This window comes from Pseudomonas sp. NFACC16-2, from assembly GCF_900119205.1.
In the GTDB taxonomy this organism is placed as follows: domain Bacteria; phylum Pseudomonadota; class Gammaproteobacteria; order Pseudomonadales; family Pseudomonadaceae; genus Aquipseudomonas; species Aquipseudomonas fluorescens_Q.
The window spans coordinates 1-194,306 of the sequence record NZ_FPIX01000003.1 but is presented as its reverse complement, the minus strand read 5'-3'; the positions used below and the strand labels follow the sequence as shown (position 1 = coordinate 194,306).

164 protein-coding genes are annotated in these 194,306 nt (G+C 60.2%); 67 read left to right on the top strand and 97 right to left on the bottom strand.

The features are described 5' to 3' along the window. Window positions 1-303 precede the first annotated feature (303 nt). From BT116_RS05220 to cobA, 6 genes are all read left to right on the top strand, one after another. The gene (locus tag BT116_RS05220) at window positions 304-1,515 is read left to right on the top strand and encodes a nitrate/nitrite transporter (protein WP_072340744.1); all 1,212 of its coding nucleotides are present in this window, start codon (window positions 304-306) and stop codon (window positions 1,513-1,515) included. Between the two features lie 9 nt (window positions 1,516-1,524). Beyond that, a complete protein-coding gene (locus tag BT116_RS05215; RefSeq protein WP_072340741.1) occupies window positions 1,525-3,198 on the top strand; it encodes a bifunctional protein-serine/threonine kinase/phosphatase in 1,674 nt (557 codons plus the stop codon). 455 nt (window positions 3,199-3,653) lie between these two features. Further along, a complete protein-coding gene (gene nirB, locus BT116_RS05210) occupies window positions 3,654-6,107 on the top strand; it encodes a nitrite reductase large subunit NirB (RefSeq protein WP_072340739.1) in 2,454 nt (817 codons plus the stop codon). Next, the gene (nirD, locus tag BT116_RS05205) at window positions 6,104-6,421 is read left to right on the top strand and encodes a nitrite reductase small subunit NirD (protein ID WP_072340736.1); all 318 of its coding nucleotides are present in this window, start codon (window positions 6,104-6,106) and stop codon (window positions 6,419-6,421) included. The genes nirB and nirD overlap by 4 nt, the downstream gene beginning before the upstream one ends. Further along, window positions 6,421-9,138, top strand: a complete 2,718-nt coding sequence (locus BT116_RS05200; protein WP_072340734.1) for a nitrate reductase — start codon at window positions 6,421-6,423, stop codon at window positions 9,136-9,138. The genes nirD and BT116_RS05200 overlap by 1 nt, the downstream gene beginning before the upstream one ends. Before the next feature lie 10 nt (window positions 9,139-9,148). Continuing rightward, on the top strand, window positions 9,149-9,904 hold the full coding sequence (cobA, locus tag BT116_RS05195; RefSeq protein WP_072340732.1) for a uroporphyrinogen-III C-methyltransferase: 756 nt from the start codon (window positions 9,149-9,151) through the stop codon (window positions 9,902-9,904). A gap of 129 nt (window positions 9,905-10,033) precedes the next feature. On the opposite strand, the gene BT116_RS05190 is transcribed toward cobA, so the two are convergent. The 8 genes from BT116_RS05190 to ppsA all read right to left on the bottom strand — a co-directional run bounded on the left by BT116_RS05190 (window position 10,034) and on the right by ppsA (window position 18,251). Then, window positions 10,034-11,068 (bottom strand): OmpA family protein, encoded by a 1,035-nt coding sequence (locus tag BT116_RS05190; RefSeq protein ID WP_072340730.1) that lies wholly within the window; start codon window positions 11,066-11,068, stop codon window positions 10,034-10,036. 108 nt (window positions 11,069-11,176) lie between these two features. Further along, complete coding sequence (gene sigX, locus BT116_RS05185; protein WP_003183614.1) at window positions 11,177-11,767, bottom strand: RNA polymerase sigma factor SigX; 591 nt, start codon at window positions 11,765-11,767, stop codon at window positions 11,177-11,179. Window positions 11,768-11,858: 91 nt separating this feature from the next. Beyond that, complete coding sequence (locus BT116_RS05180) at window positions 11,859-12,683, bottom strand: mechanosensitive ion channel family protein (RefSeq protein WP_003199523.1); 825 nt, start codon at window positions 12,681-12,683, stop codon at window positions 11,859-11,861. A 2-nt stretch (window positions 12,684-12,685) separates the two neighbouring features. Continuing rightward, on the bottom strand, window positions 12,686-12,931 hold the full coding sequence (locus BT116_RS05175; protein WP_003199521.1) for a hypothetical protein: 246 nt from the start codon (window positions 12,929-12,931) through the stop codon (window positions 12,686-12,688). Between the two features lie 63 nt (window positions 12,932-12,994). Beyond that, a complete protein-coding gene (locus tag BT116_RS05170; RefSeq protein ID WP_063322265.1) occupies window positions 12,995-13,990 on the bottom strand; it encodes a zinc transporter ZntB in 996 nt (331 codons plus the stop codon). A 25-nt stretch (window positions 13,991-14,015) separates the two neighbouring features. Further along, the gene (gene rraA / locus BT116_RS05165; RefSeq protein ID WP_003199517.1) at window positions 14,016-14,507 is read right to left on the bottom strand and encodes a ribonuclease E activity regulator RraA; all 492 of its coding nucleotides are present in this window, start codon (window positions 14,505-14,507) and stop codon (window positions 14,016-14,018) included. Between the two features lie 126 nt (window positions 14,508-14,633). Next, window positions 14,634-15,623, bottom strand: a complete 990-nt coding sequence (locus tag BT116_RS05160) for an alpha/beta fold hydrolase (RefSeq protein WP_072340726.1) — start codon at window positions 15,621-15,623, stop codon at window positions 14,634-14,636. A gap of 252 nt (window positions 15,624-15,875) precedes the next feature. Further along, window positions 15,876-18,251: a phosphoenolpyruvate synthase gene (gene ppsA / locus BT116_RS05155; protein WP_072340723.1), complete on the bottom strand. Its 2,376-nt coding sequence runs from the start codon at window positions 18,249-18,251 to the stop codon at window positions 15,876-15,878. A 184-nt stretch (window positions 18,252-18,435) separates the two neighbouring features. Between ppsA and BT116_RS05145 the strand changes: the two genes are divergently transcribed. Further along, entirely contained in the window at window positions 18,436-19,254 is an 819-nt protein-coding gene (locus BT116_RS05145; RefSeq protein ID WP_025212674.1) for a posphoenolpyruvate synthetase regulatory kinase/phosphorylase PpsR, read from the top strand. 133 nt (window positions 19,255-19,387) lie between these two features. Here the strand turns inward: BT116_RS05145 and BT116_RS05140 are convergent, their stop codons facing one another. Continuing rightward, complete coding sequence (locus tag BT116_RS05140) at window positions 19,388-20,233, bottom strand: type 1 glutamine amidotransferase domain-containing protein (RefSeq protein ID WP_072340716.1); 846 nt, start codon at window positions 20,231-20,233, stop codon at window positions 19,388-19,390. A 103-nt stretch (window positions 20,234-20,336) separates the two neighbouring features. Here BT116_RS05140 and BT116_RS05135 point away from each other — a divergent pair, with 103 nt between their 5' ends. Next, window positions 20,337-21,233, top strand: a complete 897-nt coding sequence (locus BT116_RS05135; protein ID WP_072340714.1) for a LysR family transcriptional regulator — start codon at window positions 20,337-20,339, stop codon at window positions 21,231-21,233. Window positions 21,234-21,355: 122 nt separating this feature from the next. On the opposite strand, the gene BT116_RS05130 is transcribed toward BT116_RS05135, so the two are convergent. The 4 genes from BT116_RS05130 to BT116_RS05115 form a co-directional block, all read right to left on the bottom strand. After that, window positions 21,356-21,583, bottom strand: a complete 228-nt coding sequence (locus BT116_RS05130; protein WP_072340711.1) for an MbtH family protein — start codon at window positions 21,581-21,583, stop codon at window positions 21,356-21,358. Between the two features lie 84 nt (window positions 21,584-21,667). Further along, on the bottom strand, window positions 21,668-23,080 hold the full coding sequence (locus BT116_RS05125; RefSeq protein ID WP_072340709.1) for an aspartate aminotransferase family protein: 1,413 nt from the start codon (window positions 23,078-23,080) through the stop codon (window positions 21,668-21,670). Window positions 23,081-23,389: 309 nt separating this feature from the next. Further along, entirely contained in the window at window positions 23,390-24,721 is a 1,332-nt protein-coding gene (locus tag BT116_RS05120) for an ATP-binding protein (protein WP_072340706.1), read from the bottom strand. Further along, complete coding sequence (locus BT116_RS05115; protein ID WP_072340703.1) at window positions 24,718-25,398, bottom strand: response regulator; 681 nt, start codon at window positions 25,396-25,398, stop codon at window positions 24,718-24,720. Before BT116_RS05115 ends, BT116_RS05120 begins: the two co-directional genes overlap by 4 nt. 175 nt (window positions 25,399-25,573) lie before the next feature. On the opposite strand from BT116_RS05115, the gene dsbD reads away from it, so the two are divergent. The 3 genes from dsbD to dsbG are packed head-to-tail and all read left to right on the top strand — an operon-like array spanning window position 25,574 to window position 28,913. Beyond that, the gene (gene dsbD / locus BT116_RS05110; protein WP_072340700.1) at window positions 25,574-27,301 is read left to right on the top strand and encodes a protein-disulfide reductase DsbD; all 1,728 of its coding nucleotides are present in this window, start codon (window positions 25,574-25,576) and stop codon (window positions 27,299-27,301) included. Beyond that, window positions 27,301-28,170: a TlpA family protein disulfide reductase gene (locus tag BT116_RS05105; protein ID WP_072340697.1), complete on the top strand. Its 870-nt coding sequence runs from the start codon at window positions 27,301-27,303 to the stop codon at window positions 28,168-28,170. Before dsbD ends, BT116_RS05105 begins: the two co-directional genes overlap by 1 nt. Beyond that, window positions 28,146-28,913, top strand: a complete 768-nt coding sequence (gene dsbG / locus BT116_RS05100; protein WP_072340694.1) for a thiol:disulfide interchange protein DsbG — start codon at window positions 28,146-28,148, stop codon at window positions 28,911-28,913. The genes BT116_RS05105 and dsbG overlap by 25 nt, the downstream gene beginning before the upstream one ends. 152 nt (window positions 28,914-29,065) lie before the next feature. On the opposite strand, the gene BT116_RS05095 is transcribed toward dsbG, so the two are convergent. Together BT116_RS05095 and BT116_RS05090 are read right to left on the bottom strand one after the other, a co-directional pair. Continuing rightward, window positions 29,066-29,878, bottom strand: a complete 813-nt coding sequence (locus BT116_RS05095) for an alpha/beta fold hydrolase (protein ID WP_072340691.1) — start codon at window positions 29,876-29,878, stop codon at window positions 29,066-29,068. A 186-nt stretch (window positions 29,879-30,064) separates the two neighbouring features. Beyond that, window positions 30,065-43,051, bottom strand: coding sequence for a non-ribosomal peptide synthetase (locus BT116_RS05090; RefSeq protein ID WP_072340686.1), 12,987 nt, complete (start codon window positions 43,049-43,051; stop codon window positions 30,065-30,067). Window positions 43,052-43,332: 281 nt separating this feature from the next. Here BT116_RS05090 and BT116_RS05085 point away from each other — a divergent pair, with 281 nt between their 5' ends. Further along, window positions 43,333-43,881, top strand: coding sequence for an RNA polymerase factor sigma-70 (locus BT116_RS05085; protein WP_024619408.1), 549 nt, complete (start codon window positions 43,333-43,335; stop codon window positions 43,879-43,881). 74 nt (window positions 43,882-43,955) lie between these two features. Here the strand turns inward: BT116_RS05085 and BT116_RS05080 are convergent, their stop codons facing one another. The 3 genes from BT116_RS05080 to BT116_RS05070 form a co-directional block, all read right to left on the bottom strand. After that, on the bottom strand, window positions 43,956-44,969 hold the full coding sequence (locus BT116_RS05080) for a GNAT family N-acetyltransferase (protein WP_072340682.1): 1,014 nt from the start codon (window positions 44,967-44,969) through the stop codon (window positions 43,956-43,958). A 70-nt stretch (window positions 44,970-45,039) separates the two neighbouring features. Further along, window positions 45,040-45,816 carry a substrate-binding periplasmic protein gene (locus BT116_RS05075; RefSeq protein ID WP_072340678.1) on the bottom strand — a complete coding sequence of 259 codons (777 nt, stop codon included), beginning with the start codon at window positions 45,814-45,816 and terminating at the stop codon, window positions 45,040-45,042. 118 nt (window positions 45,817-45,934) lie between these two features. Next, the gene (locus BT116_RS05070; RefSeq protein WP_072340675.1) at window positions 45,935-46,561 is read right to left on the bottom strand and encodes a TetR/AcrR family transcriptional regulator; all 627 of its coding nucleotides are present in this window, start codon (window positions 46,559-46,561) and stop codon (window positions 45,935-45,937) included. A 180-nt stretch (window positions 46,562-46,741) separates the two neighbouring features. On the opposite strand from BT116_RS05070, the gene BT116_RS05065 reads away from it, so the two are divergent. The 6 genes from BT116_RS05065 (at window position 46,742) to BT116_RS05040 (ending at window position 54,553) form a co-directional block, all read left to right on the top strand. Next, window positions 46,742-48,577, top strand: coding sequence for an acyclic terpene utilization AtuA family protein (locus BT116_RS05065; protein WP_072340670.1), 1,836 nt, complete (start codon window positions 46,742-46,744; stop codon window positions 48,575-48,577). Between the two features lie 125 nt (window positions 48,578-48,702). Next, complete coding sequence (gene atuC, locus BT116_RS05060) at window positions 48,703-50,319, top strand: geranyl-CoA carboxylase subunit beta (RefSeq protein ID WP_072340665.1); 1,617 nt, start codon at window positions 48,703-48,705, stop codon at window positions 50,317-50,319. Between the two features lie 42 nt (window positions 50,320-50,361). Continuing rightward, the gene (gene atuD, locus BT116_RS05055) at window positions 50,362-51,519 is read left to right on the top strand and encodes a citronellyl-CoA dehydrogenase (protein ID WP_072340662.1); all 1,158 of its coding nucleotides are present in this window, start codon (window positions 50,362-50,364) and stop codon (window positions 51,517-51,519) included. A gap of 82 nt (window positions 51,520-51,601) precedes the next feature. Beyond that, window positions 51,602-53,572 carry an acetyl/propionyl/methylcrotonyl-CoA carboxylase subunit alpha gene (locus BT116_RS05050; protein ID WP_072340658.1) on the top strand — a complete coding sequence of 657 codons (1,971 nt, stop codon included), beginning with the start codon at window positions 51,602-51,604 and terminating at the stop codon, window positions 53,570-53,572. Window positions 53,573-53,634: 62 nt separating this feature from the next. Continuing rightward, a complete protein-coding gene (locus BT116_RS05045; protein ID WP_063322286.1) occupies window positions 53,635-54,177 on the top strand; it encodes a 3'-5' exonuclease in 543 nt (180 codons plus the stop codon). A gap of 91 nt (window positions 54,178-54,268) precedes the next feature. Further along, window positions 54,269-54,553 (top strand): pyrimidine/purine nucleoside phosphorylase, encoded by a 285-nt coding sequence (locus tag BT116_RS05040; RefSeq protein ID WP_014337306.1) that lies wholly within the window; start codon window positions 54,269-54,271, stop codon window positions 54,551-54,553. A 78-nt stretch (window positions 54,554-54,631) separates the two neighbouring features. On the opposite strand, the gene BT116_RS05035 is transcribed toward BT116_RS05040, so the two are convergent. Next, window positions 54,632-55,441: an MOSC domain-containing protein gene (locus BT116_RS05035; RefSeq protein ID WP_072340656.1), complete on the bottom strand. Its 810-nt coding sequence runs from the start codon at window positions 55,439-55,441 to the stop codon at window positions 54,632-54,634. A 71-nt stretch (window positions 55,442-55,512) separates the two neighbouring features. Next, the gene (locus BT116_RS05030; RefSeq protein WP_063322288.1) at window positions 55,513-56,436 is read right to left on the bottom strand and encodes a chemotaxis protein CheV; all 924 of its coding nucleotides are present in this window, start codon (window positions 56,434-56,436) and stop codon (window positions 55,513-55,515) included. 482 nt (window positions 56,437-56,918) lie between these two features. On the opposite strand from BT116_RS05030, the gene BT116_RS05025 reads away from it, so the two are divergent. From BT116_RS05025 to BT116_RS05015, 3 genes are all read left to right on the top strand, one after another. After that, the gene (locus BT116_RS05025; protein WP_063322289.1) at window positions 56,919-57,389 is read left to right on the top strand and encodes a hypothetical protein; all 471 of its coding nucleotides are present in this window, start codon (window positions 56,919-56,921) and stop codon (window positions 57,387-57,389) included. A gap of 231 nt (window positions 57,390-57,620) precedes the next feature. Continuing rightward, window positions 57,621-58,514, top strand: a complete 894-nt coding sequence (locus BT116_RS05020) for a sensor histidine kinase (RefSeq protein WP_072340651.1) — start codon at window positions 57,621-57,623, stop codon at window positions 58,512-58,514. Beyond that, window positions 58,511-59,170, top strand: a complete 660-nt coding sequence (locus BT116_RS05015; RefSeq protein ID WP_072340647.1) for a response regulator — start codon at window positions 58,511-58,513, stop codon at window positions 59,168-59,170. The genes BT116_RS05020 and BT116_RS05015 overlap by 4 nt, the downstream gene beginning before the upstream one ends. Here BT116_RS05015 and yegS read toward each other — a convergent pair. Beyond that, window positions 59,154-60,071, bottom strand: coding sequence for a lipid kinase YegS (gene yegS / locus BT116_RS05010; protein ID WP_072340644.1), 918 nt, complete (start codon window positions 60,069-60,071; stop codon window positions 59,154-59,156). The two genes, BT116_RS05015 and yegS, sit on opposite strands and share 17 nt — an antisense overlap. A gap of 30 nt (window positions 60,072-60,101) precedes the next feature. Between yegS and BT116_RS31210 the strand changes: the two genes are divergently transcribed. Together BT116_RS31210 and BT116_RS31350 are read left to right on the top strand one after the other, a co-directional pair. Then, entirely contained in the window at window positions 60,102-60,260 is a 159-nt protein-coding gene (locus BT116_RS31210) for a hypothetical protein (protein ID WP_170845898.1), read from the top strand. A 157-nt stretch (window positions 60,261-60,417) separates the two neighbouring features. Then, complete coding sequence (locus BT116_RS31350; protein ID WP_256571802.1) at window positions 60,418-60,726, top strand: hypothetical protein; 309 nt, start codon at window positions 60,418-60,420, stop codon at window positions 60,724-60,726. Between the two features lie 59 nt (window positions 60,727-60,785). On the opposite strand, the gene glp is transcribed toward BT116_RS31350, so the two are convergent. Together glp and moaB are read right to left on the bottom strand one after the other, a co-directional pair. Beyond that, window positions 60,786-61,973 carry a molybdopterin molybdotransferase MoeA gene (glp, locus tag BT116_RS05000; RefSeq protein ID WP_170845900.1) on the bottom strand — a complete coding sequence of 396 codons (1,188 nt, stop codon included), beginning with the start codon at window positions 61,971-61,973 and terminating at the stop codon, window positions 60,786-60,788. Window positions 61,974-61,995: 22 nt separating this feature from the next. Further along, a complete protein-coding gene (moaB, locus tag BT116_RS04995) occupies window positions 61,996-62,535 on the bottom strand; it encodes a molybdenum cofactor biosynthesis protein B (protein WP_072340635.1) in 540 nt (179 codons plus the stop codon). Window positions 62,536-62,613: 78 nt separating this feature from the next. On the opposite strand from moaB, the gene mobA reads away from it, so the two are divergent. Beyond that, a complete protein-coding gene (gene mobA, locus BT116_RS04990) occupies window positions 62,614-63,216 on the top strand; it encodes a molybdenum cofactor guanylyltransferase MobA (protein ID WP_072340632.1) in 603 nt (200 codons plus the stop codon). A gap of 75 nt (window positions 63,217-63,291) precedes the next feature. Further along, complete coding sequence (locus tag BT116_RS04985) at window positions 63,292-63,513, top strand: YgdI/YgdR family lipoprotein (protein WP_003199454.1); 222 nt, start codon at window positions 63,292-63,294, stop codon at window positions 63,511-63,513. Between the two features lie 78 nt (window positions 63,514-63,591). Here the strand turns inward: BT116_RS04985 and BT116_RS04980 are convergent, their stop codons facing one another. The 3 genes from BT116_RS04980 to BT116_RS04970 form a co-directional block, all read right to left on the bottom strand. Next, complete coding sequence (locus BT116_RS04980; protein WP_072340630.1) at window positions 63,592-64,482, bottom strand: pseudouridine synthase; 891 nt, start codon at window positions 64,480-64,482, stop codon at window positions 63,592-63,594. Between the two features lie 71 nt (window positions 64,483-64,553). Next, window positions 64,554-64,874 (bottom strand): transcriptional regulator, encoded by a 321-nt coding sequence (locus BT116_RS04975; RefSeq protein ID WP_072340625.1) that lies wholly within the window; start codon window positions 64,872-64,874, stop codon window positions 64,554-64,556. A gap of 91 nt (window positions 64,875-64,965) precedes the next feature. Further along, window positions 64,966-65,202, bottom strand: a complete 237-nt coding sequence (locus BT116_RS04970; RefSeq protein ID WP_063322298.1) for a glutaredoxin family protein — start codon at window positions 65,200-65,202, stop codon at window positions 64,966-64,968. A gap of 189 nt (window positions 65,203-65,391) precedes the next feature. On the opposite strand from BT116_RS04970, the gene BT116_RS04965 reads away from it, so the two are divergent. Continuing rightward, window positions 65,392-67,104, top strand: coding sequence for a cation:proton antiporter (locus tag BT116_RS04965; RefSeq protein WP_072340624.1), 1,713 nt, complete (start codon window positions 65,392-65,394; stop codon window positions 67,102-67,104). An 8-nt stretch (window positions 67,105-67,112) separates the two neighbouring features. Here BT116_RS04965 and BT116_RS04960 read toward each other — a convergent pair whose 3' ends face one another. Next, entirely contained in the window at window positions 67,113-68,321 is a 1,209-nt protein-coding gene (locus BT116_RS04960) for an ammonium transporter (RefSeq protein ID WP_072340622.1), read from the bottom strand. 339 nt (window positions 68,322-68,660) lie between these two features. On the opposite strand from BT116_RS04960, the gene BT116_RS04955 reads away from it, so the two are divergent. From BT116_RS04955 to BT116_RS04925, 7 genes are all read left to right on the top strand, one after another. Continuing rightward, entirely contained in the window at window positions 68,661-68,975 is a 315-nt protein-coding gene (locus BT116_RS04955) for an ElaB/YgaM/YqjD family protein (RefSeq protein ID WP_003199441.1), read from the top strand. A 2-nt stretch (window positions 68,976-68,977) separates the two neighbouring features. Next, a complete protein-coding gene (locus BT116_RS04950; protein WP_072340620.1) occupies window positions 68,978-69,367 on the top strand; it encodes a phage holin family protein in 390 nt (129 codons plus the stop codon). Further along, window positions 69,364-69,699 carry a hypothetical protein gene (locus BT116_RS04945; RefSeq protein ID WP_072340619.1) on the top strand — a complete coding sequence of 112 codons (336 nt, stop codon included), beginning with the start codon at window positions 69,364-69,366 and terminating at the stop codon, window positions 69,697-69,699. The genes BT116_RS04950 and BT116_RS04945 overlap by 4 nt, the downstream gene beginning before the upstream one ends. Before the next feature lie 198 nt (window positions 69,700-69,897). After that, the gene (locus tag BT116_RS04940) at window positions 69,898-71,226 is read left to right on the top strand and encodes a deoxyguanosinetriphosphate triphosphohydrolase (protein WP_072340618.1); all 1,329 of its coding nucleotides are present in this window, start codon (window positions 69,898-69,900) and stop codon (window positions 71,224-71,226) included. Window positions 71,227-71,610: 384 nt separating this feature from the next. Further along, window positions 71,611-72,237 carry a response regulator transcription factor gene (locus BT116_RS04935; RefSeq protein WP_003199430.1) on the top strand — a complete coding sequence of 209 codons (627 nt, stop codon included), beginning with the start codon at window positions 71,611-71,613 and terminating at the stop codon, window positions 72,235-72,237. A 10-nt stretch (window positions 72,238-72,247) separates the two neighbouring features. Then, on the top strand, window positions 72,248-75,868 hold the full coding sequence (locus BT116_RS04930) for a transporter substrate-binding domain-containing protein (protein ID WP_072340616.1): 3,621 nt from the start codon (window positions 72,248-72,250) through the stop codon (window positions 75,866-75,868). Window positions 75,869-75,983: 115 nt separating this feature from the next. Then, window positions 75,984-78,932, top strand: coding sequence for an HD domain-containing phosphohydrolase (locus tag BT116_RS04925; protein WP_072340614.1), 2,949 nt, complete (start codon window positions 75,984-75,986; stop codon window positions 78,930-78,932). On the opposite strand, the gene BT116_RS04920 is transcribed toward BT116_RS04925, so the two are convergent. Both BT116_RS04920 and BT116_RS04915 read right to left on the bottom strand, forming a co-directional pair. Further along, window positions 78,933-79,415 carry a GAF domain-containing protein gene (locus BT116_RS04920; protein ID WP_014337288.1) on the bottom strand — a complete coding sequence of 161 codons (483 nt, stop codon included), beginning with the start codon at window positions 79,413-79,415 and terminating at the stop codon, window positions 78,933-78,935. Beyond that, window positions 79,412-80,302, bottom strand: coding sequence for an ATP-binding protein (locus BT116_RS04915; protein WP_072340612.1), 891 nt, complete (start codon window positions 80,300-80,302; stop codon window positions 79,412-79,414). The genes BT116_RS04920 and BT116_RS04915 overlap by 4 nt, the downstream gene beginning before the upstream one ends. Window positions 80,303-80,465: 163 nt before the next feature. On the opposite strand from BT116_RS04915, the gene BT116_RS04910 reads away from it, so the two are divergent. Then, window positions 80,466-82,787, top strand: coding sequence for a hybrid sensor histidine kinase/response regulator (locus tag BT116_RS04910; protein WP_072340609.1), 2,322 nt, complete (start codon window positions 80,466-80,468; stop codon window positions 82,785-82,787). Here the strand turns inward: BT116_RS04910 and BT116_RS04905 are convergent. From BT116_RS04905 to msrB, 3 genes are all read right to left on the bottom strand, one after another. Next, window positions 82,771-83,232, bottom strand: coding sequence for a MarR family winged helix-turn-helix transcriptional regulator (locus BT116_RS04905; protein WP_072340607.1), 462 nt, complete (start codon window positions 83,230-83,232; stop codon window positions 82,771-82,773). The genes BT116_RS04910 and BT116_RS04905 overlap by 17 nt on opposite strands. After that, window positions 83,229-83,714, bottom strand: a complete 486-nt coding sequence (locus tag BT116_RS04900) for a glutathione peroxidase (protein ID WP_072340604.1) — start codon at window positions 83,712-83,714, stop codon at window positions 83,229-83,231. Before BT116_RS04900 ends, BT116_RS04905 begins: the two co-directional genes overlap by 4 nt. A 261-nt stretch (window positions 83,715-83,975) precedes the next feature. After that, window positions 83,976-84,371 (bottom strand): peptide-methionine (R)-S-oxide reductase MsrB, encoded by a 396-nt coding sequence (gene msrB / locus BT116_RS04895; RefSeq protein WP_072340602.1) that lies wholly within the window; start codon window positions 84,369-84,371, stop codon window positions 83,976-83,978. Between the two features lie 220 nt (window positions 84,372-84,591). Between msrB and BT116_RS04890 the strand changes: the two genes are divergently transcribed. Then, the gene (locus BT116_RS04890) at window positions 84,592-85,803 is read left to right on the top strand and encodes a pyridoxal phosphate-dependent aminotransferase (RefSeq protein WP_003199412.1); all 1,212 of its coding nucleotides are present in this window, start codon (window positions 84,592-84,594) and stop codon (window positions 85,801-85,803) included. A 302-nt stretch (window positions 85,804-86,105) separates the two neighbouring features. Beyond that, window positions 86,106-86,993 carry a protease HtpX gene (gene htpX / locus BT116_RS04885; RefSeq protein ID WP_072340599.1) on the top strand — a complete coding sequence of 296 codons (888 nt, stop codon included), beginning with the start codon at window positions 86,106-86,108 and terminating at the stop codon, window positions 86,991-86,993. A 195-nt stretch (window positions 86,994-87,188) separates the two neighbouring features. Here htpX and BT116_RS04880 read toward each other — a convergent pair whose 3' ends face one another. Next, window positions 87,189-87,842, bottom strand: a complete 654-nt coding sequence (locus tag BT116_RS04880) for a thiopurine S-methyltransferase (protein ID WP_072340597.1) — start codon at window positions 87,840-87,842, stop codon at window positions 87,189-87,191. A gap of 103 nt (window positions 87,843-87,945) precedes the next feature. Between BT116_RS04880 and BT116_RS04875 the strand changes: the two genes are divergently transcribed. Next, on the top strand, window positions 87,946-88,713 hold the full coding sequence (locus tag BT116_RS04875; RefSeq protein WP_072340594.1) for a DODA-type extradiol aromatic ring-opening family dioxygenase: 768 nt from the start codon (window positions 87,946-87,948) through the stop codon (window positions 88,711-88,713). A 110-nt stretch (window positions 88,714-88,823) separates the two neighbouring features. Here the strand turns inward: BT116_RS04875 and BT116_RS04870 are convergent, their stop codons facing one another. Both BT116_RS04870 and BT116_RS04865 read right to left on the bottom strand, forming a co-directional pair. After that, window positions 88,824-90,497, bottom strand: a complete 1,674-nt coding sequence (locus tag BT116_RS04870; protein WP_072340592.1) for a DEAD/DEAH box helicase — start codon at window positions 90,495-90,497, stop codon at window positions 88,824-88,826. Window positions 90,498-90,991: 494 nt separating this feature from the next. After that, window positions 90,992-91,747 carry a spermidine synthase gene (locus BT116_RS04865; RefSeq protein WP_003199402.1) on the bottom strand — a complete coding sequence of 252 codons (756 nt, stop codon included), beginning with the start codon at window positions 91,745-91,747 and terminating at the stop codon, window positions 90,992-90,994. 142 nt (window positions 91,748-91,889) lie between these two features. Here BT116_RS04865 and BT116_RS04860 point away from each other — a divergent pair, with 142 nt between their 5' ends. Next, on the top strand, window positions 91,890-93,236 hold the full coding sequence (locus tag BT116_RS04860; RefSeq protein WP_072340590.1) for a class II 3-deoxy-7-phosphoheptulonate synthase: 1,347 nt from the start codon (window positions 91,890-91,892) through the stop codon (window positions 93,234-93,236). Between the two features lie 128 nt (window positions 93,237-93,364). Here BT116_RS04860 and BT116_RS04855 read toward each other — a convergent pair whose 3' ends face one another. Next, window positions 93,365-94,594, bottom strand: a complete 1,230-nt coding sequence (locus BT116_RS04855) for a winged helix-turn-helix domain-containing protein (protein ID WP_072340587.1) — start codon at window positions 94,592-94,594, stop codon at window positions 93,365-93,367. 64 nt (window positions 94,595-94,658) lie between these two features. Further along, window positions 94,659-94,877: a DUF1127 domain-containing protein gene (locus tag BT116_RS04850; RefSeq protein ID WP_003199394.1), complete on the bottom strand. Its 219-nt coding sequence runs from the start codon at window positions 94,875-94,877 to the stop codon at window positions 94,659-94,661. A gap of 97 nt (window positions 94,878-94,974) precedes the next feature. On the opposite strand from BT116_RS04850, the gene BT116_RS04845 reads away from it, so the two are divergent. Beyond that, window positions 94,975-95,829 (top strand): LysR substrate-binding domain-containing protein, encoded by an 855-nt coding sequence (locus tag BT116_RS04845; RefSeq protein ID WP_027912697.1) that lies wholly within the window; start codon window positions 94,975-94,977, stop codon window positions 95,827-95,829. Here the strand turns inward: BT116_RS04845 and BT116_RS04840 are convergent. Beyond that, window positions 95,819-96,568, bottom strand: coding sequence for a sulfite exporter TauE/SafE family protein (locus tag BT116_RS04840; protein WP_063322314.1), 750 nt, complete (start codon window positions 96,566-96,568; stop codon window positions 95,819-95,821). The genes BT116_RS04845 and BT116_RS04840 overlap by 11 nt on opposite strands. 147 nt (window positions 96,569-96,715) lie before the next feature. Between BT116_RS04840 and BT116_RS04835 the strand changes: the two genes are divergently transcribed. The 3 genes from BT116_RS04835 (at window position 96,716) to BT116_RS04825 (ending at window position 98,987) form a co-directional block, all read left to right on the top strand. Continuing rightward, a complete protein-coding gene (locus tag BT116_RS04835; RefSeq protein WP_072340585.1) occupies window positions 96,716-97,177 on the top strand; it encodes a MarR family winged helix-turn-helix transcriptional regulator in 462 nt (153 codons plus the stop codon). 341 nt (window positions 97,178-97,518) lie between these two features. Beyond that, complete coding sequence (locus BT116_RS04830; RefSeq protein WP_072340582.1) at window positions 97,519-97,938, top strand: organic hydroperoxide resistance protein; 420 nt, start codon at window positions 97,519-97,521, stop codon at window positions 97,936-97,938. Between the two features lie 35 nt (window positions 97,939-97,973). Then, the gene (locus tag BT116_RS04825) at window positions 97,974-98,987 is read left to right on the top strand and encodes an alpha/beta hydrolase (RefSeq protein WP_072340579.1); all 1,014 of its coding nucleotides are present in this window, start codon (window positions 97,974-97,976) and stop codon (window positions 98,985-98,987) included. An 81-nt stretch (window positions 98,988-99,068) separates the two neighbouring features. Here BT116_RS04825 and BT116_RS04820 read toward each other — a convergent pair whose 3' ends face one another. Together BT116_RS04820 and earP are read right to left on the bottom strand one after the other, a co-directional pair. After that, window positions 99,069-99,638, bottom strand: a complete 570-nt coding sequence (locus tag BT116_RS04820; protein WP_007955690.1) for an elongation factor P — start codon at window positions 99,636-99,638, stop codon at window positions 99,069-99,071. A gap of 48 nt (window positions 99,639-99,686) precedes the next feature. After that, the gene (gene earP / locus BT116_RS04815) at window positions 99,687-100,820 is read right to left on the bottom strand and encodes an elongation factor P maturation arginine rhamnosyltransferase EarP (protein WP_072340576.1); all 1,134 of its coding nucleotides are present in this window, start codon (window positions 100,818-100,820) and stop codon (window positions 99,687-99,689) included. A gap of 120 nt (window positions 100,821-100,940) precedes the next feature. Between earP and BT116_RS04810 the strand changes: the two genes are divergently transcribed. After that, window positions 100,941-101,327 (top strand): hypothetical protein, encoded by a 387-nt coding sequence (locus BT116_RS04810; RefSeq protein WP_072340572.1) that lies wholly within the window; start codon window positions 100,941-100,943, stop codon window positions 101,325-101,327. A 2-nt stretch (window positions 101,328-101,329) separates the two neighbouring features. Then, on the top strand, window positions 101,330-101,812 hold the full coding sequence (locus tag BT116_RS04805; RefSeq protein ID WP_072340833.1) for a GreA/GreB family elongation factor: 483 nt from the start codon (window positions 101,330-101,332) through the stop codon (window positions 101,810-101,812). Window positions 101,813-101,819: 7 nt separating this feature from the next. On the opposite strand, the gene cysB is transcribed toward BT116_RS04805, so the two are convergent. The 4 genes from cysB to BT116_RS04785 form a co-directional block, all read right to left on the bottom strand. Further along, window positions 101,820-102,794 carry an HTH-type transcriptional regulator CysB gene (gene cysB, locus BT116_RS04800; protein ID WP_003199376.1) on the bottom strand — a complete coding sequence of 325 codons (975 nt, stop codon included), beginning with the start codon at window positions 102,792-102,794 and terminating at the stop codon, window positions 101,820-101,822. A 110-nt stretch (window positions 102,795-102,904) separates the two neighbouring features. Further along, window positions 102,905-103,405 (bottom strand): universal stress protein, encoded by a 501-nt coding sequence (locus BT116_RS04795; protein ID WP_014337270.1) that lies wholly within the window; start codon window positions 103,403-103,405, stop codon window positions 102,905-102,907. Between the two features lie 96 nt (window positions 103,406-103,501). Continuing rightward, window positions 103,502-104,407: a 5'-nucleotidase gene (locus tag BT116_RS04790; RefSeq protein ID WP_063322319.1), complete on the bottom strand. Its 906-nt coding sequence runs from the start codon at window positions 104,405-104,407 to the stop codon at window positions 103,502-103,504. Between the two features lie 20 nt (window positions 104,408-104,427). Then, on the bottom strand, window positions 104,428-105,381 hold the full coding sequence (locus BT116_RS04785) for a putative 2-dehydropantoate 2-reductase (protein WP_072340569.1): 954 nt from the start codon (window positions 105,379-105,381) through the stop codon (window positions 104,428-104,430). A gap of 267 nt (window positions 105,382-105,648) precedes the next feature. Here BT116_RS04785 and BT116_RS04780 point away from each other — a divergent pair, with 267 nt between their 5' ends. Continuing rightward, the gene (locus BT116_RS04780) at window positions 105,649-106,725 is read left to right on the top strand and encodes a 3-deoxy-7-phosphoheptulonate synthase (RefSeq protein WP_003199364.1); all 1,077 of its coding nucleotides are present in this window, start codon (window positions 105,649-105,651) and stop codon (window positions 106,723-106,725) included. Window positions 106,726-106,890: 165 nt separating this feature from the next. Here the strand turns inward: BT116_RS04780 and BT116_RS04775 are convergent, their stop codons facing one another. After that, entirely contained in the window at window positions 106,891-107,172 is a 282-nt protein-coding gene (locus tag BT116_RS04775; RefSeq protein WP_003199362.1) for a GNAT family N-acetyltransferase, read from the bottom strand. A gap of 635 nt (window positions 107,173-107,807) precedes the next feature. On the opposite strand from BT116_RS04775, the gene oprI reads away from it, so the two are divergent. Continuing rightward, window positions 107,808-108,059, top strand: coding sequence for an outer membrane lipoprotei OprI (gene oprI, locus BT116_RS04770; RefSeq protein WP_003183784.1), 252 nt, complete (start codon window positions 107,808-107,810; stop codon window positions 108,057-108,059). 140 nt (window positions 108,060-108,199) lie between these two features. On the opposite strand, the gene BT116_RS04765 is transcribed toward oprI, so the two are convergent. The 3 genes from BT116_RS04765 to BT116_RS04755 form a co-directional block, all read right to left on the bottom strand. Next, entirely contained in the window at window positions 108,200-109,171 is a 972-nt protein-coding gene (locus tag BT116_RS04765; RefSeq protein ID WP_072340566.1) for a L,D-transpeptidase family protein, read from the bottom strand. Window positions 109,172-109,424: 253 nt separating this feature from the next. Beyond that, window positions 109,425-109,718, bottom strand: a complete 294-nt coding sequence (locus BT116_RS04760; RefSeq protein WP_003199347.1) for a hypothetical protein — start codon at window positions 109,716-109,718, stop codon at window positions 109,425-109,427. Window positions 109,719-109,774: 56 nt separating this feature from the next. After that, entirely contained in the window at window positions 109,775-110,380 is a 606-nt protein-coding gene (locus BT116_RS04755) for an arylesterase (RefSeq protein WP_063322322.1), read from the bottom strand. Window positions 110,381-110,390: 10 nt separating this feature from the next. On the opposite strand from BT116_RS04755, the gene BT116_RS04750 reads away from it, so the two are divergent. The 3 genes from BT116_RS04750 to greB are packed head-to-tail and all read left to right on the top strand — an operon-like array spanning window position 110,391 to window position 114,110. After that, a complete protein-coding gene (locus tag BT116_RS04750; RefSeq protein WP_063322323.1) occupies window positions 110,391-111,074 on the top strand; it encodes an ABC transporter ATP-binding protein in 684 nt (227 codons plus the stop codon). Next, window positions 111,074-113,578, top strand: coding sequence for an ABC transporter permease (locus BT116_RS04745; RefSeq protein WP_072340563.1), 2,505 nt, complete (start codon window positions 111,074-111,076; stop codon window positions 113,576-113,578). The genes BT116_RS04750 and BT116_RS04745 overlap by 1 nt, the downstream gene beginning before the upstream one ends. A 34-nt stretch (window positions 113,579-113,612) precedes the next feature. Further along, window positions 113,613-114,110 carry a transcription elongation factor GreB gene (gene greB / locus BT116_RS04740; protein ID WP_003199337.1) on the top strand — a complete coding sequence of 166 codons (498 nt, stop codon included), beginning with the start codon at window positions 113,613-113,615 and terminating at the stop codon, window positions 114,108-114,110. An 8-nt stretch (window positions 114,111-114,118) separates the two neighbouring features. Here the strand turns inward: greB and BT116_RS04735 are convergent, their stop codons facing one another. From BT116_RS04735 to BT116_RS04725, 3 genes are all read right to left on the bottom strand, one after another. Beyond that, window positions 114,119-114,427 (bottom strand): hypothetical protein, encoded by a 309-nt coding sequence (locus tag BT116_RS04735; protein WP_063322325.1) that lies wholly within the window; start codon window positions 114,425-114,427, stop codon window positions 114,119-114,121. A 248-nt stretch (window positions 114,428-114,675) separates the two neighbouring features. Further along, window positions 114,676-115,110 carry a DoxX family protein gene (locus tag BT116_RS04730; protein ID WP_072340560.1) on the bottom strand — a complete coding sequence of 145 codons (435 nt, stop codon included), beginning with the start codon at window positions 115,108-115,110 and terminating at the stop codon, window positions 114,676-114,678. A gap of 100 nt (window positions 115,111-115,210) precedes the next feature. Then, window positions 115,211-116,632 (bottom strand): MltF family protein, encoded by a 1,422-nt coding sequence (locus BT116_RS04725; RefSeq protein WP_072340557.1) that lies wholly within the window; start codon window positions 116,630-116,632, stop codon window positions 115,211-115,213. A gap of 237 nt (window positions 116,633-116,869) precedes the next feature. Between BT116_RS04725 and BT116_RS04720 the strand changes: the two genes are divergently transcribed. The 3 genes from BT116_RS04720 (at window position 116,870) to BT116_RS04710 (ending at window position 119,995) form a co-directional block, all read left to right on the top strand. Further along, the gene (locus BT116_RS04720) at window positions 116,870-117,676 is read left to right on the top strand and encodes a TatD family hydrolase (RefSeq protein ID WP_072340554.1); all 807 of its coding nucleotides are present in this window, start codon (window positions 116,870-116,872) and stop codon (window positions 117,674-117,676) included. 232 nt (window positions 117,677-117,908) lie between these two features. Next, on the top strand, window positions 117,909-119,390 hold the full coding sequence (locus BT116_RS04715; RefSeq protein WP_072340551.1) for a methyl-accepting chemotaxis protein: 1,482 nt from the start codon (window positions 117,909-117,911) through the stop codon (window positions 119,388-119,390). A gap of 230 nt (window positions 119,391-119,620) precedes the next feature. After that, window positions 119,621-119,995 (top strand): terminase, encoded by a 375-nt coding sequence (locus BT116_RS04710; RefSeq protein ID WP_072340548.1) that lies wholly within the window; start codon window positions 119,621-119,623, stop codon window positions 119,993-119,995. Between the two features lie 27 nt (window positions 119,996-120,022). Here BT116_RS04710 and BT116_RS04705 read toward each other — a convergent pair whose 3' ends face one another. From BT116_RS04705 to BT116_RS04695, 3 genes are all read right to left on the bottom strand, one after another. Continuing rightward, the gene (locus tag BT116_RS04705; RefSeq protein ID WP_072340546.1) at window positions 120,023-120,820 is read right to left on the bottom strand and encodes an acyl-CoA thioesterase; all 798 of its coding nucleotides are present in this window, start codon (window positions 120,818-120,820) and stop codon (window positions 120,023-120,025) included. Window positions 120,821-121,052: 232 nt separating this feature from the next. Continuing rightward, a complete protein-coding gene (locus BT116_RS04700; protein WP_072340542.1) occupies window positions 121,053-121,814 on the bottom strand; it encodes a CHAD domain-containing protein in 762 nt (253 codons plus the stop codon). A gap of 107 nt (window positions 121,815-121,921) precedes the next feature. After that, window positions 121,922-122,212 carry a hypothetical protein gene (locus BT116_RS04695; RefSeq protein ID WP_003199317.1) on the bottom strand — a complete coding sequence of 97 codons (291 nt, stop codon included), beginning with the start codon at window positions 122,210-122,212 and terminating at the stop codon, window positions 121,922-121,924. Window positions 122,213-122,419: 207 nt separating this feature from the next. On the opposite strand from BT116_RS04695, the gene BT116_RS04690 reads away from it, so the two are divergent. Beyond that, window positions 122,420-123,457, top strand: a complete 1,038-nt coding sequence (locus BT116_RS04690; protein ID WP_072340538.1) for a patatin-like phospholipase family protein — start codon at window positions 122,420-122,422, stop codon at window positions 123,455-123,457. A gap of 183 nt (window positions 123,458-123,640) precedes the next feature. Here BT116_RS04690 and BT116_RS04685 read toward each other — a convergent pair whose 3' ends face one another. The 6 genes from BT116_RS04685 to kdpF form a co-directional block, all read right to left on the bottom strand. After that, window positions 123,641-124,339: a response regulator gene (locus BT116_RS04685; RefSeq protein WP_072340535.1), complete on the bottom strand. Its 699-nt coding sequence runs from the start codon at window positions 124,337-124,339 to the stop codon at window positions 123,641-123,643. Window positions 124,340-124,403: 64 nt separating this feature from the next. Continuing rightward, a complete protein-coding gene (locus tag BT116_RS04680) occupies window positions 124,404-127,055 on the bottom strand; it encodes a sensor histidine kinase (protein WP_072340532.1) in 2,652 nt (883 codons plus the stop codon). A gap of 66 nt (window positions 127,056-127,121) precedes the next feature. Then, on the bottom strand, window positions 127,122-127,667 hold the full coding sequence (gene kdpC / locus BT116_RS04675; protein WP_072340529.1) for a potassium-transporting ATPase subunit KdpC: 546 nt from the start codon (window positions 127,665-127,667) through the stop codon (window positions 127,122-127,124). A gap of 189 nt (window positions 127,668-127,856) precedes the next feature. Then, window positions 127,857-129,911, bottom strand: coding sequence for a potassium-transporting ATPase subunit KdpB (kdpB, locus tag BT116_RS04670; RefSeq protein WP_063322336.1), 2,055 nt, complete (start codon window positions 129,909-129,911; stop codon window positions 127,857-127,859). A 10-nt stretch (window positions 129,912-129,921) separates the two neighbouring features. Next, complete coding sequence (gene kdpA / locus BT116_RS04665; protein WP_072340526.1) at window positions 129,922-131,616, bottom strand: potassium-transporting ATPase subunit KdpA; 1,695 nt, start codon at window positions 131,614-131,616, stop codon at window positions 129,922-129,924. 8 nt (window positions 131,617-131,624) lie between these two features. Continuing rightward, window positions 131,625-131,714 (bottom strand): K(+)-transporting ATPase subunit F, encoded by a 90-nt coding sequence (kdpF, locus tag BT116_RS04660; protein ID WP_063322338.1) that lies wholly within the window; start codon window positions 131,712-131,714, stop codon window positions 131,625-131,627. 393 nt (window positions 131,715-132,107) lie between these two features. Here kdpF and eat point away from each other — a divergent pair, with 393 nt between their 5' ends. Together eat and BT116_RS04650 are read left to right on the top strand one after the other, a co-directional pair. After that, window positions 132,108-133,472 (top strand): ethanolamine permease, encoded by a 1,365-nt coding sequence (eat, locus tag BT116_RS04655; protein WP_063322339.1) that lies wholly within the window; start codon window positions 132,108-132,110, stop codon window positions 133,470-133,472. Window positions 133,473-133,592: 120 nt separating this feature from the next. After that, on the top strand, window positions 133,593-133,760 hold the full coding sequence (locus BT116_RS04650; RefSeq protein ID WP_014337248.1) for a DUF2897 family protein: 168 nt from the start codon (window positions 133,593-133,595) through the stop codon (window positions 133,758-133,760). Window positions 133,761-134,000: 240 nt separating this feature from the next. Here BT116_RS04650 and BT116_RS04645 read toward each other — a convergent pair whose 3' ends face one another. Continuing rightward, window positions 134,001-134,852, bottom strand: coding sequence for an urea carboxylase-associated family protein (locus tag BT116_RS04645; RefSeq protein WP_072340522.1), 852 nt, complete (start codon window positions 134,850-134,852; stop codon window positions 134,001-134,003). 541 nt (window positions 134,853-135,393) lie between these two features. On the opposite strand from BT116_RS04645, the gene BT116_RS04640 reads away from it, so the two are divergent. Together BT116_RS04640 and BT116_RS04635 are read left to right on the top strand one after the other, a co-directional pair. Next, a complete protein-coding gene (locus tag BT116_RS04640; RefSeq protein WP_072340518.1) occupies window positions 135,394-135,918 on the top strand; it encodes a GNAT family N-acetyltransferase in 525 nt (174 codons plus the stop codon). Between the two features lie 287 nt (window positions 135,919-136,205). Beyond that, a complete protein-coding gene (locus BT116_RS04635; RefSeq protein ID WP_072340515.1) occupies window positions 136,206-138,257 on the top strand; it encodes an acyltransferase family protein in 2,052 nt (683 codons plus the stop codon). Between the two features lie 437 nt (window positions 138,258-138,694). Here the strand turns inward: BT116_RS04635 and BT116_RS04625 are convergent, their stop codons facing one another. The 26 genes from BT116_RS04625 to mtnA form a co-directional block, all read right to left on the bottom strand. Beyond that, window positions 138,695-139,030 (bottom strand): ComEA family DNA-binding protein, encoded by a 336-nt coding sequence (locus BT116_RS04625; RefSeq protein WP_072340509.1) that lies wholly within the window; start codon window positions 139,028-139,030, stop codon window positions 138,695-138,697. A 114-nt stretch (window positions 139,031-139,144) separates the two neighbouring features. After that, complete coding sequence (locus BT116_RS04620) at window positions 139,145-141,139, bottom strand: polysaccharide biosynthesis protein (RefSeq protein ID WP_072340506.1); 1,995 nt, start codon at window positions 141,137-141,139, stop codon at window positions 139,145-139,147. Window positions 141,140-141,554: 415 nt separating this feature from the next. After that, on the bottom strand, window positions 141,555-142,388 hold the full coding sequence (locus BT116_RS04615) for a glycosyltransferase (protein WP_072340503.1): 834 nt from the start codon (window positions 142,386-142,388) through the stop codon (window positions 141,555-141,557). Window positions 142,389-142,562: 174 nt separating this feature from the next. Next, a complete protein-coding gene (locus BT116_RS04610) occupies window positions 142,563-143,444 on the bottom strand; it encodes a glycosyltransferase family 2 protein (RefSeq protein WP_072340500.1) in 882 nt (293 codons plus the stop codon). Window positions 143,445-143,547: 103 nt separating this feature from the next. Further along, the gene (locus BT116_RS04605; RefSeq protein WP_072340497.1) at window positions 143,548-144,561 is read right to left on the bottom strand and encodes an MraY family glycosyltransferase; all 1,014 of its coding nucleotides are present in this window, start codon (window positions 144,559-144,561) and stop codon (window positions 143,548-143,550) included. Between the two features lie 34 nt (window positions 144,562-144,595). Continuing rightward, window positions 144,596-145,555, bottom strand: coding sequence for an NAD-dependent epimerase/dehydratase family protein (locus BT116_RS04600; protein ID WP_072340494.1), 960 nt, complete (start codon window positions 145,553-145,555; stop codon window positions 144,596-144,598). A 59-nt stretch (window positions 145,556-145,614) separates the two neighbouring features. Further along, complete coding sequence (locus BT116_RS04595) at window positions 145,615-146,940, bottom strand: hypothetical protein (protein ID WP_072340491.1); 1,326 nt, start codon at window positions 146,938-146,940, stop codon at window positions 145,615-145,617. Beyond that, complete coding sequence (locus BT116_RS04590; protein WP_072340487.1) at window positions 146,927-147,838, bottom strand: glycosyltransferase family A protein; 912 nt, start codon at window positions 147,836-147,838, stop codon at window positions 146,927-146,929. The genes BT116_RS04595 and BT116_RS04590 overlap by 14 nt, the downstream gene beginning before the upstream one ends. Window positions 147,839-147,842: 4 nt before the next feature. Further along, entirely contained in the window at window positions 147,843-149,117 is a 1,275-nt protein-coding gene (locus BT116_RS04585) for an O-antigen translocase (protein ID WP_072340484.1), read from the bottom strand. Then, complete coding sequence (locus BT116_RS04580; RefSeq protein ID WP_072340481.1) at window positions 149,114-150,244, bottom strand: DegT/DnrJ/EryC1/StrS family aminotransferase; 1,131 nt, start codon at window positions 150,242-150,244, stop codon at window positions 149,114-149,116. The genes BT116_RS04585 and BT116_RS04580 overlap by 4 nt, the downstream gene beginning before the upstream one ends. A gap of 93 nt (window positions 150,245-150,337) precedes the next feature. Then, the gene (locus tag BT116_RS30305) at window positions 150,338-150,520 is read right to left on the bottom strand and encodes a hypothetical protein (protein WP_139209395.1); all 183 of its coding nucleotides are present in this window, start codon (window positions 150,518-150,520) and stop codon (window positions 150,338-150,340) included. A 107-nt stretch (window positions 150,521-150,627) separates the two neighbouring features. Continuing rightward, entirely contained in the window at window positions 150,628-151,092 is a 465-nt protein-coding gene (locus BT116_RS04575; protein ID WP_256572527.1) for a sugar 3,4-ketoisomerase, read from the bottom strand. Next, on the bottom strand, window positions 151,082-152,092 hold the full coding sequence (locus tag BT116_RS04570) for an NAD-dependent epimerase (RefSeq protein WP_072340478.1): 1,011 nt from the start codon (window positions 152,090-152,092) through the stop codon (window positions 151,082-151,084). The genes BT116_RS04575 and BT116_RS04570 overlap by 11 nt, the downstream gene beginning before the upstream one ends. Then, window positions 152,089-153,417, bottom strand: a complete 1,329-nt coding sequence (locus BT116_RS04565; protein WP_072340475.1) for a UDP-glucose dehydrogenase family protein — start codon at window positions 153,415-153,417, stop codon at window positions 152,089-152,091. The genes BT116_RS04570 and BT116_RS04565 overlap by 4 nt, the downstream gene beginning before the upstream one ends. Before the next feature lie 508 nt (window positions 153,418-153,925). After that, the gene (locus BT116_RS04560) at window positions 153,926-154,993 is read right to left on the bottom strand and encodes an LPS O-antigen chain length determinant protein WzzB (protein WP_072340472.1); all 1,068 of its coding nucleotides are present in this window, start codon (window positions 154,991-154,993) and stop codon (window positions 153,926-153,928) included. Window positions 154,994-155,172: 179 nt separating this feature from the next. Further along, entirely contained in the window at window positions 155,173-155,397 is a 225-nt protein-coding gene (locus tag BT116_RS04555; protein ID WP_072340469.1) for a lipopolysaccharide assembly protein LapA domain-containing protein, read from the bottom strand. Window positions 155,398-155,423: 26 nt separating this feature from the next. Further along, window positions 155,424-155,720, bottom strand: a complete 297-nt coding sequence (gene ihfB / locus BT116_RS04550; RefSeq protein WP_003199243.1) for an integration host factor subunit beta — start codon at window positions 155,718-155,720, stop codon at window positions 155,424-155,426. A 136-nt stretch (window positions 155,721-155,856) separates the two neighbouring features. Further along, a complete protein-coding gene (locus tag BT116_RS04545; RefSeq protein WP_072340466.1) occupies window positions 155,857-156,135 on the bottom strand; it encodes a hypothetical protein in 279 nt (92 codons plus the stop codon). 226 nt (window positions 156,136-156,361) lie between these two features. Further along, window positions 156,362-158,056, bottom strand: a complete 1,695-nt coding sequence (gene rpsA / locus BT116_RS04540; protein WP_014337228.1) for a 30S ribosomal protein S1 — start codon at window positions 158,054-158,056, stop codon at window positions 156,362-156,364. Between the two features lie 119 nt (window positions 158,057-158,175). After that, window positions 158,176-158,865, bottom strand: a complete 690-nt coding sequence (gene cmk / locus BT116_RS04535) for a (d)CMP kinase (RefSeq protein WP_014337227.1) — start codon at window positions 158,863-158,865, stop codon at window positions 158,176-158,178. Next, window positions 158,862-161,069 carry a bifunctional prephenate dehydrogenase/3-phosphoshikimate 1-carboxyvinyltransferase gene (locus BT116_RS04530; protein WP_256572529.1) on the bottom strand — a complete coding sequence of 736 codons (2,208 nt, stop codon included), beginning with the start codon at window positions 161,067-161,069 and terminating at the stop codon, window positions 158,862-158,864. The genes cmk and BT116_RS04530 overlap by 4 nt, the downstream gene beginning before the upstream one ends. Window positions 161,070-161,097: 28 nt before the next feature. Then, complete coding sequence (hisC, locus tag BT116_RS04525) at window positions 161,098-162,210, bottom strand: histidinol-phosphate transaminase (protein ID WP_072340459.1); 1,113 nt, start codon at window positions 162,208-162,210, stop codon at window positions 161,098-161,100. 13 nt (window positions 162,211-162,223) lie between these two features. Continuing rightward, window positions 162,224-163,318 (bottom strand): prephenate dehydratase, encoded by a 1,095-nt coding sequence (gene pheA / locus BT116_RS04520; RefSeq protein ID WP_072340456.1) that lies wholly within the window; start codon window positions 163,316-163,318, stop codon window positions 162,224-162,226. Beyond that, the gene (gene serC / locus BT116_RS04515) at window positions 163,318-164,403 is read right to left on the bottom strand and encodes a 3-phosphoserine/phosphohydroxythreonine transaminase (RefSeq protein WP_003199231.1); all 1,086 of its coding nucleotides are present in this window, start codon (window positions 164,401-164,403) and stop codon (window positions 163,318-163,320) included. Before serC ends, pheA begins: the two co-directional genes overlap by 1 nt. 228 nt (window positions 164,404-164,631) lie before the next feature. After that, window positions 164,632-167,295, bottom strand: a complete 2,664-nt coding sequence (gene gyrA / locus BT116_RS04510) for a DNA gyrase subunit A (protein WP_072340453.1) — start codon at window positions 167,293-167,295, stop codon at window positions 164,632-164,634. A 442-nt stretch (window positions 167,296-167,737) separates the two neighbouring features. Beyond that, a complete protein-coding gene (gene mtnA / locus BT116_RS04505) occupies window positions 167,738-168,814 on the bottom strand; it encodes an S-methyl-5-thioribose-1-phosphate isomerase (protein ID WP_072340451.1) in 1,077 nt (358 codons plus the stop codon). 106 nt (window positions 168,815-168,920) lie between these two features. Here mtnA and BT116_RS04500 point away from each other — a divergent pair, with 106 nt between their 5' ends. The 5 genes from BT116_RS04500 to BT116_RS04480 all read left to right on the top strand — a co-directional run bounded on the left by BT116_RS04500 (window position 168,921) and on the right by BT116_RS04480 (window position 173,895). Beyond that, complete coding sequence (locus tag BT116_RS04500) at window positions 168,921-170,252, top strand: TRZ/ATZ family hydrolase (protein WP_072340448.1); 1,332 nt, start codon at window positions 168,921-168,923, stop codon at window positions 170,250-170,252. A gap of 61 nt (window positions 170,253-170,313) precedes the next feature. After that, the gene (ubiG, locus tag BT116_RS04495; protein WP_072340445.1) at window positions 170,314-171,012 is read left to right on the top strand and encodes a bifunctional 2-polyprenyl-6-hydroxyphenol methylase/3-demethylubiquinol 3-O-methyltransferase UbiG; all 699 of its coding nucleotides are present in this window, start codon (window positions 170,314-170,316) and stop codon (window positions 171,010-171,012) included. A gap of 4 nt (window positions 171,013-171,016) precedes the next feature. Further along, on the top strand, window positions 171,017-171,688 hold the full coding sequence (gene mupP / locus BT116_RS04490; protein ID WP_063322362.1) for an N-acetylmuramic acid 6-phosphate phosphatase MupP: 672 nt from the start codon (window positions 171,017-171,019) through the stop codon (window positions 171,686-171,688). A gap of 185 nt (window positions 171,689-171,873) precedes the next feature. Continuing rightward, entirely contained in the window at window positions 171,874-172,614 is a 741-nt protein-coding gene (locus BT116_RS04485) for a YciK family oxidoreductase (protein WP_018602937.1), read from the top strand. Between the two features lie 354 nt (window positions 172,615-172,968). Further along, window positions 172,969-173,895, top strand: a complete 927-nt coding sequence (locus BT116_RS04480; RefSeq protein WP_072340442.1) for a GGDEF domain-containing protein — start codon at window positions 172,969-172,971, stop codon at window positions 173,893-173,895. Between the two features lie 147 nt (window positions 173,896-174,042). Here BT116_RS04480 and BT116_RS04475 read toward each other — a convergent pair whose 3' ends face one another. The 7 genes from BT116_RS04475 to BT116_RS04445 all read right to left on the bottom strand — a co-directional run bounded on the left by BT116_RS04475 (window position 174,043) and on the right by BT116_RS04445 (window position 182,060). After that, on the bottom strand, window positions 174,043-174,813 hold the full coding sequence (locus BT116_RS04475) for an iron-containing redox enzyme family protein (RefSeq protein WP_219737843.1): 771 nt from the start codon (window positions 174,811-174,813) through the stop codon (window positions 174,043-174,045). 77 nt (window positions 174,814-174,890) lie between these two features. Continuing rightward, complete coding sequence (locus BT116_RS04470) at window positions 174,891-177,350, bottom strand: EAL domain-containing protein (protein ID WP_072340439.1); 2,460 nt, start codon at window positions 177,348-177,350, stop codon at window positions 174,891-174,893. A 190-nt stretch (window positions 177,351-177,540) separates the two neighbouring features. Then, window positions 177,541-179,367: an ABC transporter ATP-binding protein gene (locus BT116_RS04465; RefSeq protein WP_072340436.1), complete on the bottom strand. Its 1,827-nt coding sequence runs from the start codon at window positions 179,365-179,367 to the stop codon at window positions 177,541-177,543. Beyond that, the gene (locus BT116_RS04460) at window positions 179,360-179,962 is read right to left on the bottom strand and encodes a DsbA family protein (RefSeq protein ID WP_170845901.1); all 603 of its coding nucleotides are present in this window, start codon (window positions 179,960-179,962) and stop codon (window positions 179,360-179,362) included. The genes BT116_RS04465 and BT116_RS04460 overlap by 8 nt, the downstream gene beginning before the upstream one ends. A 36-nt stretch (window positions 179,963-179,998) precedes the next feature. Continuing rightward, window positions 179,999-180,940, bottom strand: coding sequence for an oxygen-dependent tRNA uridine(34) hydroxylase TrhO (locus BT116_RS04455; RefSeq protein WP_063322368.1), 942 nt, complete (start codon window positions 180,938-180,940; stop codon window positions 179,999-180,001). 280 nt (window positions 180,941-181,220) lie between these two features. After that, entirely contained in the window at window positions 181,221-181,520 is a 300-nt protein-coding gene (locus BT116_RS04450) for a BolA family protein (RefSeq protein ID WP_014337210.1), read from the bottom strand. Window positions 181,521-181,532: 12 nt separating this feature from the next. Then, entirely contained in the window at window positions 181,533-182,060 is a 528-nt protein-coding gene (locus tag BT116_RS04445; RefSeq protein WP_072340433.1) for a DUF2059 domain-containing protein, read from the bottom strand. Window positions 182,061-182,263: 203 nt separating this feature from the next. Here BT116_RS04445 and BT116_RS04440 point away from each other — a divergent pair, with 203 nt between their 5' ends. Next, the gene (locus BT116_RS04440; RefSeq protein ID WP_072340431.1) at window positions 182,264-183,658 is read left to right on the top strand and encodes a class II fumarate hydratase; all 1,395 of its coding nucleotides are present in this window, start codon (window positions 182,264-182,266) and stop codon (window positions 183,656-183,658) included. Window positions 183,659-183,712: 54 nt separating this feature from the next. On the opposite strand, the gene BT116_RS04435 is transcribed toward BT116_RS04440, so the two are convergent. Then, window positions 183,713-184,675, bottom strand: coding sequence for a DMT family transporter (locus BT116_RS04435; RefSeq protein WP_072340428.1), 963 nt, complete (start codon window positions 184,673-184,675; stop codon window positions 183,713-183,715). A gap of 190 nt (window positions 184,676-184,865) precedes the next feature. On the opposite strand from BT116_RS04435, the gene BT116_RS04430 reads away from it, so the two are divergent. Beyond that, entirely contained in the window at window positions 184,866-185,063 is a 198-nt protein-coding gene (locus BT116_RS04430; protein ID WP_063322371.1) for a DUF6316 family protein, read from the top strand. 298 nt (window positions 185,064-185,361) lie between these two features. On the opposite strand, the gene BT116_RS04425 is transcribed toward BT116_RS04430, so the two are convergent. Next, entirely contained in the window at window positions 185,362-186,546 is a 1,185-nt protein-coding gene (locus BT116_RS04425; RefSeq protein WP_072340425.1) for a thiolase family protein, read from the bottom strand. 103 nt (window positions 186,547-186,649) lie between these two features. Next, window positions 186,650-188,167, bottom strand: coding sequence for a polyphosphate:AMP phosphotransferase (gene pap, locus BT116_RS04420; RefSeq protein ID WP_063322373.1), 1,518 nt, complete (start codon window positions 188,165-188,167; stop codon window positions 186,650-186,652). 151 nt (window positions 188,168-188,318) lie between these two features. Between pap and mnmC the strand changes: the two genes are divergently transcribed. The 3 genes from mnmC (at window position 188,319) to ngg (ending at window position 193,991) form a co-directional block, all read left to right on the top strand. Continuing rightward, window positions 188,319-190,301 (top strand): bifunctional tRNA (5-methylaminomethyl-2-thiouridine)(34)-methyltransferase MnmC2/FAD-dependent 5-carboxymethylaminomethyl-2-thiouridine(34) oxidoreductase MnmC1, encoded by a 1,983-nt coding sequence (gene mnmC / locus BT116_RS04415; RefSeq protein WP_072340421.1) that lies wholly within the window; start codon window positions 188,319-188,321, stop codon window positions 190,299-190,301. 168 nt (window positions 190,302-190,469) lie between these two features. Then, a complete protein-coding gene (locus tag BT116_RS04410; RefSeq protein WP_072340417.1) occupies window positions 190,470-192,242 on the top strand; it encodes an N-acetylglutaminylglutamine amidotransferase in 1,773 nt (590 codons plus the stop codon). Window positions 192,243-192,245: 3 nt separating this feature from the next. Further along, window positions 192,246-193,991, top strand: coding sequence for an N-acetylglutaminylglutamine synthetase (gene ngg / locus BT116_RS04405; RefSeq protein WP_072340414.1), 1,746 nt, complete (start codon window positions 192,246-192,248; stop codon window positions 193,989-193,991). Window positions 193,992-194,306 lie beyond the last annotated feature (315 nt).

The following is a 194,306-nucleotide window of genomic DNA, read 5'->3' as shown; positions in this document are numbered from 1 at the left end:
CCCGTGACGCTCTGCGTCACCTTGCAGAAGCGGAACGCGGAGCGTCCCTGGGGGCATTCCTACGCAGAGCGTAGGAATGATCGTGACAGACTTGGCACAGATCTCGCTTAAGCAAACCCACAGGTAACCAACGGCGGTTGCCCCACCTACGACAAAGACGTCGCACACCCTCCTTGCCTCTCTGGCGATCCGGGTTGCGGCGTTTTTTTGTTTTGGCCCTTCGGGGCCGGTGGTGCGACCACAGGCGGCGCACTGCTCAAAGCACTGACTCATTTCTCGAGACTTTTACAGCTGAGGTGCGCGATGAATTCAAGCTTCTGGAAATCCGGCCATACCCCGACACTGTTCGCGGCCTTCCTCTACTTCGACCTGAGTTTCATGGTCTGGTACCTGCTCGGTCCACTGGCGGTACAGATCTCTGCCGACCTGCATCTGACCACCCAACAACGCGGCCTGATGGTCGCGACGCCGATCCTGGCTGGCGCCGTGCTGCGTTTGTTCATGGGCCTGCTGGCCGACCGGATCTCGCCAAAAACCGCCGGCATGGTGGGCCAGGCGATCGTGATCAGCGCGCTGTTCTGCGCCTGGAAACTGGGTATCCACAGCTACGAGCAAGCGTTGTTGCTAGGCCTGTTCCTGGGCGTGGCCGGCGCTTCGTTCGCCGTGGCCCTGCCGCTGGCGTCCCAGTGGTATCCGCCACAGCACCAGGGCAAGGCCATGGGCATCGCCGGCGCCGGTAACTCGGGCACCGTGCTCGCGGCACTGATCGCACCGGTCATGGCGGTGACCTTCGGCTGGACCAACGTATTCGGCTTCGCGCTGATCCCGCTGGTGCTGACTCTGGTGCTCTTCGCCTGGTTGGCCAAGAACGCCCCCGAGCGACCAAAAGCCAAATCCATGGCCGACTACCTCAAGGCCCTGGGCGACCGCGACAGCTGGTGGTTCATGTTCTTCTACAGCGTGACCTTCGGCGGTTTCATCGGCCTGGCCAGCGCCCTGCCCGGCTACTTCAACGACCAATATGGCCTGAGCCCGGTCACCGCTGGCTACTACACCGCCGCCTGCGTCTTCGGTGGCAGCCTGATGCGTCCATTGGGCGGCGCCCTGGCGGACCGTTTCGGCGGCATCCGCACCTTGCTGGGCATGTACACCGTCGCGGCCGTCTGCATCGCCGCAGTGGGTTTCAACCTGCCGAGTTCCTACGCCGCCCTGGCCCTGTTCGTTTGCACCATGCTCGGTCTCGGTGCAGGCAACGGCGCGGTGTTCCAACTGGTGCCACAACGCTTCCGTCGCGAAATCGGTGTGATGACCGGGCTGATCGGCATGGCCGGCGGCATCGGCGGCTTCGCCCTGGCGGCGGGCATGGGCGCGATCAAGCAGAGCACCGGTAGCTATCAACTGGCACTGTGGTTGTTCGCCAGCCTCGGTGTCCTGGCCTGGTTCGGCCTGCACGGCGTCAAGCGCCGTTGGAGGACCACTTGGGGTTCGGCCGCCGTCACTGCGGCTCGGGTATAAATAGCCTCCATGAGCCTGCAACTGAGTTTCGCCGAAGCCAGTGCCATCGGCCCGCGGGAAGAAAACCAGGACGCCTTGCGCCTGGTCACCCCGGCGCCAGCCCTGGCCGCCAGCAAGGGATACCTGTTCGCCATCGCCGACGGCGTGAGCCAATGCGCCGATGGCGGGCTGGCCGCCCGTTCGACCTTGCAGGCCCTGGCCCTGGACTACTATTCCACGCCGCAAACCTGGGGCGTGGCCCAGGCACTGGACCGGCTGTTGCTGGCCCAGAATCGCTGGCTGCAAGCCAACGGTGGCGGACAGCCGCTGCTCACCACCGTCAGCGCCCTGGTCCTGCGGGGTCGGCGCTTCACCCTCGCCCATGTCGGCGATTGCCGGGTCTACCGCTGGCACGCCGATCACCTGCAACGGGTCAGTGAGGATCACGTCTGGGAACAGCAAGGCATGCAACATGTGCTCAAGCGCGCCCTGGGCCTGGATCAACACTTGATCCTCGACTTTCTCGATGGCGAACTGCGCACCGACGAAACCTTCGTGCTGCTCAGCGACGGCGTCTGGGCAGTGCTGGGCGACACGGCCATTGCCGGCATTCTTCGCGATCAACCGGACCTGGATGTCGCCGCCCATACCCTGGTCAACGCCGCGCACCTGGCCGGCAGCCAGGACAACGCCAGTGCCTTGCTGGTGCGGGTCGATGCGGTGGGCGAAGCGAGCATCGGCGATGCGCTGATCCAGTTGCAGCAATGGCCCCTGCCGCCTGCGCTGAAACCGGGCCAGGTGTTCGAGGGCTGGCAGATCGAAAGCCTGCTCGGCCACAGCCAGCAATCGTTGCTCTACCGGGTACACGATGGTCAGGGCCAACCTTGGCTGCTGAAAACCCTGCCCGCGCAACTACGGGACGATAGCCGCGCGGGGCAGGCGTTGCTCTCGGAAGAGTGGTTTCTCAAGCGCGTCGCCGGGCGGCAGTTTCCCGAGGTCCATGGGGTTCCCCAGCGTCAGCATTTGTACTACGTGATGCGTGAATATCCGGGCGCGACCCTGGCCGAGCTGTTCAACCAGGGCGGGCCACTGCCTCTGGCCCAGTGGCTGGACCTGGCGCAGCGGCTGGTACGGGCAGTAGGCCTGTTACATCGAAGGCAGATCTACCACCGCGACATCAAGCCGGAAAACCTGCATCTGGGCGATGACGGAGAATTGCGTTTGCTGGATTTCGGCCTGGCGTACTGCCCGGGCCTGTCCGAGGACCAGGCCAACGTCTTGCCCGGCACCCCCAGCTACATCGCCCCGGAAGCCTTCGGCGGCGCCGCACCGACGGCTCAACAGGACTTGTACTCGGTTGGCGTAACCTTGTATTTCCTGCTGACCGGGCATTATCCCTACGGCGAAATCGAAGCGTTCCAACGCCCGCGCTTTGGCGTGCCGATCAATGCCAGTCGCTATCGACCGGACTTGGCCGAATGGCTCGGGCAAAGCCTGGAACGCGCCGTCGCCGCAGACCCGGAGCAACGCTTTGAAACCGCCGAAGAGTGGTTGTTGCTGCTGGAACAGGGCGAGCGCCGCAGCTTGAACGTAAGGCCCCGGCCACTGCTGGAGCGCGAACCGCTGAAGGTCTGGCGGACCTTGGCGCTGGTGTCCCTGGTGGTGAACATCGTGCTGCTGTTTTTGCTGTTTCACGGCTCATGATTATTGTGGCGAGGGGATTTATCCCCGCTGGGCTGCGCAAGCAGCCCTAAAGCAATGAGCTCAATCTTCCTGGCACACCGCGTTGCCTGGCTTGGGGCCACTTGCGCAGCCCAACGGGGATAAATCCCCTCGCCACAGGGCCTAGTTCACTACGCTCCATTACCGGGCAACACGCTTTGATTCGGTGCAATAAATCCCTCCCCAATCCGCTCAACCAACCCGCAGCTCAATAAATCCGCACCTTCAAGCCACTTGGCACAACCACTGCATAACCTCTCTCACCATACATAAAGCAACGCCTCCAACGATGAAGGCGGTGCTTCCCGAGAGAACGGGACCAGGACAAAGGCGTCCTCGCTAGCTTGCTAGCGGGACGCCTTTTTTTGTTTTCGTAAAAATTGCCGAGCCAGTCCGATCACCGTGATAAAGCGGACCTGAGCTTGCGGAGAACCCTGATGAAAAAACTCAAACTGGTAATGATCGGCAACGGCATGGCCGGGGTTCGAACCCTCGAGGAACTGCTCAAGCTGAGCAACGAGCTGTACGACATCACAGTGTTTGGCGCCGAGCCCCACACCAACTACAACCGCATCCTGCTCTCGCCGGTGCTGGCCGGTGAGCAGACGTTCGAGGAGATCGTGCTCAACGACCTGAGCTGGTACCTGGACAACAACATCAAGCTGCTGCTCAACCGCAAGGTGGTGGAGATCGATCGGGTCAAGCGCCGGGTCATCGCCGAAGACGGCAGCGAAGCCGAATACGACCGCCTGCTGATCGCCACCGGCTCCACGCCCTTCATCCTGCCGATTCCCGGCAACACCCTGGAAGGCGTGATCGGCTACCGCGACATCGCCGACACCCAGGCGATGATCGACACCGCCAAGACCCACAAGCACGCCGTGGTCATCGGCGGCGGCCTGCTCGGCCTGGAAGCCGCCAATGGCTTGAAGCTACGGGGCATGGACGTGACCGTGGTGCACCTGGGCGAATGGTTGCTGGAACGGCAACTGGACAAGACCAGCGGCCAACTGCTGCAGACCGCCCTGGAAAACCGGGGCCTGAAATTCCGCCTCAGCGAACAGACCCAGGCCCTTCACGACGCCGGCAATGGCCGGGTCGGCTCGGTGCAGTTCAAGAACGGCGACATCATCCCCGCCGACCTGGTGGTGATGGCCGCCGGTATCCGGCCCAATACCGAATTGGCGGAAAAATCCGGCATCCCCTGCAACCGCGGGATCCTGGTCAACGACACGATGCAAACCTACGACCCGCGCATTTACGCCATCGGTGAATGCGCCAGCCACCGTGGCACCGCTTACGGCCTCGTGGCGCCGTTGTTCGAACAGGCCAAGGTCTGCGCCAACCACCTCGCACAACTGGGCTTCGCCACCTACAAGGGCTCAGTGACCTCGACCAAACTCAAGGTCACCGGCATCGACCTGTTCTCCGCCGGGGACTTCATGGGCGGCGAAGGCACCGAGACCATCACCCTTTCCGACCCGATCGGTGGCGTCTACAAAAAGCTGGTGATCAAGGATGACGTGCTGGTCGGCGCCTGCCTGTACGGCGATACCGCAGATGGCGGCTGGTACTTCCGCCAGATCCGTGAGAACCACGGCATCAGCGAGATCCGCGATCACCTGATGTTTGGCGAGAACGCCTTGGGCGACGTCGGTCATCAAGGCCAGGACAAAGCCATGAGCATGGCCGACAGCGCCGAAGTCTGCGGTTGCAATGGCGTGTGCAAGGGCACCATCGTCAAGGCGATCCAGGAACACGGGCTGTTCAGCGTCGATGACGTGAAAAAACACACCAAGGCCGCCAGCTCCTGCGGTTCCTGCGCCGGCCTGGTGGAACAGATCCTGATCAACACCGTGGGTGGCGCGGCAGACGTCAAGCCCAAGAGCGAAAAAGCCATCTGCGGTTGCAGCGACCTCAACCACGGCCAGATCCGCCAGGCGATCCGCGACCAGCACCTGCTGACCATCGCCGGGACCATGAGTTACCTGAACTGGCGCACCCCGAACGGCTGCGCCACCTGCCGCCCGGCGTTGAACTACTACCTGATCTCCACCTGGCCCGGCGAAGCCCAGGACGATCCGCAGTCGCGCCTGATCAACGAACGCGCCCACGCCAACATCCAAAAAGACGGCACCTACTCGGTCGTCCCACGGATGTGGGGCGGCGTGACCAATCCTTCGGAACTGCGGCGCATCGCCGACGTGGCCGACAAATACAACGTGCCCATGGTCAAGGTCACCGGCGGCCAGCGTATCGACCTGCTGGGCATCAAGAAGCAGGACCTGCCCGGCGTGTGGAAAGACCTCGACATGCCGTCCGGCCACGCCTACGGCAAATCCATCCGTACCGTGAAAACCTGCGTGGGCAGTGAGTTCTGTCGCTTCGGCACGCAAAACTCGACCCAACTGGGCATCGAGCTGGAGCACGACCTGTTCAACATGTGGTCGCCCCACAAGGTCAAGCTGGCCGTCTCCGGTTGCCCGCGCAACTGCTCGGAAGCCGGCATCAAGGACGTCGGCATCATCGGTGTCGACTCCGGCTGGGAGATGTACATCGGTGGCAACGGCGGGATCAAGACCGAGGTTGCCGAGTTTTTCGTCAAACTCAAGACCGCCGAGGAAGTGCGCGAATACAACGGCGCCTTCCTGCAGCTGTACCGCGAAGAAGCTTTCTACCTCGAACGCACCGTGCATTACATGCAACGGGTCGGCATGGAGCACATCAAGAAAGCCGTGCTTGAGGACCCGGAACGGCGCAAAGCCCTCCATGAACGCCTGAAGTTTTCCCTGTCGCTGGAACAGGACCCTTGGAAACAGCGCCTGGAACAACCCCAGCTGAAGAAAGAGTTCGAGGTCATCCCCGTGAAAAACCTGGAGGTGCCGGCATGAACTGGCTGGATATCTGTGCACTGGAAGAAATCAATATCCTCGGCTCGCGCATCATCAATGGCCCGAAAGGCGATATCGCGATTTTTCGGACCAGCGACGATGAAGTCTTCGCCCTCGACGACCGTTGCCCGCACAAGGGCGGCCCACTGTCCCAAGGCTTGGTCTATGGCAAACGCGTGGCCTGCCCGCTGCACAATTGGCAGATCGACTTGGAAACCGGCCAGGCCCAGGCTCCGGATGTGGGCTGCGCCCATCATCATTCGGCCCGGGTCGAGAACGGCCGGGTGATGCTGGCCCTGCGGGATGCAAGCTGATGAACCGCCAGATCACTGCCTCGACCTGCTGTTATTGCGGGGTCGGTTGCGGCGTCCTGATCGAGCATGACGGCCAGCGCATCCTCGGCGTCAGCGGCGATCCCGCCCATCCGGCCAACTTTGGCAAACTGTGCAGCAAGGGCTCCACCCTGCACCTGACCGGCGACCTCGCCGCTCGCGCCCTCTACCCGGAACTGCGCCTGGGCAAAGGCCTGGCTCGGGCCCGCAGCGACTGGGACAGCGCCCTGGATCACGCCGCCAGTGTCTTCGCCGAGACCATCGCCGAGCACGGCCCGGACAGCGTGGCGTTCTACATCTCCGGCCAATTGCTGACCGAGGACTACTACGCCTTCAACAAGCTCGCCCGGGCATTGGTGGGCACCAATAACATCGACAGCAATTCGCGGCTGTGCATGTCCTCCGCCGTGGTGGGCTACAAGCGCAGCCTCGGCGCCGACGCCCCGCCCTGCAGCTATGAAGACCTGGAGCTGAGCGACTGCGTGATGATCGTCGGCAGTAACATGGCCTACGCCCACCCGATCCTGTTTCGCCGCCTCGAAGAGGCCAAATCCCGCCGGCCACAGATGAAAATCATCGTCATCGACCCCCGGCGCACCGACACCTGCGACCTGGCAGACCTGCACCTGGCGATCCTGCCGGGCACCGATGTCGCCTTGTTCCATGGGATTGTGCACTTGCTGCTGTGGGAAGACTGGATTGACCGCGACTTCATCAAGGCCCACACCGAAGGCCTGGCGGACCTGAAAAACCTGGTGCGCGACTACACCCCGGCGATGGTCGCCCAGTTATGCGGCATCAGCGTCGAACAACTGCATCAGTGCGCCGAATGGGTCGGCACGTCGCCAAGCTTTCTGTCGTTATGGTGCATGGGTTTGAACCAGTCCACCGCCGGCAGCGCCAAGAACAGCGCCCTGATCAACCTGCACCTGGCCACCGGGCAAATCGGTCGGCCGGGTGCGGGACCGTTCTCGCTAACCGGCCAACCCAATGCCATGGGCGGACGGGAAACCGGCAGCCTGTCGAACCTGCTGCCGGGCCATCGCGAAGCCGCCAACCCGGCGCATCGCGCCGACGTCGCCCGTTACTGGGGCGTCGAACAATTGCCCGCCACCACGGGCTTGAGCGCCATCGAATTGTTCGAGCAGGTTCGCAGCGGCAAGATCAAGGCCTTGTGGATCGCCTGCACCAACCCCGCCCAATCGATGCCGGACCAGACCGCGGTACGTGAAGCCCTGCAAGCCTGCCCGTTCGTGGTGTTGCAGGAAGCGTTCCGGACCACCGAAACCGCCGCATTCGCCGACCTGCTGCTGCCGGCGGCCAGCTGGGGTGAGAAAGAAGGCTCGGTGACCAATTCCGAACGGCGCATTTCCCACGTCCGCCGGGCAATCGGTGCGCCGGGTGAAGCGCGGGCGGACTGGGCAATCACGGTGGATTTCGCACAACGCCTGGAGAAACGCCTGCGGCCGGGCCAGCCCAGCCTGTTCGCCTTTGAAACCCCGGCCCAACTGTTCGATGAATACAAGCAGCTGACCCGGGGTCGCGACCTGGACTTGTCCGGCATCAGCCATGCGTTGATCGATCAACTCGGTCCGCAGCAATGGCCCTTCCCGGAAGGCGCGACCGTCGGAACGGCGCGCCTGTACGTGGACGGAATTTTTCCCACCGACAGCGGCCGCGCCCGGTTCGTCGCCGACCCGTATCGCGCCGCCAAGGAACTGCGTGACGCCCGCTACCCGCTAACCCTCAACACCGGTCGGCTACGCGACCAATGGCACGGCATGAGCCGTACCGGCACCGCCGCCCAGTTGTTTGGTCATGTGAACGAAGCGGTACTGAGCCTGCATCCCGACGAACTGCAGCGCCATCGCCTGCAAGCGGGCGACCTGGTCAGCCTCAAGAGTCGTCGCGCCAGCGTGATCGTGGCCGTGGACAGCGACGATAGCGTGCGTCCCGGCCAGGCGTTCCTGCCCATGCACTGGGGCGACCGATTCCTCAAGGGCGGGGTCAATACCCTGACGCAACCCGCCTTCGATCCCTTGTCGAAACAACCGGAACTCAAGCACAGCGGCGTGCGCCTGGAACCGGTGAACCTGCCTTGGCAGCTTTTCGCCTTGATCGAAGGCGATGTCCAACAGCATCTGGAGGCCCTGCGCCCCCTGTGTGAGGCGTTTTCCTACGTCAGCCTGAGCCTGACTGGCCGTGAGCGTCCCGCGTTGCTGATTCGCGCTGCCAGCGCCGTTGCCCCTGAACCGCAACTACTCCAGGCCATCGACGAACAATTGGGTTTGATTGATGGGCCGGTGCTGGCCTATGACGATCCGCGTCGCTCCATCGGTAAGCGGGTGCGCATAGAAAACGGCCGCATCACCGCTATTCGCCTGGCCGGCGAAACCCTGGCCCGACACTGGTTGCAGAACCTGTGGCTGGAAGGTCGTGCCGATGAACAACTGCGGCGCTGGCTGCTGGCACCTTTGAGCGCGCCGCCGGGCAATGTCGGCGCAGCAACGGGTGGCAGCAAAACGCTGTGCAACTGCATGAACGTCAGCCAGCGTGCGATCTGCGCAGGCATTGAACGTGGCCTGGACTTGCAGGGGCTCAAACAGGAGCTGGGCTGTGGCACGCAATGCGGCTCCTGCGTACCGGAAATCAAGCGCCTGCTGGTTGCCACTGCGCAACCGCTGGCGGCTATCTCGTGAGGAAAACACTATGAACGCAAAAGTCTGGCTGGTGGGTGCAGGTCCTGGTGACCCTGAATTACTGACCCTCAAAGCCGTGCGCGCCCTGCGCGAGGCCGACGTGGTGTTGATCGACGACCTGGTCAACGCAGCGGTGCTGGAACATAGCCCCGATGCGCGCATCATTGCCGTGGGCAAGCGCGGCGGCTGCCGCTCCACACCCCAGGCCTTCATTCATCGATTGATGCTGCGTTATGCCCGCCAGGGCAAATGCGTGGTGCGTCTCAAGGGCGGCGACCCCTGCATCTTCGGCCGCGGTGGTGAAGAGGCGCAGTGGCTGCGCGAGCATGGTGTCGACGTGGAGATGGTCAATGGCATCACCGCCGGCCTCGCGGGGGCGACCCAATGCGATATTCCACTGACCCTGCGTGGGGTTGCCCGGGGCGTGACGCTGGTGACGGCCCACACCCAGGACGGCAGTAGCCTGAACTGGCAAGCCTTGGCGCAAAGCGGCACGACGCTGGTGGTGTACATGGGTGTGGCGAAACTGAGCGAGATCCGCGAACAGTTGCTGGCCGGTGGCTTGGCGGCGAACACGCCTGTCGCCATGATCGAAAATGCGTCCCTGCCCCATCAACGTGACTGCCGCAGCGACTTGGCCTCGATGGAAGCCGATGCAAACGCCTTTCAACTCAAGAGCCCGGCGATCCTGGTGATTGGCGCGGTGGCCGGCGCTGCCGAACTGGCCGCCGCTCCCCCTGCCTGGACACAGGTTTCAGCTCTCTGACATACACCTCCTACCTGTGGGAGCGAGCTCGCTCCCACAGGTTTTGCTTCGTCCGCCACAGACGGACTGATAAATCGCATACAAAGAAAAGCCCGGCCTAGGCCGGGCTCTTCCAAAGCTGTGGGCTAATTACTTAGCTTGGGCTTCAACCTGCGCTTCTACGCGACGGTTAACTGCACGACCAGCTTCAGTGGCGTTGTCGGCAACTGGGCGGGATTCGCCGTAGCCAACAGACTGAACGCGGGACGATTCAACACCGTACTGGTTGGTCAGAACTTTCTTGACGGCGTCTGCACGACGCTCAGACAGTTTCTGGTTGTAAGCGTCAGGACCGACGGAGTCAGTGTGACCTTCAACAGTGGTGCTGGTGGATGGGTACTGCTTCATGAAGTCAGCCAGGTTCTTGATGTCGCCGTAGCTGTTAGGCTTGACGACCGACTTGTCGAAGTCGAACTTGACGTCCAGCTCAACACGTACGACTTCAGCAACAGCTGGGCAGCCATCAGCGTCAACGGTTACGTTGGCTGGGGTGTCAGGGCACTTGTCGACGTTGTCGCACACGCCATCGTTGTCGCTGTCGGAGCAGACTTCAGCCGGAGCTGGAACTGGAGCAGCGGCAGGCTTGGAGCCGCCACCGAAGTTCACACCGATACCGACGCTTGGAGCCCACTCGGTGTCGCCCTGGTCGATGTTGTACTGAGCTTCAACGCCGGCACGGGCGTAGAAGTTCTCGGTGAAGTACAGCTTGGCGCCGCCGCCAACGTTGGCGAAGGTGGAACGGTTACGACCGTTGCTGCCATTCTGGTCGATGCTCTGGTCGGAGAAACCGGCAGAGACGTAAGGACGCAGCATGTCGCCTGGGTTGTTGAAGTGGTACAGAGCGTCCAGAGCGGTGTTGGCGCCTTTGACGTTGGTGCCGTCGTCAGTACGGGCGTTGTGCACTTCGTCGTAGGCCAGACGCAGTTCAACGTCGTCGGTCAGGAAGTAACCAACCGAACCGCCGAACAGGTTGCCGTTGTTCTTGAAGTTACGAGCGCTGTCGAATTGTTCTTTCTTGGCGAAGCCTTCGATTTCAACTGCGCCTTGGCCTTGTGCCAGAGCGCCGAACGAAGTGGCAGCAATCAAAGAACCAATGGCAAAGCCCAAGGTGTTTTTCAGTTTCATCCGTTAAATCCCCATCTGGTGATTGTGAAGCAGTCCCGCAAACCGGGGGACAACTCGGCGGCAAGTCTATCAGAACTTGCCTACACGTAAGAGATATTTGCGCCGAACTTAAGTTTCAGCAATGCCCGCAAATTTCTCACGCAATTTGTCGAGCGCGCGCTTGTAACGCATTTTTGTCGCGCTCAAACCCATATGCATTATGTCTGCGATCTCCTGGAATTCCAGCTCTGCGACAAATCGTAGCACCAGAATTTCCCGATCGATCGGGTTCACATAGACCAGCCAGCGATCGAGTCCCCCCTTCTCCTCGGGCTTGGGCGCCTTATCTTCCGACGCTTCCTCCAGAGGATCCAGGCTCAAAGCGTCCATCAAGCGACGCTTTCGCCGTTCCTTGCGATACTGCGTGATGCATTCGTTGTAGGTGATGCTGTAGAGCCAGGTCTTGAACTTCGATTTCCCCTCGAAGTTCTTCAGGCCATACAGCACCTTCAACATCACCTCCTGACAGACATCATCAGCATCGCGATCGTTCCCAAGATATCGTGCACAAACGTTAAATAATGTTCTCTGGTAACGGCGCATCAATTCTTCATAGGCGCGCGTTACGTGAAACAGCTCGGTATGCGCGCGCGCGACCAACTCCTCATCGGAGAGATCACGGGGGTCGTAGCGCGTAGATAGCGATTGGGGTTTGTTCAAAACAAGTCGGGCCGACAGTCTAGGTCAATGTGCGCCGCAGCCTGCGATAGCAGGCATTTTGCGGCGGCATACATTAGCAGGATTTGCCGGGTTAGCGGCTACTCACATGCTGTTCCAGCAGGATCCGATTGGAAAGCGACACCAGCTCGCCCTCCTCGGTCAGCAATGTGGTCTTCACCGTGCCAATCTCTTCGATCTGGCCTTCGACCTCGCCTACACGCACTTGTTGCCCAACCTCATACAATTCACGCACATAGATTCCCGCCAGTATCTGACCGGCGATTTCACGACTCCCCAATCCCATTGCCAGCGCAACCGCCAGACCAACGGTAATCAAAACGATCACGATCACGTGGTTGAGCAGGTCTGTCTTGACCTCCAACTGGCTGATCGCCACCGAAATACTGATGATGATCACCAGGCCCTGGGCAATTCGCCCTACGCCAGCGGCGTAGTCCAGCCCAACGCCCTCGGCCGCGCCGCGCACCAGCCCATTGGCCAGTTGCGCCAGCAGAACGCCAACCAGCAACACCAGCGCTGCACCAAAAACCTTCGGCAAATACAAGGCGAGCATATCGAGCGTCGCCGAAACTCGCTCAAGGCCAAGGGATTCTGCTGCGGAAACCAGGAAAATCAGCAATACAAACCAGTACACGATCTTGCCGACCAGGGTCGAGATCGGTACCTGGATGCCGCCACGGGACAGCAACTTGGTCAGGCCGGTGCCGCCCATCAGGCGATCGAGGCCCAGCTTGGCGAGCAACTTGGACAGCAGCGTGTCCAGCAGCTTGGCCACGACAAAGCCCAATAGCAGCACCACCAGTGCGCCGAAGAGGTTCGGGATGAAGTTAGCTACTTTGGTCCACAACGCAGTCATCGCCGTGACGAGGCTCTGGGTCCAGAGATCAAGTTCCATATTCAATCAGCCTTATCAGCGGTGCGAGTAACAGGTTTACGGCGGGAAACCGGCGAGAGATGGGCCGATCCGTTATTCAGGGCAATCATCAGCGCGGGCAACCAGCGGCCCAGCAGGCTGAACAGATCGCCGGCGCCGACCTGGCGGTTGGCGGTTTTCAGTACACGTCCCAGGCATGCATCGTCGTCCCGGCTGGACGGCGAAGCCTTGAGCATGTCGCGCAAAGACTGTTCAAACGGATCGTGCATACGCACCTCTCGTGATGTCTGTGGAAGACGCGATCAAATTTCGTCGGGTCACATGAAACCCCATCACACCCAGCGCAAACGACGGAACAACCACCACTGCCCCAGCGCCACGCAGATCATCAGCAAGCACGCGACCATGAAACCGTAGGGGCTTTCGGAAAACGGAATGCCGCCGACGTTGATACCCAGAAGGCCGGTGAGAAAACTCATCGGCAGGAAAATCCCGGTGACGATACCGAAGCGGTACATGGTGCGGTTCATGCGCACCGAAAGGCGTCGGTCTTCGGCCTCCAGCACAAGCCCCACGCGCTCTCGAGTCAATTCCAGCTCCTCGAGGTAACGGGTCAGGCTATTGTTCAATTCGTTCCAGTAGTCGCCGTCATCGTCGCAAAACCATGGCAGTTTGAGCCGCGTCATCTGGCCGAAGATGTCCCGCTGTGGCGCCAGGAATCGCTTGAGCCCGGCAGCCCGTCGACGGATGTGCAAAATGGCGTCGTGCTCGGGAGTATACCGTTCGTCGGTATCGAGTTTTTCTTCCTCGCCATCGACGATTTCGGAGAGGCACGTGACCAGGTCCTGCACCTTGTTGGTGAGGTATTGCGCCATGTAGAGGATGAGTTCGGACGCCGTCTTCGGGCCCTTGCCCTCGGCCAGTTGCGCCAGTAGCTCATCGGTGGCGCGCAACGGACGCAGGCGCAGGGAGATCACCCGCTGGGCGGACGCAAAGATCCGTACCGACACCATGTCTTCAGGTTCGGCGCCCGGATTGAGATTGATCCCCCGCAGGAACAGCAGCAGCTCGGCATTGGGCAACGGCAACAGCCGTGGCCGGGTGTTTTCTTCGAGCAGCAGGTCGCAGTTGAACTCGCTCAGGCCACTGGATTTGCGCAACCAGGTGTGGGTTTGCGGATGACTGCGATCCCAGTGCAGCCACAGGCTTTCATGGGCCTGCAACTGCAAATCGTCGAGTTCGGTCCGGGCTATGGAACGCGCGCCGCCTTTACCGTCCAGCACCAGGGCATGCACCAGCCCCCACTGCGCGTTTTCTTCCTCGAACATCCTCATCCCTTATGGCTGTACTGCTTCATTCAGGCATTTTCAGCGGGCTTGGCGAGACGATTACGCCGTTATTGTCCGCATAGACATACTCGCCCGGACGAAACGTCACGCCGGCAAAGGTCACCGGCACATTGAGTTCGCCAACGCCGCGCCGGTCGGTCTTCATCGGGTGACTGGCCAGGGCCTGGACCCCGAGGTCCGTCTGGGCAATGATGTCGACGTCGCGGATGCAACCATAGACCACCAGTCCTTCCCAGCCGTTTTTCGCGGCTTTTTCCGCCAGCATGTCTCCCAGCAGCGCCCGACGCAGGGAACCGCCGCCATCGACCACCAGCACCTTGCCGTTGCCCTTGAGTTCAACCTGCTCCTTGACCCGCGAGTTGTCTTCGAAGCACTTGATGGTCACGATTTCGCCGCCGAAGGAATCGCGGCCGCCGAAATTGCTGAACATCGGCTCCAACACCTGCACCAGTTCCGGGTAGGCGTCGCACAGGTCGGGCGTGAGGTAATGGTTCATCGAACAACTCCTGAAAGGCTGGAACGTCGGACTGAATGAGCAACCGTTTGTGACTGGAACCGCTTGAAGCGTCATATCTTAGCCGCAAGCCGACCAGAGCGAAATGCCCTTGTCAGAGCCTTCGCCTCAAACCGCCTCGGCCAACCGGGGCTGTTGCGCCAGCAAAGGGGCCTGCTGATCCTTGAGCCAACGCGCCACCAGTGGCCAGACTTCAAGATGCGCGGCCTTGCTCACCAGCATCTCGACGTGACCAAAATCTTCGGTGAACCCCTGTCCCCGGCCCAGGCAGACAAACTGCTTGTGCTCGGAACCGATCTGATCGAAGAGTTTGCGGCACGCCCAGGTCGGGTCCTGGTGATCGCCTGCGGCACTCACGGCCAACACCGGTAACTGGACATCGGCCAACCCGGCCCACCAGTTCTTCTCGGCATCGCCGAAACGTCCGAACAGGCCGTACCAACGCATGCTTTCCAGGGCCAGGCCGATGGGCTCGTCCTCGGGGCCGCGCTTGAGCCTTGAACCGGACAATTGGGCAAAACGCTTGAGAATGAAACGACCGCTCCACTCCACTGGCGGAATCTTCAGCGGCCAGTAGGTGCGGCTGACCTGGGTACCAAAAAACGCCGCCGAAGCCACCGCCGGCTTGCCCAGGTAATGGCCGCCCAAGGCGGCCGCCAGGGTGATGCCCCCCAGGGAATGACCGATCCAGTGAGGCACTTGCCCGCTCTGCTCACGCACGAAGGCACCAATGGCCGGCAAGTCGTAGCGGGCGTAGTCGGCCACGCGATTGTTGCGATAACCCTGGTTGCGCTGGGACAACCCATGGCCGCGCATCTCGGGGATCCAGACATCGAACCCCAGGCGTGTCAGGTACGCGCCCAGGCCCAGGCCCTTGGGGGAATACCAGAAGCGCCGATTGGAAAAACTGCCGTGCAACAGGATCACCGGGACCCCGCGGGTTTCGCAGGCGTCGGCCATGCCCAGCCGGGTGACGGCCAGTTCGACGCTGGCGTCCGGGCTGTTGCCGGGTTTCAAGCGATAGACGTCTTCGCTCAGATCACCGCGCCGCTCGGCGCTGATCAGGGCGACAGGAAAGAGGTTGCTGCTGCTTTGCATAATGCTCTTGCACAAAAAAGGGCGGCATCTGTCAGGAGCCCGCCCTACTTCAATCAAAAAGGGGTCGCGTAACTGTAACGCTGCTCATTGAAGAGGATAAGTGAAACCGTGGCGAGGGAGCTTGCTCCCGCTTGAGTGCGAAGCGCTCACAAGAAAGGGACTGCTACGCAGTCCAGCGGGAGCAAGCTCCCTCGCCACAATGAACTTCACCAGCCTTTAAACAATATTACCGTTGAGCGCCCCTTCACTCGATCAGACCGCCGCCTGACCCTCAGCCAGGAAGAACCAGGTTTCCAGCACGGAGTCCGGGTTCAACGAAACGCTTTCGATGCCCTGCTCCATCAGCCACTTGGCCAGGTCCGGGTGGTCCGAAGGGCCCTGGCCGCAGATGCCGATGTACTTGCCAGCCTTGTTGCAGGCGGCAATGGCGTTGGCCAGCAGCTTCTTGACCGCCGGATTCCGCTCATCGAACAGGTGCGCGATGATCCCGGAGTCGCGGTCCAGGCCCAGGGTGAGCTGGGTCAGGTCGTTGGAACCGATGGAGAAACCGTCGAAGAATTCGAGGAATTCTTCAGCCAGGATCGCGTTGGATGGCAACTCGCACATCATGATCACGCGCAAGCCATTGTCGCCACGGGCCAGGCCGTTTTCGGCCAGCAGGTCGACGACCTGGCTCGCTTCGCCCAGGGTCCGGACGAACGGCACCATGATCTCGACGTTGGTCAGGCCCATTTCGTTGCGCACACGCTTGAGGGCGCGGCATTCGAGCTCGAAGCAGTCGCGGAACGATTCGCTGATGTAGCGCGAAGCACCACGGAAGCCCAGCATCGGGTTCTCTTCTTCCGGCTCGTAGAGCTTGCCGCCGATCAGGTTGGCATATTCGTTGGACTTGAAGTCCGACAGGCGCACGATGACCTTTTTCGGCCAGAAGGCCGCCGCCAGGGTGCTGATGCCTTCCACCAGCTTCTCGACGTAGAAACCGACCGGATCGTTGTAACCGGCAATGCGCTTGTCGACGCTGTCCTTGATGTCCTGTGGCAGGCCGTCGTAGTTCAGCAGTGCCTTGGGGTGCACGCCGATCATGCGGTTGATGATGAACTCCAGGCGGGCCAGGCCCACGCCAGCGTTCGGCAGTTGCGCGAAGTCAAAGGCGCGATCCGGGTTGCCGACGTTCATCATGATCTTGAACGGCAGCTCTGGCATGGCGTCCACGGAGTTCTTCTTGATATCGAAGCCCAGTTCGCCCTCGAAGATGTAGCCGGTATCGCCTTCGGCGCAGGACACGGTCACGCCCTGGCCGTCCTTGAGCAGTTGGGTGGCGTTGCCGCAACCCACCACGGCCGGGATCCCCAGTTCACGGGCGATGATCGCCGCGTGGCAGGTACGCCCGCCGCGGTTGGTGACGATCGCGCTGGCGCGCTTCATCACCGGTTCCCAGTCCGGGTCGGTCATGTCGGAGACCAGTACGTCGCCGGCCTGGACCTTGTCCATCTCCGAGACGTCGTTGATGATCCGTACCTTGCCGGCGCCGATGCGCTGGCCGATGGCACGGCCTTCCACCAGCACGGTGCCGGTTTCTTTCAACAGGTAACGTTCCATGACGTTGGCCTGGGTGCGGCTCTTCACGGTTTCCGGACGGGCCTGCACGATGTACAGCTTGCCGTCGTCACCGTCCTTGGCCCATTCGATGTCCATCGGGCACTTGTAGTGCTGCTCGATGATCATCGCCTGCTTGGCCAGTTCGCTGACTTCGGCGTCGGTCAGGCAGAAACGCGCGCGCTCGGCCTTGTCCACGTCGACGGTCTTCACCGAACGACCGGCCTTGGCTTCGTCGCCGTAGATCATCTTGATGGCCTTGCTGCCCAGGTTGCGGCGCAGGATGGCCGGGCGACCGGCTTGCAGCGTGCCTTTGTGGACGTAGAACTCATCCGGGTTCACCGCGCCCTGCACGACGGTTTCACCCAGGCCGTAGGCGCCGGTAATGAACACCACGTCACGGAAGCCCGACTCGGTGTCGAGGGTGAACATCACGCCGGCGGTGCCGGTTTCGGAGCGGACCATGCGCTGCACACCGGCGGACAGGGCGACCAGCTTGTGGTCGAAGCCCTGGTGCACGCGGTAGGAAATGGCACGGTCGTTGAAAAGGGAGGCGAAGACTTCCTTGGCGGCACGGATGACGTTTTCCACGCCACGGATGTTCAAGAAGGTTTCCTGCTGGCCGGCGAAGGAGGCATCCGGCAGGTCTTCGGCGGTGGCCGAGGAGCGCACGGCGACGGCGATGTCGGGATTGCCTTCGGACAGCTTGGCGAAAGCGGTGCGGATCTCGGCGTTCAGTTTCTCGGGGAACTCGGCTTCCATGATCCATTGACGGATCTGGGCACCGGTCTTGGCGAGGGCATTGACGTCATCGACGTCCAAGGCATCGAGCGCATCGTGGATCTGCTTGTTCAGGCCGCTCAGTTCCAGGAAATCACGATAAGCCTGGGCGGTCGTGGCGAAGCCACCTGGTACCGATACACCGGCACCGGCGAGGTTGCTGATCATCTCGCCCAGGGATGCGTTCTTGCCCCCCACATGCTCCACATCATGGACGCCGAGCTTATCGAGGGAAACTACGTACTCTACCAAGGTGATCTCTCCACTAACTGTGTTGGAAAAGCTCAAGGCACCGGTGGCCCCAGGGGAGCGATGACCGGCGATATGGCCTGGACCTGGAAAATAAGTGAGAATGCGGACCACTGGCGGCCAGCAAATCGCGCCTATCATATCCAAGAATCGTCACTAGCTCACTAGCTTAAGGCCCAAGGCGCAAATGAAACGATCTGCTTTCTTTATCTCCGACGGCACCGGCATTACGGCCGAAACGCTAGGCCAAAGCCTGTTGGCACAGTTCGAAAACATTACCTTCGCCAAGTTCATACGGCCGTACATCGACAACGTCGACAAGGCGCGGGCCATGGTACAGCAAATCAATAAAGCCGCCGAAACCGACGGTTTCCGCCCGATTATCTTCGATACCATCGTCAATCAGGACATCCGTGAGATTCTCGCAACGTCCAATGGTTTCATGATCGACATTTTTTCCACGTTCCTGGCGCCCCTGGAACAGGAACTGAGCGAGCATTCCTCCTACTCGGTCGGCAAGTCCCACTCCATTGGCCACAACTCCAACTACATGGAGCGGATCGAGGCGGTCAACTTCGCGCTGGACAACGATGACGGCGCCCGCACGCATTATTACGACAAGGCCGACCTGATCCTAGTGGGGGTGTCGCGTTGTGGTAAGACACCGACGTGCCTGTACATGGCGATGCAATTCGGCATCCGCGCGGCCAACTATCCGCTGACCGAAGACGACATGGAGCGCCTGCAACTGCCCAGCGCCCTGCGCGCCCATCACCACAAATTGTTCGGCCTGACCATCGACCCGGACCGCCTCACCGCGATCCGCAACGAGCGCAAGCCCAACAGCCGCTATTCGAGCTACGCCCAGTGCGAGTTCGAAGTGCGCGAGGTGGAGAACCTGTTCCGGCGGGAGAACATTCCCCATATCAACTCCACGCATTTTTCCGTGGAAGAGATTTCGGCGAAGATCCTGGTGGAGAAAGGGGTGGAGCGGCGGTTTAAATAACCAGCCGGTGTGCCGGAAAAACCTGTGGGAGCGAGCTTGCTCGCGATGACGGAGTGTCAGCCAATATTGATCTTGCTGACCCGCCGCAATCGCGAGCAAGCTCGCTCCCACAAGGGATAGGAAGCCTTCCGGCCTATGGTTTCAACCGCTCAACCAACGCCTGCCCCACCGCCAGCGCCGACGCCGGGTTCTGGCCGGTAATCAGTTCCCGATCCTTCACCACATGGGACGTCCATGGCGCGGTATTGCTGCTGTAGCGCCCGCCCGCCTGCTCCAGCGCGGTCTGTGGATAGAATTTCATGGTCCCGCCGCCCAGCAACCCCTTGGCGAGTTCTTCTTCCTGGTTGCTGATCACCGTCATGTTGTACCCCTTGTAGATCCAGTCGGACGGGGGCGAGGCCTGGCCTTTGCTGGCCAACCGACCGACGAAGCCCTTGGCATCAGGCAAGGTCGACAGCAACGCGATCGGGCCGTGGCAGACCAGCGCGGTGGTCTTGCCCTTGTCATGGAAATGCGTCAACACCCGCCCCAGCGGTGCGCTCGTGAGCAAATCCTGCATGGGCGCATGCCCGCCGGGAATGTACAGGGCATCGAACTGTTCCAGACCGATCTGCTCGACACGGGCCAGGCTAATCACCGGTGAGTCCTTGGCCGAAGTGATGTTCAGTCGAGCCAGCAACGCCCGGTAACGCTCCAGCTCCGCCGGGTCATTATTGAAGTACATCTTGTCCTCCGAGGACCGGTCCAGCGTCGGCGCCTTGCCCTCCGGGGTGGCGAACGTCACGTGGTGACCGGCATCGAGCAACAGCTTCACCGGCTGCAGCAATTCGTTGAGGTAAAACCCGGTGGAGAAGACCTTGCCATTGTTCAGATCCAGATGATCGGAATCCGACAGGACCACCAGCACGTTATCGGCATGGGCCGCGACGCCAATACCCGCCAGAACGACAGACGTTGCCAAGGTCGTGAGCTTTTTCATGATGACTCCTGGATGTTTCGATAAAAGATGCGCTCACTGTATTGATGCCCTGACCGGCGATAAACTGGCGCGCCGGAACATCACTTGGCCCCTGGAGGCAACAATGGCACGCCGATTCGATTATCTGGCCGACGTGGAAGCCTTCGTCACGGTCGTGGAAAAAGGCACGCTCAGCGCCGGTGCCGTGGCGCTGGGGACCACGCCTTCGGTATTGAGCCGGGCCATCTCCCGCCTCGAAGCCCGGCTCGGCGTACAGCTGCTGCGACGCACCACACGGCGGCTGAACCTCACCGACGCCGGCACGTTGTACCTGGAACAGTCACGCTCGGCCTTTGCCCTGATTGACGACGCCGAGCGGCGAATCCAGGGCCAGGACGGTGTCTTGACCGGTCGCGTACGCTTGAGCGTACCGACCACCTACGGTCATTACCGCCTGCCCTCGCTGCTGTCGCGTTTCGCCGAGGCTTACCCGCAAGTTCGGGTCGAGTTGAGTATCACCAACCGCAATGTCGATCTGGTGGCCGAGGGGTATGACCTGGCGATCCGCCTTGGGCCGCTGCCGGACAGCGGCCTGGTCGGGCGCAAGCTCGAAGACGCCCGCCTGTGCCTGGTGGCCGCGCCGCACTACCTGGAACGCGCCGGAACACCCCGGCACGTCGATGAACTGGCTGCCCACGCGTGCCTGTCCTTCGTAATGCCCAGCAGCGGACGCATCGCTCCCTGGCTGTTTCGCGACAATCATGAAGACCGGGAATGGCTGCCGGCGGGCAATGTGCAAGTGTCCGATGATGTATTGGGTATCGTGTCCCTGGCACAGGCCGGGATGGGGATCTGCCAGACCTATGAATTCATTGTCCGGGAGCGAATCGAGCGTGGGGAACTGGTGGCTTTGCTGGAGGACTTTGGCGGGCGCAGCCGGCCCTTTTCAATCATCTACCCGCCCCATCGGCAATTGCCGGCGGCGGCACGGGCGTTGATTGATTTTTTGATCGAGCAATAGTGGGTAACGCCGGCCCCTGTGGGAGCGAGCTTGCTCCCACAGGGGTTTTGATGTGGCTGCAAGATTTGTGCGCTCCCGCAGCCTTCCTTTGGGAAGCTTTCTTGCTGCCACAGGCTCTACATTTAGTGGGCCGCAGCCGCCTGCTCTTCTATCTTCTTGCGCAGGCTCAGCGGGCGCATGTCGGTCCAGACTTCTTCGATGTAGGCCAGGCATTCCTTCTTGAACCCGCTTTTGCCGACGGTGCGCCAGCCTTCGGGAATCGCCTTGTAGTCTGGCCAGATCGAATACTGTTCTTCGTGGTTGACCACGACCTGAAAGACGATGTCCTCGCGGTCGAATACTGAAGTCATGGGTGTTTCTCCATCTTTGCTCGAGGTTCGCTGCAACACATGCGCAGCCAGGATATGAAAGGAACGTACGGCGCCGGGGAAAAATTAGCTGTCGGCCACGGCTGCCTTCAAGGCTCGCCCGAAAATCTCGGCGACCCGGTCGATTTCTGCCTTTGTAATGATCAGCGGCGGCAGAAAACGCACCACGCCGCCCTGCCGGCCACCCAACTCCAGGATCAGCCCGCGCTTGAGGCATTCGCGCTGCAACCGTGGCGCCAGGCCTGCATGCACCGGCGGATGACCGAGGGTGTCCGGCAGGCCCGTCGGATCCACCAGCTCGACGCCGAGCATCAGCCCACGACCACGGATATCGCCCAGTTGCGGGAAATCCCTCTGCAGGATGAGCAGGTGCTCGCGCAAGCGCTCCCCCATGGCGGCGGCGTGGGCCGGCAGGTTGTGCTCCAGCAGATAGCGCATCACCGCAGAACCTGCAGCCATGGCCATTTGATTGCCACGGAAAGTCCCGGCATGGGCACCTGGCAGCCAGGTGTCGAGCCAGTCGCGGTAGACCACCACGGCCAGCGGTAGACTGCCGCCGATGGCTTTGGACAGGACGACAACGTCCGGAATGATCCCGGCATGCTCGAACGCGAACATTTTGCCGGTACGGCCGAAACCGCTCTGGATTTCGTCGACGATCAACGCCACACCGGCCTGTTCCGTAATGCGCCGCAAACCGCGTAGCCAGTCAAAATCGGCCGGGATCACCCCGCCCTCACCCTGCACCACCTCGACAATCACCGCCGCCGGCAATTGCACGCCGGCCTCGGGGTCGTTCAGCAAGTTTTCCAGGTAATGCAGGTTGGCCTTCACGCCCTCGGCACCACCCAACCCGAACGGACAGCGGTAGTCGTAGGGATATGGCATGAATTGCACGCCATTGCTGAGCAAGGCGCCCAAGGGTTTCTTCGGCCCCAGGCTGCCCATCAGGCTCAACGCCCCTTGGCTCATGCCGTGATAACCACCCTGGAACGACAGCACGGTGCTGCGGCCGGTGGCGGTGCGCACCAACTTGAGGGCGGCTTCCACCGCGTCGGTGCCGGTGGGGCCACAGAACTGGATCTTCGCCTCGGCGGCCAGTTGCGCCGGCAACAGGCCGAACAGGTCCTGGACAAAGCGGTCCTTGACCGGCGTGGTCAAGTCCAGGGTATGCAAGGGCAGCTCATCGGCCAGCACCTGCTGGATCGCCTCGATCACCACCGGATGGTTATGCCCCAGCGCCAAGGTGCCGGCGCCGGCTAGGCAGTCGATGAAGGTGCGACCCTCGACGTCCTCGACATACAGTCCCCTGGCACGCTTGAGGGCCAAGGGAATCCGCCGTGGGTAGCTGCGGGCATTGGACTCCTGCCGACTCTGGCGGGCCAGCAGCGGCGACTCATTGAACTGGTAGAGCGTCTCTACCGGCGCAGGGCTGACCCGTGCCGGCTGTGCTTCGATAAGGCTGTTGGCGACTGACATCTCTCGACCCCCGCAATCCACTGTAAGTAGCGACCCAAAAGGCACACCGCACAGGTGCGTATCCGGTCGGGCGCACATGCAGGTTTCCTGTTGTGGAAACGCATCAGCGCGGCATGGATTTACTCTCCGGTCGAACTTTCCCTACCGGCTCGATCAATGACCTGTGTGGCGAGGGGATTTATCCCCGCTGGGCTGCGCAGCAGCCCTCAAGCCAGGGAACGAGGTGTATCAGGTTGATCGAGATGGCCGGTTTGGGCCCGCTGCGCGGTCCAGCGGGGATAAATCCCCTCGCCACACAGGTTCATCCACTTAGCCGAGCACTACCTGCACCGGCACCGTCAACTCGACCCGCAGCCCATCCGGGCGCGTGTCGAAATGCAGGCCGCAACCGCAACGCTGGACGATGGCCTGGACGATCGCCAGCCCCAGGCCGCAGCCGGTGCTCTGGCCATTGCGCCAGAAGCGCTGGGTCAGGTGCTGGATGTCGTCGGCGGCGATGCCGGGGCCGTGGTCGCGGACCTGGAAGCGCACGCGCTGGCCGACCATCTCCAGGCTCAGCTCCACATCGGTATCGTCCGGAGTATGGCGCAGGGCATTATCCAGCAGGTTGCGCAAGGCGGCGATGGAGAGCACCGCCGGCATCTGCACCGGTGCATCGGACAACCCTGGGGATACGTGCAGCCTGATCCGCCGGGAATCACTGCTAGCGGCATCCTGGATCGCCAGCCGGGCGACCTGCTCGGCGTTGCATTGCACGCCATCGTCGAACGACAGGCTACCTTCTACCCGCGCCAGCAGCAGCAACTGTTCGAGCGTGCGATGCATGCGGTCGGTGCCCTCCTCGGCCCGGGCCAGGGATTGGTCGCGGGCGGCGCCCTCGGTCATGCGCGCCACTTGCAGGTGCGTCTTGATCGCGGTCAGCGGGCTGCGCAGCTCGTGGGCAGCGTCGCCGGTCAGCCGTCGCTCGCGCTCGATGGTCTTGCCGATGCGCTGGAACAGCTGGTTCTGGGTCTCCAGCAGCGGTCGCAATTCGCTGGGCAGTGGATGGATCTGCAAGGGCTCCAGGGAATCGGCGCTACGCCGCATCAGCGCATCGCGCATGCGATTGAGCGGCGCCAGGCCCTGGCCGATGCCCAGCCACAACAGGCACAGGCAACCAAGCAATGCCACGCCCACCGGCACCGAGGCGGCCAGCAGTATCGACATGTTCAGGGCTTCGCGTTCGATCTGGCGGTCGGCGGTGGTGATACGCAAGTCACCCCGGGCCAGGGTGAAGCTGCGCCAGGGCGCGCCATCGATCATCTGGTCGTGGAAGCCCATTTTCTCGGCTTCCAGGGTTTGCTCTGGAGTGCCGTGGCTGCGGGCCAGAATCTCGCCGCGCAAGGAACTGACCTGACAGGCCATGCCGCCGGGAATGCTCAATTGCTCGGAGCTCAAGTGGGTGCCATCGCCCTTGCTGGGCAGCGGCGGCATCTGTTCCAGCAACCCGGCGACCATCCGCGCCGAAGCCACCAGGCGCTGGTCGAGGGAGAACATCATCTGGTTGCGCAGGTCACTGAGCATCCACGCCGCGGCCAGGGCCCAGATCAGGGCGAAAGCCGCGCCGAGGGTCAGGCTCAGGCGCAGTCGCAGGCTCATCACTTGGAGGACTCTCCACCTTCGGCCGGCCCCAGGCGATAACCCAAGCCGCGCACAGTCTCGACAATCCCGTTGCCCAACTTGCGCCGCAGGTGATGGATATGAACGTTGAGGGCGTTGCTTTCCAATTCGTCGTTGAAGCCGTAGACGCTGTCCTTGAGTTGTTCGGTGGACAGCACCCGACCGCGACTGTGCAGCAGCGCCTGCAACAGCGATTGCTCGCGCCGGGACAGATCCACCGGCTGGCCGTCCAGGGTGGTTTCCCGACTGCTGGGGTCGTAGGTCAGGCGACCGTGCTCGATCAGGTTGACGCTGCGCCCCGCCACGCGCCGCAGCAACGTGTGCAGGCGCGCCGCAAGCTCGCGCAGGTCGAAGGGTTTGAGCAGGTAGTCATCGGCGCCGGCCTGCAAGCCGTCGACCCGGTCGGTTACCGAGTCTCGGGCAGTGAGGATCAGCACCGGCGTCTGCATCCCCTGCTGACGCAGTTGCCTGAGCAGCTTGAGACCGTCCTCGTCGGGCAATCCCAGATCCAGCACCATGACGTCGAATTCCGCCACCCCGACCATCGCCCGCGCCGCCGATGCGGTGGCGACGTGCTCGACAGTCAGGCCCTGCGCCGTAAGGCCGGCAACGATCCCACTGGCAATCAACTCATCGTCTTCGCAGACCAGTACGCGCATGGTAAGCCCCGTGGAAAAAGGTACATTAGGCCGCCGGCCGATTAAGCCGACATTATGCGACGAGTACGGCCAACATGGGCGATCATTGCTGCCTGCCGGTCGTCGCCGGGTTAATCGACGGTTAATCGCCAGCCGCCATTGTGTTTTCCACTTGCTTCGTTCTAAGGCTTTATCCATGCGTCGATTGTTTTTGCTGTGGCTGTTCCTGATCTCGGGCCTGGCCCAGGCCGCCAATCCCTTCGAAACCAAACCCGATTTCCTGCCGGTGGAAAAGGCGTTCGTGTTTACCTCCGAACGCCTGGACTCCGGTGAAACCCAGCTGTTCTGGCAGATCGCCGATGGGTACTACTTGTATCAGCAGCGGCTCAAGTTCGATGGCCTGGCCGAGGCGCAAAAACCCAAGCTGCCGGAGGGTGAACCCCACAGCGACGAGTTTTTCGGCGACCAGCAGGTCTATCGCCAGGCGCTGGAGCTGAAGATTCCGGCCGGTGCCACGGGCAAGATCAAGGTCGGCTTCCAGGGCTGCGCCGACGCCGGCCTGTGCTATCCACCCCAGACCCAAGTGGTCGACCTGGGTGGCAGCGCACCGGTGGCGGCCCGCGGCGAGGCGCCGGACCAGGCCCTGGCCAGCGGCCTGCAACAACGGGCCTTGGGCTGGAGCCTGCTGGTGTTCTTCGGCTTGGGCCTGCTGCTGGCGTTCACCCCCTGTTCGCTGCCGATGCTGCCGATCCTGGCCGGGCTGGTGGTGGGCAGCGGCGCCGGGCCGAGACGCGGCCTGGCCTTGGCCGGCAGCTACGTGATCAGCATGGCCCTGGTGTACGCCGCCATGGGCGTGCTCGCCGCGCTGTTGGGCGCCAACCTCCAGGCGCTGCTGCAACAACCGTGGCTGCTGGGCAGCTTCGCGGCGGTATTCGTGTTGCTGGCGCTGCCCATGTTCGGCTTCTTCGAATTGCAATTGCCGGCCGCCCTGCGTGACCGCCTGGAAAACGCCGGGCGCCAGCGCCGCGGCGGCAGCCTGGTGGGTGCCGGGATCCTCGGGGCGCTGTCCGGCCTGTTGGTGGGCCCGTGCATGACCGCGCCGCTGGCCGGCGCGCTGTTGTACATCGCCCAGAGCGGCAATGCGCTGCACGGCGGGCTGATCCTGTTCACCATGGGCATCGGCATGGGCCTGCCACTGTTGCTGCTGGTGACGGTGGGCAACCGCTTCCTGCCCAAGCCCGGCGCCTGGATGAACCTGCTCAAGGGCGTATTCGGCTTCCTGTTCCTGGGCACCGCGCTGCTGATGATTCGCCCGATCATCGACGGTTCGTTGTGGGTCGGCCTGTGGGGCGTGCTGTTGTTGATCGCCGCCTACAGCGCCTGGCGCCAGACCGAAGGGTTCGGCCGCATCGCTTATGTCTGCGGCAGCGCTTCGTTGCTGTTCGGCCTGTGGGGCAGCCTGCTGGTGATTGGCGCCGCGGGCGGCGGCGATGATTTCTTCCAGCCCCTGAAGGTCTACGCCGGCACCGAGGGCCGCGCGACCGTCAGTGCCCACGATGCGTTCGTCACGGTCAGCGAGCCCGCCGCCCTGCAGCGGGAACTGGACGCCGCCAAGGCCCAGGGCCAGTGGGTGCTGCTGGACTACTACGCCGACTGGTGCGTGTCCTGCAAGATCATGGAAAAACAGGTCTTCGGTCGCAGCGAAGTGCTCGACGCCTTGAACGGTGTGCGCCTGCTGCGCCTGGACGTCACCGCCGACAGCCCCGCCAGCCGGGAACTGCTGGGCCGTTACCAAGTGCCGGGGCCGCCGAGCCTGCTGTGGATCGGCGCCGACGGTGAAGAACGCCGCAGCCAGCGGATCACCGGGGAAGTCGACGCCAAGGCGTTCCTGGAGCGCTGGAACCTCACCCGGGACGCGCGCTGATGCTGACGTTCACCTTGGGCACCTTTGCCATCGCCCTCAACCACCTGTTGCTCATCAGCGCCCTGGCGCTGGCGACCTTCGTGGGCTGGCGGGTGGCCAAGCGCGGGGGCGAAAACCCCGAATCGGTACTGTTCGTGCTGTTTCTACTGGGCCTACTGGCCGCACGGATCGGCTTCGTCGTCGCTTATTGGCAACATTACCGGGACGACCCTTGGCAGATCGTCGACCTGCGCGATGGTGGCTTCCTGGCCTGGCCGGGCATCGTCGCGCTGCTGATTGCCGCCTTGTTGTGGGGACGACGCCGTCCGCCCCTGCGCCGACCATTGGGCTTCGGCGTCGGCAGCGGCTTGCTGTTCTGGCTGGTGGCGACCCTGTCGTTGACGATTTATGAACAAGGCACCCGGCTGCCAGACATCACCCTGCGCACCGCCGACGGCGAGACCGTAAAACTCACCGATTACCAGGGCGGCCCCCTGGTGATCAATCTATGGGCCACCTGGTGCCCGCCCTGCCGGCGTGAAATGCCGGTGCTCGAAGAAGCCCAGCAACAGCGTCCGGACCTGACCTTCCTGTTTGTCAATCAGGCCGAAAGCATGCAAAGCGTCAGCACCTACCTCGCCACCCAAGGCCTGAGCCTGGACAACGTCTTGTTCGACGGCAGCGGCCGCCTCGGCCAGGCTGTCGGATCCATGGCCCTGCCGACCACCCTGTTCTACAGCGCCGATGGCCGCCTGCTGGGCAGCCACCTGGGGGAATTGTCGGAAGCGAGCCTGGCTCGCGCCCTGGAAAACTTCGAAACGCCGGACTCGTCCACAACGCCCCACTCCGCCACAAGGAAAACGCCATGCCCCGCCTCCGCCACCTGCTGACCCTGGCCGTCGCCACCGCACTGTCGCAGGCCCCGCTGCTCCAGGCCGAAGAATTGCCTGCAGCGATCAAGAGGATCGAAGCCAAGGGCGCGAAAATCATCGGCACCTTCGACGCGCCGGACGGCTTGCGCGGTTACGCGGCGCAATACCAGAACCGTGGCATGGCGCTGTACCTGACCCCGGATGGGCAGCACGTCCTGCTGGGTAACCTGTACGACGCCGACGGCAAGGACCTGAGCGCCGAGCCACTGCAAAAACTGGTTTATGCACCGATGGCCAAGGCCATCTGGGCGAAGATGGAGGGCAGCAACTGGATCGCCGACGGCAACAAGGACGCACCACGCACGGTGTACCTGTTCAGCGACCCGAACTGCCCGTACTGCAACATGTTCTGGGAACAGGCCCGGCCCTGGGTCAAGGCCGGCAAGGTGCAGTTGCGCCACATCATGGTGGGCATCATCCGCGAAGACAGCCCGGGTAAATCCGCCGCCTTGCTGGCGGCCAAGGACCCGGAAAAAGCCCTGGCCGAGCATGAAAAGGCCGGCAAGGGCAGCCCGCTCAAACCGCTCAAGGACATACCGCCGGCCATCCAGGCAAAACTGGACGCCAACCAACAGTTGATGGACGAACTGGAACTGTCCGCCACCCCGGCGATTTTCTATCTGGATGACAAAGGCGAGCTGCAACAGCAGCAAGGCGCGCCGTCGCCGGACAAGCTGGTGAAGATACTCGGGCCGAAGTAAAGCCCTGGACAAACACCTGTGGCGAGGGGATTTATCCCCGCTGGGGCGCGAAGCGGCCCCAATGCTGTCGACTTGGTTTGTCAGGTTCACCGAGGTGTCAGGTTTCAGGGCTGCTTCGCAGCCCAACGGGGATAAATCCCCTCGCCACAATTTCAGTGCTTGCGCGTCAGGAACTCCAGCAACGCCTCGGTCACGAACTGCGGATTCTCAAGATTGGAAATGTGCCCCGCGTCCGGAATCACTACATGGGGGCAACCGATCAGCTCGGCCATTTCCAGCGACTCGGACGGTGGACGCGGTTTGTCCTGGTCGCCAAACATCACCGTCGTGCGCTTGGCGTCCAGTTCATGCAGGCGCGGCAAGATATCGTCCCGACCGAAAATGATCCGCCCCAGCGGCACGATACTGGCGCGCAGGCGATCGGTTGGCAGCGCGGCCAATGTGGCGCGAAACTGCTGGTAAAGCGCCGATTGCGGGTCGATGCCCGGCCGGAAGAAGATCGGCACGATGATGTCCAGCAACGGCTCGGGAATGCTGCCGCTGGCTTCGATCTTGTCGAACAGTGAGAAGTAGTACTGACGGGTCTGCTCCGGCTCGACGCCGACGTAAGTGTCCATCAGCACCAGCGACTGGATCCGCGTGGGCGCCGCCAGCGCCAGCCGCGTCCCCCACATCCCGCCCACCGAAAGCCCGACCAGGTTGAAACAGTCGATGTTCAAGTGATCCATCAATGCCAATGCCTGACGAGCCAGGTCATCCAGGGAGGTCATGCCCTCAGGCAAACGCCCGGACTGGCCGTGCCCCCACAAGTCCAGGGCGATGACCCGATAATGCTGGGACAACACCTCGATCTGCGGCGCCCACATTGTGTGGTCCCACAGATAACTACTGCCCAGCAGCACCACCGGGCCCTGGCCTTGGTCCAGGTAGTGAAGCGGTTGTCCGTCAATGATTGCAAAGGGCATGGTGACCTCCTTGTTCGTGTCTGGAAAAAGCCTTGGGAGACTGAGCCGCGAAGCGCGAGGCGTCAACCTTGGGTTTTGCGCTGTTCGTGCAGCCGATATCGCGAGTGAGCTCCCGCATGGGATTCGTGTCGATCACAAACCCTGGGGGAGCTCGCTCGCGATGAGGTCTTCATAGACGCCGCAAAACTACATTCCTTCCAACTCCGCCATCAAATCATTCAACCGATCCACCTTCTCCTCGGTGATCTCGCTGGCCGCCAGCCCATCGATGTAGTCGGCCAGTTCCTGCACCGTGCTGCATTCGAACATCGCCCGCAGCGGTACATTTCGTTGCAGGGCCTTTTGCACCCGTGAGGCGATTTGCGTCGCCAGCAAGGAATGCCCGCCCAGTTCGAAGAAGTTGTCCCGTACCCCTACCCGCTCGACGTTCAGCACCTGGGCCCAGATGTCTGCCAGGGTCTGCTCCAGTTCATTGCCAGGCGCCTGGTAATCCTGGCTTTGCAACTGACCGATCTCCAGGGCCGGCAAGGCCTTGCGGTCGAGCTTGCCGTTGGCGTTGAGCGGCAGGCGCTCGAGCCACAGCCAGTGCAGCGGCACCATGTATTCCGGCAATTCGGCCCGCAGGCGCTGCTTGATGCGCTCCAGGCGTTCGGCGGGTTTGAGTGCCGAGTCGGTGGCGACGAGGTAGCCCACCAGATGCTTGCCATTGGCGCCCTCCTGCACGCCTACCGCCCCATCACGCACTTCCGGCTGTTCATGCAAGCGCGCCTCGATCTCACCCAGCTCGATGCGGTAGCCGCGGATCTTCACCTGATGGTCGATGCGACCGACGTATTCCAACACCCCATCGCTGCGCCGCCGCGCCAGGTCGCCGGTGCGGTACAGCCGCTCCCCCGGCGCGCCGAACGGATTCGGCACAAACACTGGGGCGGTACGCAGGGGATCGCTGACATAACCGCGGCCAACCCCGATGCCCGCCACGCACAACTCACCCACCGCGCCCAGCGGCACCAGGTCCAGCGCGCCGTCGAGCAGGTACAAACGGTTGTTGTCGGTGGGCGTGCCAATCGGCAGATACGTACCACGGGTCGAGGCCAGGTCCACCCGGAAGAACGCCACGTCGTCGGAACATTCCGCCGGGCCATAGGCGTTGACCAGACCGATGTCCGGATAACGCAACAACCACTGGTGGGCCAGTTCCGGCGGCATCGCTTCGCCGGTGGGCAGCATCCAGCGCAAGCCGTCCAGACCGATGCGTTCCTGGGCGAGCATGCCTTGGATCAGCGACGGTACGCTTTCCAGCACGGTGATGCCCTGCTGCTGCACATGCTCCAGCAGCCCTTGCGGGTCGTGGGCGATGGCGTTGGGCACGATGTCGACCCGGGCACCGAACAACGGCGCGGCGAGGAACTGCCAGACCGAAATATCGAAGCTTTGGGAGGCCGTCTGGGCGATGACATCCGCCTCGCTCAGCGCCAGGTACGGCACTTTGCTCAGTTGGTTATTGAGCATCCCTCGCTGCTCCACCATCACGCCTTTGGGCAGGCCGGTGGAACCGGAGGTGTAGATCACGTAGGCGAGGTTATCCGGCCCGCTGTAGACCCCTGGGTTTTCCAGCGAAAGAGCGCTGGCCTGGACGGCTTCCCACACCAGCAACTTTGGTCGTCCGGAACAGGCGAACTCGTCCAGCAATGCCTGGGCCTGGGCCTGGCAGGCCTGGGTGCAAACCAGTAACGGCGTGCGACTCAATTCGACGATGCGGCCCAGGCGCTGGCTCGGCAGGCCGGGATCCAGCGGCAGGTAGCCGGCACCGGCCTTGAAGCTGCCGATGATCATACCCAGCAACTCGGCATCCCGTTCGGCCAGCAGCGCCACTGGCTGATCCAGGCCGACACCGGCAGCGATCAGGGCGTGGCCGAGGCGGTTGCTGCGTGCATTCAGCTCGGCGTAGCTGTAGCTCGTGTCCAGGCAACTGACCGCAGGGCGGTGGGGATGAGCCGCGACCCGCGCCTCGAACAGCTCGACGTAGCTCTGTTCCAACGGATAGGCATGCTCGCTCTGGTTGCAGCCTTCGATCAGGAAGTCCTGCTCTTGGGCACCGATCAGCGGCAACTCGCTCATGTCACCGTGCAAGCCCTCCATCAGCGCCAGCAGCAGCCGCTTGAACTCACTCAGCAGGCCCTGGACGGTGGCTTCGTCGAAGTAGCGCTGGTCGTAGGAAAGGTGCAGCCCCAGATCATCTCCCGGGTAGCAGACCGCCGTCAGCGGGAAGTTGGTGTGGGTGCGGCCCGAGTCGGAGGTGGCATTGAGGCTTTGGGCACGGTCCAGCACCGAGACTTCCACCGGCGCGTTCTCGAACACGAACAGGCTGTCGAACAGCGGCTGGCCCTTGGGCAGTTCGCTGGCCTCCTGGATGTTCACCAGCGGCAGGTATTCGTACTCGCGCAGTTGCATGTTGTGGGCCAGCAAATCGCTGAGCCACTGGCGCACGCTGCAGCGTTGATGGTCCTCGGGCATCTGCACGCGCAAGGCGATGCTGTTGATGAACAGCCCCACAGTGCGTTGCATCTGCGGCAGCTCCACCGGGCGCCCAGCCACGGTGACGCCGAACAGCACGTCGCGCTCGCCGCTGACCCGGCGCAGGACCAGGGCCCACGCCGCCTGGGCGAAGGTATTGACCGTCAGTTGATGGGCCTGGGCCAGTTCCCGCAGCCGTGCGCCGTCCCGGGTATCGAGACGGGTGTAGCAGTCGCCGACGATCATGCCGCCGCTGTCACCGGCGTGCTCGCGCAGGAACGGCCGGTCGCCAGGGATCGGCGTGGTCCGCTCGAAGCCTTGCAGGTTGTGCTGCCACCACTGGCGGGCTTCGGCCAGGCTCTGGTGCTGCAACCAGCCGATGTAGTCGCGATAGCGCGGCGGCACGGTCAACTGCGGTTCGCGGTTTTCACCCAGGGCGGTGTAGATCTCGAAGAAGTCATCCATCAGCAGCGAACGGCACCACGCATCGATGAGGATGTGGTGGTTACTCATCATGAACCAGTAGCGTGCCGCGCCGACCCGAATCAGTCGCAGGTGGAACGGCGCCTGGTTCAACAGATCGAAACCGGCCTCGCGCTCGTCCTTGAGCAGGGCCTGGAGCTTGGTTTCCTGGGCGTCTTCGGGCACCTCGGACCAGTCGAGATAATCCACCGGCGTGCTGCCGGGCCGGTGGATAATTTGCAACATGTCTTCGCCAACGTTCCAGCAGAACGACGCGCGCAAGGCTTCATGCCGGGCAATGACCGCCTGCCAGGCCTGGGCAAAACGCTGCGGGTCCAGTTCGCTGTTGATGCGGTAGCGATCCTGCATGTAGTACAGGCCCGTGCCCGGTTCCAGCAAGGTGTGCAGCAGCATGCCTTCCTGCATCGGCGTCAGCGGGTAGACGTCCTCGATCTGCGCGGCCGGCACCGGCAGGCTGTCGAGCTGGCCCTGGGTCAGCTTCGCCAAGGGGAAGTCCGATGGTGTCAGGCCGCCCGCCTCGTCTGTCAGGCAGTGCTCGATCAGGCGTTGCAACTCATCGAGGTAGGCATCGGCCAGGGTCGCGATGGCCTGACGATCATGCCGTTCGCGGCTGAACGTCCAGCGCAGCAGCAACTCGCCACCGCTGACCTGGCTGTCGACACTCAGCTCATTGGGCAGCGGCGCATCGGGATCGTGGATCGCCCCCAACGGCGCCTCCAGCGGCTGGAACAGCGCATCATGACCCAAGGTCTGGTCAAGCTGGCCCAGGTAGTTGAAGGTGATCGCCGCATGCGGCAGGTTGGCCATCGTCTGGCGAGTCGCGGCGTCGGCCAGGTAGCGCAATACGCCATGGCCGAGGCCCTTGTGGGGCACTGCGCGCAATTGTTCCTTGATGGCCTTGATAGACGCTCCGAAGCCTTCGGCCGCTGGGCTCAGGCGCACGGGATAGACGCTGGTGAACCAGCCGACGGTGCGGGTCAGGTCAAGGTCGTCGAACAGCGCTTCGCGGCCGTGGCCTTCAAGCTGGACCAGGGCCGAGGCATGGCCGCTCCAGCGGCACAGCACACGAGCCAGGGCGGTAAGCAGCAGGTCGTTGACTTGGGTGCGGTAGGCGCTCGGCGCCTGTTGCAACAGTTGCCGGGTGCGCTCGGCGTCCAGGCGCACGCTGACGGTTTCAGCGTGACGTTCCAGGAGCCCGCCCTCGGGATTCGCACACGGCAGCGGCACCTGCGCGCCGCTCAACTGTGCTTGCCACCACGCCAGTTCTTCGCGCAGAGATTCGCTGCCGGCGTAAGCCTGCAAGCGCGCGGCCCAGTCCCGCAATGGGCTGGTCTTGGCCGACAGTTGCGCTGCCTGCCCGATGGCGAGCGGGCGATAGACGGTTTGCAAATCGTCCATCAACACCCGCCACGACACACCATCGACCACCAGGTGATGGATGACGATCAGCAACCGTTGCTGGCCGTCGGGGAACTGCGCCAGCACTGCGCGCAGCAATGGCCCGGTGGCCAGATTGAAACGGCTCTGCGTCTCGGCAAACAACGCTTCGCAATCCTGCGCGGTGTCCACGGACACGTGCCGCAACAGCGCCGCACCAGACAACGGCTGGTGCTCGGCCCGCCAGTGCCCGGTGCTTTCGTCGAAGCCCAGGCGCAAGGCATCATGGTGCTGGAGAAGGCTGCGCAGTGCCTGTTCCAGCGGTTGCGGCGCCAGGGCCGTAGTCGGCTCCAGCACCAGTGCCTGGTTCCAGTGATGCCGGTTGGGGATCGGGCGCTCGAAGAACCAGTGCTGGATCGGCGTCAACCCGGACTCACCCTGCAACAAGCCCTGCTCGGCAAGCACCTGCTGGCTGCGCGTGGCAACCGCGGCCAAAGTCTGTACGGTCTGGTGCTGGAACAAGTCCCGGGGCGTGAAATGAATGCCCTGCTGCCGGGCGCGGCTGACCACCTGGATGGACAGGATCGAATCGCCGCCCAGCTCGAAGAAGTTATCGTTAAGGCCCACTTGCCCGACGTTCAGCACGTCGCACCAGATCGCCGCCAAGGTTTGCTCCAGGGCATTGCTCGGCGCCACGTAGTGTTGGCGATTGAGTTCGGGATCGGGCATCGGCAAGGCGCGCCGGTCGAGCTTGCCGTTGGCGGTCAGCGGCATGCTCGCCAGCAGGATCAGGTGCGTGGGTACCATGTAGTCCGGCAACTGGGCCTTGAGGTGGTTTTTCAAGGCGTCGCGCAGGGCCGCTTGTCGCCCGTCGTCCTGGCTGGCGACGTCGCTCACCAGATAGCCGGCCAGTTGCTTGCCCCCCGGCGTGTCGAGGGCCAGGACCACGGCCTCGCGCACCGCGTCATGTTCCAGCAAACGGGTTTCGATTTCCCCCAGCTCGATGCGAAAGCCGCGGATTTTCACCTGATGGTCGATCCGTCCCAGGTACTCCACCAGCCCATCGGCACGCTGGCGCACCAGGTCGCCAGTGCGATAGAGGCGTCCGCCCTCGGTGGCGAACGGGTCGGCGACGAAACGCTCGGCGGTCATCCCCGGACGCTGGTGATAACCCTGGGCCAGACCGGCGCCGCCCACATACAACTCACCCGTGGCGCCTGGCGGCACCAACGCCAGGTCGGCGTCGAGGATATACGCCACCCGGGCCCCGATCACGCTGCCAATCGGCACACTGGCCGCGCCCTCCTCCAGTCGCTCCGGAGCCAGGCTTGCCAACGGCATGACCACGGTTTCGGTCGGGCCATAGGCGTTGAAGAACAGGCTCGGGTTGAACGCCGCGCGAATGCGCTGCAAATGCTCGCCCGTCAGGGCTTCGCCACCGGTGATGCACATGCGCACCGGCAGGGTCTGTCCCTGGGTCGCCAGCCACTGCGCCAACTGGCTGCCGTAGCTGGGGGTGAAGCCAAGAATGTTGATGCGATGCTGGCGAATCAGCCCGCAGATTTCCTCGGCGTCCCATTGGCCCTGGGCCCGCAGCACCACGTGGGCGCCACTGAGCAATGGCACCAGCAGACGTTCAGTGGCCGCATCGAAGTTGATGGAATAGAAATGCAGCTCGCAATCGTCCGGGCGCATGCCGAAACGCTGGATCACTGCCTGGCAATGCATGGCGATTTCACCCTGGGACACCACCACGCCCTTGGGCTTGCCGGTGGAGCCGGAGGTGTAGATCAGGTAGGCCTGGTGTTGCGGCAGGTTGTTCAGCGGCAGCGCGTGATCCGGGTACTGCGCCAAGGCCGGCGAATCATCTTCCAGGCACCAGCAGCCCACGCCGTCGGGCAATGCACCGAGGGCCAGGAACATCGCCCGGTCACTGAGCAGCAGGCTGACGCCGCTGTCCTCGATCATGTAGCTCAAGCGGTCCAGCGGGTATTCCGGGTCCAGCGGCACATAGGCACCGCCGGCCTTGAGAATCGCCAGCAGGCCAATGACCATTTCCAGCGAACGCTCCAGGGCCAGGCCGACACGTACCTGCGGCCCGACGCCTCGCTCGCGCAGCATCCAGGCCAGACGATTGGCACTGCTGTCCAGTTGCGCATACGTCAGGGTCTGCCCGGCAAAAGTCAGGGCCGGCGCATCGGGACGCATCCGCGGCTGCTCGTCGAACAACTCATGGAGGCATCGATCCAGGCGATGCTCACCGGGCTCGACGCCCAGGCTGTCGAGCAGTTGTTGCTGCTCGCGGGTGTCCAGCAAGGGCAGTTCACCCAGGCGTCGGGACGGATCGTCCAGCAACGCTTCCAGCAGATTGCGCCAGTGCCCGGCCATGCGCGCGATGCGCGGTTCGTCGAACAGGTCGGTGCTGTAGGTCAGGCAGCAACCCAGGCGCTGGTCCAGGTCGGTGACTTCCAGGTTGAGGTCGAACTTGGTGGCCCGGGCGTCGTTGACCAGGTATTCCACCGTCATGCCGGCCAACGTGCGGCTCTGCTGGAACTCCCAGCGCTGCACGTTGCACATCACCTGGAACAGCGGGTTGTAAGCCGCACTGCGCGGTGGTTGCAGGGCTTCCACCAGATGATCGAACGGCAAGTCCTGGTGGGACTGGCCTTCGATGACGGTGTGGCGCACCTGTTCGAACAGCTCGCCCACCGACATCTGCCCGTCGAGCTGGCAACGCAACACTTGGGTGTTGAGAAACGCACCGATCAGCCCTTCGCTTTCCGGGCGGATGCGGTTCGCCACTGGCGCGCCGATGCGCAAGTCGGTCTGGCCGCTGTAGCGGTAGAGCAACACGGCCAGGGCGGCGGTCATGGTCATGAACAGGGTCAGGCCCTGTTGCGCGTTGAAGGCACGGACCCGCGCCGCCAAATCATCGCTGAGATCGAAACGGAACAGTTCACCGCGATGGCTTTGCACCGACGGACGCGGGCGATCGCCGGGCAGCTCCAGCAGCGGATGTTCGCGACCCAGTTGCGCGGTCCAGTAGTCCAACTGCCGTTGACGCTCGCCGGACTCCAACCACTGACGCTGCCAGACGCTGTAGTCCAGGTACTGCACCGGCAAAGGTTCCAGGGGCGATTCGCGATCGTCGATAAAGGCTTCGTACAGCGCGCTCAGTTCACGGGCGAAAATGTCCATCGCCCAACCTTCGGTGACGATGTGGTGCAGCGTCAGGACAAAGTAATGCTCATGCTCGGCGGTCTTGACCAGACAGGCCCGCAGCAGCGGCCCGGTTTCCAGGTCGAAGGGTTGGTGGGCCTCGCTGTCGGCCAGTTGCTGCACTCGCTGTTCGCGGACATCAAAGGCCAGCATCGAGAAGTCCTTCCAGTCCATGCGCAGGCCCGTCTCGCCGTGCACCTGCTGGTGGGCCACGCCGTCAACGCTCGGGAACGTGGTGCGCAGGGTTTCGTGGCGCAGGATCAACGCCTGCAAGGCCGCCTCGAAGCGCCCGACATCCAGCACCCCGCGCAAGCGCGCCATGCCACCGACGTTATAGGCCGGGCTGTCCGGCTCCATCTGCCAGAGGAACCACATGCGCTGCTGGGAGTAGGACAGCGGCACCGGTTGGCTGCGGTCAACCTTCTCGATGGGCGGCTGGCGATTGGTCTGGCCGCTGGCCTGGATCAAGCGCACTTGTTCGGCGAAAGCGCCCAGCTCGCTCGCCTCGAACAGCGCCCGTAATGGCAGTTCCACGTCACAGGCCTGGCGAGTGCGGGAAATGATCTGGGTCGCCAGCAGCGAATGACCGCCGAGGGCAAAAAAATCGTCCCGCAAGCCGATGCGCGCCAGTCCCAGCACGTCGCGCCAGATGCCGGCGATTTGCTGTTGGAGGGCACTGACCGGCTCGACATGCTCGCGCACCTGCCATTGCGGTTCAGGCAAGGCGCGGCGATCGAGCTTGCCGCTCGGACTCAAAGGCATGGCGTCCAGGCGCAGCAGTTGGGCGGGCACCATGTAATCCGGCAGTTCGGCGGCCAGGGCGGCCTTGAGCCGGGCGTTCAATTCATCCTGGCCTTGGGCGACCTCCGGCGCGGTGTAGTAACCGATCAACTGCGGGCCGGCCGAGGTGTCGCGCACCAGCACCGCGACCTGGGCGACGCCGTCCTGGGCCAGCAGCCGCGCTTCGATTTCCTGTGGCTCGACCCGAAAACCGCGCAGCTTGACCTGCTGGTCGAGGCGGCCAAGGTACTCGATCACGCCGTCGGCGCTCCAACGCGCACGGTCACCGGTACGGTACAGCCGCGCACCGGCCTGTCCCAATGGGTCGGCAACAAAACGCTCGGCGCTCAGGCCCGGACGCCCGAGGTAACCCCGGGCCAGGCCCAGGCCGCCAATGCACAGCTCGCCTGGCACACTGGCCGGCACGGGATTGAGGTCACTGTCGAGTACCCGGCACAGGACGTTGCCCAGGGGACGGCCGATAGGCGAGCGCTCACCATCGGCCTCGGTGCAATGCCAATGGGTGACGTTGATCGCGGTTTCGGTCGGGCCGTAGCGGTTGTGTAATTGCACCGACGGCAGTTGCGCCAACACCCGGTTGCGCAGTTCGGCGGGCAAGGCCTCGCCACCAGAGAACAGCCGGCGCAGGCTGGTGCAGCGGGCGCTCAGCGGCTCTTCGATAAACAGGCTGAGCAGCGGCGGTACGAAGTGCAGCGTGGTGACGCCAAACTGCTGCACCAACTGGGCGATGCGGTGCGGGTCACGGTGCTCGCCGGGGCCAGCCAGGACCAGTTGACTGCCGGTGATCAGCGGCCAGAAGCACTCCCAGACCGACACGTCGAAACTGATGGGGGCCTTTTGCATCAGCACATCGGTGGCATCGAGCCCATAGGTCGCTTGCATCCATTGCAGGCGCTCGGCCAGGGCCGCATGGGTGTTGCCGACGCCTTTGGGCTGGCCGGTGGAGCCGGAGGTGTAGATCACGTAGGCCAGGTGGTCGCCGTGCAGGTGCAGGCCCGGCGGGTTGCTCGGCCATTGTTCCAGGTGCAAGGCGTCCATGGCGATGACACTGACGCCGTCGCAGGTTGGCAAACGCTCCAGCAACGCGGTCTGGGTCAGCAGCAGGTCGACGCCGCTGTCGTCGAGCATGTAGGCCAGGCGTTCGGCCGGGTAGTCCGCATCCAGCGGCACATAGGCACCGCCGGCCTTGATGATGGCCAGTACACCAACGAGCAACTGCGGCGAGCGCTCGCAGGCAATCGCCACGCACACGTCCGGGCCCACGCCCTTGTCCCGCAGGTAATGGGCCAGGCGATTGGCCTGGGCGTGCAGCTCGGCATAATCGAGTTGACCACCGTCCCAGCGCAGGGCGATCCGTTGCGGCGTGCTGCGGGCCTGCTCGTTCAACAGCTCCGGCAGCCATTGGCTGGCCGGCGCGCATGGGGCCGCGCTCCACTGCTGCTGTTGGCTGTGTTCATCGGCGCTCAATAACGGTACATCGCCGATGGCTTGCTGCGGATCGGCACAGACCGCCCGCAACAGGTTGCAGTAATGGGCTGCCAGCCGCTCGATGGTCGCCGCCTCGAACAGTTCGTCGGCGTAGTCGAACGACAGGGTCAACCGGCCGTTGCGATCTTCTTCGCTGTGCAATTGCAGGTCGAACTTGGCTTCGCGGCTGTGCCACGACAATTCCTCGGCCAGCAGCCCCGGCAGACGGCGCAAGGCACCCAGGTCACGCTGCTGGTGGTTGAACATCACTTGGAACAGGCCTTGCTCGCGCGCCTCGGGAAACGCTTCGAGCAATTGTTCGAATGGCAGGTCCTGGTGGGCCTGGGCCCCGAGCGTGGCTTCCCGGGCCTGGGCCAGCAACGCGGCAAACGGTTGACGGGAATCGACCTGCCCGCGCAGGACCTGGGTGTTGATGAAGAAGCCGATCAGCCCCTGGGTTTCCAGGCGCGGACGGTTGGCGTTGGGCACGCCGATGCGAATGTCGGATTGCCCGCTGTAACGCTGCAACAGCGCCTGGAAGGCTGCCAGCAACAGCATGAACGGCGTCGCGTCATGGGCCTGGGCCACGTGGCGCAGGGCCTCGCCGAGGTCCTTGTCCAGGCGCAGGCTGTGCCGCGCGGCGCTGCGCTGGCGTTGCGCGCTGCGTGGATGATCCGTGCCCAGCGCCAAGGCCGAATGTTCCGCGTCCAGTTGCTGCTTCCAGTAGCTCAGTTGGCGCTCGGCCTCGCCCTGGGCGAGCCATTGGCGTTGCCAACTGCCGTAGTCGGCGTATTGCAAGGGCAATGGCGCCAGTTCAGCAACCTGGCCTTGGGAGGCGGCGGCGTACACGCGGGAGAACTCTTCGATCAATACATTCATCGACCAGCCGTCGGCGATGATGTGGTGCAGCGTCACCAGCAGTTGATGGTCATCCTCGTCGAGGCGCAACAGGCTGACCCGCAGCAGCGGCCCCTTCTCCAGATCGAACAGCGTGGCCGCTTCGTCTTCTCGAACCTGCCGCGCCCGGGCTTCGCGCGAGTCGGCAGGCAGGTCGCCGAGGTCGATGACATGCAGCTTGAATTCCCCTGCTGGATCGACCTGTTGCAGGGCCACGCCATCGCGCTCCAGGAACCGCGTGCGCAGGGACTCATGACGCTCGATCAGTTGCTGGAAACTGCTGCGCAACGCGTTTTCGTCCAGCGCGCCGCGCAGGCGCAAGGCGCCGGGAATATTGTAGGCATGGCTCGTCGGGTCAAGCCGCCAGGTAATCCACAAACGGTTCTGGGCCAGGGATTGCGGCAACGCTTCGTCCCGCGACAATGCGCTGATCGCTCCTTGAGGCTGGCCGCCGTCCTGTTGCTGGTTCGCCACCGCTTCGGCGAACGCGGCCAGGGTCGGGGCTTCGAACAGCAGGCGCAGGTTCAGTTCCAGCCCCAGGATTTCCCGTAGCCGGGCGATCACCTGGGTGGCGGCGATGGAATTACCGCCCAACAGGAAGAAGTGATCGTCAGCCTGGACTTGTTCGACCTGCAGTTGCTCCCGCCAGATTTGGCCGATGAGCGTTTGCAGCTCGGAGGACGGCGCAGACTCATCAGCGTCTTCTACCTCGGCTGACGGGAACTGTGCATAACTGTCCAAGCTGCCGTCGGCCAATCGACTGCGACACGCCGAGCGCTGCAACTTGCCGCTGGAGGTCTTGGGCAACGCGCCGGGATTGAGCAGCGCCACCACGCTCGGGGCTTGCTGGCAGGCCTCGGCCACGGCCTGGCGAATAGCTTTGATCAAGGCTTCGGGCGGCAGGATTTTCTGCACGCTGCGGCTGATTTCCGCAGCGATGCCAATGCCTTCCTCGCCGCCATCGTTGACCGCGAACGCGGCCACGCGCCCCTTGCGCACCACCTCCACTTCGCGCTCGATGGCTTGCTCGATGTCCTGGGGATAGAGGTTATGCCCGCGCACGATCAGCAGGTCTTTCAGGCGACCGGTGATGAACAGCTCGCCGTCACGCAGGAAACCCAGGTCGCCGGTACGCAGCCAGGTCCGGCCATCGTGCTGGACAAAGGTCTTGGCGCTGGCTTCGGGGTTGCGCCAATAGCCCAGGGCGATGCTCGGGCCGGCAGCCCAGACTTCACCGACCTGGTTGTCAGCCAACGGCTGCGCCGTAGCGGGCTCGACGATCAGCACCGCGTGCCCGGGCTGACTGACACCGCAACTCATCACCGCACTGCCCTGCCCCGGCTCGGCTCGGTTTTGCGCCAGTGCCGCATCGTCCACCCGCAACGAAGGAATGCCGTGACGGCGTGGCGTGCCGGCGACGAACAGGGTCGCTTCGGCCAGGCCGTAGGAGGCCATGAAATTGTCCGGCGTGAAACCGCACGGGGCGAACTTCTCGGCAAACCGCTCCAGCGTGTCGAGGCGGATTGGCTCGGAACCGGAATAGGCCACGCGCCAGCCGCTCAGGTCGAGACGCTCCAAGGCCGAGTCACTGACCCGTTCGCTGCACAGCCGATAGGCGAAGTCCGGGCCACCGCTGATGGTGCCGCCGTATTCGCTGATCGCTTCGAGCCAACGCAGGGGGCGGGCCAGGAAGTAGGCCGGCGACATCAGCACGCACGGGACGCCGCTGAACACCGGCTGCAGCAAACCGCCGATCAAGCCCATGTCGTGGTACAGCGGTAGCCAACTGACGATGACGTCATCAGGGTTCAGGTCGATGCCAAAGCCATGGCGGATCAGCAACTCGTTGGCCACCAGGTTGCCGTGGCTGACCTGCACACCCTTGGGCAACGCGGTGGAGCCGGAGGTGTATTGCAGGAAGGCAATGTCATCGTCCTGCAGCGTCGGCATCCGCCATTGCCCGGCGCGGGCCGGGTCGAGGGTATCGACACACAACACCGGCGGCGCCGATTCGATGGCTTGCAACGGCTCGCGCAGATCACTGCGGGTGAGCAACAGGCGCGGTTCGGCGTCGGCAATGATCGACAGCAAGCGCTCTTGATGATGGCGACGGGTGGACTCCGGCGGATAGGCCGGCACGGCAATCACCCCGGCATAGAGGCAACCAAAGAACGCCGCAACGTAGTCAGGGCCGCTGGGGAACAGCAGCACGGCGCGATCACCCAGCGCGGCCTCGGCCTGCAAAGCGGCGGCGATGGTCCGGGCACGCAAGTCCAGGTCGCGATAACTCAACACCACACCCTGCCCGGGGGTGTCGGCAAGGAAGCGCAGGGCCACCCGGTCCGGCGTCAACGCGGCGCGGCGCTGGAGGGCATGAGCCAGGGTGCTGGGGAATTCGAACGCGTCGGTCATGGGGGTTTCCTGCCTGAATTCGGCTTGCAAGTTGTCCCCCATGGAACGGATAGCCGCGGCAAATAATTAGTCGGGCAGCCGACTCACCGAGGCCTGCGGCGAAGCAGCCAGCTGCCAGGCACCGCGGCAATGGGTCGCGGTGCCGAGGCTGGACTTTATTGCATCAATAATTCTTCTTCTCAATTGACAATCATTATCATTAAGCCTAATTTGGCGCTCGATGTGTAGGACGGATCCGGCATCCGGATGTCCTGCTAACTTTTTGCAGCAAGGTGAATTCCATGACGGAACAAGTATCCACAAGCAGGTGCGACTCACCGTTACTCCAGGCATTCGTGGACAACCGATTGATCCTGGTCAAGATCGCGGCACGCATTACCGGCTGCCGATCCCGCGCGGAGGATGTGGTGCAGGACGCGTTTTTCCGGCTGCAATCGGCGCCCCAGATCACCTCCTCGTTCAAGGCGCAGCTCAGCTATCTGTTCCAGATCGTGCGCAACCTGGCGATCGACCACTACCGCAAGCAGGCGCTGGAACAGAAATACTCGGGGCCGGAAGAGGAAGGGTTGAACGTGGTGATCCAGGGTGCTTCGCCAGAAACCTCCCATATCAACTTTTCCACGCTGGAACACATCGCCGATGCGCTGACCGAGCTGCCCAGCCGCACCCGCTATGCCTTCGAGATGTATCGCCTGCATGGCGTGCCACAGAAGGACATCGCCAAGGAACTGGGGGTCTCGCCGACCCTGGTGAACTTCATGATCCGCGATGCCCTGGTGCATTGCCGCAAGGTGTCGGGGGTTCGCGGGGATACCTTCGCCCGGCGGTGATAGGGGGGTGTTAGTTGCGGCCCCATCGCGGGCAAGTCTTGCACGCGATGGCGGCCTGATGACCGCCCCGCCCCTTACATCAACCCACACCGATCAAAAAACCGCTCACGCCCCAGGATCATCAGCGCCGCGCGTTTGTGCGGGAAATCAAATTCCTTTTCACAGTGGAAACACTGGTTGTGCAGATGCCCGATCATCCGGGCATTGTCGGCCCGGGGCTCGGCGACCACGCGCTGGGTGCGCGGATCGTCCAGGAACAGGTAATGCACCAGCGCCGACAGCCAACTGGCAACCTTGTGCGGCCCCCGGTGTTGCTCTTCACCCACCAACATGTGGATGCCGCGATCGTAGTTGCCGGCGTCATAGAACGGCGCGATGCGATCTTCCTTGGCCCAATAGGCTTCGAAATAAGCGAACGGCTGGTCATCGAAACAGCCGATCAGGGTCAAGACCCGGGGATCGGCCTGCAGCTTGCCCAGGTACTGGCGATGCTGTTCCAGGCTGCCCTCCTCCTGCCAGAAGCTCGCCACCCGCGGGCTGTTCTGCCAGCGGTTGAAACGTTCCAAGTCCTGCTCGATTTCCAGGGTGCGCAAGGACACCCAGGCCCCCAGCCGCGCATCGAAACGCCGGTACACCTCGCCACGGGGCTTGATGGGCCGACGTGGATGGCGGCGGCCATCGGTGATGACCATCTGTTGCGGGTAACTGCCGTTGAACGACTCCCCCAGCCAGGGCTGCGGCAATTGCCAGAACATTGTGCGCTCGCAAAAGTACTCACCGGCACGTTCAGTGGCCGTCAACAAACCGCTGAGCAAGGCTTCGCCGGGGCGCTCGTTAAGGTGCCAGGTCAGGCGCTGGCAGTCGGGATGGCGAGCAAACAGCCAATAGCAGGCCGCCCATAGCGCCGGGCCCACCGGGCGGTCGTTGATCTCCTGCAAGTGCACGTGCAACTCGGGACCGCGCGCAAGGCGCAGCCGGATCAGCGGCGCACCTTCGAGCATCAGGCTCAGGTGGCGTTCGGTTTCATCGGCGCCGAGGCGACGGCCGCCGGGCAAGGGCAACGTCGTCGGGTGGTTGAGGTTGGACATGGGAGGGGCTCGCGTATTCGTCGGTAGTCAACGTGGGACGTGAGCCAGGAAGGGAAATTTAGTGGCGCATTCAATGGGCATGCATGGGCACCAGATGAATCTGGTAGGGCTGGAAAATGTTCAGCAACTGACCGTTATCCCGCAGCATCTGCAGCAACTGTGCAAACGCCTCACTGGAAATGGGCGCCTGTGGCCGGATCAGCGCGTAATGGTGATAAACCTGATCGATGCGCTCAGACACCAGCAATTGCGGGCCGACTTCGGGATTACGCAACACGTAATCGTTGAGGTACGAACGGGTCACCAGGGCGATATCCGCCCGCCCGCGCAAGACCATCAGCAGATTGCTGTCGTGGGAATACGTCAGCGTGGCGTTGTATTGACCGACGAGAAACTTGGGGTCGGCGTTGAATTCGGCAAAGGCGTAGTGATAACCGCTGAACAACGCCAGGCGCTTGCCCCTGAGGTCGGCGAAATAACTTTGCTGGCGCTCCGGCTGGCGCTGGGCGACGAAGACTTCCGCATCTTCCAGGCCCATGTCCACCGACGTGTGCGGCACATCCTGCCAACCCCATTCGGGATTCTCGAAAATCGCCATGTCGACCCGGCCCTGCTTGAAATCATTGAAGCGACGCGGGATCGATGTCGGCACCAGCACGAACTGATAGTCGGTTTGCGCCTTATTCAAGGCCTCCACCATTTGCGGCAGCAGGCCGGTGTCGGCGCCGTTCTCAGGACGAACGGTATAAGGCGGAAAATGCGCCGCACCGATCCGTACCAGTTGCGCTGCCTCGGTCGGCAACGCCAGGAAAACGGCCAGAGCAGCCAGCACCAGACGCGAGGTCATCCCCATCGGCGAAAACGTCAAGATAACCCACTCCCCAAAAGTCCCCATCAATAACAATCAAGCTAGGCGGTTTCAGTCACTTAGCCAGCCACACACGGTCATTTAAGGTACTGCTCGATTATTGTTTTTCTTCAAGCACCAGGATCAGGGCTTGCTCGGCCAGCTCATCGAGGCTCAGGCTGCCTTCGGCGCGAAACCAGGTGGTGGTCCAGGACAACGCTCCCGTGAGGAACCGCCGGGTAATGAACACGTCACCGCGAATATACCCGGCCTCCTTGGCCTGGCCCAGGACCTCGAGCCACAAGTCTTCATAAATATCACGCAGGGCCAGCACGTGCCGCTGCCCTTGCTGCGATAACGAACGCCATTCATAGACCAGCACCGCCATGGCCTCGCCGGTGCCGCCCATGATCGACTGCAATTCGCAGCGGATCAGCGCCAATACCCGCTCACGCACGCTGCCGGCCTCGGCCAGGGCTGCGCGCATCAATGCGGTGTTGTAGCGGATGGTTTCTTCCATCACCGCCCGCAGGATGTCGTCCTTGCTCTTGAAATGGTGAAAGATGCTGCCCGACTGAATACCCACGGCACTGGCCAGGTCACGCACCGTGGTGCGCTCGAAGCCTTTGTTGCGAAACAGGTGGGCGGCGGTCTGGAGCAGTTTGCCGCGCGCACTGTCCGGGTCGGTCAGTTGCCCGTTGTCGACCAGCTCCCGCATCACGCCCAGGGCTTTTTGCTCGTCCACCCATTCTCTCCTACAGTCGATCAACCAACGCGCGAGCATTGCACACCAAACCATCAGTGGCGCGGGCAATTTAAGCCGAGCGAAGCAGCCAAGCAAGCGCTCGGCCAGAAGAACTGGCGGCCATTTACAAACCAAGCGCTTGCTTGGTAGTCTCGAATCACCTTTGCCGGAGGGAACGCCATGTCCAAAACGATCCGAATCGGTTGCGCCAGCGCCTTTTGGGGCGATACCTGCACGGCGGCGGCGCAACTGGTCGAGGGCGGGGCGCTGGATTACCTGGTGTTCGACTACCTGGCCGAGGTGACGATGTCGATCATGGCCGGGGCGCGGCTGAAGGATGCTTCGAGCGGCTACGCCACGGACTTCATCGAGGTCCTCACACCGTTGCTAGGGCGTTTGCATGACAACGGAATCCGTGTCATCAGCAACGCCGGCGGGGTCAACCCCCGGGCCTGTGCGAAGGCCCTGCAAGCGGCCTGCGACCAGGTGGGCGTGCCGTTGAAGATCGCCGTGCTGCTGGGCGATGACCTGCAACCGCAATTCGAACGGCTCGCCGCCCAGGGCATTCGCGAAATGTTCAGTGGCGACCCCCTGCCCTGCGCGTGCGTGTCCATCAACGCCTACCTCGGCGCCCCCGGCATCGTCGAGGCGTTGCGCCTGGGGGCCGATGTCGTGATCACCGGTCGCGTGGTGGACAGCGCCGTGGTCAGCGCCGCCCTGGTGCATGAATTCGGCTGGGCCTGGGACGATTACGACCGATTGGCCCAGGCCGCACTGGCCGGGCACCTGATCGAGTGCGGCGCCCAGTGCACGGGCGGCAACTTCACCGACTGGCAGCAAGTGCCGGATTACGAGCACATCGGCTTTCCCATCGTCGAGGTCAGCGCCGACGGCCAATTCACGGTCACCAAAGCCGAAGGCAGCGGCGGATTGGTCACGCCATTGACCGTCGGCGAGCAGTTGCTCTACGAAATCGGCGACCCGCAAGGCTATCTATTGCCGGACGTGATCTGTGATTTCAGCCAGGTCAGGTTGATCCAGCAAGGCAAGCACGCCGTGCGCGTCCACGGTGCCAAGGGCTTGCCGCCCACCGATCAATACAAGGTCAGCGCCACCTGGCTGGACGGCTGGCGCTGCACCGCCACCTGCCTGATCGCCGGCATTGACGCGGTGGCCAAGGCCGAACGGGTCAGCCAGGCAATCGTCGCCAAGACCTCACAGATGTTCAGCCAACGAGGCTGGTCGCCCTACAGCGAAGTGAACATCGAACTGCTGGGCAGCGAAGCCACTTACGGCCAGCACGGCCAGCGCCGGGACAGTCGAGAGGTGGTGATCAAGCTGGCGGTTCGGCACCCGGAGAAACAGCCGCTGGTGCTGTTTTCCAGGGAAATCGCCCAAGCCGCCACCGGCATGGCGCCAGGGCTGACGGGGCTGGTCGGCGGCCGGCCGACGGTGTCGCCGTTGATTCGCCTGTTCTCGTTCCTGATCGACAAGGCCACCTGCCGGCTCGAGATTGAACTCGACGGCCAGCGTCACCCTTGTCCCCTGCCCGCTTTCAAACCGCTGCATACCCTCGATCTGCCCGTCGCCCCGGACCTGCCCAAACCCCAGAGCCGGGCCGACGCCAGCGTGCCACTGATCAAACTGGCGGTGGCGCGCTCCGGCGACAAGGGCAACCACAGCAACATCGGCGTGATCGCCCGGGAACCCGAATACCTGCCCTGGATCGCCGAGGCGCTGACCCCGGAGGTGCTGGTCGATTGGATGAGCCACGTGCTCGACCCGCTGCTGGGCCGGGTCGAACGCTGGTACCTGCCGGGCACCCACAGTTTGAATTTCCTGCTGGAAAACGCCCTCGGCGGGGGCGGTGTCGCCAGTCTGCGCATCGATCCCCAGGGCAAGGCGTTCGCCCAACAGTTGCTGGAGATCCAGATACCGGTGCCGCAGCACATTGCCGACCGGGTCAACTCCTGTGGCGAGGGGATTTATCCCCGCTGGGGCGCGAAGCGGCCCTAAGTGCGTGCGACCTGGTGTGTCAGGCAAATTGAGTTGACTGCTTTGGGGGCTGCTCCGCAGCCCAGCGGGGATAAATCCCCTCGCCATAGGTTTTGCGCTAATCCGTTCGAGCAAGAGGAATCTGCATGCCGATCATCGAATCGCACCTTGACCCGCACAGCGCTGACTTCACGCGCAACCACGCGGCGATGCTGGCCGGTGTCGAACAGCTGCGCCAGCTCGAACAGGCCGTGCTGGAGAAAGCCGCCCAGGCCCAGGGCAAGTTCGACCAGCGCGGCCAACTGATGCCGCGCCAGCGCCTGAACCTGCTGCTGGACCCTGGCGCGCCGTTTCTCGAACTGGCGAGCCTGGCCGGCTACAAACTCCATGACGACAAGGACGGTAGCCAGGCCGGCGGCGGCCTGATCGCCGGGATCGGCTACGTGTCCGGGGTGCGGGCGCTGGTGGTTGCCAACAACAGCGCGATCAAGGGCGGCACCATTTCACCCAGCGGTTTGCACAAGACCCTGCGCCTGCAACAGATCGCCATGGAAAACAAACTGCCGGTCATCACCCTCGCCGAAAGTGGTGGCGCCAATCTCAATTACGCTGCGCAGATTTTCGTCGAAGGCGCGCGCAGCTTCGCCAATCAGGCACGTATGTCGGCCATGGGCCTGCCGCAGATCACCGTCGTGCATGGTTCGGCCACGGCCGGTGGCGCTTATCAGCCGGGTTTGTCGGATTACGTGGTGGTGGTGCGCGACAAGGCGCGGCTGTTCCTGGCCGGGCCGCCGTTGCTCAAGGCCGCGACCGGCGAAGAGGCCAGCGAGGAAGAACTGGGCGGTGCGCTGATGCACGTGCAGGTGGCCGGCACCGCCGAATACTTGGCGGAGAACGACGCCGATGGCATACGCCTGGCCCGGGAAATCCTCGACTCGCTGCCCTGGAATGCACAATTGCCGCCCCAGCCCGAACGGACCTGGACGGAGCCGCTCTACCCCGCCGAGGAATTATTGGGACTGGTGCCCGACGACCCGAAGAAGCCCTATGACGTGGGGGAAATCATCGCCCGCATCGCCGACGGCTCGCATTTCCTGGCCTTCAAAAGCGAATTCGACACCCAGACGATTTGCGGCCACCTGCACATTCGCGGCCACGCCTGCGGCCTGATCGGCAACAACGGCCCCATCACGCCACAGGGCGCGGCCAAGGCCGCGCAATTCATCCAGTTGTGCGATCAGAGCCGCACGCCGTTGCTGTTCTTGCACAACACCACCGGCTTCATGGTCGGCACCGAGTCGGAGCGACAAGGGGTGATCAAGCATGGCGCCAAGATGATCCAGGCCGTGGCCAATGCCCGGGTGCCCAAGCTGACCGTCGTGGTGGGCGGCTCCTATGGGGCCGGCAACTACGCCATGTGCGGCCGCGGGCTTGACCCGCGCTTCATCTTCGCCTGGCCCAACAGCCACACCGCCGTGATGGGCGGCGCCCAGGCCGGCAAGGTCCTGCGGATGGTCACCGAGGCCACGCAACTCAAGAACGGCCTGAGCCCCGACCCGAAGATGCTGGACCTGCTCGAGCAAACCACCGCGCAGAAACTCGACAGCCAATCCACCGCCCTCTACGGCAGCGCCAACCTGTGGGACGACGGGCTCATCGACCCACGTGACACCCGCACACTGCTGGGCTACCTGCTGGACATCTGTCACGAAGCCGAGCAGCGCCCCTTGCAAGCCAACAGCTTCGGCGTGGCCCGTTTCTGAGCGCAGCCCCCAGGGAAATAATGATCCAGGAGAACAATAAAAATGATCTTCACCCAGGAACACGAAGCATTGCGGCGCACCGTCCGCCAGTTTGTCGACCACGACATCAATCCCTACGTCGACGAATGGGAGCGGGCCGGGCGTTTCCCTATCCACGAGATTTTCCGCAAGGCCGGCGAGCTGGGCCTGCTGGGTATTTCCAAGCCGCAGGCCTTCGGCGGCATGGGCCTGGACTACAGCTATTCGATCGTCGCGGCCGAGGAATTCGGCACGATTCATTGCGGCGGCGTGCCGATGTCTATCGGCGTGCAGACCGACATGTGCACCCCGGCCCTGGCCCGTTTCGGCTCCGACGAGTTGCGTGAAGCGTTCCTGCGCCCGGCCATTCGCGGCGAACAGGTGGGCTGCATCGGCGTCTCGGAAGTCGGTGCCGGCTCCGACGTCGCCGGCCTCAAGACCACGGCGCGCAAAGACGGCGACGACTACGTCATCAACGGCAGCAAGATGTGGATCACCAATGCGCCGAGCGCTGATTTCATTTGCTTGTTGGCCAACACCTCGGACGACAAGCCCCACGTCAACAAATCGCTGATCATGGTGCCGATGCGCAGCCCCGGCATCAGCCTCGGCCAGCACCTGGACAAACTGGGCATGCGCAGCTCGGAAACCGCCCAGGTGTTTTTCGACGACGTGCGGGTGCCGCAACGCAATCGCATCGGCCAGGAGGGCGCCGGGTTCATGATGCAGATGCTGCAATTCCAGGAAGAACGCCTGTTCGGCGCGGCCAACATGCTCAAGGGCCTGGAGCATTGCATCGACAGCACCATCGAGTACTGCAAGGAACGCAAGACCTTCGGCACGGCCCTGATCGACAACCAGGTGATTCACTTCCGCCTGGCGGAACTGGCCAGCGAAATCGAATGCCTGCGGGCGCTGGTCTACCAGGCCACCGAGCAGTATATCAACGGCCAGGACGTCACGCGCCTGGCGTCGATGGCCAAGCTCAAGGCCGGACGCCTGGCCCGGGAAACCACCGACAGTTGCCTGCAATACTGGGGCGGCATGGGCTTCATGTGGGACAACCCGGTGGCCCGGGCCTATCGCGACGTGCGGCTGGTGTCCATCGGTGCCGGTGCGGACGAGATCATGCTGGGCATCATCTGCAAACTCATGGGGATTTTGCCGGGAAAGAAAAACTGAGTGCATCACCTGCCAGAGCGCCATCGCGAGCTTGCTCGCGATGAGGCCCCAACAGACACCCCAAAAACCCAGGAATGCCCCCATGCCCGCCTTCAGCAAAATCCTCATCGCCAACCGCGGCGAAATCGCCTGTCGCATCCAGCGCACCGCCCAGGCCCTGGGTTATCGCACGGTAGCGGTGTTCAGCGAAGCTGACGCCGACGCGCTGCATGTGCGCATGGCCGATGAAGCGGTGTTGATCGGCCCAGCCGCGGTGCAGCAGTCCTACCTCAACCCTTCGGCCATTCTCGATGCAGCCCGGCGCTGCGGGGCCGATGCGATCCATCCCGGCTACGGCTTCCTTTCGGAAAATGCCGGGTTCGCCAAGGCCTGCGAAGCGGCCGACATCGTGTTCATCGGCCCCAGCCCCGAGGCCATCGACCTGATGGGCAGCAAGCGCCGGGCAAAAACCGCCATGATTGAAGCCGGCGTACCCTGCATCGCCGGTTACCAGGGCGCCGCCCAGGACGACGACACGCTGCTGCGCGAAGCCGGGCGTATCGGCTACCCATTGATGATCAAGGCCAGCGCCGGTGGCGGAGGCCGAGGCATGCGCCTGGTCCAGCGGGCCGAGGACCTGCTGGAGCAGTTGCGCGGCGCGCGCTCGGAGGCCCTGCACGGTTTTGGCAGCGACGAGTTGATCCTCGAACAGGCCTTGATCGATCCGCGGCATGTGGAAGTGCAGATCTTCGGCGACCATCACGGTCAGCTGATCCACCTGGGCGAACGGGACTGCTCGATCCAGCGGCGCCACCAGAAAGTCATCGAGGAAGCGCCCTGCCCGGTCATGACCACCGACCTGCGCCAGGCCATGGGTGATGCGGCACTCAAGGCCGCACGCGCAGTGAATTATGTCGGGGCCGGGACCGTGGAGTTCCTGCTCGCGGCCGACGGTCGGTTTTACTTCCTGGAGATGAACACGCGCCTGCAGGTCGAACACCCGGTCACCGAGTTGATCACCGGCCTGGATCTGGTGGCCTGGCAATTGGACGTCGCCGCCGGCAGGTCGCTGCCCCTGCGCCAGGAGCAGGTGACGCTAAGCGGCCATGCCATGCAGGTGCGGCTGTACGCCGAGGACCCGGCGGCGGATTTTCTGCCCCAGACCGGGCGGCTGATCGGTTGGGAGCCGCCCACGCAGGACGGCGTGCGAATCGACCATGGCCTGCTGGAGGGCCAAGCCATCACCCCGTTTTATGACTCGATGCTGGGCAAGCTCATCGTCCACGGCGCCACTCGCGAGGAGGCCCGACGCAAAGTGTTGCGAGCGGTGGAAGATTGCGTCCTGCTTGGCGTCCAGAGCAACCAGCGGCTGCTCACCGGGTTGCTGGCACATCCGCGGTTCATCGACGGTGACTTCGGCAACGGATTCATCGAGCAACACTTTACCGATCATGCGGCGCTCCGGCCCCTTGAGCCCTCTGCCGAACAACTCGCCATCGCCACGGCAGCGTTTTATCAGGCCTCGCAGGCACGGCATGCTCAGGGCCTGGGCGGATGGCGCAACAGCATCGGCGCGGCGCTGCATTACCGGATCGGTGTCGGGGAGCACGACTGGACGCTGAGCCTGATGGCCGAAGCCGACGGCACATTCAACATCCGCGGTGCCGGGCGCTTGATCGAACTGAGGTTGCTCGACGCTACCCCCCATGGCGCAACGCTGGTGATCGATGGGATTCGCCGGCGGCATGCGTGGCGCCTCGATGGCAACGATCTCTGGCTGTTCGCCTGCCCTGGTGGCCTGCACCTGCAAGATCGGACCCTGGCCCCCATCGCCGCCAAGACCAGCACCAGCGACGGCACGCTCAAGGCGCCAATGGACGGCGCCATTGTCGAGCTGCTGGTCCGCGAAGGCAGCACCGTGCACCAAGGCCAGTTGCTCATGGTGCTTGAGGCCATGAAAATGGAGCACCCACTCAAGGCCGGCGTCGACGGCGTGGTCAGGCAATTGCAGGTCGCGCGGGGTGACCAGGTGAAAAAACGCCAGGTTTTGTTGCGCGTTGAAACGGCCCACTAGTCGGATGCCGAGGGTTTGACTACGCTCAAACCCATCAGCACGCCGATACCGGGAACCCTGCAATGCCTCACTGGCTGGTGATTGATCTGGAGGCCACCACCGACGAAGGTGGCTGGCCGGTAACCGAAATGGAAATTATCGAAATCGGCGCCACGCTGGTGAATCGTGACGGCCGCGAAGTGGATCATTTCCAGCGCTTCGTGCGGCCCCTGAGGCGACCGCTGCTCACGCCCTTCTGTCGCGAACTGACCCACATCACCCAGGCCAATATCGACAGTGCCGCACCCTTGACCGAGGTCTGGCCGGTGTTCGAGCGCTGGCTGGCGCCGTATCAGTCGAAGCTGGAAAGCTGGGTCAGTTGGGGCGATTACGACCGCAAGCAACTGCTTCAGGAATGGCAGCACCAGCAATTGCACAGTGTCCTCGGCCAGGTGCCGCACATGAACCTCAAGCAACGCTTCGCCAAGGCCCGTCGACTGGAGCGACCGCTAGGGCTCAATGGCGCGCTGCAACTGGCTGGCCTGCAATTCTGCGGACAACAGCACCGCGCCCTGGAAGATGCCCGCAATACCGCGCGGTTGTTGCCCCTGGTGCTTCCGGGTTGAGCGGCAGCCCCCCCAGCGCGGCAGATGACGAATGTTGCGGCCTTGTGCATACTGGCCGGCCTTTTTCAGCCCCTTTTTCGAGGAATCGCCCATGTTTAAAGTCAACGAGTACTTCGACGGCACCGTCAAGTCGATCGCTTTTGGCACTGCCGAAGGCCCTGCGACCATCGGCGTCATGGCACCGGGCGAATATGAGTTCGGCACGGCCCAACGGGAAATCATGCACGTGGTCTCCGGCGCCCTGACCGTGAAGCTGCCTGACAGCACCGACTGGGAAACCTTCGAAGCCGGCAGCCAGTTCAATGTTCCGGCCAACAGCAAATTCCAGCTCAAAGTGGCGGTCGATACCGCCTACCTGTGTGAATATCGCGGCTGATTCTGTGGCATAGATACGCCGCTCATCTGTGGCGAGGGGATAAATCCCCTCGCCACACATTTTTGTTTACGGATCCTTTTATTCGAGCACTTCAACCGGCATGCCAACTTCAAGCCGACCGTTGCTGTCGTTGATCAGATTCTGACCGAACATCGCACCGTCCGGTGTCGAGCGGTACTGCTGCAACGTGGCAAAGGGTTCGCGATTCGGATCGCGTTCGCCGGTTTGCGGATCGACCGTGGTCATGATGCAACGTGAGCATGGCTTGACCAGCCGGAACTCAACCTCGCCGATACGAATGCGCTTCCAGCCGTCCTCGGCAAACGCCTCGCTGCCCTCGACCACCAGGTTGGGGCGAAAGCGCAACATTTCCAGCGAACGACCGACCCGGCTCGACAGGTCCTGCAAGGACGCCTGGCCAATCAGCAGCAGGGGAAAACCATCGGCGAAGGCAACTTTATCGTCATCCTTGCCATAACCGGCGGCGGTGGTACGCGCCAGATCCACCGGCACATGCACCAGGCGGGTAGGATTGCCGATGAATTCGCTGACCCAGGCCGCGGCCTCGTCACCGGCATCCGGCACACGCAAGGTATCACGCCAGATAATCACCCCGCGCCGCTGTTCCTCCACCACTGGCGGCAGCGGCACGTCGATGGCGCCATGGCCCGGCGCGCTGAGCGTCAGGCCACCCGCCTCGTTCCACAAGGCAGAAAGCTGGCTCATCTTCGCCACGGCGCGCTGGGTCAGGAACCGTCCCGTCCCCTCATCCACCAGCATCCAGCGCCGATCACCGTCCAGCCCTAGCTTGTCCAGGCCGATTTGCTGCAGGGGCTGACCCTTGCCGGACTTCAACGGATACCGATACAGCGCGCTCAGCCGCAACATGGTCAACTTCCCTGGTGGCGAAAAAATGCCACCTTATACGAGCCGGCCATTGAAGCAAACCACCATCGGTTTCAGTCGAGCATCAGCCGCTGGCGCACTACATCGACCAGCTTGTCCGGCTGGAATTTGGAGAGGAAGTTGTCGCAACCGACCTTCTTGACCATCGAATCGTTGAAGCTGCCGGACAGCGAGGTGTGCAGTACGACATAGAGCCCACGCAAGCGCGGGTCGTTGCGGATTTCGGTGGTCAGCCGGTAGCCGTCCATTTCGGGCATTTCCGCGTCAGTGAAGATCATCAGCAATTTATCGGTCATCACCTCGCCGGTATCGGCCCAGGCCTTGAGCATGTTCAGGGCTTTGAGGCCGTCGCTGGCGATGTGCATTTTCACGCCCAGTTGCCCCAGGGTATCGCGCAGTTGCGAGAGCGCGACGTTGGAGTCGTCCACCAGCAACACTTCGCGACCACGGGCGCGCTCCAGCACCGGATCTTCGAGCTTGTCCCGGGAGACCTTGGCGTTGTACGGCACGATTTCGGCCAGGACTTTTTCCACGTCGATGATTTCCACCAACTGATCGTCCACCTTGCTGATGGCCGTCAGGTAGTGCTCACGGCCAGCGCTGGTCGGCGGTGGCAGGATGGCTTCCCAGTTCATGTTGACGATGCGGTCGACGCCGCCCACCAGGAATGCCTGAACCGAGCGGTTGTATTCAGTCACGATAATGGTGCTGTTAGGCCCCGGCACCAAAGGACGCATGCCAATGGCCTGGGACAGGTCGATCACCGGCAACGTCTGGCCGCGCAGATTGACCACGCCGCACACGAACGCGTGACGCTGCGGCATCAGGGTCAGCTTCGGCAACTGCAGCACTTCCTGGACCTTGAACACGTTAATGGCGAACAACTGTCGACCCGCCAGGCGAAACATGAGAATTTCCAGGCGATTCTCACCCACCAGTTGGGTTCGTTGATCTACTGTGTCGAGAATGCCGGCCATTGATGACTCCTGGGCTTGTTCGGATGAATCCAATGAATGAGATATCGGCTGGACGAACCGAATCTTGACCCCCGGATAAAATACAAGCGCGGGGCATTGATGTCACATTAACATCATGCTTTACTGGCTTCATGATTTCATCTGCGATTTTTCCCTGCCGCGCGACCCTCGCTTGTGTGCAAAGTTCCCCTGCCTAAGGGATTCCCCTAGGCACAATCAGGTCCAACCTGATATTCCCGTTATCCAATAGCCATTAATGTGACGCCATTCTCATTGCTGAACGGAGTCAGGCTTTTGTGCGAGACCACAGGACATCGGACCTCCAGTCTTTCGGCCGATCCCACCCGTGCAATTGTTTGCGAATTCACTTTCGCGGAACGGCAGGGGTGTGTCGCCGTGCGTCCAACCGCGGTCGACCTTGAGATCCAGCCGTTCGCCATAAGCGGTTTCCTTTCGCCTGACATGATGTTGTGGAGATAAGCATGCCGAACGATCGCAGGAACTGGAGTCAGCGTCTTCCCGAGCTTCTGATCGAGGCCGAGACGCTGTTGGCCAAGTCGGAGGAATGCCTGAGCCATCTGCAATTGATCAACAACGACAAGGATGCTATCGATTGCATGCTCAGCACCTTGCTGAAACTGTCGAACAAGGCCAATGCCTTGGCGCTGGAAGCCGTTTCGGAGTTTTCACTGCATATCCATGGTCTGCTCAGTCACGCGCAAAACCACATGGAGTTGCATGACCAGGCCTTGGACGCCCTGAAGGATTGTTTAACCCTGATGGCCTGGCAATTGGAACTGGTCGATCACACCACCGGCCAGTTGGGCCTGGACACCAGTGAACAGATCTCGTTGATCGAGGCATTCGCTTTCCAGGTAGGCCAGAGCCCTGGCCAGGCATCGGCAGCGTCACGTCCGCTGGCCTTGGTACCCTACCCCCAGAAACAAGCCTGAGACGACGATGCCGGCTCAATGCTGCGTGCCTGGTACGTAGCGCTTACCGCACCATGCCGAGCGCGACCAACGATAGGTGAAGTGGTACTATCTCTCGCGTCAGCCACTTCAAGACAGCGCCGTAAAAGCCGCCGACCGAAGCTGCCCTCGACCTGAAACGTTTACCCGACCGGGCCTGTCAGATGCGCTGACCGGCCAGCCCGCAGCGAACCTTCATTGGCTCCATCCGCTATGTACGCCAGCCTCAAGTCATTCATCACCTGGCCTCCCTCCCGAGAAAACGCCCGTCGCTTCACATTATTATTGTGTATCTGCTCGACCCTCGGCTGCCTGCTGGCCTACCTGTTCGCCTACACGGTGCCGTTGAGCCTGCTGGTACTGAATATCGCGGCCATGACTTGTGTGGCAATTCACCATCGATTGTCACGCAAGTCCATCAAGTTCCAGCCTCAGGAACTGGCCGACCGGTTGCTTGAGGTCCAGGAAAACGAGCGCCATCGCCTCAGCCGCGAATTGCACGACGACATTGGCCAGTTGCTGACCGCAGCGAAGCTGCAAGGCGAATGGCTCAAGCGGCGGATGCCGGAAGAATTGCAAGGCCAATGCGCGCTACTCTGCGAGACCCTGGACGAAACCCTCAACAAGGTTCGCGACGTGTCGGCGATCCTCAACCCCCGGCAACTGACCAGCCTCGGACTGGAAGCCAGCCTGCGGGCGCACCTGCTCAAGACGCTGGCCAATGCCCCGGTGAAGTGGAGCCTCGATTGCCAACAGCGCATGGCAGGCATCCCGGAGGAAATGTCGGTCGCGGTGTTCCGGATCACCCAGGAAGCGGTCACCAACATCTTGCGTCATGCCCGGGCGACGAATCTGCTGGTACGCTTGCAACGCCTGCCTGACGGCCTGAGCCTGCTGATCAGCGACGATGGCCAGGGATTTGTCCCGGCCACCCACCCCGCTCGCGAAGGCCAACGGGGCATGGCCGGCATGTCGGAGCGGGTCGAACAGTTGGGCGGCACCCTCAAGGTCATCAGCGAGGCCGGCAAGGGCACGCACATCGAAGCACGCTTTCCCTGGGCGCCGCGAGCCCTGGAACGAGCCAGTAAGAATAAGGTTCTCCTTTGATTTGTAATTTGCTCCTGGTCGACGACCACTCCCTGATCAGGGCCGGCGTGCGCGCGCTGGTCATGGATATCCCGGGCTATGCCGTCATTGGTGAAGCCAGTGATGGCACGCGATTGGTCGAACTGGTCGAACGGTTGAACCCCGATATCGTGCTGCTGGACATTTCCATGAAGGACACCTGCGGCCTGGACGCCCTGCAACAGCTCAAGCGGGTGCGCCCCAACAGCAAGGTGCTGATCCTGTCCATGCATACGGATCCGGCGCTGATCATGCAAGCGCTGGAATCCGGAGCCCATGGCTATTTGCTCAAGGACACCACCGCCAATGAGCTGAAACACGCCTTGGAGGCACTGCGCAACAACGAACGCTACCTGAGCCCGGCCATCGCCCATACCGTAATCAACCAGGCGCTGACCCGCGTCCAAAAGCATCAGTCGGCCCCCGCCCGGACTCATAACCTGACGGCACGCCAGCTGGAAATACTGCGGCTGATCGTGCGCGGCAAGTCCACCCGGGAAATAGCCAACGGCCTGAACCTGAGCATCAAGACCGTGGAAACCCACCGGGCGCAAATCATGAAGCGCCTGCAGATCCATGACGTGGCCGGCCTTGTGCTGTTCGCGGTTCGCGAACAGATCATCAGCCTGGACGATTGAGCGCCGTCGCGCCACCCAACAGCGGCGAACCGGATGGCAGGTGCACGTGCAGTGCTTTTGGGCGGACAGTGAAACGCAGGGCGTCTACCTGCAACGGCTCGCCATCGAGATTGATATCCAGGCCTTGCGCAACCTTGATCTCCACCCATGGCAAGCGCGCGCGGACAAACATGTTGTCGATGCCCAGGCCACCCGCCAGCAAGTCCTTCAACGTACTGACCACCTCCTGAGGCGCCGGCAAGATGCTGATGTCCAACAACCCATCATCGGCCAACGCCTGCGGGCACAGCACGTGGCCACCCCCCGCCTGACGGCCATTGCCGATGCCCAGCGCGAGCAAATCGCCCTGCCAGTGGAAATCGGGGCCCTGCAACTCACCATAGGCGGCACTCAGCTCACTGAATCGTGACAGGCCGGTGAACAGGTAGGCCGCACCTCCCAGGACTTTCTTGAGATCCTCGGAAGTGTTCGCCGTCACCTGGCTGCCAAAACCGCCGGTGGCCATGTTAAGGAAAATCCGACCGCAGACTTCCCCCACATCCACGGCCTGCGGCGCAACGTCGAGCAAATCCAGGGCCTGCGCAGGCTCCAACGGAACGCCAGCCGCCCGGGCAAAATCGTTGGCAGTGCCCAGCGGCAGCAGTACCAGGCTGGCATCACTCGAATGGAGGACGATCGCTTCGGCGATATCACGCAAGGTCCCATCACCGCCGCCGGCGATCAGTCGCGTATAACCGGCCTGCAGCGCCTCATCGACGCATCGTTGGGCGTCACCGGCCTCCCAGGTCAACCGTACCGCCAGGTCCCAGCCCTGCTCGCGCTTGAGCATCACTGCCGTGCGAACCTCTTCGTTGAGCGCTTGCTTGCCATGCAAAATCAACAGCGCCTTGCCTTTGCTCATCGTTGTCTCCGTCATTGGAAGGTTCAGGAAATGGGACCGCTCATTCGAGCGAAAAAGCCCGAAACATCTCAATTTATTAAAAAAGCAGGAAGGCTTGCCCCCGGGAAAAACCCGCAGGGCAGCTCGTTCGACCGGGACGTCTTGATTCGAAGAGTTTTCTTACAAGATCTGGCGAATCAGCTCAATTGACCCTCTAGCGGTATTGAGACACCTTGGCCTTCTGTTTTGCTGGAACGCTAAAACCCTCTTCACACAAGGAAGCACTTACCCATGGATGGATACGTCACGGCCCGCTGGGGCCGGATCAGTCGTTTGAACAGTTATGGCCAAGGGGATGAACCGTCCCATGCATAACCGTGAATACAAGCTGTTGCCCCAGCAGCGCGCGCCCCTTGGAAGCGGGCGGGCCAATACTCAGAACGCATGCAAAAGTTGCAGTAATCCCGTTGGAGGAATTGATTTGGAACCGCGCGTCGTTGAACTGGAAACCCACCTCAAATACATCCGCAAAGACATGGATGAAATTCGCACCGACGTAAAGGTGATCCGCCACAGGCTGGCCTATTCGGCTGGCGCTGCAGCCGTGGTGCTCGGTCTGCTGGGCTGGATTGCGAACAATCGATTCGACCAGGTGGTGATGCTGCTCACACGATGAAGGTGAGAGGCGTGAAGGCCCGAGGATCCGGCTCGGGCCGCAGGACACCTGCCACGGTGCTAACCCAGGACTTCGCTCAAGGGAATGAAACCCACCTCATCGCCCTCCACCAGCGTCCGTCCCTCGAGCACTTCGACCAACCCTTCGGCCCAGGCGGCGCTGCGAAGGACACCCGAGCTTTGATTCCGGTAGATGATCGCTCGACCATTCTCCATGCGGCCTCGCAAGTATTCTCGTCGACTGCCAGCCTTCGGCCAGGCGAAACCGGCCGGCACCTTGAACATGAGCGGCGCCACCGACTTAACGCCCTGGCGTCTTAGCAGGTAGGGCCGTGCCAGCAGCGCGAAAGTCACGAGGGTCGAGGCAGGGTTTCCAGGCAGGCCTATGACCGGCACGCCACGGTAATGCCCGAACGTCAGCGGCTTACCCGGCTTGATGGCGAGTTTCCATAGCGCCAGCTCGCCGTCCTCGCGCAAGGCGACTCCCAGGAAATCCGCCTCCCCCACCGATACTCCACCGGTGGACAGGATCAGATCGACATCAGACAACTGTGCCAGGCGCTCGCGGGTGGCCGATAAATCGTCAGGCAGGATACCCGCGTCAATCACTTCACAACCCATGCATTGCAGCCAGCCACACAGCAGCACGCGGTTGCTGTTATAGATCTGGCCCGGGCCCAACGCCTGACCGGGTTCGACTAGCTCATCCCCCGTGGACAGGACTGCGACGCGAACTTTGCGCACCACTTCCAGCGAGGCACAGCCCAAGGAGGCTGCCAGCCCCAGCTCGATCGGCCCCAGGCGCGTACCTGCAGAAAGCACCTGCTCGCCGACGGTGGTCTCCTGTCCCTGGGGGCGAATGTTCTGCCCGCTGACCATAGGCTCGGTAAACCGCACCCGCTGGTCGTCTTCAACCACGGCATTCTCCTGCATCTCGACGCAATCGGCGCCCGCAGGGACTGGCGCCCCGGTGAAGATCCGCGCACACGTGCCAACCGCCAGCGGCTCCGGGGCCTGCCCGGCAAAAATCCGCTGGCTGACCGTCAACGGCTCGCCGCTCCAGTCAGCCAACCGCAAGGCATAGCCGTCCATGGCACTGTTGGGCCATGGCGGCAAATCAAGGGTCGACACCAGATCCTCGGCGAGCACTCGCCCTAGCGCCGCGGCCAAAGGCAAATGCTCGCGCTGGACAATCGGCGTGGCAGCCGCCATCTCGAGCAGTCGCTCCAACGCGACCTCAACAGCCATCAAGGCCCCGGCCTTGCCCGGTTTACCCACGGGATTCACAAGGCGCTGCCTGTTTCAAATGAGCCACGAAGTTGCACGGCCGATGCCGCGCATCCAGCTGTTCGGCCAGGATGCCATCCCACCCGGTACGCACCGCGTTGGTCGAACCCGGCAGACAACACACCAGCGTGCCATTGGCCAGGCCTGCCAGCGCGCGGGACTGCACGGTGGAAGTGCCGATGTCAGCCACGGATATCTGTCGAAACAACTCGCCAAAGCCATCGACCTGCTTGTCCAGCAGGCACGTGACGGCTTCCGGCGTGCTGTCACGCCCAGTGAAACCGGTGCCGCCGGTGATCAGCACCACCTGCACCACGTCTTCGGCAATCCAGGTCGCGACTTGCGCACGGATCTTGTACAAATCATCTTTGAGCAGGACCCGCTGCGCCAGGTTGTGGCCGGCCGCCGTGAGCCGATCGACGAAGACCTGCCCGGACGTATCGGTTTCCAGGGTACGAGTATCACTGACAGTCAGCACCGCGATATTGAGCGGCACGAAAGGTACATCAGCCTTGGCTTTCATAGGCTCGTCCAGTTGTGAAGGAAACAGCCCGGTGTTATATCACAGCGCTTCATTTTTGCGCCCGTGCGGAGACACGCCATGACCTCGATTACGCCGCTGCCATCCTGCTCCATTCTGCTCTTGGCGGGTGGCCGCGGGCAACGCATGGGCGGTCAGGACAAAGGCCTGGTGCAGTGGCAAGGCGAACCGCTGATTGCCCATATCCATCGCCAGACCCGCGCCCTGAGCGATGACCTGATCATTTCCTGCAACCGTAATGCGCAACGTTATGCACCGTATGCCGATCAGTTGGTGCATGACGAGGAAGGCGACTTTCCCGGGCCATTGGCGGGCATCCGGGCAGGCCTCAAGGCTGCGAAGCATCCGTATTTGCTGGTGCTGCCGTGCGACGTGCCGCAGATCGACGCAGGCCTGCTCGACAACATGCGCAGGACGGCCAGCCAGCACCCCGATCAGCCATTGATGGTGCGGCACGGCGAGCATTGGGAACCGCTGCTGTGTGTCATCCCGTTGGCCCTGGCAGCGAGCGTCGAAAAAGCCTGGAGCGACGGCGAACGCAGCCCCGGTCGGGTTATGCGCGCGTTGCACGCCGTTGCCTTGCAATGCCCTGCCGACGACCCGCGGCTGGCCAATCTGAACACCCCGGAGTTACTGGCCCGACATAAAGGCGTATCAGATTGACACTAGCCAGGAACTTGCGCGCAATGTATACGTCTGAAGGTCAGTAACTTGAAGAATCCATTTCGGAGAAACACCATGACACAACGGACCCTCGCCACGTTCATGCTCGCTCTGGGCCTCGCCACCCTTGCCGGGTGCGCTTCGCCAACAGTGATCACCTTGAATGACGGTCGCGAAATCCAGGCCGTCGATACCCCTCATTACGATGAAGAAAGCGGCTTCTACGAATTCGAGCAACTGGATGGCAAGCAGACTCGCGTGAACAAGGATCAGGTTCGTACCGTTAAAGACCTGTAATCTTCAGCGCTACCGCCAGATACGAAAAGCCCGCAACATTTGCGGGCTTTTTTATGCCTGGTCGGAAACCAGGGGGCACTACCACTGCAATATGATCTCGCTCTGGAATACACGTTCCTGGCCGGTGATCGGGTCGATGAAACGCAGCCCTTGTGCCAGTAGCTTGAGCGGGTTGGCGTAGTCATCCTCGGCGTCCCGAAGCACGTCAGGGTAAAACGGATCGTTGCAGATACCCGCTCCCAGGGCATTCATATGCACCCGCAACTGGTGTTTCTTGCCCGTGACCGGAGACAATCCGTAGCGCCACAGGTCACCGTGTCTTTCCAGGACTTCGATGGCCGTTTCGGTATTGGGCTCGCCCGGCCCTTCCTGCATCCGAAAGAACGGCTCACCATCGATCATCCGGCTTCTATGCACCCGGGGAAAGGTCAACCCAGGCAACGCGCGGGCAATGGCCTGGTAGCGCTTCTCGATCTGCCGTGTCGGGAACAACGACTGATACACCGAACGGGTGTGCGGGTTGGCCGAGAACAACACCAGCCCGGCCGTGTGCCGGTCGATGCGGTGCAAGGGCACCAGATGGGGGTTGTCCAGGCGCCGGATCAGCCGTCGCAACAAGGTTTGCTCGACGTATTCGCCCGCCGGAGTGACAGGCAGAAAATGCGGCTTGTCTGCCACCACCAAGTGCTCGTCGGCATACAGGATCGACTCCACCACCGGGATCGGCTTCTCGTCGGGCACTTCACGGAAGTAGTGGATGCGCAGGCCTTCACGGTATGGCAGGTCGACCTGGATGGCCTTGCCCTCCCCGTCCAATACCCGGCCCCGAGCGATCCGGTCCAGCCACTGCTCGCGACTGATGGCGCTGAAATGCTCGCACAGGCACTCCAGCACCGTCTGCCAGGAACCGGGCGGCAGGTACAGCGTACTGGCCTGATGATGAGCGGCGGAAAACGATGAACCGGACATTGAAAACTCTTAGGCATTTTTGCGAGGCGGTATTATCCGACAGTCGCACAGGCCAGCCCAGCAATGATTGCTCACGTGGTGACCGACGTCGATTTTGCCGCAGCTTCGGTGAACTCCTTCAACCAGCGCAGCACTTGCACCGCCTCCCAGCGACCTGGATCGTACAACGCGTACAACAGGCCCTGGTAACCCACCACATCCAACTGTTTGTGATAGCCGGCACGCTGGAACAACGCTTCAATCTCGGCGAAACAGGTGTTGAAATGCAGTTTATTGAAGGGCGTCTTGCCTTCGGTAACCAAGCCATCCAGGCGCAGTTCCAGGACTGCCTCGCGCACAACGTCCGCGGACATCCTGTTCACGCTGCTTTTCAGTTGTTCGACATTGACCAAGGGGATGCACTCCAGATAGCTGTATGCACATACAGTAACCGAAGCACGATACTTTCGCCAACCGCAGTATCAGGAACTGACAATAAGCTGCTCAACCGAGAAACTTCACGATCTGTTCGGCCTCGAAGGGCCAGTCCAGCTCGGCACCGGTATCCAGCCTGCGCAGCACGGGAATACGCAGTCCATAACTGTCCACCCAGGCTTCGCGTTCTGAAATGTCCACCAGCTCCACCAACAATCCATGTTCAACGAGAGGCATCAGTTCAGCTTCGGCTACTTCGCAAAGATGACACCCCAGGGTGCCGAACAACTGGCATTCAGGAAGCATGGCGGGTAGACCCAAAAAAGATAGACGGTCATTCTAGGCCCGACCCGGGAAACCGTCGAGTCGCTGGCTCGCTTCAAGGTGTTTCGGTAAAACGCTGATGCAAATCACTGAGCGTCAACGCCTTTCCAGCGACGCTTGTCGCATTTTCCCCTCTACGCTGTGCGTTGTAGCCTTGAAACGGAGTTCCCCTTGTTTGCCAACCTGCTGATCATCCTTGCTTCGTCCCTGGTGGTCATCGCCTTGTTCAGACGGCTGCGCCTGCCACCCGTGCTGGGTTATCTCTGCGTCGGGCTGGCGGTCGGGCCCACCGCGCTGGACTGGGTCAACGACAGCGAAGAACTGCCCGACCTGGCCGAACTCGGAGTGGTGTTCCTGCTGTTCTCGTTGGGGCTGGAGTTTTCCCTGTCGAAAATGCTCGAACTGCGTCGGGTCGTGTTCGGCCTCGGCAGCCTGCAGGTGCTGTGCTCAGGGGCGGTCCTGGCGGGATTGCTGGCGTTGGCCGGCGCCCCTGTGATCGCCGCGTTGTTGCTCGGCGCAGGACTTGCCTTGTCCTCCACCGCCATCGTCAGCAAGGAGTTGACCAGCCTTGGAGAAATCTTCAGCAGCCATGGCCAGAACGCCATCGGAGTGTTGTTGTTCCAGGACGTTGTCGCGGTACTGTTGTTGACCCTGGTGCCGGTATTCGCCGGCAGTAGCGACCATCCATGGTATTGGGCACTGCCCTTGACCTTGGGCAAGACCCTGGTTCTGTTCGGTGGCCTGCTGCTGGCCAGCCGACTGCTGTTGCCCCGGCTGTTCCACGAGGTGGCGGCGTCCCGGTCCGCGGAACTGTTCGTGCTGCTGGCCCTGGTGATCGTGTTGCTGACGGCATGGCTGACACACCTGCTCGGTTTGTCGCCAGCCCTGGGAGCGTTCCTGGCGGGCATGCTGCTGGGGGAGAGCCACTACCGGCACCAGATCGAAGCCGACATACGTCCGTTCCGAGATATCCTGCTGGGGCTGTTCTTCGTCAGCATCGGCATGCTGATCGACCTGCAGTTGTTCCTCGACGACGGCGTGTTGATCCTGGGATTGACCATCGGCCTGATGCTCATCAAGGGCTGTGTGGTCGCCATTCTGGTGAAATGGCGCGGCAGCGACGTTGAAACCGCCTGGCGCAGTGGCCTGGCGCTGGCCCAGGGCGGTGAATTCTGCTTCGCCCTGATGGCCCTCATGCAGCAGAACCGCCTCATGCCCGCCGACATCAGCGGCCTGCTGCTGGCCGCGACATTCTGCTCGATGCTACTGACGCCCCTGTTGCTGCGTGCGGCGCCACGCATCGCCGCGCGCCTGCATCGCAAACCCAACGAAGAGGCGCAACTGGACCAGATCAGCGCACTCAACGCCGGCTTGTCGGGCCATGTGGTCATTTGCGGCTACGGGCGCGTCGGTCAATCCATCGGGCGGTTCCTGCGTCGCGAAGGCCAGGCGTTCGTCGCCCTGGATGACGACCCGGTGATTATCCGGGAAGCCACCGTCGGGGAAAACTGCGTGCATTACGGGGATTCGCGACGAGGTGACCTGCTTGCGGCCGTTGGCTTGAGCCGCGCCAGGCTGCTGGTGATCGCGGTGGACAAGACCGACATCGCCATCACCGTGCTCAAGGCGGCCCGCCAGGTCAATCACCAGGTACCGATCCTGGTACGCACCCGTGACGACAGCCAACTGGCCGAGTTGCAGGCTGCCGGGGCCAGCGAAGTGGTCCCGGAGCTGCTGGAGTCGAGCCTGATGCTGGCCTCCCACGCCTTGATCATGCTCGGCCTGCCCGAGCAGCAGGTCCGGCATCATGTGGACCAGGTTCGTCATGACCGCTACCGCCTGCTCCATGGCTTTTATCCCGGCAACCAGGACAAGGAGCCATAGTGCGACGCTCAGTCCTGGCTGACCGCGCCGATCTTGTGAATAGACAGGTCGGCGCCGTAATACTCTTCTTCCTGGGTCAACCGCAGCCCCAGCACGGCCTTGATCATGCCATAGACCGCAAACCCGCCGGCCAGGGCGACGACAATTCCCAGCGCCGTGCCGATCAATTGGCTGACCAGGCTGACCCCACCCAGGCCGCCCAGGGCGCTCTGGCCAAAGACGCCACAAGCAATACCACCCCAGACACCGCACAGCCCATGCAGCGGCCAGACGCCGAGCACATCGTCGATCTTCCACTTGCCCTGGGCCGCGGTGAAGCACCAGACAAACAAGGCACCGGCAATGGCCCCCGTGACCAGCGCACCGACCGGGTGCATCAGGTCGGAACCGGCACAGACCGCCACCAGACCGGCCAGCGGGCCGTTGTGCAGGAAGCCCGGGTCATTGCGTCCGACAATCAATGCCGCCACGGTACCGCCCACCATGGCCATCAACGAATTGACCGCCACCAGCCCGCTCACCCCGGGCAAGGTCTGGGCACTCATCACGTTGAAACCGAACCAGCCGACAATCAGGATCCACGAACCCAAGGCCAGGAACGGAATGCTCGAAGGCGCAAACGCCACCAGGCGACCGTCCCGGTAGCGGCCGTTACGCGGGCCGAGCAAGAGCACGGCAGCCAACGCCAGCCAGCCGCCCATGGCATGCACCACCACGGAGCCGGCGAAGTCATGGAAACTGGCGCCGAACCGGGCTTGCAGCCAGGCCTGCAGGCCGAAATTGCCGTTCCAGATCATGCCCTCGAAAAACGGATAGACAAACGCCACGATCAGCACCGTGGCGCACAACTGCGGTGCGAACCGGGCACGTTCGGCAATACCACCGGAAATGATGGCCGGGATCGCAGCGGCAAAGGTCAGCAGAAAGAAGAACTTCACCAGGCTATAACCATGATCGGCGCTGAGCACCGCCGCCGGTTGCAGGAAGGTCACACCGTAGGCAATCCAATAGCCTATAAAGAAATAGGCCAGGGTCGAGATCGCGAAATCGCTGAGGATTTTCGACAGTGCATTGACCTGGTTCTTTTGCCGGACCGTCCCCACTTCAAGAAACGCAAAGCCGGCATGCATGGCCAGGACCATGACCGCGCCGAGCAGGATGAACAGCGTGTTGGAGCTGTGGACCAGACCGTCCACGGCGTTTTGCATATTTTCCATGGTATGGGCAGACCTGAAAAAGTTGAAAAAAGCACCAAACCGGTTCGCCTGCCTTGCGAACGCACCAAGTTGAAACGACTCATTGGCCGTACGCAGGCCAACGAACCGCTTTGGTGCGCAAGAATGGTCAAAACGAAATCCCGCTTGGAGGTGCTTCGCGGGTTTTGATTATTTGGGTTAAGGTTTTTCGGGCTTTCGCCCAGCTTCAGCGCACTGGCGCAAGCTGATGCACCAGTACATGGCAAAAACCTGAGCAAAAGTTGTACCAGCCACTTGTACTGAACCTTCCAGCCAGGCTCATACTCGAACGTTTCAGACGTCACTTACGGAGATTCACCGATGGCCAGAACCCAGGCAAAGACTGCTCAAGAAACCCTGATGGAAGATTTCCAGACGCTGGTCAGCGACACGGAGCGGTTGCTCGATCACACCGCGACGCTGGCAGGCGATCAAGCCGATGCACTGCGCAGCCAGATTCACGAAACCCTCCTGCGCGCCCGCGAAACGCTCAAGCTGACGGAAGATTCCATGCGCGAACGCGGCCAGGCTGCGGTGGTCGCCACCGAGGAATATGTACAGGCCAACCCTTGGCAATCCGTAGGCATTGCGGCAGGCGTTGGCTTTCTGATTGGTCTGCTGGCGACACGGCGCTGATGATGGGTATCGACGAATCCAGCTCGTCCGAAGCGGGCACAAAAGCTACAGCACGCCGCCTGGGCGCGGCGCTCCTTGGCTTGCTGCATAGCCACGTCGAATTGTTCGGCATGGAGCTGCAGGAACAGAAGGCACGCACTGTCAGCCTCCTGCTGTTCGCCGGCCTTGCGCTGGTGTTCGGCCTGCTGCTGTTGGTCGGGCTTTCGGCGCTGGTACTGATCCTGGTATGGGACACCTATCGTCTGGCCGGCATTATCGGCCTGTGCCTGTTTTATCTGCTGGCGGCGCTGTTCTGCGGGCTTCGGCTCAAGGCGGCGATCTACGACGAGTCCTCTCCTTTCCACGCCACCCTCGAAGAACTGGCCAATGATCGGGAGCGCCTGTTGCCATGAGCCTGCCTGATATTCCTCAAGCCCGGACACGACAGGAAATGCGCAAGGCGCTGGTGCGTCTGCGCATGGAAATGCACCGCCAGGAAATCCGCCAGGAAACACGCCAGTTGCTGCAGCCCTTACAACGGGCACGCGGCTTGACGCAAAGCTGGCACGAAGGCTTCGGCATCAAGCACGTGCCACTGTGGGGCGTGGCGGCGGTGTCCCTGCTCGGTTTCATCACCGGCAAACGAACCCGCAATGGTGGTGGCAGTGGCTTGACTGGCCTGATCCGCCTGGCAACGACATTGCTGCCGTTGATCAAGCTGGCCAAAGACCTGCGCAAACCCTGAGGCCCCGGTGGGGAGGGAGCTTGCTCCCGCTTGAGTGGGAAGCACTCACAAAAATGGGCCTGCTTCGCAGTCCAGCGGGAGCAAGCTCCCTCGCCACACAGGGTTGTGTATCAAGTCTGTGCAGGCCTATAGGCCTTGCAGGGCAGCCCACGAACCGGGAAGCTAGGACACCGACATCATCAAACGGAGCAACCGGCCTTGGATTGGCACACCCTGCTGACTCGCGAACGCCTCGGAAAACCGCTGCACAGTCCACAAGAACTGGGCCGCAGTCCTTTCCACAAGGACCACGACCGCATCATCTTTTCCGGCGCCTTCCGCCGCCTCGGACGCAAGACGCAAGTGCATCCGGTCTCCAGCAACGACCATATCCATACTCGCCTGACCCATTCCCTGGAAGTCAGCTGCGTCGGGCGTTCCCTGGGCATGCGCGTGGGGGAAACCATCCGCAATGCCCTGCCTGACTGGTGCGAGCCAAGCGACCTGGGCATGGTGGTGCAATCGGCCTGCCTGGCCCACGACATTGGCAACCCGCCGTTCGGTCACTCCGGCGAGGATGCTATCCGCTATTGGTTCCAGCAGGCTGCCGGCCGTGGTTGGCTCGATGCAATGAGCGAAGCCGAGCGCAACGACTTCCTCAACTTCGAAGGTAACGCCCAAGGATTCCGCGTCCTCACCCAACTTGAATACCATCAGTTCGACGGCGGAACGCGGCTGACCTATGCCACCCTCGGTACCTATTTGAAATACCCCTGGACAGCCCGCCACGCGGACTCGCTGGGCTACAAGAAGCACAAGTTCGGTTGCTACCAGAGCGAACTGCCGCTGTTGGAGCAGATTGCCCACAAACTCGGTTTGCCACAGATCGAGGATCAACGCTGGGCACGGCATCCCTTGGTGTACCTGATGGAAGCTGCCGATGACATCTGCTACGCGCTGATCGACCTGGAAGACGGCGTGGGGATGGATCTCCTGGAATACCCCCAGGTGGAATCGCTGCTCCTGGACCTAGTGGGCGATGATCTTCCGGACACTTACCGGCAGCTAGGGCCGCAGGACTCACGGCGACGCAAACTGGCGATCCTGCGGGGCAAGGCCATCGAACACCTGACCAACGCCGCCGCCCGGGCTTTTGTCGAACAGCAGGAAGCCTTGCTTGCCGGCACATTGCCGGGAGATCTGGTGGAGCATATGCACGGCCCGGCAAAACGCTGCGTGTTGAATGCCAAGGACATGGCGCGCCGGAAAATTTTCCAGGACAAGCGCAAGACCCTGCATGAAATCGGCGCCTACACCACGCTGGAAATCCTGCTCAACGGATTTTGCGGAGCGGCCCTTGAACAGCATGGGGGCCGCACGCCTTCGTTCAAGAATCGCCGCATTCTCGACCTGCTGGGGAACAACGCCCCGGATCCCAACGGCCCTTTGCATGGCGCTTTCCTGCGAATGATCGATTTCATCGCCGGGATGACTGACAGCTACGCCAGCGAAATGGCCCAGGAGATGACCGGCCGTACGCGCCAATAAAAGGCACCCTTTGCAGTGCCTCGGAAAAAAGTGGGAGCAAGCTTGCTCCCACAGGGTATTGGTGGTGAATGTGAATTCTGTAGCGCTGTGCCACAGGGAGTTTGAAGTAGATAAATAATGTATGGCTTACACACACCTCGATTAAAAACGCTTCCTTTGTTTGCACAACCAACACAATCAAAGAAATATCCCTTCACACACTGCCAACACCTCCCACCTCTTTTTGCCATCCACCTACTAAAAAACCGATTACATCGTAATATCTTGCCTCTTTTTTTGTAGGAAACTTCTGAAATTGAAGTTGCATGCCCGTCTCTTCGTACGGCCCTGGTTGTAAGTGGGCTAAGGTGCGCGCTTTATTCAAGTTCGCAGGGTAATTTATTCATGAACTCCGTTTTCATTGTCGACGACCATCCGGTCATCCGCCTCGCTGTTCGCATGCTTCTGGAGCATGAGGGCTATAAGGTCGTGGGAGAAACTGACAACGGCGTCGATGCGATGCAAATGGTGCGCGAATGCATGCCAGACTTGGTTATCCTGGATATCAGCATTCCCAAACTCGACGGGCTGGAAATCCTCTCGCGCTTCAACGCCATGACCACTCCGCTCAAGACGCTGGTGCTCACGGCCCAGTCGCCGACCCTCTTCGGCATTCGATGCATGCAGTCCGGTGCCTCTGGTTACGTTTGTAAACAGGAAGACCTCAGCGAACTTGTCAGCGCAATCAAAGCAGTATTGTCCGGCTATAACTACTTTCCCAGCCAGGCGCTGAATCCGGTACGCCCGGATGACCCACGCAGTATCGAGCTGGACCTTTTCAAAAGTGTCAATGATCGGGAACTGATGGTGCTGCAACTATTTGCCCAAGGTCGTACCAACAAGGAAATAGCCAAAGGAATGTTTCTAAGCAACAAGACCGTCAGTACTTATAAGAAACGGCTGATGCAGAAGCTCAAGGTCAAGTCGTTGGTCGATCTGATTGAAATGGCGAAGCGCAACGCGCTGGTGTGAGAAAAACAGGATGCTCAGACGCATAACCGAATGTCTCCTGCTGATCAGCGCAGCGTTTTATACAGGAATGCTCACAGCGGCAGCCAATGCGCCCGAGCAATATACCCTGCTGGGCCGCTCGTCCATGGCCCATACCGAGGTCAAGCTGGATGATGTTCACCGCGCCTGGCTACAGGATCGGCAAGCGCTGGTCCTGGGAACTTCCGCCCCGGATTACCCGCCCTTCGATCTCTCCACCAGCGGACGCGACTACGAAGGCCTGACGGCTGATTACGCCGACATCATCGCCAAGGCCATCGACCTGCCCATGACAGTCCTGCGCTTCGATTCCCGCGAGGCGGCCATGGCCGCACTCAAGGACGGGCAAATCGATATGCTTGGCACCGCCAACGGTTTCGAGGCGCGCAACCCCGACATTGTGCTGTCGACGCCGTACGCAGTGGACCAACCCGTTCTCGTCACCCGAACGAATGAAAGCCGATCCCTGACTGACGATCTCGAGGGGTTGCGGCTGAGCATGGTTTATCACTACCTGCCGCTACGGGAAATTGAAAAACTCTACCCCAAGGCACTCATTACCACCTACCCGTCCTACCAGAACGCCATCAATGCCGTCGCCTTCGGTCAGGCCGATGTATTTCTCGGCGATACCCTTTCCACCCACTACATGATCAACAAGGGCTACTTGAGCAATATCCGCATGGCCAGCTTCGGCAAACACGAATCCCATGGGTTCGGTTTCGCCGTACGACGTAGCGACACACGCTTGCTGGAAGTCATCAACGCTACGCTGAGCCAGGTTTCCATTGCCGAGCAAGCCGCCATCTCCAAGCGCTGGAGTGCAGGCAGCGACCTGTATCTCACGGACCACAGGATACAACTGACCGACCGCGAGCAACGCTGGCTGGCGAGGCATCCGGTGGTCCGGGTGGTGGTGAACGAAACCTCCGCGCCCTTCACCTTCTTCGATGCGGATGGGGACTTTCGCGGTATCAGTGCCGACCTGCTGGAACTGATCCGGCTGCGCACCGGCCTGCGCCTGGACATCCAGCGCCGCCAGAACGACAGCGAAATGATTACTGCGGTCCTCAACGATCAAGCCGACATGATCGCCGCACTGTTGCCCAGCAGTGAACGACAACTCCAGTTGAAGTTCAGCCGCCCCTACGTCGACAGCTCGTTCGTCCTGCTGACCCGCAAACAGTCCGACACGCCCACGACACTCGATCAGTTAGGCCACGCCAGCCTGGCAATCGCCAAAGGCAATCCGGTCATCGGATGGCTACGCAGCCAGTACCCGAACCTTCAAATCATCGAAACGGACGGCCCCCTGCGCGCCGTGGAAATGCTCGCCCATGGCCAGGTCGACGGCAGCGTGCACTCGCAGGTGATGGCCAACTACTTCATCTCCTCCTATGCGTGGCGCGACAGGTTGCAAATCAGCAGCACGGTGGGCACCCAACAAGCCATGTTCGCGCTGGCCACGGCAAAAAACGCCACAGAGTTGAACGCCATCCTCGACAAGGCCCTGACCAGCATCGCCCCTGACGAACTGGGCGTCATCAACAACCGCTGGCGCGGTTACGTCTCGCCCTCGGAACACACCTGGCGCACCTACAACCGCCTGTTCCTCCAGGTCGTCGTGGGCGTTGGCCTGTTGTTGCTGTTTTCCCTGGCGTGGAACGCCTACATGCAGCGCCAGATCAGGCAACGCCAACGGGCGGAACTGGCCCTCAATGATCAACTCGAATTCATGCATTCACTGCTCAACGGCACCCCCCATCCCATCTACGTGAGGGATCGCAACGGCATCCTGCAAAGCTGCAACGACAGCTACCTGCAAACGTTCGACGTCAAACGCGAGGACGTCATCGGCAAGAGCCTGATGCCAGGATCCATGAGCAACGCCTTCGAAGCGCAGGAGTACCAGGCAGACTACCAACGCGTCATGGCCGAAGGCACCGCCCTGATCGTCGACCGTCCCCTGCACATCGGGGACAGGCAACTGACGATCTATCACTGGATCCTCCCCTACCGAAACTCCGCCGCCGAAGTGCAAGGCATCATCGGCGGCTGGATCGACATCAGTGAGCGGCGCCAGCTGTTCGAGGAACTGCGCGCGTCCAAGCAACGGGCCGATGACGCGAACCGCGCCAAAAGCACGTTCCTGGCAACCATGAGCCATGAAATCCGCACCCCCATGAACGCGGTGATCGGCATGCTTGAGCTGGCCCTGAAACAGGCCGACAAGGGCCGTGTGGACCGTTCGACCATCGAAGTCGCGTACGAGTCGGCCTCCGGCATGCTCGAACTGATAGGCGATATTCTGGACATCGCCCGTATCGAATCCGGTCATCTGAGCCTGGCCCCCGAACGCGTCAATCTCAGGGCGTTGCTGCAATCGGTCATTCGGGTATTCGAGGGCGTGGCCCGGCAGAAAAACCTGGCGTTGTCCCTGCAGTTCGACGCCGCCGAGGGCAGCCCTGACGTGTTGATGGACCCGTTGCGGTTCAAACAGGTGCTGTCGAACCTGATCAGCAATGCCCTCAAATTTACCGAGCAGGGCCAGGTAGTGATCAAGGTCCGGCTATCTCCAACCGACCGGGACGACGTCCTGCAAATGCACCTGGAGGTCAGCGACAGCGGCATCGGTATTGCTCCGGCGGACCTGCAACGTTTGTTCAAGCCGTTTGCCCAGGTCGATAACACCAGCCGGATGGCCCGCAACGGTGCGGGGTTAGGGCTGGTGATCAGTCGCAACCTGTGCCGGATGATGGGCGGCAGCCTGCACATGAACAGCCAACCCGGCATCGGCACCCAGGTCCAGGTCTGCCTGCAGCTGAGCGTCCTTTCGACGGCGCCGGTTCGCCCCCCACCTGAACCGGTCATCGAAACGGCCCAGGCCACCCTGAACGTCCTGATCGTGGACGATCATCCCGCCAATCGCCTGCTGATGTCGCAGCAATTGGAATACCTGGGCCATCACTACCAGGTCGCCCATGATGGTGCCCACGGGCTCGAGGTCTGGCAAAAGGACCACTTCGATCTGGTCATCGCTGATTGCAACATGCCCATCATGAGCGGCTACGAACTGGCCCGGTCGATTCGTCGCGATGAATCCGAGCAGCAACGACCGCCCTGCACCCTACTGGGGTTCACTGCCAATGCCCAACCGGAGGAAAAACAACGCTGCCAGGACGCTGGGATGGACGACTGCCTGTTCAAGCCAATCAGCCTGAGCGCCTTGAGCCAATGGATCAAGGCGGTCAAACCCGCCAGTTGTCCGGCAGTTTTCAGCATACAAAGCCTGCAGGCGTTGACCGGCGGCGACCCGTCGTCCAACCGGCGGCTGCTGGCCGAATTGCTCAGCAGCAGCCGCTCGGACCGCCAGGAGTTGCTCGACGTCGCCCACAGCGCAAACCGGCCAGCGCTGACCGAAATAGCGCACAAGATAAAAGGCGTCGCCCGCATCGTCCAGGCAACCTCACTGATCCAGCGGTGCGAGGCGTTGGAGCACGCTTGTCACCAGGCCCAGGCGCCCAGGCGAATCAGCGATTGCATCGACGCCCTCGACCGAGCCATGAGCGAACTGGAGCGGGCCCTCGAAACGGAGATCGCCAAGGCAAAATAATCCAGCGTTTACTATGCTATTCGCTCAGCAGTGCGTACCTGGGGGGTTCTCGATCGGTTTCCCTGCACGCGGGGACACCCATCGAGAACGCCCCCTGACACTTGGAGTGACTGCAATGCCCAGCGCACCGCGTCCGGAAAAACGCCGGTTCCCCCTGCACGTTCACATCAGCGTGATGTTTACCCTGCTTCTGTTGCTGACCGGGGTGGTGCTGGGGATTTTCAATTACCGGCAAACCACGCAAATCATCCTGTCCAGCAGTGAGAAACTGTTCAACCGTATTGAACAGGATGTGCGCCTGGATCTATACGACACCTACGAACCCATCCGCCACCTGTTGAGCCTGTTGGCCGACTACCCGGCGACGCGCACTCCCCAGATGGCGCAACGCCTGGCCCTGCTCGTGCCCTTCAGCCAGGCACTGCGGGACAACCCGAACCTGGCATCGTTGTACCTGGGCGATCATCAGGGCAACTTCATGATGGTCCGGCCATTGCGCACCGCGACCCTGAAAGTCGCCCTGCAGGCACCGGCCGAGGCGGTTTACCAAGTCTGGACCGTGGAGCGGGCAACCGAGCAAGGCCCGGTTCACTCCCAGTCGCTGTTCTACGACGAGACGCTGACGCTCATCGGGCGCCGGGACATTGCCGACGAAACCTACGACCCCCGCAGCCGCAGCTGGTTTCGCAGCGCCGCCGACAGCACCGAGCAGATCACCACCGAGCCCTACGTTTTTTTCTCCACCCATAACGTCGGCACCACCCTCGCCCTGCGCAGTGGCGAGCAGGCTGTCATCGGCGCCGACCTGACCCTGGCGGCCCTGTCCCAGACCCTGGCCAAACACAAGGTGACCACCGGCACCGAAGTCGTCTTGCTCGATCCCGAGGGCAACGCAGTGGGTTATCCCGACAGCAGCCGGCTGCTCGCCGATGCCCAGTCGGCACGCCTGATCAAGGCCCGAGACCTCAGCCCGGCCATCGCCGCGGCGCTCGACGACCACACCGATGCCACGCGCCTGGAAACGGACGGACGCCAGTGGATCGTTTCTCGCAGCCACATGCAGGAAGGCGGGCCCCAGGGCCTGGAACTGGCGCTGCTGGTCCCTGAAGATGAGCTGCTGGACAATGCCTATCGCATGCGCTGGCAAGGCGCGCTCATCACCCTCGCCACGCTGCTGCTGTGCCTGCCCCTGGGGTGGCTGACGTCCAGGATCCTGGTCAAGCCCTTGCGCGAACTGGTGCAGGAGGCCGATGCCATTCGCAGCTTTGACTTCAACTACCCGGTGTCCCGTCGCTCCCCGGTGCTGGAAGTCGATCAGTTGAGCGTGTCGATGGCGCGCATGAAAGAGACCCTGGCGAGTTTCTTTGAAATCACCGCCAGCCTGCGCGCCGAAACCCGCTTCGCCCCGTTGCTGGAACGGGTGTTGTTTGAAACCGTAAAAATCGGCCAGGCCCAGGCAGGCCTGATCTACTTGCGCGAGAACGACGACAACCGGGTCAAGCCGTATGGGCTGGTCATCAATGGAACACCCAGGGACCTCGAGACCTTCAAGTTACGCAGTCATGAGCTCCAGGCTGGCGACAGCCCGCAATGGCTCCAGCAACTGGCCACCTCGGACAACCTCGTGGCCTCCCTGGGCTTCGAACAGGCAGCCGATCTGCAGAGCGTCCTGCGGGAGCTGGACTCGCCGCGCGTCCATCTGATCGGCATTCGCCTTCGCAATCGGCACCAGGAAACCGTCGGCGTACTGGTACTGCTGATCACCGACAGCGGCACCGAAGCCGACCTGGAAAAACTGCAGCCCGACCGCATCGCCTTCCTGCAGGCCGTGTCCGGTGCCGCCGCCGTGAGCATCGAGGGCCAGCGCCTGCAAGCCAGGCAAAAGCAGTTGCTGGACGCCTTCATCCAATTGCTGGCCGGCGCGATCGATGCCAAGAGTCCCTACACTGGCGGCCATTGCCAGCGGGTGCCGGTCCTGACCCTGATGCTCGCCCAGGCGGCCGCCGCCAGCCAGCTACCGGCATTCGAAACCTATCGGCCCACCGAGGACGAATGGGAAGCCCTGCACATCGCCGCCTGGCTGCACGATTGCGGCAAGGTCACCACCCCCGAATATGTGGTCGACAAGGCCACCAAGCTGGAAACCCTGAACGACCGGATCCACGAGATACGCACCCGCTTCGAGGTGCTCAAGCGCGACGCCTGGGTCGATTACTGGCAGGCCGTGGCAAGCGGCGGCGAGCCGTCATCCCTGGCGCAACAGCGCGACGCGACATTGACGACCCTGGATGACGACTTTGCTTTCGTCGCCCGCTGCAACCTGGGCTCCGAAGCCATGGCCGAGGCCGATCTGCAACGCCTGCGACACATCGCGCAACGCCCGTGGACGCGGACCCTCGATGATCGCCTGGGGGTTTCCTGGGAAGAAAACCGACGCCAGGCCCGCACGCCCAAGCCGACACTACCGGTCACTGAGCCACTGTTGGCAGACAAGCCCGAGCACCTGCTCGAACACCACCAAGCCGAACTGATCCCGGCGGAAAATCCGTGGGGCTTCCAGCTCGACGTACCGGCCTGGAAATACAACCGCGGCGAGCTCTACAACCTGAGCATCACGCGAGGCACGCTAACCCGCGAGGAGCGCTACGTCATCAACCATCACATGGTGCAGACGATCCTGATGCTCAGCCAGTTGCCCTTTCCCAGCCACTTGGACAACGTGGCGGAGATCGCTGGCGGTCATCACGAGAAGATGGACGGCAGTGGATATCCCAAGCGCCTCAAACGCGAAGAGATGAGCCTGCCGGCGCGCATGATGGCCATTGCCGACATTTTCGAAGCGCTGACGGCAGCCGACCGCCCCTACAAGAAAGCGAAGAAACTGAGCGAGGCCCTGGGCATCATGGCCACCATGTGCCGTGACGCCCATATCGATCCCGAGCTGTTCGGGCTGTTCATCGATGAAAAGATCTACCTGAGCTACGCCAACCAGTTCCTCGACCCGCACCAGATCGACGAAATCGATCCCCACGACCTGCTGGTCAAGGCAGGGTTGAAGGCATGATCAGCAATCCGTCAGGCGCAGGAATATCGCGGCCAACTGCTCGATGCCGGCTTGATCATGCTCGGTAAAACGCGCCAGTTTCGGGCTGTCCAGGTCGAGCACGCCGATCAGTCGCCCGTCCTTGACCAGCGGCACCACCAGTTCGCTGTTCGACGCGCTGTCGCAGGCGATGTGCCCGGCGAAGGCATGGACGTCTTCGACGCGCTGGGTCTGCCGGGTCGCGGCCGCCGTACCGCACACGCCGCGGCCAAAGGGGATCCGCACGCAGGCGATCTGGCCCTGGAACGGTCCCAGGACCAGCTCTTCGTTGCGATTGAGGTAAAAACCGGCCCAGTTCAGGTCGTCCAGCTGACTGGACAGGAAAGCCGAGAACTGCGCGGCGTTGGCGATGAAGTCACGCTCATCGGCCAGCAAGGATTCCAGCTGTGCCGATAACAACGCGTAGCCGTCAAGGCCGACTCCGGTGCCCTTCAAATCGATCATGCCTTGTGCTCCAACAATTTCAGGCCTACCCAATAACGGGCAAACTGATAGGCGCAACGTCCGTTGCGATTGCCGCGACCGGTTGCCCAGCGCACCGCCAGTACATCCAGCGCTTCGTCGCGCTGCCAGGCCAGCCCGGCCTTGGCTGCCAATTCGCCGATCCAGTGCTCCACCACGTCGAGGAAATGCTCCTGGGTAAACGGATAAAACGACAGCCACAGGCCAAAGCGGTCGGACAAGGCGATCTTGTCCTCTACCGCTTCGCTGGGATGAAGTTCGCCGTCGACCCGTTTCCAGTTCTCGTTGTCGCTTTCCTTCTCCGGCACCAGGTGACGACGGTTGGAAGTGGCATACAGCAACACGTTGTCCGGCGCCTGCTCCAGGGATCCATCCAACACGCTCTTGAGCACGCGGTAATCGCCTTCACCGGATTCGAACGACAAGTCATCGCAGAACAACACGAAGCGCTGGGGCAGTTTCGCAACCTGCTCCACCACCCGAGGCAGATCGGCCAGGTGATCGCGTTCGATCTCGATCAAGCGCAGGCCATGCGGGGCATGTTCAGCCAACAGGGCGCGTACCAGGGACGACTTGCCGGTGCCACGCGAGCCCCAGAGCAAGGCATGGTTGGCGGGCATGCCATCGATGAACTGCCGGGTATTGCGGCCCAGTTGTTCGACCTGGCGGTCCACGCCGATCAGGTCCGACAGGCGCATGTCGAGGCTGACCTGCAGCGGCAGCAGGTAGCCGCTACGGCCGTCACGCTGCCAGCGGGCGGCCAGGGTCTGGGTCCAATCGATGGTAGGCCGGGGCGCCGGCAGCAAAGGCTCGATCCGGGCCAGCACGGCATCGGCACGCTCAAGAAAAGCATTCAATCGCGAGTCCACGTCTTCTCCTCGGACAGGTTCACAGTAATGATGGCGCTCGAGCTACGAAACGTCATATCCAATGGCGGGTCTACTTCACACAATACACACCGGCTGCACCGGTATTCAGAGATGATCAGCTATGCTTGACCGGCGAAGGGAAACGTAAGTGGTTCATCACTCAATGGACATCAGATTCACCCAACGGCTTTCCTACAAGCAGGCCCGCCTGACCGTCCTGGTGGGCTTCGTGTTGGGCACCTTGCTCAGTCTGATGCAGATCGGCATCGATTATGCCAGCGAAGACGCGTCGATCAACCGTGAAATCCTCTCGCTGCTGGAAATCAGCCACAACCCGGCCTCGCGCATCGCCTACAACATCGACGCAGAGCTCGCCCAGGAGCTGTCCATGGGCCTGTTGCGCTCACCAGCCATCATTGGGGCCGAGCTGATCGACAACAACAATACCGTGCTCGCCAGCGTCAAGCGGCCCGAGCTGCAAAGCAGCTACCGGTTCATCAGCGATTTCCTGTTCGGCGCCCAGCGTCAGTTCGAGGATCGGCTCTACCTGGATCACTTGCCCAGCGAATCCCTGGGCATGCTGCGACTGGACGTCGACACCTATGCATTCGGCAGTCGTTTCCTGCGCCGTGCCGAGGTCACCTTGCTCAACGGCTTCGCCCGCAGCCTGATCCTGACTGGCCTGCTGCTGGCATTGTTCTACGTGATGCTGACCAAGCCCCTGGTGCGGGTCATCCGCGAACTGAGCAGCCGCGACCCGAGCAGCAACGAACAGAATCGCCTGGAATGCCCGGCCGGCCACCAGTCCGATGAAATCGGCGTACTGGTTTCCGTCGCCAACCAGCAGTTCGAAAATATCTCCACCGAAATCCAGCAGCGGCGCACGGCCGAAAATCGCCTCACCGAATACCTCGCGCAACTGGAGAACATCGTCTCGGCACGCACCGCCGAACTCAAGGCCAGTAACGCCCGCCTCAGCCAGTCCAACGAGGAACTGGAAGTGGCCCGGCGCACGGCCCTGGACATGGCCGAGGCCCGTTCTGCGTTCCTCGCCAACATGAGCCACGAGATCCGCACACCGCTCAACGGCCTGCTGGGAATGATCGCCTTGTCCCTGGACGGCCCCCTGACGGCCGAACAACAGCAACAGCTATCGATTGCCCATGACTCGGGCAAGGTATTGGTCGAACTGCTCAACGATATCCTCGACCTGTCGAAATTCGACGCCGGTCAACTGGAACTCGAACGCATCCCGTTCGACCTCGGCGCCCTGGTGGAGGATACGGCCAACCTGCTTTCCCAGAACGCGGCCCCTAGTGTCGAACTGGCCTGCCTGATCAAGCCGCAGTTCCCGGCGCAGGTACTCGGCGACCCGACCCGGGTACGACAGATCGTCAGCAACCTGCTGTCCAATGCACTGAAGTTCACGCGCTTCGGCCGGGTCGACGTGAAGTTGAGTCATTACGAAGGCGGCGTGCGCATCGAGGTCTGCGACACGGGCATCGGTATCCCCCAGGAAGCCCAGGCGAGAATCCTGCAACCGTTCACCCAGGCCGGCGCCGGGATTACCCGCCAGTTCGGTGGCACCGGGCTGGGCCTGGCACTGACCTACAACCTCTGCGAAGCCATGCAGGGCCGATTGACGATCAGTTCCGAAGCCGGCTTTGGCAGTCAGTTCTGTGCCGACCTGCCCCTGCCCTGCCATCTCCCGGCAACGCCGGTCGAACCGTTGCGCGGCAACGTCGTCGCCATCACCGGCAGCAGCAGCGGCCTGGCCGAGTTGCTGGGCATGCTGTTGCCGGGATGGGGCCTGGATTATGTGCAGCGCTCCATCGACGACGGGTTGCTGGGGCTCACACCCGATGTACTGATTACCGACTGCCCGGAATGCCTGTTCAACCTGCGGCCAACCTTTGACGCACCGATCCTGCTGGTGACCGCCTATGGCAGCTTCATGCCCAGCGAAGAAGCCGCCGCCCTCGCCCCGCTGATACAGCAGGCCCGGCCGCTGGCGCGCCATGCGCTGTACCAGATTCTGCGACGCGCCATGCAAAGCGAGGCGACCGTCATCGATGACGCACAGATCGAAGCCCTGGCGCCGTCCAGGCGTGGACGGGTGCTGCTGGTGGAGGACAACCCGGTCAACCAACTGGTGGCCAAGGGGATGTTGGTAAAGCTGGGCTGCGAAGTCACCGTCGCAGCCCACGGCGCCGAAGCCCTGAGTCAACTGGAACAGCGGGTGTTCGACCTGGTGTTGATGGACTGCAACATGCCGGTGATGGATGGCTACGAAGCCAGTCGACAGATCCGCCAAAGCGGGCGCTGGTCGGACCTGCCGATTGTCGCCCTGACGGCCAACGCAATGCCCGAAGAACGTGAGCGCTGCCGTGCGGCCGGCATGAACGATTACCTGTCCAAGCCGTTCCGCCGCGAAGAACTGGCGGCAGTGCTGGACCAGTGGGTGCCGACTACGTCAGCGCTTTGATTTGGCCCAACAGGTGATCGAGACCGTCTCGCAACGTTGCGAGGCGGTCCAGCTCGATACCGCTGTCGCACAACAGGCGGGCCTTGAGCGGGCCGACCTGTTCACGCAAGGCTCGCCCGGCAGCCGTCAGGCTCAAGTGCACCTCCCGCTCGTCCCGGGCCGAACGCTGGCGCTGGACCAGGTCCAGCTGTTCCAGGCGCTTGAGCAGCGGCGTCAGCGTCCCGGAATCCAGCAGCAAACGTTCACCCAGCGCCTTGACCGTGGGCTGTGGCGGGGCCGTGTCCTGCCATTCCCACAGCACCAGCATCGCCAGGTATTGCGGATAGGTCAGGCCAAGCTCATCGAGCATCGGCTTGTAGCCACGGATCACCGCACGCGAAGCAGCGTACAGCTTGAAGCACAACTGGCTGTCGAGCTTCAGGGAATCGACTGACAGGTCATTCATTTGAGCAGCGCTTCGATCTCACTGGTCAGGTCCTGGGGCTTGGTGGTCGGGGCAAAACGCTTGACCACTTGGCCGTCCCTGCCGATCAGGAACTTGGTGAAATTCCACTTGATGCCTTTGGACCCCAGCACCCCGGGCGCCCGCTGTTTAAGCTGGACGAACAGGGGATGGGCGTTGGCGCCGTTGACCTCGATTTTCTTGAACAGCGGAAAACTCACACCGAAGTTCAACTCGCAGAACTCGGTAATCGCCCCCTCGTCGCCCGGCTCCTGCTTGCCAAACTGATTGCAGGGAAAGCCCAACACCACCAGGCCCTGGTCCTTGTAGGTCTGCCACAACGCCTCAAGCCCCTTGTACTGCGGAGTGAACCCGCACTGGCTGGCCGTGTTGACCACCAGCACAGCCTTGCCGGTGAAATCGGCGAGGGTCTTTTGCTCCCCCTTGATGGTGGTGCACGGGATGCTCAGCAGATTGTCGCTCATGGCAAGGCTCCAAAACGAATAGGACAGGCGGTGAAGATAGCGAGCGATTCAATTGTGTGCAATTTAATTATCGAGATCGGTATGGGCATCGATGATGCTGCAGCCGAACAGACCTGTGGCGAGGGGATTTATCCCCGCTGGGTTGCGCAGCGACTCCAAAAGGCTGAATGCGATCAACCTGAGACACCGAAGTTACCGTTCTTGGGGCTGCTGCGCAGCCCAGCGGGGATAAATCCCCTCGCCACAAGGGCGGCGGCCAATTTAATCGCGGGGCACGAGATCCAGGCACACCGAGTTGATGCAGTACCGCAAACCCGTGGGCGGCGGACCGTCGGGGAAGACGTGGCCCAGGTGGGCGTCGCATCTGGCGCAGACCACCTCGGTGCGAATCATGCCGTGGCTGACGTCCCGCACCTCCACCACCGCGCTGCCCTCGATCGGCGCGTAGAAACTCGGCCAGCCACAACCGGAATCGAATTTGGTCTGCGAATCGAACAATGGTTCGTTGCAGCAGATGCAGTGATACACACCGTCGGTCTTGGTGGCGTTGTATTTACCGGAGAATGGCCGTTCGGTGCCCTTCAACCGACAGACGTTGTACTGCTCCGGGTCGAGCATGGAGCGCCATTCCTCAAGGGTTTTTTCCAACTTTTCCATCGTCCTACCTCGGCAATTGAAAAAGCCCGATCCGACGCTTTTCCGCAGATCGGGCGGCACGTATGATTGCGCCTCGTCAGACGCCAGTCTGGCAGTCACGTCATGCGCATTCAAACGGATTGTGACGCCTATACCGCGTCAGGCCTGGGCACAGACGCAGGATTCCCAGTACGGTAGTTCATACGCCGCCTGGATCGTTCATTTTCGGGAACACATCGCCATGCAGGTCAGCAAATCGAACAAGCTCGCCAACGTCTGCTACGACATTCGCGGCCCGGTGCTCAAGCACGCCAAACGCCTGGAAGAGGAAGGCCATCGCATCCTCAAGCTGAACATCGGTAACCCGGCCCCCTTTGGTTTCGAAGCGCCCGATGAAATCCTCCAGGACGTCATCCGCAACCTGCCGACCGCCCAGGGCTACAGCGACTCCAAGGGCCTGTTCAGCGCCCGCAAGGCCGTGATGCAGTACTACCAGCAGAAGCAGGTCGAAGGTGTCGGCATCGAGGACATCTACCTGGGTAACGGCGTGTCCGAGCTGATCGTGATGTCCATGCAGGCTCTGCTCAACAATGGCGACGAAGTGCTGGTCCCGGCGCCGGACTATCCGCTGTGGACCGCTGCCGTGAGCCTGTCGGGTGGCAATCCGGTGCATTACCTGTGCGACGAACAGGCCAACTGGTTTCCCGACCTGGCGGACATCAAGGCCAAGATCACGCCCAATACCAAGGCTCTGGTAATCATCAACCCGAACAATCCGACCGGCGCGGTGTATTCCAGGGAAGTGCTGCTGGGCATGCTGGAACTGGCCCGCCAACACAACCTGGTGGTGTTTTCCGACGAGATCTACGACAAGATCCTCTACGACGACGCCGTGCACATCTGCACTGCATCCCTGGCACCAGACCTGCTGTGCCTGACCTTCAACGGCCTGTCCAAATCCTATCGGGTAGCGGGTTTCCGTTCAGGCTGGGTTGTTATTTCCGGTCCCAAGCATCATGCCCAGAGCTACATCGAAGGCATCGACATGCTGGCCAACATGCGCCTGTGTGCCAACGTGCCGAGCCAGCATGCGATCCAGACGGCACTGGGCGGTTACCAGAGCATCAACGACCTGGTCCTGCCCCAGGGCCGGCTGCTGGAACAGCGCAATCGAACCTGGGAACTGCTCAACGACATTCCCGGCGTCAGTTGCGTCAAGCCGATGGGCGCGCTGTATGCCTTCCCACGGATCGACCCGAAGGTCTGCCCGATCCACAACGATGAAAAATTCGTCCTCGACCTGCTGCTGTCCGAGAAGCTGCTGGTGGTCCAGGGCACAGCGTTCAACTGGCCGTGGCCGGATCACTTCCGCGTCGTGACCCTGCCACGGGTCGATGACCTCGACCAGGCCATTGGCCGGATCGGCAACTTCCTCAAGTCCTACCGTCAATAAGCCAGACAGCGTGCGGGGGAGCCCTAGCCTCGCACGCTGTTTGATTCAGCAACACATCCGTTCTGCCGACTCCGCAAGGCCTTCTACACTAGGGGTTGGGCAACCCACGGGCACCCCGGCTCAACGTTCACGGGGGGCAGGCGCCATATTTTTTTCCCCAGTCACTTTCAGAAAAGTCTTTCAAACATTTAGGACGGCTGTAGGACACAGTTTGAAATAGTCGGCGAGTTGAATAGCCTGCGGCGGCACCTTATATACCCCGCATAACGCTACATCTTTAGCACGAGGAGATTTTCACAACCATGATGCGCATCCTGCTGTTCTTGGCCACTAACCTGGCGGTCGTGCTGATTGCCAGCATCACCCTGAGCCTCTTCGGCTTCAACGGGTTCATGGCGGCCAACGGGGTTGATCTCAACCTCAATCAGCTGCTGATTTTCTGTGCGGTGTTCGGTTTCGCCGGTTCCCTGTTCTCGCTGTTCATCTCCAAGTGGATGGCGAAGATGAGCACCAGCACCCAGATCATCAGCCAACCGCGCACGCGTCACGAACAATGGCTGCTGCAAACTGTCGAGCAATTGTCCCGCGAAGCCGGTATCAAGATGCCGGAAGTCGGGATTTTCCCAGCCTACGAGGCCAATGCCTTCGCCACCGGCTGGAACAAGAACGACGCACTGGTCGCCGTCAGCCAGGGTTTGCTCGAGCGGTTTTCCCCCGATGAAGTCAAGGCCGTGCTGGCCCACGAGATCGGCCACGTCGCCAACGGCGACATGGTGACCCTGGCGTTGATCCAGGGCGTAGTGAACACCTTCGTGATGTTCTTTGCCCGCATCATCGGCAATTTCGTCGACAAGGTGATTTTCAAGAACGAAGAAGGCCAGGGTATCGCCTACTACGTGGCAACCATCTTCGCCGAGCTGGTACTGGGTATCCTCGCCAGCGCCATCGTCATGTGGTTCTCGCGCAAGCGCGAGTTCCGCGCCGACGACGCCGGTGCACGCCTGGCGGGCACCAGCGCCATGATCAGTGCCCTGCAACGCCTGCGCGCCGAGCAAGGCTTGCCGGTGCACATGCCCGACACCCTGAATGCCTTTGGCATCAACGGTGGCATCAAGCAGGGCCTGGCTCGCATGTTCATGAGCCACCCGCCGCTGGAAGAGCGTATCGACGCACTGCGTCGTCGCGGCTGACAGGTTCGAGCGTCAAGAAAAGCCCGCAGAGATGCGGGCTTTTTTTATCTGCAGGTTTATGCGCTGCCAGGTCTGGCGTCATCGCGAGCAAGCTCGCTCCCACAGGAATCTTCGGTAGACGCAGACTCTTTATTCACTGCCGATCAACTGTGGGAGCGAGCTTGCTCGCGATGGCGCCGGCATAGACGCACAGCATCAACGACTGGAAATCCGATACACCCGCTCATCCAACCGCGTCACCCCAGCCTGCAAGAACTTCCAGCTTTCACCCAACACGTCCTGCTCCTGCAAGACCTCCAGCCGCCAGACATCCCCCAGTAGCCGCTGCACCTCATCATTTCCCACAGAGAAAGGCGGACCAGGCATTTCATCCTGGTTGTAATCCAGGGTAATCAACAACCCGACGCCGTTGGGCAAGATCCTCTGCAGATGAGCCGCGTACCGTTCCCGCATCGGCGCCGGCAAAGCGATCAGCGCCGCGCGGTCGTACAACGCCGTGCAATCGGCCACATCCTCCCGATCCAGGGCAAAGAAATCACCGCAGCGAATCTCGATATCAGCCGCACGAAAGACCTTGAATACGCCCTCCTCGCTCACACTCGGCTCAAGCTGATGCTCAAGGAAAAAATCGATTGTGGCTTTTTCCGACAATTCCACGCCCAGCACCGAATACCCCTGATGGGCAAGCCACAGCAGATCCAGGCTTTTGCCACACAAAGGCACCAGCACCCGACTGCCCTGGACCAGGCCCAGTTGCGGCCAGAACCGTTGCAGGTACGGGTTCACCTCCAGTAAGTGAAAACCAATCTGGTTCGATGACCAGCGCTTGTGCCAAAACTCGGGCTCCATGATAACTCCAATAAATTCGATAAAAACGGGCTAAAACTTATATTAGATTTAGATCATTGACCTGACGGAAGATGATCACATCTTAACGCTCAGGAGCCCCTTCATGCTGCCCAGCCTGTTTATCTCCCATGGCTCACCGATGCTCGCCTTGGAGCCCGGCGACAGCGGTCCGGCATTGGCTCGCCTGGCCGCTCAATTGCCCAAGCCCAAGGCCATCGTCATCGTGTCCGCCCACTGGGAAAGCAACGAATTGCTGGTCAGCGCCAATCCGCAGCCGCGCACCTGGCACGACTTCGGCGGCTTTCCACCAGCCTTGTATGAGGTGCAGTACCCCGCGCCTGGCGATCCTCAACTGGCGACGCAAGTCGCAGCCGTGCTCAACACCGCGAACCTGCCGGCACGCCTCGACCCTCAACGGCCGTCCGACCATGGCGTCTGGGTGCCATTGTCTTTGATGTACCCGGAGGCCAACATCCCGGTGGTGCAGGTTTCCCTGCCCAGCCGCCAGGGACCGATGTTGCAGACACAGGTCGGCCAGGCCCTGGCGAGCCTGCGTCAGCAAGGCATCTTGCTGATCGGTTCCGGCAGCATCACCCACAACCTGCGCGACCTGGACTGGAACGCCGGCCCCGACAGCATTGAGCCCTGGGCCAAGGCCTTTCGCGACTGGATGGTTGAGAAGCTGGCGGCCGACGACGAGGCCGCGCTGCATGATTACCGTCGCCAGGCGCCGAACGCCGCGCGCAGCCACCCCAGCGATGAGCACTTGCTGCCGCTGTATTTTGCCCGGGGTGCGGGGGGCAAGTTCAGCGTTGTCCATGCGGGGTTCACGATGGGGGCACTGGGGATGGACATCTATCGGTTCGATTGACTGATTGGCCTCTATCCACGCCCCCCTGACGGCACACCAAACGACACGCATAAAAAATCCCCGAACCAGTCGGGGATTTTTCATGCTCGATCAATCAGCCCAAGAGCCGATCAATCTTCGCGATAGCGACGCAGCTTGAGCTGCTTGCCAGCCACACGAGTGTCTTTGAGCTTGGTGAGCAACTTCTCCAGACCATCTTCCGGCAGTTCCACCAGGCTGAAGCTGTCACGCACCTGGATGCGACCGATCGCTTCGCGAGCCAGGCCACCTTCGTTAAGAATGGCACCCAGCAGGTTCTTGGCGGCGATGCCGTCACGGGCACCCAGCGCAGTACGGCAGCGCGCACGACCTTCGGCCAGCGGGATCGGTGCACGACGCTCGCGATCACCACGGTCTGGACGATCACCGGTACGCTCGGGACGATCGCCACGCGGTGCGCTGTTCGGCACCAGGGGACGTTCCTTCTCGATTGCAGCCAGGTTCAGCGCTTGGCCATTGGTGGCCTTGCGCAGCAGTGCAGCGGCCAGGGCGCGTGGGGTGCAACCGATGTCGGCGGTCAGGCGATCGAGCAGATCACCGTGGGTCGATTCGGCCTCAGCCACCAGTGGCGACAGGCTGTTGGTCAGTTTCTTGATGCGGGCATCGAGAACGGCCTGGGCGTCCGGCAGGCGAACTTCAGCTACCTTCTGGCCAGTTACACGCTCGATTACTTGCAGCATGCGACGCTCACGCGGGGTAACCAGCAGCAGCGCACGGCCTTCGCGACCAGCACGGCCAGTACGGCCGATACGGTGAACGTAGGATTCCGGATCGTACGGCATGTCCACGTTGAATACGTGGGTGATGCGCGGAACGTCCAGGCCACGGGCAGCAACGTCGGTCGCCACAACGATGTCCAGGCGGCCATCCTTGAGGGAGTCGATCACGCGCTCACGCTGGTTCTGGGCAATGTCACCGTTCAGCGCTGCGGCTTTGTAGCCTTTGGCTTCCAGGGCGCTGGCCAGGTCCAGGGTCGCTTGCTTGGTACGCACGAACATGATCAGGGCGTCGAAGTCTTCCACTTCCAGCAAGCTGAGAACGGCAGACGTCTTCTGGTCAGCGTGAACCAGCAGGTGAGCCTGTTCGATCGCGGTGACGGTCTGCGTCTTGGTCTGGATCTTTACGTGTTGCGGATCGCGCAGGTGGCGCTCGGCAATGGCACGGATCGATTGCGGCAAGGTAGCCGAGAACAATACGGTCTGGCGGGTCGCTGGCAGGGCCTTGAAGATGACTTCCAGGTCATCCATGAAACCCAGCTTGAGCATTTCGTCGGCTTCGTCAAGAACCAGGTGGTTCACGGTGGCCAGGACTTTTTCGTCACGACGCAGGTGATCGCACAGACGCCCCGGAGTAGCGACAACGATCTGCGCGCCATTACGGATGGCTTTCAGCTGTGGGCCCATCGGGGCACCGCCATAAACGGCCACAACAGTAACGCCAGGCATCTGCTTGGAATAGGTTTCGAAAGCGGTTGCTACTTGCAGCGCCAGCTCACGAGTTGGCGCCAGGATCAGGGCTTGCGGTTCGCGCTTGGCAGGATCGATGCGATGCAGGATCGGCAGGGCGAACGCAGCGGTCTTACCCGTACCGGTTTGCGCCTGGCCGATCATGTCGTGGCCGGCCATGATGATCGGGATCGATTGCTGCTGAATCGCCGAAGGTTCTTCGTAGCCGGTCGCGGTGACGGCAGCAAGAATGTTCGGGTTGAGATTAAAAGCGGCGAAGCCGCCGGTTTCCTGGGTCATGGGTCTGCCTCTAAGTGCATCCGCAAAGACCCATGCTCCAAAGCTGCGCATGCCGTGTTGAGACTCAAGAGTCGCCCTGGCTGCTTTGTCGGCGGGGATTTGCGAAAACGAATGAATGAAAAAGAACGTCGTGGAAGCATCCGTTGTGCGGACATGCAACCGAAGCTGACTTCGGGGAATTGCGCTACCTTGACGCGGCCCGGCTAAAGGCCGGCGCGCACTATACCGGAATTCGCCCAAAAAGGGAGCTTTTTTTATTGCCGGACACTGTTATGGGGCTCGTTGGCCTGGGCCTTGGGACAACCGGCTAAAACGGTTCACCTCCAGACAACACAAACTTCATTGTGGCGAGGGGATTTATCCCCGCTGGGGCGCGTAGCGGCCCCCTCAAGGCTCGGTCATTCGTAAATATCCCAACTATGTCGGGGCCGCTTCACAGCCCAGCGGGGATAAATCCCCTCGCCACAGGATCTTCGTCATGCGCAGGGTTTGTGTCAGGTCGCCGGCCGGATCGCCTTGATCAGTGACTGCAACGAATACCCCAAGCGTGGCGCCAGTCCTTCGGCCCTGGCCACCAGTCCTTGCATGTCCAGCTCCTGATCCAGGTCCGCCGGCACGATCAGGATCACATTGCCCTCCTTCACCGGCAGCTCCCAATAATGCCGGTGGTACAAACCGCGCAACAGCGCCGCGCCCAATGGCTTGCCGTCATCGGTGGCCCATTGGTTGATCACCAGCCAGCCACCCGGGTTGAGGCGTTTCTGGCAGTTTTCCAGGAAGCCCCAGGCCAGGTGCCCGACGCCAGGACCGACATCGGTGTAGAGGTCGACGAAAATCAGGTCCGCAGGCTCAGCGCTTTCAAGCAATTCCAGTGCATCGCCGACGCGGATGTACAGTCGCGGATCGTCATCCAGCCCCAAGTATTCGATGGCCAGGCGCGGCACGTCAGGGCGCAATTCGATGGCCTCGACATCTTCCAGCGGCAGGAACTTGAGGCAGGCTTGGGTCAACGTACCAGCGCCCAGCCCCAGAAACAGTGCACTTTCCGGCTGCTCGTGACACAACGCGCCAATGAGCATGGCGCGGGTATAGTCATATTCGAGCCAGCTCGGATCGGCTGTGAACACGCAGCTTTGCTCGATGGCGTCGCCAAACTCCAGAAACCGGTAATCGGCCACTTCGAATACGCGAATCATGCCGAACTCGTCGTGCACCTCGGCGAGCAAATGCTCGACGCGCTCCTCTGTCATTTCATCTCCTGATGGTTGCCGTGCCGGCATGAGCCTGCGGATACGGGACAAAGGCGCGATTGTCCGCGAAGCAACCGGAACAGGTCACGTACTAATTTGCTGATAACATGGCCGTCCGAGCGTAAATCACCTAGAGATCATGATGAGCCAACCCTGGAGCCCTGACAGCTGGCGCGCCCTGCCGATCCAGCAACAACCCCGCTACCCCGACGCCGCGCACCTGTTGCAGGTGGAGCAAACCCTGGCCAGTTATCCGCCCTTGGTGTTTGCCGGCGAAGCCCGGGAGTTGCGCCGTCAGTTCGCCGAAGTGACCCAGGGCCGGGCGTTCCTGCTGCAAGGCGGCGACTGCGCCGAGAGCTTTGCCGAGTTCTCGGCGGCCAAGATCCGCGACACCTTCAAGGTGCTCTTGCAGATGGCGATCGTCATGACCTTCGCCGCCGGCTGCCCGGTGGTCAAGGTCGGGCGCATGGCCGGACAGTTCGCCAAGCCGCGCTCGGCCAACGACGAAACCATTGACGGGGTGACCTTGCCGGCCTACCGGGGCGACATCGTCAACGGCATCGGTTTCGACGAGAAAAGCCGCGTACCGGACCCGGAGCGGTTGTTGCAGTCCTACCACCAGTCCACCGCTACCTTGAACCTGCTGCGCGCCTTCGCCCAGGGCGGGTTCGCCGACCTGCACCAGGTGCACAAGTGGAACCTGGACTTCATCGCCAACTCGGCCCTGGCGGAAAAGTACAGCCACCTGGCCGACCGCATCGACGAAACCCTGGCATTCATGCGCGCCTGCGGCATGGACAGCTCGCCGCAACTGCGTGAAACCAGCTTTTTCACTGCCCACGAAGCGCTGCTGCTCAACTACGAAGAAGCCTTCGTGCGCCGTGACAGCCTGACCAACGACTACTACGACTGCTCGGCCCATATGCTGTGGATCGGCGACCGCACCCGTCAGTTGGATGGCGCCCATGTCGAATTCCTGCGCGGGGTGAACAACCCGATCGGGGTCAAGGTCGGCCCGAGCATGGACCCTGACGACCTGATCCGCCTGATCGACGTGCTCAATCCAAACAACGACCCGGGCCGGCTGAACCTGATCGCCCGGATGGGCGCCAACAAGGTCGGCGAACACTTGCCGCCGCTATTGCGCGCCGTGCAGCGTGAAGGCAAGCAAGTGTTGTGGAGCTCCGACCCGATGCATGGCAACACCATCAAGGCCAGCAGCGGCTACAAGACCCGGGACTTTGCGCAGATCCTCGGTGAAGTGAAGCAGTTCTTCCAGGTCCACGAAGCTGAAGGCACCTATGCCGGCGGAATTCACATCGAAATGACCGGGCAAAACGTCACTGAATGCATCGGCGGCGCGCGCCCGATTACCGAGGATGGGCTATCGGACCGCTACCACACCCACTGCGACCCGCGGATGAATGCCGATCAGTCGCTGGAGCTGGCGTTCCTGATTGCCGAGACGTTGAAGCAGGTTCGGCGGTAGGTTCTTCTTCGCCGGTTGGACTGCTATCGCGAGCAAGCTCGCTCCCACAAGGGGGTCCCGGGTGACCACAGGTTTTGTGTTCACAACAGGTCCAATGTGGGAGCGAGCTTGCTCGCGATAGCGTCGGGTCAGTCACCACTTAACTGGGCCAATACCACCGCCAACCGAACCCCGCCCGCCCGCTGACAATTGAGTTGGACCCTTTCCAACCCCAACCAATCGGCCATGCGCCGCAGGTTCACCGCCAAGGCTTGCACCCCCTCCTCGTCCAACCCTGGTTCTTCCTCGTGCACCGCATGCACCGCCAACCGCCCCAGGGCCCGCTCCGCCCGCAGGTCCACCCGAGCGGCGATGCGTTCATTGTGCAGGAACGGCAACACGTAATAGCCATACACCCGCTTGTGGACAGGCGTGTAGATCTCCAACCGGTAGCGAAAGTCGAACAACCGCTCGGTACGGCCGCGCTCCCAGACCAGCGAGTCGAACGGCGACAGCAAGGCACTGGCGGCGACTTTGCGAGGAACTTTCGCCGCGGGTCGGCACCAGGCCGGTTGTTTCCAGCCCTGCACCTGGCAGCGCAGCAGCTCTCCGGCCTCCTCCAACTCAACCAGGCGCCCGCGGCTGTCGGCCGGAGCGAGGCGAAAGTAGTCGCGCAGGTCTTTCTCTGTCGCAATGCCCAAGGCGTCGGCTGCATGCAGCAGCAAGGCGCGTTGGGCCTGGGCCTCGTCCGGCAACGGTTGCTGCAGGATCGAGGCCGGCAGTACCCGTTCGGGCAAGTCGTAGAGCCGCTCGAACCCACGCCGCCCCGCTACCGTGACTTCGCCTGCGGCGAACAGCCACTCCAACGCATGTTTCTCCGCACTCCAGTCCCACCAAGGCCCGGCCTTTTCCTGACGCGTAGACAAGCTGCCAGCACCCAGGGCGCCTTGCTCCCGGACCGACGCCAGAACGCGGCGGATGACATCCTGGCGTTCTTGGCCGAAACGCGCCAACTGCTGATAAATCCCTTCGCCACCCGCCGCCCGATTCATGCGCCAGCGCATCAGCGGATACATCGAGATCGGCAGCAGCGAAGCTTCATGCCCCCAGTATTCGAACAGCGTACGACGTCGGCCCTGGCTCCAGGCTGCTTGATCAAGCAAATCGCGATTGTAGTGACCGAGACGGGAGAACAGCGGGAGGTAGTGCGAGCGCACCAACGCATTGACTGAGTCGATCTGCAGGACGCCGAGGCGTTCGATCAGGCGGTTGAGGCGTGAGGGTTGCACCGAAGCTGGCGGTGAGCGCCCATCGAATCCTTGGGCGGCCAACGCCAGACGCCGGGCCTGTTTGAGGGTAAAGGACAGAGTCGCGGGCATGGAGATCTCCTTGTCTGCTCGCAACCTACCTCACCAATAAGGGGTTTGTGTAGGAAAGGATGGCTCATTTGTGCATTGGGTCGTCCCAGAATGGCCGAACCACTTCCTGCTCCACATCGGCACGACTCACACCAATGTCCTTGAGCGCCTCGTCGCTCATTCCGGCCAGCAGTTCGCGCTCGTGGTGCAATTCGTACCAGCGGCTAAACTTGTGCAGCAGGGCGCTGACGGAGAAGCCGTGGGAGAGTTTGTCTATCAGTAGATAACCTTTTTGACCTTTCATCGTGATGTCCTCCGTTGGGGATGGATCAAGTCTCGCGCTAACGATAAGATCAATCCAACGAATGTTTCTTATGCAATACATCTCGGAGATTGATCAATTGTCGAGTTACCCGAGCATCGATACGGAAGTGCTGCGTACCTTTGTCGCCATCGCCGACCAGGGCGGTTTCACCCGGGCCGGGGAATTGGTCAATCGCACCCAGTCTGCCGTCAGCATGCAGATGAAGCGGCTGGAAGAAGATGTATTGCAGCGGCGGTTGTTCGAACGTGACGGACGCCAGGTCAAGCTCACCGCTGAAGGCCAGGTGCTGTTGGGTTACGCGCGGCGGATCCTCAAGCTGCACAGCGAAGTGTTCAATACCCTGCGTGAACCGCACATGGTCGGCACGGTGCGCATCGGCACGCCGGACGATTACGTGATGCGCTTTCTGCCAGGCATCCTGCAACGCTTCGCCCAGTTCTACCCGCTGATCGAAATTGAAGTGCACTGCGAATCGTCCAAGCAGTTGCTGCTGCGCCAGGACCTGGACCTGTCCATCGTCACCCGCAAACCGGGGGACGAAATCGGCCAGTTGCTGCGCAAGGAACGCTTTGTCTGGGCCGAAGCCGCTTGCTTCAATGTCCATGAACAAACACCGCTGCCGCTGGCGATGTTCAACAGTGACTGTTTCTGCCGGCAATGGGCCTGCAATGCGCTGGATGCCATGGGTCGCGATTATCGCGTGGCATACAACAGCTCGAGCCTGTCGGCGCTCATGGCGGTGGTGGGCGCCGGCCTGGCAATCACGGCGCAACTGGAAAGCCTGCTGACCCCGGACATGCGCGTACTGGGCGAAGCTGAAGACCTGCCGGAACTGCCCGAGGCCAGCATCATGCTGATCCGCAACCTGCATAACCCATCGCCGATCACCGAGTGCCTGGCCGAGCACATCGTCGAAGGCTTCAAACTTTAAAGGCGAGCAGCACCGCGCACAGCACCAGGAAACCGCAAAACAGCCCGCGCAACAGCCGCTCCGGCAAGGCGTGGGCGACTTTCACCCCCCAACTGATGCTCAGCAGGCCACCGACGGCAAGCGGCAGGCCGATGCTCCAGTCCACCTCATGGTGAAACGCATAAGTGGCGAGGGTCACGCCGGTACTGGGCAAGGCCAGTGCCAGGGATAACCCCTGGGCGACCACCTGGCTGGTGCCAAAAATGCTGGTCAGGATCGGCGTCGCGACCACGGCCCCGCCAACACCGAAAAGGCCGCCCATGGTACCGGACGCCGCCCCAAGCACGGCGAGCCATGGCCAGCCATAACGCATCTGCGCCGAAGCCGGTGCGTTGGCGGCGAACATGCGGGCCATGTTGTAGAGTGTCAGCGCGATCAGGAACGCGACGAAGCCGATCCGCATGCTGTTCGCGTCGATCCCCACGGCCCAGATCGAACCCAGCCAGGCAAAGCAGAACCCCATGGAAGCCAACGGCAGGACATGGCGCAATTCGATGCGATTGCGCTGGTGATAGCGCCACAATGCGAGCATCACATTGGGCACCACCATGACCAGCGCTGTCCCTTGGGCCATTTGCTGGTCGAGGCCGAACCAGACGCCCAGCACCGGAATGGCAATCAGGCCACCACCGATCCCGAACAATCCTCCCAAGGTGCCCAACACGGCACCAAAGACCAAGAACAGTGCAAATTCGAACACAGAAGACTCCCCTTTTCCTTAGGGCGCTTATCCTACGCAGTCGGCGCCAGCGGGGAAACGTAACATCCATCCGAAATATCAGAATTATCTGGTGCATTAAAGATTCGCCCGCTAGATTCGTATCGATCATTGATTGAAGGTTCTGCCATGAACACCCTGCGCGACACCCCCGAAGCCTGCGAAGCCCTGCTACTCGACAACCAGGTCTGTTTCGCCCTGCACTCCACGTCGCTGCTGATGACCAAAGTCTACAAGCCGCTGCTACAGGCCCTGGGCCTGACGTATCCGCAATACCTGGCGATGATGGTGTTGTGGGAAAAGGACGGGTTGACCGTCGGTGAAATCAGCACGCGCCTGCTGACAGACCCCGGCTCGCTGACGCCACTGCTCAAGCGCCTGGAGGTCGAGGGCCTGCTGAGCCGCACCCGCAGCCGTGAAGACGAACGTGTGGTGATTGTCGAACTCACCGAACAGGGCCGCGCCCTGCGCGAAAAAGCCCTCGACATTCCCCAATGCATCCTCGCCGCCAGCGGCCTGACCCTGGAGCAGTTGAAGAAGCTGCAACTTGACCTGCAGGCACTGCGCGAGCATTTGCAAGACAGCCTCTGACTGACCTCCAACTGACCCACCGCTATCGCGAGCAAGCTCGCTCCTACGCTTGATGCTCAGTGGCTATAAATCTGCGTTCGACGCAAATCTAATGTGGGCGAGCTTGCTCGCGATGGCGGGGTCCTGCCGTTCCTTGATCTGTAACTCGCCCATCTAAATTTTTTTTTGCTGCGCTGAAACGCTCTAGCTCAAGGGTTACACGCCCTTTTAGCGGCGCCGACTCAACTCGCCTCAAAAAATTATCTTGCGCGCAAAATATTAGCGCTATACATTCGCCTCACACCTAATTAGCGCGCAAACATTTAGCGCGATAACTCCACCCCAGAAACGAGGCTCTCATCATGCAAACGCTCTACACCGCAATCGCAACCTCCACCGGCGGCCGTGATGGTCGTGCGATCTCCAGTGACAACATCCTCGACGTCAAACTCGCCACGCCCAAGGAACTCGGTGGTGCAGGCGGTGCGGCGACCAACCCTGAGCAACTGTTCGCCGCCGGCTACTCGGCCTGCTTCATCGGCGCACTGAAATTCGTGGCTAGCCAGAGCAAACGCAAGATCCCGGACGACGCCTCGATTACCGCCCATGTCGGCATCGGCCAGATCCCCGGCGGTTTCGGCCTCGACATCGACCTGCACATCAACCTGCCAGGGCTGGACCAGACCGACGCGCAAAGCCTGGTGGATGCGGCTCACCAAGTCTGCCCGTACTCCAACGCCACCCGCGGCAACGTTGATGTGCGCCTGCACGTGACCGTCTGACCACCGACCCTGGACCCGAACCTAAGGAGATGCATATGAACACGCTCAGCAAAGCCTTTGCCGGTACCCTTCTCGCCCTCAGCGTCAGCAGTGCCTTCGCCGACGGCATCGTCGAACACAACACCCAGGCGTTTCTCGACGTGCTGAATGCCGGCACTGGCAAGCCCCTGGAGCAACTGTCGCCCAAGGACGCCCGCGCCGTATTGGTGGGCGCCCAGGCGGGGGTGAAACTGACTTTGCCCAAGGCCGACGTCAGCGAGAAAACCATCCAGGTCGATGGCCAGCCGATCAGCCTGACCATCGTTCGCCCGGCCGGGGTCAAGGGTGAGTTGCCCGTGTTCATGTTCTTCCACGGCGGTGGCTGGGTATTGGGTGACTTCCCGACCCACGAACGCCTGGTTCGAGATCTGGTGGCGGGCTCGGGCGCTGTCGCGGTGTTCGTCAACTACACGCCCTCACCCGAGGCGCATTACCCGGTGGCGATCAACCAGGCCTACGCCGCCACGAAATGGGTGGCCGAACACGGCAAGCAGATCAACGTCGACGGCAAGCGCCTGGCCGTGGTGGGCAACAGCGTCGGCGGCAACATGGCGGCGGTCGTGGCCCTGATGGCGAAGGACAAAGGCACGCCGGCGATCCGTTTCCAGGCGTTGCTATGGCCGGTGACCGATGCCAGCTTCGAGACGGCATCCTACAACCAGTTCGCCGAAGGGCACTTCCTCAGTAAGAACATGATGAAGTGGTTCTGGGACAACTACACCACCGATGCCGGGCAACGCAGCGAGATCTATGCCTCGCCACTGCGCGCCAGCACCGCACAACTCAAGGGCCTGCCGCCAGCACTGGTGCAGACCGCCGAAGCCGATGTCTTGCGCGATGAAGGCGAAGCCTATGCCCGCAAGCTGGACGCGGCCGGTGTACCCGTCACCGCCGTGCGCTACAACGGCATGATCCACGACTATGGCTTGCTCAATGTGGTCAGCCAGGTACCAGCGGTGCGTTCGGCGATGTTGCAGGTGTCCGAAGAGCTCAAGCAGCACTTGAAATAACTGGGCCCCGGAGCCTTGGTGGCACTTTGAAATAAAAAAGCCCGACTCAATGGTCGGGCTTTTTCATACACAAGGCTTCGCTTATTTAGCGCGGCCTTTGTAGGAACCGCCTTCGCGGGTATCGATCTCGATCATGTCGCCGATTTCGATGAAGTCAGCGACCGACAGTTCGGTACCGTTCTTCAGTTTGGCAGGCTTCATCACCTTGCCGGAAGTGTCACCGCGAGCGGAACCTTCGGTGTAGTCAACCTGACGCACGATGGTGGTCGGCAGTTCAACGGAAACCAGACGGCCTTCGAAGAATACGGCTTCGCAGACATCGGTCATGCCTTCTTCAACGAATGGCAGGACGCTTTCGATGTCTTCGGCGTTCAGCTCGTACATGGTGTAGTCAGTGGTGTCCATGAACGTGTAGGAATCACCGCTGATGAAGGACAGGGTCGCTTCTTTGCGGTCGAGGATCACGTCGTCCAGCTTGTCGTCGGCACCGTAGACGGTTTCGGTCTTGTAGCCGGTCAGCAGGTTCTTCAGCTTGGTCTTCATGATCGCGCTGTTACGACCCGACTTGGTGAATTCAGCTTTCTGAACCAACCAAGGATCGTTGTCGATACGAATCACGGTACCGGGTTTGAGTTCTTTACCAGTTTTCATTGCGAATATCCGAATTTGGATGGGATTTACAAAAATCTAGGCCGCGTATCATATCCAATTTACATAAAACTTCACCAGCGCTGCGGCAAGATCGGCTCGCGAGGCCTGTTCCAGACACCACGCCTGGGCATGTTCGGCCAGTTCCTGCTGCTGTTCACGGGTGGCATTCCAATATTCGGTCATGTCCTGGCCGGCATTCCAGGCCCGCCAAAGACCGCTGATCGCTTTTTGCGCGGCCGGTGAAAGCCCCTGATTGTAGAGCCTGAGAAATGCCTCGAGCTTTTCCAGGTGGACGTCTTCTTCCTGCTGGTAGATATGCCAGAGCAGCGGCCGACCAGCCCATTGCGCGCGCACGAAGGAGTCTTCGCCACGCACGGCGTTGAAATCACAGCACCACAGCAATTGGTCGTACTGATCCTGGCGAACGAACGGCAGCACCTGCACCGTCAGTGCACCGCGTCGATGCAGCGCACCGACCTTCAGGCCTTCGACACCGAGCCAACACTCGACGTCGCCCAACACTCGCCCTTCGGGAACCAGCACATGAAATGCCTGGGTATCGGCTGCCATCGCGTCAAACCAGCTCGCCAGCCCGGCGTTCTCGTAGGCAAACAGCGAGATCAGGCAGGCTTGCGGCGCCCGCTCCACGCCCAATCCTTGCAGGAAACTGCGTTGCGCTTCGGCATCCTGCTGAAATTGCCGACGGCGCTCCAGCAGGCCGGCCTCGCGCAGCAAGCCACCCGTTCCCTCCCGAAAGCCGGGGAAAAAGAAATATTTCTGCACGTGCTTGTATTTGACTGACGGTAAACCATGGCAACCGATCACCCAATCCTCGGCGCTCAAATAATCGAGGTTCATCCACAGGGGCGTCGTCTGGCGCGCAGTCATCGCATCCATGTAGGCGCTCGGCAGTTGGCAGGCAAACGCGGCGATCACCACGTCGGCGGCTTCGGTGGGCGCCCACTCCCCGGGCCAGTGACGTACTTGCACGCCCTGCTGCCATTGCTCGGACAGGGTGAAGTCGATTTCCGGGCAAATTCGTTCGAAGGCACGCAGGTCGTCGACCCATAGCCGCACCGCGCATCGATGCTCGGCCACCAGCTGCCGAGCCAGGCGCCATGTGACACCAATGTCGCCAAAGTTATCGACGACGGTGCAAAAAATATCCCAACGCACAGTCATTCCCGACTCCCTGTGGCAAAGGCCTGATTGTCCCGAATAAACCGATCACGCAGAAGAGCCGACGGCGATTAATCTTCATGCGACAATATCGCCTGCCCATGCCCCTGCCAGGAAGCAGCCATGCCCGATCACTCGACACCCTCGCGCCTCACGGCTTTGCAATTGATCTTCAGCATCGCCCTGGGCCTGTGGCTGGGGTTCCTCGCCATCGTGTTGACGGGCTGGCTGCTGTCCAGATTCCTGTTCAACGAACAACTGGCCCCCGTGGCCGCCGCCGTCCATCAACTGGCGCAACCACCGGCGGTGCAACCACCACCAGAGCCGCCCACGCCGATGTTCGAGCAGTACCAGCAGAACCTGCAGAGGAACGAGCAGCGCCAGGCGCTCGATCAGGCCCGCAACAATCCGCGCAACCTGTCCAACCCCAAATGCCAGTTCTGGCTGCAACAGGACCAGAATGGGCCCAGTGAGAAAAGCCGCGCCAACGTCCTGCAATTCTGCGAATGACCATGAACAAACAGACCGTCCACCAGTTGATTCTCGACAAGCTCAAAATTGATCTCGACATCGCCGAACGCGCCGCGCAGACCGCCTACGAAACCGCGACCCACGAAGAAAACATCGCCGAGAACAAGTACGACACCCTGGGCCTTGAAGCTTCTTACCTCGCTACCGGGCAAGCCAGGCGCATGGAAGAAATCCGCCAGGCCCTCACCCTCTGCCAGAACCTGACGCTAAGGCCTTACGACAAGCAGCGCGGCATTCAGGTCGGCACCTTGATCGGGCTGGAGGATGAGGATGGCCGTCAGCAATGGCTCTTCCTGGGGCCGGATGCGGCGGGCTTGAAGGTCTCGCTGGTGGGCCAGCCGATCACCGTCATCACCCCTCGCTCACCGCTGGGCCGCGGCCTTTTGGGCAAGTTCGAAGGGGATGAAGTAGAGATCGTGGTAGCGGGCGCCCGGCAACAGTTCACTGTCACCGAGGCGATCTAGAGGGGTCTTAGTGCACCGGTAGCTCGACGCCGTCGAACAACTCTTCAAGTTCTTGCTTGTTGTGGCACTGGATGGCCTTGGCCATCACTTCCCGGGTCAGGTGCGGTGCAAACTTCTCGATGAAATCGCACATGAACCCCCGCAGGAAAGTGCCACGACGGAAACCGATCTTGGTCACGCTGGATTCGAACAACTCACTGGCATCCAGTACCACCAGGTCGCTGTCGAGCTTGGTATCGACGGCCATCTTCGCGACGATGCCTACCCCCAGGCCCAGGCGAACGTAGGTCTTGATCACGTCGGCGTCGGCGGCGGTGAACACCACCTTGGGCGTCAGGCCACGATGGCTGAAGGCTTCGTCAAGTTTGGAACGACCCGTGAAACCGAATACGTAGGTCACGATCGGGTATTCGGCCAGGGCTTCGAGGGTCAACTTCGGCAGCTTGGTCAACGGATGGCCCTGGGGCACGACCACGCAGCGGTTCCAGCGATAGCACGGCATCATCACCAGGTCCCCAAACAGTTCCAGGGCCTCGGTGGCAATGGCGAAGTCCACGGTACCGTCGGCGGCCATTTCGGCGATCTGCATCGGCGACCCCTGGTGCATGTGCAGCGCCACGTCCGGGTATTGCTTGATGAAGTTGCTGATCACTGGCGGCAGCGCATAACGGGCCTGGGTGTGGGTGGTGGCGATCGACAAGGTGCCTTTTTTCTCGTTGGAGAATTCCTGGGCGATCTGCTTGATGCTTTCGACCTTGCGCAGGATCTCGCCAGCGGTGGTGATGATGCGCTCACCGGCCGGCGTCACGCGGGTCAGGTGCTTGCCACTGCGGGCGAAGACTTCGACGCCCAGTTCATCTTCCAACAGGCGGATCTGCTTGCTGATGCCGGGTTGCGATGTGTAGAGGCTTTGGGCAGTAGCGGAAACGTTGAGGTCGTGGTGCGCCACTTCCCAGATGTAGCGCAGTTGTTGAAGCTTCATATGTATCCCTCAAAGCAGTTGGACGCCACGGGCATCAGCGACGGTATATAACTATATGAAAGGTTTTGGCAATAAATCTAGAACTTTTTATAAAATGCCATCGTTTCGCCTCAGGCCTCTCCCTGGCGTCGGCGCTGTACCAGCGGTACCAGATAGACCGGCACCCGGGATAACTGCAATACCCGTGCAGCGGTTCTGCCCAAGGGGGTTTCACCGCTTGCCCCTTGGCAATGACTGCCTACGATCAGCAAGTCGACGGAGAGTTTCGCAGCCTGCTCCAGGATGACTTGGGAAGGATCGCCCTGGTACACCCTGACCGACTTGATCAGTTTCAAGTCCTGCTGCCCTTCCCCCAACTCCTCGCGGAAACTGTCGAGCACCCGCTGTTCGATATTGGCCATCACCGTATTCAGACCTTGGCGGTGAAATTCGTTCAGCGCCTGCTCGTCGAGATAGCTTTGCAACACCGACTCGGCGAACAGCCCCATCGGTTCTACCGCATGCACCACATACAACTCGGCTTCAAACGTCCGTGCTAACGCCAAGGCATGCTGCATCACATAAGGGGCGTACAGGCCCAGGTCTGTGGCGTACAGCATCGAACGAATCATGTGACCTCCTCGCGTGCCAAAATGGCGGAGATTGATTCAGCTTAGCAGCGCCCGGGGGACTGCGACGTGCGGCTTGACGTCCCGGACCAAGGGCAGTCAGGGCTTCACTTCGTTACTGATACCGTGGGGCACGTGACCGGTGGCGACCACCTCCCGGGCCAGTTCGCAATGGCCGGTCTGGTCATCGAAAAAAACATCGGCGGCGAAGGCTTCGAGGAAGGCCGACTTGGTCAGGCCACCCAGGAACAACGACTCGTCCAGGCGAATATCCCACTCACGCAAGGTCCGGATGACCCGCTCGTGAGCCGGTGCCGAACGGGCCGTCACCAACGCCGTACGAATGGGGCAGGCGTCCTCGGGAAACTCACGCTGCAGTGCATTGAGCGCCGCCAGGAACCCCTTGAACGGCCCGCCTCGCAGCGGCTCGCGGGCGGCCTGTCGCTCGCTGGCCTGGAAGGCCTCCAACCCATCGGCCTGATAGACGCGTTCCGACTCGTCGGAAAACAGCACGGCATCGCCGTCGAAGGCAATGCGCAGTTCCTCGCTGGCCGCGCGACTGGCACCACCCGACAGGATGGTCGCGGCGGCAAACCCGGCGTCCAGGGCACTGCGCACGTCTTCAGCGTGGGTGGACAAAAAGAGATCGCAACCGAACGCCTTGAGGTACGGGTACGGGCTGCGACCGCCCACGAAAGCCGCGCGCGAGATCGCCAGCCCATAATGATGGATCGAGTTGAACACCCGAAGGCCGGTGTCGGCGCTGTTGCGCGAAACCAGGATGACTTCGACCCGGGCACGCCCCAGGTGCTCGTTAAGGCTCAGCAGCTTTTGCACCAGGGCGAAGGCGTCGCCGGGTGCCAGGACTTCGTCCTCATGCTCGATCTGGTATTGCCGATAGGCTTCGACACCACTCGACAAGTACACCTTGTGGCTTTCCCTCAGGTCGAACAGCGCCCGCGACGAAATCGCTAGCACCAGTTTGTCGTCGATGTTGTTTGCCATACCGCTCCCCTTTCGCCCGCTCAGCGGTTATATCGGTCCACGAACGCCAACGCCTGGTACAAGGCTTCGATTTTCGGCAGCTCACACCCTGCCGCTTTCGCTGCCGCCAATGGCCGGCCGTAGATCGCGTCCAGTTCCAGCACACGCTTGTGGGAATAATCGTGGTACATGCTCGGCCAGTAGTCGGGCATCTTCTCGGTCATCGTGAACAGATACTCGGCATAACCCGGCGCGATATGATGCCCGCAGGCTTGCGCACCGCGGACCACCTCCGCCATCAGTGCCTGGATCAATTCGCGGCTATGGTCGTTGGCCATCAACGGCGTGGTACTGGCGCCCAATAGGACCGAAAGACCGTTGTACGGCACATTCCACACCAGCTTCTGCCAGCGGGCCTGTTGCAGGCCCGGCATGGCCTGGGCGTCGATACCGGCGCTGCGGAACAACGTCGCCGCCTCTTCGACGATCACCATGCGTTGTGCCTGATCGGCGCAAGGCCCACTGTGATAACCGACGTTGACCGCGCCCAGGGCCTGGTGGGTGACGATACCAGGGCCGACGCGATGCACGCAGATCAGGCACAGGCCACCCAACAGGTGCAACGAATCGGGCAACAAAGGGCGAAGATCGTCTTCGACATCCAGGCCGTTCTGCAGCAAAAGGACTTTTGCCCCCTCAGCGGCAGCCTGGGTAATGACCGGGGCCAGCTCGGTATTGCTGGTGGTCTTGGCGCCAACCAGCAGCCAGTCGCAGGGCGGCATGTCGGCTGCCGAGCGATACGCCTGGACGGGGTTGAGGGCCAGCGTACCGTGGACCGCGCTGTCGATCCGCAAACCGGCTTCGGCCACGGCAGCAAATTCGCTGCGCAGTAAAAAGTGCACGTCAAAACCGGCACGCGCCAGCATCACGCCGTAGAACCCACCGATCGCCCCGGTGCCGATCATCCCGATCCGCGGTTTCACGCCTGCCTGCATCTTTGCAACTCTCCTGGTAAAGGTCCCTGCACACTATCAGCGCGAGCGGCATGGCATGCAATCATCATTACATCTGCTCACGAATCTGTTGCAGAGCCATCTACAAGGCCTTTTCCCCAGCCTATAGGGCATTAAACCCGTCCCAGCCCATTGTCGAGCCCCCTCGTAACGCGATAAGGTTCGGCTCCCCGACGCGCTTAAAATCCGCTGTGCACCGCCGCGCGGGGATCGCTGGCGGCCGGCACCCGTGACCTGACGAGTAACACGATGGCTGATTTACCGATCAACGACCTTAACGTCGCCTCCAACGAGACCCTCATCACGCCTGACCAGCTCAAGCGCGATATTCCCCTGAGCGACGCTGCCTTGCGCACCGTGACCAAGGGCCGGGAAGTCATCCGCAACATCCTGGACGGCACCGATCATCGCCTGTTCGTGGTCATCGGGCCCTGCTCGATCCATGACATCAAGGCCGCCCACGAATACGCCGAGCGCCTGAAGGTGCTGGCTGCGGAAGTCTCCGACACCTTGTACCTGGTCATGCGGGTGTATTTCGAGAAGCCCCGGACCACCGTCGGCTGGAAAGGCCTGATCAACGACCCGTACCTGGATGACTCCTTCAAGATCCAGGACGGCCTGCACATCGGTCGTCAATTGCTGCTGGACCTGGCGGAAATGGGCCTGCCCACGGCCACCGAAGCCCTGGACCCGATTTCGCCGCAATACTTGCAGGACCTGATCAGTTGGTCGGCCATCGGCGCGCGCACCACAGAATCCCAGACCCACCGCGAAATGGCCTCCGGCCTGTCGTCGGCAGTGGGCTTCAAGAACGGCACCGACGGTGGCCTCACCGTGGCGATCAACGCCTTGCAGTCGGTCTCCAGCCCACACCGTTTCCTGGGCATCAACCAGGAAGGTGGCGTGTCGATCGTCACCACCAAGGGCAACGCCTACGGTCACGTGGTACTGCGCGGCGGCAACGGCAAGCCGAACTACGATTCGGTCAGCGTCGCGCTGTGTGAACAGGCGCTGAACAAAGCCAAGATCAAGCCGAACATCATGGTCGACTGCAGCCACGCCAACTCCAACAAGGACCCGGCACTGCAGCCGCTGGTGATGGAGAACGTGGCCAACCAGATCCTGGAAGGCAACCAGTCGATTATCGGCCTGATGGTCGAAAGCCACTTGAATTGGGGCTGCCAAGCCATCCCGAAAGACCTCGCCGACTTGCAGTACGGCGTCTCCATCACCGATGCCTGCATCGACTGGAGTGCCACCGAGAACACCCTGCGCAGCATGCATGCCAAGCTCAAGGATGTTCTGCCAAAGCGGCAGCGCGGTTAAAAAACATCGCAGCCTCGTTTCACTCGGCAGCTCCTACACAGCTCCTGTACATATTTGGAGCGGGGATGTAGGAGCTGGCGAAGCCTGCGATCCTTTACTTTCCCCAAGGCATAAAAAAACGCCGTGCTCTTCAGCCCGGCGTTTTTTTATTGGGAATCCTTTTTCTCAGAGTTTCGCCGCGTGCCGCTGGTGACGCTCCATGTAGCGCTCCACGTAGGAGCAGGATGGGATCACCGTGTAGCCCATTTCTTCGGCGTACTGCAGCGCACTTTCGGTCAACGCCGCCGCGATGCCCCGGCCGCGCAAGGCGTTGGGCACGAAGGTGCGATAGATATCCAGGGTCTGCTTGCCCAGGTCCATATAGGTCAGATAAGCACGATGACCGTCCACGTTGGTCTCGAACTGATGACCAGCCTGGTCATGGTGGATGGTAACCGCCTCGCTCATCACTACTCCTCGCGGGTCTGAATGCCGACCCCTACCTTACCGATGTTTTTCCGGCGAAGGAACATCTACGCCACCCCGTGCCTTCCTGGTCACCGAGCGCCAAAATCGATCCGCTCAAACCCGAGCACGTCGTGAATAGTAGGCACCAATGACGCAAATGCTCAAGGCACGCCTGTCATCGAAGGGGTAAACCTCGTCGGGTTTATCGATTGAGCGCCATCGTCGCGCTCTAGTCGGTCACGGTGCAATAGCTGAACATCGCCAGTTGTTGAGTCTTGAGACGAGCGCGCGTAGTTAAAGTCACCGCCAATACCAATAAAGATGCCTGGGGCATTGCACAAAAAATGTACAAAAGTGTAGGTGAATCAATAAACAACGACGTTAGCGAGGGCTGCTAGAGTTCTTCGCCGCCACGGAACTTTTTTTCGTTGACGTGCTCCAGCCAAGGGCTTTGGGCTGTATATTTTTTAAACACCCCTTAGAAAAGTTGCTCGAAAAAGAATCACCGCCTACAATTTTTTTGCTTCTTGCGCTACGTCAGTTTACTTACTACAAGTAATGGGTAGTATGTACGCCGGCTAACTCCTCAGTCTGGGGAGACAGTCACTAATAGAATGTCCTTGAAGGGGAACACGATGAACAACGTTCTGAAATTCTCTGCTCTGGCCCTGGCCGCAGTTCTGGCTACCGGTTGCAGCAGCGCATCGAAAGAAACCGAAGCACGTCTGACTGCTACCGAAGACGCAGCAGCTCGCTCCCAGGCTCGTGCAGACGAAGCTTACCGTAAAGCTGATGAAGCTCTGGCTGCTGCTCAAAAAGCACAACAGACTGCTGACGAAGCTAACGAGCGTGCTCTGCGCATGCTGGAAAAAGCTAGCCGCAAGTAATAGTCCCCCGGGATTGTTATCGAGCCGACCCATTTTTGGGTCGGCTTTTTTTTGGATTCGAGAGCGGTTGCCCGGTGTTTTCCCAAGCCAAAAAAAACCCGCCGACATCGCGAAACGTCGGCGGGTTGTTGTCGAGTCTTTTATTGCTGCAAGTCGATCGGCGCGCTCGTGACCATCGGTGCCGAGGTATTCGGAACAGCGATTTCCACCGGCATGCCATCTTCGGCCGCCACCACGTCCCGCACCACGTCCCAGTTCATGCGCAAGTTGCTGGTGATGTCTTCACGCTTGAGCATCGCGTTGATCACTGAGGTGTGCTTGTCCACCACCGACGGGTTGCCCTTGTCGTCCAGCGGAGTGTGAGCCTCCAAGTACACCTTGCCACCGCTCAAGCCCAGCTTGTAGGGGTCGTTGATGATCCGCACCGATGTGCCCACCGGCACCATGCCGGCCATTTCCAGCACGTTATTGTTGAACATCCGGAAGCAGCCGTGGCTGGTCCGCATGCCGATGCCGAACTTCTTGTTCGAACCATGGATCAGGTAGCCCGGGGTGCCCAGGGTGAACTTGAAAGGCCCCAGCGGGTTATCAGGGCCTGCGGGCACGACGTTCGGCAGCGGGTCGCCGTCGGCGGCGTGTTCGGCCTTGATCGATGCCGGCGGGGTCCAGGTCGGGTTCGGCGTCTTGGCGATGATGCTGGTGTGGGCGATCGGCGATCCCCAGCCCTCACGCCCGATCCCCAGCGGAAAGGTGTAGACCACGTTCCGCCCCTTGGGGAAATAGTAGAGACGGTACTCGGCAAGGTTGATCACGATGCCTTCGCGCGGGCCCGGCGGCAGGATGAAACGAGTCGGCAGCACGATCTCGGTGCCTGCGCCCGGCAACCAGGGATCGACCCCCGGGTTGGCGGCGACCATCTCGCTGTAGCCCAGGTCATAGGTGGTGCCAAGGTCGGCGAAGGTGTCTTCGTATTTGGCCTTGATAACCTGCACCTGGCCAACGATGTCTTCACCCGACGGTGGCAGAGGCAGCTCCAGGGCGGCAACGGGGCCCGCCATACACAGGGCGGCAAGAGACAGGCAGCGGGCGACGGCAGGCAAGCGCGGCAACATCCGGGAAATCCTTCGCAGATCGAACAAGGGGTGATGAAAACGGCGATTGTACACTGCCACCTGTTATTTCGGGGAGAGCGGCAATCAAGCGTCCGATGCACAGCATTTTGCTCGGCATTCACCCCGCGCCCTGTGGGAGCCGAGCTTGCTCGCGATAGCGGTGGCACGGCTTGCATCGAGGGTGAATGTACCGCCGTCATCGCGAGCAAGCTCGGCTCCCACAGGGGCGCGGGTCATGGCACGCGCGGAGGGATTACAACTCGAACCGCAGCTCCGGCCAGATCGGCGATGTGCCGCGCTTCTGGGACTCCAGGATCGCCCGGCACAACGAGCACAGGCGATGATCCTGGAAAATCTTGCGATCGACGCTCGACCAGCGCGGTTGGGCCGGCAGCAGGCTGCCGCAGAGAGTCCGGTCGGCCGAGCCACCGAGTTCCAACTGCCGGGTCACCAGGTGCACCCGTACTTCCTGGCAGGCGAACAGATCCAGCTGCTCGTCAGGCTCGATCAGTTGGTAGGCAAACAGGGACCAGGCGGGACGCGGCATCGGGGGCTCCAAATCGGGGGCGCCACATTAGCCGAAAGCCCGCCGGTAGAAAAGCGTCAAAGCAGCGGTTTCAGTGTCGGCCATACATTTTCCAGCAACTTGCCCTGGGCCGCGACGGACGGGTGCAATCCGTCGCCTTGCATCATGGTCGGGATGCCACCGACGTCCTTGAGAAAAAACGGCACCAGCGGGACTTTTTTCTCCTCGGCCAGGGTGCTGTAGACCCGGGCAAAGGCTTCGGTGTAGCGCCGTCCGTAATTGGGTGGCAGTTGCATACCCAGCAAAAGCACCTGGGCACCGCTGGCGCGAGCGCTGTCGATCATCGCTGCAAGGTTTTGTTGCAATTGCGTTGGCGGCTGTCCGCGCAAGCCATCGTTGCCGCCCAGCTCCAGGATCACCAGGTCCGGCTTATGGGCTGCAAGCAGCGCCGGCAGCCGCGCCTGGCCTCCGGCGCTGGTGTCGCCACTGATGGAAGCATTGACCACCTTATCGTCAAAACCCTCGGCCTTGAGCCGTTGTTCGAGCAACGACACCCACCCTTGCCGGGTATCCAGGCCGAAAGCCGCGCTGATACTATCGCCAACGATCAGGACTGTACCCGCCGCTGCGTTCTGGGCCATGCACATCAAGGCCAGGCCGGCACTCAAAAACCACACACGCATCGGATTCTCCATGGGCTCAAGCATTCTCACCGCGACGGACCTTAGCAAAGTGGTCTCCAGCGCGGAAGGTGAACTGACCATCCTGCACGAACTCAGCCTGGAACTGAACAAAGGCGATAGCCTGGCCATCGTCGGCGCGTCCGGTTCCGGCAAATCCACCCTCCTGGGCCTGCTGGCCGGCCTCGACCTGCCCAGCAGCGGCGAGGTGACGCTCGCCGGCCGGGCCCTCAGCACACTGGATGAAGACCAGCGTGCGCGGATCCGCGCCGAGCACGTCGGTTTCGTCTTCCAGTCGTTCCAGTTGCTCGACAGCCTCAATGCACTGGAAAACGTCATGCTGCCGCTGGAACTGGACGGGCGCAAGGATGCCCGCGAACGCGCCACGCAACTGTTGCAGCGCGTCGGCCTGGGCCAGCGCCTGACTCACTCGCCGCGCCAGCTCTCCGGCGGCGAACAGCAACGCGTGGCGATTGCCCGCGCCTTTGCCGCCGAACCCGACGTGCTGTTTGCCGACGAACCCACCGGCAACCTCGACAGCCACACCGGCGAGCGCATCAGCGACCTGCTGTTCGAATTGAACAAGGAACGCGGCACGACCCTGGTGCTGGTGACCCATGATGAACGCCTGGCCCATCGCTGCCGGCGCCTGATCCGACTTGAAGCCGGCGAGATGGTCGCCCCTCTGGAGCCTTGATGGCACGCTTGCCGCTGTTGCGCCTGTTCAGTCTCGCTGTCCGTCAATTGCTTCGCGATGCCCGCGCCGGTGAGTTGCGGGTGTTGTTCTTCGCCCTGCTGGTGGCGGTGGCGGCCAGTACCGCCATCGGTTACTTCGGTGCCCGCCTCAACGGCGCGATGATGATGCGCGCCACCGAGTTCCTCGGTGCCGACCTGCTGCTCGAAGGCAGTTCCCCCGCCCGCCCGGAGCAGATCCGCAGCGGCACCGACCTGGGGCTGGAACACGCCCGGGTCGTGGAGTTCTCCAGTGTCGTGGCCACCGACAATGGCATCCAGCTCTCCAGCGTCAAGGCGGCCGATGACAGCTACCCATTGCGCGGCGAACTGAAAAGCAGCCCCACCCCGTTTGCCCCGGAAGAAACCGGCGGACGCCCGAACCCTGGCGAGGCCTGGGTCGAAGCACGGCTGCTGACGGCACTGGACCTGAAGATCGGCGACAGCATCGACGTTGGCAACCAAACCCTGCGGTTGGCCCGAGTGCTGACCTATGAACCGGATCGCGCCGGCAATTTCTACAGCCTCACCCCGCGAGTGCTGATCAACCTCAAAGACCTGGAGGCCACCGGCGTGGTCCAGCCGGGCAGCCGTGTCAGCTATCGCGACCTGTGGCGCGGCCCGGCATCGGCGCTGCAAACCTACCGCGACCTGGTCAAGCCTGGCCTTGAAGCCAACCAGCGCCTGCAGGATGCCCGCGACGGCAACCGGCAGATCGGTGGTGCCCTGGGCAAGGCCGAGCGCTACCTGAACATGGCCAGCCTGGTGGCCGTGTTGCTGTCCGGAGTCGCCGTCGCGCTCTCGGCCAACCGCTTTGCCACCCGACGTTTCGATGCCAGTGCACTGCTGCGTTGCCTGGGCCTGTCACGCCGGGAAACCATGGTGCTGTTCAGCCTGCAATTGACGGTGCTGGGCCTGCTCGCCAGCATCAGTGGCGCCTTGCTCGGCTGGATCGCCCAACTGGGCCTGTTCGCCTTGCTGCACGACCTGCTGCCCACCACCGTTCCGCCGGGTGGCCTGCTGCCAGCAGTCGCCGGGATCGGTACCGGGCTGGTGGCCCTGGCGGGGTTCGCCCTGCCGCCATTGGCTGCACTGGGCCGGGTACCACCGTTGCGGGTGCTGCGCCGGGATATGCTGCCGATCCCCTCCAGCTCCTGGGTGATCTACGGTGCCGCGCTGGGTGCCCTGGGCCTGATCATGTGGCGCCTGAGCCTGGACTTGGTCCTCACCTTCGCACTGCTGGGCGGTGGCGTCGTTGCCGCCCTGGTGCTCGGCGGCTTGTTGTTGCTGCTGCTCCAGAGCCTGCGTCGCCTGCTGGCCCGCGCATCCCTGCCCTGGCGACTGGGCCTCGGCCAATTGCTGCGTCATCCCTTGGCGGCGGCCGGCCAGGCCTTGGCGTTTGGCCTGATCCTGCTGTCCATGGCGTTGATCGCATTGCTGCGCGGTGAATTGCTGGACACCTGGCAAAACCAGTTGCCGAAAAACGCGCCGAACTATTTCGCCCTGAATATCCTGCCCAACGACAAACAGGCCTTCACCGACAAACTGCTGGAATTGTCCGCACAATCTGCCCCGCTCTACCCCGTGGTCCCCGGTCGCCTCATCAGCATCAATGGCGAGCCGGCCACGGAGTTCGTCACCAAGGACTCGGCGGGTGACCGGGCGCTGCAACGTGACCTGAGCCTGACCTGGGCTGCCGACCTGCCGGCGGGCAACGTTGTCACCGCAGGGACCTGGTGGCCGCAGCAGCCACCGGACGATATCCCGGGGGTTTCGGTGGAAGGCAAAGTGGCCGAGAACCTCAAGATCAAGCTGGGCGACCGCCTGGTATTCAGCGTGGGCGGCGTCAATCGTGAAGCGAAGGTCACCAGCCTGAGGGAGATCAACTGGGACAATTTCCAGCCCAACTTCTTCATGATCTTCCAGCCCGGCACATTGAAGGATCTGCCAGCGACCTATCTCACCAGCTTCTACCTGGCGTCGGGCCACGACCAACAGATCGTCGACCTGTCCCGGGCCTTTCCGGCGGTGACGATCCTGCAAGTCGAGGCCCTGCTCGAGCAACTGCGCAGCATCCTGGCCCAGGTGACCCTGGCGGTGGAGTATGTGTTGCTGTTCGTGCTGGCAGCGGGGATGGCGGTGCTGTTTTCCGGCCTGCAGGCGACCCTCGACGAGCGCATTCGCCAAGGCGCGCTATTGCGCGCACTCGGCGCCGAACGGCCCCTGCTGGTCAAGGCCCGGCGCATCGAGTTCGGCCTGCTGGGCGCGGTCAGTGGCCTGCTCGCGGCCCTGGGTTCGGAACTGGTGAGCCTGGTGCTTTACCGGTACGCCTTCGACCTGCCCTGGCATCCGCATCCTTGGCTGTTGGCATTGCCGCTGCTGGGGGCCTTGTTGATCGGCGCGGCCGGTGTGTTCGGCACCCGTCGAGCGCTCAATGCCAGCCCGCTGACAGTATTGCGCGAGGGTTGATAGACTCCCGGTTTCGCTATTACAAGAAGTTGCCATGAGCCGTTATCGCCCACCCCGCACCGCCGGCACCGCGCTGATCACCCCCGAGGGTGAAGCGCGGATGCGCGCTGAATTCCATGAGCTATGGCATGTGCGCCGTCCACAGGTGACCCAGGCGGTCAGCGAGGCGGCGGCCCAGGGTGATCGTTCGGAAAACGCCGAATACACCTACGGCAAGAAAATGCTACGGGAAATCGACAGTCGCGTGCGCTTCCTCACCAAGCGCCTTGAAGCGCTCAAAGTGGTCAGTGAAAAACCCAGCGATCCGAACAAGGTGTATTTCGGCGCCTGGGTGACGGTCGAAGATGAGGACGGCAAGGAATCACGCTATCGCATCGTCGGCCCGGACGAGCTGGACCTGAAACAGAACCTGATCAGTATCGACTCACCGTTGGCACGAGCCCTGATCGGCAAGGCCCTGGATGCCGAGGTCAGCGTCCAGACGCCTACCGGCGAAAAACGGGTCTACATCGTGGACATCGCGTATCCGTAATCCTCGCCTCAGCGACGCGTGATCAATCCCTGCCGGGCGACACGGGTCAACTGCCGGATCATTTGAGGAGCGTCCGCCGCACTGGGGGACTGGATGACGGCCAGGTCGAAACTGTCATTGGCGAACCGCGCCAGTGACTCGCCGTCTTCGACAAACTGGATCAGGAAAGCCGCGGGCCCATGGTTACGACGCGGCCAGCCGTCGAGATAGCGCAAGAGCGTTGGCTGGTGAGTGCCGCCCAGGAGAATTTTCGGGTTGCGTTGCACAAGGTTCGCCGTGATCGGCGCAAGACGTACTAGGGGGCTGGGTGCGTTCATCGTGTCGTGTCTCTGCCTCAAAAGTCTGCATGGCAGGTGAGAGGCAACACCGAACCAGCGCTTTAGCGGTATTTCGAAGCCTCGTCTTCGGCTTCTATCGGCGACTGGATCGAGTCACCTGGCGCCCCGCAAGTAGCTGTTTAAATCGGCGCATGAGCGGCATCCTAGAGAAGCTGACCGGCCAGTGTCAAGAATCACTTCCCATGAAAAGGCCCGTACAAGACGGGCCTCGAATTCAAATCGAGCAATCAACCCGCGATGGCGCGATCGACCGATAGCTTGCCCGCACCTTCGATCAGCACGGCAATACTGCCCGCCAGCAACGCCAAGGCAAACTCATAACCGTTGTTGGCCATGAACAAGCCGTTACCGATGTGCACGGAGAAAATCGCCACCAGCGACAGGAAGGCCAGGCCCAGTGCAGCAGGACGCGCCAGCAGGCCGATGATCAGCGCCAGCCCGGCAAAAAACTCGGTACCGCCCGCCAGTGTCGCCATCACGTAGCCCGGGGTCAGGCCGATGCTTTCCATCCACTGCGCCGTGCCTGCAAGGCCGTAGCCACCGAACAGGCCGAAGAGTTTCTGCGAGCCGTGGGCAGCGAATATGACACCAACGGCGATGCGCAGGACAGTCAGGCCGTAGCCAGCGCGGGTAGACAAGACTTTATTGATCAACGAGCTCATGCGGGTTCATCCCTAGGTGTGTGGTTGTTGGTTGCTATATTAATCAAAAAAACTTGTACAAAAAGCGTAAAAAATGCGAGATACAAATCGAATCCATCGATTATTTCCGCTGGGCGACCTTTTGCTCTCCAGGTTCCAGCGACTCACGCTCACGATCAAACGCCAAGTAGTACTTATTGACACTATTAACGTAGCTGACGGCGCCCATTCCCACCTGCTCCATGGCAATGCGCTCGACCTGGAAAAACCACTGGTTGGGGTTCAGTCCACGCCGTCGGGCCTCGGCTCGCATACCTTGGACGCGCTCGGGGCCCATGTTGTAGGCGGCCAGGACGAAGGCCATGCGCTCGCGCTCGTTGAGCTTGGGGCTGGCAAAGAACTTGCGGCGGATGAGGGCCAAGTACTTGGCGCCAGCCTGCACATTGGCGTCCAGGTTCTGGATGTTATCGACGCCGACCCGCTGAGCCGCCGATGGGGTGATCTGCATCAGGCCGGTGGGGCCTGTGCCGCTGCGGGCGTTAGGTTGCAGGGCTGATTCCTTGAAGGCCAGGGCCGCCAGGTTGAGCCAGTCCATGCCTTGGGCATCGGCATGTTTTTGCAGCACCGGGCGCAGTTTTTCCAGACGCTGGCGATCAGCCCGGGCCAGCGGATAGTGGACCTGGTACAAGCGCCGGTAGATGCGCAGGAATGCCGCGTCCTCGTTGGCGGGCACCTTGTAGGTCGCCAGGAAGCGGTCGATACTCGCCCGCAGCATGGCGGCGTCACGGCGAACGAACCAATACTCGTCACTCGGCTCGCCGATCAGCACCTGCCGGTCGAAGCGCAACTTGGGCAGGATCTTGCTCCAGCGCTCGGCGATGGGCTGCTCGACGATGGTCAAATGGAAAATCCCACCCTGGACCATTTCCAGGACATCCTCCACAGCTAAGGTGGGATCGACCCATTCAACCTTCACCGGCGGCAGTTTGAGCAGCGCCAGTTTCTGGTTGATCTGGCTCACCGAGTCCCCCGCAGCGCTGCCGTTGGGCAGGGCCAGGGTCTTGCCGGAAAGTTGCTCCACACGGGTGTAGCGCTTCTCGCCCTTGATACCCACCAGCAGCAACGGCACGTCGGTACGGATCGGATCACTGGCGCTGACCGCATGGCCGGCCTGCAGTTCGAGCAACTCACCCGGTGCTACCAGATCGCCCTCCCCGCGCTGTAAAGCGCCGAGCAGTTGGTCCTTGGCCATGGGGATGATCTTGAGGGTGATTTCCTGGCCATCCCGGGCGTGGCCGTTGAGGTATTGCTCGAAGGCTCGCAGCCGATGGTATTCGACGCCAATGGGTTGGCCCTGGACTTCACCGGAGCTGTTGCGGCTCTGGTTGACCAAAACCTTCAACACACGGCTGCTGCGGATTTGCGCCAGGTCGCGCACCGTGCCCGGCGCCACCGCCTGCACCGGCCCGGGCAGCCGCGCCTCGGCCGGCATTGGCAACAACAGCGAACAACACAACAGTAGCAATACCTGGGGACGTGTCATCCACTCTCCGGAAGGAATACTGCGGACCGCCTCCCTTGAAAAAACGAGGCTGAGTCGACAGAAACAGAGCGCCTGGGGCGCTGAAAAAGTGCGGAAGACTGGCACAGTGATGGCTTTTATACCAACCCGATGTGTCTCGCGGCCTTAACAGACAGCCTCAACTCGTTGTAGTTCTTGGCTTTTCTTATAAATCTACAGCTCTGATATGCTTTCCAGCCTTTGGGCCGAGGTAGCACCATGCAACTCATCGATATCGGCGTCAACCTGACCAACCCCAGTTTCGCCGACAAACATCAGGCGGTGCTCGAGCGCGCCCATGAATCCGGGGTCTGCCAACTGGTCTTGACCGGCACCAGTATCGAGGGCAGCGAACAGGCTCTGGAGCTGTGCCAACACCTCGACGAAACGGGCGAGCGGCTGTTTTCCACCGCCGGCATTCACCCCCACAGCGCCAGCGACTGGACCGCCGACAGCGCCCGGCACCTCAAGGATCTGCTGATGTACAGCCGCGTGCGCGCGGTGGGCGAATGCGGGCTGGACTTCAACCGAGACTTCTCCCCCCGACCACAACAGGAAAAGGTCCTGGAAGAACACCTCGCCTTGGCGGTCCAATTGCAATTGCCGGTGTTCCTGCATGAACGCGATGCCGATCAGCGCTTGCTGGACATCCTCCGGGATTTTCGCGATCAGTTGCCGGCAGCCGTGGTGCATTGCTTTACCGGTGAAAAGAAGGCGTTGTTCAGCTATCTCGACCTGGACCTGCACATCGGCATCACTGGCTGGATCTGTGACGAACGCCGGGGCACGCACCTGCACCCGTTGGTGCGCGAAATTCCCCGCGGTCGGCTGATGCTCGAAAGCGACGCGCCGTACCTGCTGCCCCGCACGCTGCGGCCCAAACCCAAGAATGGTCGCAACGAACCGGCCTACCTGACGGAGGTCCTGCGCGAAGTAGCCTTGCACCGGGGCGAAACCCAGGAAGACCTGGCGGCCCACAGCACCGCCTGCGCCCGGGCGTTCTTTGGGTTACCCACGATCTCGTGAACCCTGCAAATCCTTGCTCGCGATAGTGGCGCACCAGCCTGCACATTGGCTGACTGACACACCGCTATCGCGAGCAAGCTCGCTCCCACAAGAGGACTTCGTTGTCTGTTGGCCCACATCAAGACCCAGGGACTTCGCTGCCTGTTGACCCATATCAAAATCCCGTCACCTGAGTAGCGGCAGAATAATGGCACCTTGCCAATGCTGTTTCCGCTATCAGAGAAGACCTTCCATGGGTGCCTGGCTTAGCAATATCTCGCTGAAATACAAATTCTGGGCGGTCAATGCGGTCGCCTTTGTCACCACCTTGCTGCTGGTGCTCTACGCGGTGCACCTCGAACAGCAGGCGCGTAACCACGCGGCCCAGGCGAACGCCCAGGCCCAGGCGCACCTGCTGGATGCCTGGCCTGCCGGAACGCCCTTGCCCAAGGTCGACTATCTCCTGGCATTCCCGCGCGACCAGGTCCCCGTTCTCAACGAACAACCGTTGCCTTCGCTGGCCCAGGCCAACGGCTGGGTCGAACTCGATACCGCGCTGCTGTTTGGCGACGACCCGCTGCTGGGCGCCCAAGTGATCCATCGAGGTGAAAGCCAACGACTCGCCGTGTTGGCCCAAGGTGTGAGCCTGAGCCAAGTGTTCAGTGAACGCTTCAGTCAATACGCAGCAGCCGTGTTCGTGTTGATGCTGGCGATGCTCGGCGCTTCGCAGTTGTTGATCCGTTTTTTGCTCAGCCAGCTCAACACACTCAAAGACGTGATGCTGCACGTGGAAAAAACCGGCGACCTGTCCGCCCGCGTGCCCCTGGCCTGCGAGGACGAAGTGGGCCAGATGGCGGCGGCGTTCAACGCCATGCAGGCCGGTTATCAACGGGTGGTCGACACCGTTGCCAGCACCGCCCGGCAGTTGGACAGTGGTGCCGCGCGCCTGGCGTCGAGCATGAACGATGTTCGCCACGGCATGCTCGGCCAGCAAAGCGAAACCGATCAGGCAGCCACGGCGATCAACGAAATGTCCGCCACGGTTTATCACATCGCCCAGCATGCCGGCGCCACCCGCGATCTGTCGAAAACCGCCGACACCCTGGCCGGCAACGGTCACGACGTGGTCGCCCGGGTGCAACAGTCGATCACCGGGTTGTCTTCGGGTGTGCAGCAGACCGCCGAAATGATCCAGCGCCTGGCCGAAGACAGCCAGAAGATCAATGGCGTGGTCAGTGTGATCCACAGCATCGCCGAACAAACCAATCTGCTGGCCCTGAACGCGGCCATCGAAGCGGCGCGGGCCGGAGAAATGGGCCGAGGCTTTGCCGTGGTGGCCGACGAGGTGCGCAACCTGGCCAAGCGGGTACAGACCTCCACGGATGAAATCACCACCATGGTTTCGGCCCTGCAGGCCGGGACCCGAGACGCGGTGGACTTCATGCAGGAGAGCTCGCTCAAGGCTGACGATTGCGTGCAACAGGCCCGCGAGGCCGGCGATGCGTTGGCACAGATCACCGCTGCGGTGGCGCAAATGCGCGAGAGCAACACCCAGATCGCTGTCGCGGCCGAACAGCAAAGCCATGTCGCCGAGGAAATGAACCGGGCGGTGGTGAGTATTCGCGACGTGACCGAAAACACCGTGCGCCAAACCGTCGACTCAGCCACCACCAGCCATGAACTGGCGACGTTGGCGGGCGAGTTGAGCAAGGCGATCGGGCAGCTCAAGCTTTGAAGACGCCTTCGCGAGCAAGCTCGCTCCAACATGGGGTCTGTCGGGTTCACAAACTTTTGTGTCCAACTCGATCCAATGTGGGAGCGAGCTTGCTCGCGAAGAGGCCAGTACAGTCAACTCAAATGTAACCTTTGAAACTCTATCGCCCCGATAACCAACCTCGATTCGCAGGCACCCTGGTAGGCACCTATTCTTCAAACATAAGTGCACACGAATCGAGGAACAGCATCATGGGCAAACGTCACCCCAATCTTCCGGCCTGGCAATGGCGCGCCTACCCAGACAATCATCGCCACCCCACCAACCTGGTGTTGCACCTGATTGCCGTGCCGCTGTTCATCATCGCTTTTCTGCTGATTGTGTCGGGGGTGTTCAGCTTGAGCCTGGGCGATGTCGCCATCGGCATCATCGGTCTGCTTGCGGCACTCGGCTTGCAACGTCACGGACACAGCCTGGAGACCCAGGCCTCCGAGCCGTTCAGCGATCGCAAGGATGCCGTGTCACGCCTGCTGGTGGAACAGTTCCTGACTTTTCCGCGGTTCTTTCTCAGCGGTGGCTGGTGGCGCGCCTGGCGGGAACGCCACCATCACAACCGCAAGCCTTGACCGAAGCAAGTCTTGATCGGAGCCGCCTTAGCCAAAGATCGTGACCGTCTGCCGGCTCAGGGCGATCAAGCGGCCATCGGCGCTCCAGAACTTCGCGGCGACATGGCCGTAGCCGTCCTGGGCATGTTCGATCTCGGCCAGGTACTTGCACCAGTCCAGTGTCGTGAGCTCCAGCAGCGGCTGGACGAACTCGATGGTCCACGTGAGCGTGCTGCCTGGGGCCATTTGCGAAAGGTGCGGCAACAAGGCTGGCGGCCAGGCATCCACCAAGGCCAGGATATGGCTTTCGTTCAGCGGCTCCTCCTGCACATCACCGCGCAAGCGCACCCAGCCGCCCATGCTCCGGGACTTGTTGCCGCTGAATGGCAAGCCGCCAACGCTCCAGCGCATCGCCAGGTGACGCATGAATTCCGGCGTAGCGCCTTTGACATAAGGCAGTTCCTGGCATTGCTCCACGCTTTTGAATTCTGGCGCGGGATCGGCCTGCACCGCCACCACGGATGAGCGCGATGCGCCGAAACTGCCTTGCACCACGGTCACCACCTGGCCGTTCTGCACCGCGCGCCCCAGCACCTGGCTCACTGCCTTGCCTTCACGCAATACGTCGACTTCGAAACTGACAGGCACATCGGGTTCGACCGGGCCGACAAAGGTGATCGCCAGCGAGCGCACCGGGCGATCCGCAGGCACTTGGGCACGCATCGCCTCATATTGCAGCGCCGCCACCAACCCGCCAAAACTGGCCCGCCCCTGGCCCCATTCAGGCGCAATGCTCACCGCACCTGGCTGCCGGCGCACGGCATCGATCAAATCGGAAAAGCGCATGACGACCTCGAAAACAGGGAAAAGGATGAAGGGATCTTAACCAGCCCGGGCTGGCGGCACAGGGCTCATTCCGGCCAAAGAGACTGACAGAAAAGCCGAGGATCCTGAATCCACCCCAACCCACTGTGGGAGCGAGCTTGCTCGCGATGGCGGCGTATCAGTCAACCTGTATGCAAACTGACCCACCGCCATCGCGAGCAAGCTCGCTCCCACAAGGGGAAATGGGGTGGGTTCAGGATTTTTCGAAGCAACTGGCAATCAGCTTGTCGAGCACCTTGTCGGACTTGGCCTCGGCCTTTTCCATCGCTGCGTGCCAGGTGGGCACACAAGCGTGCAGATCGGTTTCTTCCTTGGCCCTGGCCAGCCACTGCCAGCAATCGTGCCAGTCGCCCAGTGCGGCCTGGGCGGATTTGAGCCGGGGCATGGCCGCTTCAGGCAGGCGATCGAGTTCAGGGTAGGCTTCGATGGCATAGCGCACGCGCTTGATCAGCAGGCGCAATCGATGGCGGTCATGGGCCGGATCGCGCAGGGCTTCGCCGAGTTTCTTCCACTGTTTGTCCAAGCGCTTTTCGATGCGTTTGCGCAAGCCCTTCAGCAACCCCTCGCGCTGGGCGGCACGAATGAAGCGCGGGAAGGCATCGAGGATCATCAGCAACTGCGCCAGTTCAACACTCGCGGCCACGGCGGGATAAGCCTCGGCCATTTGCACCTGGCGTCGCCGCGCCGCCTCGGCCTGGCCATGCTGTTCCAGGTAGGCGGCCAACACTTCCCGGTCGCGCAATGGCGTGGTCAGGCTGCCGACCGCCGAAGCAGCCGTTTCCAGCTGTTCGACGCCGGGCAAACCACGCAATGGACGAAGCAGGCTGCGCAAACGGCGTACCGTGGTCCGCAGGTCATGCAGCGCTTCGCTGTCGGTATGGGCATTCAAGCGGGCCTGACAGGCCAACAGGCGGACTTCCAGGCCCAGTATCCGGGCCACCAGCCGATCGATCATGGGGGGCGTACTCCGTACGCAGCTTCAAGCGTCGAGCTGCAAGCTTCAAGAGAGGAGCGGTGTGCGCCCTTCACTTGTAGCTTGCAGTTCATGGCTTGTCGCTGCCGTTATCGTCCTGCGCGGGACTCACGAATGTAGAAGCGCGCCTTCTCGGCTTTCTTGGCACAGCCTTCGAACGCTTCGAATTGCTGCTGGGTCTTGGCACCCGTCAACAGGGACAGGGCCTTGGAGTAGCTGACGGTGCCGGCAAAACCTTCGGCCTTGGCCAGGTCCAGTTCATGCCAGGCGCTGTCGAGCTGGCTGCCACAACTGTCGCGGTAAGCGGTTTTGCCTGCGCAACCGGCCAGGGCCAAAACCATCAAAGAAGCCACCAAGGGCAGGCGGATCCGGGCTTTCATCAATAACACCTCAAGTCAGGTCAACAGTCGTGCTATTAAGACGGTGGCAACGGCGAAAAGTGCCTTGCTTGACCGCGTAAATTCAAGTGTGAGCGAGCATACGCAAATGCCGTCACGGCGTGTCAAAAAACGACGCGTGCGCCACAACGATTGAGCCAAGTCGTCGATGGGTGCATTGTTGAAATCTGTTTGACAAGAGGCCGGGTCATGACAAAACGTGTCGCATTGGTATTGGGTTCGGGTGGCGCCCGGGGCTATGCCCATATCGGGGTGATCGAAGAAATCGAACGACGTGGCTACGAGATTGCCTGCATCGCCGGTTGTTCCATGGGCGCGGTCGTGGGTGGGATCTATGCGGCGGGCAAGCTTGAGGAGTACCGCAACTGGATTGAAAGCCTGGATTATCTGGACGTCCTGCGCCTGGTAGACGTCAGTTTTCGCCTGGGGGCGATCCGTGGCGAAAAGGTCTTCGGGCAGATCCGCAAGATCGTCGGCGAAATCAACATTGAACAATTGCGTATCCCCTACACCGCCGTCGCGACCGACCTGACCAACCAGCAGGAAATCTGGTTCCAGGAAGGTTGCCTGCATCAGGCAATGCGCGCCTCGGCGGCGATTCCCAGCCTGTTCACGCCGGTGATGCAAGGCAACCGCATGTTGGTGGATGGCGGCCTGCTCAACCCATTGCCGATCGTGCCAGTGGTATCAAGCCACTGCGACCTGATCATCGCGGTCAACCTCAACGCCACCAACCAGAAACAATATCGGTTACCGGTAATCCCGCGCCCCGCCGCGTTCCGGCGGCGCTTCGACACCCTGGTCAGCTCCCTGGGATCGCGCCTGCCGTTTCGCCGCAAGCAGGCCGAGCAGCTGTTGCTGCTGGAGCAGGAAGCCTTGAAGGCCGAAGCCGCTGACATCAATCCGTGGATCGACTCGGCCGAGCCCGAAGGCCAACAACCGGCCGCCGCGCCAGAGAACGAAGGCGCACCGAAATCCGCCACCGGTTCGTTCATCATCGACAACGTCGGCCCGGCCTCGTTGCTGGACTTGATCAACCAGAGCTTCGAAGTGATGCAGACCTCGCTGGCCCAGTACAAGATCGCCGGTTACCCGCCGGACGTGCTGATCAACGTGCCGAAACGGGTGTGCCGGTTCTTCGAGTTCTACAAGGCACCGGAGTTGATCGCACTGGGGCGGGAGATTGCCAGCGATACTTTGGATCGGTATGAGAGTGACCAGAACTGAATGTGATCGCAGCCTCCTGTGGCGAGGGGATTTATCCCCGCTGGGCTGCGAAGCAGCCCTAAAACCTGAACACTCGGTGTATCAGGAAAAAATCATGTCTGAAACTTTTTGGGGCAGCTTCGCAGCCCAGCGGGGATAAATCCCCTCGCCACAACAGTAATGCTTTGGCTTGAAGCTTTTTGGCTAAACAGCACCCTCCCCCAACAACCGATACCCCACCCCCGCCTCGGTCACAATGAATCGCGGTCGGGTCGGGTCGTCGGCCAGTTTCTGGCGCAGGTGGCCGACCACGATCCGCAGGTAGTGACTGTCTTCGGTGTGGGTCGGGCCCCAGATGTCCTTGAGCAGTTGCTGCTGGGTAATGACCCGCCCCGGGTGCCGCGCCAGTTGCGCCAGCACGGCGTACTCCTTGCGAGTCAGGGACACTTCGCAGCCGTCCAGCAGCACGCGTCGATACGCCAGGTCCACCGTCAGCGGGCCGAACTTCAGCGCGGCTTCCTGCGGCTCGCCAGCCGGGGCCTGGCGCAACAAGGCGCGGATGCGGGCGAGAAACTCCTGGATGCCGAACGGCTTGGTCACGTAATCGTTGGCACCATTGTCCAACGCCTCGACCTTCTGCGCTTCGCTGGCCCGCACCGAGAGCACCAGCACCGGCACCGTCGACCATTGGCGAAACTCGCGCAACACCTGTTGGCCGTCCATGTCCGGCAGGCCCAGGTCGAGCACCAGCAGATCGGGCTTGTTCAGCGCCGCTTGGGCCAGCCCTTCGGAGCCGGTGCCGGCTTCCAGCACCTTGTAACCTTGGGAACTCAGGCTGATGCGCAGGAATTTGCGGATCTGCGGTTCGTCATCGATGACCAAAAGGGTCGCGGTCTGGCTCATGGCGCTCGTTCGTTGCAATCAGGTGAAAGGGCAAGCAGATAAGACGAGAGTAACCCAGCGCCGCTCAAGCTTCATCGTCCATGCCCGGTTGCACCTGTAAGGGCAGGTGCAACGCGATGCAGGTGCCGCGCCCGTCGAGACCATCGGCCACGCTGATTCGCCCGCCATGGGCACCGACCATGCCCTGGCAGATGGCCAATCCCAACCCCGTGCCCTGCCCGCCCCGATCGCCGCGCGCGGCGGTATAGAACATGTCGAAGATGTTCTCTCGCTCTTGCTCAGGGATCCCAGGCCCCTCGTCAGCCACCGCAAAAAACACTTCGCTGTCGGTCACGCCGGCGCTCAGCAGCAGTCGCCCGTGAACGGGTGAGAATCGCGCAGCGTTCTCCAGCACGTTTACCAGGGCCTGTTCGATCAACGCCGCATGGACATACAGCAAGGGCAATTCAGCGGGCACCTCGACACTGAGCGCCAGCGGTGCCAACACCGCCCGCAGGCGGTTCAGCGCGCTGCCGACGATATCGGCTGGCGACACCCAGTCTCGCGCCAGCTTCAGAGCGCCGTGGCCAAGACGGGTCATGTCCAGCAGGTTCTGGATGTAGCGATCCAGCCGCTCGGCCTCATCGCGGGTGCCTTCGAGCAGTTCACGGCGATCGGCCAGAGGGATCGCCTCCCCCAGCGCCAACAGGCTGTCGATGCTGCCGCGCATGGACGTCAGCGGCGTGCGCAAGTCATGGGACACCGAAGCCAGCAAGGCGCTGCGCAATTGCTCGGTTTCACCGTGCAGGCGCGCCGCTTCCAGGTCCTGGGCCAGTTGCGCCCGGGCCAACGCCTGGGCCAAGGGTTGACTGAGCGCCGCCAGTAAACGCCGACGCTGACCGCTCAGCGGCTTGCCTTCGTTCGGGCACACACCCAGCAACCCCAGTGGCCCGCCTTCCGCCGACAGCGGCCACCACCACCAGCGTCCGGATGGCAACGTCCCGGTGCCGGCACCGGCGGGCTGGTCATGCTGCCAAGCCCAATCGGCCGCCGCACGTTCGGCCTCGGTGAATGTCAACGGCTCGCCCGTCTCGACCTTCCAATCGTGCTGGCCGTCGCGATTGAGCAGGCAAAGCTGCAAGTCGTGCAGGCCGTTGAGGTGCTGCGCGGCGGCGCTGATCACCGCCTGGCGGTCGGTGGCGGCAGTGAGTTTGCGCGACAGGTCGAGCAGTTCGCCGGTTTCCTGCTGGGTGTCGCGCAAGGCTTGCAATTGTCGGCGCTGACGGGCCGCCAGATTGCCGGTCAGGGCCGCCATCAGCAGGAAAAACACCAGGGTCAGCACGTCTTCTTCGCGCTGGATGGTGAAGGAAAAATTCGGCGGGATGAATAGGAAGTCATAGGCCAGGAACGACAGCGCCGCGCAGGCCAGCGCCGGACCGAGGCTGCTGCGTACCGCCACCAGCAACACTGCCATGAGGAAAACCAGGGAGATATTGGGCAGCGCCAGCCACCCTGAAATACCCCAGGCCAACGCGCTGGCCGCCACGGTCGCCATCAACGCCAGCGCATAGTCGAACCCAGTCTGGACGGCGTTCGAACGCACGCGGGCGGGACGGGGCTGTTCATCGCTGTCCAGCACGTTGATTTCCAGTCCCCGGGCATCGCGCAGCAAGCGTGAAGCCAAGCCACCGCCGAACAACCGTCGCCGCAAACGCGGCCGGGACTGGCCCACCAACAGTAGCGTGGCGCGACGTTCGGTGGCGTGCTGGATCAAGGTCTTGGCGACTTCGCCGGCCCGCAACAGCACCACTTCGCCGCCGAGACGTTCAGCCAACTGCTGGGCATTTTGCAGATACTGTCGCGATGACTCGTCGTGCGCGACGCCACTGTCTACGTGGACCAGGCTCCACGGCAGATGCCGGCGCTGGGCGACGCGGCTGGCGTGGCGCACCAGACGCTCGGCCTGCACGTCGGCGCCTACCCCCACCAGCAAGCGTCCGCGCACCGCCGGCGCGGCCTGGCCCAGTTGCCGATAACCCTGGGCCAAATCGTTGTCCACCTGGGCGGCGGCGGTCTGCATGGCCAGCTCACGCAACGCGGTCAGGTTGGTCTGGGTGAAAAACGCATCGATCGCCGCTCGCGCCTGCTCCGGCACATAGACCTTGCCATCACGCAGGCGCTCCAGCAGCTCGCGCGATGGCAGGTCGATCAACAGCAGTTCATCGGCTTCCTGCAAGACCCAGTCCGGCAGCGTCTCGCGCACCTGCACTCCGGTGATGCCGCGCACCTGGTCGTTGAGGCTTTCCAGGTGCTGGACATTGACGGTGGTGTAGACATCGATGCCGGCGGCGAGCAGTTCCTGAATGTCTTGCCAGCGTTTGGCATGACGACTGCCGGGGGCGTTGCTGTGGGCCAGTTCGTCCACCAGTACCAGGGCCGGGCGGGCCGCGAGCAGGCCGTCGAGATCCATTTCTTCGAGCATGACGCCGCGATATTCCGAACGCACCAACGGTTGCTGCACCAGACCGCCGAGCAGTGCTTCGGTTTCGGCACGACCGTGGGTTTCCACCACGCCGGCGACGACTTTCACGCCTTGACGCAGTTGGCTGTGGGCCGCTTGCAGCATGGCGTAGGTCTTGCCGACACCGGGCGCCGCGCCCAGGAAGACCTTGAGCCGGCCACGATCGTTACGGGGCAGATTGGCTAACAGTGCGTCGGCGCGGCCGGAGTCGCTCATGCTGGGGATTCTCTTGTTTCGAATAGGTTCAGCCATCCTGTGGGAGCGAGCGCGCTCCCACAGGTTCTACAGTTTTTCCAGCGCCAGGTTCAGCGCCAGCACATTCACCACTGGCGGGCCCACCAAAGATTGCTCGGTGTTGTCGTCGAGCAGTTGCTGCAAGGTCGAGGCCGGCAGGTTGCGCGCTGCGGCGACACGCGCCAGTTGATAGGCAATCGCCGCCGCAGGCAAGTGCGGATCCAGCCCGCTGGCGGAGGTGGTCAGCAAGGCCAGCGGCACCGGGCCCTGGCCGGGCACCTGGAGTTTTTGGGCGTCATCGATCACCCGCGAGGCCAGAGCCGGATTGCTCGGAGAGAAGTTGCTGGCGCCGCTGGCAACCGTGGCGAAGGCACCGGCCGACGGCCGTGGATGAAACCACGCATCGCCGGTGAAATCCTGGGCGATCAGCGTCGAGCCACGGACCTTGCCGTCGGCATCGACGACCAGGCTGCCGTTGGCCTGGGCGGGAAACGCGACTTGCGCCACGCCAGTGACCACCAACGGGTACGCGACACCGGTGATCAGGGTCATCAGTAATAACAGGCTCAAGGCCGGGCGAATGAAGGTAAGCATTCAACAATTCCTCAGTTGAAAATACATCTGTGGCGAGGGGATTTATCCCCGCTGGGTTGCGCAGCAACCCCAAAACAATCGCCGTCGTTTTGCCTGACACCCCGCGGTATCAGGCCTGGGGGCTGCTCCGCAACCCAGCGGGGATAAATCCCCTCGCCACAAAGTTCAGTAGCTACATGCACCCACACCTCAAACCAGGTGCAACGCCGTCAGCAACATATCGATCGCCTTGATCCCCACGAACGGCACCACGATCCCGCCCAGGCCATAGATCAGCAGATTGCGTCGCAACAGCGCCGCCGCACTTGCCGCTTGCACGCGCACGCCACGCAGGGCCAGGGGGATCAGCACGACGATGATCAAGGCGTTGAAGACGATGGCCGACACAATCGCGCTCTGGGGGCTGCTCAGGTGCATCACATTCAACACGCCGAGCTGTGGATAAATCGAAGCGAACAGCGCCGGCAGGATCGCGAAGTACTTGGCGATGTCGTTGGCGATGGAAAAGGTGGTCAGTGCGCCACGGGTCACCAGCAGTTCCTTGCCGATCTGCACCACATCAAGCAACTTGGTCGGGTCGCTGTCGAGGTCGACCATGTTGGCCGCTTCCCTCGCGGCCTGGGTACCGTCGTTCATCGCCATGCCGACATCGGCCTGGGCCAGGGCCGGGGCGTCGTTGGCACCGTCGCCGCACATGGCCACCAGCCGACCGTCATTTTGCTCATGACGGATACGCGCCAGTTTTTTCTCCGGCGTGGCCTCCGCCAACACGTCATCGACACCGGCCTCGGCGGCAATCGCCGCAGCGGTCAACGGGTTGTCGCCGGTGACCATCACCGTACGGATTCCCAGCTTGCGCAGCTCGGCAAAGCGCTCGCGAATGCCCGGCTTGACCACGTCCTTGAGATGGATCGCGCCGAGCAACTTGCCGTCCACGCACACCAGCAGCGGGGTGCCGCCACTCTGGGCGATCTTGTCGACCTCCCGCGCCAATGCCTGCGGCAACTCATTGCGTGCAAGGCCGATGAAGTCCAGCAACGAATCCACGGCGCCCTTGCGGTAGATGCGGCCCTGATAGTCGACGCCGGACAAACGGGTTTCCGCACTGAACGGCACGGCCGTCAGCGCTTCGACGCCAGGCTCGGACTGTGGATGCAAACCTCGCAGGTACTCGACGATGGACTTGCCCTCTGCGGTGTCGTCAGCCAACGAGGCGAACAGCGCGCCTTCGGCCAGTTCCTTGGCGCTCACACCGGGGGCGGCATAGACCGCTGTACAGCGACGATTGCCAAAGGTGATGGTGCCGGTCTTGTCCAGCATCAACACATGCACGTCCCCCGCCGCCTCCACCGCACGGCCGGATTTGGCGATCACGTTCAGGCGCACCAGCCGATCCATCCCGGCGATGCCGATGGCCGACAGCAGCCCGCCGATGGTGGTGGGAATCAACGTCACCAACAGCGCCACCAGAAACACCAACGGCAGGTTGGCGTTGGCGAAATGGGCGAACGGTTGCAGCGTCACCACCACCAACAGGAAGATCAGCGTCAGGCCGATCAACAGGATATCCAGCGCCACCTCGTTCGGCGTTTTCTGGCGCTTGGCACCTTCGACCAAGGCGATCATGCGGTCCAGGGTGGACTCGCCGGGATTGCTGGTGATGCGTATCAGCAACCAGTCGGAGACCAGCCGCGTATTGCCGGTGACAGCCGAGCGATCGCCGCCGGACTCGCGGATGACCGGTGCCGATTCGCCGGTGATCGCCGCCTCGTTGACCGCGGCGATGCCTTCGATCACTTCACCGTCGCCGGGGATCATGTCGCCGGCCTCGACGCGCACCACGTCGCCTTTGCGCAGGCGGGTGGCGGGGATAATTTCAAAGCCGCTGGCGGTCTGGCGACGTGCGTTGAGGCCTTCGCTGCCGGCCTTGAGGCTGTCGGCCCGGGCCTTGCCGCGGCCTTCGGCCAAGGCTTCGGCGAAGTTGGCGAACAGCACGGTGAACCACAGCCACAACGCAATTTGCGCAGCCACAAACGTCGGCACGGCGCTGTCGGGGATGAAGCACAACACCGTGGTGAGGATCGCGGTCAGTTCCACCACCAGCATCACCGGCGCGCGGTGCAACTGGCGTGGATCGAGCTTGACGAAGGCTTGCACCAGCGCCGGCCGCCAAAGGGCCGACAGGTGGGTCTTCGGTTGTTCCGGTGCCTTGGCGGCGACGGTTTTGCTCATCGGCATATTCATCATCAGGTCCTCAGAAGCCCATGCTCAGGTGTTCGGCAATCGGCCCCAGCGCCAGGGTCGGCAGGAAGGTCAAGCCGCCCACCAGCAGAATGGTCACGGTCAACAAGGTCACGAACAGCGGGCCGTGGGTGGGGAAGCTGTTCTGGCCAATCGGCGCGGTCTTCTTCAAGGCCAGGCTGCCGGCCAACGCCAGCACCGGCAGGATGTAGCCGAACCGGCCGATCAACATGCCCAAGCCCAGCATCAGGTTGTGGAAAGGTGTGTTGGCGCCGAACCCGGCGAATGCCGAACCGTTGTTCGCTCCCGCCGAGGTGTAGGCGTACAACAACTGGCTGAAACCGTGGGCACCCGGGTTGCTCACCGCTGCGGCGGGCCCCGGCAGACTCGCGGCGACGGCACCCAGCACCAGCACACTCACGGGCATCACCAGCAGGGTTGCCACCAACAGTTGCACCTCCCGGGCGCCCAGCTTCTTGCCCAGGTATTCCGGGGTGCGACCGATCATCAAGCCGGCCAGGAACACGGCGATCAGTACGTTCAACAGCATCCCGTAGAGCCCGGCCCCGACGCCGCCGAAGATCACCTCGCCGACCATCATGTTCACCAGCGACACCATGCCACTGAGCGGGTTGAGGCTGTCGTGCATGGCGTTGACCGAGCCGTTGGACGCGGCCGTGGTGGTCACCGACCACAGCACCGTGGCCGTGGTGCCGAAGCGGGCTTCCTTGCCTTCCAGCGGCGCGGTTTGCTCGACGGCCGGATTGTCCAAGGCAGGGTTGGGCTGGTATTCGGCCCACAGCGACGTGGCACCGCCAATCAGGAACAAGGCAAGCATGCAGGCGATGATCGCCCGGCTCTGGCGCAAGTCCTTGACGTAATGGCCGAAGGTGAACACCAGCGCGGCGGGAATCAGGATGATCGAGGCGACTTCGAACAGGTTGCTCCAGGCCGTCGGGTTTTCGAACGGATGCGCCGAGTTGACGCCGAAGAAACCGCCACCGTTGGTACCCAGTTGCTTGATCGCGATCTGGCTGGCGGCCGGCCCCAGCGGGATGACCTGGTCGGCGCCCTGCAGCGTGACCCCGTGCACATAGTGCGCAAAGGTCTGCGGCACGCCCTGCCAGACCAGGAACAATGCCAGCAGCAGGCACAGCGGCAACAGCCCATAGAGGGTGGCGCGGGTCATGTCGACCCAGAAGTTACCCAGCGTCGTGGCGGACTTGCGTCCGATACCGCGACACAGCGCCACCAGCACGGCCAGTCCCGTTGCGGCGCTGACAAAGTTCTGCACGGTCAGGCCGACCATCTGGCTCAGGTAGCTCAACGACGCTTCACCGCTGTAGGACTGCCAGTTGGTGTTGGTGGTGAAACTCACCGCCGTGTTGAAGGCCTGGGTCCATTCCATGCCTGGCACTTGTTCGGTGTTGAGTGGCAAATGTCCCTGTAACAGCAGGATGGCGAACAACAGCAGAAAACCGGCCAGGTTGAACGCGAGCAAGGCCAGGGTATATTTCTGCCAGCTCTGCTCAGCGGTGGAATCGACACCGGCCACGCGATAGCAACCGCGCTCTACCGGACCGAGGATCGGCGAAAGCCAAGTGCGCTGGCCCTCCATCACCCGGTAGTAAAAACGCCCCAGAAACGGTGCCGGAATCAGCACCAGGGCGAAAAAGCCGAGGATCAGCCCGTAGTCATAACCGTGCATAGCCGCTCCTAGTTCCGATCGGCGCGCAACAGCGCAACCAGCAGATAAATGAACAGCGCCCCTGCCAGCAGCAGCGACACCCCGTCCAGAACATTCATGGGATTTCTCCGTGGTACGGCGTCGTGCCGTGTGTGGAGTGATTGTCGGCAGGTAGGCTGTAAAGGAACGAGATCGAGAGATCGGTTGGGGGATAAAGAATCTGTAAAAAAATCGGCTGGATGATTGGCTGGGCGGGCCTCTTCGCGAACAAGCCCGCTCCCACAGGAGGTCGCGGTGTGAGCTCACCGCAAGTCCAGTGTGGGAGCGGGCTTGCTCGCGAAGGCGGCATTACCAGCGCCAACGCCCCCAACTGGCGCACAACAGGGGCACATCAAGCAAGGAACATCCCCGATACGACACGATTTCACCCATTACGACCGCCCCCGCAACCCTGGCACGCCCACTGCACTGCCCTCCCCAGCGCTTTTGCTATGGATCGAAGGGAGCCACCGATGAACACACAACTCAAACCCACCCTGGGCACCCTGCATTTATGGGGTATTGCCGTCGGCCTGGTGATTTCCGGCGAGTATTTCGGCTGGAGCTATGGCTGGGGCGTGGCCGGGACACTGGGCTTTTTGGTGACGTCCTTCATGGTGGCGGCCATGTACACCTGCTTCATTTTCAGCTTCACCGAGCTGACCACCGCCATTCCCCATGCCGGCGGGCCGTTTGCCTACAGCCGTCGCGCCTTCGGCGAGAAAGGCGGGTTGATTGCCGGCCTGGCGACACTGATCGAATTCGTCTTCGCCCCACCAGCCATTGCCCTGGCGATCGGCGCCTACCTGAACGTGCAGTTCCCGGCCCTGGACCCGAAACACGCAGCCGTCGGTGCCTATATCGTGTTCATGGGCCTGAACATCCTCGGGGTCAAGCTGGCCGCGACGTTCGAGCTGATTGTTTGCGTCCTGGCGGTGGCCGAACTGCTGGTGTTCATGGGCGTCGTGGCCCCGGCGTTCAGTTTCAGCAGCTTTGCCCTGAACGGCTGGGCCGGTTCCGATGTGTTCGGCGCACCGGCCATCGCTGGCATGTTTGCAGCAATTCCCTTCGCCATCTGGTTCTTCCTGGCCATCGAAGGCGCGGCCATGGCCGCCGAAGAAGCCAAGGACCCGAAACGCACGATTCCCAAGGCCTACATCAGCGGCATCCTGACCCTGGTGATCCTGGCGATGGGCGTGATGTTCTTTGCCGGTGGCGTCGGCGACTGGCGCACCCTGTCGAACATCAACGATCCCCTGCCCCAAGCCATGAAAACCGTGGTTGGCGAAAGCTCCGGCTGGCTGCACATGCTGGTGTGGATCGGCCTATTCGGCCTGGTGGCGAGTTTCCACGGCATCATCCTTGGCTACTCGCGCCAGTTCTTCGCCCTGGCCCGCGCCGGTTACCTGCCCGCCTCCCTGGCCAAGCTGTCACGCTTCCAGACGCCGCACCGGGCGATCATCGCCGGTGGGCTGATCGGCATCGCGGCGATCTACAGCGACGGCCTGATCAACCTCGGCGGCATGACCCTGACTGCGGCGATGATCACCATGGCCGTGTTCGGTGCCATCGTCATGTACATCATGAGCATGCTCAGCCTGTTCAAATTGCGTAAAACCGAACCCAACCTGGAACGTACTTTCCGCGCACCGGGCTATCCGATCGTGCCGGGCATCGCCCTGGTACTGGCCGTGGTGTGCCTGGTGGCGATGGCCTGGTTCAATGCGCTGATCGGGCTGATCTTCCTTGGCTTCATGGTGGTGGGTTTCGTCTACTTCATCCTCACCGCGCAGTTGCGTGCAGACGCTCCCGCCGATGCGATGCTGACCGGGCTTTGAGGTGAAGCCGACCGAACGGGCGTAGTATTGAACCACTGCGAGCAACCTTCGCTCATAAGTGGTAGGTGCGATGGATCGGCGAAATGTTCGTCCGTCCATCGCCCCCTCAAGGAGAGCCCTATGCCCTGGTATGCCTGGTTGATTCTGATTGTTGCAATCGGCTCGATCGTTGGTGGTCTGATGATGCTGCGCGACACCGCCCACAAGGTCGAGTTGACCGATGAGCAACGAAAGCGCGTTGCCGAGCGCAATGCGGAAATGGATGCGAAGGAGGCCAAGGATCGTTAACCGCTGGATGGCTGGATGGCTGGAGGCTGGAGGCTGGATGGCTGGCACAACACTGTGGAGTACTGCCTGACACAACACTTTTGTGGTGAGGGGATTTATCCCCGTTGGGCTGCGCAGCAGCCCCAAAACCTGTCACGCGGTCTATCTGATCGACTGGGGGGGTTTAAAAGGGGCCGCTACGCGCCCCAGCGGGGATAAATCCCCTCGCCACAGAAGGCCACGTCCTGTCCGCCTACTGCGTTACTTCTCCCAATCCGCCCTGGCAATCTGCAAGCCATGCAACCCTTTGTATGCCGCCCGCTCGGGTTGGCTCCAGCCCTCCAGCAATGAATCCCCCAACCGATAGATCTCCACCCCCAGCGGACGACAGACGCTAAGGGGATCCTGCGCATCCGGCCCCCACATCGCCAGCGACAAGTCACCACCCGGGCAGGTGGACAGGGCGCACAACAGATCGATCTCGGCAAAAAACTCCAGATAATCGCCCTTCTGCGCCGGACAGGCCTTCATGAAGTACATGTCGTCATGATTAAGCCCGGTGCACTGGAAAATATTCAGCACATCGTGCACGTCGAACTCCGTCAGGCCGTGAGGCAACACCGCACGGGTCAGGTTCGAGTGACAGTGATGATGAAAATCCTCCCCCGTCAGCATCTTGTTCACATAGGGATCACAGCGCGTACCCAGCAGATCGTGCAGTCGGCCACCATGCTCATCGATGCCATAACCGGCCAGACTGTCATCGGTGATGGTCACCAATGGCCGCAGGAACGGCAGGTTCGACCACAACCGATCATGGGTACTGACGTGGGCGCCCTGAAGCTGACGCGTGCGCGCCGCCCACAGGCGCTCCCGTGGATCGTGGGCGTTCCAGACGTTGAAGTCTCCTACCTGCGGGCCCACCGGAGTGGTGACTCGGAACACATGCCCGGCCGGTACGTGCCAGGCCTTACCAGTGCGGATCGGCACTTCGAACTGCTCGATCAGGGTGCGCTTGTCCTGCTGGGTGCGGATGCGGTCGTAGAAGGGTTTGTCCACCTGCAGGGCTGAACCTTTGCTGACCTGGTAGGCGGCTGGGTAGTCTTTGTACATGGCGCGGGTCCTTGATTAGGGGGGTGGGGGGCAGCAGTTGCAGAAGTAGTGTAATCACTCCATACGCCCCGGCATCCAACGACAAGTTGATCCTGGATGCTATGCTCCAGACTCTTCAGGAGCCAGCAACTCACGATGCGTCTCGAGGCTATAGTCAAGCCTGCGCCTCCATCGATTGCATCGTGCACTTATAGAACGAGAGATCAACAAAACAGCGTTCACCCCTGCTTTTTGTCTTCCGCAGTAAACCACATAGCCGAATGAAGACATTTGAAAGAACAAACGCCTGCTCGAAGGTCAATCCATGGCTGTCACTAGCACATCCCGCCTGATCTCCCGCCTTTGATCAACGCGCCTGAACATGTCGGCAAGCATCAGGACGGCACGGGTAGCTACCTGGTTTGCGTCGTAGTGCAGGAATGGCCGTCTGCTTGACTGACCGCTAGTAGGACGGCAAACGCGCGAGCGGCGCCAGCCTATTTTCATTTGACTGAGCAATAAACTAAACTTCGATCCTCAACTCAAAAGGACCCAACAACGCATGAAACTATCGTCAAAATCAATCCTACTACGGCTAATTGAAGAATCTGATGCAGAATTTGTTCTAACGCTTCGGCTTGATGAAAACTATAGCAGGCATTTATCGTCAGTAGTCTCTGATATAGAAGTCCAACGGAGTTGGATCAGAAACTACAAATCAGATGAAGCAGCCGGCCTTCAATATTACTTTATTATTGAGAGACTTGACGGCGTGCCATGCGGAACCGTGCGAATTTATGATATTCGTGACAACTCATTTAGTTGGGGAAGCTGGATCTTGAACGAAGACAAGACACGCTACGCCGCAATAGAAAGCTCGTTCCTAATCTACCAATTCGGATTTGAGCATCTCGGCTTTACAAAGTGTCATTTTGACGTACGAAAAGAAAACACCAAGGTTATATCTTTCCACGAAAAAATGGGAGCATATAGGACTGGAGAGACCGACCTTGACATATTGTTTGAAATAACCCCATCATTAGTCGCATTATCCAAGGAAAAACTCGCAAGCAAACTGCTATCCTAATTAATTTAAAGCGGATAATCGATGGACGATACAGTGGGCTACTTTAGCCCCCCTACCCCAGACACATCGCTCGAGAAACCACTAATGTTCTCGTACCATGAGAGCAATATTGTAAGGGTAGCAGCGGTGATCAATCCAGCAACACCAAGCGCCGCCCTTGAAATTTTTGCTAACGGCAAAAGCCATCACGTCGCAAAAGCACTTAAGAGTCGCGACTCAATTATCGAGCTATCTAGAGCCAATATTTATACTCGATCAACGTCTTGGCATTAATTGCAAGGAAACTCATGCAAAGCAAGCACACTGTATATAGACCGGATATCGATGGCCTAAGGGCCATAGCAGTTTTATCGGTCGTAGCATTTCATGCATTCCCATCCTTCTTGAAAGGTGGATTCATTGGTGTTGATGTTTTCTTTGTGATCTCAGGCTACCTGATCTCGAAAATACTTTTCACCGGACTCGACAATGGAAGCTTCAGCGTTTTCGACTTTTACAGCAGGAGGATAAACCGAATCTACCCAGCTTTAATATTAGTCTTGCTGTCGTGTCTTGCCTTTGGCTGGATTGCGTTGCTGGCAGATGAATACGCTCAGCTCGGCAAGCATGCTGCAGGAGGAGCCGGTTTTGTTGCGAATATAGTCCTGTGGTCTGAGAGCGGATACTTCGATAATATATCCGAGACAAAGCCGCTTTTGCATTTATGGTCCTTGGGGGTGGAGGAACAATTTTATATAATTTGGCCCGTCCTCCTATTTACTCTTTGGAAATCAAATTTAAACCGTCTATCTGCTATCTTGGCTATGGCCGCCGCCTCATTCTACATAAATATAAGCATTAGACAGAGCGACCCTTCAACGACTTTCTACTCTCCACAAACACGTTTTTGGGAATTACTCGTCGGTTCGATAATTGCCTATTTATCAGTATACCGAGTAGCCATCCTGTCCGAAATTTACAGTTTAGTGGGAGTCGCCACGTCCAGAATTATCTATCAAAAAATTGACAAGCACAGCGATAACACGATCAAAAATATTCAGTCTTTGGTAGGACTTTCGATGTTGACAGCAGGTTTTTTGATAATAACCAAGGAACGATTGTTCCCGGGATATTGGGCGATTCTCCCAGTCATGGGTACAGCGTTAATTATCGGCGCAGGATCAAAATCGGTCATCAACAAATACATACTATCCAACAGAATAATGGTGTGGGTCGGGCTGATAAGCTTCCCGCTGTATCTATGGCACTGGCCTATCTTATCTTTTGCCAGGATTATTGAGGCAGAGGAGCCGCCAGTAGAAATCAGAATCGCAGCTGTAGCGATTTCAATTGTGCTGGCATGGGCAACCTATAAATTCGTCGAGCGCCCTATTAGGTTTTTCTCAACCAGCGGTAAAAGGACCACGATTTTGTTCGCTACCATGCTGGCGGTTGGTACTTTCGGCTTCTACGTATTTAAGCATGAAGGCGTCCAGTCTCGACAAATTGTGGCGAACCTGAAGCAGAAGTCCGCGGACCTGCAGCGCTACTCGCTTACCAAATGTAAATCTACCGATCCGACGATGGCTGAAATGAGCTGGTGTAACCAGACCAAAGAAGGCGCACCGATAGATTATATCTTATGGGGTGATAGTCATGCGGAACACATCATCCCAGGATTAAAAAAAGAGACACCAAAAAACTGGCTTGTAATCGGGAGACATAGTTGCCCACCGTTGCGCGGGGTAAAAGTCTGGCTTGCAAACATGCCTAAGGATGCCTGCGAAAAGGCAAACTACAAGTCACTGGAAATCATCAAGGAAAGCAACGTCCGGGTGGTTGCATTGGCAGCCTTAGGGCCATTGTACTTCTCAGATCACGGATTCTCCCCGGAACACGCCAGAATAAACGACAAGAACCCGGATTATCGACTTGTCTTAGGAGAGCAGAACGAAGTATCCAAAAAGCTAGAAATCTATAAAGCCGGCCTAGACGCTGCGATCTCTGAAATAACAAAGCAGGGAAAAAAAGTTGTCCTGATCAAAGACGTTCCGGAATTCAGGGCGCATCCAAAAGCGTGCCTAAGCAGGCCATTCAAGACGAACGTTGTGAACTGTGACGTGGATCGCCAGGAATACGACGAGCGGACCAAAGTTTACGATCAAGTTTTAGCGGATGCAAAAGCCAAGAATCCCAATGTCTATGTTTTCGACTCGACGAAGCCATTCTGCGACTCGGTAAAGTGTGCATCAGCCGACAAAGACCATATCTTTTACCGTGACGGCCATCATCTGAGCGAAGCTGGAAGCGGAATCGTGGCGAGAAACTTGGCCGCCTTCATAGAGAGCAGCGTTAAGTGAATGGGCTCGGGGCGCGTGAGCCCCCCACCACCTTAAACGCTTAAGCCAAAAGCAGAAAGTTGCGTTCCTAATACACAATCTTCACGCCGTTGCGAGCCTTGTTGAGAAAGAGACGAAAAGCATGGGGCGAATACCGGCGACCTTAATGCCCAACTCGACTCGCGCAGCAAGGCTCTCAATGGATTTTCGGAAGTCGAGGGGTTGGGGTAGAGAGATTTTTCGACTTTGGCGTCGCATCATCGCGGATGGGCTCCAGAAAAAGATCAGGAGCGCAGAGCAGAGCGTCCGGGATCAGACGGTGGGTTTGACGTGGATTTTTATGAAGCGCTTATTTATTATTTATGCAACAGCGGGACTTTTTCAGAATTCGTCCAAAATTTTCACCAGTTAGGCAGCGAAAGGCCAGTCAATTAGACTGGCCTCCTTCAATCACAAACTCAATTCACTTCCAGCTTGTCACGGTTCCTGTCGAGAATCGCCTTGCCGATTCCCTTGACCTCCAGCAACTCCTCCACCGAAGAGAACGGCCCATTATTCTCCCGATACGCAACAATCGCCTCGGCCTTGCCCTTCCCTATCCCTGACAGCTCGCGCTGCAACGTGGCAGCATCCGCCCCGTTTAAATCCACCTTGGTACTCTGCGTTTTGGCTGACTGCTCCACTGCTTGCGGCGTAGCGACCATCTCAGGCTTGACCGCTGGGGCCGCGACAGCGCCGATCGAGGCGCTGGTGAGGAAGGCAAAAACCAGAGAGTAGAAATAGCCTGTACGCATAAATGACGCTCCATGACATCGTTAAGAGAGAAGCAGCTTTTCCGAAGCTGCCTCTCAAACTTAGGCGATGAGGTGTCGCTGTCAAAAATGTCTACGTTACAGGGTATGTAACAATCAGGGTTCGAGACGGCGTTGCTGGTAGATCCAGTCGACAATCTCGCCGTCGGGAGCGTAACCGCTGACAGTGTCCCGAAGCAGCTGGCGGACCCTGGTGTAGTCATCGTGCTCGATGGCGGCCAGCAATTCAGCCAACTTGATCTTGAGCGTGTCCCAAGACAGATGGTCCTCATTGGCGCTCATGATCATCGGGTGCTGGGTGGCGACGACGTTATCGCCAATCAGCAATTCTTCGTAAAGTTTCTCGCCTGGACGCAGGCCGGTGAACTCGATTGAAATGTCGCCGTGGGGGTTCTTTTCCGAACGGACGCTCAAGCCAGACAAGTGAATCATCTTCTCCGCCAGCTCGACGATCTTTACCGGTTCGCCCATGTCCAGCACGAACACGTCTCCGCCCAACCCCATGGACCCCGCCTGTATGACCAACTGAGCGGCCTCGGGAATGGTCATGAAGTAACGCGTGATTTTTGGGTGCGTGACGGTCAACGGCCCGCCGGACTTGATCTGTTTGTGGAACAGAGGAATAACCGAACCGGATGACCCCAACACATTGCCGAACCGAACCATGGTGAAACGGGTTTTATTGACCCTTGAAACGTTGGCCTTGTCACCGAATAACACAGGGGCCAGTTCGCGGCTAAGGGCCTGCAAGGTCAGTTCTGCAAGCCGCTTGGTGCTGCCCATTACATTGGTTGGGCGCACCGCTTTATCGGTAGAGATCAGCACGAAGTTCGATACGCCTGCCTGCAACGCAGCCTGTGCCGTATTCAACGTCCCGATCACATTGTTCAGGACGCCTTCGGCAATGTTGTGTTCGACCATCGGGACATGCTTGTAGGCGGCGGCGTGATAGACCGTATCGACATTCCAGGTCTTCATCACGTCCAGCAGTTTGTCCTGATCTCGTACCGATCCAAGGATAGGCAGCAACCGAACCGACAGCGACTCCCGAACCACTCGAGGCTCAAGCTCAGACAGAATGCTATAGAGATTGAATTCGCTATGCTCATACAGCAGCAAAGTAGTCGGCTTCAGTGCCAGGATTTGCCGACAAAGCTCGGAGCCGATCGAGCCACCGGCTCCAGTGACCAGGACCGACTGGCCAGTGATGCAATGCTCTAGCAAATCGGGCTGTGCGGGGACCGGATCGCGCCCGAGAAGGTCCGCGATGTCCACCTCCTGGATATCATCGACCTTGACCCGGCCGCTGGCCAGATCCATGAACCCAGGGACGCTACGGACATGCAGGGGGAAGCCTTCAAGCAGCGTCAAAATCTCCCGACGGCGCCCACGTGACGAGGAAGGCACCGCCAGTAGAATTTCCTGCGCGCCGGTTGTGTCGATCATTTTCTGGATATGCTTGGGCGCGTAGACCTGTAGCCCAGCGATCACGCGGTCAGCGATGCTGTTGTCATCATCGATGAACGCGACCGGTCGCATCACCCGCCCCATGCGCAACGCAGCCACCAGCTGGTTACCTGCGGCCCCGGCACCATAAATAGCAACCTTGGGCAGACCGTCGTCACGGTTGGTGAAGGGCACATGCTGGGCTGCGGTAAACCAGTCCCCCAGGAAGTACTGCCGCATCATCAGGCGCAAGCCGCCAATCATGATCAGGCTCAGCCACCAATAGTTGAAGATGATGGACCGTGGCACCACGGTTTTATGGTTGCTGTACCAATACACCACCAGGGCCAGCAGCAAGGCAGAAAGGCTGACAGCCTTGCAAATTGTGATCAGCGCGTCGTTACCGAAATAGCGCATGACCGCGCGATACATGCCAAAGCGGATGAAGATCGGAATAGCGATCAACGGAGCCGATGCGAACAGCCAAAGGTGCGTTTCAATTGGGCTGGCCAATGCTTCGACGCCCAGTCGAACGACGAACGCCAGCCATAGGGCGACCCAGACAAGTACAACGTCCGTTGCCAGCTGGATTGCGCGCTTGTGGCGTCTCGGCAATCCCAGCAAGGCTGTTCTAAATTTGCTCATAACCCCTTCATGCACCTTCGCTAGCTCCTTAAAAACAGTATCCATTTCCGACTGTAAGTCACCTTGGTGTTCGGTCCTCGGCGGAACCGCACGAAAGAGCATCAGACTCGTCTTCTATTGATGAAGAGACCTCTGTGGCCCACCATCATGGAGCTCGACAGCTATCATCAATACATAACGATACGCCAGAACCAAAACCGATGCACCTTCCCTTCTATCATGCGCAGGTAGCGCAGTCTTGACCTATGCAATTCCAGACCATGAGGAGTAGCAAGGTTGTATATTCCGCCGATGGAGAAACATAAGAAATGACCTAACATTGCAGCTAGATTTTAATTGCATGCTTTAGTCATGAGCTAGCCTACAATTAAACCCCACCATCAATCACAACTGACAAATTAGTAAAATTGCAAAACTATCGTGCAAAACGGTAGAGTATTTTCTTAATTGACATAGGAGAACAGCGAACCACCGTTCGGACTATGTAATTAAACAAATACTCCCGAAAACTAATAAAACCGATATTCCGCTGAAACTTAAGAATCGCGAGCTCATGCTTAAGATACTCATGACCACGTCGGGCCATCATACTATTTCCCGCACGCATTTTTAGTAACACCTCGTCCATATTCTGCATGCGATAGTTCTTCGTTAGCATTAACGACCAAAGTGCATAATCTTGTGCTTTTCGAAAAGGAGGATAACCGCCGACATCAAGAACAGCCTGCTTCTTAAACATAACCGTCGGATGACTAATTGGACTACGCATTCTTGCAAATCGGAGGAGCTCCGTATGAGCAAGAGGTAGCCGACGAATACCGAGGGAGTGTTGCATAGAACTGTCAAACTCTTCGACCATCGCTCCGAGCACATCAATATCAGGATGTCTCAACATAAATTTAACTTGCTTTTCAAATCGCTCGGGAACACACACATCGTCTGTATCCATACGAGCAACTATTTCATGGCGACAATACCGCAACCCTTCATTAAGGGCGCATGCCAGTCCAATATTTCTTTCTAACTTAACGCTAATCAACGGTAGTACACTGCGAAACCTTTCAATGCTTTTGCTCAAATTTTTTGGGAGCGGACCATCTTCAACAAGCACAACTTCGGAAGCTTGCAAGCTCTGTCTCAGCAAACTCTCAAAACACGCTTCCAAATAATTCGACTGCTCTGAGGCATGAATAGACATCAACACTGAAAAGTCAGTTACCGACTGTATTCTATTCTTTTCACCCGACATCACTCAACTCCAGCTAGGTATTGACACCTATGTACGTTCGTCTAACGCCATCGGCCTGATTCGTATCTATAAGGTGCCCAACCAAAAGCGCAGCCGTGGCTAAACCTATGTTATTCTACCACTTGTCAAGCTTTGCTATCAGGGCGGCCCTGACATTTGACCGAGGCCAAAAAATCATACTAAACCGCGATCAATTTTTCCGACCTTACGTAGAATACCATCCTTAATCCCTTTAAACACAAACCCCAGTCGCCTCTTTTTCTGATCAAAGATAAGTAAAAACACAAATATTTTTAACGCCATGATCAATGAGTATTTTATTTTCCAACGTGTAGGAACATATTTTTTATCGAAAAAATATAAAAAATTTCTATATTGATAATAATGTCGAATAGGCGCCGGCACGCCAATTTTAAAACCCAAAATGTTTTTGTGCCCATCACCCAGCATATGAGCTATCTCAAGGGATGTATCGATAAAAACATTCAGTCCCGCAGCACGACTACGCCAGCACCATTCCCAGTCTACGAAATCAATAAATAAATCTTCATTTTTTTTTCCCACGCGCTCAAAGGCATAAAGTGGCATGAGAAAACCGGAGCTAAGGGTATATTCAACAGTAGTACAGCCCAAGGCTCTATTCCGTCCGTGGTATACATCGTTCGTATCTTTTTTTAATGCAACCGGTCCAATCCCACCCACAATTTTGCGCCCCTCATCCAGCTGATCAAACCGCTGCAATAGAGAACTCACATAGTTTGCCGGAAGCCCAGTATCCTGGTCCATTTCTATAAAAAAAGTACATCCTAAACCTTTTGCAACCTCAACCCCCAAATTCTGTGCTTTGGCAATACCCAAATTTTCAGACAATTGATTAAGATACAAATTAAAAAAATTCTCAGATAGTGCCTGCACCTGTTGCTGAGCCAATGTAGAGTCGGAATTATCCGTGAGAACCACCACATCGACTTGATCGCTATAGGAATGAAGGTTGGTTGCCAGTTCACTCACATCTGGGTTATAAACAGTCAAGATTACAGCGATCTTTCGACTCATGACAAATCTTCCAGCTAAATAAAATATGGCTCAGTTACGTTTGCATACCCTAGCAAACTTAAAAGCACCGTCCGTGCGCCATCAAGATCGCACCAATACACCATTAATCTTCGAGTGCACCTGCCTGAAACTTAATCGCAAGTCCAACTAATGGTAAATAGGCTATAAAGGTTGCCAATACCCCGTCAATACCACCGACTCCAACCCAGATTGCCATGGGTAGTAACCAAAGTAAATTGATGGCTCCTACCGACAATGTCACACTCAAATGAGAGCCGAAGTGACGTGAAGCAAACTGATAAGCATGACTACGATGTGCCTCGTACACCTTATCTCCTCGCAGCAGTCGTCGCAGCAATGTGAAGGTGGCATCAACAACAAATACGCCGAGTAAAATTATCCAGCTCCACATAAATTGCGGAGCAATCCATGCTGCCTGTAAAGAGAAAATGCTAAGGATAATTCCCAGGAAACCACTACCCGCATCTCCCATGAAAATACGAGCAGGTGGAAAGTTCCAAAACAAAAAGCCTAATACTGCACAAACCAGTAACAAAGGGACATATGTAGTCGAGGGCTCACCAACCACCACATAAAGTAAGCACCCACCAAGACAGACACAAACGGCCTCAACACTAGCGAGACCGTCGATACCATCCATAAAGTTGTACAAGTTTAACATCCATACCATATAGAGCACAGCCAATAGGTGTCCAAACCACCCCATGTTTAACTGAATACCGAAGAACGTCACAGAAGGTAGGCCACCTAGCCAGAATAGCGCCCAAACAGCGGCTGCAAAATGGCCAAGCAAACGCCAACGTGCTGCAATATGGCCATGATCATCTAGAAAACCTAATGCAGCGATGGCGGCCCCTGATCCTAGTAACGCCCAGATTAAGGACCAGGACTCAAGTCCCAAAATTCCAAAAATAGGGGTGACCACAAGAAAGCTCAACACAATTGCCATCCCCCCCCCACGTGGAGTTGGTAACGAATGGGAGCTTCGGGCATTGGGGATGTCGATAACACTATTAGTTAGTGCATAATGACGCAACATACCGGTGAGCACTAATGAAAAGCAAATAACAATCGGAAAAAGCCACCAAAATAGCATTAGCAAAATCCCTATTAAAACAAAGCAGAAAATTTCAATTACCGTACTTACGCAGTTCAGCGAATTTACGTCCCGTTTGGATCAGCGCATTCTCAGCACACAGTTTTGGCTTCCATCCAAGTTGGTTGCGCGCCTTGCTGGAGTCTATGAGTAACGAGTCACATAATTGCGTATACATTGCTTGCTTACCAATCAAAAAGGCACCCAAGCGCATGAGTTCGGTGGGCACGGGTATTAAGCGGGCATTCTGCCGCAAACCTGTACATAAATGCCGGACTATATCCGGAGTGGAGACGTCAGTTCCATCTGAGATCAAATAAAGTTCGTCAGCGGCGGAGGGATGATCTATGCACAAGGCGATAAAATCAACCAAATTTTCCAAAGCAATCATGCTACGCCGGTTATTAATACTTGCAAACGGCAACGGAATACCTGATGCAGCAAGCTTTAGAAGACGCTGGAAATTCCCTGGGGCGTGAGCCGCATACACCATTGGTGGCCGAATGATAACGAGCTCCACCGCTGTAGGTGCCAGCAATTTGCGAAGCTCATCTTCGGCTTCGAGCTTAGACAAAGCATAAGCCGCTTGTGGTGATGGTACAGACGCCTCATCAAAAGGCCGCCCATCAGATGATGTACCATTGACGCCTATTGAGCTCATGAATATAAATCGTTTCACACCTGCCTTTACGGCTATACGTGCAAGCGCAACGGTCAAATCCCGGTTAACATCCCGAAATGCTGCAAGAGGGTCGGAGTCGACTTCATTTAGTATATGGGCACGGCCGGCTAGATGAACAATACAATCAATACCATGAAAGTATTGAATCGAAGAGATCAATGTTTTGAGATCCGCGTGAATCACCGAACCTGGAAAATTTTCCATGACAGCCGTGCGTGTGACAGCCGTAACAGAGAAATCGCGCTCAGTTAACGTACTGACCAACCCACGCCCAATAAAGCCACCGCTGCCGGTTATCAATACCGAAGTCACCCTTCCCCCTCACAGCTCTGCACAAATTTTAAACAGATATGCTTCAAGCTATGCCAGCCTCATCCTTTCCGAGGAATAAGCATCCCTATCAGCTTGACCAAAAAAAACAGAAAAACAATGTCCAGCATATACGCGAAGCCTATTGGCGGTTCTAACAGTATGGGCAATGTTCTCAACCAGAGGGTTGCAACCAACGAGCAGTAAAAAATATTCGACGGTGCATTTCGTCCCAGTGAATTTATTGTCGCCAACAAAAATGCAGTAATGATTACCCAAACAAAAGCGAATTCAACGCCGAAATACTTATAAGCAAAGAGGTCAAAATGACTGGTTGGCCCACCTGCAACTTCTTGCCCCGGATTGTAGTACAGCAAAATCTGGCGCCCCACATTAAAATTATTAACTGGATACCCGAGCATTTCACTGAGACGGGTAACCCCAATAATTGGCGAAGCGAAACGGACCAACACGCTGTCAGTGTACAATTTATCAACTACATCATTGGGCAACCCCAAAAAATATTTGTCGGCGTTGCCAAGAACTCGGAAAACCAGGCGTTCAACCAGCACCGGGCTACCAGCCATGTACATGGCATCAGCCTCTGTATCAACATTATTACTACGCAGATTAAATGTTAACACCAAGAGCGCAAAAAAAAGTGCCCCCAGCGAAACAATTGAAAAGTACACAACTTTAAACTTAGGCTTTGAGAAGTAAACACTAACCGCAACAAAACAAGCATACAACGCTTCAAGAAAAGCAAATTTCGAGCCATTCACAATCGAACCAACGAAAATCAAAACTGCCAAAAAAAACAATAATAAAAAATTCTTTACAGTCACTCCATTCTGTCTCCACCCTCGTACTAGCAAAATTGCCAGGTAGGCAAAAACAAAAAGTCGAAATGCATCGGCAATACGAACGTACAATCCAAAACCTCTATTCTGCTCAAACCTATTAGCTTCAGCAAAAAGCCCAGCACCAACGAAAATCAGAATAACTAATAGAAGACACAAATACAAAAAAAGTATCAAGTAAAACTCGTAGCTTCCCGTCCCCTTAGGTACAGTCAATACTACAAGAAAGCGTCTAACACCCCTCGATGAAAAGCGACTAAACAGAGCGAAAGATGCAATAAACAAAAGAGCACAAGAAAAAACAAACCAAAATAGAAAATTTGATATATATCCAAGCAAGTACAATCCGATGACCACACCATAAGCACTACCAAAAGTGAAAGTCCAATAAAAATGAATAGGATCTAAATAACCTGCCAGCGCCTTCAAGCGAACGGTGAAGTAGAGCACAAAACAAGTTAGGGAAATCGAAGGTATGAATACATTCAGATTAGCAAAAAACAAATCAAAAAAATCAGAGGCCGTCATTTTTTAGCAACTTCCGAAAAGCGAGATTCGCCATAATAAATGGCACTTTCAATAGCGCCTTTGGAGGTAACAAAGAAAAAATTTTTAGTACCCCTTTAAGATCCCCATACCGCACCCCCAACAAAATATAGTACCCCCCTTTCCTAGCGAGCACAAAGTCTGTCAAGTGCGCGGGCGCCAGGGCTTCAATAGCTTGTAAATACATATAAAATTGTTTCGCAACATTTTTATACGTATTATTTCCATGATGCCTATACTTCACGACGACAATATCCGGAAGATAAAGAAAATCTCTGCCCACCGTAGGAAACATATTAAATAGCTTTACAAAAGTAGGGTAATCATCCCAAATTAATTTGGGGTCCCAACCACCAATCGACCTTAACGCAGCAGTTCTAAAAAGCGTCGACTGCAACAGCACCGGCGAAGGAAAGTTCGTAAATACTTCCACATCCCTACTTTCGACGGCTAAGTTGAAGAACCTATTATGCCGTTCCGCATAAACACTACTCAGAGAGCCACTTTCCTCAAATAAATTTAACGCGCCACCAACGCAGAACTGTGCTTGCGGCTCCGCAATCAAAGCGTCAATACAACGCAATATCCCTAGTGGTTCAGGAATATCATCAGACGCCACGAGATACAAATATTCAGTGCTAGCTCGACCAAGCCCGATATTAAGCGATGAAACCAATCCCGAGTTACTTTTCTCAATTAGCTCGACGTCCAATTCCGGATATAACTCAAGAACAGCCCTCGCCTTTTCGACGGTTTTGTCTGTAGACCCATCGTCTATTACAATAATTTTCAGACCGGGGATTTTTACCTGACAAACAGAAGAAAGACACTGACCTATATAATTTTCATGATTATAGGAAGGAACCAAAATTGTCAACATATTGTCACCCGCGCATTATTGGAGCAGCTGACACAGCCGCCAACTTTTTAAATATTAAAAAATAAATTACCGCCCAATAGATGAGATAGTTAATTGCATAAGCCAATACCACCCCCTGAATACCCAGCCACTGGGTAAAAACTAGAGACAGGCCATAAAACATTGCAGAAAAAACTACTTCGGTCACCATGAAAGGCTTAAACATGGCTTTACTCAACATCAAATAGGATACAATCCAACTACCTATACGTAAGGTATCACCTACTAACTGCCAAGCAAAAAGGTCACGCATTGGATAAAATTCGACACTGAACAAAATATGTACAACACGGTCTCGAAGTAGATATACCAAAATCGCACCTATTACGACAATAGGCATGATAATTTTGTACCCTTGAAATATCTCTTCTTTTATATCCTTAACTAACTTTAACTCCGCCAAGCGCGGTAAATAATAAACTCCCAACGTGGTCGTTACCAACATAAGGTATGCGCTACTCAACCTCCACATCGCCTCCCAATAACCAGCTGACTCCCATCCCAGAGTTTCACCCAGATGATTACGGATAAATATATGGCTAAGCGGAACACATGCTGCCGAAGTAAGCGCCATCGCCGTATACTTTGCCAGGTCCTTAGCAACGCTTTTATCTATTCCTCCAAGTAAATATTTAAATTTAAACCATGGCGCTTTTAGCAAAAGAGCACATGTCACAAAGAAGCTCAGCGATTGATAGATTGCAAGTGCGACAAGCGCACCATAGAGCCCCATAGTGACAGACATGACACTCGTTACAATGAGAGCAAACAGGCTTCCCGCTATATTAGCCAACACATAACGACCTACCTCTTTTTTCCCATTTAGGATCGCCAGTATCAAAGTATTAAAAACAAAAAAAATCAATGTTGCAGCAAACCAGAGAAACACCCCCCCATACTGCTCATCCTTTAGAAACCACTTTGCCATCGACTGATTAAACAGTGCAATCAAAACAGCCGTTAGCACCGAACCAATAAATGCGATGCTACCAGCTGTACGCCAAACTTTGTGTTGTCTATCAGGGTCATCATGATATTCGGCTGTGTACTTAACAACGCCGGTATTGATCGCACCACTTGCAAAAGTAGTGATCATTTGGACGGCATTTTGAAACTGCCCCAAAGCAGCGTAGCCTATCGGGCCAACATAAATCGCAAGAATTTTGTTGATGCCTAACAAGGTCAACATCTTGATAATTACAGCAATACCATTGAGTAAACTGGTTTTTATCAGGGTCATACTGACGAGCTACTCAGGAAGCTATTACATGCAGAAACAACCTGTTCAGCCTGTTCGTGACTAATTGTTGGACCAATTGGCAAACTTAGTACTTCCTTGTGTAGACGTTCTGTCAAAGGAAAACATAGATGATTCAGGTCGCAATAGGCTTGTTGCTGATGCGGTGGAATCGGATAGTGAATCAAAGTTTGCACCCCCTTACTCGCAAGATGATCTTGCAATGCATCACGCATCTCGGAACGAACCACGAACAAATGCCAAACATGAGCATCCAGCGCCAATGCGGAAACATTAGTAGACAATGGCAGAGATATGAGTGGATTGTTGATGCCCTTCATGTAGATATTAGCGATCTCTTTACGATGAGCAGTACTCGCATCCAAATACTTGAGTTTAACTCTTAACATTGCAGCTTGAATTTCGTCAAGACGACTATTGACTCCTCGATACAGGTTCTTATATTTCTCATGTGACCCGTAGTTGCCTAGCGCCCTAAGAATTTGCGCCAATTCATCGTCGTTAGTTGTAATGGCTCCTGCATCGCCGAGCGCCCCCAAGTTTTTACCTGGATAGAAACTGAAACCGGATGCGTGCCCCCAATTACCCGCCTTGCGTTTATCAATATTCGCTCCATGAGCTTGCGCCGAGTCCTCCAAAATCAAAAGATCGTGACGCTCGGCGATCTTGAGGAGTTTTGGCATATCAGAAAGCTGCCCGTATAGATGCACAGGCATTAAGACACGGGTTTTGTCCGTAATAGCGGACTCGACATTATCGGGGCACAAATTGAAAGAGCACAGATCGGGCTCAACCAATACAGGAACAAGTCGATTTTCCGTAATGGCCAATACAGTGGCAATATAGGTATTAGCAGGAACGATGACTTCATCCCCGTCCTTCAACTTACCCATTTCCTTCCAGGCGCGAAGTGTTAAAATCAATGCATCAAGGCCGTTAGCCACTCCGATACAATGCTTAGTTCCACAATAATCAGAAAAATCTTTTTCAAACAGCGCTAACTCGTTCCCACCAATGTACCAACCGGAATCGATTACTCGCGCACAGGCTTCAATTAGCTCATTTCTGAAAGGGATGTTCACTTCTTGTAAGCTGAGGAAATTAATCATGGACTTCTCTATAAAACTTGATTACGGTTGAAATCAGAAGCTCAACGAACTCGTAGCTAAATGAACAGCCCGGAACGAGACGAATCAGTGTCATCAGCGGTCTACGCCATAAAAATAATGAGAGCAAATATTGGCATCCTCACCATTCTTTACATCTTTCAAAACAACGCAAAATTGCCAATTTTTTGCCTCAGCATGTAAACCGCTAGAGGGAACATCAGCTATAGAATGAATAAATAAATTACCCGGCAGCTGTCCACCTTCAGTGTCCTTCATTTTAAACTCCAACATGCCATAGCCCCCCCTAATCGAGCATACCTTGGACAGTCTCCAACCAAAAGCTCCAAGACATCTAAAATCTCAAGCCCACCGGACTTAGACTATCAGTCAACGAGTTTCAGAAACTCTTGGTAGTCTCGAATGTAGTCATATTCATCATAGTGTTCGCTTGCAAGGACCAATAGAACACAATCACTGCTAAAATCATGCATTTCTCGCCAGACCATACTCTCTATCAGCAAACCCTTGGTTGGATTGTCCATCCAAGCTTCTTCGCGGGTATGGCCATCATCCAAGACCATTCTAAACTTACCTGCGACACAAATGGCAATTTGCTTCAGATTTTGGTGTGCATGAAAGCCTCTGCTGACGCCTTCAGCAGTGCGATAAATATAGTACACACGCTTGACATCAAACGGAATGGCTTTTTCCAAACCGATCTCTAGGGCCACAAGATCGCCACGCTCATCACCTAGGCTTTGAAAATCAATCCACTTAATCAGGCTCAATTGTCCTCCCACAAACTCTGAAATCGGCATCGCCCAGTATTCAGAATTTTTAATATCCATAGTATTTTTTATACCAGCCTACAAAATGATCTATACCATCTTCAATAGAAGTAGAAGGTCTGAACCCTGTGTCCGCTATCAAATCATCGACATTTGCAAACGTTACAGGCACGTCGCCAGGCTGCATCGGCAAAGAGTTTTCGACAGCTTTTTTACCACATGACTTTTCGAGCGCATCGATAAATCGCCTTAGCGTCACGGGATTATTATTACCAATATTGTATAGCTTGTAAGGCGCTCGAACATTTGTTCCCGCAACCTGCTGCGGCCCAGGCACAATATCCAACACTTTCATCACACCGCTTACAATATCATCAATATAGGTAAAATCACGCTTCATCTCGCCGTGATTATAAACATCTATTGGACTGCCCGCTAAAATAGCCTTAGTAAACTTATAATAAGCCATATCGGGACGTCCGAACGGTCCGTAAACAGTAAAAAAACGCAATCCAGTAGTAGGAAGACCAAAGAGATGGCTATACGTGTGCGCCATCAGTTCATTTGACTTTTTAGTTGCTGCATATAAACTGATTGGATAGTCCACACGATCAGACGTACTGAATGGCTGCGTCGAATTCATCCCATAGACAGAACTTGAAGAGGCATAGACAAGGTGTTTTACGTTGCTTCGACGGCATCCTTCCAGAACATTGAGAAAACCGACGACGTTAGCATCAACATACGCATGGGGATTTTCAATTGAATAGCGAACACCAGCTTGTGCAGCAAGGTTCACTACCACATCAAACTTAGTTGACTCGAACAGCGCAGACATTGCAACTCTGTCGGACAGATCTAACACTTTAAATATATAGGACCTTGTCAATTCATTTGATGCGGTAAAATCAGCAAGACATTTAAGACGCGCCTGCTTCAGCGTCGGATCGTAATAATCATTCAAATTATCAATTGCAATTACTGAATGTCCGTTTTCCAGCAGCGCTTTGGTAAGATGAAAACCGATAAAACCTGCCCCCCCCGTCACTAATATTTTCATTGCGGACGACCAATAGAGTAGTAAATGAAACCTTTTTTAGCCATATTTGCAGGACTAAAGATATTTCGACCATCAAAAATGACGGGGTGTTTCAATGACGCTCTGATTATCGCAAAATCCGGAACTCGAAAATTCTGCCACTCAGTCACTATTATCAAGGCAACCGCACCTTGCATGGCTACCTCCTTGTTTGGACACAAGGTGAGATCACTCCGCTCACCATAGATTCGGCGTGTTTCCTCCATAGCCTCAGGATCAAATGCCTGGACCTTGGCGCCAGCTCGCCATAATGCCTCTAATAAAACACGACTTGGCGCTTCGCGCATGTCATCAGTGTTAGGCTTGAAGCTCAACCCCCACACAGCAAAAATTTTGCCGCTCAGATCGCCCTCAAAATGCTGTTCTATTTTCTTGAACAATACAGTCTTCTGTTCTTCATTACGCGCTTCTACAGCCTTAAGGACCTTGCTTTCAACGCCGATATCATCTGCAGTGCGAATCAGAGCCTGAACGTCTTTCGGAAAGCAGGAGCCGCCGTACCCACAGCCGGGATAAATAAAGTGATAGCCAATACGGGGGTCAGAACCTATACCTTGACGCACCATTTCGATATCAGCCCCTAATTTTTCAGCGAGATTCGCTATCTCATTCATGAAGCTAATTTTCGTCGCCAGCATGCAGTTCGCTGCGTATTTAGTGAGTTCTGCGCTTCGCACATCCATGACGATGATTTTTTCATGATTGCGGTTAAAGGGAGCAAAAAGCTCACGCAGCACTTCTTCGGTTTCGGAGCTACCAGTCCCAATGATAATGCGATCAGGACGCATACAGTCGGCAACCGCAGAACCCTCCTTTAGAAACTCAGGATTAGATGCCACATCGAAGCATAGGTCTTGACGACCGCGAGCCAAGAGCACTTGATTGATACGGGCTGTTACCAAATCAGCCGTACCAACGGGTACGGTGGACTTGTCGACGACGATTTGAGGGCTCTCCATATACTGGCCAATTGACTCTGCAACAGCTAACACATATTTTAGATCTGCAGAACCGTCCTCATCAGGTGGTGTACCAACAGCAATAAACTGGACCTCACCGTGCCGAATTGCTTCAGCAGCATCTATAGTAAAGTTAAGTCGGCCAGCAGAATGGTTTTCCTTAACCAACAGTTCCAGGCCCGGCTCGTAAATAGGAATATAACCTTGCTTCAGACGCTCAACTTTGCAGGCATCGATATCAACGCACATAACGTCGTGACCGACCTCTGCTAGCACGGCGCCTTGCACCAAGCCAACATAACCGATACCAAAAACAGTAATTTTCATTAAACTTCCTTTTTAACGCCAGTCTTGAATGGCCAAAGATTAGAATGCCATTACTCGAGCGCCATCGGCACCAAACGCTCAGCTAATTCTATTGCTTGGCTAGTAGCTGCTGAAGCCATTCGCACGAACCAGTGGGCGCCTTCTCAAATACCATCATTATGACGAAATCACCTCAAGCTACCAAGAACCAGAAAACGACATTACCGCCCATTTCGTCAAAAAATCGAGCATACGCCAAACATTTCGCGAGTCTTGCGCCCTCTCCGGGCCTCCTTTGCATTCGTCGAGCACTTGAGAGGCAGCGAAACTCAATTCTCGCGGGGGTACTCTACGCTTGCCCTACCCCGATCCCACTCTCGCGAAGGAAAGCCGAACCACTCGTCACTTTACTACATCCAAATAAAATCATGATGCTGTCGAAAACAGAAAACCCGTCAGCGCTGAATCCCTCAGCACTGACAGGTTTAAATGGTTGGTTCAGAATTAAATCTCTAGCTTTATGAAGCTATCAGCCGCTACTGGAGGATATCATTTTGGCCACCTTACTGCGCAGCAAGATGAATCGAATGAGAGCAATAAATCCACCTAACACCAAGCCTCCGACAACACCCAATATCAAAATTATTACTTTTCGAGGTTTAATTGGACTCTCCGGCACGTCAACTTCACCATCCTGTCGATAAACTGAAATACGATCAGGATCTATATTTAACTTACGATAGAAGTTATAACGCATCTGCAACGTCCGCAAATCCGATATAAATGCGTCATCGGAGGCCCTCGCCTCCAGAGTACTGACTTCAGCAGCCAACGCCTTGCTGCCCCTCTGATAATCCATCTTATTACCGGTATCAACAGTAATATCCACAGCTGCAGAAGAGTTTATGGTTGGCGTAGTAAGGCCAATCGCCTCGGCAATTTTCAGTGCTTCACGCAGTTGTTGAATCCGATCCTCGCGTATCCGTTGCGCGGTTTCGCGTAAGCTAATAATGCGCTGCTCAAGGTTACGAGCTCTTACGGAAGCCTCGGTCGTTACGTTCTTGATCAGCTCCGATTCGGCCGCCTCGCTGGCGCGCGCCACATAGGTCTTTACCCACTCAGTGGCCTTTATTGGATCGCCGCTTTGGACAGTCACGGAGAACCGGTCCGGCGTATCCTTACCTGGCCCCTTGATTACCAGCTCCCGTGAGAATTGTTCATACAAACGGTCGAGAGCCCCCTTTCGCCGGGATTCATCAAGTGACGGGAGATAAATTTCATTGAAGAAGTTTTGGCGAAGAGATTCGCCTTGCAGATTACGAGCAAACACATCGTATACATGCTTAATGGAATAAGTTTCGAGTTCGGTACTTTTCCCACGACCGTAGTTCAACTCAGCAATACCGTTCTGAGTGGGTGGCATGATAAAAAGTTTTGCTTCATAGACAGGTTTGCTGAGAAACGCGTAAGCGGCAGCACTAGCAGTGACTAAAAGGGTGACGACTAAGATCAGCCATTTTTGAGCCCAAAGCCCCTGAACAAGCTCAACCAGATCAATCTCGTCTGCGTCATGCGTATCAATACGATCATTTTGCATAAGAAGCCTCGCTTTGCATCAGGCTCGTAGACACATCGAACGCATTCAATGGCAAGGCGGGCAAGGCCGTGTCGGATATAGCGGCAAACTGAGCTAGATTAAATACGAACAAAACGCACCCAAAGTCAGAAAAATTGCAGATAGTGATCCTTACCAAGACTTCCGGGCCACACATCCATTTATTTAAAGCGCCTACGCGCTCCTAAAAACCACGCGAGTAACGGCCCGACTATCATACCAGCGAGAAGCGCCAGGATCACGAAAACCGAGACAGGAAGCTGCGGAGCTGACCAGCCCAGAAACAGCAGTGCCACTGGCTGGTTGTTTTCAAGCACGAACAGGACGATAGCTGAGGCCACGAGCAGCGCAAGTACGACAAGGGTCAAGCGTTTAAAGTTCCGCATGTGAACTCCTCTGTTTTGGGGCTCCGTCAGAGCTCATCCCCCTCCTCCTCATTCACACGATCCCTAAGCTCTTTGCCTGGTTTGAAATGAGGAACGAACTTTCCATCAAGGCTGACGGACTGGCCCGTTTTGGGGTTGCGCCCAACCCGCGGAGCGCGGTAGTGCAGGGAGAAGCTGCCGAAACCGCGGATCTCGATGCGATCCCCCGTAGCCAGGCACTGGGACATTTGTTCAAGCATGGTCTTGATGGCTAGCTCCACATCCTTGGATGAGAGTAGCCCTTGATGGGTGACAATTCGTTCGATCAACTCCGACTTCGTCATATTTTTCCCTTCTTTTTCAAGCAGCTAGGAAAATCGCTTGAAAAGGTTTTAGCATGACCGGAGGGATTTGAACAGCCCAAGTATTGACATTCTTCTTGACTCCCCTACCGCCTCTTTGTGCGCAAGCAGGGAGATGCTATCGACAGATGACCAGCATCGTACGAGTCAGATAGCCAGCCGGATTGAAACCAAAGGGGTACTGATCTTCATCCTTCGCGTCGTCAGATCGGGTAACCACCTTGTAGCCAGCCCCCTTACACTCTCTTGCGGCTCTCTTGTGGCACTTCTCCCAACCGGAACCCAACCCCGAGCAGTCGACCTCGATACCACTGACACCACGCACTGCGTGGGTCTTGGCGCTTGTAGAACAAGCGGCCAGCACCAAGATACTCAACACCAGAAAGAGCTTGTTCATTCAGTTCCTTTAGACAGAGGTCCGGATCGATCATTTATACAAGTCGGAGCCACGCCCTGAATAGATTATTGATCCGCTTCATAAAAGAGACAGCTGGGTTGATGGGTTGGTTTCGCAGCGTCCCGAATGAACTCTGCCATCGGCAGCAGCTTGCAGAGAATCTTGACATTTCGCAGGCACAAAAAAGGGCGACCGAAGTCGCCCTTTTTCTATGGTCTGACAGAACTCAGTTCTGTTTTTCCATTTGTGCACGCAACAGGTCGCCCAGAGTGGTAGGACCAGCAGCAATGTCAGAGGTAGCTGGCTTGTCGCGCAGGCTCTGGATTGCTTCTTTCTCTTCAGCATCGTCTTTCGACTTGATGGAGAGCTGGATTACGCGGCTCTTGCGGTCAACGCTGATGATCTTGGCTTCTACTTCTTCGCCTTCTTTCAGAACGTTGCGCGCGTCTTCAACGCGGTCACGGCTGATTTCGGAGGCTTTCAGAGTCGCTTCGATATCGTCGGCCAGAGTGATGATGGCGCCTTTGGCGTCAACTTCTTTCACGATGCCCTTAACGATTGCGCCTTTGTCGTTCTCTTGAACGTACTCGGAGAACGGATCGCTTTCCAGTTGCTTGATGCCCAGGGAGATGCGCTCGCGCTCTGGGTCAACCGACAGGATAACGGTGTCCAGCTCGTCGCCCTTCTTGAAACGGCGTACGGCTTCTTCGCCCACTTCGTTCCAGGAGATGTCGGACAGGTGAACCAGGCCGTCGATGCCGCCGTCCAGACCAATGAAGATACCGAAATCGGTGATCGACTTGATGGTGCCGGAGATTTTATCGCCCTTGTTGAACTGGCCAGAGAAGTCTTCCCATGGGTTGGACTTGCACTGCTTGATGCCGAGGGAGATACGACGACGCTCTTCGTCGATGTCCAGAACCATGACTTCCACTTCGTCGCCGACTTGTACGACTTTCGAAGGGTGGATGTTCTTGTTGGTCCAGTCCATTTCGGAAACGTGTACCAGGCCTTCAACGCCTTCTTCCAGCTCAGCGAAGCAGCCGTAGTCGGTCAGGTTGGTAACACGAGCGGTGACGCGGGTGCTTTCTGGGTAACGGGCTTTGATAGCGACCCATGGATCTTCACCCAGTTGCTTGAGGCCCAGGGAAACACGATTGCGCTCGCGATCGTACTTCAGAACCTTGACATCGATCTCGTCGCCAACGTTGACGATTTCCGAAGGATGCTTGATACGCTTCCAGGCCATGTCGGTGATGTGCAGCAGGCCATCGACGCCACCCAGATCGACGAATGCGCCGTAATCGGTGAGGTTCTTGACGATACCCTTGACCTGCTGGCCTTCCTGCAGCGATTCCAGCAGAGCTTCACGCTCGGCGGAGTTCTCGGCTTCCAGGACACTGCGACGGGAAACGACAACGTTGTTGCGCTTCTGGTCCAGCTTGATAACCTTGAATTCCAGCTCTTTGCCTTCCAGGTGCGTGGTATCGCGCACTGGACGGACGTCAACCAGGGAACCTGGCAGGAACGCACGGATGCCGTTAACGTCGACAGTGAAGCCGCCTTTAACCTTACCGTTGATAACGCCCTTGACCACTTCCTCAGCTGCGAAGGCCGCTTCCAGAACGATCCAGCATTCAGCGCGCTTGGCTTTTTCACGGGACAGCTTGGTTTCACCGAAACCATCTTCAACCGAGTCCAGCGCAACGTGAACTTCGTCACCGACGTTGATGTTCAGTTCGCCAGCGTCGTTGTAGAACTGCTCAAGCGGGATCAGCGCTTCAGACTTCAGACCAGCGTGAACGGTTACCCAGCGAGCTTGGTAATCGATATCAACGATAACGCCGGTGATGATGGAGCCTGCCTGAAGGTTCAGGGTTTTCAAGCTTTCTTCAAAGAGTTCCGCAAAGCTTTCGCTCATTTTAATTCCTGTTGATTAGGGCGAAGTAAACGCCCATCTCCACACCCCAGACGATGTGGGTTAGTTTCATATAAAAGAAGCGCCGCAGGACTATGACTGGTCCCCTGCGGAGCTTCCTGTCACCCGGCGATATCGCGAATGGCGATCTCGCTCATGATGCGTTGCAGCACCTGATCGATGGACAACTCCGTGGAATCCAGCTGTATCGCGTCGGCCGCCGGCTTGAGCGGGGCTACTGCGCGCTGGGTGTCACGCTCATCGCGTGCACGGATCTCATCTAGCAGACTCGACAGACTAACATCCTCGCCTTTGCCCTTCAACTGCAAATATCGGCGACGCGCCCTCTCCTCTGCACTGGCGGTGAGGAAAATCTTCAGCGGCGCGTCAGGAAAGACCACCGTGCCCATGTCACGACCATCGGCCACCAGCCCCGGCGGCTCCTGGAAGGCACGCTGGCGTTGCAGCAAGGCTTCGCGTACCGCCGGCAGCGCGGCGACCTGGGAGGCCCCGGCCCCCACGCTTTCGGTACGAATGACGTCGCTGACTTCGTCACCTTCCAGAATGATGCGCTGGAGCTGACCGTCGGTCGCGGCAATGAATTGCACGTCCAGATGAGCCGCCAGCGCCTTGAGCAACTCTTCGTTGGTCAGGTCGACGCCATGGTTCGCGGCAGCGAACGCCAATAGACGATACAGGGCACCCGAATCGAGCAGGTTCCAGCCCAACTGCCTGGCCAGGATCCCGGCGACGGTGCCCTTGCCCGAACCGCTTGGGCCATCGATGGTGATGACCGGTGCCTTGATGTTCACGACTGCGCCTCTTGTGCTACTCGGATACCGACCTGCGCGCACAGCGCCAGGAAGTTCGGGAACGACGTCGCGACGTTGGCGCAATCATGGATGCGAATCGGCGCGCTGGCGCGCAAAGACGCAACACTGAAGGCCATGGCGATACGATGGTCACCGTGACCATGGACTTCGCCGCCGCCGATCTGGCCGCCGTCGATGATGATGCCGTCCGGCGTTGGCTGGCACTTGACGCCCAGTGCGAGCAAGCCATCAGCCATCACCTGGATGCGATCCGACTCCTTGACCCGCAGCTCTTCGGCGCCCGTCAATACGGTGCGCCCTTCTGCACAGGCGGCCGCCACGAACAGCACCGGGAACTCATCGATGGCCAGCGGAACCAGCGCCTCCGGAATCTCGATACCCTTGAGTTTAGCTGCTCGTACGCGCAGGTCCGCCACCGGCTCGCCGCCGACTTCACGCTGGTTTTCCAGGGTGATGTCAGCGCCCATCAGGCGCAGGATGTCGATCACGCCGGTACGGGTCGGGTTGATGCCGACGTGCTCGAGCACCAGGTCGGAACCTTCGGCAATCGAAGCGGCCACCAGGAAGAATGCCGACGAGGAGATGTCACCCGGCACTTCGATGTGGGTAGCGGTCAGCTTGCTGCCAGACTCGACGGACGCCGTGGCGCCATCGACCGTGACCGGGTAGCCGAAGCCGCGCAACATGCGCTCGGTATGGTCGCGGGTCGGGGCCGGCTCGGTGACGGTGGTCTTGCCTTCGGCGTAGAGACCGGCCAGCAGCAGGCAGGATTTTACCTGGGCGCTGGCCATAGGCATGGTGTAGGTCAGGCCCTTGAGCTTGTTGCCACCACGAATGATCATCGGCGGACGACCGTCGACGGCCGTCTCGATGACCGCGCCCATTTCCCGCAGCGGATTGGCAACGCGATTCATCGGGCGCTTGGACAGCGAGGCGTCACCGGTCAGGGTACTGTCGAAGTCTTGCGCGGCCAGCAGGCCGGACAACAGGCGCATCGAGGTCCCGGAGTTACCCAGGTAGATGGGCCCCGGGGCAGGCTTGAGGCCGTGCAGGCCGACACCATGGATGGTCACGCGACCGTGATGCGGGCCTTCGATGACCACCCCCATGTCGCGAAACGCTTGCAGCGTCGCCAGGGCGTCTTCGCCCTCGAGGAAGCCTTCCACCTCGGTCACGCCTTCGGCCAGGGAGCCGAGCATGATCGAACGGTGGGAAATCGATTTATCGCCCGGTACACGAATACGCCCGCTCAGGGAGCCACCAGGTTGTGCCAGGAAAATCAGATCGTTGGAGTTCATAGCGTCCACATAGGCCCGACGGGCCAGGATTTTACTGAAATGCTCGCGGGCCACCCTGGCGCGTGTGAAAACGCCCAGCAATTGGTGCCCGTCCCCTGCATCGACCGCGTCGCGCAAGGCGTCGAGGTCGCTGCGAAATGTATCGAGTGTGCGCAAGACAGCTTCGCGGTTGGCGAGGAAGATGTCGTGCCACATGACCGGGTCGCTTCCTGCGATTCTCGTGAAATCGCGGAAACCGCCGGCAGCGTAACGGAAGATCTCAAGATTTTCATTGCGTTTGGCCAACGAATCCACCAGGCCGAACGCCAACAGGTGCGGCAAGTGGCTGGTGGCCGCCAACACTTCATCGTGACGCTCGACCTGCATGTGCTCGACATCGGCGCCCAGTTCGCGCCACAAACGGTCCACCACTGCCAGCGCGGCTGGATCCGTCTGGTCCAGCGGCGTGAGAATCACTTTGTGGCGACGAAACAGTTCGGCGTTGGAGGCTTCCACCCCGCTCTGCTCGGAACCGGCAATCGGATGGCCGGGCACGAAGCGCGCCGGCATCCCGCCGAAGGCCTCGGTGGCCGCACGCACGACGTTGCCCTTGGCGCTGCCGACGTCGGTCAGGATCGCTTGCCCCAGGCTCATGGTCGCCAGACGCGCCAGCAGTTTTTCCATGGCCAGGATCGGCACCGCCAATTGGATCACGTCCGCGCCCTGACAAGCGATCGCCAGGTCATCCTCGCAGCGATCGACCACCCCCAGCTCCACGGCCAGCTTGCGCGACTGCGGATCCAGGTCGACACCGACCACCTCGCGGCACAGACCGCTTTCACGCAAGCCCTTGGCAAACGAACCGCCAATCAACCCCAGGCCGACCACCACCAGGCGACCGATCATAGGGGCAGCAGGTTGCAGCGAAGTGACATCAACCACGAGCCAGAACCTTGCTCAACGCCTCAAGGAAACGGTTGTTTTCCGCTGGCAGGCCGATGGTGACGCGCAAGTGGTTCGGCATGCCGTAGTTGGCCACCGGACGCACGATCACGCCTTCGCGCAGCAGCCCCTGGTACACCGGCGCAGCGACACGCCCCAGGTCGACGCAGATGAAATTGCCTTTGGATGGAATCCAGCTCAAGCCCAGCTCACGGAACCCCGCTTCCAACTGCTGCATGCCGGCCGCGTTCAGGCGACGGCTTTCGGCCAGGTAGGCCTCATCCTGCAAGGCGGCACAGGCGGCTGCCAGGGCGAAGCTGTTGACGTTGAATGGCTGGCGCACGCGGTTCAGCACGTCGGCCACCACGGCGGTGGACAAGCCGTAGCCAACCCGCAGCGAGGCCAGGCCGTAGGCTTTCGAGAACGTGCGCGAAACCAGCAGGTTCGGGTAGGCCGCGAGGAAATCCAGGCCATCGGGCAAATCGCTGCCTTCGGCGTATTCGATGTAGGCCTCGTCCAACACCACAAGCACGTGCGCGGGCACGTCTTGCAGGAAGTCGTCCAAGGCCTGGGCGTCGAACCAGGTGCCGGTCGGGTTGTTCGGGTTGGCAATGAAGACCACCCGCGTGTTGGCATCGATGGCGGCCAGCATGGCCGGCAGATCGTGCCCCCAGTCCTTGGCCGGAACCACATGGGCATCCGCGCCCACGGCCTGGGTCGCGATCGGGTAGACCGCAAACGCGTGCTCGCTGAACACAGCGTTGAGACCCGGTGCCAGGTACGCACGGGCGACCAACTCAAGAATGTCGTTGGAGCCATTGCCCAGCGTCACCTGGTTCAGCTCGACGCCACAGCGCTCGGCCAGCAGGCTTTTCAACGCAAACCCATTGCCATCGGGGTAACGGGTCAGCTCGGCCAGTTCGTCGCGGATCGCCGCCAGTGCCTTGGGGCTCGCGCCCAACGGATTTTCGTTGCTCGCCAACTTGACGATGTTGGCCGGATCCAGGTCCAGCTCGCGGGCCAGTTCGTCGACGGGCTTGCCCGGAACGTAAGGCGAGAGTTGTTGCACGCCTGGCTGAGCCAGAGCGAGGAAGTTGCCACTCATTTGCTATCCGCCCTTAAAGAACTGCCTTGGGGTAGGAACCCAGCACCTTGAGTGCCACTGCTTCCTGACTGATTTTCTCCAGCACACCTTTTACCAGCGGATCGCGGTGGTGGCCGACGAAATCGATGAAGAACACGTAGGTCCATTTACCGCTGCGCGACGGACGGGTCTCGATCCGCGTCAGGTCGATACCGTTGTCATGGAACGGCACCAGCAGCTCATGGAGCGCACCGGGCTTGTTGCTCATGGAGACGATGATCGAGGTCTTGTCGTCGCCGGTCGGCGGTACTTCCTGGTTGCCGATCATCAGGAACCGCGTGGAGTTGTCCGGGCGATCCTCGATTTTCTCGGCCAGGCGCGTCAGCCCGTAGAGGCCGGCCGCCATATCACCAGCGATCGCCGCCGAGTTCCACTCACCCTTGACCCGCTTGGCCGCTTCGGCGTTGCTCGATACCGCTACGCGCTCGACGTTCGGGTAATGGGCGTCCAGCCACTTGCGGCACTGGGCCAACGATTGGGCGTGGGAATAGATCCGGCTGATGCTGTCGGTCTTGGTGTTCTCGCCGACCAACAGGTGATGGTGGATACGCAGCTCGACTTCGCCGCAGATCACCATGTCATGCTCGAGGAAGCTGTCCAGCGTGTGGTTGACCGCGCCTTCGGTAGAGTTTTCCACCGGCACCACGCCAAAATTCACCGCGCCGGCCGCCACTTCGCGGAAGACTTCGTCGATGGCCGCCATTGGCTTGCTGATCACGGCGTGACCAAAGTGCTTCATGGCGGCGGCCTGGGTGAAGGTCCCTTCCGGGCCCAGGTAGGCGACTTTCAGCGGCTGCTCGAGCGCCAGGCACGAGGACATGATTTCGCGGAACAACCGCGCCATCTCTTCGTTGCCCAGCGGCCCCTTGTTGCGCTCCATGACACGCTTGAGCACCTGGGCTTCACGCTCAGGACGATAGAACACCGGCACTTCGCCTTCGGCCAGGGAGGCCATCTTCACCCGGGCGACTTCCTGGGCGCAGCGCGCACGCTCGCTGATCAACTCCAGGACCTTTTCGTCCAGGGCATCGATGCGCAGGCGCAGCGCCTTGAGTTCTTGCTCAGACATCAGCCATGTTCCTTCTCGAACTCTGCCATGTAGGCGATCAACGCATTGACGGCGTTGATGTCGACGGCGTTGTAGATGGAGGCACGCATGCCACCGACCGAACGGTGGCCCTTGAGGTTCAGCAGTCCACGCTCGTCGGCACCGGCCAGGAACGGCTTGTCCAGACGGTCGTCGGCCAGGCGGAACGGCACGTTCATCCACGAACGATCGGTCTTGTTGATCGGGTTGCTGTAGAGGCCGCTGGCGTCGATGAAGTCATACAGCGTGCGCTGCTTGACTTCGTTGAGCTTGCCGATGGCCTCGACACCGCCCTGCTCCTTCAGCCATTCGAATACCAGGCCAGAGAGGTACCAGGCCAGGGTCGGCGGGGTGTTGTACATCGAGCCGTTGTCGGCCGCGACCTTGTAGTTGAGCATGGTCGGGCACAGGGAGCGGGCACGCCCCAGCAGGTCTTCACGAATGATGCTGACCAGGATGCCGCTAGGGCCGATGTTTTTCTGGGCGCCGGCGTAGATCATGCCGAAACGGGAGATATCCACAGGGCGCGAGAGAATGTCCGAGGACATGTCGGCCACCAATGGCACGTCGCCAGTTTCCGGGATCCAGTTGAATTCCAGGCCACCGATGGTTTCGTTCGGCGCGTAGTGAACGTAGGCCGCGTCCTTGGACAGGTTCCATTCGTTCTGGCCGGGAATCGCGAAATAGTCGTAGGGCTTGGCGGTGGCAGCCACGTTGACGTGACCGTAGCGCGAAGCTTCTTCGATGGCTTTCTGCGACCAGATACCGGTGTCGATGTAGTCGGCCTTGCCACTTTCCGGCAGCAGGTTCAACGGGATCTGGGCGAACTGCTGGCTGGCGCCGCCCTGCAGGAACAGCACCTTGTAGTTGGACGGGATGTTCAGCAGATCACGCAGGTCCTGCTCGGCCTTGGTGGCAATGGACACGAACTCATCGCTGCGATGGCTCATTTCCATGACCGACAGGCCCTTGCCGTGCCAGTCGAGAAGTTCACCCTGGGCACGCTTCAGGACCGCTTCAGGCAACGCCGCCGGGCCGGCACAGAAGTTATAGGCTCTCTTGCTCACATCCAATCTCGCTCTGATCTGGTGGTCACATAAATCTTGTTCAACACTGATCGTTCCCACGCTCTGCGTGGGAATGCATCCAATGACGCTCTGCGTCATGGGACGCGGAGCGTCCCGAGCGGCATTCCCACGCAGAGCGTGGGAACGATCCTAGTGTGCAGTGTTGCAAATTTTCAAACGGGACAAACAACAAGGGGGCGAATCTTCATCCGCCCCCCGCGTGTCCGCTTAGTCCTGCGGTTCTTCTTCGTCTGCGGCAGCGTCGAGCGGTTGGTCGCCGGTCATGTCGTCGACATCGGCACCCAGGGTGCCGTCGAACGCCACGCCTTCCTCGCCTTCCAGCTCCTCGCCTTCGACTTCCGATGGCTCCTGCACCCGCTCAAGCCCTACCAGCGTTTCGTCGCTGGCCAGCTTGATCAGCGTCACGCCCTGGGTGTTACGGCCCAGGCTCGAGACTTCGGCGACCCGCGTACGCACCAGGGTACCCTGGTCGGAGATCAACATGATCTCCTCGCCATCGAGCACCTGGACAGCGCCAACCAGACGACCGTTACGCTCGTTGCTGACCATGGCGATCACGCCCTGGCCGCCACGCTTGTACTCAGGGAACTCGCTGATGGCCGTGCGCTTGCCATAACCACGCGCCGAAGCGGTGAGGATCTGGCTGCCTTCTTCCGGGATCAGCATGGAAATCAGCTTCTGGCCTTCGGGCAGGCGCATGCCACGCACGCCGCGGGCGGTACGGCCCATGGCGCGAACGTCGGACTCCTTGAAGCGAGTGACCTTGCCGCCGTCGGAGAACAGCATGACTTCACGCTCGCCGTCGGTGATGGCGGCGGAAATCAGCACGTCGCCTTCGTCCAGCTCCAGGGCAATCAGGCCGACGCTGCGCTGGCGACTGAAGGATTCCAGCGGGGTCTTCTTCACGGTGCCGTTGGCGGTCGCCATGAAGATGTAGTGACCTTCGGTGTATTCCTCCACCGGCAGCATGGTGGTGATGTATTCACCATCGTCCAGCGGCAGCAGGTTGACCAGCGGACGGCCACGTGCGGCACGGGATGCTTCAGGGATTTCGTAGGTCTTGAGCCAGTACACCTTGCCCTTGCTGGAGAACAGCAACAGCGTGGTGTGGCTGTTGGCAACCAGCAGGTGAGCGATGTAGTCCTCATCCTTGACGCCAGTCGCCGACTTGCCTTTGCCGCCGCGACGCTGGGCCTGGTAGGCGGCCAGCGGCTGGGTCTTGGCGTAGCCGCCGTGGGAAATGGTCACCACGCGCTCTTCTTCCGGGATCATGTCGCCCAGGGTCAGGTCCAGGCGCGCATCGAGAATCTCGGTGCGGCGCACGTCGCCGTACTCGGCGCGGATCACTTCCAGCTCTTCGCGGATCACTTCCATCAGGCGCGTGGCGCTGTTGAGGATGCGGATCAGCTCGCCGATCTGGTTGAGGATCTCCTGGTACTCGGCCAGCAGCTTCTCGTGTTCCAGGCCGGTCAGGCGGTGCAGGCGCAGTTCCAGGATGGCCTGGGCCTGTTCCGGGGACAGGAAATACTTGCCTTCGCGCAGGCCGTATTGCGGGTCGAGGTTCTCCGGACGGCACGAATCGGCGCCGGCACGCTCCACCATCGCCACCACCGCGGTGGACTCCCAAGGCGTGCTGATCAGCGCTTCCTTGGCTTCCGATGGCGTTGGCGAGGCCTTGATCAGGGCGATCACCGGGTCGATGTTCGACAGGGCAACGGCCTGGCCTTCGAGAATGTGACCACGCTCGCGAGCCTTGCGCAGTTCGAACACGGTGCGGCGGGTAACCACTTCGCGACGGTGACGCACGAAAGCTTCCAGCAGGTCCTTGAGGTTCAGGATCCGCGGACGGCCGTCGATCAGCGCAACGATGTTGATGCCGAACACACTTTGCAGTTGGGTCTGGGCGTAGAGGTTGTTGAGGATCACCTCAGGCACTTCACCACGACGCAACTCGATCACGACGCGCATGCCGTCCTTGTCGGACTCGTCACGCAGCTCGGTGATGCCTTCGAGTTTCTTCTCTTTCACCAGCTCGGCGATCTTCTCGATCAGGCGAGCCTTGTTCAGTTGGTACGGCAGCTCGGTGATGACGATTTGCTGGCGGCCGCCAACCTTGTCGATGTCTTCGACGGTGGAACGGGCGCGCATGTAAATGCGGCCACGGCCGGTGCGGTAGGCTTCGATGATGCCGGCGCGACCGTTGATGATCGCGGCGGTCGGGAAGTCCGGACCCGGGATGTATTGCATCAGCTCATCGACAGTCAGTTCGGGATTGTCGATGAGGGCCAGGCAACCGTCGATGACTTCACCGAGGTTGTGCGGCGGGATGTTGGTCGCCATGCCCACGGCGATACCGCTGGAGCCGTTGACGAGCAGGTTCGGGATACGGGTCGGCATGACCGCCGGGATCATTTCGGTGCCGTCGTAGTTCGGCACCCAGTCCACGGTTTCCTTGTGCAGGTCGGCCAGCAGTTCGTGGGCCAGCTTGGTCATGCGCACTTCGGTGTATCGCATGGCCGCGGCGTTGTCGCCGTCCACGGAACCGAAGTTGCCCTGGCCGTCTACCAGCAGGTAGCGCAAGGAGAATGGCTGCGCCATACGAACGATGGTGTCGTACACGGCAGTGTCGCCGTGAGGGTGATACTTACCGATCACGTCGCCGACGACACGGGCAGATTTCTTGTACGGCTTGTTGAAGTCGTTGCCCAGTTCGCTCATCGCGAACAGCACGCGCCGGTGCACGGGCTTCAAGCCATCGCGCGCATCCGGCAGCGCCCGCCCGACGATTACGCTCATTGCGTAGTCGAGGTAGGACTGTTTCAGCTCGTCTTCGATATTGACCGGGAGGATTTCTTTGGCCAGTTCGCCCATGAGAAGCCTGATTCCTTTTTCTGGTGAAACCTCGTCACATCCAGATGGGACGAACGAAGCTCGCCGCTGCAGAACAAGTGCCGTGCAGCGACTTACGACAAATCAACGAGTTATGCCATGGATCTGCGCAGTAAAGGCCACCTCGCGAGGCAGCCTTGGAAACCGCCGGATGTTATCACAAGAGCCGCCACGCACCTATCCCCCAGATGCGCATGGTGCGTAGTTAGTTGACCGGTGACAGGCTGATATGGGACCAGAGGGGCTTAGACGCGCTGCGGATGGAGAATCAGGGCGAAAATGCAAGGCATTTGTTGCCTTTGAGGACCTCATCGCGAGCAAGCTCGCTCCCACAAGGACTCTTATGTCCGAAATTTCAGACATGCCCTATCCACTGTGGGAGCGAGCTTGCCCGCGATGGCGGCAGATCACCCTCTGAAAATCGTCAGTGCAACCGCTTGCGGCACATCAACTGCGCCAGCTTGGCGGTGTCCGGACGCTCGATGATGCCCTTCTCCGTGACGATGACGTCGATCAAATCCGCCGGGGTGATATCGAACGTCGGGTTGAAGGCGTCCACCTCCCCACCCAGCCTCTTGCCACCGATTTCCAGCAGTTCACGCCCATCGCGCTCCTCGACCGGAATGTCATCACCGCAGGCCAGGCTCATGTCGATGGTCGAACTCGGCGCCACCACCATGAAACGCACACCATGGTGCATGGCACAGACCGCCAGTTGATAGGTACCGATCTTGTTTGCCACATCGCCATTGGCGGTGATGCAGTCGGCACCGACAATCACCCAGGTCACACCTTTCGTCTTCATGATGTGGGCGGCGGCGGAATCGGCGTTGAGGGTCACCGGGATGCCCTCACGGGCCAGCTCCCACGCCGTCAGGCGCGAGCCTTGCAGCGATGGACGGGTTTCGTCGGCATAGACGCGCTCCACCATGCCTTCGATATACGCGCCACGGATGACTCCCAAGGCCGTGCCGAAGCCACCGGTCGCCAGGGCGCCGGTGTTGCCGTGGGTGAGGATGGCCTGGGCGTTGCCCTGGTGCTTGCGGATCAGGTCGACACCGAGCTGGGTCATGGTCAGGTTGGCTTCGCGGTCACTTTCGTGGATCGCGATGGCTTCAGCCTCAAGTACCGCCAGCGGCTCGGCGTGCTCTTTCAAGCGCCCCAACCGGTCGCGCATCCGATCCAGCGCCCAGAAGAGGTTCGCCGCTGTCGGCCGGGCCTCGGCCAGCAAGGCAAAATCAGCCTCCAGGGCCGATTGCCAGTCACCGCCCTCGGCCATCCTGGCCCGCGCCGCCAGCACGACACCATAAGCCGCGCCGATGCCGATGGCCTGCGCGCCGCGCACCACCAGCGAGCCAATGGCCTCGGCCACATCGGCGGCACAGGTGCAGGCGATCCAGTTTTCCTCGAACGGCAAGCCACGCAGGTCCAACAGGTACAGGACGCCATCACGCCAATCGATGGCCTTCACCTTCTCCGCAGCCAATAGTCGATCGCGCATCCTTCACCCCGTACTCATGAACAAAAGCCGCCGATTATAGCGATCCCTCCGCGAGGACGCTCGGGTATACTTCGCCATCCTTTATACCCCATGGAACCGTTCCACGATGCCCAAGCCTGCCGTTGCGCTCGACTTATTATTGCTGCCGACCTGGTTGGTGCCTGTCGAACCCGCCGGTGTAGTGCTCAAGGATCATGGCCTGGGCATTCGCGACGGCTGCATCGTGTTCATTGGTCCACGGGCAGAAGCCCTCCGGTGTGACGCCGCCCAGGTCCGTGAGCTGCCCGGCATGCTGCTCAGCCCCGGCCTGATCAATGCCCATGGCCACGCAGCCATGACCCTGTTCCGCGGCCTGGCCGACGACCTGCCGTTGATGACCTGGCTCGAACAGCACATCTGGCCGGCGGAAGCCAAATGGGTCGATGAGGATTTCGTACGCGACGGCACCGACCTGGCCATCGCCGAGCAGATCAAGGGCGGCATCACCTGCTTTTCCGACATGTATTTCTACCCCAAGATCGCCAGCGAGTGTGTCCACGACAGCGGTATTCGTGCGCAAATCGCGATTCCAATCCTCGATTTCCCGATCCCCGGTGCCGCCAGCGCCGACGAAGCCATTCGTCAGGGCATCGAATTGTTTGGCGACCTCAAGCACCACCCACGGATCAAAGTCGCATTCGGCCCGCACGCCCCCTACACCGTGGGCGACGAGAACCTGGAGAAAATCCGCGTGATCGCCGAGGAACTGGACGCGGCCATTCATATGCATGTTCACGAAACCGCCTTCGAAGTGCAGCAGGCTGTGGATAATACCGCGGAGCGACCGCTGGCGCGCCTGGGACGACTTGGCCTGCTGGGGCCACGCTTTCAGGCCGTGCACATGACTCAAATCAGCGACGAAGACCAGGCCTTGCTGGTAGAAAGCAATTGCAGCGTGATCCACTGCCCGGAATCGAACCTGAAGCTGGCCAGCGGTTTCTGCCCAGTGGAGCGCCTGTGGCAGGCCGGCGTCAATGTGGCACTCGGCACCGACGGCGCGGCGAGCAACAACGACCTGGATCTGCTGGGCGAAACCCGCACCGCGGCGCTGCTGGCCAAGGCCGTCGCCGGCTCGGCCACGGCCCTGGATGCCCACCGGGCGCTGCGCATGGCCACGCTCAATGGCGCCCGGGCACTGGGCATCGAGGCGATTGTCGGCTCGCTGGAAGTGGGCAAGGCCGCCGACCTGGTGGCCTTCGATCTGTCGGGCTTGGCCCAGCAGCCGATCTATGACCCGGTGTCGCAGTTGATCTATGCCACCGGTCGCGATTGCGTAAAACACCTGTGGGTGGGCGGCAAGCCGTTATTGGACGATGGCCGACTGACCCGCATGGACGAATCAAGACTGATCGCCACGGCCCAGGCCTGGGGTCGGCGCATCAGCGGCCACAACGAATAACCACGCCCCTTGAGCCACGGCTCGGGGCACCTGATTTTTCAAGCTTTTCGAGGATCTGCACATGAGCAACGTCGACCACGCCGAAATCGCCAAATTCGAAGCCCTGGCCCATCGCTGGTGGGACCGTGAAAGCGAATTCAAGCCGCTGCACGACATCAACCCGCTGCGGGTCAACTGGATTGACGAACGGGTCAACCTGGCTGGCAAGAAGGTGCTCGACGTCGGTTGTGGCGGCGGCATCCTCAGCGAAGCCATGGCCCAGCGCGGGGCGACGGTGATGGGTATCGACATGGGCGAAGCGCCACTGGCCGTGGCGCAACTGCATCAGCTGGAGTCGGGTGTCAGCGTGGAATACCGGCAGATCACCGCCGAAGCCCTGGCCGAAGAAATGCCCGGCCAATTCGACGTGGTCACCTGCCTGGAAATGCTCGAGCACGTGCCGGACCCGTCGTCGGTCATCCGCGCCTGCTTCCGTATGGTCAAGCCCGGCGGCCAGGTGTTCTTCTCCACCATCAATCGCAACCCGAAGGCCTACCTGTTCGCCATCATCGGCGCCGAATACATCATGAAGCTGCTGCCGCGCGGCACTCACGACTTCAAGAAATTCATCCGCCCTTCCGAACTGGGCGCCTGGAGCCGGGCGGCCGGGCTGAAGGTCAAGGACATCATCGGCCTGACCTACAATCCGCTGACCAAGCACTACAAGCTGGCCGCCGACGTTGACGTCAACTATATGATCCAGACCCTGCGCGAGGAGTAAGTCGATGCGTCTCAAAGCGGTTCTCTTCGACATGGACGGCACGCTGCTCGACACCGCGCCGGACTTCATCGCCATCTGCCAGGCCATGCGCGCCGACCGTGGCTTGCCACCGATGAACACGCAACACATCCGCGACGAGATTTCCGGCGGCGCCCGGGCGATGGTCGCGGTGACCTTTTCCATGGACCCTGAATCACCGGGGTTCGAGGAACTGCGCCAGGAATTCCTCGACCGCTACCTCAAGGGATGCGCGGTCCACAGCCATTTGTTCGACGGCATGGCCGAGGTGCTGGCCGATATCGAAGCGGCCAACCTGATCTGGGGCGTGGTCACCAACAAGCCGGTGCGTTTCGCCGAGCCCATCATGCAGCAACTGGGCCTGGCCGAGCGCTCGAAAGTGCTGATCTGCCCTGATCACGTGAAGAACAGCAAGCCAGACCCGGAACCGCTGACCCTGGCGTGCAAGATGCTCGACCTGGACCCGGCCAGCGTGCTGTTCGTGGGCGATGACCTGCGGGACATCGAGTCCGGCCGCAGCGCCGGTACCAAGACCTGCGCGGTGACCTACGGCTACATCCACCCGGACGACAACCCGAAGCACTGGGGCGCGGATGTCGTGATCGACCACCCTTCGGCGCTGCGTGAAGTGCTGGATAACGCGTTGTGCAGTTGCTGAGCTGAGCCCTTGTGGCGAGGGAGCTTGCTCCCGCTGGAGCGCGAAGCGGTCCCCTCCATCGCCAGTTCAGAAAGCCTGGATCCCAATGGCATGAAAAACAGGGGCTGCTTCGCAGCCCAGCGGGGATAAATCCCCTCGCCACAACAACGCACCACCACGCATCGTTATGTTTCGTGAGGTTTTTTATGTTTGATTATTCTGCCCGCCCCGACCTGCTCAATGGCCGGGTGATTCTGGTCACCGGTGCTGGTCGCGGTATCGGTGCCGCAGCGGCGAAAGCCTATGCCGCCCATGGCGCCACCGTGCTGCTGCTGGGCAAGACCGAAGCCAACCTGACCCAGGTCTACGATGAAATCGAGGCGGCCGGTCATCCGCAGCCAGCGGTGATCCCGTTCAACCTCGAAACCGCGCTGCCTCATCAGTACGATGAACTGGCGGCCATGATCGAAACCGAGTTCGGTCATCTGGACGGCCTGCTGCACAACGCCTCGATCATCGGCCCGCGTACACCGCTGGAACAGTTGTCCGGTGAGAATTTCATGCGGGTGATGCACGTTAACGTCAACGCGATGTTCATGCTTACCAGCACCTTGCTGCCCCTGCTCAAGCTGTCCCAGGATGCGTCCGTGGTGTTCACCTCCAGCAGCGTCGGGCGCAAGGGCCGGGCGTACTGGGGCGCCTATGGCGTGTCCAAGTTCGCCACCGAGGGGCTGATGCAGACTCTGGCCGACGAAGTCGACACCGTCGCCGCCGTGCGCGCCAACAGCATCAACCCCGGTGCCACCCGCACCAGCATGCGAGCCCAGGCCTACCCGGGGGAAAACCCACTCAACAATCCGACGCCCGAGGAGATCATGCCGGTCTACCTGTACCTCATGGGCCCGGACAGCACCGGCGTCAATGGCCAGGCGTTCAACGCGCAATAGTGAGCCCAGCCCGTGTCGCGACGATTTACCGTCGCGGCACGAGCCTTGGGTCGATGCCCAGCGAGGCGAACCGCCAAGTCCACGTCGCCGGGACTGCCGTACCGTTCTGCCAATCCATTGATTTTCAATCGGTTTTTATTGAAGTGAACCGAATGGCACGACTTTCGCTCTAAACTTCCTCAAACATGCCATGTTCGGCAAGTAGTGGACGTTGAGACGAGACTTATGCCTGCCAGGGAAAGCAGACTAAACTCAAATCAGTGTCCTACGGGACTGAAGGACCAGTACGACGCGCAGCCCAAAGCCGCCACACCCAACCTGCCAGGACAGATTTAGCTTAGGGGCTAACGCCATATGAAAACGCCCACCCAGATCAACGCGATTGACTTCGACAGCGCCAAATTGCAGCGTCTGGGTCTTGGCCAGCCATCGCCGCTCGCGGCACGCTCCGTCAGTCTTTCGCAATTGCGCCAGCAACTGAGCCAACAGCTGCAGACCAGCCTGGAGCCACAGCGAATCCTCGGCCTGTTTTTCCGGGAAATCCAGCGGCTGGTGCCCCTGGATGCGTTGGCTTACCAGCACAAAGCCAGTGATTTGCGCCTGGAGTTCGGGCAACGCGGGCATCACACCCTCAGCTATAACCTCAGCCATGAAGGCGAACACCTGGGCGAACTGGTATTCCGTCGCAACCAGCGCTTCACCGAAGCCGAACAAAGCGACCTTGAATCCATCATATCGACGCTGCTGTATCCACTGCGCAACGCATTGCTCTATCGGGCCGCCACCCAGAGCGCCCTGCGCGATCCGCTGACCGGTACCGGCAACCGCATTGCCATGGACCAGACGCTGATGCGTGAAATCGACATGGCCAAGCGCCATTCGCAACCCTTGTCGGTGCTGATGCTCGACATCGACCATTTCAAGCGCATCAACGATAGCCATGGTCACGGTGTTGGCGACGAAGTGCTCAAGGCCGTGGCCGAGTCGATCAAGGGCCAACTGCGCAACGTGGACATGGTGTTCAGGTTCGGCGGTGAAGAGTTTCTGATCCTGCTGGCCAATACCGGCCGGGATGCTGCAGCCATGGTCGGGGAACGACTGCGCTACGCCGCCCAGGCCCAGGATTATTTCGCCGCGAGCACAAGGATCGAGCTGACGGTCAGCCTGGGTTGCGCCACCCTGCTACCGGGGGAATCATCGGAAAGCCTGCTGCGCAGGGCTGACAGCGCACTGTACGTGGCCAAGCGCGAAGGCCGTAATCGACTGGCAATGGCAGGCTGAACAACGAAAGAATGTAAGGACACCACATCCTTGTGGGAGCGGGCTTGCTCGCGAAAGCGGTCTTGCAGTCAACCTCCCCGTCGACTGTCAGACCTCTTCGCAAGCAGGCTCGCTCCCACAGGTTGTGGCTATCTGTAGCGGTAGTAATCAGCTCCCGGCCAGAGCCAGGCGCTCACGGGTGGACGAGGACTTGCTCACCGTCTCCGACTGCTCCAGTTGCATGCAACGCTCCAGGAATAGGTACATGTAGTCATAGCTCTTGCACACGGCCTGGCGCAGCTCCGTTTGCAGGGCTTTGCTTGGGTTCATCCCCGCCAGCGTACAGATGATTTCCAGGGCTTCCCAAGGATGGGCATCGTCGTACTGGGCATGCATCTTCAGCCATTTCATCGCCCGCTTGCGGTCTTCCTCGGCGAAAGCGGCCGCATAGACACCGCTGGAACACACGAGCGCCGACCACTCTCCCGTAGCCCCCTCAATGGCATAGTTGGTCGCGGCGATGGCCACGATCAGCGAATCCGAGGAACTGGTGTGCCAGCACCAGTGGCTCAAGGCATGCAGCTCAGGCGGCACATGCTGTGCTTGCAGGTCTTCCAGGGTCACGCCATGGGCGGCGCTCCAGTTGACCCAGTAGTCGGCATGGTTGAGTTCGACACGAATGTTGCGCATCAGCCAGCGACGCGCCATGTCCTCACCGGGGTGGCGGGCAAAGCGGGTCTTGGTGAGGTTCTGTGCCATGTATAAAGCGAACTGTTCGACGACCGGCCAACCACCAATGAGGTAGTGGCGCATGGTCCTGGCGCTGAGCTTGTTGTCGCGCATGCGCTGATACAGTTCGTGTTCGACAACCCGGCGCTTGCTCTCGCTGCAATCGGTAATGAGCTGCTGTGCCCATTTCGGATAGCTCGTGGCGTCCATGAGCGGGCCTGTTCGGTTGAATGTGTCGATCACTGTCGGGCTCCTTTTGATTGTGATTTTCCAGATCAGCAAGAGTTTCAGCGGAACGTGCCGGGGGCCTTGAATAACAACGGCTGCGGCCGGGCCGGCCGACATTGCAACGTGTCACAGGTAAACAATTGCGGGCGTTCGATCACATACCCCTGAGCGTAATCCACCCCTATCTCCAGCAATGCCTGCTCGATCTGGGCGGTCTCAACAAACTCGGCAATCGTGCGCTTACCCATGACGTGGCCGATGTGATTGATCACTTCGACCATTGCTCGGTTAATCGGGTCGTCCAGCATATCCTTTACGAAACTCCCGTCGATCTTCAGGAAGTCTACAGGTAAATGTTTCAGGTAGGCGAATGAAGACATTCCGGCGCAAAAGTCATCCAGCGAGAAGTAACATCCCAAGCTCTTGAGTTCATTGATAAAGCGGATCGCACTGCCCAAATTCGAAATAGCGCTGGTTTCTGTAATTTCAAAACAAATCATTTCCGGCGGAATCGAGTAGGCCGCGAACTGTTTACGCAGGAAATCGAGGAACGCCTGGTCTCCGATCGTTGTGCCTGACAGATTGATCGCACACATCGCCATAGGCCCCTGTCGCGACTCATTCAGGCACTGGCGGATGATCTTGAAGACATTCTCCACCACCCAACGGTCCAGGGAGGTCATCAGGCCGTAGCGTTCCGCGGCGGGAATGAAGCTGTCCGGCAGGATCATCCGCCCGGCTTCGTCATGCAGGCGCAACAGGATCTCAATATGCCCGCCGCCATGCTCGCCCGGGCCCAACGCGGCGATTTCCTGGGCGTAGAGGCAGAAGCGATTTTCCTCCAAAGCCATGTGCAAGCGCTGGACCCAGGCCATTTCGCCAAAACGCAGGGACAGCTCCGAGTCGTCGGCATGATAGACCTGGACCCGGTTGCGGCCCTTTTCCTTGGCCATGTAGCAGGCCATGTCGGCAGCCCGCAGGGACGCCTCGAGGGTCGTCGGCGTCAGGGCGATATGCACCAGGCCGATGCTCACGGTGGTCACGAACGGCCGGCCCTTCCAGACAAAATGCAGGTTCTGCACGGTCTGGCGCAGCCCTTCGGCAATTTTTTCCGCCGCTTCCGGCGAACAGTTCTCCAGCAAGATCCCGAACTCATCCCCGCCCAGCCGGGCCAGGGTGTCGTTTTCCCGTAGCCCCGATTGCAACAAGGCGCAGATATGGCGCAACAATTCGTCACCCGCTGCATGGCCGCAGGTGTCGTTGACCAGCTTGAACTGATCCAGGTCGAGAAACATCAGGGCATGACGCCCGACCTGGCGAGTGAGGTTGTGCAAGGCCTGCTCGAGGCGATACTCGAATTCCCGGCGGTTCGCCAGGCCAGTCAGGGCGTCATGCGTAGCCTGCCACGACAGGTTGGCGATGTATTGGCGCTCCTGGGTCATGTCATGCAACACCAGCACGGCGCCGCTGACCTTGCCCGCATGACGGATTGGCGCGCCCACCAAGGTGACCGACACGGTACTGCCATCCAGGCGCTGGATCAGCTTGGAATGTTCGCTGGCAGCGCTGAGCCGGCCGCTGAGGATATGCTCGATCAGGGTCAGCCCCTCGGTCTGGGCATTGTCATCGAGCAAATTGAACAACGCGGCCAAGGGCAAGCCCGTCGCATGTTCAGCCTTCCAATGGGTCATCGCTTCGGCAGCGGGGTTCATGTAGGCGATGGCACCTTCGACGTCGGTGGTGATGACCCCGTCGCCAATGGATTGCAGGGTGATCTGCGCCCGCTCTTTCTCCATCTGCAGCGCGTTGGCGAACACCTGCCGCTGGGCGAGCAATTTATGGGTCCGCAACAACGCCAGGACGATCAGTCCCAGGGCGGTGGCGAAATTGGTCACCAACAAAAGCTGCAGGATGAAACGCGAGCCCTCGCCCAATGCGTCGCTGAAGGCCTTGGCAGCCGGGGTAACGGAATCGTTGATCGCAAAGATCTGGGCCTTCCAGCCGCGGATATCCACCTCCGACGCCTGACCTGCGGTAATGCTGTTGTGCATCTGCCGGGCGACGTTATCCAGCTCGATCAGGTAGCCGTCGCCCACCGTCCAGAGATCGATGGCTTCTTCCAGGTAACTGAAGTGGCGAAAATTGAGGTACAACCAGATCAAGCTGGAAACGTCATCCGGATGGTTGCCACCTTTGAGAATCCCGGCCCGTGCAGCTTCGAGATCCGGCGGTTCGCGATCCAGCGCCACCCGCAGTTCATGACCGCCTTCGGGGACGGCGATGGCTTGCTGGTATTTGCGGAAAATCGCCTCGTCGCGGCTGTCGGCGTAGAGGTTGAGGTAATAGATGGCATCTTTCTGGCCCTTGGACCAGAGACTCTCCCCTGCCACATAGCCGCGAACGGCGGACAGCACGTAAAGGCTGACGCCGCCAAGCAATGCCTGAAATAGCACGACGGCAATAAAGGGCCAGACGATGCCTAGCAGCCGTGGTGTTCCGAGAGTCTGCTTTTGCTTCATGAGGTCCCTTGCACAGGTATTGCCGGACGAACACCCGCCAGAATTCCGCTCCTGACTCAATAGCCTAGGCTAGTTTTCAACCTTTCGAATGAATGGATGAACAGATCGACAGACTTTGCGTGGAATTCAGAAAAATCGGCGTGTTTGCCTGCTTTTTTTCCGATACTAAGCGCAGAAAAGCGCTAGAAACTCAAGGCTGCTGAATCTGTTGCAAATGACCATAGAGTCGCGCGTACAGGCCACCTTCGGCAATCAGCTGCAAATGGTCGCCGTCTTCGGCGATTTGCCCACCGTCGAACACCAATACTCGATCGGCCTGTTTCACCGCCGAAAGCCGGTGGGCGATGATCAGCGTGGTGCGTGCGCTCAGAAAACGCGCCAGTGCCTGGTGAAGGTTGTACTCGGTGGCCGCGTCCAGTGCCGAGGTGGCTTCGTCGAGAATCACCACCCGTGGGTCGGCCAATACCATGCGAGCGATGGCCAGCCGTTGACGCTGTCCGCCCGACAGCCGCACCCCGGAACGCCCAACGACGCTCTCCAGGCCCTGGGGCAGTGCCCGTACGGTGGCATCGAGCTGGGCGATTTCCAGAGCACGCCAGCAGTCGTCGTCACTGCACTCACGGCCCATGGCGAGGTTGGCCCGCACCGTATCGTTGAACAGCGCCGGATGTTGCAACACCACTGCAACATTCTCCCGGATGGTCTCCAGGCCGATCTCCTGTTGCGTGGCGCCACCGAAACGAATGCTGCCTGATTGTGGCGTGTACAGCCCCAGTAACAACTGCACCAGGGTGCTCTTGCCGCCGCCGCTGGCTCCGACGATGGCGACTTTCTCGCCCGGCGAGATGGACAGGTTCAACTGGTTGAGCACCAGTTCCTCGCCGTAGCCAAAACTCAACCCCTGGATCTCGATGCCCACCGTGTCACGGCCCTTGAACGGATCGACGACGCCCGTGTACTGGGGCTCGTCGGCCCGGGCCAGTAGTTCATTGATCCGGTTCAAGGCTCCGCCGGCGGCGTAATAGGCGTACTGCAGGTTCAACAGTTGCTCGACCGGACCGATCATGAACCAGAGATAGCTGAACACCGCCAGCATCTGGCCGATGGACAGGTCGGAAAACACCACGGTGAGCATGGCCGCCGCGCGAAAAATGTCGATGCCGAACTGGAACAGCAAACCACTGGCGCGGTTCGAGGCATCGGTTTTCCACTGCGAACTCACGGCGTAATCGCGGACCTCCTTGGCGCGCATCCCCAAGCGGCCAAGGAAATACCCCTGGCGGTTACCGGCGCGCACTTGCTGGATGGCATCCAGGGTTTCGGTCAAGGCTTGGGTGAAACGCGAAGTGCTGTCGTTCTCCAGCTTCTTGAGGTGCTTGACCCGCTTGCCCAGCTGTACCGTGGCGTAAATCACCAACGGATTGAACAGCAGGATCAGCAGCGCCAGCTCCCAGTGCATCCACACCAGGATCCCGGCGGTGCCCACCAGGGTCAGCATCGCCACCAGGAAACGACTGAGGGTTTCGCCGATGAATTTGTCCAGGGTGTCCAGGTCGGTGACCAGATGGGCCGCCACGGTGCCGCTGCCCAGGCTTTCGTATTCGCCCAGGGAAATTCGCTTGAGACGTTCGATCAAGCGGATGCGAATGCGATAGACGATGTCCTTGGCCAAGCGGGCGAACAAGCGCGCCTGCACCACGTTGAACAGCAATGCGCCACAACGCAGGGCCAGGGTTACCAGCAACATCAGTCCAATGTAGCCGGCCGCGCGCTGCCAGCCCATGGGCAACGCCTGGTTCATGACTTTCAGGGCCGCATCGCCATGCCCCAGCAGGACTTCATCCACCAGCAACGGCAATAGCAACGGGATCGGTACGCTGCACAGCGTCGCCAGCACGGCCACGCCGTTGGCGATCCACAGGGCTTTTTTATGCTTGAGGGCCAGGCGACGGATTTCCGCCCAACTCAACCGGTCGATGCGCTGCGAGGCCGATGTATCTGGTGGCCGCTCAGGCACAGGTCGCGCGCTCCAGCCAGCGACCAAGCAAAGGCGACAGTTGGCTCAGGGGCTGGTAGCCGTTGGTCAGCAAGGCCAACTGGCCATCACGCTCGGCCAAGAGTGTGGGGAACCCGGCAATACCCAGGTCCTGTACCCAGGTGAAATCCGCAGCCGTGGCCGCATGTTGATCGGCGCGATCGAAGGCCGCGGCGAATTCGATGCGTGGCAGCCCGGCCTGTTCGGCCAGCTCCACCAGCACGCTGGCGTGGGTCACGTCGCGGCCTTGCACATAAAAAGCCTGCTGGATCAGCTTCACCAACTTCCAGGCCAGGTCCGGAGCCAGGCTGCGGGCCGTGACCAGTGCCCGGCAGGCAGGCTCGGTGTCGTAGACGAAACCGTCCGGCAACGCGCCTTCAAGCTTGAAGGGCTGGCCGGTGGCCTGGGTAACGGCCTGCCAGTGTTCAAGAATGTAGCGCCGGGTGGTCGGCTCCAGCGCCGAACCGCTGCCGGTGCGCAAACCACCCACCACCAGGTGCAACTCCACCCCCGCGGCCTGCGCCTGCTCTACCAGCGCCTCGGCCACCGGCGCAAAACCCCAGCACCAGGAACACATCGGGTCCATCACATAGAGCAGGCGTGACGCCATGGTTCAAGCCTCGGAAGATGATTGCTTGTAGTTGTAGCCGATCGGGTGCGGCATGTTGCGAGCCTTGGCCAACTCGATCTGCTTCTGCCGGTCGATGGCGCTGCGACGGGTCTTCTCGCTCAGTTTATCCCAGCAGTGCGGGCAACTGATGCCAGGCACATAGTGCTCCGAGGCGCGGTCTTCTACGCTAACCGGAGTACGACAAGCGTGACATTGATCGTAGTCCCCTTCGCTGAGGTCGTGGCGGACGGTTACGCGGTTGTCGAACACGAAGCAGTCGCCGCGCCACTTGGTTTCTTCCTGAGGGACCTCTTCGAGGTATTTCAGGATGCCGCCCTTGAGGTGATAGACCTCGTCGAAACCCTGGCCAAGCATGTAGCTGGAGGCTTTTTCACAACGAATGCCGCCGGTGCAGAACATCGCGACTTTCTTGTGCCTGGCCGGGTCGAAGTTGGCCTTGATGTATTCAGGGAATTCACGAAAGCTGGTGGTCTTGGGGTCGATGGCGCCCTCGAAGGTGCCAATGGACACTTCGTAATCGTTACGGGTGTCGATCAACAACACTTCCGGATCGCTGATCAGCGCGTTCCAGTCCTGTGGTTCGACATAGGTGCCGACCTGCTTGTTGGGATCCACGCCTTCGACGCCGAGGGTGACGATTTCTTTCTTGAGCTTGACCTTGGTGCGGTAGAACGGCTGTTCATCGCAGTACGACTCTTTATGGTCGATGTCGATCATGCGCGGATCATTCTTGAGCCAGGCCAGCAGGCCATCGATGCCTTCGCGAGTGCCGGAGACCGTGCCGTTGATGCCTTCTTCGGCGATCAGCAACGTGCCTTTGATGCCGTTGTCGAGCATGGCCTTGAGCAAGGGCTCACGCAGCTCGACGTAATCTTCAAGGGTGACGAACTTATACAGTGCCGCCACGACAATGGGTTGTGCCATGGGTGTTTCTCCAGGTGGCTACCCTCGTAAAGGGTGAACCGGATGCGAAAAAAAACGCGCCCGGGAAGGCGCGTTGCGGATTCTAACAAAAACATTTGGATTACAGGACTGCAATTCCATGGCTTGCGCATGTCTTGTGGCGAGGGGATTTATCCCCGTTAGGCTGCGAAGCGGCCCCGATAAACCTTGCAACCCCGGTGTATCAGATTGAACACAGGGGGACGCTTCGCGTCCCAACGGGGATAAATCCCCTCGCCACAGAAGCTCTCCACCTCAAGAATCAGTGCTTGCTGCCACCGGCACACGTCGGCGAAGCCGGGGCCGCGTCGATCTGGGCCCATTCTTCAGGGGTGTAGGTGTGCAGCGCCAACGCATGGAATTCGCCCATCAGCTCGCCCAGCGTGCCGTAGACCTTCTGGTGACGCTTGACACGATTGAGCCCTTCGAACTGCTGGCTGACCACCACGGCCTTGAAGTGGGTCTGCAGGCCGCGGCTGTGCATGTGGCTTTCATCCAGCACTTGCAAGTGCTCGGGCTGCAAGAGCCCGAGTGTCGATTCGATGCGTTGTTGCATGCTCATACCAGGCTCCGCTTACGGCTTTTTCTTGGCAGGGGCAGGGGCGGCGGCTTTTGGCTCGAGCTCGGCCGTCATGTCCGCCAGCAGCTTGTTGACCACCGGCACCGCGCTTTCAAGCTTGGCCTGGGTCAGTTGGGCTGATTGCTGGGTCAGCTGCGGCATTTTTTCCAGGACTTTCTTGCCCAGTGGCGATTGATAGAAAGCGACCAGGTCCTTGAGCTCCGATTCGCTGAAGTTGGTGGTGTAGAGCTTGACCATGTCCGGCTTGAGCTTGTTCCAGCCGATAGCTTGGTCCAACGCGGCATTGGCCTTGGCCTGGTAGGTTTCCAGGGTGGCTTTTTTCGACTCAGGGGCCTTGGTCTGTTCAAAGCGCTGGGCAAACATCTGCTGCACTTGCATGTATACCGGAGTGCCCAGTTTGTCAGCGTGCGCCAGGGTCAGGAACGCTTCGGCGCTGGCGTTGTGGCTGGCGGTATCGGCGAAAACAGGGCCGCTGGCACACACCAGAGCAACTGCGGTACAGATGGCACGAAGACGGGTCATCGAGTTTCCTTTCATTAACAGGCGAGGTAGAACCCCAAGGGCGACCATTCTGCGCCTAAAAAACGCTGGGCCTCAACCCCGATGCTTGCCGGGTCCGATTGACAGGCCGAACCCACCGCTCCTGAATTGAAGGATGATTGAGGGAACCGGTGCCGCCCATCTGGGCCTAAACTGCGCATTCAGCCCTTAAGGAGTTTGACCCGATGAGCCGTATCGAAACCGACAGCCTTGGCCAGGTTGAAGTCCCGGACGACGCCTACTGGGGCGCCCAGACGCAGCGCTCCATGATCAACTTCGCCATTGGCAACGAACGCATGCCACTGTCGGTGTTGCACGCCTTGGCACTGATCAAGAAAGCCGCCGCACGGGTCAATGATCGCAATGGCGACCTCCCCGCCGACATCGCCCGCCTGATCGAACAGGCCGCCGACGAAGTGCTGGCCGGCCAGCATGACGACCAGTTCCCGCTGGTGGTCTGGCAGACCGGCAGCGGCACCCAGAGCAACATGAACGTCAACGAGGTGATCGCCGGGCGTGCCAACGAACTGGCCGGCAACCCCCGCGGTGGCAAGAGCCCCGTGCACCCCAACGACCACGTCAACCGCTCACAGAGCTCCAACGACTGCTTCCCCACCGCGATGCACATTGCCGCTGCCCAGTCCGTCCACCAGCAATTGTTCCCGGCCATCAGTGAGCTGTCCGGCGGCCTGGCGGAACTGGCGGCGCGCCACATGAAACTGGTCAAGACTGGCCGTACCCACATGATGGATGCCACGCCAATCACCTTTGGCCAGGAACTGTCGGCGTTCATTGCCCAGCTCGATTACGCCGAACGAGCGATCCGCGCCGCGCTACCGGCGGTCTGCGAACTGGCCCAAGGCGGCACGGCGGTCGGCACCGGGCTCAATTCACCCCATGGTTTCGGCGAAGCGATTGCCGCTGAACTGGCGGCGCTGTCGGGCCTGCCGTTCGTCACCGCGCCGAACAAGTTTGCCGCGCTGGCCGGCCATGAACCCTTGACCGCCTTGTCCGGTGCCCTGAAAACCCTCGCCGTGACCCTGATGAAAATCGCCAACGACCTGCGCCTGCTGGGTTCCGGGCCGCGGGCGGGGTTTGCCGAAGTGAAATTGCCGGCCAACGAACCGGGCAGTTCCATCATGCCCGGCAAGGTCAACCCGACCCAGTGCGAAGCCTTGTCTATGCTGGCCTGCCAAGTCATGGGCAACGACGTGACCATCGGCTTTGCCGCCAGCCAGGGGCATTTGCAGTTGAACGTGTTCAAACCGGTGATCATCCACAACCTGCTGCAATCGATCCGGCTGCTGGCCGATGGCTGCAGCAACTTCCAGCAGCACTGCATCGCCGGGCTCGAGCCGGATGCCGAGCAGATGGCCGCGCACCTGGAGCGCGGGTTGATGCTGGTGACCGCGCTGAACCCACACATCGGCTACGACAAGTCAGCGGAAATCGCCAAGAAAGCCTACGGTGAAGGGCTGACCTTGCGCGAGGCGGCGCTGCAACTGGGGTACCTGACCGATGAAGAGTTCGATGCCTGGGTGAGGCCGGAGAATATGCTGGAGGCGGGTAGCCAGGGCTGAGTCTTGCGTTGAGCCCTAGGCCGCCATCGCGAGCAAGCTCGCTCCCACGGCGGGCTAACGCCCGACAGCCAAACGCTCGCGCCGGGCCTTGAGCCCGGCGATCAGCGAGGGCCCCAGGGCGACCAACGCCGAACCCAGCACCACCAGCACCGCCCCGCCATAGCCCAGCAGATTGATCTGCTCGGCATGGACATAATCAGGCCACCACCAGGCCGCCATCGCCACCGCGGCGAACGTCACCAGCGGCGTGATCGCCAGGGTCGCGCTGACCCGCGACGCTTCCCAATGGGCCAGGGCTTCGGCAAACGCGCCATAGGCAATCAGGGTGTTGAGGCAGCAAGCGAGCAACAACCAGCCTTGCAACGGGCTCAATTGCAGCGCCTCCAACGGGTGCACCCAAGGCGTGAGCAGCAACGCGCAGAACAGGTAGATCACCATCATCACCTGCAACGAATTCCACACCGTCAACAGTTGCTTCTGGCCCAGGGCATAGAACGTCCAGACCGTCGACGCCAGCAACACCATCAGCACCCCGGCGGTGTAGTCGCTCAGGGACGTCAGCAACTCACCCAGGCGCTGGTTGAAAAACAGCGTAAAACCGATCAGCAACACCAGCAGGCCGATGCCCTGCCCCACGCTGAAGCGCTCCTTGAACACGAACAGGCTGGCGACCAGCAACATGATCGGCCCCATCTGCACCACCAGTTGCGCAGTGCCGGGGCTCAAGCGGTTCAGGCCCATCAGGTACAACACGTAGTTGCCCACCAGCCCGAGCACCGCCATCGCCACCAGCCAGCCACCGCGCGGGCCAAGAACCTTGTGACTGGGCAGGCGCCGGGTGGCGGCCAGATAGATGAACAGCAAACCGCCGGACACTAGCAAGCGAAACCAGGTCACGGTGACCGGGTCCATCACTTGCAGCACTTGCTTGAGCTTGATCGGCAGGATTCCCCAGAGCAGGGCAGTCAGCAGGGCAAGGAACAGGCCGTAGACCCAGCGACCGGACGAAATATGCATGCAACCCTCGAAGCCCAAGACAAAGGACGTCCATTCTAGGCGTCTATTGCGTCACGACACAGGGACAGTTGGGCAGAGGCCGCCCACGGGATTGTATGGGTCGTAGCCGTCGATCGGCTGGGCAGGCGGGAATCAGGGACAACACATATGCTCATTTGAAACAGACCTCGCTGCACTCTGGAGACCCGACATGCTTGGAAAACGCGCCTTGGATCCCGCCCCTACGACTATTTTTCGCAGTGACCGGATCTGCCGGGTCAACGGCGAGTTTTATTTCAATACACGTGAGGGCACCCAGGAGGGGCCGTTCGCCACCCGCGAGGCGGCGGAGCGAGAGATAGAGGCGTATATCGGCCGGATGCTACAGCTGACACAAGTTGCCAGCTAGATACCTCCCGTGGTGAGCGCAGCATTTTTGTGGCGAGCGCAGCATTCTTGTGGCGAGGGGATTTATCCCCGTTGGGCTGCGCAGCAGCCCCAAAGCCCCCCAGTGTGTCTGACACACAGGGGGTTAAAGTTTCAGGGCTGCTGCGCAGCCCAGCGGGGATAAATCCCCTCGCCACAGATAAATCCCCTCGCCACAGATTAATCCCCTGCCTCAGATTAATCCCTGCCTCAGATTAATCCCCTTGTCTCAGATTCCCCTCGCCACAGTTGCACCCTGGCCACAGAAGTTCTTCCAGCGGTTAACGAACCACCTCAAACAACCCCGTAGCCCCCATCCCACCGCCCACGCACATGGTCACGACGCCGTAGCGCAGGTTGCGTCGCTGCAGCTCGCGCACCAGGTGCCCCACTTGCCGCGAGCCGGTCATGCCGAATGGATGGCCGATGGAGATCGAGCCGCCGTTGACGTTGTATTTCCCGGGATCGATTTCCAGTCGGTTGCGGCTGTACAGGCACTGGGAAGCAAAGGCTTCGTTGAGTTCCCACAGGTCGATATCGGCGATCTGCAAGCCCTTGGCCTTGAGCAGCTTGGGCACTGAAAACACCGGGCCGATGCCCATCTCGTCCGGCTCGCAACCGGCCACGGTGAAGCCGCGAAAAAACGCCTTGGGCTTGAGCCCCAGCGCCAGGGCTTTTTCCAGGCTCATCACCAAGGTCATCGAAGCCCCGTCGGACAACTGCGAGGAGTTGCCCGCCGTCACCGAACCGTCTTCGGCGAACACCGGTTTCAGGCCTGCCAGGCTTTCGTAGGTGGTGTCCGGGCGATTGCAATCGTCGCGATCGACCACACCGTCAAGGATCTGCACAGCGCCCGTGTTCTTGTCCTCGACCCGGTACTTGACCGCCATCGGGATGATTTCGTCATCGAACAACCCGGCCGCCTGGGCCTTGGCGGTGCGCTGCTGGCTCTGCAAGGCGTAGCGGTCCTGTTCCTCGCGGCTGACCTGGTAACGACGGGCAACGATCTCGGCCGTCTGGCCCATGGGGAAATAGATCCCGGGCACCTGCGCCTTGAGCAGCGGGTTGATCAGGTGGTCGGTGTTGACGCTTTTCATCGTCAGGCTGATGGACTCCACGCCGCCCGCCACGATGATGTCGCTGCAACCGGAAGCGATCTGGTTGGCGGCGATGGCAATGGCTTGCAGGCCCGAGGAACAGAAGCGGTTGAGGGTCATGCCGGCGGTGCCGGTGCCCAATCGCGAGAGCACCGCCACGTTACGCCCGATGTTGTAGCCCTGGGCGCCTTCATTGGACCCGGCCCCGACGATGCAGTCCTCGACACTGGCCGGGTTGATGTCGTTGCGCGCCAGCAAGGCATCGACACAATGGGCCGCCATGTCGTCTGGACGGGTCATGTTGAACTTGCCGCGAAAGGACTTGGCCAGGCCGGTCCGTACGCTGTCGACGATCACCACTTCACGCATGGCTGTACCTCATTGTTGTAGTCGGTTGAGAGTGAATCGAGCATAAATCCACTGCATAACCGACTGCGACAATCATTCACCCCGCGTATGCGCCCCCATCGCCCTAGCCCTTCTTTTTCTTGCGAGCCTGCTTTGCACTCCGCTCGAAAGCCGCTTCCAGCGCCTGATTGAGGGTGCGCAACACCTTGACCCGCGCCCAGCGCTTGTCGTTGGCTTCCACCAAGGTCCAGGGGGAAATCTCGGTGCTGGTGCGGTCGACCATGTCGCACACCGCGGCCCGGTAAGCGTCCCACTTGTCGCGGTTGCGCCAGTCATCCTCGGTGATCTTGAAGCGCTTGAACGGAATATCCTCGCGCTCCTGGAAACGCTCCAGCTGGGTTTGCTTGTCGATGGCCAGCCAGAACTTGACCACCACCACGCCGGCGTCGGCGAGCTGTTCCTCGAAGTCGTTGATTTCCCCGTAGGCCCGCAGCCAGTCGGCCTGGCTGCAAAACCCTTCGACCCGCTCCACCAGCACCCGACCGTACCAGGAGCGGTCGAACATGGTGAACTTGCCGCGTGCGGGAATATGCCGCCAGAAGCGCCACATGTAGGGGTGGGCGCGCTCTTCTTCCGTGGGCGCGGCAATGGGCACGATGCTATATTGGCGCGGGTCCAGGGCCGCCGTGACCCGCCGGATAGCCCCGCCCTTGCCCGCCGCGTCATTGCCTTCGAACACCGCCACCAGGGCATGCTGGCGCATGCGCTTGTCCCGCAGCAGGCCAGAGAAGCGCGCCTGCTCGGTGATCAATTGTTCTTCGTAGTCGGCCTTGTCCAGGCGCCGGGTCATGTCCAGGCTGTCGAGCAACGTGATCTGGCCATCCAACTCGGGCAGCGGCGCCACGCTGACCTTTTGCGGCCTGATCTTCGGCCGGTCCAGGGCCTGGCGCAAACCGTCGAGCAAGATCCGCCCGACGGTGAGGCTGCGATAACAGCTGTCCATGCCTTCGATCACATGCCACGGCGCGTAATCGCGACTGGTGCGGCGCAGCACACGCTCGCCGTATTTGACGAACTTGTCATAGGTCTGGGACTGCTGCCAGTCCAGCGGGCTGATGCGCCAGCTGTGCAGCGGGTCATCCTTGAGCCCCTTGAGCCGGGCCTTCATCTGCTTCTTGGACAGGTGGAACCAGAACTTGAAGATCAGCGCGCCTTCGTCGCAGAGCATTTTTTCCAGGCGCTCGGCACCGGCAATCGCCTGGTCGAGCCGTGGGTCCTTGAACTCGCCATGGACCCGGCCCTGCAGCATCTGGCTGTACCAGTTGCCGAAGAAAATTCCCATGCGCCCCTTGGCTGGCAGCATTCGCCAATAGCGCCATGCCGGAGGCCGCGCCAATTCCTCGTCGGTCTGCTGATCGAAGGTGCGCACTTCGATCAGCCGCGGGTCCATCCATTCGTTGAGCAACTTCACCGTCTCGCCCTTGCCCGCGCCTTCGATGCCGTTGATCAACACGATGACCGGAAACCGACCCTGCTGCTGCAACTCGAACTGCGCTTCCAGCAGCGCTTCACGCAGGGCCGGCACCTCGGCTTCAAAGGTTTCTTTATCGATGACGTGACCGATTTCAGCGGATTCGAACATGGACAGCTCCTTCCAGGGATTGGGGCAAGACTAGCGGATTGGATGCGGCCCTGTGCAGCAGACTCCATCAAGAACAACGCTGTGTTGCGATGGGTCAAGCAAGCCGATACCGATCGGCTAGAATGGCCGCTCAGTTTCGACCGAGCCAGCCATGACGCCTGTACAGCACCACGCCCAACTCGACTGGGACGACCAGGGTCGCCCGCGCTCGCGGGTATTCGACGACGTGTATTTCTCCGATCAGTCCGGGCTGGAAGAAACCCGTTACGTGTTCCTCGAGCAGAACAACCTGGCCGAGCGCTTTGCCGCGCTGCCCGCCGACGGGCGCCTGGTGATCGGCGAAACCGGCTTTGGCACCGGCTTGAACTTCCTCTGCGCCTGGCTGTTGTTCGAACAATGCGCGCCGACCGGGGCGCGGCTGCATTTCGTCAGCGTCGAGAAGTACCCATTGACCCCGCAGGACCTGTGTCGGGCCCTGGCCCTCTGGCCGCAGCTCGCCCTCCAGGCCGAGCAACTGCTTGAGCAATACGTGGCGATACATCAGGGTTTCCAGCGCCTGGTCCTGGCCAATGGACGGGTGACGCTGACCCTGTTGATCGGCGATGCCCTGGAGCAATTGCCGCAGCTGGACGGACAGATCGACGCCTGGTTCCTCGACGGCTTCGCGCCGGCCAGGAATCCCGAGATGTGGACCGCCGAGCTGTTCGCCGAACTGGCCCGGCTGGCCGCACCCGACGCCACCCTCAGCACCTTCACCAGCACCGGTTGGGTCAGGCGTTTGCTGAACGCGGCGGGCTTCAAGATGAAGCGCACGCCGGGCATCGGCCATAAGTGGGAAATCCTGCGCGGTGTGTTTCTTGGCTGGCCGGAGCAGACACCAGCGCCGGCCCCGGCAAAACCCTGGTACGCCCGCCCCTTACCGCCCATCGGCGAGCGCCGGGCCCTGGTGATCGGCGGTGGCCTGGCTGGTTGTGCCAGCGCCGCCAGCCTCGCCGCGCGTGGCTGGCAGGTGACGCTGCTGGAGCGTCATGCAGGCTTGGCCGAAGAAGCTTCCGGCAACCCCCAGGGCGTGCTGTATCTCAAGCTATCGGCCCATGGCACGGCGTTGTCGCAGATGATCCTCAGCGGTTTCGGCTACACCCGGCGCGTGCTGGAGCAACTGCAACGCGGCATTGACTGGGACGCCTGCGGGGTCTTGCAACTGGCCTTCAACAGTAAGGAAGCCGAGCGTCAGGCACAACTGGCCGAGGCGTTCCCAAGGGATTTGCTGCACCCCCTCGATCAGTCCGAGGCGCAAGTGCGGTCCGGCATCGGCCTGGCCTGTGGTGGTCTGTTTTATCCCGAGGGCGGCTGGGTGCATCCACCGGCCTTGTGTCGCTGGCAAGCCTCAGGCACGGCGATCGACGTGCAGCCCCATCATGAAGTGCTGCAATTGCGCCGCGTGGACGGCCAGTGGCAGGCATGGGACGGCGAACGATGCCTGGCCAGCGCCCCCGTGGCGATCCTCGCCAGCGCCGCCGAAATCAAACGTTTCGAACCGGCCGCCGACTTGCCGCTCAAGCGTATTCGCGGGCAAATCACCCGGTTGCCGCAAACCACCCGCAGCCAGAGCCTGGCGACCGTGGTTTGCGCCGAAGGCTATGTGGCCCCGCCGCGGCTGGGCGAGCACACCCTGGGCGCCAGTTTCGATTTCAACAGCGACGACCTGACGCCCACCGCCGCCGAGCACGCCGGCAACCTGCAGATGCTCGAAGAAATCTCCCAAGACCTGGTGGATCGCCTGAACGCCGGCAGCCTGGACCCGGAACGCCTCGAAGGCCGTGCGGCATTCCGTTGCACCAGCCCGGATTACCTGCCGATTGTCGGACCGTTGGCGGATAGGCAGGCATTCAGCGAGGCCTATTCGGCCCTGGGCAAAGACGCCCGCCAAGTGCCTGACATCCCCTGCCCGTGGCTCGAGGGTTTGTACATCAACAGCGGCCATGGCTCCCGTGGCCTGATCACCGCCCCGCTGGCGGGCGAACTGATCGCCGCCTGGCTGGACAACGAACCTTTGCCGCTGCCCCGTAGCGTAGCCGAGGCCTGCCATCCGAACCGGTTTGCGTTGCGGGCATTGATTCGGGGCAAGGCCTGACCCCGATGGAAGGCTCCCACAGGTTCGCCCGCAGACCAACCACCCACGGGCCGGCTTATAACGCATCGATCTAAAACTCACAGCAATCCCTCCGGTCAGTTTCAGGGTACCCGCCCTTTTGGCGGGTGCGGCTTGACCCCTCCCCAACGGAAAAACCGGTAAGGACTTATGTGCGGATTAGCTGGAGAGTTACGTTTCGATCAACAACCTGCGGACCTTGCGGCCGTAGAGCGAATCACCCATCACCTGGCCCCTCGCGGCCCCGACGCCTGGGGCTTTCATAGCCAGGGACCGATTGCCCTTGGCCATCGGCGCCTGAAAATCATGGACCTGTCGGACGGCTCGGCCCAGCCGATGATCGACAATCAGCTGGGCCTGTCCCTGGCCTTCAACGGCGCGATCTACAACTACCCGGAGCTGCGCAGCGAGCTCGAAGGCCTGGGCTACAGCTTCTATTCCGGTGGCGACACCGAAGTGCTGCTCAAGGGCTATCACGCCTGGGGCGAAGCGCTGCTGCCCAAGCTCAACGGCATGTTCGCCTTCGCCATCTGGGAACGCGACGCCAAGCGCCTGTTCATCGCCCGCGACCGCCTCGGCGTGAAGCCGCTGTACCTGTCGCGCACCGGCCAGCGGCTACGTTTCGCCTCGGCATTGCCAGCGCTGCTCAAGGGCGGCGATATCAACCCGATGCTCGACCCGGTGGCCCTCAACCATTACTTGAATTTCCACGCGGTGGTCCCGGCGCCCCGCACCTTGCTGGCGGGTGTCGAAAAACTGCCGCCCGCCACCTGGATGCACATCGAAGCCGACGGCAGCACCGAGCAGAAAACCTGGTGGACCCTGCCCTACGGACCACGGGCCGATGAACAGCACCTGAACCTCGAAGACTGGATCGAGCGCGTGCTCGACAGCACCCGTGAAGCAGTCGCCATTCGCCAACGCGCCGCCGTGGATGTCGGCGTACTGCTTTCCGGTGGCGTGGATTCGAGCATGCTCGTGGGCCTGCTGCGGGAAGTCGGCGTAGAAGACCTGTCGACCTTCTCCATCGGTTTCCAGGATGCCGGTGGCGAGCGCGGTGACGAGTTCCAGTATTCGGACCTGATCGCCAAGCACTACGGTACCCGCCACCACCAACTGCGTATCGATGAAAAAGAGATCATCGAGCAACTGCCGGCAGCGTTCCGAGCCATGAGCGAACCGATGGTCAGCCACGACTGCATCGCCTTCTATCTACTGTCGCGGGAAGTGGCCAAGCACTGCAAAGTGGTGCAAAGCGGCCAGGGCGCCGACGAGCTGTTCGCCGGTTACCACTGGTACCCGCAGGTCGATGGCGCCAGCGATCCGTACGCGGCCTATCGCGCCGCGTTCTTCGACCGCAGCCATGAAGAATATGCCGCCACCGTGCAACCCAAATGGCTGACGGCCAACGACGCGGCCGGTGACTTCGTCAAAGAACATTTCGCCCAGCCCGGCGCCGACGCGGCGGTAGACAAGGCCCTGCGCCTGGACAGCACCGTGATGCTGGTGGACGACCCGGTCAAGCGCGTCGACAACATGACCATGGCCTGGGGCCTGGAAGCGCGCACACCCTTCCTGGACTACCGCCTGGTGGAACTCTCGGCCAGGGTCCCCGCGAAGTTCAAGCTACCCGATGGCGGCAAACAGGTACTCAAGGAAGCCGCCCGGCGGGTGATCCCCGGCGAGGTCATCGACCGCAAAAAAGGCTATTTCCCCGTGCCAGGCCTCAAGCACCTGGAAGGCAACACCCTGGCCTGGGTTCGCGAACTGCTGCTGGATCCGAGCCAGGACCGCGGCCTGTTCAACCCGGCCATGCTCGACCGCCTGCTGACCGACCCCAACGGCCAGCTCACGCCATTGCGCGGCTCACGACTGTGGCAACTGGCGGCGCTGAACCTGTGGCTCAGCGAGCAAGGAATCTGATCGATGAAACCTCATGCAACGGTTCACAACCAACGCCTCTTGCGCGGCCAGGCGCCCTCCTATGAACGCCTGCAGGCACGCCTGGCCGAAGACGGCAGCGAATTGGGCGCCGATCCGATCGCGGTGCATTGCGGCTGGGGCCGACTTTTGATCGGCCACACCTTCCCGGACCCGGCAAGCCTGGCCCGGGAACTGCTCAACGAACAACCCGGCGAAAGGGACATTGCCTTATACGTGGCCGCGCCCCAGCAAGTGCTGGGGCTGGAACCGGCCCAACTGTTCCTCGATCCGTCCGACACCTTGCGCCTGTGGTTCAGCGACTATCGCCAGGCCACGCGGGTATTTCGCGGCTTCCGGATTCGCCGGGCCCAAGGCGAGACCGACTGGCAGGCCATCAACCAGCTCTACCAAGCCCGGGGCATGTTGCCCATCGACCCACTGCGCCTGACCCCGCGCCATGAGGGGGGCCCGGTCTACTGGCTGGCCGAAGATGACGACACCGGTGCGGTGATCGGCAGCGTCATGGGCCTGAATCACCAGAAGGCCTTCAACGACCCGGAAAACGGCAGCAGCCTCTGGTGCCTGGCCGTGGATCCGCAATGTCCGCGGCCCGGTGTTGGCGAAGTGCTGGTGCGTCACCTCATCGAGCATTTCATGAGCCGTGGCTTGAGTTACCTCGACCTGTCGGTGTTGCACGACAATCGCCTGGCGAAAAACCTCTACGCCAAACTCGGTTTTCGCAATCTCTCGACCTTCGCCATTAAACGCAAGAACGGCATCAACCAGCCGTTGTTCCTGGGGCCAGGGCCCGAAGCGCAGTTCAATCCTTATGCGCGCATCATTGTCGAAGAAGCTCACCGCCGAGGCATCGACGTACAGGTGGACGATGCCGAGGCCGGCTTGTTCACCCTGGTCCATGGCAGTCGCCGAGTCCGATGCCGCGAATCCTTGAGCGACCTGACCAGCGCCATCAGCATGACGTTGTGCCAGAACAAAAGCCTGACCCACAAAGTGCTGAAAAACGCCGGCCTGAACCTGCCGGCCCAACAGTTGGCGGGCAATGCCGATGACAACCTGGCGTTTCTCGACGAGCACGAACGGGTGGTGGTCAAGCCGCTGGACGGCGAACAGGGCCAAGGCGTGGCGGTGGATTTGCGCACCATCGAGGAGGTGCAGAGCGCCATCGAAGCGGCCCGGCAATTCGATAGCCAGGTCTTGCTGGAAAGTTTCCACGAGGGTCTGGACCTGCGCATCCTGGTGATCGGTTTTGAAGTGGTGGCGGCGGCGATCCGGCGCCCGGCGGAGGTGATCGGCGATGGCCGGCACACCATCGGCGCGTTGATCGAAGCCCAGAGCCGCCGACGCCAAGCGGCCACGGGCGGCGAAAGTAAAATCCCGATGGATGGCGAGACCTTGCGCACACTCAACGCGGCGGGGTTCGACTACGACAGCGTGCTGCCCGCTGGGGAGCACCTGTTCGTACGGCGTACGGCGAACCTGCATACCGGCGGCGTGCTGGAGGATGTCACCGGGATCCTGCATCCGACCCTGGTCGATGCGGCGGTGCGCGCCGCACGGGCGCTGGACATCCCCATGGTCGGCCTCGACCTGCTGGTGCCGTCGGCCGATCAACCCGAGTACGTGTTCATCGAAGCCAACGAACGCGCAGGCTTGGCCAACCACGAACCACAACCCACCGCCGAGCGCTTTGTGGATTTGTTGTTTCCCCATAGCCAGGCGGTGGCCTAGCCCTTCTTCTGTGGCGAGGGAGATCCCGCCGCGTCTTCGACGCTGCGCTGTCGCGCAGCAAACAAGTGTCCGACCTAAGATTGGGGGGCGCGCGGGGAAAGAGACCGTAGCCATCACTGGTGTGTACGCACCCGAGAGGGAGAGTGGTCCGCACGGTATCGGCGTGGAGTCGTTGTAGGCACAGCAAGCTGTGACCACGTATGAGAGAGTGAATCCGTTCGCCACCGTGCTCCCCGCGCGCCTTTCAATCCTGCGAGGAATTGTCATGGCGCGCAAGAAGCAGCAGAAACGATTTGAAGTGATTCACCCTCATTG

What these genes read in the sequence shown, in the direction of transcription:
- BT116_RS05220 (WP_072340744.1), top strand. Translation starts at nt 304, where the DNA reads ATGAATTCAAGCTTCTGGAAATCCGGCCATACCCCGACACTGTTCGCG.
- BT116_RS05215 (WP_072340741.1), top strand. Translation starts at nt 1,525, where the DNA reads ATGAGCCTGCAACTGAGTTTCGCCGAAGCCAGTGCCATCGGCCCGCGG.
- nirB (WP_072340739.1), top strand. Translation starts at nt 3,654, where the DNA reads ATGAAAAAACTCAAACTGGTAATGATCGGCAACGGCATGGCCGGGGTT.
- nirD (WP_072340736.1), top strand. Translation starts at nt 6,104, where the DNA reads ATGAACTGGCTGGATATCTGTGCACTGGAAGAAATCAATATCCTCGGC.
- BT116_RS05200 (WP_072340734.1), top strand. Translation starts at nt 6,421, where the DNA reads ATGAACCGCCAGATCACTGCCTCGACCTGCTGTTATTGCGGGGTCGGT.
- cobA (WP_072340732.1), top strand. Translation starts at nt 9,149, where the DNA reads ATGAACGCAAAAGTCTGGCTGGTGGGTGCAGGTCCTGGTGACCCTGAA.
- BT116_RS05190 (WP_072340730.1), bottom strand. Translation starts at nt 11,068, where the DNA reads ATGAAACTGAAAAACACCTTGGGCTTTGCCATTGGTTCTTTGATTGCT.
- BT116_RS05180 (WP_003199523.1), bottom strand. Translation starts at nt 12,683, where the DNA reads ATGGAACTTGATCTCTGGACCCAGAGCCTCGTCACGGCGATGACTGCG.
- BT116_RS05175 (WP_003199521.1), bottom strand. Translation starts at nt 12,931, where the DNA reads ATGCACGATCCGTTTGAACAGTCTTTGCGCGACATGCTCAAGGCTTCG.
- BT116_RS05170 (WP_063322265.1), bottom strand. Translation starts at nt 13,990, where the DNA reads ATGTTCGAGGAAGAAAACGCGCAGTGGGGGCTGGTGCATGCCCTGGTG.
- rraA (WP_003199517.1), bottom strand. Translation starts at nt 14,507, where the DNA reads ATGAACCATTACCTCACGCCCGACCTGTGCGACGCCTACCCGGAACTG.
- BT116_RS05160 (WP_072340726.1), bottom strand. Translation starts at nt 15,623, where the DNA reads ATGCAAAGCAGCAGCAACCTCTTTCCTGTCGCCCTGATCAGCGCCGAG.
- BT116_RS05145 (WP_025212674.1), top strand. Translation starts at nt 18,436, where the DNA reads ATGAAACGATCTGCTTTCTTTATCTCCGACGGCACCGGCATTACGGCC.
- BT116_RS05140 (WP_072340716.1), bottom strand. Translation starts at nt 20,233, where the DNA reads ATGAAAAAGCTCACGACCTTGGCAACGTCTGTCGTTCTGGCGGGTATT.
- BT116_RS05135 (WP_072340714.1), top strand. Translation starts at nt 20,337, where the DNA reads ATGGCACGCCGATTCGATTATCTGGCCGACGTGGAAGCCTTCGTCACG.
- BT116_RS05130 (WP_072340711.1), bottom strand. Translation starts at nt 21,583, where the DNA reads ATGACTTCAGTATTCGACCGCGAGGACATCGTCTTTCAGGTCGTGGTC.
- BT116_RS05125 (WP_072340709.1), bottom strand. Translation starts at nt 23,080, where the DNA reads ATGTCAGTCGCCAACAGCCTTATCGAAGCACAGCCGGCACGGGTCAGC.
- BT116_RS05115 (WP_072340703.1), bottom strand. Translation starts at nt 25,398, where the DNA reads ATGCGCGTACTGGTCTGCGAAGACGATGAGTTGATTGCCAGTGGGATC.
- dsbD (WP_072340700.1), top strand. Translation starts at nt 25,574, where the DNA reads ATGCGTCGATTGTTTTTGCTGTGGCTGTTCCTGATCTCGGGCCTGGCC.
- BT116_RS05105 (WP_072340697.1), top strand. Translation starts at nt 27,301, where the DNA reads ATGCTGACGTTCACCTTGGGCACCTTTGCCATCGCCCTCAACCACCTG.
- dsbG (WP_072340694.1), top strand. Translation starts at nt 28,146, where the DNA reads ATGCCCCGCCTCCGCCACCTGCTGACCCTGGCCGTCGCCACCGCACTG.
- BT116_RS05095 (WP_072340691.1), bottom strand. Translation starts at nt 29,878, where the DNA reads ATGCCCTTTGCAATCATTGACGGACAACCGCTTCACTACCTGGACCAA.
- BT116_RS05090 (WP_072340686.1), bottom strand. Translation starts at nt 43,051, where the DNA reads ATGACCGACGCGTTCGAATTCCCCAGCACCCTGGCTCATGCCCTCCAG.
- BT116_RS05085 (WP_024619408.1), top strand. Translation starts at nt 43,333, where the DNA reads ATGACGGAACAAGTATCCACAAGCAGGTGCGACTCACCGTTACTCCAG.
- BT116_RS05080 (WP_072340682.1), bottom strand. Translation starts at nt 44,969, where the DNA reads ATGTCCAACCTCAACCACCCGACGACGTTGCCCTTGCCCGGCGGCCGT.
- BT116_RS05075 (WP_072340678.1), bottom strand. Translation starts at nt 45,816, where the DNA reads ATGACCTCGCGTCTGGTGCTGGCTGCTCTGGCCGTTTTCCTGGCGTTG.
- BT116_RS05065 (WP_072340670.1), top strand. Translation starts at nt 46,742, where the DNA reads ATGTCCAAAACGATCCGAATCGGTTGCGCCAGCGCCTTTTGGGGCGAT.
- atuC (WP_072340665.1), top strand. Translation starts at nt 48,703, where the DNA reads ATGCCGATCATCGAATCGCACCTTGACCCGCACAGCGCTGACTTCACG.
- atuD (WP_072340662.1), top strand. Translation starts at nt 50,362, where the DNA reads ATGATCTTCACCCAGGAACACGAAGCATTGCGGCGCACCGTCCGCCAG.
- BT116_RS05050 (WP_072340658.1), top strand. Translation starts at nt 51,602, where the DNA reads ATGCCCGCCTTCAGCAAAATCCTCATCGCCAACCGCGGCGAAATCGCC.
- BT116_RS05045 (WP_063322286.1), top strand. Translation starts at nt 53,635, where the DNA reads ATGCCTCACTGGCTGGTGATTGATCTGGAGGCCACCACCGACGAAGGT.
- BT116_RS05040 (WP_014337306.1), top strand. Translation starts at nt 54,269, where the DNA reads ATGTTTAAAGTCAACGAGTACTTCGACGGCACCGTCAAGTCGATCGCT.
- BT116_RS05035 (WP_072340656.1), bottom strand. Translation starts at nt 55,441, where the DNA reads ATGTTGCGGCTGAGCGCGCTGTATCGGTATCCGTTGAAGTCCGGCAAG.
- BT116_RS05030 (WP_063322288.1), bottom strand. Translation starts at nt 56,436, where the DNA reads ATGGCCGGCATTCTCGACACAGTAGATCAACGAACCCAACTGGTGGGT.
- BT116_RS05025 (WP_063322289.1), top strand. Translation starts at nt 56,919, where the DNA reads ATGCCGAACGATCGCAGGAACTGGAGTCAGCGTCTTCCCGAGCTTCTG.
- BT116_RS05020 (WP_072340651.1), top strand. Translation starts at nt 57,621, where the DNA reads ATGTACGCCAGCCTCAAGTCATTCATCACCTGGCCTCCCTCCCGAGAA.
- yegS (WP_072340644.1), bottom strand. Translation starts at nt 60,071, where the DNA reads ATGAGCAAAGGCAAGGCGCTGTTGATTTTGCATGGCAAGCAAGCGCTC.
- BT116_RS31210 (WP_170845898.1), top strand. Translation starts at nt 60,102, where the DNA reads ATGGGACCGCTCATTCGAGCGAAAAAGCCCGAAACATCTCAATTTATT.
- BT116_RS31350 (WP_256571802.1), top strand. Translation starts at nt 60,418, where the DNA reads ATGCATAACCGTGAATACAAGCTGTTGCCCCAGCAGCGCGCGCCCCTT.
- glp (WP_170845900.1), bottom strand. Translation starts at nt 61,973, where the DNA reads ATGGCTGTTGAGGTCGCGTTGGAGCGACTGCTCGAGATGGCGGCTGCC.
- moaB (WP_072340635.1), bottom strand. Translation starts at nt 62,535, where the DNA reads ATGAAAGCCAAGGCTGATGTACCTTTCGTGCCGCTCAATATCGCGGTG.
- mobA (WP_072340632.1), top strand. Translation starts at nt 62,614, where the DNA reads ATGACCTCGATTACGCCGCTGCCATCCTGCTCCATTCTGCTCTTGGCG.
- BT116_RS04985 (WP_003199454.1), top strand. Translation starts at nt 63,292, where the DNA reads ATGACACAACGGACCCTCGCCACGTTCATGCTCGCTCTGGGCCTCGCC.
- BT116_RS04980 (WP_072340630.1), bottom strand. Translation starts at nt 64,482, where the DNA reads ATGTCCGGTTCATCGTTTTCCGCCGCTCATCATCAGGCCAGTACGCTG.
- BT116_RS04970 (WP_063322298.1), bottom strand. Translation starts at nt 65,202, where the DNA reads ATGCTTCCTGAATGCCAGTTGTTCGGCACCCTGGGGTGTCATCTTTGC.
- BT116_RS04960 (WP_072340622.1), bottom strand. Translation starts at nt 68,321, where the DNA reads ATGGAAAATATGCAAAACGCCGTGGACGGTCTGGTCCACAGCTCCAAC.
- BT116_RS04955 (WP_003199441.1), top strand. Translation starts at nt 68,661, where the DNA reads ATGGCCAGAACCCAGGCAAAGACTGCTCAAGAAACCCTGATGGAAGAT.
- BT116_RS04950 (WP_072340620.1), top strand. Translation starts at nt 68,978, where the DNA reads ATGGGTATCGACGAATCCAGCTCGTCCGAAGCGGGCACAAAAGCTACA.
- BT116_RS04945 (WP_072340619.1), top strand. Translation starts at nt 69,364, where the DNA reads ATGAGCCTGCCTGATATTCCTCAAGCCCGGACACGACAGGAAATGCGC.
- BT116_RS04935 (WP_003199430.1), top strand. Translation starts at nt 71,611, where the DNA reads ATGAACTCCGTTTTCATTGTCGACGACCATCCGGTCATCCGCCTCGCT.
- BT116_RS04930 (WP_072340616.1), top strand. Translation starts at nt 72,248, where the DNA reads ATGCTCAGACGCATAACCGAATGTCTCCTGCTGATCAGCGCAGCGTTT.
- BT116_RS04925 (WP_072340614.1), top strand. Translation starts at nt 75,984, where the DNA reads ATGCCCAGCGCACCGCGTCCGGAAAAACGCCGGTTCCCCCTGCACGTT.
- BT116_RS04920 (WP_014337288.1), bottom strand. Translation starts at nt 79,415, where the DNA reads ATGATCGATTTGAAGGGCACCGGAGTCGGCCTTGACGGCTACGCGTTG.
- BT116_RS04910 (WP_072340609.1), top strand. Translation starts at nt 80,466, where the DNA reads ATGGACATCAGATTCACCCAACGGCTTTCCTACAAGCAGGCCCGCCTG.
- BT116_RS04905 (WP_072340607.1), bottom strand. Translation starts at nt 83,232, where the DNA reads ATGAATGACCTGTCAGTCGATTCCCTGAAGCTCGACAGCCAGTTGTGC.
- BT116_RS04900 (WP_072340604.1), bottom strand. Translation starts at nt 83,714, where the DNA reads ATGAGCGACAATCTGCTGAGCATCCCGTGCACCACCATCAAGGGGGAG.
- msrB (WP_072340602.1), bottom strand. Translation starts at nt 84,371, where the DNA reads ATGGAAAAGTTGGAAAAAACCCTTGAGGAATGGCGCTCCATGCTCGAC.
- BT116_RS04890 (WP_003199412.1), top strand. Translation starts at nt 84,592, where the DNA reads ATGCAGGTCAGCAAATCGAACAAGCTCGCCAACGTCTGCTACGACATT.
- htpX (WP_072340599.1), top strand. Translation starts at nt 86,106, where the DNA reads ATGATGCGCATCCTGCTGTTCTTGGCCACTAACCTGGCGGTCGTGCTG.
- BT116_RS04880 (WP_072340597.1), bottom strand. Translation starts at nt 87,842, where the DNA reads ATGGAGCCCGAGTTTTGGCACAAGCGCTGGTCATCGAACCAGATTGGT.
- BT116_RS04875 (WP_072340594.1), top strand. Translation starts at nt 87,946, where the DNA reads ATGCTGCCCAGCCTGTTTATCTCCCATGGCTCACCGATGCTCGCCTTG.
- BT116_RS04870 (WP_072340592.1), bottom strand. Translation starts at nt 90,497, where the DNA reads ATGACCCAGGAAACCGGCGGCTTCGCCGCTTTTAATCTCAACCCGAAC.
- BT116_RS04865 (WP_003199402.1), bottom strand. Translation starts at nt 91,747, where the DNA reads ATGACAGAGGAGCGCGTCGAGCATTTGCTCGCCGAGGTGCACGACGAG.
- BT116_RS04860 (WP_072340590.1), top strand. Translation starts at nt 91,890, where the DNA reads ATGAGCCAACCCTGGAGCCCTGACAGCTGGCGCGCCCTGCCGATCCAG.
- BT116_RS04855 (WP_072340587.1), bottom strand. Translation starts at nt 94,594, where the DNA reads ATGCCCGCGACTCTGTCCTTTACCCTCAAACAGGCCCGGCGTCTGGCG.
- BT116_RS04850 (WP_003199394.1), bottom strand. Translation starts at nt 94,877, where the DNA reads ATGAAAGGTCAAAAAGGTTATCTACTGATAGACAAACTCTCCCACGGC.
- BT116_RS04835 (WP_072340585.1), top strand. Translation starts at nt 96,716, where the DNA reads ATGAACACCCTGCGCGACACCCCCGAAGCCTGCGAAGCCCTGCTACTC.
- BT116_RS04830 (WP_072340582.1), top strand. Translation starts at nt 97,519, where the DNA reads ATGCAAACGCTCTACACCGCAATCGCAACCTCCACCGGCGGCCGTGAT.
- BT116_RS04825 (WP_072340579.1), top strand. Translation starts at nt 97,974, where the DNA reads ATGAACACGCTCAGCAAAGCCTTTGCCGGTACCCTTCTCGCCCTCAGC.
- BT116_RS04820 (WP_007955690.1), bottom strand. Translation starts at nt 99,638, where the DNA reads ATGAAAACTGGTAAAGAACTCAAACCCGGTACCGTGATTCGTATCGAC.
- earP (WP_072340576.1), bottom strand. Translation starts at nt 100,820, where the DNA reads ATGACTGTGCGTTGGGATATTTTTTGCACCGTCGTCGATAACTTTGGC.
- BT116_RS04810 (WP_072340572.1), top strand. Translation starts at nt 100,941, where the DNA reads ATGCCCGATCACTCGACACCCTCGCGCCTCACGGCTTTGCAATTGATC.
- BT116_RS04805 (WP_072340833.1), top strand. Translation starts at nt 101,330, where the DNA reads ATGAACAAACAGACCGTCCACCAGTTGATTCTCGACAAGCTCAAAATT.
- cysB (WP_003199376.1), bottom strand. Translation starts at nt 102,794, where the DNA reads ATGAAGCTTCAACAACTGCGCTACATCTGGGAAGTGGCGCACCACGAC.
- BT116_RS04795 (WP_014337270.1), bottom strand. Translation starts at nt 103,405, where the DNA reads ATGATTCGTTCGATGCTGTACGCCACAGACCTGGGCCTGTACGCCCCT.
- BT116_RS04790 (WP_063322319.1), bottom strand. Translation starts at nt 104,407, where the DNA reads ATGGCAAACAACATCGACGACAAACTGGTGCTAGCGATTTCGTCGCGG.
- BT116_RS04785 (WP_072340569.1), bottom strand. Translation starts at nt 105,381, where the DNA reads ATGCAGGCAGGCGTGAAACCGCGGATCGGGATGATCGGCACCGGGGCG.
- BT116_RS04780 (WP_003199364.1), top strand. Translation starts at nt 105,649, where the DNA reads ATGGCTGATTTACCGATCAACGACCTTAACGTCGCCTCCAACGAGACC.
- BT116_RS04775 (WP_003199362.1), bottom strand. Translation starts at nt 107,172, where the DNA reads ATGAGCGAGGCGGTTACCATCCACCATGACCAGGCTGGTCATCAGTTC.
- oprI (WP_003183784.1), top strand. Translation starts at nt 107,808, where the DNA reads ATGAACAACGTTCTGAAATTCTCTGCTCTGGCCCTGGCCGCAGTTCTG.
- BT116_RS04765 (WP_072340566.1), bottom strand. Translation starts at nt 109,171, where the DNA reads ATGTTGCCGCGCTTGCCTGCCGTCGCCCGCTGCCTGTCTCTTGCCGCC.
- BT116_RS04760 (WP_003199347.1), bottom strand. Translation starts at nt 109,718, where the DNA reads ATGCCGCGTCCCGCCTGGTCCCTGTTTGCCTACCAACTGATCGAGCCT.
- BT116_RS04755 (WP_063322322.1), bottom strand. Translation starts at nt 110,380, where the DNA reads ATGCGTGTGTGGTTTTTGAGTGCCGGCCTGGCCTTGATGTGCATGGCC.
- BT116_RS04750 (WP_063322323.1), top strand. Translation starts at nt 110,391, where the DNA reads ATGGGCTCAAGCATTCTCACCGCGACGGACCTTAGCAAAGTGGTCTCC.
- BT116_RS04745 (WP_072340563.1), top strand. Translation starts at nt 111,074, where the DNA reads ATGGCACGCTTGCCGCTGTTGCGCCTGTTCAGTCTCGCTGTCCGTCAA.
- greB (WP_003199337.1), top strand. Translation starts at nt 113,613, where the DNA reads ATGAGCCGTTATCGCCCACCCCGCACCGCCGGCACCGCGCTGATCACC.
- BT116_RS04735 (WP_063322325.1), bottom strand. Translation starts at nt 114,427, where the DNA reads ATGAACGCACCCAGCCCCCTAGTACGTCTTGCGCCGATCACGGCGAAC.
- BT116_RS04730 (WP_072340560.1), bottom strand. Translation starts at nt 115,110, where the DNA reads ATGAGCTCGTTGATCAATAAAGTCTTGTCTACCCGCGCTGGCTACGGC.
- BT116_RS04725 (WP_072340557.1), bottom strand. Translation starts at nt 116,632, where the DNA reads ATGACACGTCCCCAGGTATTGCTACTGTTGTGTTGTTCGCTGTTGTTG.
- BT116_RS04720 (WP_072340554.1), top strand. Translation starts at nt 116,870, where the DNA reads ATGCAACTCATCGATATCGGCGTCAACCTGACCAACCCCAGTTTCGCC.
- BT116_RS04715 (WP_072340551.1), top strand. Translation starts at nt 117,909, where the DNA reads ATGGGTGCCTGGCTTAGCAATATCTCGCTGAAATACAAATTCTGGGCG.
- BT116_RS04710 (WP_072340548.1), top strand. Translation starts at nt 119,621, where the DNA reads ATGGGCAAACGTCACCCCAATCTTCCGGCCTGGCAATGGCGCGCCTAC.
- BT116_RS04705 (WP_072340546.1), bottom strand. Translation starts at nt 120,820, where the DNA reads ATGCGCTTTTCCGATTTGATCGATGCCGTGCGCCGGCAGCCAGGTGCG.
- BT116_RS04700 (WP_072340542.1), bottom strand. Translation starts at nt 121,814, where the DNA reads ATGATCGATCGGCTGGTGGCCCGGATACTGGGCCTGGAAGTCCGCCTG.
- BT116_RS04695 (WP_003199317.1), bottom strand. Translation starts at nt 122,212, where the DNA reads ATGAAAGCCCGGATCCGCCTGCCCTTGGTGGCTTCTTTGATGGTTTTG.
- BT116_RS04690 (WP_072340538.1), top strand. Translation starts at nt 122,420, where the DNA reads ATGACAAAACGTGTCGCATTGGTATTGGGTTCGGGTGGCGCCCGGGGC.
- BT116_RS04685 (WP_072340535.1), bottom strand. Translation starts at nt 124,339, where the DNA reads ATGAGCCAGACCGCGACCCTTTTGGTCATCGATGACGAACCGCAGATC.
- BT116_RS04680 (WP_072340532.1), bottom strand. Translation starts at nt 127,055, where the DNA reads ATGAGCGACTCCGGCCGCGCCGACGCACTGTTAGCCAATCTGCCCCGT.
- kdpC (WP_072340529.1), bottom strand. Translation starts at nt 127,667, where the DNA reads ATGCTTACCTTCATTCGCCCGGCCTTGAGCCTGTTATTACTGATGACC.
- kdpB (WP_063322336.1), bottom strand. Translation starts at nt 129,911, where the DNA reads ATGAATATGCCGATGAGCAAAACCGTCGCCGCCAAGGCACCGGAACAA.
- kdpA (WP_072340526.1), bottom strand. Translation starts at nt 131,616, where the DNA reads ATGCACGGTTATGACTACGGGCTGATCCTCGGCTTTTTCGCCCTGGTG.
- kdpF (WP_063322338.1), bottom strand. Translation starts at nt 131,714, where the DNA reads ATGAATGTTCTGGACGGGGTGTCGCTGCTGCTGGCAGGGGCGCTGTTC.
- eat (WP_063322339.1), top strand. Translation starts at nt 132,108, where the DNA reads ATGAACACACAACTCAAACCCACCCTGGGCACCCTGCATTTATGGGGT.
- BT116_RS04650 (WP_014337248.1), top strand. Translation starts at nt 133,593, where the DNA reads ATGCCCTGGTATGCCTGGTTGATTCTGATTGTTGCAATCGGCTCGATC.
- BT116_RS04645 (WP_072340522.1), bottom strand. Translation starts at nt 134,852, where the DNA reads ATGTACAAAGACTACCCAGCCGCCTACCAGGTCAGCAAAGGTTCAGCC.
- BT116_RS04640 (WP_072340518.1), top strand. Translation starts at nt 135,394, where the DNA reads ATGAAACTATCGTCAAAATCAATCCTACTACGGCTAATTGAAGAATCT.
- BT116_RS04635 (WP_072340515.1), top strand. Translation starts at nt 136,206, where the DNA reads ATGCAAAGCAAGCACACTGTATATAGACCGGATATCGATGGCCTAAGG.
- BT116_RS04625 (WP_072340509.1), bottom strand. Translation starts at nt 139,030, where the DNA reads ATGCGTACAGGCTATTTCTACTCTCTGGTTTTTGCCTTCCTCACCAGC.
- BT116_RS04620 (WP_072340506.1), bottom strand. Translation starts at nt 141,139, where the DNA reads ATGAGCAAATTTAGAACAGCCTTGCTGGGATTGCCGAGACGCCACAAG.
- BT116_RS04615 (WP_072340503.1), bottom strand. Translation starts at nt 142,388, where the DNA reads ATGTCGGGTGAAAAGAATAGAATACAGTCGGTAACTGACTTTTCAGTG.
- BT116_RS04610 (WP_072340500.1), bottom strand. Translation starts at nt 143,444, where the DNA reads ATGAGTCGAAAGATCGCTGTAATCTTGACTGTTTATAACCCAGATGTG.
- BT116_RS04605 (WP_072340497.1), bottom strand. Translation starts at nt 144,561, where the DNA reads ATGCTATTTTGGTGGCTTTTTCCGATTGTTATTTGCTTTTCATTAGTG.
- BT116_RS04595 (WP_072340491.1), bottom strand. Translation starts at nt 146,940, where the DNA reads ATGACGGCCTCTGATTTTTTTGATTTGTTTTTTGCTAATCTGAATGTA.
- BT116_RS04590 (WP_072340487.1), bottom strand. Translation starts at nt 147,838, where the DNA reads ATGTTGACAATTTTGGTTCCTTCCTATAATCATGAAAATTATATAGGT.
- BT116_RS04585 (WP_072340484.1), bottom strand. Translation starts at nt 149,117, where the DNA reads ATGACCCTGATAAAAACCAGTTTACTCAATGGTATTGCTGTAATTATC.
- BT116_RS04580 (WP_072340481.1), bottom strand. Translation starts at nt 150,244, where the DNA reads ATGATTAATTTCCTCAGCTTACAAGAAGTGAACATCCCTTTCAGAAAT.
- BT116_RS30305 (WP_139209395.1), bottom strand. Translation starts at nt 150,520, where the DNA reads ATGAAGGACACTGAAGGTGGACAGCTGCCGGGTAATTTATTTATTCAT.
- BT116_RS04575 (WP_256572527.1), bottom strand. Translation starts at nt 151,092, where the DNA reads ATGGATATTAAAAATTCTGAATACTGGGCGATGCCGATTTCAGAGTTT.
- BT116_RS04570 (WP_072340478.1), bottom strand. Translation starts at nt 152,092, where the DNA reads ATGAAAATATTAGTGACGGGGGGGGCAGGTTTTATCGGTTTTCATCTT.
- BT116_RS04565 (WP_072340475.1), bottom strand. Translation starts at nt 153,417, where the DNA reads ATGAAAATTACTGTTTTTGGTATCGGTTATGTTGGCTTGGTGCAAGGC.
- BT116_RS04560 (WP_072340472.1), bottom strand. Translation starts at nt 154,993, where the DNA reads ATGCAAAATGATCGTATTGATACGCATGACGCAGACGAGATTGATCTG.
- BT116_RS04555 (WP_072340469.1), bottom strand. Translation starts at nt 155,397, where the DNA reads ATGCGGAACTTTAAACGCTTGACCCTTGTCGTACTTGCGCTGCTCGTG.
- ihfB (WP_003199243.1), bottom strand. Translation starts at nt 155,720, where the DNA reads ATGACGAAGTCGGAGTTGATCGAACGAATTGTCACCCATCAAGGGCTA.
- BT116_RS04545 (WP_072340466.1), bottom strand. Translation starts at nt 156,135, where the DNA reads ATGAACAAGCTCTTTCTGGTGTTGAGTATCTTGGTGCTGGCCGCTTGT.
- rpsA (WP_014337228.1), bottom strand. Translation starts at nt 158,056, where the DNA reads ATGAGCGAAAGCTTTGCGGAACTCTTTGAAGAAAGCTTGAAAACCCTG.
- BT116_RS04530 (WP_256572529.1), bottom strand. Translation starts at nt 161,069, where the DNA reads ATGATCGGTCGCCTGGTGGTGGTCGGCCTGGGGTTGATTGGCGGTTCG.
- hisC (WP_072340459.1), bottom strand. Translation starts at nt 162,210, where the DNA reads ATGAGTGGCAACTTCCTCGCTCTGGCTCAGCCAGGCGTGCAACAACTC.
- pheA (WP_072340456.1), bottom strand. Translation starts at nt 163,318, where the DNA reads ATGTCTGAGCAAGAACTCAAGGCGCTGCGCCTGCGCATCGATGCCCTG.
- gyrA (WP_072340453.1), bottom strand. Translation starts at nt 167,295, where the DNA reads ATGGGCGAACTGGCCAAAGAAATCCTCCCGGTCAATATCGAAGACGAG.
- mtnA (WP_072340451.1), bottom strand. Translation starts at nt 168,814, where the DNA reads ATGCGCGATCGACTATTGGCTGCGGAGAAGGTGAAGGCCATCGATTGG.
- BT116_RS04500 (WP_072340448.1), top strand. Translation starts at nt 168,921, where the DNA reads ATGCCCAAGCCTGCCGTTGCGCTCGACTTATTATTGCTGCCGACCTGG.
- ubiG (WP_072340445.1), top strand. Translation starts at nt 170,314, where the DNA reads ATGAGCAACGTCGACCACGCCGAAATCGCCAAATTCGAAGCCCTGGCC.
- mupP (WP_063322362.1), top strand. Translation starts at nt 171,017, where the DNA reads ATGCGTCTCAAAGCGGTTCTCTTCGACATGGACGGCACGCTGCTCGAC.
- BT116_RS04485 (WP_018602937.1), top strand. Translation starts at nt 171,874, where the DNA reads ATGTTTGATTATTCTGCCCGCCCCGACCTGCTCAATGGCCGGGTGATT.
- BT116_RS04480 (WP_072340442.1), top strand. Translation starts at nt 172,969, where the DNA reads ATGAAAACGCCCACCCAGATCAACGCGATTGACTTCGACAGCGCCAAA.
- BT116_RS04475 (WP_219737843.1), bottom strand. Translation starts at nt 174,813, where the DNA reads ATGGACGCCACGAGCTATCCGAAATGGGCACAGCAGCTCATTACCGAT.
- BT116_RS04470 (WP_072340439.1), bottom strand. Translation starts at nt 177,350, where the DNA reads ATGAAGCAAAAGCAGACTCTCGGAACACCACGGCTGCTAGGCATCGTC.
- BT116_RS04460 (WP_170845901.1), bottom strand. Translation starts at nt 179,962, where the DNA reads ATGTGTTCCTGGTGCTGGGGTTTTGCGCCGGTGGCCGAGGCGCTGGTA.
- BT116_RS04455 (WP_063322368.1), bottom strand. Translation starts at nt 180,940, where the DNA reads ATGGCACAACCCATTGTCGTGGCGGCACTGTATAAGTTCGTCACCCTT.
- BT116_RS04450 (WP_014337210.1), bottom strand. Translation starts at nt 181,520, where the DNA reads ATGAGCATGCAACAACGCATCGAATCGACACTCGGGCTCTTGCAGCCC.
- BT116_RS04445 (WP_072340433.1), bottom strand. Translation starts at nt 182,060, where the DNA reads ATGACCCGTCTTCGTGCCATCTGTACCGCAGTTGCTCTGGTGTGTGCC.
- BT116_RS04440 (WP_072340431.1), top strand. Translation starts at nt 182,264, where the DNA reads ATGAGCCGTATCGAAACCGACAGCCTTGGCCAGGTTGAAGTCCCGGAC.
- BT116_RS04435 (WP_072340428.1), bottom strand. Translation starts at nt 184,675, where the DNA reads ATGCATATTTCGTCCGGTCGCTGGGTCTACGGCCTGTTCCTTGCCCTG.
- BT116_RS04430 (WP_063322371.1), top strand. Translation starts at nt 184,866, where the DNA reads ATGCTTGGAAAACGCGCCTTGGATCCCGCCCCTACGACTATTTTTCGC.
- BT116_RS04425 (WP_072340425.1), bottom strand. Translation starts at nt 186,546, where the DNA reads ATGCGTGAAGTGGTGATCGTCGACAGCGTACGGACCGGCCTGGCCAAG.
- pap (WP_063322373.1), bottom strand. Translation starts at nt 188,167, where the DNA reads ATGTTCGAATCCGCTGAAATCGGTCACGTCATCGATAAAGAAACCTTT.
- mnmC (WP_072340421.1), top strand. Translation starts at nt 188,319, where the DNA reads ATGACGCCTGTACAGCACCACGCCCAACTCGACTGGGACGACCAGGGT.
- BT116_RS04410 (WP_072340417.1), top strand. Translation starts at nt 190,470, where the DNA reads ATGTGCGGATTAGCTGGAGAGTTACGTTTCGATCAACAACCTGCGGAC.
- ngg (WP_072340414.1), top strand. Translation starts at nt 192,246, where the DNA reads ATGAAACCTCATGCAACGGTTCACAACCAACGCCTCTTGCGCGGCCAG.